Genomic DNA, 168,478 nt, shown 5'->3' with positions numbered 1-168,478 from the left:
GATGCGCTTTGCGAGCTCGACCTCCTGCTCGGCGTTGAGGAGGGCGACCTTGCCGATCTGCTTGAGATAGTCCTTGACCGGGTCGGCGGTGGCACCGGCGGTGACGACCTGCTGGACCGGGGCGTCGGCCGCGGCCGCGGCGGGGGCCGCGAGACCCGTCTTCCTGCTGGGGGGGGGCCTGGGCCTCCGCGCGGGGGGGGGGGTGCCCGGCGCCCCGCCGGGGGGGGCCGCGGGGGCGGGGACTCCGGCGAGGCGGAGGAGGAGGTCGCGGACCTCGGTCGCCTGGACGTGGTCCGTCGCCGCGGACGGGTCGGAGCACAGGAGCACCGGCCCCTCGTCCGGGGTCTCGGGCAGGCGGCCGTGGCTGCCGCGCAGCGGCGCCGGGTCCAGCGGGACGACCTCCATCATGTAGCGCATGCCGAGCTTCTTGCGCAGCAGCGCCTTGCCCGCGCGCAGCTTGACCCACCTGTCCTTGGGGTCCATGAACAGCTCGACGGGGTCGTAGCCGGGCTTCTTGTGGATCTCCACGAGCTTGGCGAAGTCCGGCGCCTTCTTGTCGTCGAGCCAGTAGTAGTAGGTGAACCACGCGCCGGGCTCGGCGACGAGCACGAGCTCGCCCGAGCGCGGGTGGTCCAGGCCCGCGGCCTTCTTGCCCTCCTCGTCGAGCACCTGCTCGACGCCGGGCAGCCCGGCCAGCAGGTCGCGGACGGCGGGGACGTCGTCGGGGTTCCTGACGTAGACGTGGGCGACCTGGTGGTCGGCGACGGCGAAGGCCTTGGACGTCCACGGGTCGAGGATCTCGCCGGTGGAGTTGGTGTGGACGTGGAGCAGCCCGGCGCGGCGCAGCGCCCGGTTGACGTCGACGGGCCGGTCGACGTCGGTGATCCCGTACTCGCTGAGCACGACGACGGTCACGCCCATCCGCTCGGCGTCGTCCAGGAGCGGGGCGAGCGCCTCGTCGACCTCCTTGGCCGCACGGACCGCCTCCGGCCCGGAGGAGCCGAAGCGCTGGAGGTCGTAGTCGAGGTGCGGGATGTAGGCGAGGGTGAGGTCGTGGTCCGGCATGACGCGGCGGGTGGCGCCGATGATCCACTTCGAGGACTCGATGTTGGCGCCCGGTCCCCAGAAGGTGAACAGCGGGAAGGGGCCGAGCTCGGCGACGAGCTGGTCGTGCAGGGACGGCGGCCAGGTCCAGCAGTCCGGCTCCTTGCGCCCGTCGGCGTGGTACTCCGGTCGCGGGGTGATCGTCGTGTCGACGTCGGCGCCCATCGCGTACCACCAGCACACGTTGGCGACCCGGTAGTCGGGGCGGTGACGGCGGATGGTCTCCCACACCCGCTCGCCCTCGACGAGGCCGCTGTGCTGGCGCCACAGGAGGATGTCGCCGAGGTCGCGGAAGAACCACCCGTTGGCGACGATGCCGTGCTCGCTGGGCGGCAGGCCGGTGAGGTAGGTGGACTGCGCGGTGCACGTGACCGCCGGGAGCACGGTGTCCAGCCGGGCGCGGTAGCCCTGCTGGGCCACCCGCCTGAGGCGGGGCATGTGCTCGAGGAGCCGCGGCGTCAGCGCGACGACGTTGAGTACGAGCAGCTTGTCGGTCATGCGTCCTCCAGTCCGAGCGCGTGGAGCTCAGCGCGCGCGTGGTCCAGCTCAGCGGCGATCCCGGCGACGAGCCCGTCGTCGTCGGTCGGCCGCTGGTCGGCGGGCAGCACCGACCACGTGTAGGTCTCCACCTCGAGGTGGTCTGTCAGGGGCCGCTCGCCGCCCACGAGGGCCCGCGCCGAGGCGCTGAGCTCCGTCGTTGTCGCGGCCAGCGGGGAGCGGGGGGCGGAGTGCAGCGGCAGGTGGAAGTGCACTCGCCACGGCGCCTGCGCCGGCAGCGGCGAGCCGCCCAGTGCGTCCGGGAGGTCGTCGCGGCCGACAACCCCTGCTGCGACGGGCTCACGCACCTGGTGGAGGAAGCGGTCCTCGACGAACTCGTCGAGCAGACCGTCCGCCACGGCGGCAGCCGGGTCGGCGACGTGGAGCGCGGCGGACAGCTGCGCCTTGACGACGGGCAGTCCTGCCCCGGTCAGCCGTCCCATCGCCTCGTCGGCGTCCTCGAAGGCGGTGGCGAGGTGGGCGGTGTCGACGCAGACGCCCAGGTACTCGGTGTCGATGCCCGCCAGCGCACGGACGGCGTCGGTCGTCGTCTCGACGACGCAGCCGGGCTCCGGCTCGAAACCGACCCGCACGGTGCGGCCCGTCTCCTCGCGCAGCCGGGCCAGGCCGGTCGCGAGCGCGTCGAGGTTGGCCCGGGCGGCCTGCGCCGCCTCGTCCGACCACGGCGTCCACCACGCGAGGGGCAGGGTGCTGATGCTCCCGCGGGCGGCGTCGGCAGGAAGCAGCCCGGCGAGGACGCGGGCGGCGGCCAGCGTGTAGTCCAGCCGCGCGCGCTCGGTCCAGTCCGGGCGGTAGACGCGGTGCTTGACCACGGGGTCGTGGAAGCCGCCGTAGGGGAAGGCGTTGAGGGTGACGACCTCCAGGCCCTGCTCGTCCAGGACGCGGCGCAGGTCGTCGAGCTCACCGGGCTCGGCGGCGAGACGGCCCGCGGCCGCGGCAGGGAGCCACAGCCCAAGGCCCAGGCGCTCGACGCCGAGCCGCTCACGCACCGGCCCGGCGAAGCGCCGCAGCTGCTCGTGGATGCCGGCGAGGTCCTCGGCGGGGTGGACGTTGCTGCAGTAGGCGAGGTGGACGACGGTGCCGTCGGGGTGACGCAGTCGCACGGCTCAGGCCTCGGCGGACGGGCGCTCACCGCGGAGGATGGAGTTGCCCTCGAAGGTGGCGGCCGTGGTGTCGGAGGTGTCGTAGCCGAGCATGAGGCGCCCGCTCTGCCCGAAGAACTCCACGGGGTTGCGCCACAGGACGCGGTCGACGTCGTCCTCGGTGAAGCCGGCGGCGAGCATGGCCTGCCCGGTCTTGTACGTCTTGAGCGGGTCGCTGCGGCCCCAGTCGGCGGCGGAGTTGACCAGCACCCGCTCCAGCCCGCGCTCCTGGAGGATCGCGACCATGCGGTGCTCGTCCATCTTCGTGTCGGGGTAGACGGAGAAGCCCATCCACGCCCCGGCGTCGTCGACGATGTCGACGGTCGTCTCGTTGAGGTGGTCGACGACGATCATCCCCGGCGCGATGCCCACCTGGGCGACGAGGTCGAGGGTGCGCTGGGTCCCCACGGCCTTGTCGCGGTGCGGGGTGTGGACCATGGCGGGCAGGCCGTGCTCCCCGGCCAGCTCGAGCTGGCGCACGAAGACCTCCTCCTCGGCCTGCGTCATCGAGTCGAAGCCGACCTCGCCCACGGCGACGACGCCGTCCTTGGCGAGGTAGCGGGGCAGGAGGTCGAGGATGCCGCGGCAGCGGGGGTCGTTCGCCTCCTTGGGGTTGAGCGCGATGGTCGCGTGGTGCGCGATGCCGAACTGCGAGGCGCGGAAGCGCTCCCAGCCCACGAGGCTGTCGAAGTAGTCGACGAAGGACTCCACGCTCGTGCGCGGCTGCCCGAGCCAGAAGGCCGGCTCGACCAGGGCCCGCACGCCGGCCGCGTGCATGGCCTCGTAGTCGTCCGTCGTGCGGGACGTCATGTGGATGTGCGGGTCGAAGATGCGCATGGCGGGGCTCCAGGTCGGGGGGTGGGTCAGGCGGACGGGCGCAGCACTGCCGCGACGTCGGGGAACTGGTCCAGGGCACCGGGCTCCTGGTCGAGGACGAGGTGGACGTCGTCGGGGACGCTGCGCCCGGCGGCGAGCCGCTCGTGGGCGTAGGCGGCCACCATGCGGGCAAGTTCGGGGTCGGTCCGCTCACCGAGACGGTCGACGGCGGTGAGCGGGACGCCGACGAAGAGGCACTTGAGCACGCCCTGGCGCCACGTGGCGTCGTCGAGGTGGGTGCCGGCCCAGGGGCCCATGGCGGCCGCGACGATCCGGATGTCGTTGGTGCGCAGCGCGTCCTCGACGACCGGCTGCGCCTCGGGGCCGAGGAGGTCCAGGGCGCGGAGCACGGCGCGCTTCTCGTCGCCGTCGCCGTAGCGGTACAGGTCGCTGACCTCGCGCAGCAGGCGGGCGTCGTTGTCGACCGCCTCGGCGAGGGCGGCGAGGAGGACGCCGCGCACGGCGTCGTCGAGGGTCGGGCCGTGGATGCCGCTCGGGTCGTCGAGGTCGAGGGGGCCGCGCGCGACCTCGCGGGCGGCGGCCGGGAACAGGCGGGCGGCGGCGGAGGGGTCGGCGGCGATCTCCGCCGTCATCTGCGACAGCCGGCTCGCGGCGGCGGGGAGAGGTCCGCGGCGATAGCGTCGCGCAGCTGCTGGGTGCGGCTCATGTCTGCTCCTGGGGACGGACGGGGTCAGGCCTGGGCGGCGTCGAGGGCGCTGCGCAGGACGGCGAGGGAGCGGGCCGCGACGGCCGGGGCGTCGTGGCTGTGCCGGGTGAGCTCGACGGACACGAGGCCGTCGTAGCCGATGTCGAGCAGGGCGCGCAAGGCGGCGGGGACGTCGACCTCGCCCTCGCCGAACTCGAGGTGCTCGTGGACCCCGCGGCGCATGTCCTCGATCTGGACGTGGGCGACGAGGTCCGCGTTCTCGCGGATGCAGTCGACCGGGCTGGCCTCCTCGTTGACGACGGCGTGGCCGACGTCGACGGTCGCGACGAGCGAGGCGGGGTCACCGAGCCGGGCGCGCAGCTCGCGCACCCCGGACAGGCGGTTGACGAACATCCCGGGCTCGGGCTCGAAGGCGAGGCGCACCCCGGCGCTCTCGGCGTGCTCGAGCACCGGCGCGAGACCGGAGACCAGCCGCTCCCAGGCGACGTCGTCGGAGGTTCCCGCGGGCAGCGCGCCCGACCACAGGTGGACGATGTCGGCACCGAGATCGGCGGCGACGTCGACGGCCACCCGGATGAGCCGCGCCCGCTGCTCGGCACCCTCCTCGGAGACGAAGGTGGGCTCGTGCTTGCGCCACGGGTCCAGCACGTACCGGGCCCCGGTCTCCACGGCGACCGCGAGGCCGTACCGCTCGAGCAGGGCCGCAGTCTTCGAGACCCGCGCGGCGAGGTCGGGAGCGAAGGGGTCCAGGTGCTGGTGGTCGAGGGTGAGGGCGACGCCCTCGTAGCCGAGCTCGGCCATGATCGCCAGCGCCTCGGGCAGGCGGTGGTCGGTGAAGCCGTTGGTGCCGTAGGACAGGCGTAGGCTCATGTCGGTGAGATTCCCTTCGCGGCGGCGCGGAGTGCGGGTCCGGCGGCCATGAGGCCGACGGCGGTCGCGACGGCGCCCCCACCCGCGACGAGCGCGGCCTGGAGGGGCACCATGCCCCGGATCCCGGTGCCGGTGGCCCGGCGGACGGTGACCGCGTCCGGGCTGGCGGCGGCGGCCGCCTGCGCCCGGCCCACGGTGAGGGCGTAGGTGCTCGCGAGCGCGGCCGACGCGAGCCTGCCGAGCGTCCCGGCCCGGCCCCGGCGCAGGCCGTCGGCGGCGACGGCAGCGGCGACCGCCGTCGTCGTCGCGAGGGCGCCGCGCGCGACGGCGGGGCTCGAGCCGTGGACCTCGCCGCGGCTGAGGACGGGGACGGCGCAGGTGTGGGCCCCGAGGGCGAGCGCGGCCGGGACCGCCCGGCGCGGGGCGGCCGAGCCGCCGAGCACGACGTCGAGGCTGCGGGCAGCGGCCATGACGACGGGTCCGAGCGGGGTGGGCTTGGCGAGCATGTCGTAGGCCCACACGGTCGCGGCGAGCGGGACGGCGACGGCGACGGCGCGGCGTCCGCCCAGGGCCGCCAGCCCGATCCCGGCAGCGGTGAGGCCACCGGCGACCCCGAGTGCCGTCGTCGGGCTCACCCGGCCCGAGGGGATGGGCCGCTCGGGCCGCTCGACGGCGTCGAGGTCCCGGTCGGCGTAGTCGTTGAGCGCCATGCCGGCCCAGTACAGGCAGACGGAGGACGCGGCCAGGCCGGCCGTGCGCCACCCCAGCGTGCCGGTGACGGCGGCGCCGGCGAGCGCGTCGCCCGGCACCGACAGCGCGGCAGGCAGCCGGACGAGCTCGGCGATGTCGCGTGCGCTGGTCACGCCGACGCGCCGAGGTTCTCGCACCACTGGGCGAGCGTGCGCCACTGCCCGGCGAGGGTGTGGTCGATGCCGCCGAGCGGGTCCTTGAAGAAGAAGGCGAGCGCGCCGACGACGCCGTTCTCCCCGCGCTCGTGGGCGCGGGCGGCGAGCCGAACGAGGTCGAGGACGAGAGGGGCGGCGAGTGCAGAGTCGCAGCCCTGCCAGGTGAACTGCATGGTCATCCGGGTGCCGAGGAAGCCCTCGAAGTGGATGTTGTCCCAGGCGGTCTTCCAGTCCCCGAGGTCCTCGACGTAGTCGATGTGCATGGGGCCGTCGACGTGGTAGCCGAGCATGGCGTCGAGGCCGGCACCCTTCGTCGTCGTCTTGCTCACCGCGGCGCGCGGGTCGGCCAGCGTCTGGCCGTCACCACCGCCGAGCATGTTGTAGGAGGCCCAGGAGCGGACCTTGAGCGCGCGGGTGCCGAACATCGGGGCGAGCGCCGACTTCACGAGCGTCTCACCTGTCTTCCCGTCGCGTCCGGCCCAGGGCAGCGCCTGCTCCTTGGCGAGCTCGGTGAGCGCGCCGAGCGTGGCGCCCGGGCTGGGGGTGAAGGAGACGAGCGGACACTCGGCGCGGAAGGCCGCGTACGCGTACAGGGAGCTCGTGGGCAGGGGGGCGTGGCCGGCGTCCAGGGCCTCCTCGAGCGCAGCGAGGCTGTCGAGCTCGGGCCGCTGGGCCGCCGGCGGCTCGGTGTTGGAGACGTCGACGACGACGACGCGGTCGAGGTCGTTGTCCTCACGGAAGGCGCGGATGTCCTGCTCGACGGCTTGCGCGGTCTCGCGCTGGGTGCCGAGCCGGGGGGCGAGGCGGACGCGGGAGTCGGCGGCGGCAAGCTCGTCGGCCAGGGCCGTGACGAGGGAGGGCGGGAAGACGCCGGAGTCCGCGAGCACCTGCGCGCGGTGCCCCAGTGGCGTCTCGAGGATGTCGTGACCGCCGGTGACGAGTCCCTCGAGGGGCGGCAGGCCGGCGACAGCGACCTCCGGCAGCTCGCTCACCAGGCCCGTGCGCGGGGCCAGCCCGGCCGCCATGGCCAGGGCGCCGATGGTGGCGGTTGTCGCGACCGAGCCGCGAGCACCGACGAACCACACCCCGACCCGCTGGTCGTGGACGGCATTAGGCTGGGTCATCACATCACCTCGTTGTATGTGCTTCGGCAACCGACTGTGGTTCCCGAACTCCGCAATGTTACGTAAGACAGTGTTGTCGATGCGAAACACGGCTTGACAAAAGACGTTAACACATCGTGCTCTTGTCCCAAGCCTACTCGTCGTTGCGGGGCTCGGCGGAGGCCCTGGCAAGCCCGTGCACGAGCCCGTGAGAGGAGACCGAGTGGACAGCACGCCGACGCGCGCCGGTGCCGCGCGCCCCGCCGAGGCGGAGATCAGCGCCGTGCTCAGCGGCCTGCTGGCCGAACTGCGGCCGGTCGCGGAGCGGCACGGGCCCCTCTACGGCCGGCTCTGGGAGGAGCTCGGCCGAGCCGCCGCCGGGGGCAAGCGGTTCCGCGGCCGGCTGGTCGTCGAGCTGCACGACGCCCTCGGGGGGACGCGGCGCGCGGCGGCAGCACAGGTGGGGGCCGCCTTTGAGCTCCTCCACGTGGGCTTCCTCGTCCACGACGACCTCATCGACCACGACACGATGCGCCGGGGCGAGCCCAACCTCGCCGCCCGGATGGCCGCCGCGGCGCGCACCGGTGGCGCCGACGACGGTGCCGCGCAGGAGCTCGCCGAGGGGGCTGCCGTGCTGGCGGGGGACCTCGCGATCTCCCTCGCCCACCGGCTAGTCGCCACGGTAGACGCCCCGCCGGACGTCCACGCCCGCCTCCAGCAGCTGCTGTGGGACACCGTGTTCGTCAGCGTCGCCGGGGAGCTCGGTGACGTGGCAGCGGCCCTCGGGCTGCAGGACGTCTCGCTGGCGGACGCGCTGCGCATCGCCGCAGAGAAGACGGCCCTGTACTCCTTCCAGGCCCCCCTGCGCGCCGGTGCGATCCTCGCGGGGGCGTCCCCGGCGCTGCGGGGCGAGGTGGAGGCGGTGGGGCTCGCGCTCGGCAAGGCCTTCCAGCTCGTCGACGACCTCCTCGGAGTCTTCGCGCCCGAGTCGGTGACGGGCAAGAGTGCGCTGTCCGACCTGCGCGAGGGCAAGGCGACGACCCTCGTCCTGCACGCCCGCACGCTGCCGGTGTGGTCGGCGATCGGGGCGGACGTCGGCCGGGCCGACCTCGACGAGGCGACCGCCGCCGTCATGCGCCGCGAGCTCGCGCTGTCCGAGGCGCCCGAGCGGGTGGCCCGCCAGGCTCGCGAGGAGCTGGCCGCCGTGGACCGTGTGCTGGACGGTTCGTCATTCCTCGCCCCGGCAGCCGGCGTCCTCGGCGCCGCCCGCGCCGTGGTCGCCCGCAGTCTCGAGGACGCCCTCACCCACGTCCGCGCCGCCGGCAGCTGACCTGCCCTACGTGCGCGGCCGGGGCGTCCCAGGGTGCGGCCGTGCCCCGGATGCGGTAATGGGTCCCCAACGGGCAACTGACCGAACCTGTACGTCCAGATGCTGACTTTTGGTTTGACGGTTGCGAAACTCGCACCTATCGTGAGCCGAGTCGTGATCTGAAGCACGTTGGTGCAGTGACGTGGCCGCGCATTACGAGGTGCGTGCGACTCGTCATCACCAGCCGGGCCGACGGGCAGTTTGGCGGACCTCCCGCCAGTCATCGGGACCGGTAGGGCCTTTGCCGTGAGCGACGGCGGGTCTCCGCGTGCGCGACTCAAGGAGGAATCGTGGTCAGACGATCTGCGGGACGCCACTGGGCGGCCCGAGGTGCGAGCGCGCTGCTTGCCAGCGCGCTGGTGCTGCCCCTCGCGATGAGCGGGGCGCAGGCACAAACCGAGCCGCCGGAAGCGGAGCCAGCCCCGGTCGAGGACCCGGCGCTGGACTGGAACAACTACGAGAAGGTCCTGCTCACCAAGAACACGGGCGAGCCGATCGACCTCGCCGTGCTGCCGGACTCGCGGGTTCTCCACACCGCGCGCAACGGCGTGGTCCGCCTGACGGACCCGACGACGGGTGCGACGTCGCAGGTCGCGCAGCTGGACGTGTACGCGAACTCGGAGGACGGCCTCCAGGGAGTCGCGCTGGACCCTGACTTCGAGGAGAACAGCTGGGTCTACCTCGTCTACGCCCCCCGCGTCATGTCCGGGACGTCGCCCACGGGCGTCGACTACCCCGAGACGACGCCGGCCGGGAACGCCCCCAACAGCCTGCCCGAGGGTGCGGACCCCGAGACCTACTGGAACCAGTGGCTCGGCTACAACCAGCTCTCCCGCTTCAAGTGGGACGCCGAGGCAAACATGCTCGACCTCGAGTCCGAGCAGGAGATCATCAAGGTCGACGCGCAGCGCGGCCAGTGCTGCCACGTCGGTGCGGACATCGCCTTTGACGAAGACGGCAACCTCTACCTGTCGACGGGTGACAACACCCCCGCCGGCACGCCGGGCGCCAACGGCTACGCGCCGATCAACAACGCCCCCGGGATGAACCCGGGCTTCGACGCGCGCCGCGGTGCCGGTAACACCAACGACCTGCGCGGCTCCATCCTCCGCATCAACGTCAACGACGAGATCGAGGAGGGTGCCGAGCCCGGCCCGGACAGCACCTACACGATCCCCGAGGGCAACCTCTTCGACACGGACGAGGTCGACCCCGACCTGGTCCGTGAGGAGATCTACGTCATGGGCGTGCGGAACCCGTTCCGCATCGACTACGACATCGAGTCCGGCGCCCTGGTGTGGGGCGACTACGGCCCCGACGCCGGCGCGGCCCAGGCCGACCGTGGCCCCATGGGTTACGTCGAGTGGCAGCTGACCACCGAGCCGATGAACGGCGGCTGGCCCTACTGCCACGGTCCCAACGACGGTGGCGCCTACGACGAGTGGGACTACGCCAACAACGCCCCGGGCGAGAACGGCTTCTTCGACTGCGACGCCGGCCCGACGAACCGCTCGACCTGGAACACCGGCCTCGAGCAGCTCCCCCCGGTCACCGAGCCGCAGGTCTACTACGGCGACAACCCCGGCGACCAGCCCGAGCTGCTCGACCCGCTCACCGAGCTCGGCGGCGGTGGACAGGCCCCCATGGGTGGCCCGATCTACCGCTACGACGAGAGCCTCGAGTCGGACACGAAGTTCCCGGAGTACTGGGACGGCAAGCCCTTCATGGCTGAGTTCTCCCAGGACTACGTCGTGTCGTTCACGATGGACGAGCTCTCCTCGGAGGGCGAGGTCACCGAGGTCACCGACTTCCTGCCGAACCTCCACCTCGAGACGGTGAACCAGCCCATCTGGGACAACGTCATGGACTTCGAGTTCGGTCCGGACGGCGCGATGTACGTACTCGAGTACGGGGACGGCTTCTTCCGCCAGAACCCCGACGCGGGCCTGTACGTCGTCAACTACGTCGGCGAGGGCAACAAGACCCCCCAGGCCTCCTTCACGGCCACGCCGGCGTCCAGCAGCGACGCTCCGCTCGAGGTCGTCTTCGACGCCTCGGCGTCCCGTGACCCGGAGGGTGAGGAGCTCGCCTACGAGTGGGACCTCGACGGCGACGGTCAGTACGACGACGCGACGGGCGTGAATCCGACGTACACCTACGACGAGCGGGGCGTGTACAACGCGGCACTGCGCGCCGTCGACCCGGAGGGCAAGGCTGGCCTTGCCATCCGCCAGATCAGCGTCGGCAACACCGCTCCGGAGATCACCCTCAGCGTCGACAACGGCGCGATCTTCAACTGGGGCGACGCCGTCCCGGTCTCCGTGTCGGTCACCGACGCGGAGGACGGCGAGGAGTTCGTCTGCAACAACGTGCGGTGGACCTTCGGTCTCGGGCACAACGAGCACGCCCACCCGGAGCAGTCCGGACGGGGCTGCGAGTTCACCCTCCAGACCAGCGAGGACGCCGTCGAGCACGGTGAGGGAGAGAAGATCTACGGCACCCTCGTCGTCACCTACGCCGACCAGGCGCAGGAGGACGTCCCGTCCATCACCGGCGAGGCCACGCTCATCCTCAAGCCCGAGGTGCAGCAGGCCGAGTGGTACGACGCCGCTGAGGGCGTCACCGTCGTCGACGACGCCGAGGCCGACGCCGGCTCCTACGTCGAGCTCGGCGACGGCTCCATCACCTTCCGCCCGATCGCACTGACCCACGCACCGACCGGTGACGTCATCGACACCGTCACCGCCCGCGGCGCGGGCGAGGGCACCGTCTCCCTGAGCTGGGGTGACGCTACGGAGCCGTTCGCGAGCTTCGAGTTCACCGGCGACGCGCCTGCCGAGAAGAACCTCACGGCGCAGTCCACCATCAACCAGTGGTTCGCCGACCCGGTCGGTGGCCCGCTCATCCGCGAGATCATCCCGGCCGACGCCGCCAGCCAGATCGGTGACGTCCGTCTCGAGGACCTCGTCGAGCTGTCGGAGGGCGCGTTCTCGGCCCATGCACTGGCCGAGCTCGTCGAGGCCTACAACAACGCCCCGGCAGCCCCCGGTGAGGGTGGCTGGCAGAGCGTGGAGACCCGCCTCACGGACATTCCCGAGGGCGCGGGCGAGGTCGTCGTCACGAGCACCGGTGACGTGGACCTCGACTACCTGGCCTTCACGGCCTCGGGCGAGGAGCCCCCGGTCGAGAACATCCGCATCCCGGCGGAGAAGGTCTCGATCGGCATGTTCTCCCTCATCCCGTGGGTCCGTGAGGCAGGTCTGCCGACCGTGCTCGAGCGGCTGGCGGAGATCGGCTTCCAGAACGTCGAGCCCTTCGGCAGCAACTTCAACGGCTACACCGCCGAGGAGTTCCGCGCGATGGTCGACGAGATCGGTCTCAAGGTCCCGTCCTCGCACTACAACGTCGCCGAGGACACCTTCGACGCGACGCTCGACTACGTCGAGACGCTGGGTCAGCGGTACGTCGGCTCGGGTGGCTTCGCGGCCCCCGGGATCAACGAGACGGACACCGCCTCCGGCTACGAGAACACGCTGGCGACGGCAGCCACCATGAACCGGCTCGGTGAGCGGTCCGTGGAGGCTGGGCTCGGCAAGTTCTTCGGCCACAACCACGACCGTGAGTTCACGACCGTGTACGAGCACGAGGGTGAGGAGCTCTCCGCGTGGGAGATCCTCGTCCGCGAGACGAACCCGGAGTTCGTCACCTTCCAGCTCGACGTGGCCTGGGCCGCGCACGCTGGTGTGGACGTCCCTGCTCTCATCGAGGAGTACGGCGACCGCATCGAGCTGCTCCACGTCAAGGACGCCGTCAACGTGGCTGGCGAGGGTCGTCCGACCTTCACCAACCTCGGCGAGGGTGAGGTCCCGCTGCAGGAGATCCTGCGCGCGGCCGAGGAGCACGCGGACATCGCGCTCTACGTCCTCGAGTACGACCAGGCTCCCCTCGGTGAGACCTTCGCCGAGACCGGCTTCTCCTACCTCACCGGCGAGGAGCTTGCTCCGATCCGGGTGGAGACTGAGGACGTGTCGATCGGCATGTTCTCCCTCATCCCGTGGGTGAACACCGACGGCCTGCCGTCGGTGCTCGCCCGCCTGGCGGAGATCGGCTTCGAGAACGTCGAGCCCTTCGGCAGTAACTTCAACGGGTACACCGCCGAGCAGTTCCGCGCGATGGTCGACCTCATCGGACTGAAGGTGCCGTCCTCGCACTACAACGTGGCGGAGGGCACCTTCGGGCAGACCCTGGAGTACATCTCGACCCTGGGCCAGGAGTACGCCGGTTCCGGCGGCTTCCCCCAGCCCGGGATCTCCTCCTACGGCAAGGTTCTCCAGACCGCCGATGCGATGAACAAGCTCGGTCGACTCTCGGTCGAGGCGGGCGTCGGCAAGCTCTTCGGTCACAACCACGCGACCGAGTTCACCACCGTGTACGAGCACGGCGGTGAGGAGATGTCGGCGTGGGAGATCCTCGTCGACCTGACCGACCCCCAGTACGTCACCTTCCAGCTCGACGTGGCCTGGGCCACGCACGCTGGTGTCGACGTCCCGGCTCTCATCGAGGAGCACGGGGACCGCATCGAGCTGCTCCACGTCAAGGACGCGACCGGGCTGGGTGGGGCGACCAACCCGACCTTCACCAACCTCGGTGACGGTGACGTCCCGCTCCAGGGCATCCTGCGCGCCGCCCGCGACCACGCGGACATCGCGCTGTACGTCCTCGAGTACGACGTCGCGCCGCAGGGTGAGAACTTCGCCGAGACCGGCTTCGAGTACCTCACCGGCCAGGCGGCCGGCGAGGAGGGCTCGCGCCCGGTCGAGGTGACGCCCGCCGCGGTGACCTTCACCGACGAGTACGGCACCGCTGACGACACCCTCACGGTGCCGAGCACCACCGGCGTCGTCTACCTCGTCGACGGCGAGATCGTGGAGCCCGGGACCTACCCGGGCACCGGCACGGTCACCGTTACGGCGCAGGCCGCGGAGGGCTTCGTGCTCACCGGGGACGCCGAGTGGACCCACACCTTCTCGACGGCGGGCGCCCCGGCTCCCGACCGCCGGACGGCGGAGTTCCACCTGTCCAACACCTGGCGTGGCACCACCGACGTCCACTTCATGTACGGCCGCTGGGCCGACGAGGTGCTCATCGGTGACTGGAACGGCGACGGCAAGGACACCATCGCGGTCCGCAAGGGCAACGAGTTCCACGTCTCCAACAGCCAGCGCGGCGGGAACCCGGACTCCGTGTTCACCTACGGTCGCCCCGGCGACGTCATCCTCGTCGGTGACTGGGACGGCGACGGCAAGGACACCTTCGCCGTCCGCCGCGGCGCGGAGTACCACGTCAAGAACACCCTCCGGGGTGGCCCTGCCGACGTGAGCTTCACCTACGGTCGTGCGGACGACCAGGTGCTCGTCGGTGACTGGGACGGCAACGGCAACGACACCCTCGCGATCCGTCGCGGTGCGACCTACTACGTGAAGAACTCGGTCATCGGCGGCGACGCCGACGTGGTCTTCACCTACGGCCGCCCCTCGGACGTCACCCTCGCGGGTGACTGGGACGGCGACGGCGTCGACACCTTCGCCATCCAGCGGGGCCGCACGTACCACGTGACCAACTCCCTGCGTGGCGGGGACGCGGACCGCGTGCTGACCTTCGGCCGCCTCGGCGACGAGGTGTACGTCGGTGACTGGAACGGCGACGGGACCGACACGCTCGGCATCCGCCGTCCGGTCGGCGGCGCCGCCAGCGCGAAGGGCTTCAGCTCCGTCAGCAAGGGCTGACCCGCACCACCCGCTCGAAACAGGGGCCCCCAGCCAGTCGGCTGGGGGCCCCTGCGCGTTGACGACGGCTTGACACCGCCCATACGCTCGACCCGAAACGTGACGTAGCACACACCGATCGTGTGCTCGGTGGGGGTCGCTGAGTTCTGTGCAGACGCAGGGGGCGACGTCCAGCCGGACGACGTCCGGCCGCAGAAGGTCGCGCCCCGGCGCGGCCCGCACGTGAACGCGACTCCAAGGAGATTGCCGTGGTCAGTCGACCCACAGGCTCCCGAGGGTGGGCCCGCGCCGCGGGCGCCGTCCTCGCCAGCACGCTCGTCCTTCCGCTCGCCGTCAGCGGCGCCAGCGCGGACGTCGAACCACCACCCGACGACAGCGAGTTCAGCGCGCTGGTGTTCAGCAGGACCGCCGGCTTCCGGCACGGGTCCATCGAGGAGGGCGTCGCTGCGATCCAGCAGCTCGGCGCCGACAACGGCTTCACGGTGGAGCACACCGAGGACGCCGCAGACTTCACCGAGGAGAACCTCGCCGACTACGACGTCGTCGTGTGGCTCTCCACCACGGGTGACGTGCTCGACGACGAGCAGCAGGCCGCCTTCGAGCAGTACATCCAGAATGGCGGTGGCTACGCCGGCATCCACGCCGCGAGCGACACCGAGTACGACTGGGCCTGGTACGGAGAGCTCGTCGGGGCCTACTTCGCCGGCCACCCGCCGGGGACCCCGGACGGCACCGTCGACGTCGCCGACCGCGTCCACCCCTCCACCGCGCACCTGCCCTTCGAGTGGGACCGGACCGACGAGTGGTACAGCTACGAGCCCAACGTGCGCGGTGAGGTCCACGTCCTCGCCACGCTCGACGAGACGAGCTACGACGCCGGTGACCTCGCCATGGGCTCGGACCACCCGATCGCCTGGTGCCACGACTACGACGGCGGCCGGTCCTGGTACACCGGCGGCGGGCACACCGAGGCCTCCTTCGCCGAGCCGGCGTTCCTCGAGCACATCCTCGGCGGGATCCGCACGGCGGCGGGCGTCGAGGACGCCAACTGCGCCGCGACCGTCGCGAGCTCCTTCCAGAAGGTCACCCTCGTCCAGGGCGAGCAGAACGTCGGCGAGCCGATGGCTCTGGCCGTGCTGCCGAACGGCGACGTGCTCCACACCGCGCGCGACGGCCGGGTCTTCTACACGAACGGCGACGGCGGTACCCGCCTCGCCGCCACCGTGCCCGTGTACTCGCACGACGAGGACGGCATGCAGGGCATCGCGGTCGACCCGAACTTCGAGGAGAACCGGTGGGTCTACGCGTACTACGCCCCGCCGCTCGACACACCACCGGGTGATGCGCCCGAGTGGGGGACGGCCGAGGACTTTGCGCCCTTCGACGGCTACAACCGGCTCTCCCGCTTCCAGCTGACCGAGGAGGGCATGCTCGACCTCGAGTCCGAGGAGGAGATCCTCCGGGTCGAGGCGTCCCGTGGCACCTGCTGCCACGCGGGCGGCGAGATCGACTTCGACGCCGAGGGCAACCTCTACCTGTCCACCGGTGACGACACCAACCCCTTCGCCTCGGAGGGGTACACGCCGATCGACGAGCGCGAGGGCCGCAACCCCGCGTGGGACGCCCAGCGTTCCTCGGCGAACACGAACGACCTGCGCGGCAAGCTGCTCCGGGTCGACGTGCTGGAGGAGATCCCCGCCGGCGCCGAGCCGGGCCCGGGCAGCACCTACGAGGTCCCCGAGGGGAACCTCTTCGAGCCCGGCACGGAGCTCACCCGCCCGGAGATCTACGCGATGGGCTTCCGCAACCCCTTCCGCTTCGCCGTCGACCGGGAGACCGGCTGGGTCCACCTCGGTGACTACGGCCCCGACGCAGGCAGCGCGAACCCGAACCGTGGCCCCGGTGGCCAGGTCGAGTTCAACCTCATCAAGGAGCCCGGCAACTACGGCTGGCCGTACTGCCACGGCGACAACGACGCCTACATCGACTACGAGTTCCCGCCGCAGGGCGAGCCGGCCGGCTCCGGTGAGTCCGGGGCGGCCTTCGACTGCGACAACCCCGTCAACGAGAGCCCCAACAACACCGGCCTCACCGAGCTCCCGCCGGTCGTCCCGGCGTGGCTGCCGTACGACGGCGGCTCCGTCCCGGACCTCGGCAACGGCAGCGAGTCGCCCATGGGCGGCCCGACCTACCGCTACGACCCCGAGCTGGACTCCGACCGCAAGTGGCCGGAGTACTGGGACGGCAAGACCCTCAACTTCGAGTGGGGACGTGACTGGATCCGTGAGTTCGTCATCGACGACGAGGGCGGGCTCGTCGACATCGTCCCGTCGCTCGACTGGCTCAACCCCTCGACGCCGATGGCCATGGAGTTCGGTCCCGACGGTGCGCTCTACGTCCTCGACTACGGCAGCGGCGGGTTCTTCTCCGGTGCCTGGGACTCCGCGCTCTACCGCGTCGACTACGTGGCCGACAGCCCCAACCCGATCGCCAGGATCACGACGTCGACGAACAACGGGCAGCCGCCGCTGACCGTCGAGTTCGACGGCACGGAGTCCAGCGACCCGCAGGACATGCCGCTGTCCTACGCGTGGGACTTCGACAACGACGGCGAGATCGACTCGACCGAGCCGACGGCCAGCTTCACCTACGAGACGGCGGGCGTCTTCACCGCACGGCTCACGGTGAGCGCCGGCGAGGGTGAGGAGCTCCGCACAGGAACGATCACGACGAACGTCATCGTCGGGAACACCGCGCCCGAGGTCACCCTCGAGCTGCCGGTCGACGGCGGCATCTTCAGCTTCGGGGACGAGGTGCCCTTCCGGGTGACCGTCACCGACCCCGAGGACGGCGAGATCGACTGCTCCCGCGTCCGGGTCGAGTACATCCTCGGCCACGACGAGCACGGCCACCCGCTGAGCTCGGCGAGCGGCTGCGAGGGAACCATCACGACCCCGCAGGACGAGGGGCACGGCCTGGACGCCAACGTCTTCGGCGTCATCAACGCCTCGTACACCGACCTCGGTGCCGAGGACCTGCCCGCACTGTCGGCCGACGACGAGGCGATGCTGCGGCTGCGCCACCAGCAGGCCGAGTTCTTCACCGAGAGCGAGGGGGGCGAGGTCGTCGACCGTGAGGGCGCCAATGGCGGCAGCGCGGCGGGCGAGCTCGGCGACGGCGACTGGATCTCCTTCGCGCCGATGGACCTCACGAACATCGACGAGGTCTCGCTGCGTTACACCTCGACGGGCGACGGCACCGTGGAGCTGCGCAAGGGAGCCGTCGACGGCGAGCTCCTGGCGACCGTCGAGCTCGGGACGACCGACGGGTGGACGGACTCCGCGACCGCGGCCGTCACCCCCGTCGGGGGACCCGACCCGGTGTACTTCGTGGTCACCGGTGACGCGGCCGTGGAGATCGACGAGATCCACTTCGTGGGCCAGGGCATGTCCGGTGAGGCACCCGACCCCGACCCGGTCTGCGAGGACCCGACGGCCGAGATCCCGGCGAGTGACGAGTTCGACGGCGACGACGTCGACCCGTGCCGCTGGGAGGTCGTCGACCGCGACACCGACCTCATGGAGGTCACCGACGGTGCCGTCCGCCTCACGACGACGGACAACGACATCTACACGACACCGAACTCCGCCGTTCCCAACATCCTGCTGAACACGCGGGTCGAGGGCGAGGAGTGGACCGTGGAGACGAAGGTGACCGGCCCGCTGGAGAGCACGTACCAGCAGGGTGGCCTCATCGCCTACGCGGACCCCGACAACTACGTGAAGCTCGACGCCGTCTCGACCGGCGGCGACGGGTTCCGCGTGGAGCTGCGCAGCGAGGTCGGGGCTGTCATCCAGGACCCGCAGGAGGACATCGGTGACCTCACGCAGTCCGAGGACCAGACCTTCTACCTGCGGCTGAGCCGGGACGGCGACACCTTCACCGGTGCGTACTCACCGGACGGCGAGACGTGGACCGACCTGCCCAGTGCCGTCACCAACGGCGCGATCGGGGACGCCGGTCCGGGGATCTTCGCGCTCGGTGCCCAGCAGGAGGCTCCGACGACACTGGCCTTCGACTACTTCCGGCTGGTGGGGGAGGAGGAGCCGACCGACCCCGTCCTCATTCCCGTGGACAGGGTCTCGGTCCAGATGTTCTCCCTCATCCCGTGGGTGAACGAGGCCGGTCTGCCGTCCGTGCTCGCGCGGCTGGCGGAGATCGGGCTGCAGAACATCGAGCCCTACGGGGGGAACTTCAACGGCTACACCGCGGAGCAGTTCCGTGCGATGACCGACCTCGTCGGGCTGAACGTGCCCTCGTCGCACTACAACACCAACGAGGCCACCTTCGACGCGACGCTGGACTACGTCGAGACGCTGGGCCAGGAGTACGTCGGCTCGGGCGGTTTCGCCCAGCCGGGGATCAGCACCTACAACCGCACGCTCCGCACGGCCGAGGCGATGGACCGCCTGGGCCAGCGCTCGGTGGAGGCGGGGATCGGCAAGTTCTTCGGCCACAACCACGCGACGGAGTTCACCACCGTGTACAACCACGGCGGTGAGGAGATGTCGGCGTGGGAGATCCTCGTGGAGGAGACCGACCCGCGTTACGTCACGTTCCAGCTGGACGTGGCCTGGGCCACGCACGCCGGAGTGGACGTTGCTGCCCTCATCGAGGAGCACGGCGACCGCATCGAGCTGCTCCACATCAAGGACGCCGTCAACCTCGGGCAGGAGGACGGGCCCGACTTCACCAACCTCGGTGAGGGTGACGTGCCGCTGCAGGAGATCCTGGCGGCGGCCGAGGAGCACGCGGAGATCGCGTACTACGTCATGGAGTACGACGTCGCTCCGCAGGGTGAGGACTTCGTCGAGACCGGCTTCGAGTACCTCACCGGCCAGCCGGCCGGCGAGGAGGGCTCGCGCCTCGTCGAGGTGACGCCCGCCGCGGTGACCTTCACCGACGAGTACGGCACGGCCGCCGACACCTTCACGGTGCCGCGCTCCACCGGCGTTGTCTACCTCGTGGATGGTGAGGTCGTGGCGCCGGGGACCTACCCGGGTGCCGGCACCGTGACCGTCACGGCGCAGGCGGCGGAGGGCTTCGTGCTCGCCGACGGCTCGACGGCCGAGTGGACCCACACGTTCTCGACGGCGGAGGCGCCGCCTCCCGACCGCCGGACGGCGGAGTTCCACCTGTCCAACACCTGGCGTGGCACCACCGACGTCCACTTCATGTACGGCCGGATGGCCGACGAGGTGTTGATCGGTGACTGGGACGGCGACGGCCGGGACACCATCGCGGTGCGTCGCGGGAACGTGTTCCACGTGTCCAACGCCCAGCGCGGCGGCGACGCCGACGCCGTGTTCACCTACGGCCGCGCCGGCGACGTCATCCTCGCGGGTGACTGGGACGGCGACGGGCGAGACACCTTCGCCGTGCGCCGCGGTGCGGAGTACCACGTGAAGAACACCCTCCGGGGTGGGCCTGCCGACGTGGTCTTCGTCTACGGCCGTGCGGACGACCAGGTGCTCGTCGGTGACTGGGACGGCAACGGCAACGACACCCTCGCCATCCGCCGTGGCGCGGCCTACTACGTGAAGAACTCGGTCATCGGCGGCGACGCCGACGTGGTCTTCACCTACGGCCGGGCCGCCGACGTCACTCACGCGGGTGACTGGGACGGTGACGGCGCGGACACCTTCGCCATCCAGCGTGGTCGGGTCTTCCACGTCAACAACTCCCTGCGTGGCGGGGACGCGGACCGCGTGCTGACCTTCGGCCGCCTCGGCGACGAGGTGTACGTCGGTGACTGGAACGGGGACGGGACCGACACCCTCGGTATCCGTCGTCCGGTCGGCGGCGCCGCCGGTGTCGCCGCGAAGGAGGTGGGGATGCTGAGCAAGACCGTCGGCTGATCCACGCAGGCGAAGCAGAGCCCCGCAGCCACCCGGCTGCGGGGCTCTGCGCGTGTCCAGCCTCATCCGAAAGGCTGACGTAGTCACCGATAGGACGTGCATGGGTGACGACTTTTGGTTGACCCGTACGCAAAACCTCCCTAGTCTTGACACGCCTGTGATTCATGGCACACGGCGTGGTGGCCCCGCACAGGCGCAGGGACGCCGCGCCGACACCGGCCGAGAGGCCGGGACGCGTACACGATTCGAGGAGGAAGCGTGATCAGACGACCGATGGCCGGGCGGTGGTGGGCCAGGGGCGCGAGCACGGTGCTCGCCAGCGCCCTGGTACTGCCGCTTGCGATGAGCGGCGCCAGCGCCGACGTAGAACCGCCACCAGCGGACGACGCGGAGTTCAGCGCGCTCGTCTTCTCCAGGACCGCCGGGTTCCGGCACGGCTCGATCCCTGCCGGGATCGCCGCGATCGAGGAGCTGGGCGCGGAGAACAACTTCTCGGTGGACACCACCGAGAACGCCGAGGACTTCACCGAGGAGAACCTCGCCGACTACGACGTCGTCGTGTGGCTCTCCACGACGGGCGACGTGCTCAACGACGAGCAGCAGGCCGCCTTCGAGCAGTACATCCAGGGCGGCGGCGGCTACGCCGGCATCCACGCCGCGAGCGACACCGAGTATGACTGGCCCTGGTACGGCGAGCTCGTCGGTGCCTACTTCGAGGCGCACCCGCCGGGTACGCCGAACGCCGACGTCACCGTCGTCGACCAGGTGCACCCCTCCACAGCGCACCTGCCGATGACCTGGAACCGCACGGACGAGTGGTACAACTACCAGGACAACCCGCGCGGTGACGTCCATGTCCTGGCGACACTGGACGAGACGACCTACAGCCCCGGCAGCGGCGCCATGGGGCATGACCACCCGATCGCCTGGTGCCACGACTACGACGGTGGCCGCTCCTGGTACACCGGCGGCGGACACACCAACGAGTCCTTCTCCGAGCCGGCGTTCGTCGAGCACATCCTCCAGGGCATCCAGACGGCCGCGGGCGTCGTCGACGCCGACTGCGCCGCCACCGTCGAGAGCTCCTTCGAGCAGACGACGCTCGTCATCGGTGAGCAGAACGTCGGGGAGCCGATCGCGCTCGCGGTGCTGCCCAACGGCGACGTCCTGCACTCGGCTCGCGACGGACGGATCTTCTACACGACCGCAGACTCCGAGAGCCACACCGCCGGGACGATCCCGGTCTACAGCCACGACGAGGACGGCCTCCAGGGCATCGCGGTCGACGCGAACTTCGCCGAGAACCGGTGGGTCTACGCCTACTACGCCCCGCCGCTCGACACCCCGGCCGGTGACGCGCCTGAGTTCGGGACGCCCGAGCAGTTCGCCGCCTTCGACGGCTACAACCAGCTCTCCCGGTTCACGCTGACCGAGCAGAACACCATCGACCTCGCCTCCGAGCAGGAGATCCTGCAGGTCGAGGCCGACCGCGGCACCTGCTGCCACGCGGGCGGTGAGATCGACTTCGACGCCGAGGGCAACCTCTGGCTGTCCACCGGTGACGACACCAACCCCTTCGCCTCCGACGGCTACACCCCGATCGACGAGCGGACCGAGCGCAACCCCGCATGGGACGCCCAGCGCTCCTCGGGCAACACCAACGACCTGCGCGGCAAGCTCCTGCGGATCTCGGTCAACGAGGACGGCAGCTACGACGTCCCCGAGGGCAACCTCTTCGCAGAGGGCACCGAGCTCACCCGCCCGGAGATCTACGCCATGGGCTTCCGCAACCCCTTCCGGTTCGCGGTCGACCACGAGACCGGCTGGGTCCACCTGGGCGACTACGGCCCCGACGCCGGCGGCTCCTACAACCCCGAGCGTGGCCCGCAGGGCCAGGTCGAGTTCAACCTCATCAAGGAGCCCGGCAACTACGGCTGGCCGTACTGCCACGGTGACAACGACGCGTACATCGACTACGACTTCGCCACCGAGGAGTCCGGCGAGGCCTTCGACTGCGACAACCCGGTCAACGAGAGCCCGAACAACACCGGCCTCACCGAGCTGCCTCCGGTCGAGCCCGCCTGGCTGCCCTACGACGGCGGCTCGGTCCCGGAGCTCGGCAGCGGCAGCGAGTCGCCCATGGGTGGTCCGACCTACCGCTACGACCCTGAGCTCGACTCGGACACCAAGTGGCCCGAGTACTTCGACGGCAAGACCTTCAACTACGACTGGGGCCGCGGTTGGATCCACGAGTTCGTCACGGACGAGGAGGGAAACCTCGTCGACATCCTGCCGACGCTCGACCACCTCGACATCCAGCTGCCGATCGCCGTCGAGTTCGGCCCCGACGGGGCGATGTACGTCCTCGACTACGGCACCGGCGGTTACTTCTCCGGCGCCCCGGACTCCGCGGTCTACCGGATCGACTACGTCGCCGGCAACCGCAACCCGAGCGCGAGCATCTCGACCTCCTCGACCAACGGCCAGGCGCCGCTCACCGTCGAGTTCGACGGCTCGGCCTCCGCCGACCCCGAGGGGGAGGCGCTCACCTACGCGTGGGACTTCGAGAACGACGGCACGGTCGACGCGACCGGCGCCGAGGCGAGCCACACCTACACCGAGGAGGGCCAGTACACCGCCCGCCTGACCGTCACCGCCGGTGAGGGGGAGGACGCTCGGACCGGCACTTCCACGGTGAACATCATCGTCGGCAACACCGCCCCGGAGGTCACCCTGGAGATCCCCGAGGACGGCAGCATCTTCGGCTTCGGCGACCAGATCCCCTACCGGGTCACCGTCACCGACCCCGAGGACGGGGACATCGACTGCTCCCGCGTCCGCGTCGAGTACATCCTCGGGCACGACGCCCACGGACACCCGCTCAGCTCCAGCACGGGGTGCGAGGGCATCATCGTGACGCCGGCCGACGAGGGCCACGGCCTGGACGCCGACATCTTCGGCGTCATCAACGCCTCCTACATCGACGAGGGCGCCGGCGACCTGCCGGCCCTCCGCGACGACGACGAGGCCGTGCTCCGGCTGCGCAACCAGCAGGCGGAGTTCTTCACCGACTCCCAGGGCGTCAACGTCTTCGAGAGGGCCGGCGCCCGCGGAGGGGCCCAGGTCGGCGACATCCACAACGGGGACTGGATCTCCTTCGACCCGATGAACTTCGTCAACATCGAGGGCGTATCCGTGCGGTACACCTCGGGGGGTGTCGGTGGCACCCTCGAGATCCGCCAGGGTGCGGTCGACGGCCCGGTCGCGGCGACGATGGAGCTCGGCCCCACCGGAGGCTGGGAGAACTGGGACGTCAGTGAGACCGTCCCGATCACCGACGCGGGCGGCGAGGGTCCGGTGTACTTCGTGTTCACCGGGGACGCCACCGAGGCACTCTTCGACGTCGACGAGATCCGCTTCAGCGGTCGGGGTGCGGCGTCCAACGCGGCGCCGACCGTCTCCGTCGAGGCGGCGCCGCTCCGCGGCACCGCCCCGCTGGAGGTCGAGCTGTCCGCCACGGCCGAGGACCCGGACGGTGACGACGTCACCTACGCCTGGGACCTCGGTGACGGGACCACCGCCGAGGGCGCCGAGGCGACCCACACCTACACCGAGGCGGGGACCTACACGGCGACCGTCACGGTGAGCGACCCGGGCGGCGCCGAAGCCACGGCGAGCGTCCAGATCACCGTCAGTGCGCCCGCCATGCAGTGCTTCGACGGGCGTTCGGACGACTTCACCGCCGACTCCCTCGACACCGACCGGTGGAGCGTGGTCCGCCCGGACCACAACCTCCGGGTGAGCAACGGCAGCCTCGTCATGCCGACGTCGGACACCGACATCTACGGCACGGACAACTCGGGCACGCCGAACATCGTCCTGCAGGAGCTGCCCGACGGCCCGTTCGCCGTGACGACGAAGCTCACCCTGCCCGCCGACCGGGCCTACCAGCAGGCCGGACTCATCATCTACGGCGACGACGACAACTACGCCAAGATGGCGCTCCAGGCACGCAACACGGAGCAGGCCAGCCTGGCCGACCGCGTCTTCCAGTTCATCCGCGAGGAGGACGGGACGCCGAACGAGGTCGGGGCGAGCAACAGCCCGAACCTGGGCGCGGACTACCCGACCACCGTCTGGATCCGCTTCACCAGCAACGGGGAGGACCTCCGTGCGTCCTACAGCGCCGACGGTGTGACCTTCACCGAGATGTCGGAGACGAAGTCGCTCGCCGGCATCGACAACCCCCGTGTCGGCATGTTCGCCGTCCAGGGTGCCGGTCGGGGCTTCGAGCCGGTTGACGCCGCGTTCGACTACTTCACCATCACCCCGGACGACACCGTCGAGCCGGTCTCCCCGAGCGACGAGTTCAACGGCGCCGTCCTCGACGGCTGCCGCTGGGACGTCGTCCGCCCCGACCCGGAGCACATGCGGGTCCTGGACGGTCACCTCGAGCTCGACGCCACCACCGGTGACATCTACGTCGGTGACAACGGCACCCCGAGCAACTTCGTCCTCCAGGACGTCGAGGGCGACTGGACGGTCGAGACCGTCGTCGACGTCTCGGACACGACGCAGCAGTACGAGCAGGGCGGTCTCATCGCCTACGTCGACGACGACAACTACGTCAAGCTCGACGTCCTGACGACGAACACCCCCGGCTCCACCGTGGCCCGCAGCGTCGAGATCCGCAGCGAGGTGAACGCCGTCATCCAGAACCCCCAGCCCACCTCGCCGGGGATCACGGCCACGACGGTGCACCTGCGGCTTGCCAAGGAGGGCGAGTCCTTCACCGGTTCCTACTCCGTGGACGGCGAGACGTGGACCGCGCTGCCTGCCGTGGCGAACGCGCAGGTCGCCGAGGAGGGCCGCGTCGGCCTCTTCGCGGTGGGTGCCGCCTCCACGGAGGAGCCCACGCTCCGGTTCGACTACTTCCGGGTCCTCGGTGACGAGCCCGACCCGGAGCCGGTGCTCGTGCCGGTGGACCAGGTCTCTATCGGCCTGTACTCCCTCATCCCGTGGGTCAACGCCGAGGGCCAGCAGACGGTGCTCGCGCGGCTGGCGGAGATCGGCTTGGAGAACATCGAGCCCTACGGTGGCAACCTCGGCCCGTACACGGCTGAGCAGTTCCACGCGATCGCCGAGGCGGTCGGTCTGGACGTGCCGTCGTCCCACTACAACGTGGGCGAGGCGAGCTTCGACGAGACGCTGGCGTACGTCGAGACGATCGGGCAGGAGTATGTCGGGTCCGGTGGCTTCCCCGCCCCGGGCATCGGCTCCTACGAGAACACCCTGGCCACGGCCGCGGCGATGAACCGTCTGGGTGAGCGCTCGGTGGAGGCGGGGGTCGGGAAGTTCTTCGGCCACAACCACGACCGCGAGTTCACCACCGTGTACGAGCACGAGGGTGAGCAGATGTCGGCGTGGGAGATCCTCGTCGAGGAGACCAACCCGGAGTACGTGACCTTCCAGGTCGACGTGGCCTGGGCTGCGCACGCCGGTGTCGACGTCCCCGCGCTCCTGGAGGAGCACGGGGACCGGATCGAGCTGCTCCACATCAAGGACGCCACGGGCCTGGGCGGCAACATCGCCTTCACCAACCTCGGTGAGGGTGAGGTGCCGTTGCAGGAGATCCTGGCGGCTGCGCAGGAGCACGCGGACATCGCGTACTACGTCATGGAGTACGACGTCGCGCCGCAGGGCGAGGACTTCGTGGAGACCGGGTTCGAGTACCTCACCGGCCAGGAGGCCGGGGCGGAGGGCTCGCGTCCGGTGGAGGTGACGCCCGCGGCGGTGACGTTCTCCGACGAGGACGGCACCGAGGCGGACGTGTACACGGTCCCGTGGAGCGTGGGCGTGGAGTACCTCCTCGACGGTGAGGTCGTGGAGCCCGGTGAGCGTGCCGGTACCGGCACGGTCACGGTGACGGCACGGGCCCTGGAGGGCTTCGTCCTCGCCGACGGGACCACCGAGTGGACCCACACCTTCACCGACGGCGAGGAGCCGGAGCTCGTCGAGGTGACGCCCGCCCCGGTGACCTTCTCCGACGAGGACGGCACCGAGGACGACGTCTACACGGTGCCCGCGGTCGCGGGCGTGGAGTACCTCGTCGACGGCGAGGTCGTCCCCGCAGGTGAGTACGCGGGCACCGGGACCGTCACGGTCACGGCCCGTGCGCTCGAGGGCTTCGTGCTCGCCGAGGGCGCCACTGCCGAGTGGACCTTCACCTTCTCCACCGAGGGCGAGGAGCCGGAGCCGGTCGAGGTGACGCCGCTCGCGGTCACCTTCACCGACCGGTCGGGCTTCGCGAACGACACGTTCACGATCCCCGCGGTCGAGGGCGTGGAGTACGTGGTCGACGGTGAGGTCCTCGACGCCGGGACCTACCCGGGTGTGGGCACCATCGAGGTGACCGCGCGTGCGACGGAGGGCTTCGTGCTCGCCGACGGCGCGGTGGCCGAGTGGTCCTTCACCTTCTCCACCGCCGGTGAGCAGCCGCAACCGGACCGCCGCACGGCCGAGTTCCACCTGTCCAACACGTGGCGGGGCTCGACGGACGTCCACTTCATGTATGGCCGCTGGACCGACGAGGTGCTCATCGGTGACTGGGACGGGGACGGGGTGGACACGATCGCGGTGCGCCGCGGCAACGTCTTCCACGTGTCCAACGCCCAGCAGGGCGGGGACGCGGACGTGGTCCTCACCTACGGCCGGCCCGGTGACGTCATCCTCGTGGGTGACTGGGACGGGGACGGCACGGACACCTTCGCGGTGCGCCGTGGCAACGAGTACCACGTGAAGAACTCCCTGCGTGGCGGGGACGCGGACTCGGTGTTCCGTTACGGCCGGGCTGCTGACCAGGTGCTGGTCGGCGACTGGGACGGCAACGGGTCGGACACCTTCGCGGTCCGCCGCGGGGCGACCTACCACGTGAAGAACTCCCTGCGTGGCGGGGACGCGGACGTCGTGCTCACCTACGGCCGGTCCGGTGACGTCGTGCTCGCCGGTGACTGGGACGGTGACGGCCGCGACACCTTCGCGGTCCGCCGCGGGGCCACGTACCACGTCAACAACTCCCTGCGTGGCGGGGACGCGGACCGCGTGGTCACCTTCGGCCGCGCCGCCGACGAGGTGCACGTCGGTGACTGGGACGGCAACGGGACCGACACCCTCGGCATCCGCCGGCCCGTCGGTGCCGCGCCTCAGGCGCCCGCCGCCACCGGGACGAAGGAGGTGCGCTCGGTCGCCAAGCTGAGCTGACCCACCGCCTGGGAGGGCTCGTAGCCGGTCACCGGCTACGGGCCCTCTCGCATGCCGGCATCCCACTTCTCGTCTTTTGGTTGACGGGTACCCAAAAAGAGCCCTACGCTGCGACCACGCACGACCGACTTGTCCGTCTGCCGTCCACCCGCGAGGCGATCCCTCTCGGACGGCGACCGCCGCAGCCAACGCTGGCTCGTGGCCAGTGCTTTTCAGACACACAGTTTCGAGGAGGAAACGTGGTCAGACGACCCATGTCCGGGCGGTGGTGGGCCCGGGGCGCGAGCACCCTGCTCGCCAGTGCCCTGGTGCTCCCGCTCGCGATGAGCGGCGCCAACGCCGAGGTGGTGGACCCGCCGCCGGCGGACGACGCGGAGTTCAGCGCGCTCGTCTTCAGCAAGACGGCGGGCTTCCGCCACGGCTCGATCCCCGCGGGCATCGCCGCCATCGAGGAGCTCGGCGAGGAGAACAACTTCGAGGTCACGGCCACGGAGGACGCAGGCGCGTTCACCGCGGAGAACCTCGCCCAGTACGACGTCGTCGTGTGGCTCTCCACCACCGGTGACGTCCTCAACGCCCAGCAGCAGACCGCCTTCGAGCAGTACATCCAGAACGGTGGCAACTACGCCGGCATCCACGCCGCGAGCGACACCGAGTACGACTGGCCCTGGTACGGCGACCTCGTCGGCGCCTACTTCGCCGGACACCCCCCGGGCACGCCGGACGCGACCGTCGTCGTCGAGGATCCCGCGCACCCCTCCACCGAACACCTGCCCGCTCAGTGGGAGCGCACCGACGAGTGGTACTCCTTCCGGGACAACCCGCGCGGTGACGTCCACGTCCTCGCCTCGCTGGACGAGTCCACCTACGACGCCGGCAGCAACGCGATGGGTGCGGACCACCCCATCGCCTGGTGCCACGACTACGACGGCGGCCGCTCCTGGTACACCGGTGGCGGGCACACCGACGCCTCCTTCACCGAGCCGGAGTTCCGCGAGCACATCCTCAAGGGTCTGCAGACCGCGGCCGGGGTCATCGACGCCGACTGCTCCGCGACCCTGGACGAGAGCTTCGACAAGGTCGCCCTCGACCTCAACACCCAGAACCCGATGGACCTGGCGCCGGCGCCGGACGGGCGCACGATCTACATCGAGCGCGACGGCCGCGTGCAGATCGTCCAGCCGGGCGGTGGCACGGTGACTGCCGGCACGATCCCCGTGACGCAGGTCCAGGAGTTCGGCCTTCTCGGCATCGAGCTCGACCCGGACTTCGAGGACAACGGCTGGATCTACCTCTACCACTCGCCGACCGGCTCGTCCTCCGACCGGGTCTCCCGCTTCACGCTCGAGGAGAACACCCTCGACCTCGACAGCGAGGAGGTCCTCCTCGAGGTCGAGGTCCAGCGCGACGAGTGCTGCCACGCCGGTGGTGCTCTCCAGTTCGACGGTGAGGGCAACCTCTACATCGCGACGGGTGACAACACCAACCCCTTCGCGTCCGACGGCTTCAGCCCGATCGACGAGCGGCCCGGCCGTGAGGCCTGGGACGCGCAGCGGACCTCGGGCAACACCAACGACCTGCGCGGCAAGATCCTGCGGATCACGCCGCAGGACGACGGCACGGTGACGATCCCCGAGGGCAACCTCTTCGAGGCGAGCGACAAGACCCGTCCCGAGATCTTCGCGATGGGCTTCCGCAACCCCTTCAAGATCGGGCTCGACCCGCGCACCGACACGCTGCTGGTCGCCGACTACGGCCCCGACTCCGGCTCGACCAACCCGAACCGCGGACCGGCCGGCATGGTGGAGTGGAACATCGTCCAGGAGCCCGGCAACTACGGCTGGCCGCACTGCGTCGGTGACCGCGAGGGCTACCGCGACTACAACTTCGCGACCCAGCAGTCCGGCCCGGCCTTCGACTGCGCCAACGGCCCGACGAACGACTCGCCCAACAACACCGGGCTCACCCAGCTGCCGCCGGTCGTGCCGGCGACGGTCTGGTACCAGAACAACAACCAGCGGAACAACGCCCCGGAGATCGGTTCCGGCGGTGGTGCTCCGATGGCCGGCAGCGTCTACGTCTACGACGAGGACCTCGTCTCCACCCGCAAGTGGCCCGCCTACTTCGACGGCAAGGCCGCCTTCGCCGAGTGGAACACCGGCAAGCTCTTCAGCTTCCAGATGTCCGACGACTCCAGCGAGCTCATCGACATCAACCGGATCCTCTCGAGCTTCTCCTTCGCCCGTCCGCACGCCCTCGAGTGGGGCGCCGACGGTGCGCTGTACATCATCGAGTGGGGCTCGGGCTTCGGTGGCAACAACGCCGACTCCGGCGTCTACCGCCTCGACTACCTCGCGGGCGAGCGGGCACCCGTCGCGCGCGCCGAGGCCGACGTGACGAGTGGTCCTCTGCCCCTCGAGGTGACCTTCAGCTCCGCGGGGTCGCGTGACCCCGAGGGTGGCGCGATCACCTACGCGTGGGACTTCGGGGACGGTGCGACGTCGACGGAGGCCAACCCGACCCACACCTACACCGAGGCCGGCAACTACACGGCCACCCTCACGGTGGCGAACGCGGACGGGGTCTCCACCTCGGCCACGGTCCTCATCGCGGCGGGCAACACCGCACCGACGATCACCGTCGAGACGCCGCCGAACGGTGGCTTCTTCAGCTTCGGTGACGTCGTCGAGTACAAGGTGACGGTCACCGACCCCGAGGACGGGGAGGAGATCGACTGCCAGGACGTCATCGTCCAGCCGGCGCTCGGTCACGACGAGCACGCCCACCCGTACAACCAGTACCGCGGCTGCGAGGGCGCGATCCCGGTCAACGGGGACACCGGCCACATCGGCGCGAACATCTTCGGTGTCATCACCGTGACGTACACCGACCAGGGCGCCGAGGGCGTCGACCCGCTCACCACGCAGGAGGTGCTCGTCCTCCAGCCCAAGCGCAAGGAGGCCGAGTACTTCGCGGAGACCGGTCGCCTCGAGGGGTCGACCAGCTCGGGTGACGCGGGCGTCCAGCTCGAGGACACCACGGACACCGGTGGCGGCCAGAACGTCGGCTTCGCCGAGGTCGACGACTGGTTCTCCTTCGACCCGACCAACCTCACCGGCATCGACTCGATCCGCGTCCGCGGCGCGTCGGAGCCCGGGGGCACCGTCGAGATCCGTACCGGCTCGCCGGACGGGCCGTCGATCGGTTCGGTCACCGTCCCGGTGGGCGGCTGGCAGCAGTGGGCCAGCTACGACGTCGAGCTGCCCGACGACATCACCACCGAGTCCGGTCCGCTCTACTTCGTCACGACCAGCGGTCAGGCGAACATCAACTGGGTCGAGTTCATCGGCAAGGGCGTCACGGACAACGCGAGCCCGCAGGTCGAGGTCACGACGACCGAGACCACGGGCACGGCACCGCTGGCAGTGAGCTTCACCGCCACGGCGACCGACGCCGACGACGACACGCCGCTCACCTACGCGTGGGACTTCGGTGACGGAGCCACGGCCGACACGGCCCAGGCCTCGCACACCTACACCGCTCCCGGCCGCTACACCGCGACCGTGACGGTGACCGACGCGCGCGGCGCCCAGACGGTCGAGACCGTCGAGGTGTCCGTCACCGCGCCGGGTCTCCAGTGCCTCGACGGCCGTTCCGACGGCTTCGACGGCGACGCGCTCGACACCGACCGCTGGGACGGTTCGCTGCGTGTGAACCAGGACCTCCGGGTGGAGGACGGCGCTCTCGTCATCCCGACGTCGGCGACGGACATCTACGGGACGGACAACGGCGAGGTGCCGAACGTCGTCCTGCAGGACCTGCCCGACGGGCCCTTCACGGCGACCAGCCGGCTCACGCTCAACGGTGCGGAGGCCTACCAGCAGGGCGGCCTCATCATCTACGGCGACGCCGACAACTACGCCAAGATGGTCCTTTCCGGGCGCAGCACGTCCGGCTCGGACCCCGCCAGCCGGGTCTTCCAGTTCATCCGCGAGGAGGCCGGTGCACCCAACGAGGTCGCCGCGTCCATGAGCCCCGCGCTTGGCGCCGACTACCCGAGCACGGTGTGGGTGCGCTTCGTCAGCGACGGTGAGAACCTCACCGCCTCGTACAGCTCGAACGGGACCGACTTCACCGACATGTCGGAGACGAAGTCCCTCGAGGGCATCGAGAACCCCAAGATCGGTCTCTTCGCCCTCCAGGGCGCGGGTCGGTCGCAGGCGCCGGTCGACGTCGAGTTCGACTACTTCCAGATCGTGCCGGACGACTCCGTGCCGCCGGTGACCCCGTCGGACGAGTTCGAGGGCACCGCCCTCGACGGCTGCCGCTGGGAGGTCGTCCGCCCCGACCCGGAGCACATGCGGGTCGTGGACGGCCACCTCGAGCTGGACGCCACCACCGGTGACATCTACGGCACCGACAACGGGACGCCCGGCAACATCGTCGTGCAGGACCTGGGCGACGGTGACTGGACGGTGGAGACCCTGGTCGACGCCTCGACGCTCACCCGCCAGTACGAGCAGGGCGGTCTGATCGTCTACGTCGACGACGACAACTACGTCAAGTTCGACATCGCCGCCCGCAACAGCCCCGGGAGCGCGCTCACGCTCGGTCTCGAGGTCCTCAGCGAGGTCGACGGAGCCATCCAGAGCCCGCAGCCGGCCGCGACCGTGCAGCAGGCGGTCTGGCACCTGCGCCTGGAGAAGGTCGGCAACGACTTCACCGGCTCCTACTCCGCGGACGGCGAGGAGTGGACCCCGTTCGCGTCGGTCGCCAACGCCCCCGCCGCAGCCAGCGGCAAGGTCGGGCTCTTCGCCCTCGGCACCGCCTCGACGGACAACCAGACCGTCACCTTCGACTACTTCCGGGTCGACGGGGACGAGCAGCCTGAGCCCGTCGTGGTGACGCCCCAGGCGGTGGTCTTCACCGACGCCGCCGGGACCGAGGACGACACGTTCACGATCCCCGCGGTCGAGGGCGTGGAGTACCTGGTCGACGGCGAGGTCGTCGACGCCGGCACCTACGACGGCACCGGGACGGTCACCGTCACGGCGCGCGCCACGGAGGGCTTCGTGCTCGCCGAGGGCGCCACCGCCGAGTGGAGCTTCACCTTCACCACCGGCGGCGGTGAGCCCGAGCCGGTCGTCGTGACGCCCGCCCCGGTCACCGCCTCCGACGAGGACGGCACCGAGGACGACACGTACACCATCCCCGCGGTCGCGGGCGTGGAGTACCTCGTCGACGGCGAGGTCGTCCCCGCAGGTGAGTACCCGGGCACCGGGACCGTCACGGTCACGGCGCGTGCACTCGAGGGCTTCGTGCTCGCCGAGGGCGCCACTGCCGAGTGGACCTTCACCTTCACCGACGACGGCGAGGAGCCGCAGCCGGTCGAGGTGACGCCGCTCGCGGTGAGCTTCACCGACCGGTCGGGCTTCGCGAACGACACGTTCACGATCCCCGCGGTCGACGGTGTGGAGTACCTGGTCGACGGTGAGGTCGTGGACGCCGGCACCTACGCCGGCGACGGGACCGTCGAGGTGACCGCGCGTGCGACGGAGGGCTTCGTGCTCGCCGACGGCGCGGTGGCCGAGTGGTCCTTCACCTTCTCCACCGCCGGGCCGCAGCAGCCGCAGCCCGACCGTCGGGGAGCGGAGTTCCACCTGTCCAACAGCTGGACCGGGACCACCGACGCGCGCTTCTCCTACGGCCGCTGGGTCGACGAGGTGCTCATCGGTGACTGGGACGGGAACGGCACCGACACGATCGCGGTCCGCCGCGGCAACGTGTTCCACGTGTCCAACGCCCAGCAGGGCGGGGACGCGGACGTGGTCCTCACCTACGGCCGGCCCGGCGACGTCATCCTCGTGGGTGACTGGGACGGGGACGGCACGGACACCTTCGCGGTGCGCCGTGGCAACGAGTACCACGTGAAGAACTCCCTGCGCGGCGGTGACGCCGACTCGGTGTTCCGCTACGGCCGGGAGGCCGACACGGTGCTCGTGGGTGACTGGGACGGCAACGGGACGGACACCTTCGCGGTGCGCCGGGCCGCGACGTACCACGTGAAGAACTCCCTGCGTGGCGGGGACGCCGACACGGTGTTCACCTACGGCCGCGCCGCCGACGTCACCCTCGCCGGTGACTGGGACGGCAACGGCACCGACACCCTGGCGATCCAGCGTGGCCGGGTCTATCACGTGAACAACTCCCTGCGTGGCGGGGACGCGGACCGCGTGCTGACCTTCGGTCGCGTGGGCGACGAGGTGTACGTGGGTGACTGGGACGGCAACGGGACCGACACCCTCGGTATCCGCCGGCCCGTCGGCCAGGCACCCGCCGCGGCCGAGACCGGTGGCAAGTCGATCGGCTCGATCGCCAAGGCGAGCTGACCGGCCCGGTGGCCGGGCCTCCTCGGAGGCCCGGCCACCGGTACCGGACGGGGAGGTGTGGACCGCAGATGTCGTCTCGCACGTGCACGGCCGCCGTCGTCGGCGCTCTTGCACTGGCGGCGGGCTGCACCTCCCCGGACCCGCCCGACCGGGCATGCCCGCCGGTCGAGGAGGGCTACCGAGCCCTCTTCGACGGCACCCGGAAGAGCCTGGACGGCTGGCGCATGGCAGGCCCGGGCAGCTTCGAGCTGCAGGAGGACTGCTCTCTCCGCACCGTCGGTGGGATGGGCCTGCTGTGGTTCCCCGAGGAGCTCGCGGACTACCGCCTCAGGCTCGACTGGAAGGTGGCAGGGGACGACAACTCCGGGGTCTTCATCGGCTTCCCCGAGCCGGGCGACGACCCCTGGGTGGCGGTGAACGAGGGCTACGAGATCCAGATCGACGCCACGGACGCCCCCGACCGCACCACCGGCGCGATCTACCTCCACCAGGGCGCCGACGGCGCGGCCGTCGCACGGGCGCTCGAACCACCGGGGGAGTGGAACACCTACGAGATCACCGTCGAGGGACGGACCGTCACGGTCCACCTCAACGGTGTGCTCGTCACCAGCTTTGACTCAGACCGCTCCGACGGTGACCTGTCCGGTCACGTCGGCCTCCAGAACCACGGTGAGGACGATGATGTGTACTTCCGCGACATCTCTGTCGCCGAGCTCGTGGACCGCTGAGGTCTCAGGACCTCATGAGGAGCTGGTCGATCGCCGGCGCCGAGAGCACCTGCTGGGAGACCATCTGCGAGGCGCCGAGGACGCCGGCGCGACCCTGGGTCTGCGAGGCGACGATGCGCAGGTGCTGCGTGGCCAGCGGCAGCGACCGGCTGTAGACGACCTCCCGGATGCCGGCGAGCAGGTGCTCGCCGACCTCCGAGACGATCCCGCCGATGACGATGACCGACGGGTTGAGGAGGTTGACGCACCCGGCGACGACGTCGCCGATGTCGCGGCCCGCCTGACGCACGGTCTGGCTGGCCGTGATGTTCCCCGACCGGACGAGGTCGACGATCTGCGCGGTGCGCTCGATGTCGACGCCCTGGGCGCGCAGCGACTCCACCACGGCCAGACCGCTCGCCAGCGCCTCCAGGCAACCGACGTTGCCGCAGCGGCAGGGGATCTGACGGCCGCGTGGCACGGCGATGTGGCCGAGGTCGCCGGCGGCACCCAGTGCTCCACGCCGCAGCTCGCCGTCGGAGATGATCCCCGCGCCGATGCCCGTGGCGATCTTGATGAAGACGAGGTCCTTGACGTCCTGCCACCGCGCCGCGTGCTCGCCGAGCGCCATGATGTTGACGTCGTTGTCGACGAGCACCGGCGTCGGCAGTGTCTTCGCCACGTGGCCCGGGACGTCGAAGCCGTCCCAGCCCGGCATGATCGGCGGGCTGATCGCGCGGCCGAGACGGTGCTCGACCGGACCCGGCAGGCCGATGCCCACGCCGGCGACGTCGGACACCGGTCGGCCGAGCTCCTCGACCATCTCGCACAGCGCCGTCGTCACGGCGTCCAGGACCACTGCGGGTCCGTCGGCGATGGCGATCTCCAGCGACCGCTCGCTCAGGACCTCCGAGGCGAGGTCGGTGATCGCCAGACGGCCGTGACTCACGCCGAGGTCGGCCGCCAGGATGATGCGCGCACCCGGGTTGAAGGCGAAGGTGGCGGGCGGGCGACCGCCCGTCGAGGACGCCTCGCCCGCTGGGACGATGAGGCCGGAGCTGAGCAGCTCGTCGATGCGCGCGGCCACCGTTGGGCGCGCGAAGCCGGTGACGGCGGCGAGGTCCGCGCGGGTGCGGGGCCGCCCGTCCCGAATCAGCTGGAACAGCGTGCCTGCCGACCTCGGGTCGGCCTCTCGTCGGACGTCACCTCGTTCCTCGAGGCCTGTCGGAAGTATGACCATGCGACGAGTAAACCACTGATGCTTCGACAGGTCACGCTCACGTAACTATCTCCCACCTGCCCGACTTTTGATTGACGGACTCCAGAATGAACCCCTACAGTGTCGCCATGGTCACAGCAGACCCCCCAGCACAGCTGCTCCAGCTCACCGACATCGTCAAGCACTTCCCCGGCGCCAAGGCACTCGACGGCGTGGACCTCGAGGTCCGCGCCGGCGAGGTGCACTGCCTCCTGGGCCAGAACGGCGCAGGCAAGTCGACCCTCATCAAGGTCCTCGCCGGCGCGCACCAGCCGAACTCCGGAGAGATCCGGTGGAACGGCGAGGTCGTCACGATCGGCTCGCCGACCGCGGCAATCGAGCTCGGCATCGCCACGATGTACCAGGAGCTCGACGTCGTCGACGGCCTGAGCGTCGCCGAGAACATCTTCCTGGGGCACGAGCTGTCGCGCGGTGGCGTGCTCAAGCAGTCCGAGGCGCACAAGCGCACCCGAGAGCTGCTCAAGCGCCTCGGCCACGAGGAGATCTCCCCGAGCCGCGAGGTCGGGCGCCTGTCGGCGGCCGGCAAGCAGGTCGTGTCCATGGCCCGGGCGCTGTCGCACAACGCGCGCGTCATCGTCATGGACGAGCCGTCCGCCGTCCTGGACCCCGAGGAGGTCGACAACCTCTTCCGCGTCGTCCGTGCCCTCCAGGCCGACGGCGTCGCGGTCATCTACATCTCCCACCGCCTCGAGGAGATCCGCCAGATCGGGGACCGCATCACCGTCCTCAAGGACGGACGCACGGTCGCCGAGAACCTCGCCGTCGCCGACACCCCCACCGCGGACCTCATCAGGCTCATGACGGGGCGCACCGTCACCGGGGACTTCGGTGGCGGACCGGGCACCCACGAGCGCGGCGACGCCCTGCTCGAGGTGGAGAACCTGGCCCTCGCCGGAGTATTCGAGGACGTGAGCTTCACGGTCAAGGCCGGCCAGATCGTCGGGCTCGCCGGGCTCGTCGGCGCCGGTCGCTCGGAGATCATCGAGACCGTGTACGGCGCGCGCAAGGCCACGGGCGGCACCGTCCGGGTCAAGGGCAAGAAGCTCAAGCCGGGGTCCGTGACCGCTGCCGTCGACGCCGGCATCGGGCTCGCGCCCGAGGAGCGCAAGAGCCAGGGCCTCCTGCTCGACGAGCCGGTCTACCGCAACATCACCCTGTCCACCTTCGCGCGCTTCGCCCGTGCGGGCTTCCTCAACGAGCGCGCCGAGCGCCGCGCGGCCAAGGAGCAGATCAAGGACCTGCAGGTCGCTCCGGCGGACGGGGAGCGGCACATCCGCACGCTCTCAGGCGGTAACCAGCAGAAGGCCATGCTCGCGCGCTGGCTCGTCCACGGCTGCGACGTGCTCGTGCTCGACGAGCCCACCCGCGGCGTCGACGTCGGTGCGCGCGCCGAGATCTACTCCCTCATCCGACGGCTCGCTGCCCGCGGGGCTGCGGTGCTCATGGTCTCCAGCGAGATCGAGGAGGTCCTCGGCCTGGCCGACGACGTCCTCGTGGTTGCCGAAGGCCGCGTGGTCCACCAGGGCCCCGCAGACCAGATCGACGAGCACGGTGTGCTCGACCTCGTCATGGAAGGAACTCACGCATGAGTGAGAACACTGCGGCAGGCACCTCCGCCGCTGCGGGCAGCTCCGCAGCCCTGCCGCCCACCAACCGCGACCTCGTCCCGGACGGCGGTGGCGCGAAGCCCGCCGCTCGAGGTGGGCGCGGCACGGGAGTCACGCGCAACCTCGGCCTGGTCGTCGCGCTCGTCCTGCTGTGCGTCGCGGGCTTCGTCACGGCCCCCGAGCGCTTCGCCGACACCTCCAACCTCGCCACGATCCTGGCGCTCGCCGCCACCACCGGTATCGTCAGCATCGGGATGACCTTCGTCATCACCGGTGGCGGCATCGACCTGTCCGTCGGCTCGGTCCTCGGCCTCGCCACGGTCTGGGCAACCACCCTCGCCACCCAGTCGATGGCGGAGGACACGCACTGGCTCCTCATCGCCCTCACCGCGATGATCGTCGGCACGGCGGCCGGCGTGGTCAACGGCGTGGTGGTCGCCTACGGCAAGGTCGTGTCGTTCATCGCGACCCTCGCCATGCTCGTCGCGGCTCGCGGCCTGGCCGAGATCATCTCCGGGCGCCAGACCCAGCTCCTCGACATCCAGCCCTTCAAGGACTTCTTCGGCGGCAGCTTCCTCGGCCTGCGCATCACCGTGTGGATGTTCGTCCTCGTCGCGATCCTCGGCTGGATCGTGCTCAACCGCACGACCTTCGGCCGCCGCACCATCGCCGTCGGCGGCAACCCCGAGGCCGCCCGGCTCGCTGGTATCAACGTCCAGCGGCACACGATGTACCTCTTCGCCATCGCCGGCCTCACTGCCGGCATCGCTGCGGTCACCATGCTCGGCCGCACCGGGGCGGGCACCTCGACCCACGGGTACCTCCTCGAGCTGGACGCGATCGCTGCCGTCGTCGTCGGTGGCACGCTCCTCATCGGCGGGCGCGGCACGATCGTCGGCACGGTGCTCGGTGTGCTCATCTTCTCCACGCTCACCAACGTCTTCATCCTCAACAACCTGTCCACGTCCGTTCAGCAGGTCTCCAAGGGCGCCATCATCGTCGGTGCCGTCCTTCTGCAGCAGCGTCTCGCCAACCGCGGGACCAAATAGCCCCCCAAACCCCTTCCCATCCCTGTCAGCAGTACCCGTTCAAGGAGGAACCACCCATGTCCGCACGTACCACGCGCCGCCGCTTCGCGGTCGCCGCAGGCGTCTCCGCCGCCCTGCTCCTCGCCGGCTGCACCGGCAACACCGAGGAGCCGGAGGAGACCGACAACGGTGGCTCGACCACCGACGCCGGCTCCAACGCCGGCTCGAGCAACGACGAGCCGGGTGAGACCGTCACCATCGGTTTCTCCGCCCCCGCCGCCGACCACGGCTGGATGGGTGCCATCACCTCCCAGGCCGTGGCCGAGGCCGAGAAGTACGAGGACGTCGAGCTGCGCCTCGCCGAGGGCACCAACGACGTCGCGCTCCAGATCAGCCAGATGGAGACCTTCATCAACGAGGGCGTCGACGCCATCGTGCTCCTGCCTTTCGACGGTGCCGCCCTCACCGACATCGCCCTCGAGGCGATGGCGGCCGGGATCCCCGTCATCAACGTCGACCGCGAGTTCTCCGACCCGAACGCCGCGCGTGTCACGGTCCTTGGTGACAACTACGGCATGGGTGTCAGCGCTGGTGAGTACATCTGCGAGCAGCTCGGTGACCAGCCGGACGCCGTCATCGCCGAGATCGCCGGTATCGACAACCTGCCGCTGACCCAGAGCCGCAGCCAGGGCTTCGCCGACGCGCTCGGTGGCTGCGGGCTCGAGGTGTCCAACCGCGTGGCCGGTGACTTCACCGTCCAGGGCGGGGAGTCCGCCACCGCGAACCTCCTCCAGGCCGCGCCGCAGATCGACGCCATCTGGAACCACGACGACGACCAGGGCGTCGGCGTCCTCGCCGCCATCGAGAACGCCGGCCGTGACGAGTTCTTCCTCGTCGGCGGCGCCGGGTCGAAGAACATGATGGAGGAGATCCAGTCCGGCGACTCCGTCGTCGAGGCCACGGTCATCTACCCGGCCAGCCAGGCGGCCGACGGCATCCGCCTCGCCCGCCTGCTCGCCCAGGGCAAGGGTGTGAGCGACCTCGTCCAGGTCGAGGTCCCCCGCCTCGTCCAGCTCTACGCCCCCGTCGTGACCACGGACAACGTCGACCAGTACATCGACTCGGCCTTCGAGTCCTGAGTCACCCGAGGGTCCGGGGGCGCCGGCTGGTCCGGCGCCCCCGGTCCCACATCTGAAGGAGCAAGATGAGCGAGGACAGGCCACGGATCGGTGTGGCGATGATCGGGTACGCCTTCATGGGCCGTGCCCACTCCCAGGCGTGGCGCAACGCGCACCGCTTCTTCGACCTCCCGCTCGAGCCGCACATGGCGGTCCTCGTGGGGCGGGACGAGCAGCGCGCGACGAGCGCCGCCCGCCAGCTCGGGTGGGACGCCGTGGAGACCGACTGGCGCCGGGCGATCGAACGTGACGACGTCGACGTCGTCGACATCTGCACACCGGGCGACACGCACGCCGAGATCGCGGTGGCCGCGCTCGAGGCCGGCAAGCACGTCCTCGTCGAGAAGCCGATGGCCAACACGGTCGCCGAGGCCGAGACCATGGCCGCCGCGGCGAGCGCCGCCCGTGGCCGCGGGGTCCGCTCGATGGTGGGCTTCACCTACCGGAGGGTGCCGGCCGTCCGGCTCGCGCAGGAGATGGTCGCCGAGGGGCGTATCGGTGAGGTCCGCCAGGTCCGCGCCCAGTACCTCCAGGACTGGCTCGCCGACGCCGACGCGCCGCTGTCCTGGCGCCTCGACAAGGAGAAGGCCGGTTCCGGGGCGCTCGGTGACATCGGCGCCCACATCATCGACCTCACCCAGTTCGTCACCGGGCAGCGGATCGCCGGGGTGGCGGGCATGCTCGACACCTTCGTCACCGAGCGGCCGGTCGCCGAGAGCTTCAGCGGCCTGCACGGCACCGGTGGCACCGAGCGTGGCCCCGTCACCGTCGACGACGCCGCCTTGTTCCTCGGCCGCCTCTCGAGCGGCGCGCCCGCGGTCCTCGAGGCGACGCGATTCGCCTGGGGCCGCAAGAACGCCATCCGCATCGAGGTCAACGGCTCGACCGGGTCCCTCGCCTTCGACTTCGAGGACATGAACGTCCTCCACTACTACGACGCCACGGAGCCGGCCGCGACCGCCGGCTTCCGGCGGATCCTCGTCACCGAGCCGGAGCACCCCTACATCGAGGCTTGGTGGCCCGCGGGCCACGGCCTCGGGTACGAGCACGGCTTCGTCCACCAGGCCGTGGACCTCGTCCGGGCGCTCGGTGCCGGCGAGGACCCGACGCCCTCGTTCGAGGACGGCCTGCACGTCCAGCGTGTGCTCGACGCGATCGAGCGGTCCAGCGCGGAGCACAGCACCTACACGGAGATTGGAGACTGACCATGGCCCGACCGATCACTCTCTTCACCGGCCAGTGGGCCGACCTGCCCTTCGAGGAGGTGGCCCGGCTCGCCGGCGAGTGGGGCTACGACGGCCTGGAGATCGCCTCGTGGGGCGACCACCTCGACCCGTGGAAGGCCGCCGAGGACGACGCCTACGTCCAGAACCGGCTCGACATCCTGGAGAAGAACGGCCTCAAGGTCTACGCGATCTCCAACCACCTCAAGGGCCAGGCGGTCTGCGACGACCCGATCGACCAGCGCCACCGCGACATCCTCCCGGACCGGATCTGGGGCGACGGCGAGCCCGAGGGCGTGCGCCAGCGCGCCGCCGAGGAGCTCAAGGTGACGGCCCGTGCGGCCGCCCGCCTCGGCGTCAAGACGGTCACCGGCTTCACCGGCTCGTCCATCTGGAAGTACGTCGCGATGTTCCCGCCCGCCTCGGAGGAGATGGTCGAGGCCGGCTACCGCGACTTCGCCGACCGCTGGAACCCGATCCTCGACGTCTTCGACGAGGTCGGCGTGCGCTTCGCGCTCGAGCCGCACCCCTCCGAGATCGCCTACGACTACTGGACCACCCAGCGCACCCTCGAGGCCATCGGCCACCGGGACGCCTTCGGGCTCAACTGGGACCCCAGCCACTTCACCTGGCAGGACCTGGACCCGGTCGCCTTCCTCCTCGACTTCCGGGACAAGATCTTCCACGTCCACTGCAAGGACTCCAAGCGCCGGCTCAACGGCCGCAACGGCCGCCTGGGCTCCCACCTGCCGTGGGCCGACCCGCGCCGGGGCTGGGACTTTATCAGCACCGGCCGCGGTGACGTGCCGTGGGAGGACGCCTTCCGCATGCTCAACCACATCGGCTACGAGGGCCCGCTCTCGGTCGAGTGGGAGGACGCCGGGATGGACCGCCTCATCGGTGCGCCCGAGGCCCTCGAGTTCGTCCGCAAGCTCTCGTTCAAGCCCAGCGAGGCGGCCTTCGACGCCGCCTTCTCCACGCGCTGACCGTCGGGACAGCCCGCGCCGAGTCGATCGGCGCGGGCTGTCCCGTGCGCACGTCCCGCTGTGGTCAAGGTCAAATTGTCACGCTCCGGTCACGGACCTACCGTAGACAGTCGACGACGAACCTCCAGGGGGAACGACATGGCGACACGACGCCGCACCGCAGTCGCTGCCGGCCTCGCGCTGGCCCTGCTCACGACGGCCGCACCCGCCGCCGGCAAGGGCGCCGAGATCGAGGGCGAGGGCGACCGCTACCACGTGACCAACGGCTGGGCGGGGATCACCCACCTGTCCTTCGTCTACGGCCGCGACGACGACCGCGTCTACGTCGGCAACTGGAACGGACGCGGCACCGACACCCTCGCCGTGCGCCGCGGGGCGACCTACCACTTCCGCAACAGCCTCTCCGGCGGCCAGGCCGACGCCGTCGTCACCTACGGCCGGACGGGCGACGACGTCCTCATGGGCGACTGGGACGGCGACGGCGTCGACACCCCCGTCGTGCGCCGCGGCAACGTCTACCACGTGAAGAACAGCCTGCGGGGCGGGGACGCCGACGAGGTCATCACCTACGGCCGCCGCGACGACGACGTCCTCATCGGTGACTGGGACGGTGACGGCGTCGACACCCTCGGGGTGCGCCGCGGCAACGTCTACCACCTGAAGAACACGATCAGCGGCGGCGACGCGGACTCCGTCGTCACCTACGGCCGCGCCGAGGACGAGGTCCTCGTCGGCGACTGGGACGGCAGGCGGGGCGACACGCTCGGCATCCGCCGCGGCGACGTCTTCCACATCAAGAACGCCATCCGCGGGGGCGACGCGGACACCGTCATGGCCTTCGGCCGCGAGACGGACGCCGTCCTCGTCGGGGACTGGGACGGCAACGGCACCGACACGATCGGCCTGCGCAGCACCGAGGCCTACCCGAGCGCGCCGCCCGTGGGGAGCATGCAGGAGTACGACGAGCGGATGATCGAGATGATCAACGCCGAGCGGCTCTCCCGCGGCATCGGCCCGGTCCGCGCCTGGCCGCAGCTGCGCGCGGCCGCCGTGCGCCAGTCCCAGGCGATGGTGAAGCTGGGCCGCATCCAGCACGCCGCGTGGGAGACGATCAGCTCCGAGGCGCGAGCGGCCGGCTGCACGCCGGCGTCGGAGCACATCGTGCGGACCTGGCAGCAACGCGGTGAGAGCCCCGACCCGCGCGCCGCGATGGACTGGTACATGAGCTCCGAGGTCCACCGCAGCGGCATCCTCAACCCCGAGTACCGCTACGTCGCCACCGGCTCGGTGGAGTCGGGCAGCTACGCCTACAACACCCAGCGCTTCTCCCGCGCCTGCTCCTGACGCCGCGGGGGGGTGCGGCCGGGCGCGGCTAGGGTGGGCACCGTGGACGGAGCGCGCGTGGACAGGTCGCTGCACGTCGTCGTCGCCACCCGGATCTTCGCCCCCGAGCCGGCCGCCGCCTCGCTGCGTCTGGGCGCCCTCGTGCGGGAGCTGGCCGCCGCCGGCCACCGGGTCACCGTCCTCACGACGACGACCCCCGACGACGCCACCTACGTGCCGCCCCCGGGCGTCCGGGTGCTGCGGCGCCCGGTGCTCCGGGACCGTGACGGGTACGTCCGCGGCTACGTCCAGTACCTCAGCTTCGACCTGCCCCTCGCGCTGCGGCTGCTGACGACCCGGCGGCCCGACGTCGTCGTCGTCGAGCCGCCGCCGACGACGGGACTCGTCTGCGCCGTCGTCTCCCGGCTGCGGCGGGTGCCGGTCGTCTACTACGCGGCCGACGTGTGGTCCGACGCGGTCGTCACCGCCGGCATGCCCGGCTTCGTCGCCACCGTGCTGCGCGGGCTCGAGCGCGTCGTCCTGCGCTCGGCGCGTGCGGTCCTCGCGACGTCCACCGGCGTCCTCGAGCGGGTGCAGGCCCTCGGGGCGCAGGCAGAGGTCGTCGGCAACGGGGTGGACACCACCGTCTTCCGCCCCGACGGCCCGGCCGAGGAGCGCGGGCGCCCCTACCTCGTCTACACCGGCACCGCCTCGGAGGTGCACGGCGCCGACGTCTTCACCCGTGCCATGGGGCGGGTGGTCGCCCAGCGGCCCGACGCCTCGCTCGTCCTCATCGGGCAGGGCAGCGACGTCGCGGCCATGCGCCGCCAAGCCGAGGAGCTGGCGCCCGGCGCGGTGACCTTCCTGCCGCGGATGCCGCCGGAGGAGGTCGCACGCTGGATCCGCGGCGCCCGGGCGTCCCTCGCCTCCGTGCTGGCCGGGGCCTACGCCTTCGCCTTCCCCTCCAAGCTCTACGCCGCGGCCGCCTGCGGGACGCCGGTGCTCTTCGCCGGGGTCGGGCCCGCGCGCGAGCTCGTCGCCGAGGGGCGGCTCGGCCAGGTCGTCGAGCACGACGTCGAGGCCGTCGCCGCCGCCATGGTCGCCGCCCTCGACGACGCCGGCGGCGACTCCGCGCCGTCGTCCCCCGAGCGCCGGCGGCGCGCCGCCTGGGCCGCCGCCCACGTCTCCGCCGCGGCCGCTGCCCGCCGCGCGGTCGACGTCGTCGAGAAGGCAGCGAGGAGACCGCGGTGACCGAGCTTCCCCGGCCCGACGGACGCGCCACCCGCGTGGCGATGCTCGTCTACAACGACGCCCACGCCGACTCGCGCGTCCTCAAGACCGCGCACTCCCTGCGGGAGGCGGGCGCCGAGGTGACGATCCTCGCCGTCGCCCGCGCCCACCTCGGCTTCCCTCCCACCACCGAGCGCCTGCCCGACGGCGTCGAGCTCGTCCGCGTCCCCGAGCCCGGCTTCATCACCTGGGTCCCGCGCCTCAAGCGCACCCTGGCCCGAGCAAGAGCTCAGCTCTCGGCGAGGAAGAGGACGGGCGGGACGCCCACGTCCGGGGCAAGCGCCGCCACCCCTCCCGCCGCCACCCCTCCCGCCGAGAGCCGGATTCCTCCGGCGCCGTCGCCGCGGCCGGCGGTGCGGGGCGCCGTGCTCGCCAAGGCGCTCGACCCGGTGGACCGGCTCGCCCGCACGGCGATCCTCGTCCACTACTGGACGATGGCCGCGCGCGAGGACGCCGCCGCCTGCCCGACGTCGTCCACGCGAACGACGGCAACACCCTCGTGCCGGGCCGTCTCATCGCCCGGCGCACCGGGGCCGCCCTCGTCTACGACGCCCACGAGCTGTGGCGCCACCGCAACGTCCGCGACCGGCCGGTCGGAAAGCACGTCGAGGCCCTGACCGAGCGCGTCGTCATCCGCCGGGCCGACGGCGTCATCACCGTCTCCCCGTCGATCGCGCGCTGGCTGCAGCGCACCTACCGGCTGCGCGAGCTGCCCACGCTGGTGCGCAACATCCCGGCCGCGGGGGAGCCGACCGACCCGGCGAGCGGCCGGCTGCGGCAGCTTGCGGGTCTCGCCCCGACCGACCAGGTCATCGCCTACGGTGGGCGCATCACGACGAGCCGCGGGCTGGAGGAGACGATCGCGGCGCTCGCGCTGCTGCCCGGCCACGTCCACCTCGTCGTCCTCGGCTACGGCGACCCCGGCTACCTGGCCCAGCTCGACCGCCGCATCGAGGAGGCCGGGGTGCGCGACCGGGTGCACCTGGTCGGCAAGGTCGCCCCGCACGAGGTCGCCGGCGCGCTCGCGGACGCCGACCTCTCGGTCGTCTTCGTCCGCCCCACCTGCCTGTCCTACGAGTACTCCCTGCCGAACAAGCTCTTCGAGGCGATCCACGCGGGCCTGCCCATCGCGGCCGCGGACCTGCCCGACACCCGCGAGGTCGTCGAGCGCTACGGCGTCGGGGAGATCTTCGGCCTCGCGCGCCCCGACGACGACGGCGAGGTCCCGCCGTCGTCCACCGACGCCGAGGCCGTCGCCATGGCCGCGACGATCACCCGGATCCTCGCCGGCCCGGACGCCTACCGGCGCGCGGCCCGCGCGGCGGCGAGCGAGCTGACGTGGCAGCACGAGGAGGAGGCGCTCCTGGCCCTGTACCGCCGGGTGCTCCGGTGAGTGGCCGCGACGCCCGCCCGTAGACTCCCCAGGGTGAAGAACGTCCTGAGCATCGTCCGCCCGCTGCTCAGGGTGCTCCCGCCCGGGAGCCGGCGCTTCCTCCTCACCTACGGCATCCTCACCGCGGCGCTCGCGCTGCTCGACCTCGTCGCGCTCGGCCTCGTCGCCACCATGCTTCAGACCGTCCTGGGCGACGGCGCGGTCTCCCTGCCGCTCATCGGTGACCTCACGACGACGGCCGGCCAGGTGACGGCGCTCGTCACCGTGTGCGGTGTCATCGTCCTCAAGGGCGTCTGCGCCGTCGCCCTCCTGCGCGTGGCCACGCGCCGCTTCGCCAGCCACGAGGTGGCGATCGGTGACCGGCTCTTCGCCGCCTACCTCGCCTCCCCGTGGGCCGACCGGCTCTCGAAGAACACCTCCGAGCTCGTGCGAACCGTCGACGTCGGGGTCGGCGTCACGGTCGCCGGGGTGCTCATCCCGACGATGACGCTCTTCGGCGAGGTCGGCACGATGCTCGCCGTCGTCGTGGCCATCGTCCTCTTCGACCCGCTCATCGCCGCGGTCACGATCGTCTACCTCGCGCTCGTCGCGCTGCTGCTCGCCGGGATCATCTCCCCGCGCGCCGTCGCCGCCGGCCGGGAGAACCGCAACTGGTCCCAGCGCACCGTCCGGGTGCTGTCCGAGGCCCTCGGGGCGCTCAAGGAGGTCACCCTCGCCGGGCGCACGCCCGACGTCCAGGCCCGGGTCCACGAGACGCGCGGCCACTCCTCCCGGGCGCGGGCGGAGGCCAACTTCCTCGGCCAGGTGCCGCGCTACGTCCTGGAGACCGCGCTCATCATCGGCTTCGCCCTCATCGCCGGCGTCGGCTACCTCAGCGGGGAGGCGAGCGGCATCGGTGGCCCGGAGGGTGCCGTCGCCGCCATCGGCATGTTCGGGATCGCCGGCTTCCGGCTCGTCCCCTCCCTCACCCGGATGCAGACCGTCCAGTCCACGGTCAACTCCAACGCCGCCTACGCGCGCCAGGTGGTCGCCGACATCGACAGCTCCGAGGCGCTGCTCGAGCGCCGGGCCGCCGAGCGGCCGCAGCACGAGCTCGCCGCCGAGCACCCCGACATCGTCCTCGACGGCGTGACCTTCACCTACCCGGGCGCCGAGACGCCCGCCCTGGACCGGGTGAGCCTGCGCATCCCCGCCGGCGCGCACGTCGCCTTCGTCGGGTCCTCCGGCGCCGGGAAGTCGACGATGGTCGACATCCTCCTCGGGCTGCTCGAGCCCACCGGCGGCCACCTCGAGGTGGGCGGGGAGCGGCTCGAGCTCGTCCTGGACTCCTGGCGCCGCCGCATCGGCTACGTCCCGCAGGACGTCTCGCTCTTCGACGCGACCGTGGCCGAGAACGTCGCCCTCACCTGGGAGCGGGAGAAGGTCGACGACGACAAGGTCCGCCGCGCCCTGCAGCGCGCCCAGCTCCTCGACACCGTCGAGGCGCGCGAGGGCGGCATCGACGCCCGCATCGGCGAGCGGGGCCTCGCCTTCTCCGGGGGGCAGCGCCAGCGCCTGGGCATCGCCCGCGGGCTGTACAACGACCCGCGCGTCCTCGTCATGGACGAGGCGACCAGTGCCCTGGACACGACCACGGAGGCAGCCGTCACCAGGGCCGTCCGCGACCTCCACGGGGAGGTCACGGTCATCACCGTGGCCCACCGCCTGGCGACGATCCGCGACTCCGACATCGTCTTCTTCCTGCGTGACGGCCGGCTCGTGGCGCAGGGCAGCTTCGCCGAGGTCGTCGCGCAGGTGCCCGACTTCGCCGAGCAGGCGGCACTCGCGGGGCTCTCCCGCGCCGACTGAGGCGTCCCCGCGGGCGCCGTCGACGGTGCGGGCCCCCGGGCTCAGCGGATGCCGCGCAGCACTCCCGCGAAGGGCCGCTGCTGCTCACCCTGCTGCGCCGAGAGGACGACGACCGTCCCGGTCAGCGCGGGGGTCACCCACTGGACCAGCCGGAGCCGACGCTGGGCGCGCTTGAGCTTGCGCGAGGCGCCGGGACGGGGCTCGGTGGCCCCCACCCCGCCCTCGTCGGCGTGCTTGGCGACCTTCGCGCCGAGCACCCCGCTGTAGGCGGTGGAGAGCATGGCGGCCAGCGTCACCGCGGTCTTGACGGTCGTGTTCGCCTGCACCTCGGGCTGCTTGGCGAGCCGGGCCTTGTTGCCCTCGAGCAGCATGATGCCGCCCACGGCGTGCGCGCCGATGGCGAGCGCGTTGACCGGCGCCCACCGGGCCCAGCCCGCGGAGGACAGCTCGAGCCGCTCCCGCGGGTCGCGTGCCTCGGCCGCGGCACCGTTGAGGCCGACGGCGCCCATGAGGGAGCCGCCGAACCAGGCCGCGAGGCCGACGTCGTGAAGGCTGCGAGCGAGGGTGTTGCGCTGAGACATGGGTGCTCCTGAGGTCGTGTCGGGACAACCAGTGTGCGCCGCGTCACACCCTCGCGCACGGGCAGGGCCTCACCCGAGCAGACGGTCGAGGATGCCGTCGGCGACGGCGGCCTCGGTCGCGAAGCTCAGCTCCCGGCTCGCCGCGTGCGCCGCCGCCTTGAACCCGGCGACCTGCTCGCGCGAGAGCCGGGCGAGGGACGCGGCCGCCGCCTGCGCCGAGAAGTTCCCGGCCACGACACCCAGACCGTGCTCGGTCACCACCCGGGCCATCTCCGGGCTCGGTCCCACCGCCACCGCCAGGCGCCCCTGGACGAAGTCGAAGAGCTTGTTGGGCAGCGTGCGGGCGGCGTTGGCGTTGAAGGGCGGGATCCAGAAGACGCCGACGTCGTAGCGGTTGAGCGTGGCCGGCAGCGCCTCGGGGGCGACCGGGTCGTGGAAGGTCACGGCCGGCAGCCCGGCCGCCCGCTCCTGCAGGCTGCGCAGGTAGCGTCCGCCGTCGCCCCCGGGCATGAGGTACAGGTCCAGGGACCAGCCCGCACCGAGCTCGCTGACGACGTCGAGCATCGTCTCGAGGCTGCGCCCCGGGATGGCGCCGCCGGAGTGGACGAGCCGGATCGTGGGCGCGTCGACGGCGGTGGGGGACAGGTCGGCCCACGGGGCCGCGTTGCGCATCACCTGGGGACGCACGCCGTAGCGCTCGGCGTAGAGGTCGGCGATGGAGGCGGCGACCGTCGTCGTCGCCGCGCAGCGCGGCAGGTAGAAGCGGCACAGGTGGTCCATGAGCGGGGCGACGAGCAGCCGCCAGGAGGTGACGTGGCTGCGCTCCTCGGGGGCCCACTCGTGCAGGTCGGCCCACACGGGGGCACCGGCGGCGAGGCGGTGCGCCACCGGCAGGGCGCGCGCGTCGTTGGCGACGACGGCGTCCCACCGGCCGCCCGCCGCGAGCCGCAGCGCGTGTTGGGAGGCCGGGGCAGCGAGCTCGGCGGTGCGCCAGCGCCGCGCCGCCAGCAGCGCGACGCCGCGGGGCGTCTGGGGCAGGGAGGGGGCGCCGTCGGGAAGCCGGAGGTGCTCGTCGGAGCCGGCCGGGCGCGCCCCGTACCCGATCGTCGTCACGTGGGCGCGGCGGGCAACGACGGACAGCTGGCGCAGCACGCGGGCGTCGGAGTGGATCGGGGAGAAGGAGACCACGAGGACGCGGGGACGATCGGGCACGGCCTGAGGCTATCGGCTGCCACGATGGTCCTGTCGTCCCGACGGAAGGGCTGCGGTGGAACCACGGATCAGCGTCATCACCCTGGCGGTGCGCGACCTCGCCGCGAGCCGCCGCTTCTACCTCGACGGCCTCGGGTGGACGGCCGTCGTCGACGTTCCCGGCGAGGTCGTCATGGTGCAGGTCGGCGAGCACGTCGTGCTCTCGCTGTGGAACGAGGCCGCCTTCGAGGCGGAGGTGGGTCCCGTCGCGCGCTGTGACGGCGTCCCGCCGGTCACGCTTGCCCACAACGTCGCGACCGTCGAGAAGGTTGACGCCGTCCTCGCGGCCGCGCGGGCCGCCGGCGCGTCCACGGCGAGCGCGGGCGCGCACCGCGAGTGGGGTGGGTACTCCGGCTACTTCGCCGACCCGGACGGCTTCCGGTGGGAGGTCGCCCACAACCCCGGGCCGGTCGGGCGGCTGCTGCTGCCCTAGACGTGGCTGCCGGGGACGTCGGGTCGGCCCGTCGGCCGGCCGACGTCCCCGGCGCACCGTCAGGAGGTCCGCCGCACCCCGAGGGTGTCGCGCCGGTCGCCGTTCCAGTCGCCGACGTAGACCTCGTCGGTGGCCCGGCCGTAGAAGCGCACGAGGTCGGCGTCGCCGCCCGCGATGCGGTTCTTCACGTGGTACTGCGCACCGCGGCGGACCGCGAAGGTGTCGCGGCGGTCCCCGTCCCAGTCGCCGGTGAGAACGATGTCACCGGGGCGGCCGTAGCGGATCACCTGGTCGGCGTCGCCGCCGGCGATGCGGTTCTTCACGTGGTACCGCGCGCCGCGGCGGACCGCGAAGGTGTCGCGGCGGTCCCCGTCCCAGTCCCCGACGAGGACCTGGTCGTTGGCCCGGCCGTAGCGCACGACATGGTCGGCGTCGCCACCCGCGATGCGGTTCTTCACGTGGTACTCGTTGCCGCGTCGCACCGCGAGGGTGTCCACGCCGTCGCCGTTCCAGTCCCCGACGAGGATGACGTCGCCCGGCCGGCCGTAGGTGAGGACCGTGCTCGCCTCCCCACCGCGCTGGCTGTTGGAGACGTGGAACCGGTTCCCGCGCCGCAGCGTGATGGTGTCCGTGCCGTTGCCGTCCCAGTCGCCGACGAGCACCTCGTCGGCGCTGCGTCCGTAGGTGAAGACGCTGTGCGCGGCGGGGCCCCAGCCGTTGTTGAGGTGGAAGGTCGCGGGTCCGCCACCGCCTGGGGCCTGCATGGTGAAACCGGCCGAGCCGGCGCACATGGTGCCCGGGTTGACGTAGTCGATCGTTCCCCACACCGAGCCGTCGTGGTGGAACTGGCCGCGCAGGGTCTCGGTGCCACCGGCGGCGTCCGGGATCCTGGTGCTGAAGCTGCCGTCCGCGGCCACCCGGACCGGCGCGTGGAGCAGCCCGAGCCGCTCCCCGGCGTACCGCAGGCCGCAGAACCAGCTGTAGGAGGCGCTGAAGCTCGTGATCCGGCGGTCGGACGAGACGGTGAGCTGCCCGCCGGAACCGTCGCTATAGGTTCCCTGCCGCACCGTGACCGGCCCCGTGGGCCTGGGCGGCTCGCGGTCGGTCGTGCTCTCGTTGCGGAGCCAGAAGTAGGCCATGGCGCTGCAGGCGTGGTCGCGCAGCTCGAACTCGTACTTGCCCTCGGCGATCCCGTCGGGCCGGACCGTGCCGGACAACCGGCTGACGGCGACCACCTGCTCGCCGCCGTCCGCGGCGATGCGGTGGGTGTCCTCGACCGAGAATCTGCCGTCGTCGGCGATCCGGACGGGGCCGGGCACGTGGACCTGGACGCCGTCGTCGTCGACGCACGAGGGGAAGACCGTGATCCGGAAGTCGATGACACGGCCGGTGCCGGTCACCTGCAGGCTGGGCTTGTTCTGGTCACTGGCGGCGGCGGTGTAAGTGCCCGCCTGCGCGGACGGGGCGGCTGCCGCAGGGCCGGCCGCCCCTGCCAGCAGCAGCGCGGCGCCGGCGAGGGCCGCAAGGGCGGCCCGGAGCGGGCCGGGAGGTCGACGGCGGGCAGCGCGGGTGTCGGCGCGCAGCAGCGTGGGCATTCGGACTCCTGTCGTCGGGTGCAAGGGCCCCGTCCGCGGCGCCGCGGGAGGGCCGGAGGTCACTGGACCGTAGTGACGCGCCGCGCGGTGGTCAACGGTCGACCGCGCCCAGCCGGACGGAACCTTCCGCACCGTCCGTCGTGCCTGGAGGGGGCGGCGACGACACCCGTTGCACCTGGGGGTGGCAGCGTCAGGCCCCGGCCAGCTCCTCGACGACGGCGACGAGCTCGCGGGCGAGCACGGGCGTCAGGGACCGGACGTAGGTGTCGGTGAGGTGGGATCCCTGCCGGTAGACGAGGACGTCACCGATGACGGGCACGCACACCTCGGCCGGGCACACGTGCTCGGTGAGGTCGACGACGCGCGCCGTGTCCACCCGCTCGGCGGCTGCGCGTTGGGTGAGGGCGGCGCTCTCGGCGATGCCGGTCTCCCGGTCGAAGGTGCACTCCTCGAGGGACTGGAGGTTCTCGGCGACGCACTCGTAGACGTCGATGTCGGGGGAGGGGTTGTCCAGGAGGACGGCGACGGGGATGCCGAGCTCCGCGAGCTGCTCCCAGCGCTCGACGAGCCCGTCCTCCATCGCCTCGCGGGTCCGGTCCTGCAGGTCCGCCGTGCTCGCGGGTGCGGTGGGGTTGCGCTGGGAGGTGAGGAGGAGGTCCGGCTGCAGCTCCGTCACCGTCTCGAGCGCCTCCTCGTTCCACGTCACGCACGAGTCGTTGAGGTCCTCCCCGGCCATCGGCAGCGCCGTGCTGAAGGGGCACGCGGACTTGACGACGTACACGAGGCGCCAGCCCTGCTCCTCGGCAACGGCGTCGAGCGCGGACTGCCACTGGTAGACCTTCGAGTCCCCGACGACGGCGACGGTCACCTCGCCGTCGAGGTCGCCGTACTCGCACACGACGAGCTCGTCCTCCGTGACGTCGACGTCGCAGCCGTCCGCGTAGCCGGCGGGCAGGTCTCTGGGAGCGTCCACCGGGGCAGGCACGATGGCCTCGACCTCCCCGAGCGAGGCGAGCGTGCCGGGCCCCGCCGTCGTCGTGCCTGGGGCCTCGATGGCCGCCGCACCGCTGCCGGATCCGCCCGCCGCGGGTGCGCTCGGCACGGCGAGGATGAGGGCGAGGCCGGCGGCGACGCCGATGAGGGAGAAGTTGGCGCCGATGGACAGGGCGAGGCCGTCGGACCGGGCGACGCTGCCGGAGAAGCGGATGGGATTCTCGACGAAGCGGTGGCTGAGGTAGGCGGGGACGACGGCTGCCGCCATGACGAGGAGGCCGCGTCTGCCGCCGAGCTCGCCCCACAGGGCGGTGGCCGCGACGATGAGCGGCCAGTGCCACAGGTACAGGGAGTAGGACAGGGCGCCGACCCACACGGCGGGCTTCCATGCGAGCAGCCGGGCCGGGCCGCGGTTGCCGTGGACGAAGCCGGCGACGATGACAGCGGCGGTGCCGAGGGTGGGGAGCAGGGCGGCCCAGCCGGGCCAGGTGGTCTGGGAGGTGAGGAGGAATCCGCTGAGCACGACCGTGGTCAGCCCGGCCCAGCCGAGCACGGTGGCCAGCACGCGGGGCAGTCGGCCCCACTGCGTGGCGCCGATGGCGACGAAGGCCCCGATGCCCAGCTCCCACAGGCGGGTGGTCGTGACGAAGAAGGCGGCGTTGGGGCTGGCCTGGGAGTAGTCGACCGACCAGAGGAAGGAGGGCACGGCGATGAGGAGGATCCCGGCGACCATGACGGGGCGGACGCGCAGCCGCGCGCTGCGGCGCACGAGCCAGCCGACGAGGACGAGCAGCAGCGGCCAGAGGATGTAGAACTGCTCCTCCACCGCCAGGGACCAGAAGTGCTGGACCGGGGAGGCGCCGACGTCCTCGGCGAGGTAGTCCACCGAGCGGCCGGCCAGCACCCAGTTGACGACGTACAGCGCCGCCCCGACGACGTCCCAGCCGAAGTTGCGCCACTCCACGACCGGCAGGGTCCAGAAGGTGAGCGCGGACGTGACGAGCAGGACGAGGCCCGCCGCGGGTAGCAGCCGTTTGGCGCGGCGGGCGTAGAAGCGGCGCAGGGACACCTTTCCGTCGCGCTCGAGCTCGCGGATGAGCAGGCCGGTGATGAGGAAGCCGGAGATGACGAAGAAGACGTCCACGCCGACGAAGCCGCCCGGCAGCTGACGCACCCCGGCGTGGTAGACGAGCACCAGCCCGATCGCCACGGCACGCAGTCCCTCGATGTCCGGGCGGAAGGCCGCCGAACGGGCCGCCGAAACCGGCCGTGCCATCTGCGTGTCGGTACTCGTCACCCGGGGCTCCTTCTCGCACGTGCGCGGGGCCGGGGCGGAGCAGAGTGGGCGCGCCGTTGCCGGGCGAGCGTAGCGGCGCGCGACGCGTCCGCTCAACAGCCACGCGCTGGTCCCCTGCGAGTCACCAGCCGCCGATATCGTGGCACCCGGGTCCGGACAGGCCGGGCCGGGAGGTGAGGGACGCCATGCGGATCGCCGTGGTCGCACTGGGCAAGATCGGTCTGCCGCTGGCGGTGCAGTTCGCCGACGCTGGCCACGAGGTGGTGGGCGTGGACGTCCAGCAGTCGGTGGTGGACCTGGTCAACGCCGGGACCGAGCCGTTCCCCGGTGAGGCGCACCTGCAGGAGAAGCTGGCCGAGCTGGTGCCGGCGGGGCGGCTGCGGGCGACGACGGACTACGGGCAGGCGGTGCCGGGTGCGGACGCCGTGGTGCTGGTGGTGCCGCTGTTCGTGGACGAGGAGACGGGGCAGCCGGACTTCGGGTGGATGGACGCGGCGACGCGTTCGCTGGCCGAGCACCTCACGCCCGGGACGCTGGTGTCGTACGAGACGACGCTGCCGGTGGGCACGACCCGTGGCCGGTGGAAGCCGATGCTCGAGGAGGTCTCGGGGCTGCGTGAGGGGGAGGACTTCCACCTGGTGTTCTCCCCGGAGCGGGTGCTGACGGGGCGAGTGTTCGCCGACCTGCGCCGCTACCCCAAGCTCGTGGGTGGGCTGAGCGAGGCCGGTGCCGCTCGCGCCACGAAGTTCTACGAGGCGGTCCTGTCCTTTGACGAGCGCCCGGACCTGGCCCGCCCGAACGGGGTGTGGGACATGGGCAGCGCGGAGGCCGCGGAGATGGCCAAGCTCGCCGAGACGACCTACCGGGACGTGAACATCGGGCTGGCGAACCAGTTCGCGGTGTTCGCCGACAAGGCTGGCATCGACGTGTACGCGGTCATCGAGGCGTGCAACTCCCAGCCCTACTCCCACATCCACCGGCCGGGCATCGCGGTGGGTGGGCACTGCATCCCGGTGTACCCGCGCCTGTACCTGTCCACCGACCCGGACGCGACGATCGTGCGGACCGCGCGGGAGCACAACGCCGGCATGCCGGCCTACGCGGTGGAGCGGGCGGCGGAGCTGCTGGGGGACCTGTCGGGGCTGCGTGCGGTGGTGCTGGGCGCCGCCTACCGCGGCGGGGTCAAGGAGACGGCGTTCTCCGGGATCTTCGCCACGGTCGCGGCGCTGCGCGAGCGTGGGGCGGCGGTGTCGGTGCACGACCCCATGTACACCGACGCCGAGCTGAACGCGCTGGGCTGGGAGCCCTACCACCTCGGTGAGCCGGCCGACGTCGCGATCCTCCAGGCCGACCACGCCGAGTACCGCGGCCTCACCCCCGCCGACCTGCCCGGGGTACGCCTGCTCGTGGACGGACGCCACATCACCGACCCCGCCGCCTGGGCCGGCACCCCCCGCATCGCCATCGGCGCCGGCCGCTGAGCACCGCATGAGCTGGTGGGCCCTGGTGCCGGACGCCCTCGCCCTGGCGCTGCTCGCCGTCGTGCCGGGCGCGCTCGCGCTCCGGCTCCTCGGCGTCCGCGGCCTCGCGGCGCTGGCCGCCGCGCCCCCGGTGACCGTCGCGGCGCTCGGCGTGCTCAGCGTCCTGCTCGCCCGGCTCGGCGTCGCATGGCGGCTGCCGGTGGTGCTCGCCTGCCTCGCCCTCATGCTCGCCGTCCTCGGCGGCCTCGCCTGGCTCGTCACCCGCCGTCGTGCCGCCACCGACGACGCCGCGTGGCGCCCCGGTCCGCTCGGCACCCGCCGTGCGCTCACGGTGGCGGCCGGGACGGTGGCCGGCGCGGTCCTGCTGGCCGGCCCCTTCGTCGCCACCCTGCCCACCCCCGACGCCCCGCTCCAGCAGTGGGACGCGGTCTTCCACCTCAGTGCGGTCGTCGCCGCCCGCGAGACCGGGATCGTCACCCCGCTCGGCGGCCTGGCCCCGCTCTACGGCAACGGCACCCTGGCGCCGTACTACCCGACCGGGTGGCACGCGCTGATCGCGCTCGCCCCCGGCGCCTCGGTGCCGGCGGTCACCAACGCCGGGGTGCTCGTCCTCGGCACCGGGGCCTGGGTGCTCGGCCTCGCCGGGCTGGCCCGCGAGGTCTTCCGTCGCCGCACCCTGCCGGCCGTCCTGGCCCCGCTGCTCGCCGCGGGCTTCGTCGCCTACCCCGTCGTCCAGCTCACCGTGCTCGCCCAGCTCGCCAACGGGCTGTCCACCGCCCTGCTGCCCGGCGCCGTGCTCCTCGTCCTGCGCGCGGTGCGCGCCGTCCAGGCCCGGGCCGGGGCGCCGACCCTCGCCGGGACAGTGGTCGCCGCGGCCGCCGGGGCGGGCGGCGTCGTCGTCGCGCACGCGAGCGGCCTGTTCTCCCTCGCGCTCGTGGCTGGCCCGCTCGTCGTCGGGGCGCTGGGCGGACGGGCCGTGCGGCTCGTGCGTGACGGGCGCCGGGCTGCCGGTGGCGCGCTGCTCGCCGCGGTCGCCGCCGCCGTCGTCGGCGTCCCCGTCGTCCTGGCGAACCTCGACGCCCTGTCCTCCGTCGTGGGCTTCGAGCGCGCCAGCGGGCGCAGCCACACCGCCGCGCTGCGCGAGGTCCTCCTCGACCAGACACTCGCCCACGGCTACCCGGGCGACGGCCGCGGGCACCTCGCCGTCACGGCGGCAACACTCGTCGGGGCCGTGCTCGTCGTCCTGCACCGGCGCCACCGGTGGCTCGCCGCGGCCTTCGTGCTCACCGTCGCGATCGCGGTGCTCGCCGCCGGGCCCGCCGACCACCCGCTGCGCTGGCTCGCGTCCTTCTGGTACACCCAGGCCGGCCGCATCGCCCCCGTCGCGGTCGTCCCCGCGGTCCTCCTCGCCGCCTACGCCCTCACGACGGCGGTCGACGCCGTCCGCCGCCGGGTCCCCGCCCGCCTCGCCGGGCACCTCGCCCTCGCCGTCGTGCTCGCCGTCGCCGTCGGGACGGCGGTGGCCCGCCTGCCGCTGCAGGCCCGGGTGGTCGCCAGCGCCTACGTCCCTGGCGAGCTGGCCTGGGGGACGATGGCGACGGCGGAGGAGCTGGCGATGATGCGCGAGCTCGACCTGCCGGACGGCGCGGTCGTTGTCGGGGACCCGTTCAACGGCTCCGCCCTGCTGCCCGCGGTGGCGGGGGTCGACGTCGTCTTCCCGCAGCTGGGTGCGAGCGGGATGTCCCCGGCCCAGCGCGTCATCCAGGAGGGGCTCGCCGCCGTCCATGACGACCCGGCCGTGTGCACGGCGCTCGCGGAGGCCGGGGCCACGCACCTGTACCAGGACACCGCGACGGCCGAGGACGGCGCCAAGCTCGACGACCGCACCGCCGCGATGCGCGAGGTCGACGTGAGCGAGGGCTTCACCGAGGTCGCGCGCGCCGGCACCGCCGCGGTGTACCGCATCGGCGCCTGCCCCTGACCGCCGCCCTCGTCCGCATATGCGGGAAAGCGACGGCCGGTGCGCCCGCCGCCCCGTCACGATCGCGCATATGCGGGGGTCGGGGGAGGGGGGATGGCAGGATGTGGGGACCATGAGCACCACCAGCCGGGCGGTCGACGTCCTCATCATCTCCGACCTCCGTTTCCCCGGTGGGACCTCCCACAGCATCGCCACGGAGATCGAGGCCCAGCACGCCGCCGGCTACACCACCGGGCTGCTCCAGCTCAACGGCCCGCTCGTGCGCAAGGTCCGCGGGGTCAACCCCGCCATCGCCGCGCTCGTGCGGGCGGGCAAGGCCCGGCTCCTCGTCGGGCCGCGGCCAGTCAGCGCGCGCCTCGTCGTCGTCCGCCACCCAGGCGTGCTCCAGGCCGCGGCCGCCCAGCTGCCGCCCGTCAGCGCCGAGCACGTCGTCATGCTCGCCAACGCCGGCCCCCGGGACACCGACGGCACGGTCGTCTACGACGTCGCCGCCGCGGACCGGGCGGCGCGGGAGCGGCTGGGCCGTGAGCCGCTGTGGGCGCCCATCGGCCCGCTCGTCCGCGAGGAGATCCGGACGGAGGTGCCCGCGGACCGGCTCATGGAGCAGGACTGGGTCAACGTCATCGACGTCGACTCCTGGGCCCGGCCCCGCACCGCGTGGGCCGCGGACCGGCCCGTCGTGGGACGCCACAGCCGGCCGTCGGCGCAGAAGTGGCCGCGCGACGCCGAGACGCTCAAGGCCGTCTACCCGGTCGACGGCTCGTGGACCGTGCGGGTGCTCGGCGGGGCCGACCCCGTCGAGCGGGTCCTCGGGCGGGTGCCGCGCTCGTGGGAGGTGCTGCCCTTCGGGGCGATGAGCCCCCAGGACTTCCTCGCCGGCCTCGACTTCTTCGTCTACTACCACGACCCCCGGTGGGTGGAGGCCTTCGGCCGGACCATCCTCGAGGCGCTCGCCAGCGGCGTGCCAGCAGTCCTTCCCCCGCACTTCCGCGCCCTCTTCGGGGACGCGGCGATCTACGCCGAGCCCGGCGAGGTCCGCGGCGTCGTCGAGCGTCTGCGCGCGGACCGGCCCGCCTACGAGGAGCACGCCCGCCGCGCCGGGGAGGCGGCCCGGGAGCGCTTCAGCTACCAGACCCACGTCCGGCGGGTGGCGGCCCTCGTCGGCGCACCTGCCGCTCCGGAGCAGGCCGCGGGGCCCGCGCCCGCGGCCCCCGCCCCGGCGGCGGGGACACCCCTCGTCCACGCCGACGCGGCCGACGATGCCCCCCGCGTCCTGCTCATGTCGAGCAACGGCGCCGGGATGGGGCACCTCACGCGCCTCTTCTCCTACGCCCGCCGCCTCGACGGAGACGCGCGCACCTACCTCCTGTCGATGTCCCAGGCCGTGCCGGTCGCCGCGCGGCTCGGCCACCCCTTCGAGTACCTGCCCTCGGCCAAGGCGCTGGGGATGCCGCCGGGCCGGTGGCGCGGGATGTTCGTCGACCGCATGGGGGAGACGATCCGGCGGGTGCGCCCCGACGTCGTCGTCTTCGACGGCACGTGGCCCTACCAGGGCGTGGACGAGATCCGTGAGAAGAACCCCGACGCGCGCTGGGTGTGGTCGCGGCGCGGGATGTGGCGCGCGGGCCTCAACACCGAGCAGATCGCCAAGGCGGCGTGGTTCGACCGGGTGCTCGAGCCGGGCGACCTCGCCGCCGAGTACGACGCCGGAGCCACCGTCGGCGAGCCCGCCCACCGGGTCGGGCCGGTCACCCTCCTGGACGTCGCGGACCTCGAGAGCCGTGAGGAGGCCCGCGCCGCGCTCGGCCTGCCGCAGGAGGGCCCGCTCGCCCTCGTCTCGCTCGGCGCCGGGAACATCAACGACACCTCCGGGGACCTCGGGGCGGCCGCAGCGGCGCTCGCGGCGCTCGGCGTCGGAGTCTGCGTGACGGTCCCGGAGATCGCGGCGTCCGGCGGCCCCGCGGGCGGGGACGTCCACCTCGTGCGCGACTACCCGCTCTCCCGGCGCTACCGGGCTTTCGACCTCGTCATCAGCGCGTCGGGGTACAACTCCTTCCACGAGCTGCTCCGGCTGGGCGTGCCCAGCCTCTTCGTCCCGAACACGGCCACCTCCCTGGACGACCAGGAGGGCCGCGCGCGGTACGCCGCCGACCACGGCTGGGCGCACGCGCTGCCCGCCCTCAGCGTCGGTGAGGCCCAGCCACTCCTCGCGGACCTCCTGGCCAACGGCGCGGCGATGGCCGCCCGCGCCCAGGCCGCCGACCCCGGCAACGGGGCGCCGGACGCGGCCCGGCTCCTGCTCGACCTCGCGACGGGAGAGACCCGATGAGCGCGTCCCCCGCGAGCCGCGCGGCTCGCCTCGCCCAGAACGTCGTCCGCCGGGTGCGGGCCAACCCCACCGCGGAGCGGGTCGGGGGCCGCGTCGCGGGACGGGTGCGCGACAGCCGCACCGCCCGCGAGGTCGTCTCCCGCGTCTTCGACCTCGACGTCACCGTGGGCGGCTCGGTCTTCCTCTCCGCCGGCCGCCTCCTCGGGGGACAGGGCCTGGACAACCTGCCCGTCGTCCTCGTCCTCCTCGTCGGGGCCGCCGCCGACGACGTGCCCGAGCTGCTCGAGAAGGTCGCCCAGGAGCAGGTGCTCACCGGCGGGTTCCGGCCCGTCGTCGTCCTCGACTCCGACCACTTCGGCGCCGTCCGCCAGTACGGGTGGCCGGTCGACTTCGTCGTGCCGCAGAGCGCCTGGACCGACCCCGAGGTGGCATGGCGGGACTACCTGCGCGAGCGACTGCGCGCCATGCGGCGGGGTTACGGCGCCGTGGCGCTCGTCGAGCTCACTGAGCCTGGTGGCCTCGGCATGGACGTCTTGGCGAGCATGGGGACAGCGGGCTAGCGGCCCGCGGGCTCCGCGGCGATCGCGGAGAGGTCGTCGGACCGGTCCGCGCCGGTGAACGGGACGGGGGACTCCGGTCGGGGCCTCGCACCCCTGCGTTACCGCACCGCGCGGACGCCCTGCCGGGCGCGGAGCTCGGCGACGGCCTCCGACAGCCGGGCGGCGCGCGCGTCGAAGGTGTGCTCGGCGCGGACCCGGGCCCCGAGCTCCCGCCGCGCCTGGCCGCGTTCGGGCGTCTCGCTGAGCTGCGTACGGATGGCGGTGGCGATATCGCGGTCCTCGCCGTAGGTGAGGACGACGTCGCCGAAGACGTCCGCGATCTCCGGAAGGTCGTCGCTGACGACGCGGGCGTCACAGGCGACGAGGTCGAAGAGCCGGTTGGAGAGCAGCCCCATGTCGCGCATGTCGTCCCAGTGGTCGTTGAGGACGACGCCGGCAGCACCGTATACCGCGGGCAGCTCGGCATTGGGGACGTAGGTGCCCTTCCAGGCACCGTCGGGCAACAGCCCGTCCCAGCGCAGCCCGTAGACGGCAGGCTCGAAGCCGGCCTCGAGGGCGGCCGCCACGCTCGGGCGGACCCCGCGGGCGTTGGCGACGACGAGGACGTCGTGCGCCCGGCTCGGGTCGGGGTCCACCGGGCGGAACCGGTGCTGGTCGGTGCACTGGAGGAGCGGCTCGACCGGGCGACCCAGACGCCGGCCCATGGTGCGGCACCAGCGCGGGGACGCACCGAAGGCGAGGTCGTAGTCGGCCAGCTCGGCGGCGATCACCCGGTCCGGGTGGCTGATCACCCAGGCGACGTTGGTGTGCGCGGGATTGACCGAGTAGGTCGCGACGCCGCGCAGCTGGAGGACGACGTCGTCGAGATGGGACGTCGGCCGGTACCAGGCGGCCTTGCAGTCGATGGACACCTCGTGCCCCAGGCGTTCGAGGGAGTCGCGCAGCGACTCGGCGAAGTGCCAGTCACCCCAGTTCGTCCGGCGCTCGACGGTGGGTGCCCCGATCTTGATCGCCCAGCGCAGTGGGCGAGCGGGACGGTCGTGGACGAGGAGCGGCTGAGGGGCGACCTGGGCGTTGCGTGTCCGGTCGAAGCCGACGAGCCGGTAGCCGGGCAGCACAGTCGCAGGCTCCTGGTGGGGCAGGTCGGCCTTGAGGCGCAGCTCGCGCTCACGGCGCTGGTTGTCCCGCGCCCGCTGGAGCCCGGTCTCCGTCGAGGGGTCCGTCACCGGTTTGCGCCACGCGGCGAGGCTCGAGGGCACGCACACCGCAGCCCTGCCGGTGACCTGGCGGACGCGCGCGGACAGCTCACCACCGTAGACGTCGTCGCGCACCAGCGGGTCGAAGCCGCCGGCCGCTGCGACGTCCGCCGCGCTGACCGCGACGACGGCGGCGCTCACCGCGGCCACCTCGCGCTGGCCCCGCACCTCCGGGGCGTCACCCGCGAAGCCTGACCACGGCAGGTACCAGTCGCCGTCGGCGAGGTACTCCACCCCGGCCGACCAGACCTCACCGCCGTGGGTGAGGACGAGCGGCTGGGCGATGGCGTGGGTGCGCAGGGCCTCGCGGAGCGGGGCGTCCCATCCGGGCTCGGTCCACAGGCCGTGGTCGATGAAGACGACGTCCCGCCCGCGCGTGCGCCCGAGGCCCGCGTTGCGCGCGACCTCCATCGGTAGGTCCTGGGAGAGGCGAACGAGCGACACGTCGGGCACCGCACCCAGGCGGGCGTGCAGCTCGACGAAGGCGCCCGGCTCGGACCTCGCGTCGACGACGACCACCTCGACGGCTCCGCGGGCGGTGGCGAGGAGACGCCGGACGGACGTGACGACCGGGTCGGCCGCCGCGCTACGGGGCAGGGTGACGACGACGCTGAGCAGCTCCTCGTCGCGGGCGGGCGCCTCCCGCACCACCGCGTCGAGGTCGACGAGGGTCTTGTTGAGCACGGCGTACCGGTAGGCCATCGGTTCGTGGGTGGTGATTCGCTCGCCGTCCTCGCTCCACACGTCGTACTCGGTGGCGATGATCGGGACGAGGGTGAAGTCGGTGCGGTCGGCGAGCCGGACGAGCAGGTCCCAGTCGACGTAGCGGCGGAGCGACTCGTCGAAGCCGCCGACCTCGTCGATGAGGGAGCGCTCGTGGACGAACACGATCCCGTCGATGTAGTTGCGGTCCCGCAGGTGCGCGCGATTGAACGGCAGGCCGCGGAAGAGCCGCCGGCCCTCCCCGCCCTCCTCGACGAGGGCCGTCACGGCGTAGGCGACCCGGTCCCCGGAGTGAACGAGGTGGCGCACCATGAGCTCGAGGAAGTCGGGCTTCCAGGTGTTGTCCGAGCCGAGGTACGCGACGTACCGGCCGGTCGCGCGCTGCACCCCGGAGTTGTGGGCCGCTGCCACTCCCCGGTTGACGTCGTGGCGGACGACCTGGATCCGCTCGTCCGCGGCGTACCGTTCGAGCAGGGCGGGGGTGCCGTCCTCGCTCCCGTCGTCGGCGACGATGAGCTCCCAGTGCGGGTAGGTCTGCGCCAGCACCGAGTCGATCGTCGCCCCGAGCAGGTGGGCGCGGTCCTTGGTCGGTACGACGACGCTGACGGTCGGCGGCTCGGGCGGCAGCGGCCGTGAGCGCAGCTCGGCCTTGACTCGAGCCTCCAGCTCGGTGTCGAAGGTCGGCCGGTCCCGCTCGATGTGCTCGTGCCCCCGGGTGTCGAGGAGTACCTGCGCGGCGGCTCGGGCGGCGGTCAGCAGCTCGGACGGGTGATCCCAGGGCTCGCCGGTTGCCCCGTCGGAGGAGTCGAGCGCCCGCCCTCCGGACAGAAAGTGGACGAGGGGCCCTCCAGGTGAGGAGCCCGACTCGGGGTGGCCGGCGAGGTAGGACGCCGCGTCGAAGAGCGGGTGGGGGGAGCGTCCGACCTCGGCGCCGAGGTCGAGGTAGTGGAGGAACGGCCGGCGCGTGGCCTGGAGCTGCTCCTTGGCGGTCTGTGCAGGGTGGGAGGCGTAGTAGGTGGGCACGAAGGCCGGATGGGGGGAGAACCCGCGCGCGTCACCGTGGTCGACGAAGTGCGCCGTAGGGTCGGCGGCGGCGTCCGTTCTCTCGGCCGGCTCGAGCTGGGCGAGGTACCAGTCGGGGTCGAACAGCCCACTCTCGTGTACGAGAGTGAGCGCGCGGGACCGGGAAGGCGGTATCCACCCAGCCCGGGGGCGCCGGGTCGACTCGCGCAGCTCGCGGTTCACCTTGCGCAGCTCGCCGCGATCCTGACGGAGCTCACGGACGGTGTCGCTCAACTCGCGAACGTTCTCGCGCAGGCCGCGCTGCTCCTCTCGCAGCTCGTCGGCCTCTTTCTGCCGCTGCTTAGCCGCACGCCGCAGCTCCTGGATCTGTGCGTCGCGCTGCGCGATCGGCGGGAGCCGTCGCATCCATGACTTCACCGCCATGCCATCCCATCCCTCCGCCGACCAGTCTTCGGCGATGCTACGTGGGTCAGTCGACCGGGGAGGCCCACATGGGGCGAACCGGCGCGATCGTGGTAGGCGGCATCGGAGTCGTGAGGGTTGGGTCGTGGTCCCCGCGGAGCACGGCGAAGGGGCGTCCCTCGGCGAGGTCGAGCTGGAGCCGGGCCTCGGCACGCTCGTAACGATTGCCGAGATCCTCGTCCCACTGCCGGGTGAAGGTGTGGGAGTCGCCCGGGAGTGGGGTGAGCTCGCCGAGCACGACGCCCTCACCACCGGCGTACAGGTCTACCCGCACGGCAGGCAGGGGGACTGCGAGGGAGAGGGCAGACGCAGTCTCAACCATGAGCGGCAGCTTCGCGGGTACCTCCAGGGACGTATCGTACGTGCGCCCTCGCTGCACCGTGCCGAGATCGGTGCCGTCCGGGCCGACCATGCGCACGCGAGCCACCGCCGTGTCGGCGTGGACGGGCATGCGGCGGAGGAGGACAAGCGCGACCTCGCCGTAGAAGGCGAAGACCTTGACGTCGTCGGGAAGCTGCTCCTGGCCTCCGGGAAGAAGAGCTTCGGCGAAGAAGGGCGCGCGGGCGCCCCGTGCGGACCTGTAGTGCTCGGCGATTTCCTGAGGGGTGTACTGCGCGCTGCCGTCGATAAGCTCGAACCCGGAGCCGGTGCGCTGCAGGGGCAGGACCCCGCGCCCGGTCGAGCCGCCGTTGCTCTTGAGGACGAACTGCTCGGGAAGTGAGTCCCAATCGATGCCGGTGGCTGTGGGCCACACTCCGAGCACCTGGGGCGTACTCACGCCGTGGCTCCGCGCCACCTCGTAGTTGTGAAGCTTGAGGAAGAGGTTGTGACACGCATGCGCGTGCGCCCGCTCGTCGCGCGCGACGGCGCTTTGGACTCGCTGCTGCTCCAGAATGCGCGCGTGCCACGAAGCGACGCGCGGACGGTATCGCGGCGGCGGAGGAGAAGGGACCGCGAGGCGACGCTCCAGCTTGTCCACCTGCCGGCGTAGCTGCCTGATCTGCGCATCACGCTTGGCGACCGGCGGGAAGCGGCGCAGCAGGGGACGAAGTGCCATGAGGCGATTGTGTCAGGTGGAGGCGTCACGACGGTCGCCACTCGCAGAGACAGGCGGCGCGAGGCTGTGGCGACCGAGCGACATCGGCTGTGTAACCTGAGGCGGTCGTCGAGAGGGGTCCCCGTGAAGAAGTTCGCCATAGCCGCGGTCGGCGTCCTGGTGCTTGTCGCCGGGGCGGGGGTCGCACACGCCACCGGTTCAGATGTGGTTACCGTCGTCCTGCTCGGTCTCCTCGCGGGTACGGCGGCGCTCGTCGCCCTCGACACCGGCCAGAAGGTACGTCGTCAGCAGCGGCACCTTAGTCGATGGCAGAAGGTGGCGGAGCAGCGGCTGGGCGCCCTGGAGAACGAGCTCCTGCGGCGCGGCGCCCACATCGAGGCGGCCACCCGGGACGACGTCCTCGGCACCGTTAAGCTGATGCAGGAACAGTACGTCGGACGGCTCGACCGGGCTCGAAACGAGCTCGACGAGGCCGCAGCGGCCCTCCGTGCGGCCGTCGGCAACACGCGCGCGGAGTGAGACGGTGAGCCGTGACCTCATCGGCGCCTATGCGACGGCCGCCGCCGAGAGTCCCAGGACCCTTGCCCGGGCGCTCGTTCGGACCAAGTCGCGCGCCGGGCGAGACATCCTCGCCGCGCTTGCCTCGGACCGCCGGCTGACCGCGACCCAGCTCGAGGACGTAGGCCGGCGTTACCTTGAGGGAACCCCTCCAGGGCTCGCGCTCGAGCCGCGACGCGTGCTGGATCTCGCTCGCGTCGTCGCGCTCCAGACCGGTGAGCCCGACGACCGGTCAGCGGCGCTCGGCCTCTTCTCGTGGGTGCGCGACGAGCATGCAGACTTCCTCGCGGAGCGGGAGGCGACACTGCTGCTCCAGCTTGCCCTCAAGGAGCGGTGCTTCTCACTGGCTGACACCGTCCTCGCAGACGTGCCCGTCGCCGCCGGTGCGGGTCGTCTGGCCGCAGCAGACCTCGCCAATCCGTGGTTGCGTGCCGGTGCGGACGAGGCTCGCTGGCTGGAGCTCCTCAATGCCGCGCTCTTCGGCCCCGACATCGTCCAGGCCGGCCTCCTGCCCGACGGCGACACGACCTTCGACCGGCTGACCACGACGAGCGAGCACCGGATCGCGCACGAGAAGAAGATCACCGTCGTCATCAGCTGTTTCAACCCCGACCGGCACCTCCTCACCGCCGTGCGCTCCGTGCTGGAGCAGACGTGGCAGAACATCGAGCTCTTCGTCGTCGACGACGCCTCGCCGTCGCCCACCCCGGGCCTCCTCGAGGAGGTCGAGCGCATGGACGAGCGCGTCACGGTCATCCGCAAGGCCGTCAACGGCGGCACCTACCGGGCGCGCAACACCGCCCTCCGCCTAGCCACGGGCGACTTCTTCACCTGCCTGGACTCCGACGACTGGGCCCACCCCCAGCGGCTGGAGCTCGGCGTCCGCCCGATGCTGGAGGACGAGACGCTCGTCGCGACCCGCAGCCTGGGGGTGCGCGCCACCGAGGAGATGGAGCTGAGCCGGGTCGGCTACGGCGGGCGCTTCAAGGCCGCCTCCTCCCTGATGATCCGGGTCTTCCCCGTTGTCAACCGGGTCGGCTTCTTCGACCCGGTGCGCAAGGCCGCCGACAACGAGTACGCGCTGCGCGTCGAGGCCGCCTTCGACGGCAAGGTCGTCGACGTGCCGACCCACGCGCTCACGGTCCTCCTCGCCGACGCCGCCTCGCTCTCCGCCTCCGACTACTCCTCCGGCTGGCGTCACCCCGCGCGCTCGGAGTACCTCGAGGCCTACTCCGAGTGGCACCGACAGGTGAGCAGGCGCGACGCCGCTCGGTTCCTCCCGCCGCATGGGCCGCGGGCTTTCCCCGCCCCACGCCGCTGGGAGCGCCACCCGCAGGACGGTGAGGCAGGGCGGCCGCTCGATGTCGTCGTCCTCGCCGACTGGCGGGAGGACTGGCTGCTACCGGGCACGCTCGACCTACTGCTCGGGTATGTGGCGGGGGGCCTGCGGGTTGGGGGCATCCACCACGAGTCTCTGGTCGGCCCCGTGGTCGAGGAGCATCCCCTGACGCGCCCGGTCCGCGAGCTCGTGCAACGGGGCGAGGTTGAGCGCGTTTACCTCGACGACGCCCGGCACAGCGCCCTCACGGTGGTCGCGGACCCGCGCGTCCTCCAGTTCCCGCCGCTGCTCGCCCCGCGCCTCACGAGCGGGCGCGTCGTTGCCGTCGAGCAGCCTGCCGGCCAGTACGCGACCGTCGACGTCACGCGTCACTCCCTCGAGCTCCTCGGCACGGAGCCTGAGTGGGGCGGGTGGCCGCAGGCCGCGGCCCCCGCGACGCCTCCCGAGGCGTCTCCGGCCTCCGGAACTGTCGCCCTCGCCGACGTACCCGAGACAGATGGCACTCTCACGGTCGATTCCTGGCTTCTGCGGGAGCCCGCCGATGCCGAGCGTGGAGCGCGCCTCAGCATCATCCGCCAGGCGGGGCTGCCGGTCACCGGCCCGGAGATGCGTGAGCTGACCGACGCGTGGGCCGCCGGCAGCGCTCCGTGGGAGGAGACGGCCGCCGACTGGCTTGACCGCTCGCCGGGTGCAGTCGCCGTGGCGGTCCGGACGACGCGCGCGCTATGCGTCGTCGTGGCTGCGGGCATCCGCGCCGAGTCGAGCGGTGGCCTCGCGGTCCGGTTTATGACCGACGATGCCGGGAACAGGTCCCGCCTTCTCGTGCTGCCCGGCTGACGAACTGCCTCAGCGCGCGCTGGCGGCGGTGGGGCCGTGCCTGTGGTGCAGCGAGAGAGCGCCACCGCCCATCGGCGTGGGGCAGGAGCCACCGGGTCAGCGAAAAGTCCAGAGCGAGTTGATGAGGTAGTTGCTCAGCGGGATCATCACGAGGGCGGCGACTTGCACGGCACCGTAGTGGATGGAGAAGACCTCAGTGCCCACCGCAACGATGCCCGTGTTGAGGAGCAGCGCCACGCAGTTGGCGACAAGGAACTTGGGCACGGTCTTTCTGTGCCGCGTCGTCGAGGCGAAGACCCACCACCTCTGGAGTGTGTAGGAGACCACCACGCTGATCGCGAATCCGATGTTGGAAGCCCAGACGGGTCGTACGTGCGCGAGCTCAACGAGCGCGGTGAGCGTTCCGACGTGTGCGAGAGCGCTCGCACCGCCGGCCACGCCGTAGCGGAGGAGACGTGTCCCCGTGAAGAGCCCCGCCCTCGCGCGAGTCGGCATCTCGCCCTCGGCGCTCACAGCTCGGTGCCCGGCCGGGGCAGGTCTTGCTCGGGGGCGACGACGGGCTCGACCTGCTGTGTTGGGTCGGTCGTCGCACCGACGAGGTAGCGGGGCCGGTTCTTCACCTCATCGTGGATCCGTGCGAGGTACTCGCCGATGATGCCCAGGCCGGACAAGATGAGCGTGCCCTGGATCAGCAGGATGAGGATGACGGTGGTGAACCCCGTGACGGCGCTTCCCTGGACGAATCTAATGAGTGTCTGCAGGCCCAGCACCACCGAGAACGCACCGAAGAGGAGGGCGCCGAATGTGACGAGGTGCAGGGGGGATGCCGTGAACGAGGTAATGGCATTGATGGCGTAGCGGAAGAGCGTGCGGAACCGCCATCGGGAGGCACCCGCCTCGCGCGGTGCGACGTCGAACTCGATTCGTGTCCGCTTGAACCCGATCCAACTGCTCGTGCCGCGGAAGAAGAAGGTTCGTTCGGGGAGCGTTAGCAGGGAGGAGACCGCGCGGCGTGACAGCAGGCGGTAGTCAGTCGCATCCGTCAGGTCGACACCGGTCAGGCGGTCGAAGACATGGTTGAACGCTCGCGACGCAAGCTTCCCGGCGACGGACTGTCCGGAGCGCGTCCTCTTGACTGCCTCGACGACATCTGCGCCGCGGCGCCACGCCTCAAGCATGGAGGGGAGGACCTCGGGCGGGTGTTGAAGGTCCGAGTCGATGATGACGACCGCGTGCCCTCGCGCGGAGGAGAGCCCCGCCAGCATGGCCGGATCCTTGCCGAAGTTCCGTGACAGGCTGATTCCTCTCACGCGGGCGTCGGCCTGGTGCGCCGCGATGATGTGCTGCCAGGAGTCGTCACGCGAGCCGTCATCGATCAGGACGATCTCGAAGTTCTCACCCTCGGACTCCAGGACCGCCGTCGTACGGTCGACGAAGGCGCGGACGCCTTCTCCTTCGTTGTGGACGGGGCTCACGATGGAGATGAGCGGTGCGTTTATGCCCGGTCCGTACTCACCGGCAGAATGCCCTGAAACGGTCGTCATTCGTCGTCTCCTTCGCAGAAGGTCGTGCCCGCCATCGCAGTCGCGGCCGTGTCGAGTGCTCGGTCGAGGCGCCCCTGCCAGTCCGTCCGCTTCGGGTAGGCGTCAGCGAACTCGTCGAGCAGCTGACATCTCTCGTCATCGGTGGACTCATCGAGGTGGAGCATCGCCAGGGAGATCCTGTCGAAGAGCGCGCCGTTCGCTGACGGCCGCTGGTCAGCTGCGAACTCGACGTTCGTGTGGGTGGTGACTAGTACCGCTCCGGTCACGAGCACAGCCATCACCGTCAGCACCGGAGCGGGGCGCCTGCCCCTGCTCGCCAGCAGGTGTGCGAGCCCAACGGTTACAGCCGCGGCGAGCAGCGCCACCGACGCTGCGACCAGCGGAACGTCACGGAATCCGTTTCCGATCGGCCACCCGTCACCCTCGACCCTGCCCTGAACTTCTGCGGACAGCGCCATCATCGTGCTCGACAGGAGCAACAGTCCGAAGCCTGTAACCCCGAGAGCCCCAGCGGCGCGCTTGGAGGGCAAGGCAGCCCGCCGGAGCTGCCTCCAGATGCCGACGGCGAGGGCGACGGCCAGCACGAGCACGCACACCGTGGCGAGATTCTTCAGCGAAGACCAACCGGGGGCGGTCCCTTCCGCGGCCGCCCACGCTGCGAAGGGGTTAGCTGAGAGCAGACGGTGCCCGAGGGCCGCGATGGCGTCGGACGAGACGTTGATGTCCGAGGCGACGTAGCAGCTGCCATCGGCACAGGCTCTGGCGATGAGGAGGCGTACGGGGACGAATACTGCAGCGAATCCGACGCAGACCGTGAGGGCGAGTTTGAGGGCCTTCGTTCGGAGGAGCTGACGGGGTGAGAGCCCGAGGGTGAGCCAGCCCCGTGCGACGACGGTCATGAGAATGAGGGGGGGTGCGAGGTAGGCGACCTCGTTGAAGGCAGCCAAGGCGCCACCGGCGAGGGCGCCGACGACAAGAGGAAGGGCGCCGGCGCGGCTTGTGTCGTACCAGGCTCTCCTCCCGGCGGCGGCACCGGCCAGGAGGACGAGGGCCGCAGACGCAAAGTACAGCGAGGTGAAGAGAACAACGCTGGAGATGCTCGTCGCTATGAGCATGGCGGGCAGAGCCAGAGCGGAGATGCTCGCCGCCGCGTTCGGCGCTTCCTGCATTGCTCGGCCATGGCTGCTCAACGTCGCCACGAGGATGACGACGGAGACTCCGAGAAGCGCCGCGAAGAGGAGGGCCGTGAGGCGCAGCCCGAGTGTCGCTGGCAGGTCGAGCCCCGACATCAGTTCGAAGGTCAGGTAGTCCTGGGCTTTCTCGACGATGCGCCCCAGCGGCCTGAAGTTGCCGAGCTCGAGGTACCGGGGTGTATCTCGGATCGGTCCGAGCACAATGTCGACGGGGCGCTGTGCCAGATCACCGCCGAACTGGAAGACATTGAAACGATGGTCCGCGATCAGGGGCAGATTGAGCAGCGGCAGCATCACGGCGACGGGCAGGAGCCCGGCCCGCCAGAGCAGCCCGCGCCACTGTGGGTGCATGTGGCGGGCGTCACGCGAGCGTTGCCTGGAGCGGCGGGTGTCGTCCGGGCCCTGCTCGGTCACGAGCGCTGGAGTGCTGCTGTCCGTCACGTGGATACCTAGTTCTCTACCTGGCTGGTGTGGCTGAGTGGCGCCTGCTTACCGGGCGCGCGGGAACAAGCGCGACAGGTGCCGCATAGCATGCTAGGGCACCGCGTCCCCACAGTTCGTCGTGCACCGTGAACCGTGACGAGTCATCGACTCCGAAGGCTCAGGAGGCGGCGCCACAGTCGCTTGCTGCGAGTCAGCGGATGTCTGGGGGGTGTCGGCTTGGTCCGGGCAGGCGCCGGCTTAGGGGCGGTCTCCCGCTTCTCGCCGAGCGCGATCATGCCCTGCGGCGTGACGTGGAAGACGGCGGCGTGCACGCTGAGCGACCCCGGACTCACGGTCGCGGGCGCCGGGATGGTGCCCTCCTCGGTGGCGTGGGCCCGGCGGAGCACGGAGCGGGTGGTCTCCACGGTGAGGCGGCGGCCGGGAGCGACCTCCGCCCGGACGCCGCCGCCCTCGCGGATTGCCTCCAGCGCCCGGGTCAGCGCCACCTTCTCAAGCACGAGGCCGGCCGTCACGTGCGCGGTCACGGGCGAGGGGTATCCGGATGCCGGGGCCTCGTCGGTGAAGGAGACCCGGGCGTCGGCGGCGAAGTAGTCGTGCAGCCAGCGCGGCAGCGTAGAAGCGCCGGGCAGTGTGACCGTGAGGTCGGTGTGATCTGACGCGAGGATGCTGTCGGTGGTGACCTGGACGTCCTCGGGCGCCGCTTCAGTGGTCTCGACGACGACATGCACGCCTGGCACCGTCCACTGTCGGCCGGTGTTCTGTGGCCGGAACATCGGGATGGGGAGCAGGTTGGCGGCCAGACCGGTGCGCTCGCGCTTGATCTCGTCCCCGCGGGAGACGAAGCTCCGGGTGCCCTGGTGGTACGCCGTCGTCTTCCAGTCGGGAATAATGACGCCGCCGGAGGTGAGGGCTCGGTATCCGAACTCCGTGTCGACGATCCCCCGCAGCCCGAGCGAGGCAAAACCGCCGGACCGGAGGTAGAGCTCGCGCGGCACGGAGACGTCCGCCCCGACGACGGCGACGAAGGAGTCCTCGACGTCGCGCGTGAGGTACCGGCGCTCCTTGACGAATGCCTCTTGCCAGCCGTGTCGCTTGCGCTCCCGACCCTCGAGCAGCTCGCCGAGCGCGTCCTCGGACACCGCCCGGGCGACGGCGCCCGGGGTGATGCCGTCGAAGTCGACGAACCACTTCCGGCCGAGGACGACCGCGTGCGGAGTGACGTGGTGCCAGCGTGCGTGGGACTCCAGGTGCGTGCGGCTCACGACCATGTCGGCGTCGAGGAACACCAGGACGTCCGCCTCGGTGCTGCGTGCCCCGCGGTCACGGGCCCGTCCGGAGCCGTGCTCCTGGGCCTCCTCCACCCGCAGCACGCGGGTGCCGGCCGGGGCGAGCTCGGGGACGGTCAGCGGGACGGGGGAGGCGTCGTCGACGACGACGACCTCGGTGAGCGCGGCGGGGTAGCTCTGCCGGGCGAGCGCGGCGAGCGTCCGGTCGAGGTCCTCCTGGCAGTCGCGCGCCGGGATGACGACGCACAGCCGCAGCGTCGGCTCGAGCCCACCGAGGGCGGGGACGGGTAGGTCCCGCCACTGCTGCCCGGTCACCGTGTACCGCGTCATGACACGTGCTCCTTCCGCAGCTCGGCCACCCGCTCGGCGATCTGCCGGGCACGGGCGTCGAAGGTGTGCTCCCGCCGGACGAGCTCACCGAGCTCGCGACGCGCCTGCTGCCGCTCGGGGCTGTCGGCGAGGACGTCGCGCACGAGGGCGGGCAGCTCCGCGGGGTCCCGGTACGTGGGGACGGCGTCGCCGAGCACCTCGGGGATCTCGGGCAGGTGGTCGCTGACGAAGCGCGCCTCGCAGGCGGCGAGGTCGAAGAGGCGGTTGGACAGCAGCCCGTCGCGGCGCATGTCCTCCCAGTGGTCGTTGAGCACGACGCCGGCGGCCCGGTACACGCCCGGCAGCTCGTCGTTGGGCACGTTCTCGCCCTTCCACGCACCGGCCGGGAGCAGGCCCTTCCAGCGGTAGCCGTAGACGGCGGGGACGATGCCGCCGTCGAGCGCGGCCGCCACGGCGGGCCGGGGCCCGCGGGCGTTGGCGACGGCGAGCACCTCGTGGACGCGCTCGGTGTCGGGCGGGCCGGGCGCGAAGCGGCGGTGGTCGGTGCACTGGAGGAGCGGCACGGCGGGGGTGTCGAGCTTGCGGCTCACCCGCTCGCACCAGCGCGGGGAGGCACCGAAGACGGCATCGAACTCGCGCAGCTCGGAGACGGTGACCTCGTCGGGGTGGCTGATGACCCAGATGAGGTTCACGTGCGCGGGGTTGACCCGGTAGGGACCGCGCCCGCGCAGGACGAGGGTGACGTCGTCGAGGTGGGCGGTGTCGCGGTACCACGCGTCGCGGCAGTCGATCGTCACCTCGTGGCCCAGGCGCTCCAGGGAGTCGCGCAGCGCGACGGCGAAGTGCCAGTCGCCCCAGCGCGCGCGCCGCGGCACGTCCGGGGCACCGATCTTGATGGCCCAGCGCAGCGGGCGCTCGGGACGGTCGTGGACGAGGAGGGCGCGCAGGCGCTCGTCGGCGTCGCGGGTGAAGCCGGCGACGGCGTAGCCGGCGAGGTCCGCCGGCTCGGCGGCGTCCCACCCCTGCGCGAGGCGGTGCTCGTTGTCGGCGGCCGAGACGAACCGGGAGGCGCGGGTGCGGGGCAGCTCGTCGCTCGTGAGGGCGACGACGCTGGTGCCGGCGAGCCCGCTGGGCCGACCCGTCCGGCGCGCGAGCCGCACCGACAGGTCCGGGCCGACGTGGTCCTGGACGAAGAGCGGGTCGAAGCCCTCGACGGTTAGGAAGTCGGTGGCCCGCACCGCCACGGCCAGCGGGGTGACGGCGGGGACCTCGCGGGTGCGGCGCAGCTCGGGGGCGTCCCCGGCCAGGCCGGCGAGGAGTGGTGCGGCGTTGCCGTCCCGCGTGCGCAGCGCGCCGGCCGACCACACGGTGCCCTCGCGGGAGAGGACGAGCGGCTGGACGGCGCTGTGCTCCTCGAGGGCGTCGACGAGCGGGGCGTCCCAGCCGGGCTCCGGCCACAGCGCCTCGGGGAGGAAGACGAGCACGCCGCCGCGGGCGGAGCAGGCGCCGACGTTGCGGGCCACCTCCATCGGCAGCTCCTGGCTGAGCCGCACGACGCGGGCTCGCGGCTCGGACCACAGCGCGAGCTGGAGCTGGGTGGCGTCCCCAGCGTCGAGGCGGCTGTCGACGACGACGACGTCCACCTCCCGCTCCGCGGTGCGCAGCAGGCGGCGCACCGTCGTCAGGACGGTCCCCGGCTCCTCGTTGGCGACGACGACGACGGAGGTGAGCTCCGGGTCGCGCTCGGCGTCGCGCGCGGCGTCCCAGTCGACGAGGCTGCGCTGGCGGATGAGGTAGCGGTAGCTGGCGAGCTCGTCGGTGGTGATGCGGTCGGTGCCCGTCTCCCACAGGTCGTAGCGCGTGGCGATGAAGGGTGCGAAGCCGAAGTCGGTGACCCGCGCGAGGCGGATGAGGTAGTCCCAGTCGACGTTGCGGCGCAGCGACTCGTCGAAGACACCGACCTCCTCGAGCAGGCTGCGCTCGTGGAGGATGACGATGCAGTCGATGTAGTTGCGCTCGAGCAGGGCCTCGCGGGAGTAGGGCATCCCGCGGAAGCGACGCCGCTCCTTGCCGCCCTGCTCCTCCAGCCCCGACATCGCGTACGCGGCGCGCAGCCCCTCGCGCCGGACGAAGCGCACCATGAGCTCGAGGAAGTCCGGCTCCCACGTGTTGTCGGAGTCGAGGAAGGCGACGTAGTCACCGGTCGCGGTGGCCAGGCCGGTGTTCCGTGCCGCCGCCACCCCCCGGTTCGTCTCGTGGGTGACGAGGCGGACCCGCGGGTCGCGCAGGAAGGGCACGAGGGCCTCGGGCGTGCCGTCCCGGCTGCCGTCGTCGACGACGACGAGCTCCCACCGCGCGTACGTCTGGTCGAGGACCGACTGGAGCGCCGTCGGCAGGACCGTGGCGCGGTCCTTGCTCGGCACGATGACGCTGACCAGCGGCTCCTCGGTGAGCGGCGTGGCGCGCAGTCCCGCCTTGAAGGCGGCCTCGGCCCCGGTGTCGAAGGTGCCCGCCTCGCGCCGCAGGTGCTCGTAGCCGCGGGTGGCGAGCACGCTTCGGGACGCTTCCCGTGCCGCCTCGAGGAAGGCGGAGGGGGAGGTGAGCTCCGGCAGGTCGCGGACCGCCACGGGCGGTGCCTCGTGCCCCGCGAGGAAGTGGCCGAGCGGCCCGCCCGGGTGACGCACGGCCTCGGTGTGCGCCTTGGCGTAGTGGTCGGCCCGGAAGCCGGGGTGCGGCGAGACGCGCGCCTTGGCGCCGACGCGGAGGTAGTGGACGAGCGCCGGCCCGCGGAGCTTGTCCGGGGTCTGCGGCTGCTCGACGTACCAGTCGGCGTCGAAGCAGGGGTGGGGGGAACGGCCCTCGCGGTGCCCCTCGGTGAGGTAGTGCTCCAGGGCGTCGGTCGCCCCGGGCACCTGCTCGCGGTACCAGGCCTCGTCGAAGAGACCGCTGGCGCGCACGAGCTCGGCCTGGGCGGCGGCGGTGCCGTAGTCGAGCGCGTCCGGCTCGGGGTTGCCCGTCCGGGGGACGCGGCCCCCGAGCTTGGCGACCTCCTGCTGCAGCGTGCGATTGCGGCGCTTGAGCTCCTTGAGCTGGGCGTCGCGCCGGGCGATCGGTGGGATCCGGCGAACCAGGCTCGTGAGCCGCACGTGGGGACCTCCGTAGACGACGGGTGATGACGGGCGGGGCGCCTGTCACGACTGTACCGGGCACACGGATCGAGGCCTGGGCGGTGCCTGCACCACGGGGCGCAGCTATGCTTCCGACCCGTACAGGAACGCGCGGGCCGCGACGACGGCACGCTCCCGAAAGGACACCCCGATCAGCGCCCCAGGCGAGTCCCGCGCGGCGGAACCGAGCCCCACGGCCACGCCCGGGCTCGCGGAGGACGCACGCTCGGGGGAGGTCGTCGAGCGCCACCGGCGCGCGGTGCGGACCCGGACGCGCCGGCGCCTGGGGCTGCAGCTCGGCTCTCTCGTCCTCGTCCTGGCCGTCTGGTGGGCCGTGACGGCCGCGGGCATCGTCCGACCGCTGTACCTGCCGGCTCCGGGCGCCGTGTGGGACGCCTTCGTGCGGTCCAACTCCTGCTACGAGGCCGGCTCCCGCGTGCTCTGCGGCGAGCAGGGCTACTTCATGTGGGAGCACCTCCTCGCCTCGTTCCGCCGGATCGGCGTGGGGGTGGGCGCGGCCGTCGTCCTCGGCCCGCTGCTCGGCTTCCTCATGGGGGCGAGCCGCTGGTTCAACGCGGTCACCGAGCCCTACCTCAACTTCCTCCGCGCCCTGCCACCGCTCGGCTACATCGGCCTGCTCATCGTGTGGTTCGGCATCGGGGACGTCTCGAAGTACTGGCTGCTGTTCCTCGCGGCCTTCCCGCCGATCGCCATCGCCACCATCAACGGCATGCGCGGGATCCAGAGCGACCGGATTCACGCGGCCGAGTCGATGGGCGCGAGCCGGTGGCAGGTGGTCACCCACGTCATGCTGCCCTCGACCATGCCCGAGATCCTCTCCGGCGTCCGGATCGCCGTCGGCTTCGCCTGGACCACCGTCGTGGCCGCCGAGCTCAACAACGGCATCCCCGGCATCGGCGGCCTGGCGTACATCGCCGGCACCCAGCTGCAGACGGCGCTGACCATCGCCTGCATCATCGTCATCGGACTGTGCGCGGTGGCGCTCGACACCGCGTTGAAGTACCTGACCCGAGCGCTCGTCCCCTGGTACGGAAAGGCGGCCTGACATGGCCCCCCAGCTCATCCGCCGCTCGGCCGGCGTCCTCGCCGCCGTCCTCGCCCTCGGCTCCTGCGCGACCGCGCAGGAGGCGGCCCAGGACGCCGCCACCGAGACCGCGTCCGGGCAGGAGGAGGCCTGCCCCGTCGAGGTCGACGAGAGCGTCACCGCCGAGGTGGAGATCGCCTTCCAGCCCATCCCCAACGGCGACCTCGTCGTGCGCGACGCCGGCTGGCTGGAGGCCTGCCTGCCCGAGGCGAGGATCTCGTGGAGCCAGTTCGCCTCGGGCGCGGAGGTGGTCCAGGCCTTCGGCTCGGGCTCCATCGACCTCGGCCTGCTCGGCTCGAGCCCGATGGCCAAGCTCGTCTCTCCGGAGGTGGGGCTGGACGCCCAGGTCGTGTGGATCCACGACGTCATCGGCGAGGCGGAGTCCCTCGTCTCCCGCACCGGCGCGCAGAGCCTCGAGGACCTCGCCGGGGCAACCGTCGCCGTGCCCTACGGCTCGACCGCGCACTTCTCCCTCCTCAACGCCCTGGGCGACGCCGGGCTCGAGCCCGGCGCAGACCTCACCCTCATCAACCTCTCCCCGGACGCCATGGTCGGCGCCTGGGAGCGTGGGGAGATCGACGCCGCCTGGGTGTGGAACCCCACGCTCGAGGTGCTCCTCGAGGACGGGCAGATCGTCCTGTCGAGCGAGGACACGGCTGCGGCGGGCACGCCCACCTACGACCTGGCGGCCGCCACCACCGAGTTCATCTCCGCCAACCCGGAGTTCATGGCCATGTGGACGGCGCTGCAGGACGAGGCGGTGCGCGTGATCCAGGAGGAGCCCGAGCGTGCCGGCGAGGCGATCGGCGCCCAGCTCGGCGTCGCGCCCGAGGAGGCGACCGAGCTGCTCGAGGGCTACGTCTACCTGCGCGCGGCCGAGCAGGCCGGCGAGGAGTACTTCGGCGGCAAGCTCGGGCAGGACCTCGTCCGGACGGCCGACTTCCTCCTCGCCCAGCAGGAGGTCGCCGAGATCGCGCCGCCGGAGAGGTACGAGCAGGCGGTCCACGCCGACGCGATCGACCGGGTGGCACCTTGACCCTGACGCTCGACAAGGTCTCGCACCGGTACGTCACCGAGCGCGGGGAGGTCGTCCACGCGGTCTCCGACACGACCGTCACCATCCCCGACGGCCAGTTCGTCTGCGTCGTCGGCCCGTCCGGCTGCGGCAAGACGACGCTGCTCAAGGTGCTCGCCGGCTTCCTCACGCCCACCGGCGGGAGTGCCACCATGGACGGGGCGCCCATCGACGCCCCGTCCCCCGAGCGCGGCGTCGTCTTCCAGCACCCCAACCTCTACCCCTGGCTCAGCGTGCGCAAGAACGTCGAGCTCGGGCTGAAGTTCCAGGGGGTCGCGGCGGGGGAGCGGGCCGCGCGCAGCAGCGAGCAGCTCGAGCGGGTGGGCCTGGCGCGGTTCAGCGACGCCCGGCCCTACGAGCTCTCCGGCGGCATGCAGCAGCGTGCCCAGATCGCCCGCGTCCTCACCAGCGACCCCGGCGTCATCCTCATGGACGAGCCCTTCGGCGCGCTCGACGCCCTCACCCGCGAGCAGCTCCAGGGGGACCTGCTCCGGATCTCCCGCGAGGGAGGCAAGACGATCTTCTTCATCACCCACAGCGTCGACGAGGCGATCGTCCTCGGTGACCGGGTGCTCGTCATGTCGCCGCGTCCGGGCCGCGTGGTCCTCGACGTGCCCGTGGACATCTCCGGGACGCACGGCCGTGCCCTCGACGCGGAGGAGCTGAGAGCGAGCGAGGAGTTCCGCGAGATCCGCGAGCAGGTGGCCTCCGCGATCGTGCGCTGAGGGCGCCCGGAAGCGTGACGACCCCCACGGCCGTGGGTACTAGGGCCCGATGGATGGCCCGAAGTGCCCGTGTACGATGCTTGTCGCAGATCGGCACACGCGGGTGACCCGCCGTGTGCCACGGTGCGGGCGGCAGGTTCGCTCCGGAACGTGCGAGACGACTTGGAGTTGCACATGACCGTGGACCTTGCCGTTGTGGGGCTGGGGTACGTGGGGTTGCCGCTGGTGTTCGAGGCGGTGCACGCCGGGATGTCGGTTCGCGGCTATGACGTGAACCGGGGTGTGGTCGACGGCCTCAACGGGGGTGTCTCGCACATCGACGACCTCTCCGACGAGCAGGTCGCGGACCTCGTCTCGCGTGGCTTCGCCGCGACGACGGACCCCGCGGTGCTCGCCGAGGCGAAGCACATCGTCATCTGCGTGCCCACCCCGCTGGCCGAGGACGGCGGCCCGGACCTTGGCCCGGTGCGCGCCGCGGTGGGCGACATCGCCCGTCACCTCCAGCCCGGCCAGGTCGTCGTGCTCGAGTCCACGACCTACCCCGGCACCACCGAGGAGATCGTCGCGCCGATGCTCGAGGCCGGTGGCCTCAAGGCCGGCACCGACTTCCACCTCGCTTTCTCCCCGGAGCGCATCGACCCGGGCAACGAGAAGTTCGGCGCGAAGAACACCCCCAAGGTCGTCGGTGGGGTGAGCCCCGAGTCCACGGAGGCGGCAGCCGCGTTCTACGGGCGGGTCGTCGACACTGTCGTGCGGACGAAGGGCACCCGCGAGGCCGAGATGGCCAAGCTGCTGGAGAACACCTACCGCCACATCAACATCGCGCTGGTCAACGAGATGGCCCGGTTCTGCCACGAGCTGGACATCGACCTGTGGGACGTCATCGACGCGGCGAAGACCAAGCCCTTCGGCTTCCAGGCGTTCTACCCCGGTCCGGGCGTCGGGGGCCACTGCATCCCGATCGACCCGAACTACCTCTCCTACAACGTGCGCGCGCGCCTGGGCTACCCGTTCCGCTTCGTCGAGCTCGCCCAGGAGATCAACGCGACGATGCCCTCCTACGTGGTCAAGCGCGCGCAGGACATCCTCAACGAGGACGGCAAGGCCATGAAGGGGGCGACCGTGCTCCTGCTCGGCGTCACCTACAAGCCCAACATCGCCGACCAGCGGGAGTCGCCGGCCGTGCCGGTGGCCAAGCACCTGCGTGAGAAGGGCGCCACGGTCGTCTTCCACGACCCGCACGTGGAGCAGTGGCGTACCAACGGCTCGGTGACCGAGCGCGTCGCCGACCTCGACGAGGCGATCGCGAACGCGGACCTCGTCATGCTCCTGCAGCACCACCGCGACTACGACATCGAGGCCCTGGCCGGCGCGTCCAAGCGCTTCTTCGACACGCGCGGCGTCGCGGCCGAGAGCCCGACGGTCCAGCGTCTGTGACGGCACCCGCACCGGCGGCAGGGGGTGACTCCCCCCTGTCGCCGGACGCCGCGGCGCAGCTCGCCGCCAGGTACGGACTCGAGCGAGGTGGGGTCCGGCCCCCGCTGGGGCGCTACATCAAGGAGACGTGGGCACAGCGCCGCTTCCTGTGGACGCTGTCCTCTGCACAGTCCTACGCGCGCAACCAGGACAACTACCTCGGCCAGCTGTGGGGCGTGCTCAACCCGCTCCTGCTCGCGGCCGCGTACTTCCTCATCTTCGGGCAGCTGCTGGGCCTGGACGAGGGGGTCGACAACTACGTCGGCTTCCTCGTCATCGGCCTGCTCGTCTTCATGTACAGCTCCGGGACGATGACCTCGGCGTCCAAGGCCATCTCCGGGAACCTCAGCCTGGTCCGGTCGCTGCGGTTCCCGCGAGCCGTCCTGCCCCTGTCGGTGACGCTCACCGAGTTCATCGCCTTCCTGCCGTCGGTGGCCGTCATCCTCGTCCTCGTCCTCGTGACGGGGGAGCCGATCACGGTCCACTGGCTGCTCTTCCCTGTCGCGATGGGACTGATCGTCGCGATCAACGCCGGTATCTCGCTCATCGTCGCGCGGATCGTCCACAGCTCCCGGGACCTGCGCAACCTCATCACGCTCGTCGTGCGGCTGCTGCGCTACGTCTCCGGCGTCTTCTTCAGCATCACGACCTTCGCCGGTCACGGCCTGGTCGGGACGGTCATGCTCTACCAGCCCTTCGCCGTCATCCTCGACATCGTCCGGCAGTCGCTGCTGTCGGACACCCCCTTCAACGCGACGACCTGGTACGTGGCCGCCGGGTGGGCGGTCATCCTCCCGCTCGTCGGGTTCATCTTCTTCTGGCGGGCAGAGGCGACCTATGGCCGTAACTGACGAGCGCATCCCCTCGCTCATCTCCTCGCACGTCGACGTCATCTACCGCGTCTACGGGGCGAAGAAGATGGGCACGGTGAGCGGGGCACCTGGGAACGCGAGCCTCAAGCGGATGCTGCGCGGCCGCGGGTCCATCGGCGCCGTCCGCGAGGTGCACGCCGTCAAGGACGTGTCCTTCGTCGCCTACCACGGCGAGTCCATCGGCATCGTGGGCCGCAACGGCTCGGGCAAGAGCACGCTGCTCCGGGCGCTGGCCGGCCTCATCCCGCCCACCAACGGCGAGATCTACACGGCCGGGACCCCCGCGCTGCTCGGCGTCAACGCCGTGCTGATGCGTGAGCTGAGCGGTGAGCGCAACGTGATGATCGGCGGCCAGGCGCTCGGGCTCTCGCCCAAGGAGGTCCGGGAGAAGATGGACGACATCGTCTCCTTCGCCGGGGTCGAGGACTACATCGACCTGCCGATGAAGGCCTACTCCTCCGGCATGGCGGCTCGGCTGCGCTTCGCCATCTCCACGGCGGCGGTGCCCGACATCCTCATGATCGACGAGGCCCTCGCCACCGGTGACGCCGAGTTCCAGGCACGCAGCCGGGAGCGGGTGGCCGAGATCCGCGAGGCCGCGGGCACGGTGTTCCTCGTCAGCCACAGCGACTCGACGGTCCGTGCCATGTGCGACCGCGCCCTGTGGCTCGACAAGGGCCGCCTCATCATGGACGGCCCGGCGAACGAGGTCTGCGACGCCTACCAGGCGGCGCGGTCCAAGGGGCCGAAGAAGGCGGGCCCCAAGAAGCCGGCTGCGAAGAAGCCTCCCGCCAAGAAGCCGGCAGCCCCCGCAGCCGCTGCCCCAGCGACTCAGGCTGCCGCGGCCGAGAAGCCCGCACCGGTCGAGAAGCCCGCCGCGGCCGACAAGCCCGCCGCGGCTGACCAGCCCGCCGCGGCTGACCAGCCCGCCGCGGCTGACCAGCCCGCCGCGGCTGACCAGCCCGCACCGGCTGACCAGTCCCCACCGGCCGACCAGTCCGCACCGGCCACCACGCCGGCACCCGCCGAGAAGCCCGTGGCGGCCCCCGAGGCCGCGCCGGGCGGCGGTGCCACCGCGGCGGAGGACGCCTCGCGATGACGCCGCAGCGGCCGTCGGTCCTGGTGGTCACGGTCGTGCACCACCCGCAGGACGCGCGCATCCGCCACCGGCAGGTCCCCGCACTGCTCGCCGCGGGGTGGGACGTCACCTACGCGGCCCCGTTCACCGGCTACGGCCTGCCGCTGCCGACGGACGAGGTGCTCGGCGCCGGTCGGCTGCACTGCGTCGACGTGCCCCGCGCGACCGGCCGCCGCCGCCTCGGCGCCCTCCGGCACGCCCGCCGCCTCGTCCGCGGGCTGGGCAGGCGGCACGACGTCGTCCTCGTCCACGACCCCGAGCTCCTCCTCGCCGTCCCGCGGTCCCTGCGGTCGCGCGCCGTGTGGGACGTCCACGAGGACACCGCCGCCGCGGTCGTGGCCAAGCCATGGCTGCCCCGTCCCGCGCGCGCGCTGGCCGCCGGCCTCGTGCGCCGCGTGGAGCGCTGGGCCGAGCGGCACCTCACGCTGCTCCTCGCCGAGTACGGCTACCGGGAGCGCTTCGCCCGCGACCACGTCGTCGTGCCCAACACGGTCCCGGTGCCGCCGGACGCCGCTGCCCCCGGGACGGACCGGGTGGTCTACCTCGGCAGCATCACCCTCGAGCGGGGTGCGCAGGAGGTCGTCGAGACGGGGCGCCTCCTGCGGGAGCGCACCGCCGGGGTCGTCGCCACCCACGTCGTCGGTCCCGCCCACGGGCCCGCGGAGCCGGTCGTGCGCGAGGCGCACGAGCGCGGTGACGTGCACTGGCACGGCTTCGTCCCCAACGACCGTGCCGGGGAGCTGCTCGACGGCGCACTCGCCGGGCTCTCGCTGCTGCGCGACCTGCCCAACTACCGCCACAGCATGCCGACCAAGGTGCTCGAGTACATGGCCCACGGCGTCCCGGTCGTCACCACGCCGCTGCCACTGGCACGTGATGTCGTCACGACGGCGGGGGCCGGCGTCGTCGTCCCCTTTGAGGACCCGGCCGCGGCCGCCGACGCGGTTCTCGCGCTGCGGGCCGACCCGGAGCGGGCGGCCGGCCTCGGCGCGGCGGGCCGCCGGGCCGCGGTCGAGCGGTACGACTGGGCGACGGTGAGCGGGGACTTCGTGGCCGCCCTCGCGGCCGTGCGCGCAGGGTGAGGCGTCGGGACTTCCGGCCATCAGGTGGACAGAAGATTGACGTTGCAAGTCGGTCATCGGTAGTGTGACGAACGCAATAATGTCGTTGCGCGAAACTTAATGACGAGCCTCGGGCAGCGACAACCCGCCCACATGGAAGGCCTGCAATGAAGCAGCATGTCTCACGAGTACGAGCAGCGGCCCTCACCGCTGCGATCGCCCTGGGAGCAGGTGCCGTCGCTCCCTCCGCGATGGCCGACACCGAGGTCCCCGAGGACGACTACCAGGTGCTGGTGGTCGGCAAGACCCTCGGGTTCCGCCACTCCCACATCGTCCCGACCACCAACGCGCTCATCGCGCTCGGCGAGGAGGAGGGCTTCGACGTCGACGTCTGGGACCCCGCCCAGCCGGCGCTCAGCCTCGAGTCGACGCCCTTCACCTCGGCCGAGGACCTGTCGAAGTACTCCGCGATCATCTTCAACTCCCCGGTCGACGGCACGAACAACATGGACCCTGCCCGGCCGCGCCTGCTCGACGACAGCGAGGTCGCTGCCTTCCAGGGGTACATCCGCAGCGGCGGCGGCTACGTCGGCCTCCACGCCGCGACCGACACGCTCCACACGGTGCCCTGGTACAGCCAGCTCACCGGCGGCGGCGCGCGCTTCCGCAACCACCCGCAGCAGCAGCAGGCGACGATGCGCGTGGAGAACCCCGCGCACCCCTCGACCGCCGGGCTGCCCCTCGAGTGGTCCCGCTTCGACGAGTGGTACAACTACACCGCCAACCCCCGCGGGGACGTCCACGTCCTCATGACGCTCGACGAGTCCACCTACAACCCGGGCAACGGGCGCATGGGTGAGGACCACCCGATCGCGTGGTGCAAGAACTTCGAGGGTGGCCGCTCCTGGTACAGCGGCGCCGGCCACACCGACCAGTCGTGGCAGGACCCGCTGTGGCTGGGTCACGTCCTGTCCGGCATCGAGTGGTCGGCCGGGCTCGTGTCCGGCGGTGGCGACTGCGTGACCTTCTCCGAGGTCGAGGGCATCCTCGCCGGTGCGACCGGCGGCGACGCCGGCGCCAAGGCGGACATCGCGGCGCTCCTCACCTCCGCCGAGGGCGCGGCCGACGAGGGTGACCACGACGGCGCACTCGCCTCGCTCCTCCAGGCCCGCACCCGCGCCGCCGGCGCCGGTGTCGCCGGCCTCGAGGACAAGGTCGCCGACCTCATCGTCTGGCAGCGTGCGCTGTCCGAGACCGGCGGTCCCAGCGACGCCGACGGCATCCCGGTCGACGTCTCCATCGTCGACAAGGAGGGCTCCCTCACGCTCACCGTCGGCGACTACGGCGACGGCGTCGAGCTCACCCCCGCGGGCGAGCGCCCCGACCGCTGGCGCTACACCGGCGACCTGCCGACGCTCACCGTGACCGACGGCCGCAACGCCGACCAGGCCGCGGGCGGCGGATGGGCCGCCTCCGGCCAGTCCACCGACTTCGTGTCCGACGCCGACGTGATCGGGGCCGAGAACCTCGGCTGGGTCCCCCGCGTGCTGAGCCCGCGTGAGGGCGTCAGTGCCGGACCGGCCCAGGCCACCGCGATCGACGGCGGCACCGGCCTGTCCACCCCCTCGCGCCTGGCCTCGGCCAGCAACGAGGGACGTCGCGGCACCGCCGAGCTCGACGCGCGGCTCGTCCTCGACGCCCCGGTCGGGACTGCCGAGGGTGACTACAGCGCGCGGGTGACCGTCTCGCTGTTCCCGGTCGACTGACCACCCCGCAGGCGGGCGGGGCAGACGCCCCGCCCGCCTGCACCGACTCCTAGACTCCCCGAGGTTGACCGTGCTCCGTCTCCTGAGGTCCCTGGCCACCGGCGCGCTCGTGGTCGGCGCCGCCGCCCTGCCCGCCTCGGCCGCGCTCCCCGCGGCGACCGACACCGACGACGCCGCCGGCGGGACGACGTGGGCCCTCGAGCCGGCGGACGAGGACGGCGCGGACGGCCGGGTCTCGCTGCGCCACGAGATCGAGGACGGCGCGTCGGTCTCCGACTACGTCGTCGTGACGAACTTCAGCGCCCACGACGCCACCTTCGCGGTCTACGCCAGCGACGGCCTCGTCGACGACGACGGCAACTTCGACCTCCTCCCCGCCGAGGCCCCGCCGCAGGACGGCGGGAGCTGGGTGGAGATCGGCGAGGTCGACGGCGCGACGCCGCGCGACGGCGGAGGCATCCTCCTCGAGGCGCCGGCGTCCTCGAGCACCGTCGTCCCCGTCGAGGTCACCGTCCCGGGCGGCGCGACCCCTGGCGACCACCCCGCCGGCGTCGTCGCCGAGCTCGTCCAGGGCGGGGACACCTCCCTGCAGATGAGCTCGCGCGTGGGGGTCCGGCTCCACCTGCGCGTCGCGGGAGACGTGCTCGCCGAGGTGACACCCGCGGTCGAGACCACCTACTCCCCGTCGTGGAACCCCTTCGCCCCCGGGACGGTCACCGTCGACTACACCGTGGAGAACACCGGCAACATCCGCGTCGGGGCCGAGGTCGGCGTGACGCTCGCCGGCCCCTTCGGCGCCGGCGGCGGGGAGGCCTCCGCCGAGCACCGCGAGGTGCTGCCCGGTCAGGACGCCGCCGGCACCGCGGAGGTCGAGGTCTGGCCCCTGTTCCTCGGACGCGGGGAGTTCGTCGCGACCCCCCTCGCCGTCGGCGAGGACGAGGTGCCCGCCGCCCTCCAGCCGAGCACCGGGGAGTTCCGCGTGTGGACCGTGCCGTGGGCCCAGCTCGTCCTGCTCGCCCTCCTCGTCGCTACCCCGCTCCTCGTCGTGAGGGCGCGCCGACGGTCCGCGGCGCGGATCCAGGCCCGCATCGACGCCGCGGTCGCCGCGGCGTCCGGCGAGGCCGGGACGCCGGCGGCCGAGGGGACGGACGCCGACGTGGCCGCCGCTAGATGAGGTACTTCAGCCCCGCGCGTACGGCGTAGTTCCCGAAGGCCCACAGCGCCCGCGGCAGCGGCAGCTCCTCGACGTGGCGGTAGATGTGCCAGTTGTACCGGGCCGCCACGAGCTTGTTGGCCGACAGGGAGCCGGTGCGGCCCGACCGGTAGAGGGCGAGCGGCTCGTCCAGCCCGCGGGCGACGTGCCCGTCCCGGAGGATCGCGAGCATGAGCGCGTAGTCCTGCCGGCGCTCGATCGAGGGCAGCAGCCGCTTGCCGAGCGCCGCGGTGTCGTAGACGGCCGTGAGGAAGCCGATGTAGTCCTGGCGGAGCATGTGGCGGTACTCGAGCCGCAGCGGGGCGCGTACGACGCGCCCGTTCGGCGCGAAGTCCACCGCCTCGCCGGAGAAGTCGGCGTCCACCTTGTAATAGGCGCTGTAGACGAGCGGTGCGCCGGACACCTCGAGGAGGGCGAGCTGCCGCTCCAGCTTGGTGGGCAGCCACAGGTCGTCGCTGTCGAGGAAGGCGATGTAGCGGCCGCGCGCCGCGTCGATCCCCACGTTGCGCGTCGGTCCCGCGCCACCGGGGCCCTCGTTGCGCAGCACGCGCACGCGCGGGTCGGCGGCCGCGGCCCGCTCGGCGACGGCGTGGGAGTCGTCGCGGGAGGAGTCGTCGACGACGAGGAGCTCCCACTCCTGGACGCTCTGCGCCTGGACGGAGCGGATCGCCGCGCCGACGAAGGCCGCGGCGTCGTGCATCGGCATGATGACCGAGACGAGCGGCGGCGCGTCCTCGCGGCTCAGCACCGCACGGCGGCGCGCTCGGCGGCCTGGATCGCGTCGAAGCGGCTGGAGTCGACGTCCTCGCCGAGGAGCACGAGCGAACCGCCCGCGCGCCAGGCGGCGACGGCGTGCGCAAGCATCTCGACGTGGTCGCGCGGCGCGCACAGGACGCGCGGGCGCTCCTCGTCGCGGTGGCAGGCGGGGGTCTGCTCCCGGCACCAGTCGGCGAGCTCGCCGTAGGGGACAGGACCGCCGCCGGTGCCCGAGATCTCGGGCCCGGAGAGCGCGGCGTCGTCCCCGCCGGGCTCCTGGATGAAGCCGAGGTGGTCGCCGTAGGTCATGAGCGCCGCGGCGGCGTCGACCGCGCCGGCGGGGATCGGCTCCTCGACGTGCATCGCCAGGGCCGGGAGGGCCACGACGAGCACGAGACCGGCGGCGGGCGCGCCGGACGGGCGGGCGGTGACGGCGATGTCCGGCTCCTCGGCCGTCTCGTCGGGGACGAAGACGGACTCGTCGTCGTCGAGGTCGCCCGCCTCCTCCTCGTCCAGGTCGGTGTACCCGGGCTCGTCGTCGATGTCGTCGTCTGGGACGTCGTCCTCCTCGGCGGGCAGGACGAGCTCACCACCGGCGCACCAGGTGGCCATCGCCCACACGAGGGCGCGCCAGTGCACGGGCACGTCGAGGAGCACCCGCGAGCCCGGCTCGACCTCACCCTCCTCCACGAGGAGGTTCGTGGCCTTGGTGACCCAGTTGGCCAGGACGCGCCCGGACAGCTCGACGCGCTCGTCGTCGGGCCCGTACCACGTGAGGCGGGGCTGGTTGGGCTCGTCCCCGGTGAGGAGGTCGAGCACCCTCGTCGCGATGCTCATGACCTGAGCCTAGTCCGCGGCGCGCGTCGGACGGGAGGGCGGGCCCGGCCAGGCGTCGTTACGCTGTGCCCCACCTTGGTCGGTGGCCGGGTGGCGCACAGCGCGGGGGGGTTCTCACCCACCGCCGGTGCCCGTGGTCGCCGGCACGACGTACGGGAAGGTCTGCACATGAGTCCACTGAGCCGACGGTCGCGCGCGACCGCGCGCCCCGCCGACGCCGTCGAGCCTGCCGCGGAGCCGCAGCCACTGCCGGCCGAGCCCGCCACGCGGGGGCTGTGGGCCGACGGCTTCGGCCGGGTCGGCACGCGCTCGCTGCAGGTGCTGGCCGTCACCGCGGTCCTCGCCGTCCTCGTGTTCGTGCTCACCCAGCTGACGCTCGTCGTCATCCCGGTGCTCATCGCGCTCGTGCTGGCTGCCGCGATCTCCCCGCTCGTCTCCCTCCTGCGGCGCAAGGGCCTGCCGTCCCTCCTCGCGACGTGGATCGCGCTCGCGGCGATCATCGCCGCGCTCGGGGCCGTCGTGTGGCTGGTGTCCCGCGCCGTCGTCAACCAGTGGGACGAGCTGCGGGACCAGGCGCTCGAGGGCTTCGCCGAGCTCCAGCAGTACGTCGAGGCGCTGCCGTTCGACATCACCCAGGAGCAGATCGACTCGGCCGTCGAGTCGGCCACGGGACTCCTGCAGTCCAGCGCCGTCGGGTCGGGGGCGATCGCCGGTGCGTCGCAGACCGTCGACTTCATCGCCGGCTTCTTCATCATGATCGTCGTGCTGTTCTTCTTCCTCAAGGACGGCCCCAAGATCTGGGAGTTCCTCCTGCGTCCCTTCGAGGGGCACCGCTACCGGCGGGGCCAGCGGGTGGGCGACGCGACGATCCGCACCCTCGGCGGGTACGTCCGCGGCACGGCGATCATCGCCGCGGTCGACGCGATCTTCATCGGCATCGGCCTGGCAATCGTCGGGGTGCCGCTGGCCATCCCGCTGTCGGTGCTCGTCTTCCTCGGCGCGTTCATCCCGCTGGTCGGGGCGACCATCGCCGGCATCCTCGCCGCGCTCGTCGCCCTCGTCGCCGTCGGGCCGGTCGAGGCGCTGATCGTCGTCGCGATCGTCGTCGGCGTCAACCAGCTCGAGGGCGACCTCCTCCAGCCGATCGTCATGGGCCGGGCGCTGCGCCTGCACCCCCTCGTCATCCTCGTCGCGCTCACCGCCGGCACGGTCCTCGCCGGCCTCACCGGCGCGGTGCTCGCGGTGCCGGTCACCGCCTCGATCTGGCGGGCGATCCAGGTCTGGGACGGCCCGGACCTCCCGGCGCGCTTCGCCCGGAAGAAGCGCGAGGAAACGGTCTGACGCGCTCGCTGAGGCCCGTGGGGCGCGTGTGACCCGGAGTCGGCGTGAATAAGCCCTCATAGCACCTCTCCGCTTGACGGGAGGCGTATGACACGCGTGTAATTCACCAAGGGCAAGCGACCGGTCGACGATGGGAAGAGCAGTGTGGAACATTCTCGGTGATGGTCCGCTGACGACCGGAGTCACGGCGGGCACCACCCAGCAGGGGCTGTACGCCATCGACGAGCTCCCCGACGAGGGGCTGCTCGGCTGGCAGGAGCGCGCGCTGTGCGCGCAGACCGACCCGGAGGCCTTCTTCCCGGAGAAGGGCGGGTCCACCCGCGAGGCCAAGCGTGTGTGCACCGCGTGCGACGTCCGCGCCGAGTGCCTGGAGTACGCCCTCGCCAACGACGAGCGCTTCGGCATCTGGGGCGGCCTCTCGGAGCGGGAGCGTCGCAAGCTCAAGCGCCGGGCTGTCTGATGCTTGATGTCGGCCACTGACGCCGGCGCCGCCACGACCCTCGCTGTCGTGGTGAGCCCCGGCGTCTCGCCGTACCTGCCGCGGACGCTGCGGGGGCTGGCGGAGCAGACGCGTCCCGTCGGGACCGTCCTCGTCGTCGACACGAGCGCCCCCGGCCGCGAGGTGGGCACGGGCGTCCCCGTCCACGCGGCCATCGACGCCGCCGGTCTGCGTGAGGTCTCCTCCGTGCGGGTGCTACGGGTCCCCGCGCCCCGCACCTTCGGCGCGGCCGTGCGGGCCGCGCTCGCGGAGCACGGCGGGGCGGACGAGCCCGAGCCCTGGCTGTGGCTCCTCCACGACGACTCCGCGCCCGAGCCGCGCGCCCACGCCGAGCTCCTCCGCGCGGGCGAGTCCGGCCCGTCGGTCGCGGTCGCCGGCCCCAAGCAGCGTGACTGGGCCCGGCCGGACCTCCTCCTCGAGGCGGGCGTCCGCGCCACGTCCACCGGCCGGCGCGTCCCCGACATCGAGGACGGCGAGATCGACCAGGGCCAGCACGACGCCCGCGAGGACGTGCTCGCCGTCGGCACGGCCGGCGCGCTCGTCCGGCGCACCGTCTGGGACGAGCTCGGCGGGCCCGACCCCGCGCTGGGCCCCTTCGGTGACGGCCTGGACCTGTCCCAGCGTGCCTGGCTCGCCGGCCACCGTGTCGTCGTCGTGCCCGGCGCCGTCGTCCACCACGCGCAGGCCTCCTACCAGGGCCTGCGGGACCTCTCCTCCCCGCGGCCCGACCCGCAGACCGTGCCCGACCCGCGCCGCTCCTTCGCCGCCCGCCGCCGCTCCCAGCTCTTCCTCTGGCTCACCTCGACGCCGTGGTACTGGGTGCCGCTCGTCGTCGTGGCGATCCTCGCCCTCGCGCCCGTGCGGGCGCTGTGGCGCGTCGCGACCAAGGAGATCTCCCTCGTGGGCGCCGAGATGCGCGCCGCGGCCGAGGTCCTCGCCCGGCCCGCTGCCGTGTGGCGCGCCCGGCGCCGTCACCGGGCCACCCGGCAGGTCTCGCTGCGCCACCTCCGCCCGCTACACGCCTCCTGGCACGACGTCGCCCGCGCCAAGCGCGACGAGCGCCGCTCCCAGGCCGCCGGCCGCGCCCACCGCGTGGCCCCCAGCGAGCTGGAGATCCGCGAGCGCGCCGTCCTCGCCCGGCGGCGGCGCGGCACCCTCGCCCTCGTGTTCCTCGGCCTCACCACCGTCGCGCTCGTCGCCCTGGGCCCGCTCCTCACCGCGGGCGCGCTGCGCGGGGGCGCCCTGGTCCCGCTCGACGCCGCCGCCCGCGAGCTGTGGCGGACAGCCACGTCCGCGTGGGTCCCCGCCGGCCTCGGCCACGCCGGCCCGGCCGACCCGCTCCTCACCGTCCTCGCCGTCGCCGCGCTCCCGCTCGCCGGTGCGAGCGGCAACGTCCTCACGACGGCGCTGCTCGTCCTCGCCGTGCCGCTCGCCGGGCTGGGGGCCTGGTTCGCCGCCGGCGCCGCCACCCGCTCCGTCCTCCTGCGCGCGTGGGCGGCGGTCGTGTGGGCCCTGGCCCCCGCGCTCCTGGTGGGCCTCGGCCAGGGGCGCCTCGGCGCCGTGCTCGCCCACCTCGCCCTGCCGTGGGCGGCGCTCGGCGTCGCGCGGGCCGTGGGTGTGCACCGCCGCGACGTCATCCTTTCCGGCCTCGCCGACGCCAGGCGCACCGCGGACGACGACGAGGACCCCGCAGCCGGGCAGCTCCCCGCCGTCGCGGCGCCCGCGGCGGACGCGCACGCGACCAGCGGCTCGATCTCGGCGGCCGCCGGCGGTGGTCTGGCGCTCGCCGTCGCCTGCGCCGGCGCGCCCGTGCTCCTGCCCGCAGCGGTGGTCGTCCTCGTTCTCCTCGCGCTCGTCGTGCCCCGCCGCCGGCGCCTGCTCGCGCTCGTGGCCGTCCCCCCGCTCCTCCTTCTCGGCCCGCTGCTCACCGCGGCCCTCGGCACGCTCCCCGAGGGCGGCTGGCGCGTGGTCGTCGCCGATCCCGGGGTGCCGCTCGCCTCCGACCCCGGCGCCTCCTGGCTCGCGGCGCTCGGCTGGCCCCTCGCCCTGCCCGGGCTGGCCGGCCCCACGGAGCCGTGGTCCACCGTCCTCGCGCTGGCGGGCGGCGCCGCCGTGGCCCTCGTCGCGGTCCTCGCCCTGCTGCGCGGCTCGGGCCGCGCGCGGGCGGTCCGAGCCGGCTGGGTCGCCGTCGTCGTCGGCCTCGCGACGGCCCTGCTGTCGACGCGCACCCCCGTGGCGGTCGGCCGCGACCTGGCGGGCGAGGCGCAGCTCGTCCACGGCTGGGCCGGCGCCGGCACCTCGCTCGCCCTCCTCGGGCTGCTCGTCGCCACGACGGCGGGCGGTGACGGGCTACGCGAGTGGCTCACCGCCCGCAGCTTCGGCTGGCGCCAGCTCTCCGCGGGCGTCGTCACCGCCGTCATGGTCCTCGGCCCGCTCGCGACCGCGGGCGTGTGGCTCGCCACGGTCGTCGACCAGCGCGGGCAGGAGGGGACCCTGCTCGCCCTCGAGGGCCGGGAGGCGCCGCCGGTCCCGGCACTCGCCCGTGAGCTCCAGACCAGCCCCGAGCGGGCACGCGTGCTCGCGCTCAGTGCGGAGGGGGAGACCGTCCGCGCCGAGGTGTGGCGCCACGCGGGCCCCCAGCTGAGCGAGACCTCCACGGTGGTGGCGGCCCGGGGCCTCACCTCCGGCGGCGCGGCCGCCGCGCCGGATGACGCCACCTCCGAGCTGCACGGGCTCGTCGCCGAGCTCGCCACCGGCACCGCGGACGCGGCCGGCGAGCAGCTCGGCCGCCTCGCCGTCGGCGTCGTCCTCGTCCCGCCCGTGACGGACGCGGAGGCCGCGACGACCCGCCAGGACCTCGTCGCCCGGCTGGACTCCACCGCCGGCCTCGAGCGGGTGACGGAGAACGCCTCCGGCGTCATCTGGCGCACCTCCCAGTCCACCGGCGCCGCCGGTGCGGCGCAGTCCGTGGCCCGCGCCCAGGTCGTGTCCGCGGAGGGGGAGGTGCTCTCCTCCCTGCCCGCGCGGCCGGTCGGTGCGAGCGGCCGGGTCGGCGCGGGGGAGGAGGGCCGCCTCCTCGTCCTCGCCGAGCGGGCCGACCCCGCCTGGCGCGCCACCTACAACGGCCGCCCGCTGCGGGCGACCACCGACGGTTGGCGGCAGGCCTTCGAGCTGCCGGCCCACACCGGCCGCCTCGAGATCACCTACGAGCCGGCGTGGCTCACCCCGTGGCGCGTGGCCCAGGCCGTGGGCCTGGGGCTCACCGTGCTGCTCGCCGTGCCCGTGCGCCGCCGACGGGAGGAGACGACATGAGCGCCCCCACCAGCCGGCGGGTGCTGCGCCGGGTGACCACCGCCGTCTCCGGTGCGGCCCTGCTCGCCGCGGCCGCCGGCGTCGCGCTCGCCGGGCAGACGGTGCCCGTGGACGTCGTCGCGGTCGAGGACGTCGTCGTGCCGGTCGACGCCGCCACCGTCGCCCAGGTCTGCCCCGGGCCGCCGCGCCTCGCCACCGCCGTCGCCGGGGAGGACCTCGGCTACGACGAGTTCGACCCGGAGGGCTCGGGCACGAGCACCGTGCTCGACGTCGTCACCCTCGCCCGCAGCGAGGACCAGCCGCCTGGAGCCCTGCGGCTGCGGCCCGCGCTCGACGACCCGGCCGGTGACGAGGTGCCCCTCGCCGGCACCGCCCGTCTCGCGCAGCGCACCGACGCCGGTGAGACGACCGTTCTCGAGGCGGAGCCCGTGGAGGACGTCGTCGCGCTCGTCGCGGGGACCAGCGTGGCCGTCACCGAGTCCGGCGACCTCCGGGGCCTGGCGGCCACGTCGTGCCAGAGCCCGTCCACCTCGGCGTGGCTCGTCGGCGGCTCCACCCAGCCCGGCGACTCCGCCCAGCTCGTGCTGTCGAACGTCGGGCAGACCCCGGCGAGCGTCACGCTCAGCGGCTGGGGGAGCACCGGGGCCCTCGACCTCTCCACCGCCGGGACCGTCCTCGTCCCGGCCGGCGGTCAGCGCATCGTCCTGCTCGAGGCCCTGGCCGCCGACCCGAGGGTCGCCGTCCACGTCGCCGCGACCGGCGGCGAGGTGACCGCCCTCGTCCAGGACAGCCGGCTGCGAGGCCTGGTCCCCGCGGGGACCGACCTCGTCGCCCCCTCGCTGGCACCCGCCGAGAGCGTCGTCGTCCCCGGCATCTTCCTCGGCCAGAGCTCGGGGGAGGAGGACGACGCCCCCGCCGTCCGCGTCGTCAACCCGGGCGAGGAGACCGCGACCGTCACCCTCGAGCTGCTCGGCACCGACGGGCCCGAGGCCGTGCCGGGTGCCGAGGAGCTCGTCCTGGACCCGGGCGCCGTCGTCGACGTCTCCCTCACCGGAATGCCCGGGGGGCCCTGGTCGGCGGTCGTCAGCGCCGACAAGCCCGTCACCGCCGCCGCCGTGACGACCACCGTCGGCAGGGCGAGCGAGGAGGACCCGGGCACCGCGCCGGTCGACCGCGCCTGGGCGCCTGCGACGCCTGCCCTGGCCTCCGGCGTCGCAGCCGTGCCCGGTGACGAGATCTCTTCCGTGTACCTCGTCCTTGCCAACCCGTCCGGTGATGCAATCGACGTCGAGCTCGTCCCGGTGCTGCGTGACGGCACCCGGGGAGAACCGGTGACCCGCACGCTCGGCGAGCGCACGACCCTGCGTGAGGACGTGAGGGCGCTCGGTGAGGTGGCCGCGCTCGAGGTCCGCGCGACGGACGGCGTCGTCCACGGCGGTCTTATGCTCACGGCGTCCGCACCCGACGGCAGCCTCATGTCCTTCGTGCCGCTCACCGAGGACGCCCGCACGGCCAGCGCCGTCCCGCTCGCACCCGCCCCCCGCCCGCTCGGCTGAGAGGGCGACTCAGAGGTCGTCGGGGTCGCGGCCCAGCAGGTGGGCCACCTGCTCGCGGACGACCTCCTCGACGAGCGCGTGCAGCTCGGTGGTGTCCTCGCAGCGCGACTGGATCGGGCGGCGGTAGAGGACGACGCGGTCGGTGAGACCGGCGGCCGGGTCGGCCGGGAAGTACCGGCCCAGGGCGACGGCGTCCTGCTCCCACGGGCTGGGGTCGGACGGCGGGACCTCCTCGACGCCGAACTCGACCGCCGACAGCTGGCGCGACCAGCGCTTCTCCAGCCGCTCGACGGCACCGAGCACGGCGTCGTCGAACTCCTCGCTGCGGGTGCGCCACCCGGGCAGGGTCGGCGGCAGCAGGGGACCGCGCAGCCCGCGCCCACGGCGGTCCCGCCGGCGCGCGGAGCGCCGGGACGGGATCACGAGGTCCTCGGGCATCCCTCGATGCTATGCCCTGGGCCCGGCTCCGGCGTGGCCGTGCCGGCGGTGTCCGCGCGACGTTGTACCGTCAGGGCGTGAGACTCTCCCGCCACTGCACACGCGCTGCCTGTAGCCGTCCGGCCGTGGCGACCCTCACCTACGTGTACGCCGACTCCACGGCCGTCCTCGGTCCGCTCGCCACCCAGTCCGAGCCGCACTCCTACGACCTGTGCGAGGAGCACGCGCACCGGCTCACCGCCCCGCGCGGCTGGGAGGTCGTCCGCCTCGCCACCGAGTTCGTGCCGGCCCCGCCCAGCGCCGACGACATCGAGGCGCTGGCCGACGCCGTGCGCGAGGCCTCCCGCGCCCGCCCGGGCCCCTCGGTGCCCGCCGCCCGGCCCGGCAGCGTCCCCCGGCACCGGTCACCCACCGCCTGCCCGAGCCCGAGCTCGGACGCCGCGGCCACCTGCGGGTGCTGCCCGGCGAGGCCGACTGACCCGGCGACTACCCTGGAGACCTGCGCACCCGGCGCAGGGAGACGGAGCAAGTGATGAGTGCGAGCGAGCAGCCGGCGACGATCGAGCCCTGGGTGCGGGACATCCTGCGCTGCCCCGTGACCGGCGCCGAGCTCGTCGAGGGCACCGCGCCCGACGGCACGCCCGAGCTGCGCTCCACCGACCCGCAGCGCCGGCTGGCCTACCCGGTCCGTGACGGTGTGCCCGTGCTGCTGGCCGAGGAGGCCCGCGAGCTCTGATCCGGCGCCGCGCGGCTCAGCGGAGGAGGTGCGCCAGTGCCTCCTCCAGGTGAGGGGCCAGCGTGCGGACGTAGGTCGCCGTGAGGTGGTGGGAGTCGCTGTGGGTGAGCACCCCGCCGACCACCGGCACGCAGTCCTCACGCGGGCAGACGAACTCGTTGAGGTCGACGACGTCGACCTCGGGCACGAGCGCCGCCCCCGCTCGGAGCATCGGCGTCCCTGAGCGCTCGACCGCGTTGTCCCGGTCGAGCGCGCAGGCGTCGAGGTCGTCCTGGTGCTGGGCGACGCACTCGGGGGCGTTGACGACGAGGCGGGGCGTGTCGAGGATGGTGACGACGTCGATGCCGGACTCCTCCAGCGCACGCCAGTTGGAGGCGCTCCCCTCCGCGAGTCCCTGCACGGATGCCTCCCGGCTCATGGGTGCGGGGTCTCCGGGCAGCTGGTAGGTCCCGTTCGCACTGACGACGACGACGTCGGGCTGCTGGCCGACGAGGCGCTCGCGGACCCCCGCCTGCCAGGTGTGGCAGCTGTCGTACGGCTCGTCCGCGCTGCTGTCCCACGTGAGCACGTCGGCGAAGATGCAGCTGGACTTCGTGTAGGTCTCCAGGCGCCAGCCGTTCTCCTCGGCGAGCACCTCGAGCGCGGGCTGCCAGTGCGCGGCGTGGGAGTCACCGACGAGCGCGACCACCGTGTCGGAGTCCGGGTCGCCGTAGGTGCAGCTGATGACCTTGGCGCTGCGCTGGTTCTGGTGGCAGCCGTCGGCATACATGTCGGCGACGTCCTCGGGCGCGTCGGCGAGCGCGGGCGTGATCGAGGTGAGGCGGTCCAGCGGCTCGCCGGCGTCCGCGGCGGCCGGGTCGTCCCCCAGGACGGCGGCGCCCGGCGCGGGGCCCTGCGGGACGCTCGCCCGGTCCGTCGCCACGGCCAGCGCCCCGGCCCCGGCGAGGCCGACGGCCACGCACGCGAGGCCGAGCACCCCCGCCCGCCACGGCACGGCGAAGCGGGGGGAGCGGTGGAAGGGGCGCTCGACCAGCCGGTAGGTGAGCCACGCCGGGACCAGCGAGGCCGTGACGACGAGCAGGCCGGTCGTCAGGGGGAGCGTGCCGTCGGTGCCCCAGACCGCCGTCGCGACGACGATGAGGGGCCAGTGCCACAGGTACAGGGAGTAGGACCAGGCGCCCACGTGCTGCATGGGAGCGGCCGTCAGGGGGCGCAGCTCACCGCGGCCGTCGCCGCTGCCGGCGAGCAGGACCGCGGCAGCACCGAGGGTGGGGACGAGGGCGGAGGCGCCGGGGAAGGTCGTGGCGGCGTCGAAGGTGAGGGCGGCGTAGCCGATCGCCGCGAGCCCCGCCCAGCCGAGGACCGTCCGGACCGCGGGCGTGAGCCGGTCGGCGTGGACGACGACGACGGCGAGGAGGGCGCCGACCGCCATCTCCCACAGCCGGGTGGTGGTGACGAAGTAGGCGGCGCCGGGGTTCGCCGTCGTGAGGTGCACCGACCAGAGGAAGGAGGGGACGGCGATGACGAGGAGGCCCAGGAGGAGGCGGCGGGAGGCGTTGCCACCGCGCCAGCGCCAGAAGAGCGCGACGATGAGCAGCGGCCACACGATGTAGAACTGCTCCTCGACGGCGAGGGACCAGAAGTGCTGGAGCGGGCTCGCGGCCGACTCGGCGGCGAGGTAGTCGACCGAGCGGTCGGCCAGGCGCCAGTTGACGAGGTAGACCGAGCTCGCGGCGATGTCCCCCGCGATGTCGCGCCAGCGCGTCACCGGGAGGAACAGGAGCGTGAGAGCGGCGACCGTGACGAAGACGACAGCGGTCGCGGGCAGCAGCCGCTTGGCCCGGCGGGCGTAGAAGCGCCGCAGGCTCAGGCGTCCGGTGCGCTCGAGCTCGCGGACGATGAGGCCGGTGATGAGGAAGCCCGAGATGACGAAGAAGACGTCGACACCGACGAAGCCGCCGGGGAGGAAGGGCACCCCCGCGTGGTAGAGCAGGACGAGCCCCACGGCCACGGCCCGCAGGCCCTGGATGTCACCGCGGAAGCGGGTGGTGGGGGTGGACGCGGGGGCCGCGACGGGTGTCGTGGCTGCGGTCATGCGGGAACCTCTCGTGCTGCTCGAGTCGCCGGGCGGGTGGTCACCGTCGTCCACGGCCTCACACTCTACGTCGGGTGCGTGGCACGCGCCCCGTCAGAAGACGTCAGCTCTCGGCGCGAGGGGACACCCCTCGCGCCGAGAGCTGAGCTGCTGTTGCTGCGGGCTGGTCAGCCGGTGATGGAGTCGACGAACTCCTGGTTCTCCTCGACCCACTGGTCCACAGCGGCGTCGTTGTCCTCGCCGTTCATCTCGTTGAACATGATGTTCTCGAGCGAGTGGAGCTGCTCGTCGTCCAGCTGGAAGCCGGCGATCCACTCCGCGACGTCGGGGTAGGTCTCGGCGAAGTCGGCGTTGCCGTAGGCGTAGATGTCGTCCGGCTCGCCGAGGGCGCCCTCGGGGTCCTCGAGGTCCTTGATCGGGAAGGCGTCGTAGGCCCAGTGCGGGCGCCACAGGGTGACGGCGATGTTCTCACCGGCGTCGATGGCCGCGCTCAGCTCGGTGAGCATCGCGGGGGTGGAGGAGACGAGGTAGTCCATGCCGTCCAGGCCGTAGGTCGGGATGACCTGCTCCTGGGTGATCTTCGTGAGGCCCGCACCGGACTCGATGCCGACGAGGCGGTTGCCGAAGAGCTCGGCGTTGTCGGCGAGCTCGGCGAGCGAGTCGATGGGCGCGTCCTCGTTCACCGCGATGGTGAGGGGGGCCTCCTCGAACCAGGTGCCGAGCTCGGCGAGGTCGTCGCCGTACTCCTCGATGTAGTGCCCGTGGGTGGCGGGCAGCCAGGTGTCGAAGTTGACGTGGTAGTCGCCCTGGGCGAGTCCGGTGAAGACCACGCCGGCGTCCGCCGTCTCCATCTCCACCTCGTAGCCCTCCTCCTCGAGGATGTGCTGCCACAGGTGGGAGACGGCGATGCCCTCCTCCCAGCCGGAGTGGATGCCGATGGTGATGGGGCCGGCGTCCGCACCGGTGGTGCTGTCCTCGGAGCCGCCGTCGGAGTCGCTGCCGCAGGCGGCGAGCGTGAGGGCCAGGGTGGTGGCGGAGGCGATGACGGCCCCGCTGCGTCGGGTGATTTTCATGTGGTGTCCCTTTCGTGTGACGTTCACGTGTGTCGTGGAGGGTGGGTTTCGTGAGTGGCGGTGGGGTCAGTCCTCGGCGGCGCGGACCTTGAGGGCCCGGGAGACCGGGGCGCGGTCGCCGAGGGCGGCGGTGACGCGGTCGAGGTACATCGCGAGGATGACGACGGAGAGCCCGGCCTCGGCACCGAGGCCGATGTTGACGCTCTGCAGCGACTGGACCACCGGCTGACCGAGGCCGGGGGCCCCGACCATGCCGGCGATGACGACCATCGACAGCGAGAGCATGATGAGCTGGTTGATGCCGGCCATGATCGTCGGCAGCGCGAGCGGGAGCTGGACCTGGCGCAGGATGCGGCCGGGCGTCGCGCCGAAGGCGTGCCCGGCCTCGACGACCTCGCGGTCGACCTGCCGGATGCCGAGCTCGGTGAAGCGGACGCCCGGGGCCATCGCGAAGATGATCGTCGCGACGATGCCCGGGACCACGCCCACCCGGAAGAGGATGACGGCCGGCAGGAGATAGACGAAGGCCGGCATCGTCTGCATGAAGTCGAGCACCGGGCGCAGGACGGTGGACACGCCGCTGCTGCGGGCGGCCCAGATGCCGAGCGGGATCGCGATGACGGTGGCGATGAGCGAGGCGACGACGACGAGGGCGATGGTCGCCATCGCGTTGTCCCACTGGTCCATGGCGAAGATGAGCCCCAGGCCCACCACCGTGGCCAGCGCCAGCTTCCAGCTCTTGGCGAGGAAGGCCACGGCCGCGAGGACGAGGACGACCACCCAGAACGGCGGGGTGGTGAAGACGACCTCGGCGAGCTCGAAGAGCCAGCGCAGGACGTCGGCGATGGCGCCGAAGAGGCCCGAGAGGTTGCTCGTCAGCCAGTCGACGGCGGCGTCGGCCCAGTCGCCGACGGGGATGCGGAAGTCGTTCATCGGGCCTCACCCTCTGCCGGGGTCTGGACGGGGACGGCGGAGGTCGCCTCGTTCCCGCCGGGGGCGGTGACGTCCGGTGCGGGTGCCGGCGCGGGCACCTGCTCGGCGGAGACGTCAGGGCTCTCGTCGTCCGCGGTCGGCGGGACCATCGCCTCGAGCATCGAGACGCGGGGGACGACGCCGACGAGGCGCCCGTCCTCGTCGGTCACCGCGAGCGGCAGCCGGGCCTCGGCCGCGGGGGCGAACATGTCGGACAGCGGGGTGTCGGGGGACACGGCGGAGGTGTCCGGGCGCACGGCCGACTCCAGGGTCCGGTCCCCGCGGCGCTGGGCGGCGAGGAGGTCCTGGTCGTGGACGGTGCCGTGGAGGACGCGCCGCCGGTCGACGACGTAGGCCGCCGAGCCCTGGGTGGCCTCCAGCTCGCGCAGGGCCACACCGGGCCCGCCACCGAGCTGGACGACGGAGATCGGCCGCCGCATGAGCGCACCGGCGGTGATGACACGGGAGCGGTCGACGTCGGCGATGAACTTGGCGACGTAGTCGTCCGCGGGCTGGGCGAGGATCTGCTCGGCGGTGTCGATCTGCACGATGCGGCCGTCGCGCATGACGGCGATCCGGTCACCGAGGAACATCGCCTCGTTGAGGTCGTGGGTGATGAAGACGATCGTCTTGCCGAGCTTGGACTGCAGCTCGACGAGCTGCTCCTGCATCTCCCGGCGGATGAGCGGGTCGAGGGCCGAGAAGGCCTCGTCCATGAGCAGGATGTCGGTGTCCGCCGCGAGGGCGCGGGCCAGGCCCACGCGCTGACGCATGCCGCCGGACAGCTGTGCGGGCAGCGAGTCCTCCCAGCCGGCCAGGCCGGTCATCGCGACGGCCTCCTGTGCCTTGGCGAGCCGCTCGGCCTTGGCCATCCCGCGGATCTCCTGCGGGTAGGCGACGTTGTCGAGCACCGTGCGGTGGGGGAGCAGGGCGAAGTGCTGGAAGACCATGGAGATCTTCGTGCGCCGGATCTGGCGCAGCTCCGCGGGGGAGACGTCGGTGATGCTCTGGTCGCCGATGACGACGCGGCCGGCCGTGGGGGTGAGAAGGCCGTTGAGCATCCGGATGAGGGTCGACTTGCCGGAGCCCGACAGGCCCATGACGACGAAGGTCTCGCCGGGCTGCACCTCGAAGGAGGCGTCGATGACGGCGGCCGTGCCCATGGGCTTGACCTCGTCACGGCTCGCACCTGCACGAAGCCGCCTGACGGCTTCCTGGGACCGGCGTCCGAAGACCTTGTACACGTTCTCTGCGCGTAGCGCGCTCACGCTCACCTCACTGCGGCTCGGGTTGGTCACGGTGCACGCAGCACCGCGGCCGCTCACGATCGCCGCACCTGACGGCGGGCATCGCAAACTGGGGACGGTTTGGGGAACGGCCAACCACCATGCCACCGAAACGGGCGCCGGGCCACCGCCTGAGGCCCGCCTGAGGCCGTCGATCGCTCCGCCGGGTCGCCGATAACCGCGCACTGACCTGCGGCTTTACCAGTCGCATAAACGTTACTGAACTGTGACAGACGTAACGGCCCAGGACTGTAACACCGCCTCTTTCCGGCGTCTACGTGAGACGCGCCGTCTCAGTTCCCGGGACGTCGGCGTCGCCGCAGCACGAGCGCGCCGGTGACGACCACCACGACGAGCGCGACGGCACCCGCGACGGGGAGCCAGGGCGTGGCGCCGTCGTCGTCCTCCTCCGGGGCGGCAGCCGGGCTCGACGCGTCGAAGCTGTGCTCCCAGCGCGTCGTCGCGTCGTCGGCGAGGTGGTAGGCCGACGGCGGGTCCGGCTCGACGGTGACGACGACACTGCCGCTCGCGTGGTGGGTGCCGGGGCCGGCCGGCTCGCCGTCGATGAGGTAGACGACGCCGGGGGACGGGGGGATCCCGACGACGTCGTCCTCGGTGCCCGGCAGGTCGGTGAAGGTGACGTCCATCGGGGTGACCTCCTCGGTGCGGCGCAGCCCGAAGCCGATCTCGGCGAGGACGGTGCCGTCCTCCGCGGTCACCGCGACGGGGAGCCGCCCCGTGGGCAGCTCGCGCCCCGCGAGGACCGCGGCGACACCCCGGTAGTTGACGGTGGCCGCACCGTAGCTCGCGACCACCCCACCGACCTGCTCGGGGACCGCGGCGAGGTCGTAGGGAGTGCCCGCGAGGACGGCGACGACGGGTGCCGGCCCGGCGGCGAGCTCCTCGAGCAGCGCCCGCTGGGCCGGGTTGGCGCGCACGTCGTCGACGACGGCGACGACGGCCGTGACGTCCGCGGCGGCCGCCACCGCGGCGGACCGGTAGCCCGGGCTGGGAGTGTCCCCGCTCTCGAGCAGCTCGGTGACGGTGAAGCCCTCGTCCTCCACGAGGGGGCTGAGCCGCTCCGGCCACGCCGAGCCCGCACCGACGACGAGGAGGTGGTCGGCCGTCGGGTCGAGGGGCATGGACAGGTCACCCTCGTCCCGCAGCACCGTGAGGGCCCGCTCGGAGATCTCCGTGGCGGTCGCGCGGTGCTCCTCGCTGCCGACGACCTCGAGGCCGGGGCCCGGTGCGCCGATCCCGCGCTCGGCCTTCCACTCGAGGATGCGGGTGACCGACTCCTCGAGGCGCTCGCGGGTGAGGTCGCCGGACTCGAGGGCCTCCTTGACACCGGCGACGGTGGCGTCGACGTCGGGGGAGTCGAGGAGGATGTCGGAGCCGGCCTGGATGGCGAGGACGGCGATGTCGCCGTCGTCGAGCGGGTTGCCGGGCAGCTGCTTGAGCGCGGCCATGTCGAGGGCGTCGGTGGTGACCAGGCCGGTGTAGCCGAGCCCGTCGCGGAGCAGGTCGGTGAGGACGGCGGGGGAGAGGGTGCCGGGCAGCTCGGGGTCGAGGGCCTCGACGACGATGTGCGCGGACATGATGATGTCCACCCCGGCGTCGACGGCCGCCTCGAAGGGAAGCAGGTGCTGCTCGAGCGTGTCGCGGTCGTAGGTGACGACCGGTAGGCCGGTGTGGGAGTCGACGTCGGTGTCCCCGTGCCCGGGGAAGTGCTTGGCGCCGGCGGCGACGTGCTGGGACTGCAGGCCCTCCACCTGCGCCGCGGTGAGCTCGGCGACGCGCTCGGGGTCCGCGCCGGGGGACCGCAGGCCGATGACCGGGTTCTCCGGGTTGGTGTTGAGGTCGGCGACCGGCGCCCAGTCGACGTTGATCCCCATGGCGGCAAGCTCGGAGCCGAGGAGCTCACCCTGGGCGCGGGCGAGCCCGGGGTCGAAGGTCGCACCGAGCGCCATGCCGCCGGGCAGGGCGGTGGCGGGCTCGCCGATCCGCGAGACCTCCCCGCCCTCCTGGTCCACCGTGATCGCCAGCGGCACGCCGGAGCTGTCCGCGGCGGCCTCCTGGAGCCCGGCGGAGAGCTCGGCGACCTGCTCGGGGGACTCGGTGTTCCCGGCCCAGGCGAAGTAGAGGACACCGCCCAGGGCGTACTTCTCCACGACCTGCGCGGGGGTGTCGACGCCGTAGCGGGCGCGGTTCTCGGCGGCCATCGAGGCGTCGTCGGCGGTGGAGCCGTAGACGTGCGCCCAGACCATCTGCCCGATGAGCTCGTCCTCGCTCATCGCCGCGGCCTGCGCGGCGGTTCCCGTGGTGGCGGGCGCGGCCGCCTGGGCGGCGGGGGCGAGGAGCGCGAGTGCCGCGAGCGCGGCGCCGAGGGCGGTGCGGGGGAGCGTCATGAGCCTGCCTGGGTGAGGGGTCGACCAGCACCCCCACGCTACGCCGCCAGCGGCGCCATCCCCGCCGGCCGCCAGCGGCGCCATCCCCGCCGAGAGCCGGATTCCTCGGCGCCCACGAACGAGGCCCCGCACGGTGCGTGCGGGGCTCGTCCGTGTCGTCCCGCGGACCGGAGAGATCCGGCTCCCGGCGCTCGGGGGGGTGGGTTACCCGGCGGGGGGCGGCACGCCGATGCTGTCGCGGCCGTCGCCGTCCCAGTCACCGACGAACACCTCGTCGCCCTCGCGGCCGTAGCGCATGACCTGCTCGGCCTCGCCACCACGCAGCGTGTTGGACACGTGGTAGTCGCGGCCGCGGCGCACGGCGAAGGTGTCGCGGCTGTCGCCGTCCCAGTCACCGGCCAGGGTGACGTCGGACTCGCGCCCGTAGGCGAGGACGACGTCGGCGTCGCCACCGGCGATCGCGTTCTTCACGTGGTAGACCTTCCCGCGGCGCACGGCGAAGGTGTCGCGGCCGTCGCCGTCCCAGTCGCCGACGACGACGGCGTCGCCCTCGCGGCCGTAGGTGACGACGCGGTCGGCGTCCCCGCCGCGCAGGGAGTTCTTCACGTGGTAGGTCGACCCGCGGCGCACGGCCAGGGTGTCGGTGCCGTCCCCGTTCCAGTCGCCCACGAGGACGACGTCGTCGGCCTTGCCGTAGGTGAGGACGCGCTCCGCCGGCCCGCCGGTGGGGGCGTTGTTGACGAAGTACTGGTTGCCGCGACGCACGGTGATCGAGTCGCGCCCGTCCCCGTCCCAGTCCCCGACGAGCACCTCGTCGGTGTGCCGGCCGTACTGGAAGGCGTAGTCGGCGTCGCCGCCCCTCCAGCCGTTGGTGAGGAAGAAGCCGTACCGCTGGGCGGGCTCCTGCGGCTCCTCGTCCTCGTAGCCGAGACCGAAGCCGATCGGGTGGAGCACGCCCTCGCCGTCGGCGGTCGGGACGTTGACCGGCAGCTTGCCGGTCGGCTCGACGGTGCCGAGGACGACGTCGGCGACGGTCTGGAGCGACGGGCGCTGGTAGCCGTAGGTGACGAGCTGCGCCGGCGCGGGGTTCTCCCACGCGACGTCGTAGGGGTTGCGGACCGGGACGTGGACCACGGGGATCTCGGTCGCCTGGAGCGCGGCGAGCAGGTCGCGCTGCGTCTGCGTCTGGGCGGCGTTGGCCGGGGTGTGGGTCATGAGGACGATGGCGTCGTGGCCCTCGGCGGCCTCGGCCGCAGCGGCGATCTGCTCGGCGGTCGGGAAGTTCGCCGTGTAGAGGTGGTCGGTCTCCACGCCGCGGTCGGTGAAGGCCTGGGCGAGGTTCGGCACGCCGCTCTGGCCCCAGCCGGTGACGAAGACGGACTCGCCGTCGTCGAGCGGGAGGAGGTCGCCCTCGTTGCGCAGCAGCGTGACCGACCGGTTGGCGATCTCCTGGGCGGTGGCGGTGTGCTCGGCGCTGCCGACGACGTCCATCACCTCGTCGACGGGGACGCTCGGGTCCTCGTCCCACACCCCGCGCTCGACCTTCCACTCGAGGATGCGGGTGACCGACTCCTCCAGGCGCTCGCGGGTGATGTCCCCGGACTCGACGGCCGCGCCCACGGCCTCGAAGGTCGCCGGGACGTCGGGCGACATGAGAAGGATGTCGGAGCCGGCCTGGATGGCGAGGACGGCGATGTCGCCGTCGTCGAGCGGGTTGTCCGGCAGCTGCTTGAGCGCGGCCATGTCGAGGGCGTCGGTGGTGATGAGGCCGTCGAAGCCGAGGTCCTCACGGAGCAGGCCGGTGAGGACCTCCGGGGAGAGGGTGCCGGGCATCTCGGGGTCGAGCTCCTCGACGATGACGTGCGCCGTCATGATCATGTCGACGCCGGCGTCGATGGCCGCCTCGAAGGGCACGAGGTGCTGGTCGAGGGTGGCGCGGTCGTAGGTGACGATCGGCAGGCCGGTGTGCGAGTCGGTCTCGGTGTCGCCGTGGCCGGGGAAGTGCTTGGCGGCGGCACCGACGCCCTCGGACTGCATGCCCTCGATCTGGGCGACGCCGAGCGTGGCGACGTTCTGCGGGTCCTCGCCCATCGAGCGCACGCCGATGACGGGGTTGGCGGGGTTGGTGTTGACGTCGACGACGGGCGCGAAGTCCGCGTTGACGCCGACGGCGGCCAGCTCGGAGCCGAGGATCTCGCCCTGGGCGCGGGCGAGCGCGGCGTCGAAGGTGGCTCCGAGCGCCATGTTGCCGGGGAGCACCGTCATCGGTGCGCCCATGCGGGCGACGATGCCGCCCTCCTGGTCGATCGTCGTGGCGAGCGGGATGCCGGAGGCGTCGTCGCCGACGGAGACGGCCTGCAGGCCGTTGGACAGCTCGGCGGCGAGCTCCGGGTCGTTGACGATGCCGGGGTTGGACCAGGCGAAGTAGAGGACGCCGCCGAGGTCGAACTTCTCGACGACCTCCCGCGGGGTGTCGACGCCGTAGCGTGCCTGGTTCTGCTCGGCCATCGAGGCGTCGTCGGCGGAGTTGCCGTAGACGTAGGTCCACGTCATCTGGCCGATGAGCTCGTCGACCGTCATGGCGTTGACGATGTGGTCGATCGGGTTCGCCGAGTCCGGTGCGGACGTGGCGACCGCGGGGACGGTGGACGCGAGCAGCATCCCCGCCCCGAGGGCCGTGGCGACGCCTGCGCGGGCGCCGGCGGTTCTTGTGGACAACGTTCCTCCAGGGGGTGTGAGTCGTCATCGATCACGCGCGAGACCTCGCGCGGCAACTCTTTTCGCGCATCCGTGCGCTGAGGAAAGACCTGCCGCCATCACCCTACGCCAGCACCGTGGTCCCGGTCACGTCCTGGTCTAGACCAAGGCCGAAGGTCCCGGGTCGGGCACGTCCGGGGATAGCACGGTGGACTCCGTGGATAAAGCACTGGGACCGCTGCCGGCACGTGGCCGCGCCCGCGAGGACCTGTCCCCGGCTCGGCGGACGACGCTCGACGCGCTCCTCGAGCTCGGCGGGCGGCGCACCGTGGCCGAGCTCGCCGGGGAGCTGGGGCAGCACCCCAACACCGTCCGCGAGCACCTCGACGCCCTGGTGCGCGCGGGTCTCACGGAGCGCACGCTGCGGCACTCGGCCGGGCGCGGGCGCCCCGCCGCGCTGTACCGGGCGACGCTTGCCGCCACCCCCGCCGGCCCGGAGTACGCCGTGCTCGCCGAGGTCCTCATCCGCGCCCTCGCCCGCGCCGTCCCGGACAGGGGCGCGCGCGCCGCCCAGGCGCTGGAGGCCGGGCGTGACTGGGGCCGCGCCATCCGCGAGCGCGAGCTCATCGACCGCCCCCGCCTCGCCCTCACCCGCCTCCCGGCGGAGAGTGCACCTCCCGTCACCCCGGAGGACCCGGCCGCGCTCCGTGACTCGGTCAGCCGCCTGGGCGAGCTGCTCGACCGCGCCGGCTTCGACTGCCGCACCACCGCGGAGCCCGGCGGCGGCTACACCCAGCGACTGCGCCGCTGCCCCGTCCTCGACCTGGCCCGCGAGCACCCGGACGTCGTGTGCACGAGCCACCTCGGCATGGCCCGCGAGCTCCTCGCCCACGACGGCGTCGCGCCCGAGCGCGTCACCCTCGAGGCCTTCGCGGAGCCCGGCGCGTGCCTCCTGCGCATCGCCCCGCCGGCGGCAGACGATGACTGACGGCCGCAGCGTCCTCACCCGCACCTCCTTCCGGCTGCCCTTCCTCCTCCTCGGCGGGCTCGCCCTGCTCGCCGGCCTGGACGCCGCCCTCGCCCTCCTCGGCCTGCCGCACGTCCTCGTCGGCGCCCGCCTCGCCGACGTCCACGGCCCGCTCATGGTGCTCGGCTTCGTCGGCACGGTCATCGGCCTCGAGCGCTCCGTGGCCCTGGGCCGCGGCTGGGGGTACCTCGCCCCGGCCCTCAATGGCCTCGGCGTCGTCGCCACCGTCTCGGTCCTGCCCGACGAGGTCGGCGCCGGCCTCGTCCTGGCCGGCCAGCTCGGCGGCCTCCTCGTCTACCGCTCCCTCTACGCGCGCCAGCCGGCCGCCGCCGTCGCCGTCCAGGTCCTCGGCCAGCTCATGGCCGTGGCGGCGGCAGCCCTGTGGCTCGGCGGCGTCCCCGTGCCCGGGATCATGCCGTGGCTCGTCGGCTACCTCGTCCTCACGATCTTCGGCGAGCGCCTCGAGCTGGCCCGCCTCGGCGCGCTGAGCCCCCGGGACGCGACCGTCGCCCAGGGCGTGGCCGTCACCGTCCTCGTCGCCGCCGTCGTCTCCCTCCTCGCGCCCGAGGCCGGCTTCACGCTCCTCGGCCTGGCGCTCGTCGCCGCCGCACTGTGGCTCGCCGTCAAGGACGTCGCCCGTCGCACCGTGCGGTCCACCGGGCTGCCCCGCTTCATCGCCGTCTGCCTGCTCGCCGGCTACGTGTGGCTCGCCGTGGCCGGCGCGGTCTGGGCGCTCGGCGGTCAGGTCGAGGGCCGTGCCTACGACGCCGCCGCCCACGCCCTGTTCCTCGGCTTCGTCATCTCGATGGTCATGGCCCACGCGCCCGTCATCATGCCGGCGGTCCTGCGCCGGCCGCTGCCCTACCGGCGGGCCTTCGTCGTGCCCGCGGCGCTGCTCCACACCTCCCTCGCCTTCCGCCTCGCCGTCGGCGACGCCCGCGACCTCGACTGGGCCGTCCAGGCCGGCGGCGTCGGCAACATCGTCGCCGTCCTGCTCTTCGTCGCCGTCGCCGCCTGGTCCGTCCTCGCCGCGCGGAGGACGACGACGGCGCCTCCCGCCCCGTCGTCGTCCACCGTCCGCACGGAGGAATCCGGCTCTCGGCGCGAGGGTGGCGGACCCGGTGAGGCACCGCCGACGCGCCACCACGACACTGTCAGTACGAGCCACGGAGTCCCCTCATGAACATCGGCCGACCGACCTCCAGCCGCCCGCCGATGGCCCGCCGGCCGTGGCACGTCAAGGTCAACGCACTCGTCGTCGCCTGGTTCGTCGCCGCCTTCGTCGTGGCCGTCGCCCACCGGTGGGTCCCCGAGGCGAACTACCTCATGGTCCACCTCACCCTGCTCGGTGCGGTGACGACGGCGATCCTCATCTGGTCCGCCCACTTCGCCGACACCCTCCTCGGCCGGCCCGCGCCCGGCGGGCAGGGGCTGACCTTCGTCCGGCTCGGCGTGCACACGGTCTCGGCGATCCTCGTCATCGTCGGCATCGCGACGAACCGGTGGCCGCTCGTCGTCGTCGGCGGCGTGGGGATCACGCTCGTCGCGATCACCCACGTCGTCGTCATCCTCGTCCAGCGCCGCGGCGCGCTCATGGCCCGCTTCGGTGCGCTGTCCCTCTTCTACGTGTGCGCCGGGCTGTGCCTCGCCGTCGGCGTGTGGCTCGGCGTCATGCTCGCGCGGACCACGCCCTCGGCCGAGGTCGAGGGCCGCCTCTACACCGCGCACACGACGACGATGCTCCTCGGCTGGGTCGGGCTCACCGTGCTCGGCACGCTCGTCGTCCTGTGGCCCACGATGTTGCGCACGAAGATGGCCCCCGGCGCCCCGCTGGCCGCCCGCCGCGCGATGGTCGTCCTCGTCGCGGGCCTCGCGGTCATCTGGCTGGCCGCCGCGACGGACCTGCGGCTGCTCGTCGTCCTCGCCGTCGCCGTCTACCTCACCGGCATCGTCCTCGTCGTCCGGCCGATGGTCACCATCGCCCGTGACAAGCCCCCGCGCAGCTACGCCACCCTGAGCGCGACGATGGCCGTGTGCTGGCTGGTCGGCTGCCTCGTCACCCTCGCCGTGCTCGCCGCGACGGCACCGGACTGGGCCACCCTCCGCGAGAGCCTCGGCATCCTCGCCGCCCCCTACGCCGCCGGCTTCGCGGCGCAGGTGCTCCTCGGGGCGCTGAGCTACCTCGCCCCGGTCATGCTCGGCGGCGGACCGCGCGTGGTCCGCCGCGTCAACGAGGAGATGGACCGCGCCGCCGGCGCCCGGATCGTCGTCGTCAACCTCAGCCTGCTCCTCTTCGTCCTCCCGCTGCCCAGCCTCGTGCGGGTGACGACCTCCCTCCTCGGGCTGGCCGGGCTGGCCTCCTTCCTCGTCCTCCTCGGGCGGGCGCTGTGGGCGCGCCGCCAGGCGGAGCGGGAGAGCTCCGGGGCCGTGATCGCCGCCTCGATCCGGACCGGGCCGCCGCCGGTCCCGCGCCGCCTCGGCGCGCTGTACGGCGCCGGAGCGGTGGCGCTCGCGGTCGTCCTCGGCGTGGCGGGGGACCCGGCCGCCGCCGGCCTCACCGGCAGCCCCGCCGACGACGCCGTGACGGCCACCGGCCGCACGACCACCGTGCGCGTGGAGGCCCAGGACATGCGCTTCGTCCCCGACGTCGTCGAGGTCCCTGCCGGCGACCGCCTCGTCATCGAGCTCGTCAACACCGACGACGACGTCCACGACCTCGTCCTCGACAACGGCGCCCGCTCCGGGCGGATGTCGGCGGGGGAGACCGTCGAGGTGGACCTCGGCGTCGTCGGGCGCGACGTCGAGGGCTGGTGCTCGGTCGCCGGGCACCGGCAGATGGGGATGACGCTCGACGTCGTCGCCGTCGGGGCCGCTCCGGTCGCGGCGGCAGGGGATGCGGGGGGCAGCGCGCACGGCGACCACGCGCCGTCGTCGTCCACCGACCCTGCCCGGGACCACCTCGACCTGCGCGCCGAGCCCGGCGAGGGCTTCACCGCCCACCCCGCGGAGCTGCCCCCGGCGCCCGAGGGCGAGCTCCACGAGGTCACCCTCACGGTCGGTGAGGTGACCGGGGAGGTGGCGCCCGGCGTCGAGCAGGAGCTGTGGACCTTCAACGGCACGGCCCCCGGGCCGACGCTGCGCGGCACGGTCGGTGACGTCTTCGAGATCACGCTCGTCAACGACGGCACGATCGGCCACTCCATCGACTTCCACGCCGGGGCGCTGGCCCCCGACGAGCCGATGCGCACGATCGCGCCCGGGGAGTCGCTCGTCTACCGGTTCACCGCCGAGCGGGCGGGCATCTGGATGTACCACTGCTCCACCGCGCCGATGTCGATGCACATCGCCCAGGGCATGTTCGGCGCCGTCGTCATCGACCCGCCCGGCCTCGAGCCGGTGGACCGCGAGTACGTCCTCGTCCAGTCCGAGGTCTACCTCGGGGACGCCGGCGGGACGGCCGACGCCGAGGCCATCGCGGCCGAGCGGCCGGACCTCGTCGTCTTCAACGGCTACGCGAACCAGTACGACCACGAGCCGCTCACCGCGCGCGTCGGCGAGCGGGTGCGGGTGTGGGTCCTCGCGGCCGGGCCCAACCGGGGCTCCGCCTTCCACGTCGTCGGCGGGCAGTTCGACACGGTGTGGAGCGAGGGCGCCTACCGGCTCGGCGGGCCGGCCGAGGTCGGCGGCCCCAGCGGGGGAGCGCAGGTGCTGCCGCTCGTGCCCGCCCAGGGCGGCTTCGTCGAGCTCGAGATGCCCGAGGCCGGGAGCTACCCCTTCGTCTCCCACGCGATGGTCGACGCCGAGCGCGGCGCGCACGGCTTCATCCGGGTCACCGAGTAGGCCGCCCGGCGCGGCGGCCTCGCTCCACGTCTCCGCGTCGCGGACGGCCCGTCCCCAGGACGCACCTGCGACCCGGCCGTCCGTCACCGCCCCTCCCTAGCGTCGGCAGCACCGACGACGACGGGAGGTCGCGATGTGCCTGATCTGTGACGGATGGACGCCGGAGGAGGTGATGGCACGCAACCTCGAGCTCATCGAGCGGCACGGCTGGATGGTCCAGTACGTCGAGCCGAGCCGCAGCAGCCTCGCCTTCGCCTACACCGTCGGCCTCACGCGGTTCCACGACCACCCCGAGCTGCTCATCAGCGGGGCCACGCAGGAGGACTCGTGCTGGTTCCTCGACGGGCTCGGCCGGCACGTGCGGGAGGGGCACCGGTTCGCCGCGGGTGACGTCGTCGCCTCGATGTCCCCGCATCGCTACCGGCTGATCCGGGTCAACGACCCGAGCCACCTCGTGACGGCGCAGCGGATCTACGGGCAGGGCGGCCGGACGGTGCCGGGCCTGCAGCTCGTGTGGTCCAACCACGAGGGGCAGTGGCCGTGGGACCCCGCATGGCCGGAGGGGCGCCGCGTGCAGAAGCTCTTCGGCCACACCCGGTGGCCGGGGCGGTGAGCCTCAGTCCTGCAGGGCCAGGAGCTCGCGGACCGCCTTGACTCGCTTGTAGGTCTGGCGCCGCAGCGGCTCCAGCCGGTCCGCCTCCTGGGCCCGCTGCATCCGCGCCTCGAGCCGGGACAGGACGACCACGTGCGCGAGCGTCAGCTGCTCGGCGAGGGAGTAGTGGCCGCTCGCGTGGCCGACCTTCCCGTCGAGGGCGTCGTCGAGCTGCTCGAGGGCCGGCCCGGCGGGGCCGGCGTTGACGTGCATCTTGGCGAGGTCGAAGGCCATCGGCCGGGTGCCGGCGTACTCCCAGTCGATGAGCACCACCCTGTCGCCCACCCGCAGGACGTTGGAGGAGACGAGGTCGCCGTGCGTGAAGCTCACCTCGAGGAGCTCGTCGCGCGCGACGAGCCGGTCCACGCGGGCCGCGAGCTTGGGCGGGACGTGCCCGTCCTCGACGACGCCGCGCCAGCGCTCGCGGAAGGCCGGGTTGACGACGGCGGACAGCGGCCGGCTCGTCACCCCCACCGCCTCCTGGAGGACCATGAGCTCGGCCGCCACCACCGTCATCGTCGCGGCGACCTCGGCAGGGGTGCGGGGGGTGCTCCCCTCGACGACCTCCTCGACGAGGTAGGCGGTGCGGCCGGAGAACAGCGTGCCGTGGTCGCGCATGGCCGGGGCCAGGCCCGGCCGGTGCGCGGCGACGAGCTGGGCGGCCCGCACGCTGCGGCTGACCCCGTGCTCCCGCTCGGGGTGGCGCGAGCCCGCCTGGATGCGCGCGCACAGCGCCTCCTCGGCGTAGAAGGACCGCATGCGCACCTGGCGGCCACGGTCGAACTTGCCGATGAGGACGGCGTCGGCCGCGACGGGTGCGGTGACGGGGACGGCCTGCGCCTCCGGGGCGGCGGGGACGACGCCCGCCGGGAGGCCGGGGTGCGGCGGCACGCCGTGGGCCACGGAACCCGTGGCCTCGAGGCGTCGCCAGCGGACCGCGGCGGGCAGGGCGGGGCTGCGCCGCTCGACCACGGCGAGCGCTCCCAGGGCGCGCCGCCAGCGGCCCGTCGTCTTCCTCCACATGTCGTCCTCCGTCCTAGCCCTCGAGGCCAGGGCGCGTCGTCGGGACCCGGGTCAGCACGGCCGCGCTCATCCCAGCTGGAAGGGCAGGCGGCGCAGCTCGGCGGTGGTCGCCCTGAGGGCCTCGCGCTTGCGAAGGCCCACGGCGTACTCGCGGTCGCGGCGGGCGACGAGCACGGCCGCGAGGAACCTCTCGGGGTGGGTGCCCCACGGCGGTGGCGGGGCGACGAGCGGCTCCACCCGGGCGGCGAGCTGACGGCCCAGCTGCTCCCGCGAGGCAGGGTCCAGGGTGCCGGTGCGGTCGAGGAAGCGGCGCGCGGCCAGCGCCACGCCGTCGGGCATGGCGCGGATGTCGGCGGTGCGGGCCCAGTCCTCGAGCTCGGGCGGCATGAGGAGCGGCGGCGCCTTGCGGTCCGCGCCGCGGGTGCGCACGGCGTAGGTGCCGGCGAGCAGGTCGCCCAGCCGCTTGCCGCGGCCGTTGAGGAGCGCGGTCATCACGGCGACGGAGCCGGCCGTCAGCCACAGCTCCCCGAAGCCGGTGAGTGCGCGGATGAAGGCGTGCCGCATCCGGATGGGACCGCCGTCGTCACGGACGATGCGGATGCCGGTGGCGACCTTGCCCAGGGAGCGGCCCCGGCTCAGGGTCTCGACGACGGTGGGCGCGACGACGATCACCCCGGCGATCGTCACGATCGACAGCATCGCGACCCGGGCCTCGTTGGCGTCTGCGAGGCGGCCGAGGACGCCGACCGCGAGGGCGAGGAGCACGGCCGCGTAGGCGGCGGCGTCGATGAGCCCGCTGACCACGCGCAGGAGGAAGGCGGCGGGACGGACCTCCAGCGCCACGGCCTCACCGGTGATGATGAGGTCGTCGGCCAGGTGCGCCGCCTGCAGTGCACGGCCTGCGGAGTGCGCCGCGTGCGTGGTCATGTGTGGCAGGGTACCCGCGTGGACATCGACGCCTTCGCGGCCGTGCACCGCCCGGAGTGGGAGCGGCTGCGCGCGCTGTCCACGCGGCACCGGCTCACCGGCGCGGAGGCCGACGAGCTCGTCGCCCTCTACCAGGCCTCGGCCGGGCACCTGTCCGCGCTGCGCACCTCCGCGCCGGACCCGCTGCTCGTCTCCGAGCTCTCCGGCCTGCTCGCCACCGCCCGCGGCCGGATCGCGGGCGCCCACGAGGCGCGGCTGTCCGACGTCGCCCGCTTCTTCCTCCTCTCGCTGCCAGCCGCGTTCTACCGGGTGCGCTGGTGGACGGTGTGGGTGGGTCTCGCCTTCGTCACCGTCGGCGCCGTGAGCGGCTGGTGGGTGGCGACCAACCCGGCGGCGCTCGCGTCGATGGGCTCGCCCGCCGAGCTCGAGCAGTACGCGGAGGAGGCCTTCGCGGCCTACTACTCCAACTACCCGGCCGGCGACTTCGCCGGGCAGGTGTGGACGAACAACGCGTGGATCGCCGCGCAGTGCATCGCGCTCGGCATCACCGGCTTCTTCCCCGCCTACGTGCTCCTCGCCAACGCGGTGGGGGTCGGGTCCTCGGGGGGTGTCATGGCCGCCCACGGGCACCTCGACGTCTTCTTCGGCCTCATCCTGCCGCACGGGCTCATGGAGCTCACCGCGATCTTCATCGCTGCCGGCGCGGGTCTCAAGCTCTTCTGGGCCTGGGTGGCGCCGGGGCCGCGGACACGCTCGCGGGCCCTGGCGGAGGAGGGCCGCTCACTGTTCACCGTCGCGCTGGGGCTCGTCCTCGTGCTCGCGGTGTCCGGCATCGTCGAGGGCTTCGTCACCCCGTCCGGCCTGCCCACCTGGCTCAAGATCGCCATCGGCGCCCTCGTGCTCGCGGCCTACTGGGCCTACACCCTCGTCCTGGGCCGCCGCGCCGTGCGGGCGGGGGAGACCGGTGACCTGGAGGAGGACCTCGCCGGGCACACCCTCGCCCAGGCGGGCTGATCACCACGCCGGGACGACCGTGATGCCCTCCCGTCGCAAGGTGCGGTGGAAGACGGGGTCGCGCAGGAGCCGCAGCTCCCACAGGCGCTTGCGGCCGTCGGCCGCCGGCAGCCGCGCCGCTGCCGACCGGGACGCTGGGTGCACCATGAGCTCCGACGTCCCCGGGGGCAGGCGCCGCAGCTGGGAGAGGACCTCGGCCCGCAGCTGCGGGTAGCTCAGGGTGAGCCGGCCCGGCAGCCACGCACTGACGAGCACCTCGGGCAGCCGCACGCCGAGCTCGTCGGCGCGGGCCACGGCTCCGCGGTGGGCCGTCCGCAGCCCGCGTGCCGCCATCCCGAGCACCGGGCCGAGCTGCCGCGGCAGGCGGAAGGCGAGGCCGTGGGCGGCGCAGAAGTCGACGGCGGTGTCCGCGAGCGAGCGCCCGTGCAGCCCGTACAGCGTGCCGGAGTGGGAGTCGAGGGCGCGGGGACGCAGCCCGGCGGACCGCATCCACTCGAGCTGGGCGGCCATCTCGCGGGCGACGTCCGCGGGGGTGGCCCGGTGCTCGGCGACCCCTCCCTGGACCGGGAGCGCGCCGTCGGGGTCGGTGAGCGAGTCGACGCCCGCGGCGAGGGGACGCCACCCGGCCCACTCGTGGCCGGTGGACAGGGCGACGTGGAGGCGCGGCTCGTCCAGACCCGCGGCGCGGAGGCGGCGGACGGCGTCCTCGGCGGCCGGCGCGACCGGGATGAGGGTGGTGGCCGAGACCAGCCCGTCGAGCATGAGGTCCACGATGGCGGCGTTGATGTCGGCGTCCGCCCCGAGGTCGTCCGCCGTGATGACGAGCTGGCGCTTCACGATCCTCACGGTAAGGCGGCCCCCCGGCGTCCGCACCCGGTCCCGGGCGGGGGCGGCGTTACAGGCGGCCGGCGGCCTTGAGGGCGAGGTAGGTGTCGGCGAGGGCGGGCGGGAGGTCGTCCGGCGTCGCCTCGACGACCTCGACGCCACGCCGCCGCAGCCGGGCCGCGGCGGCCGCCCGCTCCAGGCCGGCGCGCTCGGCGGCCGCGGCGTCGAAGACCTCCTCGTTCGTGCCGCGCCGGCGGCGGATCTCCTCGGCTTCGGGGTCCGCGGCGGAGGCGAGCACCACCTGGTGGTCCCGAGTCATCGCGCCGACGACGGGCAGCAGGTCCGACATCACCGCGGCGGTGTCGAGCGCGGTGAGGAGGACGACGAGCGACCGCTGGGAGAGCGCGTCGCGCACGACCTGGGTCACCGTCGGCCAGCTCACCTGGACGAGGGAGGCCTCGACCGTCGCGAGGCCCTCGGCGAGCGCCGACATGAGCCGAGGCCCCTGGACGCCCGACACCCGCGCCCGGACGGTGGAGTCGACGGCGACGACGTCGACCCGGTCACCGGCCCGCGAGGCGAGCGCGGCGAGCAGGAGCGCCGCCTCGATCTGCGCCTCCAGGCGGGGTGCCTCCCCGAGCCGCGCCGCGGACAGGCGGGAGGAGTCGACGACGATGAGGACGCGGCGGTCACGCTCGGGCCGCCACGTCCGCACGACGACGTCGCCACCGCGCGCGGTGGCCCGCCAGTCGATGGCGCGGACGTCGTCGCCGATGACGTACTCGCGCAGGGAGTCGAACTCGGTGCCCTCGCCGCGGACGAGGACGGCGGCGCGGCCGTCCATCTCGCGCAGGCGGGCCAGCCGGGAGGGCAGGTGGCGGCGGGAGGTGAAGGCCGGCAGCACCCGTAGGCGCGCCGGGGCGGGCAGGGAGCGCTGCCGGGCGGCGAGCCCCAGCGGCCCGTGGCAGCGCAGCGTGACGAGGTCGGCCTCCCGGTCCCCGCGCCGGGTGGGGCGCAGCGCGGTCCGCACCCGCCGCGCCTCGCCGGCGGGCACCGTGAGGCGGTGGCGGGTGCGCTCCGCCCCTGCCGAGGGCACCCACGCGTCACGGACGAGGAGCCGCGCCGGGCGGCTGCCGGTGTTGACGACCGTGAGCGTCGAGGTCGCCGGCTCGCCCAGCCGCACCGAGTGCGGGACCTGCCGCTCGGGCCGCAGGGCCCGCGGCGAGGCGGCGAGGACGAGGTCGGCGACCACCGCCAGGACGAGCAGCGCCGCCCACGCGAGCACCGTCGTCGTGCGCGGGACGAGCAGCACCGGCAGCAGGCCGGCGGCGGCGACGAGGACGGCGCGCCGGGTCAGCGCCATGTCGCCCCCTCGGGTCGGGTGGGCAGCGGTCGCACGGTGCTCAGCGGGGGACGGGGACGGTGCGCAGCACGCCGTCCAGGACGGTCTCGGCGGTCACGCCCTCGAGCTCGGCCTCCGCGCGCAGCTGGACGCGGTGGCGCAGGGTGGCGTGCGCGAGCGCCTTGACGTCGTCCGGCGTGACGTAGTCGCGGCCGGTGAGCCAGGCCCACGCGCGGGCGGTGGCGAGCAGTGCCGTCGCCCCGCGGGGGGAGACGCCCAGGGAGAGCGACGGCGAGGTGCGGGTCGCCCGGCAGATGTCGACGACGTAGCCGAGCACCTCGGGGGCGACCTGGACGCGGGCGACCTCCTCGCGGGCGGCCGCGAGGTCCGCCGGCCCGGCGACCGGCCGCACGCCCGCCCCGGCGAGGTCGCGCGGGTCGAAGGCGTGCGCGTGCCGGTTGAGCACCTCGATCTCGTCGCTGCGCTCGGGCAGCGGGACGAGGAGCTTGAGGAGGAAGCGGTCCAGCTGTGCCTCGGGCAGCGGGTACGTGCCCTCGTACTCGACCGGGTTCTGGGTGGCGACGACCATGAACGGGTCGGGCAGCGGGCGCGGCCGGCCGTCGACCGACACCTGCCGCTCCTCCATCGCCTCGAGCAGCGAGGCCTGCGTCTTCGGGGGCGTGCGGTTGATCTCGTCGGCGAGCATGAGGTTGGTGAAGACGGGGCCCTCGCGGAAGGAGAACTCCGCGGTGCGCGAGTCGTAGACGAGGGAGCCGGTGACGTCCCCGGGCATGAGGTCGGGGGTGAACTGGATGCGGGTCGTGGCCATGTCCAGGCTCGCCGCGAGCGTGCGGACGAGGAGGGTCTTGGCCACCCCGGGCACGCCCTCGAGCAGGACGTGGCCACGGCACAGCAGCCCGATGACGAGGCCGGTCACCGCCGCCTCCTGCCCGACGACGGCCTTGCCCACCTCCTGGCGGAGCGCGGCCAGCCGGGCCCGCGGGGAGTCGGGCGCCGGCGCGGGGGCGGCGGCGGGACGGGCGCCTGCGTCGGCGGCAGGGGCTGGGGGCTGGGGGTGCTCACGACGGGTGGACCTCGCTTTCCAGGGTGTCGAGCTCGCGGGTGAGTCGGGTGAGCTCGGCGTCGGACGTCGGTGGTGGGCCGTACAGGAGTGAGCCGACCGCGGCCTCCTCGCGCCCGGTGGCGCGGGCGACGGCGGCGACGAGGACCTCGGCCCGCGCCGAGGGCGGCACGCCGAGCCGGGCGGCCACCCGGGTGGCGCAGCCGGCGCGCAGCCCGGCCGCCGCGTGGGCGTGGTCGCGGGCGCGGCGGTACAGCCGCCCCCGCCCGAGGGTGGTCTCCGCGGAGCGCACGACGACGGGCATCGGCTCGGTCACCACCCGCCCCAGCCGCCGCCCGCCCCACAGGACGACGACGACGGCGAGCACGAGCAGCTGCAGGCCGAGCACCCGGACGGTGGGCGGGACGAGCGCGGCCGTGCCACCGGTGCCGGCGCCGTCGTCGCCCACGGTGTCCCCGACGGTCGGCAGGTACCAGACGAGCTCCTCGTTGCCGCCCAGCAGGCGCAGCACGAGGGCGGCGTTGCCGGCGTCGGCGAGGTGCTCGTTGCTCAGGAGGGTGGCGTCGGCGAGCACGGCGACGTCGCGGCCGTCCTGCTCCCAGGTGGCGAGCGCACCGGCGCCCTCGGCGGTGGGGAAGCAGAGCTCGACGTCGTCGCCCAGGGCCACGACACCGCCGACGCTGCGGGACAGGGTGCCGGCGGCGGTCGCGTCCGGGTCCGCGCACGCGGCGGCGACGGGGACGTCGCTGCCCACGGGGGAGGGCTCGACCCGGTCGGTGAGCGGCTCGAGGTCGGGCAGGAAGGTGGGCTGGCCGAGGACGAGGTCCGCGCCGGTGTCGCGCACGGCGGCGAGCTGGTCGTCGTCGAGCCGCCCGGTGGCCGTGACGAGCAGGGTGGTGCTGGGGCCGGCGACCCGGACGGCATCGTCGGTCGTCGAGACGGTGCTGACCCGCACGCCCTGCTCGCGCAGGATCGTCGCGGCGGCCTGCGCGCCGGCCGGCTGCGGGTTGTCCGGGGCGAGCGGCACCGCGGACGTCGACCCGCGGCCGACGACGATCGCGACCACCGCGGCGACGGCGACGAGCGCCGCGACGACGAGGAACAGCACCGGCCGCCGGCTGCGGGCGGGCGTCTCCTGCGTGAGGGCGTCCGTGCTCATCGCACCGCCGTCCACGTCGCGCCCACGGCCACCGGGCCGACGGGCCGGCTGCGCGCGACGGCGGCGGCGAGCTCGCGCAGGCGGGCGTCCTCCGCCTGCCCGGGCGTGGCCGAGCCGTAGCAGACGTCGTCGAAGAGACGCCCGGCCCACACGAGCCCGTCCGCGCAGTCGGGCAGCAGGCGGGCGGCGGCGGTGCTCGCCTCGTGGGCGGTGAACCCCGGGCGGTCGTCGAGGACCGCGCGCTCGTCGAGGGAGCGGATGACCGCGCGGAAGCGCATGAGGACCGCCTGGGCCCAGTCGCGGCGCCGGGCCGCGGCGTCGGCGGCGGCCGTGAGGTCCTCGCTCGTGGCGTCGGCGTCGTCGAAGACGGCGTGGGAGGTGCCCGGCGTGCCGCGGCGGCGGGCCCGGAGGGGACCCGCGAGGTAGAGGACGACGGCGAGGAGGACGGCGGCCCCGACGACGACGAGGAGCGGGACGAGAGTGGACGGCGCGCTCACGTCGAGCTCGACCAGCCGCTGCAGCTGCTCGAGGAACCAGGCCCAGGCACGCTCGAGGAGGTTCGGCTCGTCGTGGTAGACGCTGCGCGAGAGCTCCTCCTCCGCCCAGCGGCGTGCCTCGTCCGCGTCCGGCTCGACGGGCACTCCCAGCCGCGCGCTCATCCGTCCTGCGCCGCGCGGGCGAGCTCGACGTCCAGGCCCTCCTTGCGCATCCGCACGTCGATGTAGAGGAGGGCGAGGACGGCGGCCATGACCGGGATGGACACCGCCGAGCCGACGAGCTGACCGATCGAGGACAGGATGAGCGGCAGCGTGATGTCGCCCTGCACCGCGAAGACGGTCCCGAGCATCGAGAAGGGCACCGACAGGATGCTCACGAGGATCGTCACGAGGACGACGGTGAGGAGCATGATCCCGAAGAGCCGCCAGAAGCTGCCGCGCGTGAGGCGCCAGGAGCGGGCGATGGAGGCGAGGACGCCGGTCCCCTCGAGCATGATCACGCAGGTGGCGAGCATGAGCCGGACGGCGAAGAACGCGAGGACGCCGGCCAGCAGCAGGAAGAGGAGGGGTACGAGGACGACGAGGACGAGGACGCCGTCGCCCGAGACCTCGGCGAGCGCGACGGCGAGGGCGATGACGAGCGCGGTCGCGCCGACGACGGCCACCACCCCGGCGGTGCCGAGGAGGAGGGAGAGGACGACGAGCCGCCACAGGCGGCCCCGCGCCCGCTGCCACACCTCGGCCAGGGTGATCTTGCGGCCCAGCACGGACTCGCTGACCGAGAGGATCGCCAGGCCCTCGAGGACCAGGGTCGCGAGGCTGACGGCGGCGGAGCTGAGGAGCACGCCGGCCATGGACCCGACGCTGAAGAAGGCCTCGAGCTCGACGACGCCCGCCTGGGCGGCACGCTCGATCCGGCCGAAGGCCGCGGCGGTGAAGGCGAGCTGGACGACGGCCCCGAGGCCGACGACGATGATCGCCAGCCCGAACATCACGAGCGGGTTGCTGCGGATGGCGCGGAAGGCGCCGTCGTAGATCTCCCCGAGGGTGAGCGGGCGGAGCGGGATGATGCCGGGCTGCACCGCCGTCGGGACGAAGCCGGGGCCGTAGTAGCCGCCCTGCCCGGGGGACTGGCCGTACTGGCCGTACTGCCCCGGCGGCGGGAGGGGCTGGCCGTACTGCCCGTAGTCGCCGGGGGGCGGGACCGGCTGCCCGCCGTCCTGCCTCGGTGGTGGCACCGGCGGCTGCCCGTACTGGCCGTACTGCCCGTACTGCCCGTACTGATCGGGTGCGGGCACACCGAACGGCTGGGACGCCGGCTCTGGCTGGCCTGGTTCCTGGCTCATCGATCCCTCCGCACTCTCAGCGGTCATCGTGCCACGGACGGGTGCCGACCCGGGGCGGTGGTGCACGACATGACCCGGGGCTCACCGGATTCGGCGCCGTGGGTGCGACGATAGTGGGCATGAACGCTCGAATTCTCGTGGTCGACGACGACACCGCGCTCGCCGAGATGATCGGCATCGTGCTGCAGGGCGAGGGCTACGACACCGTCACCTGCCCCGACGGCTCACAGGCCCTGGAGATGTTCCGCGCCGAGGAGCCGGACCTCGTGCTCCTCGACCTCATGCTGCCGGGGATCGACGGCATCGAGGTGTGCAAGCTCATCCGCGCGGAGTCCGGTGTCCCGGTCGTCATGCTCACGGCCAAGTCCGACACCATCGACGTCGTCGCGGGCCTCGAGGCCGGTGCGGACGACTACATCCCCAAGCCCTTCAAGCCCAAGGAGCTCGTCGCGCGGGTCAAGACCCGGCTGCGCCGCACGACCGGCCCGCAGACCGAGCGCCTCACCATCGGGGACCTCGCCATCGACGTCGCCGGCCACCAGGTCACCCGGAACGGGGAGCCGATCGCGCTCACCCCCCTCGAGTTCGACCTCCTCCTCGCGCTGGCCCGCAAGCCCTGGCAGGTGTTCAGCCGCGAGGTGCTCCTCGAGCAGGTGTGGGGCTACCGGCACGCCGCGGACACCCGGCTCGTCAACGTCCACGTCCAGCGGCTGCGCGCCAAGATCGAGAAGGACCCGGAGAACCCCGAGGTCGTCGTCACCGTCCGCGGCGTCGGGTACCGGGCGGGCAGCACGCAGCGGTGAGGCTCGAGCCGCAGGAGGAGCCCGGCACCCGCGGGTGGGCCGGTCGCGTCGTCGACCGCTGGCGCTCCTCGCTGCGGCTGCGGGTCTCGACGACGACGGTGCTCGTCGGCGTCGCGGCCCTCGTCCTCCTCGGTGCGGTCGTCAGCGTCACCATCCGCGACGGCCTCTTCGAGGCGCGCCGTGACGAGATCCTCGCCGACGCCACGGCCCGCACCCGATCGGCGCAGCAGAGCTTCGACGCCGCGATCGCCAACACCGCCCCCCAGGTCCAGGAGCTGGCCTACGACCTCGTCGCGGGCAGCCGCGCGGGCGGCGGCGGGGTCGTCGGCAGCATGCTGCTGCGCAGCCCCGAGGAGTCCGCGCAGGTGCTCATCAACGACGCGGTGCTCCCCGAGCGCCTCCTCGACGGCGCCGTCCTCACCGAGGAGATGCGGGCGGCCGTCGCGGACGGTGGGCAGCACTGGCAGTCGATCTCCCTGCCGCTGAGCACGGGCGGGGGCCCGGGCATCATCGTCGGCTCGGAGGTCACCCTCCCCGTCGCCGGCACCCACGAGCTCTACACCGTCTACACCCTCGCCCCGGAGGAGGACACCCTCACCCTCGTCATCCAGGTCCTCAGCGCCGGGGCCGTCGTCCTGCTCATCTTCCTCGGCGCGATGACGTGGTTCATCGCCCAGCGCGTCCTCGGCCCGGTGCGGCAGGCGGCGCGGACGGCCGAGCGGCTCGCCGACGGCCTCCTCGACGAGCGGCTCGACGTCCACGGGCACGACGAGCTCGCCACCCTGGGGCGCACCTTCAACGAGATGGCCGAGAGCCTGCAGGACCAGATCGAGCGGATGGCCGAGCTGTCCCGCCTCCAGCAGCGCTTCGTCTCCGACGTCTCCCACGAGCTGCGCACGCCCCTGACGACGATCCGGATGGCGAGCGAGGTCCTCCACGCCAACCGGGACAGCTTCGACCCGGCCGTGCGCCGCTCCGCCGAGCTGCTCCAGACCCAGCTCGACCGCTTCGAGCAGATGCTCGCCGACCTCCTCGAGATCAGCCGCTTCGACGCCGGAGCGGCCCTGCTCGACGTCGAGGAGCGCGACCTGCAGGACGTCGTCGCCCACGCCGTCGAGATGGCCGCGCCGCTCGCCGAGCGCACCGGCTCACGGGTCACCGTCACCGGCCCCGGCCGGCCCTGCACCGCCGACATGGACCCGCGTCGCGTGGACCGCATCGTGCGCAACCTCCTCGTCAACGCCATCGAGCACGGGGAGGGCCGGCCCATCGACATCGCGGTGGGCGTCAACGAGGTGGCCGTCGCCGTCGTCGTCCGTGACCACGGCACCGGCATGACGCCGGAGGCCGCCAGCCACGTCTTCGACCGCTTCTGGCGGGCCGACCCGGCCCGCGCCCGCACCACCGGCGGCACCGGCCTGGGCCTGTCGATCTCCCTGGAGGACGCCCGTCTCCACGGCGGCACCCTGGAGGCCTGGGGCCGGCCTGACGAGGGCGCCGCCTTCCGCCTCACGCTGCCGCGGCGGGCCGGTCTGGTCATCTCCTCCTCCCCGCTCCCGCTCCACCCCGGGGAGGTGCCGGTCGCCCCCGCCGACGACCCCGCCGGGCCCACCTCCGTGCCCGACCTCGAGAACCTGGGGGGCCGATGACCGCCGCGCCCACGCGCCGCCGGGTGGCCGCCCGCCTCGCGGCCGCCGTCACGGCCGCCGTCCTCACCGCCGCCGGCTGCGTGAGCCTGCCCGACTCCGGGCCGGTCAACGCCGCGGACCCCGTCCCGCAGGCGGGTAGCTCGGTGGCCCTCCTCGCCTACGGGCCCACGCCGGACGCGACCGCCAACCAGATCGTCCAGGGCTTCCTCCGGGCCGTGGCCGCCGGCGCGGGCGACGAGTTCGCCGTCGCCCGCGAGTACCTCGCCGGGCCGGCCGCCGAGACGTGGAACCCGCGCGCCCAGGTGCGGGTCTACACCGCCCGCGACATCACCTACTCCCAGGCCGAGGACGGTGCCGTGCGGGCCAGCGCCGTGGCGGACGCGAGCGTCGACGCCCAGGGCCGCTACACGGAGGCCTCACCCGACTCCGTCATCGAGCTCGACTTCACCCTCGCCCGCACCGCCGACGGGCAGTGGCGCATCGTCGACCTCGACGACGGCATCCTCGTCTCGCCCGTGGTCTTCGAGGCCCAGTACGACCAGTACCAGCTCTACTTCCTCAGCCCCGACGGCGAGGCGCTCGTCCCCGAGGCGCGGTGGTACCCGGACCGCAGCGCCTCCACGCTCATCGTGCGCCACCTCCTCGAGGGGCCCTCGCCGTGGCTGGCCGGTGGCGTCACCACCGCCGTGCCCACCGGGACCCGGCTGGGGGAGGACTCCGTCACGGTCGCCGAGGGCATCGCGACCGTCGACCTCACCTCCGAGCCGCTGGCCGCCGACCCGGCGCAGCGCGCCCTCATGGTCGCCCAGATCCAGGAGTCGCTGCGTACGGTCCCGGCGGTCCAGTCGGTCGACGTGCGGGTGGGCGGCAGCCGCCTGCCCGTCGAGGTGGAGGCGCCCCAGCTGCTGCGCAACCCCTACGTCACCGGCAACCCGCTGGTCGTCGCGGAGGGGCAGGTGCAGCGCTTCACCGGCTCCGAGCTCCTCCCGCTCCCCGAGTCGGCGATCGTCGACGACCCGCGCTCGCCCGCGCTCCCGTACGACGACTCCGCCGGGCGCCCCGTGGTCCTCGACGGCACCGACCGCCTCGTGCGGCTCCCCAGCGAGGACGACGGCGGGGCGCTGCTCCTCACGGGCAGCAACCTCGTCCCGCCCTCCGTCGACCGGCACGGCTGGGTGTGGACCACGCCGCGCGCCGGGGACGGCAGGCTGCGCGCGGTCCAGCCCAACGGCGTCGTCACCGAGGTCGACGCGAGCTGGCTCGAGGGCGCGCGGGTGCTCGCTGTGCGCATCTCCCGGGACGGCACGCGCGCCGTCGTCGTGCGGAGGAACAACGACGTCGCGCACGTCGAGGTCGCGGCGGTCCTGCGCGACGCCGACTCCCGGCCGCTCGCGCTCGGCGACCCGGTGCGCGTGGGGGAGGCGCTCACCGACGCGCTCACGGCCACCTGGGTGGACGAGCAGACTGTCGGGGTGCTCGGGACGAGCGGCGGGGAGCCGGCCGTGGCCGTCCACCTCGTGACGATCGGCGGGCCCACCACCGACCTGCCGCCCGTCGCGGACGCCACCCGGCTCACCGCCGCCACCGGGGACCGGACGATCCTCGTCGGGACCGAGGCCGGGGAGCTGTACGAGCGCAACGGTCTGGGCTGGACCCTCACCGCCAGCGACGTCCGCGACCCCGCCTACCCCGGCTGACGCCCCGGCCACACCCCGTCTGCCCCGGCTGACACCCGGGCCACCACCCCGTCTGCCCCGGCTGACACCCCCGGCTGACCTCCGGCCACCACCCCGCCACCCCGGCTGGCACCCCCGGCCACGACTCCGCCGACAGCCGGCTCCCGCGTCCCCGGCTCGTCCCGCAGGCCGGTCACCGCTGCTCCACAGCGCCCGTCCGAGCAGCCGGACGAGTCCTCGGCGCTCCGCGCCCGGCGGCCCGCAGCCACCCCGGCCCACGCTGGTGCCATGGCACGCCCCTCGCCCGGCCGTCCCGCCACCTCCGCACGCTCGGCGCGTGCCCTGGCCGAGGCCCTCGCCCTCGTGCTGCCCGCGGACTGCGCCGGCTGCGGCGCCTGGGACGTCGCGGTCTGCCACGCCTGCCGCGAGCTCGTCTCCCTCACCCCGGTCCGCAGCGACTGGGACGCGCCCATGCTCTCCCTGCCCGGGGACGCCGGACCGCTGCTGCCGGTGTGGTCCCTCGCCGACTACGCCGGCCCGGTCCGCGGGCTCGTCGTCGCGTGGAAGCGAACCGGCCGCGCGGACGTCGCCCGGGTGCTCCTCGAGCGTGCCGCTCGCGGCGCCGGCGTATGGGCGCACGACCCCGACCTCGTGCTGGACGGCGCCGGCGACGTCGTCGTCGTGCCCGCCCCCTCCGGGCTGCGGCGCCGGCTGCGGGGGGCGCTCGTCGCCGGGGACCTCGCCGACGCCGTCGCCGCCGGGCTCGCCGCGTCCGGTGCCGTCGCGCCGGGGCGGGCGGTGCGGTCGGCGGACCTCCTGCGGCGCCACGGCGGCCGGCGCCACCAGTCCGGTCTCGGCGTCCGGGCGCGTGCCCGCAACCGGGGCGACGCCGTCCGGGTGCTGGCCGGTCCTGCCCGGGGTGACGTCGTCGTCCTCGTCGACGACGTCCTCACCACCGGCTCCACCCTCGCCGCCTGCGCGCGGGCGCTCGTCGCCGCCGGCTCCCGCGTGGCGGGCGCGCTCGTCCTCGCGGCCACCCCACCGCCGGGCCGGACGCCGCCACCGCCCGCGCGGCAGAGGCTGGGACCGGCATCCCAGGTCAGCGGAGCGAACCTCGACTAACGTTCATGTATGGACGCCCTCTCGCCCCGCCGGCCACTGCCGGAGGTCCGCGAGCTGCGAGGAGAGGAGGTGCCAGGCAGCTTCCTCACCCGCCACAGCCGGCGGGACGCACCAGGAACCGACTAGGTTCCACTCTCTCTACGGAGGTCACCATGGACATCGCCGTTGTTGCCCGTAACACCGAGGTCGCGGAGCGTTTCCGCACGCACCTGGAGGACAAGCTCTCGAAGGTCGAGCAGCTCGCCCCCCGCGCGCACCGCATCGAGGTGGAGATCACCCGGGAGCAGAACCCCCGGCTGGCCGACCAGGCCGAGCGCGTGGAGCTCACGGTGATCGACCGGGGCCCGACCGTCCGGGCGGAGGCCGCCGCGGACGACCGGTACGCCGCCCTGGACATGGCGACGACGAAGCTCATGGAGCGCCTGCGCCGGTCACGCGACCGGCGCAAGAACCACCACCGGCGCGACGCCGCGAAGGTGCCGACGCCCATGCCCGACACCCTCCCCGAGGTCGTCGAGGAGGAGGCGCCCAGCGCGCCGACCCCGCCCACCGAGCCCGGGGTCGCCGTCGAGGCACAGCTCGGGGACTCGCCGGTCATCGTGCGCCAGAAGCTGCACGACGCCACCCCGATGACCGTCGACCAGGCCCTCTACGAGATGGAGCTGGTCGGCCACCCGTTCTACCTCTTCATCGACGAGGAGACGAAGCAGCCCTGCGTGGTCTACCACCGCCACGGCTGGACGTACGGGATCATCCGGCTCAACCACGAGATGCACGCCCAGGACTGACGAGCACGACGACGGCGGGCCGCGGCACACGTCGCGGCCCGCCGTCGCGCCCGGCCCGGTAGCGTCACCCGGGTGACGCGCACGCTGAGCCTCGCCCAGGCCCGCCGGGTGGCGATCGCTGCCCAGGGCCTGGACCGCCCCCGGCCGCAGGCCGTGACGATGCGCCACCTCACCGCCACCCTCGACCGCATCGGGCTGCTCCAGATCGACTCGGTCAACGTCCTCGCCCGCGCGCACCTGCTCCCGCTCCTCGCCCGCCTGGGGCCCTACGACACGGCGCTCCTCGACCGTGCCTCGGGCCGCGCGCCGCGGCGGATGGTCGAGGCCTGGGCCCACGAGGCCTCCTACCTGCCGGTCGAGACCTACCCGCTCGTCGCGGGGACGCGTCGGCGCTGGGCGGGCATGGACCCCGCCGTCCTCGAGGAGCGCCACCCCGGCCTGCTGGCGCTCGCGCGCGAGGTCGTCGCCGAGCGCGGGCCGCTGACCGGCCGCGAGGTCGAGGCGTTCGTCGACGCGCGCTACACCGAGCGCGGGGAGGGCTGGGGCTGGCGCTGGAGCGCGGCCAAGACCGCCCTCGAGACGCTCTTCGACGCGGGAGAGCTGACCGCCGCCCGCCGCAACGCCCAGTTCGAGCGCGTCTACGACCTCACCGGGCGGGTGCTGCCGCCGCACGTCCGCGATCGGCCCGCGCCGGCGCCGAGGACGCCGTCCGCGAGCTCGTCCGGATCTCCGCCCGCGCCCACGGCGTGGGCACGCTGCGCTGCCTCGCCGACTACTTCCGCCTCGGCCAGCGCGTCACCCGCCGCGCGGTCGACGAGCTCGTCGACACCGGCGAGCTCCTCCCCGTGACCGTCACCGGCTGGGACCGGCCCACCTGGATGCACGCCGCCGCCCGGGTCCCCCGGCGCACCCCGGCCCGCGCACTCCTCGCGCCCTTCGACCCCCTCGTCTTCGAGCGGCGCCGCCTCCTCGAGCTCTTCGGCATGCACTACCGCATCGGCATCTACACCCCCGCCCACCTGCGCACCCACGGCTACTACGTCCTGCCCTTCCTCCTCGGGGAGCACCTCGTCGCCCGGGTCGACCTCAAGCACGACCGCGACACGGCGCGGCTCCTCGTGCGCAGCGCCTTCCTCGAGCAGCCCCGGCCAGGTGACGCCGCCACCTGGCCCGCACCCGCCGTCGTCGTCGCGGAGCTGGCGGCCGAGCTCGCGACGATGGCGCGGTGGCTGGGTGCCCACGCCGTCGCCATGGACGCCGCCGCGGGCGGTGACCTCGCCCGTCCGCTGGGAGCGGAACTGGACGGGGTTCGGCAGACGGACGCAGACGCTTACCATTGACGGCAGGCGTGCGCACCGACGGTGCGCCCGACGCCGTCAACGGCGCCGACTGTCGAACCGGGAGTGGAACCGCGTGGCTTCGATCCTCAGCAAGATCTTGCGCATGGGCGAGGGACGGGTGCTCAAGCAGCTCACCGCGATCGCCGACCAGGTCAATGCGCTGGAGGAGAGCGTCAGCGGTCTGACCGACGCCGAGCTGCGCGCCGAGACGGACCAGTTCAAGGAGCGGCTCGCCGCGGGGGAGACCCTCGACGAGCTGCTGCCCGAGGCCTTCGCCACGGTCCGTGAGGCGGCCAGGCGCACCCTGGGCCAGCGGCACTTCGACGTCCAGGTCATGGGCGGCGCGGCCCTCCACCTCGGCAACATCGCGGAGATGAAGACCGGTGAGGGCAAGACCCTCGTCGCCACGCTCCCGGCGTACCTCAACGCGCTCACCGGCAAGGGCGTCCACGTCGTCACCGTCAACGACTACCTCGCCAGCTACCAGGCCGAGCTCATGGGCCGCGTCTACCGCTTCCTCGGGCTCAGCACCGGCGTCGTCCTGTCCGGCCAGAAGCCCGACGAGCGCCGCAAGCAGTACGAGGCCGACATCACCTACGGCACGAACAACGAGTTCGGCTTCGACTACCTGCGCGACAACATGGCCTGGTCCACCAACGAGCTCGTCCAGCGCGGCCACCACTTCGCCGTCGTCGACGAGGTCGACTCCATCCTCATCGACGAGGCCCGCACCCCGCTCATCATCTCCGGGCCCGCGTCCGGCGACTCCAACAAGTGGTACGCCGAGTTCGCGCGCCTCGCGACGCGCCTCAAGCGCGACGACGACTACGAGGTCGACGAGAAGAAGCGCAACGTCGGTGTCCTCGAGCCCGGCATCGCCAAGGTCGAGGACCACCTCGGCATCGACAACCTCTACGAGTCCCTCAACACTCCGCTCATCGGCTTCCTCAACAACGCCCTCAAGGCCAAGGAGCTGTTCAAGCGGGACAAGGACTACATCGTCACCGACGGTGAGGTCCTCATCGTCGACGAGCACACCGGCCGCGTGCTGGCCGGGCGCCGCTACTCGGAGGGCATGCACCAGGCCATCGAGGCCAAGGAGGGCGTGCAGATCAAGGCGGAGAACCAGACGCTCGCCACAATCACCCTGCAGAACTACTTCCGCCTCTACGACAAGCTCTCCGGTATGACCGGTACCGCCGAGACCGAGGCGGCGGAGTTCTCCAGCACCTACAGCATCGGCGTCGTGCCCATCCCGACCAACCGGGACATGCAGCGCATCGACCAGCCCGACCTCATCTACAAGAACGCCCAGGTGAAGTACAAGGCGATCGTCGAGGACATCGTCGAGCGCCACGCCAAGGGCCAGCCGGTCCTCGTCGGCACGACGAGCGTGGAGAAGTCCGAGCTGCTCTCCGCCCTGCTCAAGCGCAAGGGCGTCCCGCACGAGGTCCTCAACGCGAAGAACCATGCCCGTGAGGCGGCCATCGTCGCGATGGCCGGCCGCAAGGGTGCCGTCACCGTCGCCACCAACATGGCCGGCCGCGGCACCGACATCATGCTCGGCGGCAACGCCGAGCACATCGCGATCGACACGCTGCGCCAGCGTGGGCTCGACCCCGAGGAGAGCCCCGAGGAGTACGAGGCCGCGTGGCCCGAGGCCCTCGAGGAGGCCAAGGCGTCGGTGGCCGCGGAGCACGAGGAGGTCGTCGAGCTCGGCGGCCTGTACGTCCTGGGCACCGAGCGCCACGAGTCGCGCCGCATCGACAACCAGCTGCGCGGCCGCTCCGGCCGACAGGGCGACCCGGGCGAGTCCCGGTTCTACCTGTCGATGGAGGACGACCTCATGCGGCTGTTCAACTCCGGGCTCGCCATGCGCGTCATGGACGGCTCCGCCTTCCCCGACGACATGCCCCTCGAGGCGAAGATGGTCTCCCGCGGGATCGCCTCCGCGCAGGCGCAGGTCGAGGGCCGCAACTTCGAGATCCGCAAGAACGTCCTCAAGTACGACGACGTCCTGTCCCGCCAGCGCACCGTCGTCTACGAGGAGCGCCGCCGGGTGCTCGAGGGCGAGGACCTCGAGGACCAGGTCCAGAGCTTCCTCGACGACGCCGTCTCCGCGCTGGTCCGCGAGTACACGGCCTCGCCGGACTCGGCGACGTGGGACCTGGAGACGCTGTGGGCCGAGCTGGCCCGCGTCTACCCCGTCTCCATCACCGCCGAGGACGTCATCGAGGAGGCCGGTGGGCAGAACCGGCTCAGCGCCGACATGCTCGTCGAGGAGCTGCGCTCGGACATCCACCTCGCCTTCCAGCGTCGCGAGGAGGAGCTCACCCCCGCCGTCATGCGCCAGCTCGAGCGGCGCGTGGTCCTCTCGGTCCTCGACCGCAAGTGGCGCGAGCACCTCTACGAGATGGACTACCTCAAGGAGGGCATCGGGCTGCGCGCCATGGGCCAGCGTGACCCGCTCGTGGAGTACCAGCGCGAGGGCTACCAGCTCTTCCAGGCCATGAACGAGGCCATCAAGGAGGAGGCGGTCAGCTACCTCTTCAACCTCGAGGTCAAGGTCCAGCAGCCGGGGGACGCGCAGGCGGGCAACGGCCAGGGCGGCGTGACCGCCGACGCGGCCGCGCAGACCGCTGCCGGTGCCCGGCTCGGTGCCACCGCTGCGAGCGCCTCCGCTGACGGTGCGGCCGACGGCAAGCCCTCCGGGCGCCGTGCGGGCGCCAAGTCCGTGACCGCCAACCGGTCCGCGGACGGCGCGCCGGGCGAGGACGCGCCCGCGGCCCCCGCGGCCTTCGGTGGCGGCCCGCAGATCGTCGGGCTCGAGGAGCCGCAGCGGCCCACCTCGCTCACCTACACCGCCCCGTCCGCCGACGGCGACACCCGGCCCACCGTCCGTACCGACGGTGCCAAGGGCGCGGCCGCCGGCAGCGGGGACGCCGGAGCCGCTCAGGCCGCCGCGGGCGCCGGCAACCGCGAGGCCCGGCGCCGCGCCGCCAAGGCCTCCAAGAGGCGCTGACACCCACGGACGCCCCGCACTGCATGGCAGTGCGGGGCGTTCGCGCGTGCCGGTGACGGAGGCCTCAGCGCGGCCGGAATAGAAGGGCGGCCTCACCCGTTGGACCGGGCGTACATGCAAACGCATCGAATTTGAGGGGCTGGCACGACATGCAGTTCGGAATCTTCACCGTCAGTGACGTCACCACCGACCCGACGACGGGCCGCACGCCGGACGACACGGAGCGGGTGCGTGCCATCCTCACCATCGCCGAGCACGCCGACCAGGCGGGGCTGGACGTCTTCGCCACCGGCGAGCACCACAACCCGCCCTTCGTCGCGTCGTCCCCGACGACGATGCTCGGCTACCTCGCCGGGCGGACGAAGAACATCACCCTGTCCACGGCCACGACGCTCATCACGACGAACGACCCGGTGAAGATCGCCGAGGACTACGCGATGCTCCAGGTCATCAGCGAGGGCCGCATGGACCTCATGATGGGCCGCGGCAACACCGGCCCGGTGTACCCGTGGTTCGGCAAGGACATCCGCCAGGGCGTCAACCTCGCCGTGGAGAACTACGCGCTGCTGCGCCGCCTGTGGGAGGAGGAGGTGGTGGACTGGCAGGGCAAGTTCCGCACCCCGCTCCAGGGCTTCACCGCCACCCCGCGCCCCCTCGACGGCGTGCCGCCCTTCGTGTGGCACGGCTCGATCCGCACCCCGGAGATCGCCGAGCAGGCCGCGTACTACGGCGACGGCTTCCTCCACAACAACATCTTCTGGCCCCTCGAGCACACCGAGCGCATGGTCCGGTACTATCGCCAGCGCTACGAGCACTACGGCCACGGCCGCGCCGACCAGGCGATCGTCGGGCTCGGCGGGCAGTTCTTCGCCCGGAAGAACTCCCAGGACGCGTGGAACGAGTTCCGCCCGTACTTCGACAACGCCCCCGTCTACGGCCACGGCCCGACGATGGAGGACTTCACCCGGGAGACCCCGCTGACCGTCGGCTCGCCGCAGCAGGTCATCGACCGGTACGCCACCATGCGCGAGCACGTCGGGGACTACCAGCGCCAGCTCTTCCTCGTCGACCACGCCGGCCTGCCGCTCAAGACCGTCCTCGAGCAGATCGACATCCTCGCCGAGGAGATCGTCCCCGCCCTGCGGGAGATCAACGAGTCCAAGCGCCCGGCGCACATCCCCTCGAACCCGCCCAGCCACGCCGAGCGCGTGGCCAAGGCCCGGGCCGAGGGCAAGGCCGGCGACGCGCACGTCGCCGGCGAGGACCGCTGGACCGGCCGCCGCGCCGAGGACGAGGCCGCCGCCACCGCCACGCGCGGTGCCGCCTTCGGCCTGTGACCACCGAGGAGAGAACAGACATGACCACCCGCACCATCGCCGTCGTCTCCGCCGGCCTCAGCCAGCCCTCCTCGACGAGGATGCTCGCCGACCGGCTCGCCCAGGCCACGACCGACGCGCTCACCGAGCGCGGGGTCGCGGCCGAGGTCGTGACCATCGAGCTGCGCGACCTCGCCCAGGACATCACCAACGCCATGCTCACCGGCTTCCCCGCCGGGGAGCTGCGCACCGCGCTGGAGACCGTCACCGGCGCCGACGCGATCGTCGCCGTCACCCCGGTCTTCATGACGAGCTACTCGGGACTGTTCAAGTCCTTCGTCGACGTCATCGACAAGGACGCCCTGCGTGAGGTGCCGGTCCTCATCGGCGCCACCGGCGGGACGCCGCGGCACTCCCTGGCCACCGAGTACGCCATGCGCCCGCTCTTCGCCTACCTCCACGCCGACGTCGTCAGCACGGCCGTCTTCGCGGCCACCGACGACTGGGCCGGGCACGGTGACGACGTGAGCCCGCTGCCCGCGCGCATCGGGCGCGCCGGCCGCGAGCTCGCCGAGAAGGTGGCCGCCCGCCCGGCACGCGCCGCCGCGGCCGACGAGTTCGACGCCGTCCCCGACTTCGCCGACCTCCTCGGCCGGTAGCCGCTCAGCCGATCTCCAGGGCGGTGGCCCGCCACCGGCCACGGTGGCACTCCACCCGGACGGCTGCGGCCCGGATCCGCACCCCGTCGTGGACGACGACGGCGGCCTCGTGGACCCCGGGCCGCACCTCCGTGCAGCGCACCTTGCGCACCCGCGCGCACAGCGCGGGGTTCGGGCGGCCGAGGATCCGCACGGCCAGCCCGGCCCGCCGGGCGAGCGACTCGTAGAGCTCGGCGCTGAGCCAGCGGGCCAGCTGCGCGGTGGGCCGGCTGCCCGTCAGCACCTCGACCGCTGCGCGCACGAGCGTGCCCGCCCACGGGCCGACGGGCGGCAGCCCGCTGAGCTCGGCCCCCTCGGGGGGTGGGTCGGCGGCCTCGGCCGGCGTCTCCGCGCTGAAGCGCACCCGGTCCCACGTGCGGGCGTCCTCGAGCCCGGACATGACCGGGGGTGCCGGTGAGGCGAGTGGTGGGGCGAGCGTGGTCATCGCTGCTCCTCGGGGTCGGGGGCCAGCAGAGCCTGGCCCGGGTGGATGAGATGGGGGTCCGTGCCGATGACGGCGCGGTTCGTCGTGTGCCAGCGCGGCCACTCGGCCGCGATCTCGGCGTCGGTGGCGCCCTCGCCCAGGTGCGCCTTCGCGATCGACCACAGCGAGTCGCCGCGCTCGACGACGTACCTCGCGGTGCCGCGGTCCGCCTCGCGTGCAAAGGCCGAGTGCGGGGGTGGCGTGGGGGTGCCCGCCGCTGCGCCGGTGCCGGAGACGGCCGCGACCGTGGGTGGGGCGGCGGTGCCCTGCTCGCTCGACGGGGCGGCAGTGTCCCGGTCCTCCGACGGGGCGGCCGCGTCCCGGTCCTCCGGCGGTGCGCCCGAGGGCACGTCCGGCCGCGGGGACGGCGTGCTCGGCGGGCCGGCGGGCTCCTCGGGGCCCTCGTCCGCCGGCGCCGAGGGCTCCGGCACGGACGTCGCCCCCTGCGCCGTCTCCTCCGCGCCGGGCACCTCCTCCGGTGGCGCCGCGCTCGGGGCCGACAGGGAGCCCACCCCCGGCCGCAGGTCGTGGGGGACCGTGTCGTCCGCCGCGGGGCCCGCGCTCGCGGGCACGGACGCCAGCGCCAGTCCGGCGCCGACGCCGAGCACCGCGGCGCGGCGCAGGACCGGTGCCCCTGCCACGCCGACGGCGGCCCGCAGGCCGCGGGCGAGGCGCGGGGCGCGCCGGCCGAGCTCGGCCAGCTGGGCGAGGAGGAGGGCGACGGCCGTGAGCGCGTACCAGGCCGCGACGAGCGTGCCGCCCGCCGCGGTCCCGAGCGCGACGGCCTCGTCCACGCGCGCGACCCCGCGCGCCCCGAGCTCCACGGACCAGCGGCCGAGCAGGACCGACGCGACGAGCGCGGCAGCGGCCAGGGCGGCGGTGCGGAGCATCGGTTGCCTCCGAGTGGTGTCGGATGATGACGTTTGACGTCGTTTGATGTGGCTTGGCTCACATGTGTACGCTTCCGCGGGGCCGCTGTCCAGAGGGAAGCGCCGGGTGTGGACGGGCACTACCGTGGGCCGATGCGGTGGGAAGCCCTCTTCGACGACCTCGAGCGCCAGTTCCTCCAGGCGGCGCGGCTGGCCGAGGACGAGGAGGTCGCCGACCTCGCCGAGGCCGAGCAGGCGCAGGTGTCCCTCGCCGACCGCCTCCGCGCCCGCCAGGGCGGGGAGGTGTCGCTGCGGTTGCGCGACGGGAGCGACGTCCGCGGCACCGTCCTCGACGCCGCCGTGCAGTGGCTCCTCGTGGGCGACGCCGGGCGCCGTGTCCTCGTGCCCACCTCCGCCGTGGCCGCGGCCCGGTCACTGGGGGCGGCGGCGCCCGAGGCTCCCGTCGTCGAGCGGCGCCTGCGGCTGACGCACGTGCTGCGCGCCGTGGCCCGGGAGCAGAGCGAGGTCGTCGTGCGGACGACGGCCGGTGACTACCGGGGCCGCATCACGCGCGTCGCGGCCGACCACGTCGACGTCGAGGCCGGGCCGGGCACCGCCGTCGCCGTCGCGCTCGCGCACGTGCTGGCGGTGCAGACCGCCTGACCCGGCGGGCTCAGTCGCCGAGGTCCTCCCCGCGGGCCAGGGCCGACCGGGTGCGGGCGTACTGCCGCTGGATGTACTCCTCGAGGACCACGGCCTCCACGCGCCACACGCCGCGCCCACCCACCTGGATCGCGGGGAGGTCGCCCGAGCGCACGAGGGAGCGGGCCTGGGCCACAGACACCGACAGCTCCTCCGCGACGTCCGCGAGGGTGAGGAAGCGCGCCATAGGCCCATTCTGTCACCGGCGCGGGGACCGGCGGTCCACCCTGTGCACAGGCGGGTCGGGACAGAACGCTGTGGAGAACGCGCCCGCGGCCCGCATCGAGCGGGCACCATAGGCCCAAGCACGCGGAGGGGAGTGCGATGAGCGACGACGACGGGGCACAGCGGCTGAGACGTCCCAGCTGGCGCGACCCGCGCCTGGGGGTGGGCGTGCTCCTCGTGGCCGCCTCGGTGGCGCTCGGCAGCTGGGCGGTCGCCCGGGCCGACCGCACGACCGACGTCCTCCTCGCCGTCGAGGCGCTGACGCCCGGCGACCGGCTGGCCGACGCCGAGCTGCGCCCGCACGCCGTGCGGCCCGACGGCCTCGCCGACGCCTACGTCGTCGCGGGCGCGGACCTTCCCGACGACGCCGTCGTCACCAGGGTCGTGGGTGCCGGGGAGCTCGTGCCGGCTGCCGCCGTCGGCAGCTCGGCCGAGGTGGACCTGCGCCCGGTCGTCGTCGGCCTGCCGGGCGCCGCCCCCAGCGGCGTCGTCAAGGGGGCGGCCGTCGACCTGTGGGTGACGGCTCCCGCCCTGCCCGGGCTGCAGGAGGACAGCGAGCCGGAACCCCCGCGCCTGCTCGCCGAGGGGCTCCTCGTCTCCGACCTGCTCGAGGCGGACTCACTCTTCGCCGGTGCCGGCGGCTCCGCCGTCCAGGTCCTCGTCCCGCAGGAGGAGCTGCCCGCTGTCCTCGCCGCACAGAGCGGGGAGGGGCAGATCGTCGTAGTCCCGGTCCCGGGCGGCGGCCCGTGACGACCGGCGTGCTCCTCGCCCTCACCGGCCCGGACGAGGCCGCGCTCGTCTCCCTGCTCGACGCCCCCGGCACCGGGCTGCAGGTGGTGCGCCGCTGCGCCGACGTGCCCGAGGTCGTGGCCGCCGGTCTGGCCGGACTGGGCTCCCTCGCCGTCCTGTCGGCCGAGCTGCCGGGACTGGACCGGCCGGTGCTGCGCCAGCTGGCCGGCAGCGGGGTGCGCACCGTCCTCGTCGCTGCCGAGGACGACGCCGAGCGGTGCCGGGCCCTGGGCGCGACGACGGTGACGTGGGAGGCCGCGGGCGCGGCGGAGTGGGCACGGGTGGTCGCCGAGCTCGCCGGCAGCGAGCCGGCCGTCGTCGCGACGCCGGCCCTGCCCGTCCACGCCGCCGAGGACACCGGCGACGCGGCCGGCCGGGTCGCCGTCGTGTGGGGGCCACGGGGGTCGCCCGGACGCACAACCGTGGCCGTCAACCTCGCCCAGGAGCTCAGCGACCGCGGCGAGGTGCTGCTCGTGGACGCCGACACCGAGGCGCCGAGCGTCACGCAGGTGCTCGGTGTCCTCGACGAGACCGCCGGCCTCGCTGCTGCCGCCCGTCTCGCGGGCGACGGGCGGCTCGACGCCGAGTCCCTTCGCTCCCTCACGCGACGGTTGGAGCGCGGGCCGCGGCTCCTCACCGGTCTCACGCGGGCCGACCGGTGGCGCGAGCTGCCCGCCGCCTCGCTCGACGTCGTGTGGGAGCGGGCCCGGGAGCTGGCCGGGTGGACCGTCGTGGACGTCGGGGCGGGGATCGACGACCCGGTCGGTGGCCTCACCTCTGGCATCGCCCCGCGCCGCCACCAGGCGGCACTGTCGGCGCTGGGGGCGGCGGACGTCGTCGTCGTGGTCGGTGCCGGTGAGCCGGTCGGGATGCACCGTCTCGTCATGGCACTGCAGGAGCTCACCGAGTCGGGGGTCACCGCGCCGCACGCCCAGCGCGTGGTCGTCGTCAACCGGGTCCGTGGCTCGGCGACGGGCGCGAGCCCGGAGCAGGCCGTCGTCGAGTCCCTCGCCCGTTTCGCCGGGGTGAGCGCGCCGGTGCTCGTGCCCGACGACCGGCCCGCGCTCGACCGCGCCGTGCTGCGCGGCGCCACGCTCGCGGAGGTCGCGCCCGGCAGCAGGGCGCGTACGGCCCTGCGGGACCTCGCCGAGCGGGTAGCCGGACCGGCGGCCGACTCCCGGGCCGGACGCCGACGACGCAGGACACCGGGGCGCGTTCTCCGGGCGGGCCGCACCGGCGCGGGATGACGCGCTTTCGTACGTCCGTGCGGAAGAATGCCGGTATGCGGATCTACTTGCCGGCCACGAGCGCGGACCTCAGCCGACCGGCCGGTCTGCCGCCGCGCTGGGCGCACGCGGTGACCGCCGAGCTGCGGCGCGCGCTGCCGGACGAGGACGACGAGGGCCTGGAGGCGAGCGCGATGCTCGCCGCCGCCGACGAGAGCGTCGTCCACCTGCGGGCCGCGTCCTCCGCGGTGCCCCGTCGGGTGGTCGTCGCGGCCGACGTGCCGGACTCCGGCGTCGTCGTCCCCGAGCGTGCGCGCCCGTGGCAGGAGGGCGACGACCAGCTTCCCAGCGCGGTCGAGGTGCGGGCGATCGTCCCGTGGTCGGACGTCGTGAGCATCCACGTCGACGAGCCGGGGGCCGAGGAGGCCGTGACGGCCGCGCTCACGGACGACGCCGCCGTGGACCGCGCGGCCGAGCACGACCTCCTGTGGCACGACATCGTCGAGCGTGAGGTGCTCGCCCGCGAGCTGCGGGGCTGACCCTCAGGCCCGCACGGTGAGCGTCGAGGCACCGGAGGCCAGCCGGCGGACCTCGATGCGGTCGGCGATGCGCTCCTTGAGCTCGCTCACGTGGCTGACGATGCCGACGGCGCGGCCCCCGGCCTGGAGGCGGCTCAGCTCACCGAGCACGCCGTCCAGGGTGTGCGGGTCGAGCGAGCCGAAGCCCTCGTCGATGAAGAGCGTGTCGAGGGAGATGCCGCCGGCCTCGCTCGTGACGACGTCCGCCAGGCCTAGGGCCAGGCAGAGCGAGACGTAGAAGGTCTCCCCTCCGGACAGGGTGTGCGGGTCGCGCGTGGTCTCGGTGACGTGGTCGTGGACGGTGAGGCCGAGGCCGGCCTTGCGGGAGCGCCCCTCCCGCTCGTCGATCCGGGTGAGGGAGTAGCGGCCGTCGGACATGACGGCGAGGCGGTCGTTCGCGGCGGCGACGACGTCCTCGAAACGGCGCAGGAGGACGAAGGTCGACAGGGTGGTGGCGCGGGCGTTGCCCTCGCCCGCGGCCGCGAGCTCACCCATCCGCAGCACGGGCGCGGCGCGCTCGGTGACGGCGTGGTGCCGCGCGAGGACCTCGCTGAGGGACCTGTGGCAGCGGCGCAGCCGGGTGAGGGAGTCCGCGGCCCGGCCGGCGAGCTCGGTGGCGGAGATCAGCGCGGTCTGCCGCTCCGTGTGGACGGCCTCCGCCTCCTCGACCCTGGGCACCTCCTCGCCGGTGAGCGAGGCGATCGGGGCCTCGGCCAGGCACTCGCGCACCCGGGCGGTCGCGCCGCCGTGCTCGGCGACCTCCCGCTCGAGCTCGGCCATCCGGGTGGCGGGGAGCTGGGCAGCGGTGGCCTCCGCGGCGTCGGTGAAGCGCGACTCGGTGAGCGCGGCCGCCAGCGCGGCGGCCGACTCGTCCTGGCGCCGGCGAGCGGCGTGGTGCGCGTCGCGGGCCTCGACCACCCGGCGGGCCGTGCCCAGCCGGGTCTCGATCCGCTGGACCCGGTCCGCGACGGTGCCGGCCTCCGCGGAGCCACGGCTGCAGCGCTCGCGGTCGGCGGCAAGTGCGGCGCGCCGGCCCCGGAGCTCCTCGGTGGCGGCGGCGAGCGCGTTCTCCTCCCGGCCGACGGCCTCCCGCAGCGTGTCGGTCTCCTCGTCGAAGACGGCGAGCTCCTGCTCGTGCAGCGCGGCCAGGCGCACGGCGTCCCGCGCGTCCTTGAGCTCCTGCTCGGCCGCCGAGAGGGACTCCTCGGCGTCGGCGAGGGCCGTCCCGCCCGAGGCCTCCTGCGCGGCACGGAGCCGGGCCTCGGCCTGGGCGCGGGTTTCCCGGGCAGCGCTCACGGCGTCCTCCGCCCGCGCGCGACGTGCCGCGGCGGCGTCGACGTCCTCCGCGGTGGCGTGCTCCGGGGAGCGGGGCGCCGGGGCGGGGTGCTCGGTGGCGCCGCACACGGTGCACGGCGTGCCGGGCTCGAGCTCGGCGGCGAGGCTGCCCGACATCCCGGCGATCCACCGGCTCCTGACGGTCTGCTCCTCCTGGGTGGCGGTCGTGGCGCCGGAGGTGGCCGCGGTGACCGCGGCCTCGGCGGCGACGAGCTGGGTGAGCCGCTGCTCGACGTCGCGGGCGGCGTCACGCACCGCGCGGCAGGTGGCGACCCTGGCCTCGGCGGCGGGCACGCTCATCGCCTCGCGCTGGATCCGTGACAGCGCCTCCGAGAGCCGTTCCCGCTGCCCGGGCCGCGACGCGAGGGCCGCCCGGCGTCCCTCCAGCGCGGTGCGGCGCGCGGCGAGGGCGGTCTCGTCCGCCTCGACCGCTGTCTCGCGGGCGGCCAGACCGGCCTCGAGCGTGAGGAGCTCGACGAGACCTCCGCGCTCGCCGGTGAGCGCGGTGACCAGCTCCCGCAGGGCGCCGAGCCCGAGGTCGGTGAGGTCGGCGTCGGGGCCGTCGGCGGAGGCGGCGCACACCCGGGCGAGCTGGTCCTCGGCGTGCTCGACGGCCGCTCGCGCCGCGGCCTCGGCACGCAGCGCCCCGGCGGCCACAGCGGCCCGTCGCGCGGCCGCGAGCTCCTCCCCGAGCGCCGTGACGGCGTCCGCGCGAGCCGCGAGCTGCTCCTGCTCGGCGAGCAGCTCCCGGCGCCGGCGGACCCGCCGGGCGAGGTCCTGCTCGGCGTCGAGCGCACGCTGGGCCGCCCGCTCGGCCGCGCGCGCCTCCTCACGGCGCGCCTCCGCAGCGGCGCGCTCGCTCTCGGCGCGGGCGACGACGGCGGCCGCGGCCTCCTCCATCACCGCGGAGTCGAGCTCGGCGGCTGCCTGCTCGAGGACGGCGACGGACTCGTCGCCGTCCTGAAGGAGGGAGCCGAGGTTGCCGACGCACCCGGTGACCTCCCGGCGGGCGGCCTCGAGCTCCTTGCGCGCCTCTCGCGCCATGGCGACGAGCTGGTCCTGGACCCGCTGGTAGACCTCGGTGCCGAAGACGTCCTGGAGGACGGCGGCGCGCTCGTCCGGCTTGGCACGCAGGAAGGTGGAGAAGCGTCCCTGGGGCAGCACGACGGTCTGGCTGAACTGGCTGCGGTCCAGCCGCACGATGCGCCGGACCTCGGTGCCCACCTCCTGCGTGGTGGTCGCCAGCGGCTCGCCGGAGGGGTCCGTGACGGACTCCAGGCGCCACAGCCTGGCCGTGGCGTTCTGCCGGGTGGTGCCCTCGCCGCGGCGCTTGGGGCGCTGGAAGGCCGGGGTGCGGCGCACCCGGTAGATGCCGGCACCGGTGGAGAAGACGACCTCGATGACCGGCTCCGCGCCGGCGGCGTGCGCCGAGGGGAGGCGGTCGTCGCGCGCGGGGCTGCCCAGGGTGCCGTAGAGACCGAAGGTGATGGCGTCGATGAGGGTCGACTTGCCCGAGCCGGTGGGCCCCTCGAGGAGGAAGAGCCCGCCGGCGGAGAGCTGGTCGAGGTCGACCTCGTGGTGCCCGGCGAAGGGCCCGACGGCCTCGAGGCTCAGGTGGTGGATGCGCATGTCAGGCGCTCCTCTCGGCGGCGAGGGCCGCCTCGTAGGCGGCACGCAGCACGGCGGTCTCGGCAGCGGTGGGAGCACCGCCGGTGACCTCCTGGACGAACTCGGCCGTCACCTCGAGCGGGTCCCTCGCCGCGGTGACGGCGCGCGCCGGGCCGCCGGTGAGCGGCACGGCGGGACGGTGCTGGACGACGAGCGCGTGCGGGAACCGGGCCCGCACCCGGGCGTAGAGGTCGCGGGGCCGTGCCGTGTCGGTGACCGCGACCCGCACCCAGTCCTGCGCCTGGGCGTCGAAGGCGGGGGAGAGGAGCTCCTCGAGGCTGCCCGACGCCTCCGACAGACGCCGCGGGCAGGGCGTGGGCACGAGCTCGACGTGCCCGACGCCGCCGGCCCCCAGCTCGAGGAGCACGCTCGACTTCGCGTGGTGCATCTCGGAGAAGGAGTAGGCCAGCGGCGAGCCGGAGTACCGGGCGAGCGTGCCCGGCTCCCCGGCCACGGGCTGCGGCCCGACCCGCTGCGGACCGTGGAGGTGGCCCAGGGCCACGTAGTCCGGTGACGGACCGTCCGTGCCGGCGCCCGAGAGGACGTCGAGCGGGACGGCGTCGACGCCCCCGACGCGGATGTCCCGCTCGGACTCCGAGGCCCGCCCGCCGACGACGAAGGCGTGGGCCATGACGACGGCGGGAACGCGCGGGCCCGTGGCACGCCGGGAGGCGAGGTCGGCGCGCACCCGTCGCATGGCGGCCGCGGCCACCGCCTCGTGCGAGCGCGCCGGGACGGCCGGGGCGCCGTCGTCGTCCTCCTCGGCGAGACGGTGACGGGTGGTGTCCGGGTCGAGGTAGGGCAGGGCGTAGACGAGCGCGCAGGACCCGCCGTCCGCGGACGGCAGCTCGAGGGGCCGGGCGAGGTCCTCCACCCGCGCCCGCACCGCCAGGCGCTCCCGGAAGAGCGGGGCCGCGAAGCCGAGCCGGGTGGCGGAGTCGTGGTTGCCCGGGGTGAGCACGACGCGGGTGAGCTCGGTGAGCCGCAGCAGGGCGTCGGTGAGGAGGTCGACGACGGCGACGGGCGGGATCGCGCGGTCGTACACGTCACCGGCGACGAGGACGGCGTCGACGCGCTCCTGGCGCACCACCTCGACAAGGTGGTCGAGGAAGGCGGACTGGTGCTCGACGAGGTCCACCCCGTGCAGGGTGCGCCCCAGGTGCCAGTCCGAGGTGTGCAGGATGCGCATGGTCCGACGGTAACCGCGGCCACCGACATCGCCGTGGAGCCCCGCGGGACGGCGCCTCCCGGGCCGCCCGGGCAGGTGTCCCTGCCCCTTCGGGCAGGGAGGATCGGCCACGGCCGGCGGTACGATCGAGGCGGTCCGATGAGGGGTCACGGGGATGTCGATGTCCGAGGACGTGTGCGAGAGCTGCGGGGCTGCGAACCCGCAGGGAACCCAGTTCTGCCGCGCCTGCGACACCTACCTCGGGTGGGACACGGGCGCGACGACCATCGGCGGGCACCCCGCCGTCGCGACGGTGCCGGACACCATCGACACGGTCGAGACGGCCGAGGCCGTGGCCCCAGCGTCCCAGGGCGAGACCGCGACCGCCGTCCGCACCGCGCCGGCGGACGCCCGGGCGCCCGAGGTCCACGCCGTCACCACGGAGGTCACGCTCGTCCCCGAGCAGCCGGGAACGGTGACCGCACGGGTGTCCAACCGGTCCTCGGTGGTGGACGGCGTCGTCGTCGAGGCGGAGGAGACGCCGGACTGGCTCGAGGTGAGCCTCGCGCCGCTGCGTCTCATGCCCGGCGACGAGGGCACCCTCGAGGTCGGCCTGCGGATCCGCGACGGTGCGCTCGTCCCCGCCCAGCGGCTCACCGTCCACCTCCAGGTGTGCTCCGAGTCCGCACCGGACCAGCGGGTGCCCGTGGCGGTCACGGTCACCGTCGCCCCCTACGGGCCGCCCGCCACCCTGGACGTCCAGCCACGTCTCCTGCGGCTCACCGACGAGGCGCGCGCCCGTTTCGCCGTGCGGATCGACAACCGGCGGGCCAACTTCCCGCAGAGCTTCGAGCTCTCCGGCGCCGACCCCGAGGGCGTCGTGCGCTTCGGTTTCGTGCCGCGCGTGGTCCAGGTGCCGGCCGGTCAGCTCGTCGAGGTGCGCGGCCACTTCATGGCCCCGGCTCCCGCCCCCGGGCAGGACGCGACGCGGCAGCTGACGGTCACGGCCGCCAACGACGGCGGGGAGTCCACCGCCACCTTCACCCTCGTCCAGCACACCTCGCCCGAGCCCGAGGTGGTGCCCGTCGGGGTGAACCTGTCGCCCCGCGAGCTGCGGGTGACGAACGCGGTCGCCGCGGACTTCGAGGTCCATGTCGACAACCGCGGCGGCCGGGAGGCGGTGGAGCTCGCCCTCGGGGGTCGGGACCCCGCCCGGGCCCTGGTCATCACCCTCGCCCCGCAGCGGCTCCTCGTCCCGGCGGGCCAGGTCGCCGTGGCCCGCGGACACGTCCAGCTCACCGAGGTGGTCCCGCGCGGACGGACGGTCGTGCGACCCTTCTCGGTCGTCGCCGGGGACGGCGTCACCGAGCACGAGGCACCGGGGTCGCTCGAGGTGACGATGACGCCGTCGCCGATCACGACGGCGGAGCTGCACGTGACGCCACGTCACCTCACCCGGGCCGACACCCGCCACGGGACCTTCGCCGTCGCCGTCGACAACACCGCGGGGCAGGGACCGCTCGCCGTGCGTCTCGGGGCGGTCGACTCCCACGGCACGGCCCGGGTGACCTTCACGCCGCCCGTGGTGACCGCGCCCCCCGGAGGTGTCGGACAGGCCCGGATGACGGTCGACGCGCCACTCCCGCAGGGTGGGGAGTCGGTCACCCGGGAGCTCGAGGTCAGTGCCGACGACGGTGAGGGGCGGCTCCTCGCCCAGGCCGCCTTCACCCAGACCAGCTCCGACCGGCGGCCCCTGCTGCGCACGCTCCTCGTGCTCGGTGGTGCCGCGTTCGTCCTGCTCGGGTCGCTCCTGCCGTGGAACCTCCTCACGTCCGCCGACGGGCTCACCATCGTCGGCACGGCGCCCCTTGCGGCGCTCGGCGACGTCGCGGACATCTCCCCGGACGAGGGGACGCACCTCGTCGCGGCGGCGGCACGCGTGCTGCTCGCCGTGCTCGCCGTCGCCATGGCCTTCGGCGTGACTGGCAAGGGCAGCCTCACGCGGAAGACCGCCCTCCTCGTCGTCCTCCTGTCGGTCGCCTACGTCATCGCGGCGATCACTGTGCGGGGGGCCGTCCTCACCCTCTCCCTGGGCCTACTCCTCGTCTGGGCCGGCGCCGTCGCGGGGTACATCGGTGGGGTTCTCGCGCGCCCGGCGTAGCCGCCACCATCGCCGGCGGCGGGCCGGGCGTCCGGGAGCCGCACGCTCGGCGGGCCGCGTCCCACCCGTCTGCGTGTCACCGCCGCGACCGGCACGCCACTGCGCGACGACGGCGTCCGCGTCCGCGGGGGCGACCGGCAGCACCGGCTCGCTCGGGCACCGGATGTAGTCCGCGACCCGCCGGTTGAGCGCACGCACGGTGTCCCGGACGGCGGCCTCGTCACGCAGGGGGCGCACGGTCTCGGGCAGGGCGGCGAGCTCCTTGCGCAGCAGCAGCGCCGGGGGCAGGAGGCCGTCGAGGGGCAGGTCCTCGCTGCGCAGCTTCTGGCGGATCCACCAGTCCTCGTGGAGCGGCTCGTCGATGCCGGGCAGCGGCTTGCCCGCGCCCGGCAGGTTGTCGAAGGCGCCGCGTGCCGCGGCGTCGCGGACGAGGCGGTCCACCCAGGTCTCGACGGGGACGTCGTGCGGCCGGCGCTCGGTCATCGCTCCATCCTCCCGCGCCCCACCCGGAGCGACTACGTGAGCGCGCTCGTGCCCGCCCCGGCCACCTCGGCGATGACGGCCGCGAGCTCGCGGGGACGTGACCACATCGGCCAGTGGCTGGTGGGCAGGTCGATCCACGTCGTGTCGGTGAGCTCGGGGATGCCCGCGAGCCAGGCCATCGTGCCCTCGGCGGCGTAGGTCCGGTAGGCCTCGGCGGTGAAGCTCGTGCAGACGAAGGTGCTCGGGACGTCACGGCGTGCGTCGTTGACGAGGTCCGCCGCCCCGCGCAGCACACCGCCCGGTTGGGGGACGGCGCGGGCGCGGAAGGTCTGCAGCTGCTCCTCGCTGAGGCCGTCGAGGTTCTCCTCGGCCGCGAGCGACTCCCAGTCGAGCGGCATCTCGACGCCGGCGAAGTCGGGGTCCATGGCGCCCACACCCGGTGCGGTGTCGACGTAGACCATGGCGGCGAGGCGGTCGGTGAGGCGGTCGCTCGCGGCGTAGCCGGAGAAGCCCGCGCCGCTGTGGACGGCGAGCACGGTGGGGCGCCCGGTGGCCTCGACGGCTGTGCAGATGGCGTCGACGTGGTCCTCGAAGATGATGCCCGAGCGCTCGGCGTCCGCCGCCTCGAGGCCGGGCAGCGTGAGCGCCTCCGCCTCGCACCCCGCCCGGGTCAGCTCGGCGAGGACGGCCTCCCAGGCCCAGGCGCCCAGCCAGAAGCCGGGGACGAGGATGACCGGGTGTGCCATGGCGTGCTCCGCTCGTCGACTGCGGCCGAGCGTAGTGCCGGGGGCGGCGCCGCGGAAGATCCCCGGCGCTCAGTCCTCCTGGGCGGTGAGCATCTGGAGGACCTCGTCGTGGAGAAGGCCGTTGGTGGCCACGGCGTTGCCGCCGAAGGGCCCTGGCGCGCCGTAGAGGCTGGTGAACTTCCCGCCGGCCTCGGTGACGATCGGGACGAGGGCCGCCATGTCGTAGGTCTCGAGCTCCGGCTCGGCGGCGAGGTCGACCGCCCCCTCGGCGACGAGCATGTAGGACCAGAAGTCGCCGTAGGCCCGGGTGCGCCAGCAGCGCTGGGCGAGGTTGAGGAAGGCGCGCAGCCGGGCGGACTCGGCCCAACCGTCCAGAGAGGAGTAGCTGAGCGAGGCGTCCTCGATGCGGGAGACGCTGGACACGTGGAGCCGGCGCGCCGTGGACAGCGAGCGGCCGGTCCAGGCGCCCGACCCGAGGGTGGCCCACCAGCGGCGGCCCAGCGCGGGGGCGGAGACGACGCCGAGGACGACTTCGTCGTCCTCGACCAGCCCGATGAGCGTGGCCCACACCGGCACGCCGCGGACGAAGTTCTTCGTCCCGTCGATGGGGTCGATGATCCACTGGCGGGAGGACCGGCCGGTAGTGCCGAACTCCTCCCCGAGGACGGAGTCGCGCGGCCGGGTCCGGCCGAGCTGCGCGCGGACGATCTCCTCGGCGGACTTGTCGGCGTCGGAGACGGGGCTGAGGTCCGGCTTGGTCTCGACGACGAGGTCGAGGGCCTGGAAGCGGGCCATCGTCTGGGCGTCGACCTGGTCGGCGATCACGTGGGCCAGGCGCAGGTCGTCGTCGTACCGGAGACGCGTGATGGGCATGGCGTCACGCTAGCGGCGACATCCCGCCGCCCGGGGACGCGCGCCGACGGCCCCGGACCTCGGGCGAGATCCGGCTGTCGGCGTTGGACCCGGCACCCCGGGCGAGATCCGGCTGTCGGCGTTGGGCCCCGCACCCGGGCGAGATCCGGCTGTCGGCGATGGAGAGGGCAGGGGGACAGGGGTGGGGCTACAGGGGGTGCGGAGGCCGGAGGCGCGGCGGACGGGGGTCTGGACGGCGCGCCGGATCGCCGCCGCGCTGCCGAGGACCCGGACGTGCTCGCGGGCGCGGGTGACGGCCGTGTAGAGCAGCTCGCGGGTGAGCAGCGGGGACGCGGCCGGCGGGAGCACGAGCGAGACCCGCGCGAACTGGCTGCCCTGCCCGCGGTGGACGGTCATCGCGTGGACGGTCTCGACGGCGGGCAGCCGGTGGGTGCGCACCCGCAGCGGGGCGCCGGGGTCCCCGAGGACCGCGACCAGCCCCTCGCCGTCGGCGACGACGACGCCGGTGTCCCCGTTGTACAACCCCGTCTCGCGGTCGTTCGCGGTGACGAGGATCGGCCGGCCCGGGTACCAGGGGCTGCGGGGGTCGAGCGGCTCCGGGTGCGGGCCGGCCGCCTCCGCCACCCACTGCTCGACGAGCGCCGACCAGTGCGCCACCCCCGCCGGCCCGCGCCGGTGGGCGACGAGCAGCCGGTGGGACCCCAGCGCGCGCAGGGCGCCGGCGGCGTCACCCGCGCGGGCGGCGTGGACGAGCTCGCGGCCGGCGCCGGCGGCGTCGGCCCGCAGGGAGGTCAGCACGGCGTCGCCCGGCAGCTCGTCCTCGGCGAGCTCGACGAGCTCGACCGACGGGTGGCCTGCGCGCAGCAGCCGCAGCGTCTCCTCCGCGTCCCCTGCCCGGATCGCCGCGGCGAGCGGGAGGATCGCGCTGCCCTCCTCCTGCCGGTGGACGGTGAGGAGGCGCACGACACCGCCCGCCCCGGACGCCTCCGGGGTGCGTGCCACGAGGTCACCGAGCACCGCCCCGGCCTCGACCGAGGCGAGCTGGTCCGGGTCCCCGACGAGGACGAGACGCGCGTCCGGCCGTAGCGCCTCGAGCAGCCGCGCCATGAGCGGCAGGGACACCATCGAGGTCTCGTCGACGACGACGACGTCGTGGGGCAGGTGGCGGCCCGGCCCGTGCCGGAAGCGGGTGGAGCTGCCCGGCAGCCAGCCGAGCAGCCGGTGGAGGGTCGAGGCGCTGAGCGTGCCGACCCGCTCGCGGTCCTCCAGCCCGAGCCCGTCGACGACCTCGTGGACGGCCTCCTGCAGCCGGGCCGCGGCCTTGCCGGTGGGGGCGGCCAGCGCGATGCGCAGCGGCCCGGCGACGTCCTGGAGGACGGCGATGAGGCGGGCGACCGTCGTCGTCTTGCCGGTGCCCGGGCCGCCGGTCAGCACCGTGAGCCGGCCCGTGACGGCAGCCGCGGCGGCCTGCCGCTGCAGCGCGTCCCCGGCGTCGGGCAGGAGGCGGTCGAGGGCAGCGGCGAGCCGGGCGTCGTCGACGGCGGCCGGGGGCGCGGCGAGGCGCGCGTCGGCCTGGCGGCGCACGACCATCTCGTCGCGCCAGTAGCGGTCGAGGTAGAGGCGCCCACCCACCCAGCGCACCGGCCGGTCGGCGGGACCCTCGACGCCGACGGCGACGAGCGGGCTCGCCTCGATCGCGGCCTGCCACGCGGCGGGCTCGGGCCACGGGAGCTCACCGGGCGGCGTCTCGGCGTCGGCGGCGAAGGACGCGACGTCCTCGAGGTGGAAGCACACCGACCCCGAGCGCACCGCCCGAGTCGCCAGCGCGACGGCGAGGAGCACGCTCTCGTCGCGCTCGCCGGCGAGCGAGCCCAGCCGCCGCGCGACCTGGACGTCGGCCGCCGCGACGACCCCGGCGGTGTTGAACCGGGCGAGCAGCGGCGGGGCGTGGACCGCGAGCCGGGCGTCGCCGTCGTCGAGGAGCGTCATGAGGTCGTCCCCTCGAGGAGCGCGGAGAGCGCGACGACGAGCGAGGCGGGGGGCCGCCACGCCATGACCCCGTAGGGGGTGCCGTCGGCGGCGGGGGTGCCCGGCCCGGCCATGCCGCGGACGAAGAGGTAGAGCCCGCCGCCAAGGTGCCGCTCGGGGTCGTAGCCGCGGTGGCGCCAGCGCAGGTAGCGGTGCAGGGCGGCGAGGTAGAGCAGCAGCTGCAGCGGGTAGTGCGAGCGCATCATCCCCTCGGCGACGGCCTCGGGCCGGTAGTGCCACAGGGTGAGCGGCTCGTCGGGCGGCGCCAGCCGGTTGGTCTTGTAGTCGACGACGAGGTAGCGCGTCGCGTCACCCGTCCCGTGCCGCAGCACCGCGTCGATGCTGCCGGTGAGGTAGCCGTGCAGGCGCTCGGGCCCTAGGGCGGCGAGCTGGTCGGCGTAGGGCGCGAAGACGTCGTCGGCCGGCAGGTGACGCCGCAGGAGGAGCGCGAGGTCGACGAGCGTGGCGGCGCTCGCCGCCGGGGAGTCGCCACCGGCCAGCGGCAGCTCGAACTCGAGCTCGGCGAGCCGGTCCGCGGGTGCGAAGCCGGCGAGCGTCGCGTCCCCGGCGAGCGGGCCGAGCGGGGTGGCGAGCACCTGCTCGAGCGCGACGGCGAGTGCCTCGGGGTCGAGCCCCGGCACCCGCGCGGTGCCGCCCTCCCGACAGCGGTCGCGCAGCTCGGCGGCGAGGTCCGGTGCCGTCGTGTCGACCTGCTCGAGGACCTCGTGGACGACCGTGCCGAAGCCCGTCCCTCCGGGCAGCTCGGCCATGGGGGAGGGCAGCGCGCGCGTGGCGTCGGGGCCGCCGGGGCCCGCGACGAGGACGTCGGCCTCGTCCTCCACACCCGTCCCCTCCGGCTCGCTGCCCACCGGCTCGTGGTGCGCCGTGGCCGTGAGGCCCGTGTAGGACGTGCGCCGCCACGTGTGGTCGAGGCTGCGGCCCAGGCGCGCGACGGACAGCTCGGGACGCTCGGGCGGCGGGGGCTGCCAGGTGACGGGCAGCGGGCGCGCCGTGACGCGCTCGAGGGCCACCGTGCCGCCCGACCGGGCGACGACGGCGGACAGCGCCTCGGTGACGGCGTCGTCGGCGCGGACCGGCACGCGTACCGGCGGCTCCTGCCCGGGGGCGTGCCCGCCCAGGAGGAGACGGGTGAGCGGCCCGGCGGGGGAGTTGGACGACGGCGCCCAGTGGACGACGACCTGCGCCGCGGCCCGCGTGAGGGCGACGTAGAGGAGGCGCAGGTCCTCCCCGCGCTCCTCGGCGAGGTGGCGGTCGCGGGCGTCGTCGTAGCCGGGGTCCTCCTGGCCGCCGACGTGGAGCAGCCGGGTGCCGGCGTCGTCGTGGTAGCGGAGCACCGGCGGGGTGCGCGACTCGTAGCGGTCCCAGCCGAAGGGGACGTAGACGACCGGGAACTCCAGGCCCTTGGAGGAGTGGACGGTGACGACCTGGACGGCGTCGGCGTCGGTCTCCAGCCGGCGGCTGCGCTCCTCGGCGTAGTCGCGGTCCGCCTCGGCGATCCGCGTGCGCAGCCAGTCCGTCAGCGCGGCGACCCCGAGGTCCTCCTCGACCGCCGCCAGGTGCAGGGCCTCCCCGACGTGCCGGACGTCGGTGAGCACGCGCTCGCCGCTGGCCGTGGCCATGAGCCGCTCGGCGACGCCCGCGGTGGTGACCGCCTCGACGAGGGCCGCGACCCCCCGCTCGGTGAGGAGACGGGCCCAGCCGCGCACGGTGTCGGACAGCTCCTCGCGGGCGGCGTCCTCCGCCGTGCCGAGGCGGGTGGCGTCCCAGCCGAGGAAGGGGGTGAGGGCCAGCGCCGCGGCCCGTCCGCCGTGCCCGGGCTGCTCGAGCGCGGTGAGGAGCGTGAGCCAGTCACGGGCGGCGTCGGTGGCGAAGACGCTGAAGAGCCCGGAGACGACGGCGGGCACGCCCGCGGCCGCGAGGGCGTCCCGGACGGCGTCGGCATCGGCGTTGCGGCGGGCGAGGACGGCGACGTCGCCGGGGTGGAGCGGCCGCCAGCCCTCGCCGTCGTGCAGCTGGGTGGCACCGAGCTGGGCGACGACGTCCGCGGCGACGTCGTCGGCCACGAGACGGCGCACGTCGCCCACCCGCGGGTTCTTCGTGCCGGCGAGCCGGAAGGGCTCGCGGGTGACCTGCCGCAGCCGCACGGGCGGCCCGCCCCGCAGGCGCCGCTCCCCGGTGTGGGCGGCGGCGACGGGCCGCACGACGATCGCCTCGTCCCCGAGCGCGGCGCCGTCGAACAGCGCCTCGAGGCCGGTGAGGAGCGGGGCGTCGCTGCGCCAGTTGCGCCCCAGGGTGGCGGTGCTCGTCGCGACCTCGCGCGCCTGGAGGTAGGTGACGACGTCACCGCCGCGGAAGGCGTAGATCGCCTGCTTCGGATCTCCGATGAGGACGAGGGTGCGGTGCCCGTGGAAGGCGGTGCGCAGGATCTCCCACTGGACGGGGTCGGTGTCCTGGAACTCGTCGACGAGGACGACGGCGTAGCGCTCGCGGACCCGCGCGGCGGCGGCCGGTCCGTGGACGGGGTGGGTGAGGGCGTCGCGCAGCAGGGTGAGGAGGTCGTCGTAGTCGAGCAGGCGGCGGCTGCGCTTGCGGTCGTGGACCTCCTCGCGCACGGCCCGGGCGAGGGTCAGGCGGTGCCCGGGCAGGGAGTCCGCCGGGGCGTCGGTGGGGCGCAGGGCGGCCTGGTGGTCGCTCACCGCCTCCTTGCCGACCGTGCGGGCCTCGTCCGGGGTGAGCCCGGGCTCGCGGGACCCGGCGTAGAGGCGCAGGTAGACGTCGTCGAGGACCTCCTCGCGCAGGTCGGCGACGTCCGGGACGAAGGTGTGGTCGGGGTCGAGGTCCGCGGCCACCCCGAGGGAGGTGAGCATCTGCTGGCAGAAGCCGTGCGTCGTCGTGATGGTCGCGGCATCGAGCTGCGACAGGGCGCGGGTGAGCCGCAGCCGGCGGGCGGCGACCTCGGCGTCGTCGACGGCGGCGAGGTGGGCCACGACCTCGTCGCGGCTCGCGCGGGCGGTGGCGGGGTCGCGCAGGGCGCGCTCGGTGGCGAGGAGCCGGCCCCGGACCCGGTCGCGCAGCTCGGAGGTGGCCGCCCGGCCGAAGGTGACGAGGAGGAGGTCGGCGAGCTCGATGCCCTGCTCGGCGACGTAGCGGGTGGCAAGGGCGGCGATGGTGAAGGTCTTGCCGGTGCCGGCGCTGGCCTCGAGCACGGTGGTGCCGCCCGGCAGCGGGCCGCAGACGTCGAAGACGGGCAGCTCGGTCCCCAGCTCGGTGGTGGTCACGGCTTGTCCACCTGCTCGTGGGCGAGGAGCGGCTCCCACACCCGGCGGGCGAGGACGCCGAGACGGCTCGGGTCCTGCGGGTACCAGGCCCGCTCGGACTCCGTGGGGGTACCGAGGATGTCGTCGAGGCTCGCGCCGGTGCCCCAGCAGATGACGTGGTGCTCGTCCGCGCGGAGGAACTCGTCACCGTCCCAGGCGCGCCGGGCGTTGACGAGGGCCATGTCCGCGGAGTCCCCGCCGGCGCGGGAGGTGGCGTAGGTGCAGGCGACGGGGACCGGGACGGGCAGCGGCTCGCGCAGGGCCAGGGCGTGGAGCTGGACGAGCTGGTCGAGCAGCTCGACCGCCTCCTGCGGCGTGGGCGGGCTGAGCCGGGCGACGTAGGCGCCCGGCCGGCGGTGGTCGGGCCGCGCCACCGTGGCCGTGCGCCACGGCCGCTCCGGGTGGGCGGCGACGAGGGCGAGGAGCTGCACCCAGGCACGCAGGCGGTGCTTGGGCGCCAGGCGGGAGTACGTGGCCCGCAGGACGGTGCCGTCGTGGACACCGGGGACCGTGCCGGTGAGCGTGGTGCCGGAGGGCAGCGGGACGAGGACGTCGACCGTCTCGGTCGGCTGCGCCCGTTCGGCCGCCGCGGCGCTCGCGATCGGCACGACCCGGCTGCCGACGTCGAGCAGGGCGGTGCGGCCGAGCTCCTTGGGCGGGGTGACCCCGCGGCGCCACTCGGCGTTCATCACCTGCTGGTCGGGCACGCCCGCGAGCCGCGCCTGGAGGAAGCGCTCGCCGATCGCCCAGCCGTCGAGGGGCGCGAGGGTGAGGGGCAGGCGGTCGGCGACCTCGGCGTTCTCCCCGGCCACCGACAGGCCCAGGCGGTGGCGCAGGAAGTACTTGACCGGGTGCTCGAGCATGGCGACGAGCTCGGCGAGCTCGAGGGTGGCGGGGGCGGGCAGCGCGGGCAGCGGCTCGGTGAGGAAGGGGACCCGCTCGACGCGCTCCCCGCGCCCGGCGAGGGCGGCGCGGTGGGCGACGGCGTCGAAGCTGAAGGGGACACCGGGGCGGCCGAGGGCGCCGGGGGTGAAGTTGCGCTCGTCGACCACCTGGAGCGGGTGGTGGCGCAGGACGTGCTCGCGCACCGAGCCGGTGGGGGCCGTCGCGGCGGTCTCGAGGGCGTCGAGGAGCTCCCCGACGGGCACGGCGGGCGGCCGCACGGCACCGGTGCGCTCGTGCGCGCCGGAGTACAGGAGGACGAGGTGGTCCTGCGCGGCGGTGACGGCGTCGAGGAAGAGCTGGCGGTCCTCGCTGCGGCGGTCGCGCTCCCCGACGCAGGGCTCGCGCAGGAGGAGGTCGTCGCCGTCCTGGCGGGTGCCGCGGGGGAAGGCGCCGTCGTCGACGCCGAGGAGGCACACGACCCGGTGCGGCACGGCCCGCATCGGCTCGAGGGAGCACACGGTGAGGGCGCCGGTGCGGAAGCCGGCCCGGGTGGGCCGCCCGGCGAGACGGTCGGCGAGCAGGGCGCGGACGTCCGGCAGCCGCAGGGAGGCGTCGGTGGCGCGGGCGCGCTCCTCGGCGAGCACGCGGCGCGTGGAGACCACCTGCCAGGAGTCGGCGGGCGCGGTGTCGGCGAGGAGGGTGACGGCGCGGTCGAGGGTGTCGAGCCAGTGCGTCAGCGGCCGCGTGCCGTCGAGCTCGGCGAGGAGCGCGGTGAGCCGGTCGACGAGCTCGGCGAGCCGTCCGGCGAGGTCGATGTCGGTGCTGTCGACGTCGTCCAGGGGCAGGGCGTGCCCGACGTAGCGGTGGTCCTCCTCCGCCATGGCCGCCCCGAGGAGGAGCCGGTCCAGGGCGACGTGCCACGTGCCCTGGAGCAGCCCGGGCAGCTCGAAGCGGGCGCGGCGGCGGGCGTCCTCGCCCCACCGCACGCCGGCGGTGGCCGACCACTCGCGGACGCGGTCGAGGTCGTCGTCGGTGAGGTGGAAGCGGCGGCGCACCGGCTCGGTCGCCGCGAGGTCGAGCACCTCCGAGGCGGTGACGCGCCCGTCGGCGAGGCTCAGGAGCGTGGCGAGGAGGCCGAGGACGGGGTTGGTGCGCCCGGGCGCGCGGTCGGCGAGCCGCACCCGCATCGTGTGCCCGGGGTGGACGTCGGTGACGGCGTCGGGGGCGAGACCGAAGCTCGCGGTGACGAGCGGGGCGACCGCCTCGACGTCGGGGCACATGACGATGACGTCACGCGGCTCGAGGGTGGGGTCGGCGGCGAAGAGCCCGGCGAGCACCTCGCGGAGCACCTCCACCTGGCGGGCCAGGCCGTGGCAGGCGTGCACCTGGACGCTGGTGTCCTCCGGCGCCAGCCGGTGGGGCGGGGCGCCGGGGGCGTCGGCAGCGAGGCGGTCCTGGAGGGCGGCGAGCAGCGTGCCCCGGGTCGCGGCGCGGGGTGGTGGGCGTCGGTGACGCCGTCGCCCAGCAGGCGGGTCTGCAGCTCGGTGGCGTCGCGGGCGGTGGAGGCGAGCAGCGGGTGCTCGGCGTGGACGCGCCGCTCGCGGCGCCGGCGGGAGGCCGGCTCGCCCGCGGCGGCGACCCTGGCCCACAGCGCGGGGGAGGGGTGCGGCAGCCACAGGTGGACCTCGCGGTGCCGGGCGAGCGCACGCAGCACGCGCAGCTGGTCCTCGGGCAGGCGGGTGGGACCGAAGACACTGAGCCTCTCGGGCAGGTCGACGGACCCGGGATCCGCGACGACGGCGCTCAGCGCGTCCTCGAGGCGTTCGGCCGGCCCGAGCTCACCGACATGGGCGCGCAGCCGGCGCCACAGCTCGACCTGCCAGGCGAGGTCGGCGGGCACGGTGCCGCCCGCGCCGTCGTCGTCGCGTCCCTGCGCCCAGGCGCGCACCATGTCCGGGCGCTGCGCGGCGTAGGAGGCGTAGCGGCGGGCGAGGTGACGGGCCGCGCCGAGGCGGCGCCCGTGGCGGTGGTCGTCGGGCTCGCCGGCCCCGAGGTACCGGCCCAGCGGCGCCAGCCACGGCTCCCCGGCGTGGGCGTCGACGACCTCGAGGAGGGGCCAGGTGAGGCGCTCGGGCGCCCACGGGTCCTCCTCCGGGGCGCCGGGCAGGCCGGCGAGGACGCCGGTGACGAGACGGGCGGGGGAGCCGAAGCCGACGTTCGCGCAGATGCCGGGCTCGCCGTCGGGGCCCGCGCCGAGGTGGTGGGACAGCCGCTGCGCGAGCCAGCGCTCGACCCCGCGGGTGGGCACGGCGACGACGTCCGGCGTGAACGGGTCCTCCGGGGCGTCGGCGAGCAGCGTCGCGAGCGGCGGGACGAGCGCGTCGGCGCGCTCGGAGCGGTGCAGGTGCAGCACGTCCCAGCCTCCCTCCGTCGGTTCGGTGCCAGCCTAGGTGGGCCCACCGACATCGCAGGCTACGGCGCGTGGTCGACGGCGCTGGCCGAGCGGGCCGACAGGAGACGGCGGAAGGACTCGAGCCGGGCCTCCCCGGCGGGGCCCGCGTCCCCGCGCGCCACCCACGCGTCGAGCTCGCACTCGAGGGCACCGGCCTCGTGGTCGCAGCCGCGCGGGCACTCGGCGGTCACGGCGGCGAGGTCGGGGAAGCCGCGCAGGAGGTCGTCCGGGCCCACGTGGGCGAGCCCGAAGGAGCGCACGCCCGGCGTGTCGATCGCCCAGCCGCCGCCGGGCAGCTCGAGGGCGACGGCGCTGCTCGACGTGTGCCGCCCGCGCCCCGTCACCTCGTTGACGATCCCGGTCGCCCGGCCCGCCCCCGGCACGAGCGCGTTGATGAGCGTGGACTTGCCCACGCCGGAGTGGCCCACGAGCACGGAGTCGTGGCCGGTGACGATCTCCCGCACGGCCTCCAGGCCCTGCACCTCGCCGTCGACGACGGCGGTCGCCACGGCGGGCACCTCGAGCGCTGCGTACTGGGCGAGGAAGGGCTCGGGGTCGGCGAGGTCGGCCTTGGTGAGGACGAGGACCGGCTGCATGCCGGCGTCGTAGGCCGCGACGAGGCAGCGGTCGACCATCCGCGGGCGCGGGGGCGGGTCGGCGAGCGCGGTGACGATGAGCATCCGGTCGGCGTTGGCGACGATGATGCGCTCGACGCCCGCGGCCTCGCTGTCCTCCGCGGAGCGCCGCAGCGCGGTCTCCCGCTCCTCGACGCGGACGATGCGGGCCAGGGTGTCGGGGGTGCCGCTCGTGTCCCCGACGACGCCCACGCGGTCCCCGACGACGACGGCGTTGCGGGCGCCGCGGCCGAGCTCGCGGGCCTTCATCGCCACGAGCCGCACGCCCCCCTCGGTGAGGAGCGCGTAGCGGCCGCGGTCGACGGCGAGGACCCGGGCGGCGACGGCGTCCTCGTGCTGCGGACGCTGCTTGGTCCGCGGCCGGGAGCCGCGCTTGGACGGCCGGACCCGGACGCGGTCGTCGTCCGTGCCGGTGTCCCGTCCTCTGCTCATCGCCCCTCCACTCAGCCGCGACCGCCCGTCGCGACCATGTCGGTCCACATCCGGGTGAAGTCGGGCAGGGTCTTGGCGGTCGTCGCGACGTCGACGACCTCCGTGCCGGCGACCCGCAGGCCGACGATCGCGGCGAAGGTGGCCATCCGGTGGTCGTGGTAGGTCTCGAGGCGCGCGCCGTGGAGCTGGCCCGGCTCGATCTCCAGGCCGTCCTCCGTCTCGCGGGCGTGCCCGCCGAGCCGGGTGATCTCGGTGACGAGGGCGGCGAGGCGGTCGGTCTCGTGGCCGCGCAGGTGGGCGACGCCGCGCAGGCGGCTGGGGCCGTCGGCGAGCGTGCACAGCGCGGCGATGGTCGGGGTGAGCTCACCGGCGTCGTGCAGGTCGACGTCGAGCGGGTCGATGGCGCCGGTGCCGGCCACCGTGAGGCCGCCGGGGCCGAGCTCGACGGACGCGCCCATCCGCACGAGGAGCTCGCGCAGCCGGTCACCGGCCTGGGAGGTGTGGGTGGGCCAGCCCGGCACGCGCACCCGGCCGCCCGCGACGAGCGCGGCGGCGAGGAAGGGCCCGGCGTTGGACAGGTCCGGCTCCACCGGGACCAGGCCACCGGCGACGGGGCCGGGGTGGACGAGCCAGCGGGCCGGCTCGCCGTCGTCGCCGAGGGAGACGTCGACGACGACGCCGCGCTCGCGCAGGACCTCGACGGTCATCGCTGCGTGCGGCTGGCTCGGCATCGGGCCGACCCGGCGCAGGTCCAGGCCCTGCTCGAGGTGGGGGGCGATGAGGAGGAGCCCGGAGACGAACTGGCTGGAGGCGCTCGCGTCGACCTCGACGACACCGCCCGGCAGGCCGCCGGTGCCGTGCACGGTGAAGGGCAGGGCGCCGCGGCCGTCGTCGTCCACCTGCGCACCGAGGTCGCGCAGCGCCTCGATGAGCGAGCCCATCGGGCGCTGGCGGGCGCGCGGGTCGCCGTCGAAGGTCACGGTGCCGTCGGCGAGGGCGGCGAGGGGCGGCACGAAGCGCATGACGGTGCCCGCGAGGCCGCAGTCCACCTCCGCGGGGCCGCGCAGGGGAGCGGGGTCGATGAGGAGGTCGGCGCCGTCGGCGTCGGGACGCCCGTCGGCGTCGACGTGCTCCACCCGCACCCCCAGCGCGCGCAGCGCGTCCACCATGAGCGCGGAGTCGCGCGAGTGCAGCGGGCGACGCAGCTGGGTGGGCTCCGCGGCGAGTGCCGCGAGGAGCAGGTAGCGGTTGGTCAGCGACTTCGAGCCGGGGACCGGGACGACGGCGTCGAGCGGGCCGGCGGCCACGGGGGCCGGCCAGGCGAGCTCGGACGTGGTCTGGGTTGACATGCCTTCGAGGGTAGCGGGCACGCCCGGCGGCCCGGGAACCGCGCCCGGGCCGGGGGGTGGCGCGGCGTCAGCTCAGCTTGGCCTTGAGGTCGGCCTTCGTCTCCTTCGCGGCGGCGCGGACCTCCCGCATCTTGGCCTTGTGGCCGCGGGTGTTCGTGGCTCGCCAGGTGAGGGAGGGCTTGCCGTCACGGTCGAGGCCGGCGATGAGGAGACCACCCACGAGGCTGGCGCCGGTGAGCAGGCCGCGGCGCATGTCCTTGCGGCGCTCGCGGTTGCCGGCCGTCCACACCGGGTTGTTGACGAGGGTGACGGGCACGGTGACCACGGCCAGGGTGAGCGCGGCGGTGCGGGGCCGGCGGTTGGTGGCCAGCATGAGGCCGGCGAGCGCCGAGACGCCGCCGGTCACCCGCACGAGCAGGCGGGTGTCGGAGGCGATGGAGGGCGGGATGCCAGCCTTCTCCAGCGCGGGTTCGACCTTGCGGAAGCGCTCGACGTGGGAGTCGGGGTGCATCAGCGCGTCGACACCGGTGGCGACGAAGGACGACGCGAGCAGCGGGCGGGCGAGGCGGCGGGAGATGCTCATGGACCATTGCTACCGCAAACCGCGCGTCGCGGCGAGTGGTGCGACTCACCGTCGTCGCCGTCCGTGGAATGCGTGGCGGCTCTCGCCGGTTGCACCGGCATGACCTGCCCACCGAGCACCCTCGACCGGCCACAGGACCCTCTCCTGGACCGCGCCTCCGGGCCCGGCGGACTAGGCTCGTGGGTGATGACCGAGGACCGAGACCTGGACCGCGCACCCGAGACCGAGAGTGACGCGGAACGTGCGGCGCGCTTCGAGGCGGAGGCGCTGCCCTACCTCGACCAGCTCTACGGCGCGGCGATGCGCATGACGCGCAACCCGGCGGACGCGGAGGACCTCGTCCAGGAGGCGTTCACCAAGGCCTTCGCCGCCTTCCACCAGTACCGGCCCGGCACGAACCTCAAGGCCTGGCTGTACCGGATCCTCACGAACACCTTCATCAACACCTACCGGAAGAAGCAGCGCCAGCCCCTGCAGTCGGACGCGGACAGCGTCGAGGACTGGCAGATCCACCGCGCTGCGTCGCACACCTCCCAGGGCCTGCGCTCGGCGGAGATGGAGGCGATGGACCGGCTCCCGGACTCCGAGATCAGGGACGCGCTCATGGAGCTGCCGGAGGACTTCCGCATCGCCGTCTACCTCGCCGACGTCGAGGGCTTCGCCTACAAGGAGATCGCCGAGATCATGTCGACCCCCATCGGGACCGTCATGTCGCGGCTGCACCGCGGGCGTCGCCAGCTGCGCGAACGGCTCGCCGACCACGCCCGGGAGCTGGGCATGAAGACCGAGGCGACCTCATGACCGAGCACACCGACCCGCTCCAGGACATCTCCGCCTGCCGCTGCGAGGAGCTCCTCGAGCACCTCTTCGAGTTCGTGGACTCCGAGATGGACGACCACGACCGCGAGCGGCTGCGTCGCCACCTCGACGAGTGCCCCACGTGCCGTGAGGCCACCGACGCCGAGACCCGCGTGCGGCTGCTGCTGCGCCGCTCGTGCCAGGAGGTCGCGCCGTCGACCCTGCGGCTGCGCGTCATCACGCAGATCAGCGTGCTCCGCTCGGGCGGCTCCCCCGTCTGAGGGTCCTCACCGACCCCCGGGCATGCGAAAGGGCCGGCCACTGGGGCCGACCCTTTCCCGTGGCAGCGTCAGCTGTTGGGGCGCTTGCCGTGGTTCGCACCGCTCTTGGCGCGTGCCTTGCGCTTGCGTCCGCGCTTGCTCATGTTGACTCCCGAGATGACGATCGGCCACCCGCTCCGGGTGGTACAGCGGTCCATCGTCCCACATCCGCGGGCCTCGCGTGCGACGCGGTGGACGACGACGGCGTGGCAGGGTAGGGCCATGCTCGCCGCCTACGCCGCCGGCCAGGACGCCGATGACCCGCTGAGCGGGCTCGCCGTCGGGGAGATCGCCGACCCCGGAGCCCCGCACCCCGACTGGGTGCCCGTCCGGGTGCGTGCCGCCGCCCTCAACCACCACGACCTGTGGTCCCTGCGCGGCGTCGGGCTGCCGGCCGACCGGCTGCCGATGGTGCTCGGCTGCGACGCCGCCGGCATCGACGCCGGCGGCCGCGAGGTGATCGTCCACGCCGTCGTCGGCGACCCGCTGTGGCGCGGTGACGAGACCCTGGACCCCGCGCGCACGCTCCTGTCGGAGAAGTACCCCGGCACGCTCGCCGAGACGGTGTGGGTGCCGCCGGGCAACCTCGTGCCCAAGCCGCCCGAGCTCGGCTGGGCCGAGGCCGCGAGCCTGCCGACGGCGTACCTCACCGCCTACCGCCTGCTGTTCACCGCCGCGGACCTGCGCCCCGGGCAGCGGGTGCTCGTCCAGGGCGCCGGCGGCGGGGTGTCGACCGCCGCCGTCATCCTCGCCCGCGCCGCGGGCCTGGAGGTGTGGGTGTGCGGCCGCGACGCGGAGCGCAACGAGCGCGCCCGCCGGCTCGGTGCGCACGCCGTCTTCCCCGCCGGGGAGCGGCTGCCCGCCCAGGTGGACGCCGTCGTCGAGACGGTGGGGGAGGCGACGTGGCCGCACTCGCTGCGTGCGCTGCGGCCCGGCGGGACGATCGCCGTCGCCGGGGCGACGACGGGCGCGGCGCCGTCCGCCGACCTCAACCGGGTCTTCTTCCGCAGCCTGCGCGTCGTCGGTTCGACGATGGGCACGATCGAGGAGCTGCGCCGGCTCGTCGGGCTGCTCGTCGCGAGCGGCGCGCGCCCGCACGTCGACGCCGTCGTGCCCTTCGCGCAGGCCGCCGACGCCTTCGCCCGGCTCGCCGCCGGTGAGGTCTTCGGCAAGCTCGTCCTCGAGCTGCCCTAGACGGCGGTGTCCTCCTGCGCGGCGTGCCGCAGCAGGCCCAGGCCGAGCGTCGCCACGCCCTGGTAGCAGAAGGTCTGGGCACCGAGCTGGACCCGGCTCAGGCAGCGGGCGCCCCAGGTGAGCAGGTGCTCGTGGACGAGCGCGCGGCGGGTGGCGGCGTCGGCGCGCGGGTCGGCGACCAGCGCGGCGTAGGCGTCGAGGGCGGCGACGAGGTCACCCGACCCGGGCCGCGCGGCGCCGGGTACGTGGGCCAGGAGCGCGGCCAGCGACGGCGCGACGGCGGGGGGCGGCGCCGTCGGCGCGACCGGCGGGCGATGCGGGTCCCCGACGACGAGACGGTGGTGGTCGGCGAGCAGCCGCTCGGGGGACTCGGCGGACAGCCGTGACTCCGCGAGGAGGGCGGCGCCGCGCAGGGACTCCGGGTCGTGCACCGGCCACGAGACGTCGTGCAGCGCGCCGAGGGACCACGGGGAACCGAGGGCGCGGGCGACGGCCGACACGGCCTCACCGACCGCGCGGGGACTGCCGAGCACCTGCTGACTCATCGCCGATCTCCCCTCCGGCGACAATCCTCGCGTGCCCGCTCCGGGCCGGGATGGGCCGAACGGCCCTGGTCGGCGTCAGCCCACCGGCGGCCGCTCGAGCCAGGTGACCCTGTCCGGGGAGGGCAGCGGGAGGCCGTCGTCCGCGTAGGAGAAGATCTCGAGGCTGCTCAGCCGGCCCTCCTCGGCGAAGAGGAGGAGGCCCGCGACGGGTGCGCCGTCGTCGTCGTGGACCTCGCCCTCGACCGGGAAGGTGCCGTGGAGGGGTGCGGACGGGGCGGCGTCGTCGGTGACGACGAGCTCGAGGGTGCCGCAGCCGCAGGTGCAGCCGGGGCGCGTGAGGACACTGCCCACCTGGGCGCGGAGCGGCGCGGCCGCGGGCACGTCGTACGCGAGCATCGCGTCGAGCAGGGCGCGGGCGACGTCGGGCAGGGGGCGCAGGGGCTCGTTCTCCACGTGCGGAATCTAGCGATAAGACGACGACGGCGCGGGGATGCTGCACTACGCTGGAACGCCGCGGCTCGGCCGCGTGCGTCCACTGAAGAAGAAGGAGTCCGCCGGTGTCCCCGACCCCGACCCCGACCAAGCCCCGTAAGCCGACCGCGGCTGAGAAGGCCAAGGCCGAGGCGGACAAGCGCACCGTGGTGGCCCGGAACAAGAAGGCCCGGCACGACTACCACATCGACGAGACCTTCGAGGCGGGCCTCGTGCTCACCGGCACGGAGGTGAAGTCGCTGCGCATGGGCCGCGCCTCCCTCGTGGACGGCTGGGTCGAGTTCGACCGCGGCGAGGCCTGGCTGCAGGGCGTGCACATCCCCGAGTACAGCCAGGGCACGTGGACGAACCACACCGTGCGACGCAAGCGCAAGCTCCTCCTCCACCGCGCCGAGCTCGACCGGCTCGTGGGCAAGAGCAAGGACAAGGGCCACACCGTCGTCCCGCTCGAGCTGTACTTCATCCGGGGGCGGGCCAAGGTGCTCCTCGCCCTCGCCCGAGGCAAGAAGGAGTACGACAAGCGCCACGCGCTGCGCGAGCAGCAGGACAACCGCGAGGCCCAGCGGGCGATGAGCCTGCGCGCCAACCGATGAGCGTGGCGCGGCGCGCGGCGTCCCTCCTCGTCCTCGCGCTGCTCTGCGTCGCCGCGCTCACGCTGCTCGTCGCGCCGCCCGCCCGCGCGGACGACTCCGTGGGCCACATCTCCCGCCTCGACGTCGGTGCCGTCGTCGAGGCCGACGGCGGCACGGTCCGCGTCGAGGTCGACCTCACCTACGACTTCGGCGACGACGAGGCGCACGGCCCCTTCGTCGTCCTCGCCGAGCTCCAGGAGATCGACGGCGACCCCGACCACTACCGGCGGCTCACGGTCAGCGACGTCACCGCGGAGTCGCCCACCGGCGCCCCGGCGGACCTGCGCGTCGAGCACGACGGCGGCGCCGTCCAGCTCTACATCGGCGACGAGGACGTCGAGGTCACCGGCGCCCACGACTACCGCGTCACCTACACGGTCGACGGGCTGCCGAACCCGGAGGTCACCGGGCCGGACGGGACCGTGCGCGACGAGCTGTACTGGAACGTCGTCGCGCCCGGCGGCTTCGACGTCCCGATCGAGGACGTCACGGTGGCCGTCACCGGCCCCGTGCCGGCGGAGATGAGCGCCTGCTACGTCGGGCGCACCGGCTCCGACGACGCCTGCGACGGCGCGGGCGAGAGCCGCGAGGAGCGCGTCGACTTCTTCCACGACCGTCTCGACGAGGGCGAGGGGCTCAGCGTGGTGGTCGGCTGGCCCGCGGGCACGCTCGTCGGCGCCGAGCCGGTCTACGAGCCGCGCCGGACCTGGTCCAACACCTTCCAGCTGGGGCCGCTCACCGGTGGCGCGGCGGGGCTGGTCACGGTGCTGGGAGCGGGTGCCGCCGTCGTCGTCGCCTCCCGGCGCGGACGCGACGAGGCCTACCTCGACCTCACCCCCGGGCTCGCCCCGGCCGGCGGGGAGCCGGGGGCGGTGGGGCCGGCGCGCCGTCGCCAGGCCGTCGCCGTGCGCTTCACCCCGCCCGACGACGTCCGGCCGGGTGAGGTCGGCACCCTCCACGACGAGGTGGCCGACTTCCTCGACGTCTCCGCCACGCTCGTCGACCTCGCCGTGCGGGGCTACCTCCGCATCGAGGAGGTCGCTCCGGAGAAGGACGGCGACGACGTGAGCGACTGGCGGCTCGTCCCGCTGCGCGACTGGTCCGACGGGCTCGAGAGCTACGAGCGCGAGCTTCTCGACGCGCTCATGCCGGACGGTGAGCCGGTGGCGCTCTCGGAGGTGGGCGCGACGTACGCCACCGCCGTCGCGAAGACGCAGGAGGCGCTGTACCGCACCGTCACCGAGCACGGCTGGTTCCGCGGCTCCCCGCTCGCGGTGCGCAACCGCTGGCTGCTGGGCGGTGTGGGGCTCGTGGGGCTGGGGATCCTCGTGACCGTGGCGCTCGTCCTGCTGCGGTGGCCCGCGGTGCTCGGGATCCCGCTGCTCGTCGTCGGGACCGTCGTCGCCTTCGCGTCCTCCGCGGCGCCGGCACGGACGGCCGCCGGGACGGCGGTGCTCGCGCAGACGCTCGGGTTCCGGAAGTACCTCGCGACCGCCGAGGCCGAGCAGATCCGCTTCGAGGAGGGGCAGGACATCTTCTCGCGGTACCTGCCCTACGCGATCGTCTTCGGGCTCACCGAGCGGTGGGCGCAGATCCTCGCGGACGTCGCGGCCCAGGGGCGGCAGGTCGAGAGCCCGGACTGGTACGTGCCGGTGACGCCGGGCATCGGCTGGTGGACCCAGCCGGCGATGTTCGCCGGTTCTGTCGGGGCCTTCGCCGAGGCGGCGTCCTCCGCGGTGACGTCGGCCGGGTCCAGCGGCAGCTCCGGCTTCTCCGGGTCGGTGGGCGGTGGCGCCGGGGGGATGGGCGGCGGCAGCTGGTAGGGCGGTTCGCCCGCGGGTGGCCGATACTTGAGGCCTGACGCACACCACCGCCGAGCAAGGGGAACTGCCATGTCGATCAAGCTCCGTCACGTCCCTCCGCGCCTGGCTGCGGGGGCCTTCATCCTCAACTCCGGCCTGAGCAAGCGTGGCCTCGACGAGGAGTCGGCCGCCGGGCTGCAGGCGATGGGCGCGAACGCGGTGCCGCAGCTCAAGGACATGTCCCCGCAGGACTTCGGCAAGCTCATCAGCACCGCGGAGACCACCCTGGGTGCCGCGCTGCTGCTGCCCATCGTCCCCAGCGGCCTGGCCGGGCTGGGCCTCACCGCGTTCTCCGCGGGCCTGGTCCGCATGTACCTCAAGACCCCGGGCATGACGCAGGAGGACGGCATCCGTCCCACGGGCGACGGCACGGGGATCGCGAAGGACGTGTGGCTGCTCGGCATCGGGCTCGGGCTCGTCATCGACGCGCTCACCTCACGCAAGAAGTAGGCGCGGCCCGATGTCGCCCGGCCGGAATAGATCTGACTCGGGTCCGGTTGGGACGTATGATGGGTCAGCCGGCTCCGGCCGGTGATTGACAACTCCACAGGGGATGATCGGTTTCGACGACGGACGTCGTGCCAGAGGAAGCGGGTCGAGGATGCAGAGTTATCTCGATAACGCCCTCTGCAAACCAATAGGTGCCGATTCCAAGCGCACCGACTTCGCCCTCGCCGCCTGAGCGAGCCGCGTAAGTCCGTCAGCCCGGGTTAGCTCTCGACCCGGTTCCTGGCGTCAGCTAGAGAGCCACTGCTCGTAGCCCTCGTCACCGGGGCTACGGGGACTTCCAGGTGACTGGGCCTGTCAGCTGCTTGTCTGCGTGACAGCTGGGGCCGAGAAAATCGCAGCAGACTGCACCCGGAGAAGCTCTGGTTCTGCGCCGTCGGACGCGGGTTCGATTCCCGCCATCTCCACCATCCCTGTGGTCGAAGGCCGCCTCCTATGGAGGCGGCCTTCGGCATGTCCGGACGCGGGCGGTTCGCGTTCGGCTTGCCCGGTGACATCCCCGGTTGTCCTCCGACCTCCCTCCTCCGGGCAGCCCGGGCTGAGGTGAAGCGGGGAGCTCACCGCGAGTGCCCGTGCACCTACCCTCGCCCCATGAACGACGCGATCCTCGTCCGCCCGGCGACCAGCGAGGACTGGCCGGGCATCTGGCGCGCCCTCGAGCCCGTGCTGCGCGCGGGCGAGACGTACACCTACCCGACAGACATCACCGCGAGCGACGCCCGCGCCACGTGGACCACCGGGGCGCGGGTGCTCGTCGCCGTCGACCGCGGGGGAGCCGTGCTGGGCACCGCGAGGTACCTGCCGAACCACCCGGGTGCCGGTGCGCACGTCGCCAACGCGAGCTTCGTCGTCGCCCCCGAGGCGGGCGGGCGGGGCATCGGCCGTACCCTCGCCCACGCCGTCCTCGACGCCGCCCGCGCCGACGGTTACCGCGCCATGCAGTTCAACGCCGTCGTCGAGACGAACGAGCCGGCCGTGCGGCTGTGGACGTCGCTCGGCTTCACGGTCCTCGCCACGGTGCCCGAGGCCTTCGACCACCCACGGCACGGGCTCGTCGGGCTGCACATCATGTACCGCTCGCTCTGAGGGGGCGCGACGGGCCAGGCTCAGCCGGCGAGCACCTCGCGCAGCGTGGCGGCAAAGGCCTCCGGCTCGCCGGTCTGGCCGTACTCCCCGCCCATGAAGCCGCTGTGCCCGCTGGGGAAGACGGCGAGCTCGACGCCGAGCTGGGCGGCCAGCGACTCGCTCGTGCGCCACGTCATCGCGCCCTTGCTCTCGATCCCGGCCGCCGGCACGACCCGTGCCGAGGAGGCCTTGAGCGCGGCGATGTCGGGCTGGTAGCGGACGATGGCCGACGCGACGTCGGACAGCAGCGGGTCGTCCCGCGAGCCGTCGTCCTCGGTCGGCATGCCGAACATCGCGGGGTCGGGGGTCTCGGTGCCGAAGCCCTCCGGGAACTCGCCCTCCCACGAGACCATCGCGATGAAGGCCGCCATGCCCCAGTTCGCGCCGCGCTCGTTGTAGGTGGCCTGGACCCGTCCCCAGGCCCCGAAGGCGCGGTCGGCGTCCGGGAGGAGGGGCAGGGCCGGCGGCTCGTGCGCAACGACGGTGCGGACGTCCTCCGGGTAGGTGGCCGTCAGGCACAGCGCGGTCACGGCGCCGCCGCTGCTGCCGAGGAGGTCGACCGGGCCGGCGCCGAGCTCGGTGATGGGCCGGTGAACGTCGTCGGCCTGCTGCTCGGGAGTCTGCACCAGGCTGCCGTCGCTGCGGGTGCTACGGCCGAGGCCGCGCGGGTCGTAGGTGACGACGGTGCGGTCGGTGAAGAACGAGGCGAGGGTGGTGAAGCCGACAGCGTCCATGGGCTGACCGATGAGCACGAGCGGGGGAGCACCGTCGACGGTCGGAAGAGGCCCGCGGACGTCGTAGGTCAACGTGGCGCCGGGGACATCGAGTGTGTGGGTCTCGACGGCTGTCGTGGTCATCGGAATGCTCCTGTCGGGTTGGCGTTCATGAGAGTGGTGCCTTGCCTGCTATCGACCAGCCGTTACGCCAGGACTCATCGCTCCTGTCGTGGTGGTGCTGCAACGCCGTGCTTCCGCCTCCAGAGTGCCGGCGAGGCCGAGCACCGAGAGTCGGCCGCGCTGGGATCCTTCTAGAACGGTGGCTCGTCCGCAGCCCAGAGGTGTTCGGCCTGGGATGCCTCTGTGGCTGACGCGGTGTCAGGTTCCGCCCACTGGGCCAGCGGGTCGGCTCCGACGGAGACGGCAGCGAGGATCTCGTCGACGAGGGCAGGGTTTACCGGCCGGTGGCACCGTTCGGACTCCTTGACGAGTGTCCGTAGGTCGAGGGCGGTGTGGCGGGGGAGGGTGATGGTGGTGCCGTCGGGGCGGCGGAGGTAGCCGTGGCCGGTGGGGGTGGTCCAGGCGTAGGTGCGGTCGGTGGCGTAGGTGACGGTGTAGGCGCCGATGGTCTTGGCGCGGTGGTCGCCGGTGCACTGGGGTCCGAGGTTGTCGGCGGAGGTGACGCCGCCGTCCTTCCATTCGTGGAGGTGGTCGAGGTCGGCGGAGCGGGCGGGGTGTGTGCAGCCGGGGACGATGCAGGTGCGGTCGCGGTGGCGGACGTGGTCGGCGATGGCTGCGGGGGGTTGGTAGCGGGTGCGGCCCACGTCCAGGACCTGTCCGGTGACGGGGTCGGTGAGGAGGCGGCGCCAGGTGCCGCCGGTGGCGAGGGCGCGGGCGATGATGGGTGGGATGGGTCCGTAGCCGTCGAGCTCGGCGACGGGCTCGGGGTCGCGGTCCAGGGCGGTGGCGCCGGGGTTGCGGGGTTCGGGCTGCAGGACGTTGAGCGGGACGAGGACGGCGATGTCGGCTCGTCCGCCACCGATCATCCCGACGCGGATGGTGGGCAGGGTGCACCCGGGAAGCCGGTAGCCGGGCAGGGGTGGCCCGTCGGCCACGCGAAGCGCAGTCGGGGCGGATGGCGAGGTCAGCTCGTCCGTGGCCGGTGGCGCGGTAGCGGGCGGTGGCGATTCGACCCGTGGCAGTTCGACCGGTGGTGACGTGTCGACGACCGTGGGTGGTGCGGCAGCCGCTGGCGGTCCGTACTCGATGTGCCGGCGCGCGGGATCCGGCGGTGGTGCATGCATGGTGCCCGGTGGATCTGCGTCCGGCGGTGGTACGGCCATGGGCGCGGGTGACCGGGCATCCCGGGGGCTTTTGTTGGCGGTGGTCAGCGGTGCGTCGTTGGGGGCCGGTGCCTCGGTGACGGGCGGTGGTGCCTCGGGCTTCGGTCGCTCATCGCTAACCACGTCGTCCGGTTGCGGACCGGCGTCCTGCTGCGGCGTGTCGGTGGGGTCTGGCGGCGCTCCGGCGTCCCGCTGAGGCGCGGCCGCAGGGTCCGGTGGCGGCGCGGTGTCCGGCTGAGACTCTGCGGCCGGTGCTGCAGGGGTGCTGTCGTCTGCGGCGGTGTCTTGGCAGCCGCAGGGGCAGTGGAGGTGGGCCTGGGGTCCGATGAAGCCCAGGGTCAGGGCGGTGTGGCCCATGAGGGCGAGGCTGTCGGCTCTGAGCTGGTCCAGGGTGCGGGTGTCGCCGGTGTTCTTGGCGGCTCTGGCGGAGGCGTCCAGGGCCAGGTCCATGGCGATGGCGTCGGCGGCGGGCAGGCGGGCGGACAGGAGGGCCATGCCGTCGGGCAGGGGCGGGGTGGTGGACGCAGCGCTCTGGCGGGCGGTCTTGTGGCGGTCGTCGGCGGAGTCGGGGTCCACGGAGATGACGGCCTTCTCGAGGTCGTCGTGGACCTGGCGCAGGGTGCGGCCGGGTGCTTTGGGCAGGACTTCCCACTGGGCGGCGAGGGCGACCTCGGCGGGCAGGTCCAGCAGTCTGGTGACGATGGCTTGGGCGCGGGGCCAGTCGATGAGGCCTTGGTCGAGGAGCTCACCGGTGGGTTCGAACATGCCACCGAACGCGCGGCCGCAGGTGGCCATCTTGACCGCGGCCTGCTTGGTGATCCG

Annotated in this window: 114 protein-coding genes, 1 other RNA gene and 5 pseudogenes; 64 read left to right on the top strand and 56 right to left on the bottom strand. The window is 73.5% G+C overall.

The genetic code is table 11. The features are described 5' to 3' along the window. The 8 genes and pseudogenes from ACWPXV_RS09055 to ACWPXV_RS09020 all read right to left on the bottom strand — a co-directional run. A pseudogene (locus tag ACWPXV_RS09055) lies at window positions 1–72 on the bottom strand (sigma-70 factor domain-containing protein); the annotation flags it as partial. Between the two features lie 168 nt (window positions 73–240). Then, window positions 241–1,602 (bottom strand): annotated as a pseudogene (locus ACWPXV_RS09050) (alkaline phosphatase family protein); the annotation flags it as partial. Further along, window positions 1,599–2,765, bottom strand: coding sequence for a metabolite traffic protein EboE (gene eboE, locus ACWPXV_RS09045; protein WP_454084932.1), 1,167 nt, complete (start codon window positions 2,763–2,765; stop codon window positions 1,599–1,601). The gene eboE and the pseudogene ACWPXV_RS09050, both read right to left, overlap by 4 nt. Window positions 2,766–2,768: 3 nt before the next feature. Beyond that, window positions 2,769–3,641 carry a TatD family hydrolase gene (locus tag ACWPXV_RS09040; protein WP_454084931.1) on the bottom strand — a complete coding sequence of 291 codons (873 nt, stop codon included), beginning with the start codon at window positions 3,639–3,641 and terminating at the stop codon, window positions 2,769–2,771. 26 nt (window positions 3,642–3,667) lie between these two features. Continuing rightward, window positions 3,668–4,273, bottom strand: a complete 606-nt coding sequence (locus ACWPXV_RS09035) for an EboA domain-containing protein (RefSeq protein WP_454084930.1) — start codon at window positions 4,271–4,273, stop codon at window positions 3,668–3,670. 98 nt (window positions 4,274–4,371) lie between these two features. Further along, entirely contained in the window at window positions 4,372–5,217 is an 846-nt protein-coding gene (locus ACWPXV_RS09030; RefSeq protein WP_454084929.1) for a sugar phosphate isomerase/epimerase family protein, read from the bottom strand. After that, complete coding sequence (locus tag ACWPXV_RS09025; protein ID WP_454084928.1) at window positions 5,214–6,080, bottom strand: SCO3242 family prenyltransferase; 867 nt, start codon at window positions 6,078–6,080, stop codon at window positions 5,214–5,216. The genes ACWPXV_RS09030 and ACWPXV_RS09025 overlap by 4 nt, the downstream gene beginning before the upstream one ends. Beyond that, the gene (locus ACWPXV_RS09020) at window positions 6,077–7,246 is read right to left on the bottom strand and encodes an inositol-3-phosphate synthase (RefSeq protein WP_454084927.1); all 1,170 of its coding nucleotides are present in this window, start codon (window positions 7,244–7,246) and stop codon (window positions 6,077–6,079) included. Before ACWPXV_RS09020 ends, ACWPXV_RS09025 begins: the two co-directional genes overlap by 4 nt. A 202-nt stretch (window positions 7,247–7,448) precedes the next feature. Here ACWPXV_RS09020 and ACWPXV_RS09015 point away from each other — a divergent pair, with 202 nt between their 5' ends. The 6 genes from ACWPXV_RS09015 (at window position 7,449) to ACWPXV_RS08990 (ending at window position 34,675) form a co-directional block, all read left to right on the top strand. Continuing rightward, on the top strand, window positions 7,449–8,555 hold the full coding sequence (locus tag ACWPXV_RS09015) for a polyprenyl synthetase family protein (RefSeq protein ID WP_454084926.1): 1,107 nt from the start codon (window positions 7,449–7,451) through the stop codon (window positions 8,553–8,555). A gap of 329 nt (window positions 8,556–8,884) precedes the next feature. Beyond that, window positions 8,885–14,380: a TIM barrel protein gene (locus tag ACWPXV_RS09010; RefSeq protein ID WP_454084925.1), complete on the top strand. Its 5,496-nt coding sequence runs from the start codon at window positions 8,885–8,887 to the stop codon at window positions 14,378–14,380. A gap of 248 nt (window positions 14,381–14,628) precedes the next feature. Continuing rightward, window positions 14,629–20,298 carry a ThuA domain-containing protein gene (locus ACWPXV_RS09005; protein ID WP_454084924.1) on the top strand — a complete coding sequence of 1,890 codons (5,670 nt, stop codon included), beginning with the start codon at window positions 14,629–14,631 and terminating at the stop codon, window positions 20,296–20,298. A 258-nt stretch (window positions 20,299–20,556) separates the two neighbouring features. Continuing rightward, window positions 20,557–27,558: a ThuA domain-containing protein gene (locus ACWPXV_RS09000; protein WP_454084923.1), complete on the top strand. Its 7,002-nt coding sequence runs from the start codon at window positions 20,557–20,559 to the stop codon at window positions 27,556–27,558. Window positions 27,559–27,812: 254 nt separating this feature from the next. Then, entirely contained in the window at window positions 27,813–33,947 is a 6,135-nt protein-coding gene (locus ACWPXV_RS08995) for a ThuA domain-containing protein (protein ID WP_454084936.1), read from the top strand. A 68-nt stretch (window positions 33,948–34,015) separates the two neighbouring features. Continuing rightward, entirely contained in the window at window positions 34,016–34,675 is a 660-nt protein-coding gene (locus ACWPXV_RS08990) for a 3-keto-disaccharide hydrolase (RefSeq protein WP_454084922.1), read from the top strand. Window positions 34,676–34,679: 4 nt separating this feature from the next. On the opposite strand, the gene ACWPXV_RS08985 is transcribed toward ACWPXV_RS08990, so the two are convergent. Then, window positions 34,680–35,894, bottom strand: coding sequence for an ROK family transcriptional regulator (locus ACWPXV_RS08985; RefSeq protein WP_454084921.1), 1,215 nt, complete (start codon window positions 35,892–35,894; stop codon window positions 34,680–34,682). A 107-nt stretch (window positions 35,895–36,001) separates the two neighbouring features. Here ACWPXV_RS08985 and ACWPXV_RS08980 point away from each other — a divergent pair, with 107 nt between their 5' ends. The 9 genes from ACWPXV_RS08980 to ACWPXV_RS08940 all read left to right on the top strand — a co-directional run bounded on the left by ACWPXV_RS08980 (window position 36,002) and on the right by ACWPXV_RS08940 (window position 47,809). Continuing rightward, the gene (locus ACWPXV_RS08980; RefSeq protein ID WP_454084920.1) at window positions 36,002–37,522 is read left to right on the top strand and encodes a sugar ABC transporter ATP-binding protein; all 1,521 of its coding nucleotides are present in this window, start codon (window positions 36,002–36,004) and stop codon (window positions 37,520–37,522) included. Further along, the gene (locus ACWPXV_RS08975; RefSeq protein ID WP_454084919.1) at window positions 37,519–38,589 is read left to right on the top strand and encodes an ABC transporter permease; all 1,071 of its coding nucleotides are present in this window, start codon (window positions 37,519–37,521) and stop codon (window positions 38,587–38,589) included. Before ACWPXV_RS08980 ends, ACWPXV_RS08975 begins: the two co-directional genes overlap by 4 nt. Window positions 38,590–38,645: 56 nt before the next feature. Continuing rightward, window positions 38,646–39,707, top strand: coding sequence for a substrate-binding domain-containing protein (locus ACWPXV_RS08970; protein ID WP_454084918.1), 1,062 nt, complete (start codon window positions 38,646–38,648; stop codon window positions 39,705–39,707). 65 nt (window positions 39,708–39,772) lie between these two features. After that, complete coding sequence (locus ACWPXV_RS08965) at window positions 39,773–40,951, top strand: Gfo/Idh/MocA family protein (RefSeq protein WP_454084917.1); 1,179 nt, start codon at window positions 39,773–39,775, stop codon at window positions 40,949–40,951. A gap of 2 nt (window positions 40,952–40,953) precedes the next feature. Beyond that, entirely contained in the window at window positions 40,954–41,955 is a 1,002-nt protein-coding gene (locus ACWPXV_RS08960; protein ID WP_454084916.1) for a sugar phosphate isomerase/epimerase family protein, read from the top strand. Window positions 41,956–42,093: 138 nt separating this feature from the next. After that, window positions 42,094–43,299, top strand: coding sequence for a CAP domain-containing protein (locus ACWPXV_RS08955; protein ID WP_454084915.1), 1,206 nt, complete (start codon window positions 42,094–42,096; stop codon window positions 43,297–43,299). 57 nt (window positions 43,300–43,356) lie between these two features. Further along, window positions 43,357–44,529, top strand: a complete 1,173-nt coding sequence (locus tag ACWPXV_RS08950; RefSeq protein ID WP_454084914.1) for a glycosyltransferase family 4 protein — start codon at window positions 43,357–43,359, stop codon at window positions 44,527–44,529. Beyond that, complete coding sequence (locus ACWPXV_RS08945) at window positions 44,477–45,961, top strand: glycosyltransferase (protein ID WP_454084935.1); 1,485 nt, start codon at window positions 44,477–44,479, stop codon at window positions 45,959–45,961. Before ACWPXV_RS08950 ends, ACWPXV_RS08945 begins: the two co-directional genes overlap by 53 nt. A 33-nt stretch (window positions 45,962–45,994) precedes the next feature. Beyond that, on the top strand, window positions 45,995–47,809 hold the full coding sequence (locus ACWPXV_RS08940) for an ABC transporter ATP-binding protein (RefSeq protein WP_454084913.1): 1,815 nt from the start codon (window positions 45,995–45,997) through the stop codon (window positions 47,807–47,809). 41 nt (window positions 47,810–47,850) lie between these two features. Here ACWPXV_RS08940 and ACWPXV_RS08935 read toward each other — a convergent pair whose 3' ends face one another. Together ACWPXV_RS08935 and ACWPXV_RS08930 are read right to left on the bottom strand one after the other, a co-directional pair. Beyond that, window positions 47,851–48,390: a hypothetical protein gene (locus ACWPXV_RS08935; RefSeq protein WP_454084912.1), complete on the bottom strand. Its 540-nt coding sequence runs from the start codon at window positions 48,388–48,390 to the stop codon at window positions 47,851–47,853. 69 nt (window positions 48,391–48,459) lie between these two features. Then, complete coding sequence (locus ACWPXV_RS08930) at window positions 48,460–49,602, bottom strand: hypothetical protein (RefSeq protein WP_454084911.1); 1,143 nt, start codon at window positions 49,600–49,602, stop codon at window positions 48,460–48,462. 55 nt (window positions 49,603–49,657) lie between these two features. Here ACWPXV_RS08930 and ACWPXV_RS08925 point away from each other — a divergent pair, with 55 nt between their 5' ends. Then, window positions 49,658–50,074 (top strand): VOC family protein, encoded by a 417-nt coding sequence (locus ACWPXV_RS08925; protein WP_454084910.1) that lies wholly within the window; start codon window positions 49,658–49,660, stop codon window positions 50,072–50,074. Between the two features lie 59 nt (window positions 50,075–50,133). On the opposite strand, the gene ACWPXV_RS08920 is transcribed toward ACWPXV_RS08925, so the two are convergent. Next, window positions 50,134–51,669, bottom strand: a complete 1,536-nt coding sequence (locus tag ACWPXV_RS08920; RefSeq protein ID WP_454084909.1) for a hypothetical protein — start codon at window positions 51,667–51,669, stop codon at window positions 50,134–50,136. 190 nt (window positions 51,670–51,859) lie between these two features. After that, window positions 51,860–53,959, bottom strand: a complete 2,100-nt coding sequence (locus tag ACWPXV_RS08915; RefSeq protein WP_454084908.1) for an acyltransferase family protein — start codon at window positions 53,957–53,959, stop codon at window positions 51,860–51,862. A gap of 185 nt (window positions 53,960–54,144) precedes the next feature. On the opposite strand from ACWPXV_RS08915, the gene ACWPXV_RS08910 reads away from it, so the two are divergent. The 4 genes from ACWPXV_RS08910 to ACWPXV_RS08895 all read left to right on the top strand — a co-directional run bounded on the left by ACWPXV_RS08910 (window position 54,145) and on the right by ACWPXV_RS08895 (window position 60,310). Beyond that, window positions 54,145–55,440, top strand: coding sequence for a nucleotide sugar dehydrogenase (locus ACWPXV_RS08910; RefSeq protein WP_454084907.1), 1,296 nt, complete (start codon window positions 54,145–54,147; stop codon window positions 55,438–55,440). Between the two features lie 7 nt (window positions 55,441–55,447). Then, window positions 55,448–57,421: a DUF6541 family protein gene (locus tag ACWPXV_RS08905; protein WP_454084906.1), complete on the top strand. Its 1,974-nt coding sequence runs from the start codon at window positions 55,448–55,450 to the stop codon at window positions 57,419–57,421. A gap of 112 nt (window positions 57,422–57,533) precedes the next feature. Further along, on the top strand, window positions 57,534–59,750 hold the full coding sequence (locus ACWPXV_RS08900; RefSeq protein ID WP_454084905.1) for a glycosyltransferase: 2,217 nt from the start codon (window positions 57,534–57,536) through the stop codon (window positions 59,748–59,750). Continuing rightward, window positions 59,747–60,310, top strand: a complete 564-nt coding sequence (locus tag ACWPXV_RS08895; RefSeq protein ID WP_454084904.1) for a hypothetical protein — start codon at window positions 59,747–59,749, stop codon at window positions 60,308–60,310. Before ACWPXV_RS08900 ends, ACWPXV_RS08895 begins: the two co-directional genes overlap by 4 nt. 98 nt (window positions 60,311–60,408) lie before the next feature. Here ACWPXV_RS08895 and ACWPXV_RS08890 read toward each other — a convergent pair whose 3' ends face one another. Together ACWPXV_RS08890 and ACWPXV_RS08885 are read right to left on the bottom strand one after the other, a co-directional pair. Continuing rightward, window positions 60,409–63,717, bottom strand: a complete 3,309-nt coding sequence (locus ACWPXV_RS08890) for a glycosyltransferase (RefSeq protein ID WP_454084903.1) — start codon at window positions 63,715–63,717, stop codon at window positions 60,409–60,411. Window positions 63,718–63,781: 64 nt separating this feature from the next. Further along, window positions 63,782–64,831, bottom strand: a complete 1,050-nt coding sequence (locus ACWPXV_RS08885) for an ATP-grasp fold amidoligase family protein (RefSeq protein ID WP_454084902.1) — start codon at window positions 64,829–64,831, stop codon at window positions 63,782–63,784. A gap of 123 nt (window positions 64,832–64,954) precedes the next feature. Here ACWPXV_RS08885 and ACWPXV_RS08880 point away from each other — a divergent pair, with 123 nt between their 5' ends. Together ACWPXV_RS08880 and ACWPXV_RS08875 are read left to right on the top strand one after the other, a co-directional pair. Next, window positions 64,955–65,350, top strand: a complete 396-nt coding sequence (locus ACWPXV_RS08880) for a hypothetical protein (RefSeq protein WP_454084901.1) — start codon at window positions 64,955–64,957, stop codon at window positions 65,348–65,350. A 217-nt stretch (window positions 65,351–65,567) separates the two neighbouring features. Continuing rightward, complete coding sequence (locus tag ACWPXV_RS08875; RefSeq protein ID WP_454084900.1) at window positions 65,568–67,565, top strand: glycosyltransferase family 2 protein; 1,998 nt, start codon at window positions 65,568–65,570, stop codon at window positions 67,563–67,565. Window positions 67,566–67,661: 96 nt separating this feature from the next. Here the strand turns inward: ACWPXV_RS08875 and ACWPXV_RS08870 are convergent, their stop codons facing one another. From ACWPXV_RS08870 to ACWPXV_RS08850, 5 genes are all read right to left on the bottom strand, one after another. Next, window positions 67,662–68,078, bottom strand: a complete 417-nt coding sequence (locus ACWPXV_RS08870; protein ID WP_454084899.1) for a GtrA family protein — start codon at window positions 68,076–68,078, stop codon at window positions 67,662–67,664. After that, entirely contained in the window at window positions 68,075–69,109 is a 1,035-nt protein-coding gene (locus ACWPXV_RS08865; RefSeq protein ID WP_454084898.1) for a glycosyltransferase family 2 protein, read from the bottom strand. The genes ACWPXV_RS08870 and ACWPXV_RS08865 overlap by 4 nt, the downstream gene beginning before the upstream one ends. Continuing rightward, window positions 69,106–70,743 carry a hypothetical protein gene (locus ACWPXV_RS08860; RefSeq protein WP_454084897.1) on the bottom strand — a complete coding sequence of 546 codons (1,638 nt, stop codon included), beginning with the start codon at window positions 70,741–70,743 and terminating at the stop codon, window positions 69,106–69,108. Before ACWPXV_RS08860 ends, ACWPXV_RS08865 begins: the two co-directional genes overlap by 4 nt. Before the next feature lie 143 nt (window positions 70,744–70,886). Next, complete coding sequence (locus tag ACWPXV_RS08855) at window positions 70,887–72,362, bottom strand: glycosyltransferase (protein ID WP_454084896.1); 1,476 nt, start codon at window positions 72,360–72,362, stop codon at window positions 70,887–70,889. Next, the gene (locus ACWPXV_RS08850) at window positions 72,359–75,508 is read right to left on the bottom strand and encodes a glycosyltransferase (protein WP_454084895.1); all 3,150 of its coding nucleotides are present in this window, start codon (window positions 75,506–75,508) and stop codon (window positions 72,359–72,361) included. The genes ACWPXV_RS08855 and ACWPXV_RS08850 overlap by 4 nt, the downstream gene beginning before the upstream one ends. Before the next feature lie 280 nt (window positions 75,509–75,788). On the opposite strand from ACWPXV_RS08850, the gene ACWPXV_RS08845 reads away from it, so the two are divergent. The 9 genes and pseudogenes from ACWPXV_RS08845 to ACWPXV_RS08805 all read left to right on the top strand — a co-directional run bounded on the left by ACWPXV_RS08845 (window position 75,789) and on the right by ACWPXV_RS08805 (window position 85,921). Beyond that, a complete protein-coding gene (locus ACWPXV_RS08845; RefSeq protein ID WP_454084894.1) occupies window positions 75,789–76,595 on the top strand; it encodes an ABC transporter permease in 807 nt (268 codons plus the stop codon). Between the two features lies 1 nt (window position 76,596). Beyond that, a complete protein-coding gene (locus ACWPXV_RS08840; RefSeq protein ID WP_454084893.1) occupies window positions 76,597–77,670 on the top strand; it encodes a taurine ABC transporter substrate-binding protein in 1,074 nt (357 codons plus the stop codon). Then, window positions 77,667–78,434: an ABC transporter ATP-binding protein gene (locus ACWPXV_RS08835; RefSeq protein ID WP_454084892.1), complete on the top strand. Its 768-nt coding sequence runs from the start codon at window positions 77,667–77,669 to the stop codon at window positions 78,432–78,434. Before ACWPXV_RS08840 ends, ACWPXV_RS08835 begins: the two co-directional genes overlap by 4 nt. Before the next feature lie 174 nt (window positions 78,435–78,608). Further along, window positions 78,609–79,871 (top strand): nucleotide sugar dehydrogenase, encoded by a 1,263-nt coding sequence (locus ACWPXV_RS08830; RefSeq protein WP_454084891.1) that lies wholly within the window; start codon window positions 78,609–78,611, stop codon window positions 79,869–79,871. Beyond that, window positions 79,868–80,761: an ABC transporter permease gene (locus ACWPXV_RS08825; RefSeq protein ID WP_454084890.1), complete on the top strand. Its 894-nt coding sequence runs from the start codon at window positions 79,868–79,870 to the stop codon at window positions 80,759–80,761. Before ACWPXV_RS08830 ends, ACWPXV_RS08825 begins: the two co-directional genes overlap by 4 nt. After that, window positions 80,748–81,524, top strand: a pseudogene (locus ACWPXV_RS08820) (ABC transporter ATP-binding protein); the annotation flags it as partial. The gene ACWPXV_RS08825 and the pseudogene ACWPXV_RS08820, both read left to right, overlap by 14 nt. A 353-nt stretch (window positions 81,525–81,877) precedes the next feature. Then, window positions 81,878–83,002, top strand: coding sequence for a glycosyltransferase (locus ACWPXV_RS08815; RefSeq protein WP_454084889.1), 1,125 nt, complete (start codon window positions 81,878–81,880; stop codon window positions 83,000–83,002). 146 nt (window positions 83,003–83,148) lie between these two features. Then, complete coding sequence (locus ACWPXV_RS08810) at window positions 83,149–84,747, top strand: ThuA domain-containing protein (RefSeq protein ID WP_454084888.1); 1,599 nt, start codon at window positions 83,149–83,151, stop codon at window positions 84,745–84,747. A 70-nt stretch (window positions 84,748–84,817) separates the two neighbouring features. After that, entirely contained in the window at window positions 84,818–85,921 is a 1,104-nt protein-coding gene (locus tag ACWPXV_RS08805) for a hypothetical protein (RefSeq protein ID WP_454084887.1), read from the top strand. Here ACWPXV_RS08805 and ACWPXV_RS08800 read toward each other — a convergent pair. Together ACWPXV_RS08800 and ACWPXV_RS08795 are read right to left on the bottom strand one after the other, a co-directional pair. Beyond that, window positions 85,914–86,708, bottom strand: a complete 795-nt coding sequence (locus tag ACWPXV_RS08800) for a glycosyltransferase family 2 protein (RefSeq protein ID WP_454084886.1) — start codon at window positions 86,706–86,708, stop codon at window positions 85,914–85,916. The genes ACWPXV_RS08805 and ACWPXV_RS08800 overlap by 8 nt on opposite strands. Beyond that, on the bottom strand, window positions 86,702–87,553 hold the full coding sequence (locus ACWPXV_RS08795; RefSeq protein WP_454084885.1) for a TIGR03089 family protein: 852 nt from the start codon (window positions 87,551–87,553) through the stop codon (window positions 86,702–86,704). Before ACWPXV_RS08795 ends, ACWPXV_RS08800 begins: the two co-directional genes overlap by 7 nt. A gap of 168 nt (window positions 87,554–87,721) precedes the next feature. On the opposite strand from ACWPXV_RS08795, the gene ACWPXV_RS08790 reads away from it, so the two are divergent. The 4 genes from ACWPXV_RS08790 (at window position 87,722) to ACWPXV_RS08775 (ending at window position 94,261) form a co-directional block, all read left to right on the top strand. Continuing rightward, on the top strand, window positions 87,722–88,894 hold the full coding sequence (locus ACWPXV_RS08790) for an AI-2E family transporter (RefSeq protein ID WP_454084884.1): 1,173 nt from the start codon (window positions 87,722–87,724) through the stop codon (window positions 88,892–88,894). 142 nt (window positions 88,895–89,036) lie between these two features. Continuing rightward, window positions 89,037–89,354: a WhiB family transcriptional regulator gene (locus tag ACWPXV_RS08785; RefSeq protein ID WP_251840228.1), complete on the top strand. Its 318-nt coding sequence runs from the start codon at window positions 89,037–89,039 to the stop codon at window positions 89,352–89,354. A gap of 6 nt (window positions 89,355–89,360) precedes the next feature. Then, window positions 89,361–92,705 carry a glycosyltransferase gene (locus ACWPXV_RS08780; protein ID WP_454084883.1) on the top strand — a complete coding sequence of 1,115 codons (3,345 nt, stop codon included), beginning with the start codon at window positions 89,361–89,363 and terminating at the stop codon, window positions 92,703–92,705. Then, on the top strand, window positions 92,702–94,261 hold the full coding sequence (locus tag ACWPXV_RS08775; protein ID WP_454084882.1) for a DUF5719 family protein: 1,560 nt from the start codon (window positions 92,702–92,704) through the stop codon (window positions 94,259–94,261). Before ACWPXV_RS08780 ends, ACWPXV_RS08775 begins: the two co-directional genes overlap by 4 nt. Window positions 94,262–94,270: 9 nt before the next feature. On the opposite strand, the gene ACWPXV_RS08770 is transcribed toward ACWPXV_RS08775, so the two are convergent. After that, window positions 94,271–94,699, bottom strand: coding sequence for a metallopeptidase family protein (locus ACWPXV_RS08770; protein WP_454084881.1), 429 nt, complete (start codon window positions 94,697–94,699; stop codon window positions 94,271–94,273). 125 nt (window positions 94,700–94,824) lie between these two features. Between ACWPXV_RS08770 and ACWPXV_RS08765 the strand changes: the two genes are divergently transcribed. Next, window positions 94,825–95,232: a DUF3499 domain-containing protein gene (locus ACWPXV_RS08765; RefSeq protein ID WP_454084880.1), complete on the top strand. Its 408-nt coding sequence runs from the start codon at window positions 94,825–94,827 to the stop codon at window positions 95,230–95,232. After that, window positions 95,232–95,435, top strand: a complete 204-nt coding sequence (locus ACWPXV_RS08760) for a Trm112 family protein (protein ID WP_454084879.1) — start codon at window positions 95,232–95,234, stop codon at window positions 95,433–95,435. Before ACWPXV_RS08765 ends, ACWPXV_RS08760 begins: the two co-directional genes overlap by 1 nt. A gap of 16 nt (window positions 95,436–95,451) precedes the next feature. On the opposite strand, the gene ACWPXV_RS08755 is transcribed toward ACWPXV_RS08760, so the two are convergent. From ACWPXV_RS08755 to ACWPXV_RS08730, 6 genes are all read right to left on the bottom strand, one after another. Further along, window positions 95,452–97,530 (bottom strand): acyltransferase family protein, encoded by a 2,079-nt coding sequence (locus ACWPXV_RS08755; protein ID WP_454084878.1) that lies wholly within the window; start codon window positions 97,528–97,530, stop codon window positions 95,452–95,454. 167 nt (window positions 97,531–97,697) lie between these two features. Continuing rightward, window positions 97,698–98,603 (bottom strand): glycine betaine ABC transporter substrate-binding protein, encoded by a 906-nt coding sequence (locus tag ACWPXV_RS08750; RefSeq protein WP_454084877.1) that lies wholly within the window; start codon window positions 98,601–98,603, stop codon window positions 97,698–97,700. Window positions 98,604–98,669: 66 nt separating this feature from the next. Then, window positions 98,670–99,536, bottom strand: coding sequence for an ABC transporter permease (locus ACWPXV_RS08745; protein ID WP_454084876.1), 867 nt, complete (start codon window positions 99,534–99,536; stop codon window positions 98,670–98,672). Further along, entirely contained in the window at window positions 99,533–100,843 is a 1,311-nt protein-coding gene (locus tag ACWPXV_RS08740) for a quaternary amine ABC transporter ATP-binding protein (protein ID WP_454084875.1), read from the bottom strand. Before ACWPXV_RS08740 ends, ACWPXV_RS08745 begins: the two co-directional genes overlap by 4 nt. Window positions 100,844–101,154: 311 nt before the next feature. Next, window positions 101,155–103,269, bottom strand: a complete 2,115-nt coding sequence (locus tag ACWPXV_RS08735) for a glycoside hydrolase family 3 protein (protein ID WP_454084874.1) — start codon at window positions 103,267–103,269, stop codon at window positions 101,155–101,157. Between the two features lie 204 nt (window positions 103,270–103,473). Beyond that, window positions 103,474–105,987: a glycoside hydrolase family 3 protein gene (locus ACWPXV_RS08730; RefSeq protein ID WP_454084873.1), complete on the bottom strand. Its 2,514-nt coding sequence runs from the start codon at window positions 105,985–105,987 to the stop codon at window positions 103,474–103,476. 196 nt (window positions 105,988–106,183) lie between these two features. On the opposite strand from ACWPXV_RS08730, the gene ACWPXV_RS08725 reads away from it, so the two are divergent. From ACWPXV_RS08725 to ACWPXV_RS08710, 4 genes are all read left to right on the top strand, one after another. Further along, window positions 106,184–106,954, top strand: coding sequence for a helix-turn-helix transcriptional regulator (locus ACWPXV_RS08725; RefSeq protein ID WP_454084872.1), 771 nt, complete (start codon window positions 106,184–106,186; stop codon window positions 106,952–106,954). Further along, entirely contained in the window at window positions 106,947–108,176 is a 1,230-nt protein-coding gene (locus ACWPXV_RS08720; protein WP_454084871.1) for a hypothetical protein, read from the top strand. Before ACWPXV_RS08725 ends, ACWPXV_RS08720 begins: the two co-directional genes overlap by 8 nt. Before the next feature lie 32 nt (window positions 108,177–108,208). After that, the gene (locus ACWPXV_RS08715; protein ID WP_454084934.1) at window positions 108,209–110,833 is read left to right on the top strand and encodes a multicopper oxidase domain-containing protein; all 2,625 of its coding nucleotides are present in this window, start codon (window positions 108,209–108,211) and stop codon (window positions 110,831–110,833) included. A 172-nt stretch (window positions 110,834–111,005) separates the two neighbouring features. Beyond that, a complete protein-coding gene (locus tag ACWPXV_RS08710; protein WP_454084870.1) occupies window positions 111,006–111,446 on the top strand; it encodes a DUF4262 domain-containing protein in 441 nt (146 codons plus the stop codon). Window positions 111,447–111,449: 3 nt separating this feature from the next. Here ACWPXV_RS08710 and ACWPXV_RS08705 read toward each other — a convergent pair whose 3' ends face one another. Together ACWPXV_RS08705 and ACWPXV_RS08700 are read right to left on the bottom strand one after the other, a co-directional pair. Then, window positions 111,450–112,508, bottom strand: a complete 1,059-nt coding sequence (locus ACWPXV_RS08705; RefSeq protein WP_454084869.1) for a phosphotransferase — start codon at window positions 112,506–112,508, stop codon at window positions 111,450–111,452. A gap of 66 nt (window positions 112,509–112,574) precedes the next feature. Beyond that, complete coding sequence (locus tag ACWPXV_RS08700) at window positions 112,575–113,435, bottom strand: RDD family protein (RefSeq protein ID WP_454084868.1); 861 nt, start codon at window positions 113,433–113,435, stop codon at window positions 112,575–112,577. 18 nt (window positions 113,436–113,453) lie between these two features. On the opposite strand from ACWPXV_RS08700, the gene ACWPXV_RS08695 reads away from it, so the two are divergent. Continuing rightward, the gene (locus tag ACWPXV_RS08695) at window positions 113,454–114,449 is read left to right on the top strand and encodes a stage II sporulation protein M (protein ID WP_454084867.1); all 996 of its coding nucleotides are present in this window, start codon (window positions 113,454–113,456) and stop codon (window positions 114,447–114,449) included. Here the strand turns inward: ACWPXV_RS08695 and ACWPXV_RS08690 are convergent, their stop codons facing one another. From ACWPXV_RS08690 to ACWPXV_RS08665, 6 genes are all read right to left on the bottom strand, one after another. After that, entirely contained in the window at window positions 114,450–115,286 is an 837-nt protein-coding gene (locus ACWPXV_RS08690) for a carbohydrate deacetylase (RefSeq protein WP_454084866.1), read from the bottom strand. It abuts the gene before it with no gap. Between the two features lie 58 nt (window positions 115,287–115,344). Next, entirely contained in the window at window positions 115,345–116,637 is a 1,293-nt protein-coding gene (locus tag ACWPXV_RS08685; protein ID WP_454084865.1) for a DUF58 domain-containing protein, read from the bottom strand. Between the two features lie 40 nt (window positions 116,638–116,677). Next, entirely contained in the window at window positions 116,678–117,607 is a 930-nt protein-coding gene (locus ACWPXV_RS08680) for an AAA family ATPase (protein ID WP_454084933.1), read from the bottom strand. Window positions 117,608–117,695: 88 nt separating this feature from the next. Then, entirely contained in the window at window positions 117,696–118,856 is a 1,161-nt protein-coding gene (locus tag ACWPXV_RS08675) for a DUF4350 domain-containing protein (RefSeq protein ID WP_454084864.1), read from the bottom strand. Next, window positions 118,853–119,515 (bottom strand): DUF4129 domain-containing protein, encoded by a 663-nt coding sequence (locus tag ACWPXV_RS08670; RefSeq protein WP_454084863.1) that lies wholly within the window; start codon window positions 119,513–119,515, stop codon window positions 118,853–118,855. Before ACWPXV_RS08670 ends, ACWPXV_RS08675 begins: the two co-directional genes overlap by 4 nt. After that, window positions 119,512–120,699 carry a glycerophosphoryl diester phosphodiesterase membrane domain-containing protein gene (locus tag ACWPXV_RS08665; protein WP_454084862.1) on the bottom strand — a complete coding sequence of 396 codons (1,188 nt, stop codon included), beginning with the start codon at window positions 120,697–120,699 and terminating at the stop codon, window positions 119,512–119,514. The genes ACWPXV_RS08670 and ACWPXV_RS08665 overlap by 4 nt, the downstream gene beginning before the upstream one ends. Before the next feature lie 119 nt (window positions 120,700–120,818). Between ACWPXV_RS08665 and mtrA the strand changes: the two genes are divergently transcribed. The 9 genes and pseudogenes from mtrA to ACWPXV_RS08620 all read left to right on the top strand — a co-directional run bounded on the left by mtrA (window position 120,819) and on the right by ACWPXV_RS08620 (window position 133,074). Beyond that, the gene (mtrA, locus tag ACWPXV_RS08660; RefSeq protein ID WP_454084861.1) at window positions 120,819–121,502 is read left to right on the top strand and encodes an MtrAB system response regulator MtrA; all 684 of its coding nucleotides are present in this window, start codon (window positions 120,819–120,821) and stop codon (window positions 121,500–121,502) included. Further along, entirely contained in the window at window positions 121,499–123,151 is a 1,653-nt protein-coding gene (mtrB, locus tag ACWPXV_RS08655) for an MtrAB system histidine kinase MtrB (RefSeq protein WP_454084860.1), read from the top strand. The genes mtrA and mtrB overlap by 4 nt, the downstream gene beginning before the upstream one ends. Continuing rightward, the gene (locus tag ACWPXV_RS08650) at window positions 123,148–124,848 is read left to right on the top strand and encodes an LpqB family beta-propeller domain-containing protein (RefSeq protein ID WP_454084859.1); all 1,701 of its coding nucleotides are present in this window, start codon (window positions 123,148–123,150) and stop codon (window positions 124,846–124,848) included. Before mtrB ends, ACWPXV_RS08650 begins: the two co-directional genes overlap by 4 nt. 267 nt (window positions 124,849–125,115) lie before the next feature. After that, a complete protein-coding gene (locus ACWPXV_RS08645) occupies window positions 125,116–125,949 on the top strand; it encodes a ComF family protein (protein ID WP_454084858.1) in 834 nt (277 codons plus the stop codon). A gap of 152 nt (window positions 125,950–126,101) precedes the next feature. Next, window positions 126,102–126,737 carry a ribosome hibernation-promoting factor, HPF/YfiA family gene (hpf, locus tag ACWPXV_RS08640; RefSeq protein ID WP_454084857.1) on the top strand — a complete coding sequence of 212 codons (636 nt, stop codon included), beginning with the start codon at window positions 126,102–126,104 and terminating at the stop codon, window positions 126,735–126,737. A gap of 72 nt (window positions 126,738–126,809) precedes the next feature. After that, window positions 126,810–128,077, top strand: a pseudogene (locus ACWPXV_RS08635) (winged helix-turn-helix domain-containing protein). Window positions 128,078–128,150: 73 nt separating this feature from the next. Further along, window positions 128,151–131,099 carry a preprotein translocase subunit SecA gene (gene secA / locus ACWPXV_RS08630; protein ID WP_454084856.1) on the top strand — a complete coding sequence of 983 codons (2,949 nt, stop codon included), beginning with the start codon at window positions 128,151–128,153 and terminating at the stop codon, window positions 131,097–131,099. 149 nt (window positions 131,100–131,248) lie between these two features. Continuing rightward, on the top strand, window positions 131,249–132,436 hold the full coding sequence (locus ACWPXV_RS08625; protein WP_454084855.1) for an LLM class flavin-dependent oxidoreductase: 1,188 nt from the start codon (window positions 131,249–131,251) through the stop codon (window positions 132,434–132,436). A gap of 20 nt (window positions 132,437–132,456) precedes the next feature. After that, complete coding sequence (locus ACWPXV_RS08620) at window positions 132,457–133,074, top strand: FMN reductase (protein WP_454084854.1); 618 nt, start codon at window positions 132,457–132,459, stop codon at window positions 133,072–133,074. Between the two features lie 4 nt (window positions 133,075–133,078). Here ACWPXV_RS08620 and ACWPXV_RS08615 read toward each other — a convergent pair whose 3' ends face one another. Together ACWPXV_RS08615 and ACWPXV_RS08610 are read right to left on the bottom strand one after the other, a co-directional pair. Continuing rightward, window positions 133,079–133,558, bottom strand: coding sequence for an Rv3235 family protein (locus ACWPXV_RS08615; RefSeq protein ID WP_454084853.1), 480 nt, complete (start codon window positions 133,556–133,558; stop codon window positions 133,079–133,081). Then, a complete protein-coding gene (locus tag ACWPXV_RS08610; RefSeq protein ID WP_454084852.1) occupies window positions 133,555–134,487 on the bottom strand; it encodes a LysM peptidoglycan-binding domain-containing protein in 933 nt (310 codons plus the stop codon). Before ACWPXV_RS08610 ends, ACWPXV_RS08615 begins: the two co-directional genes overlap by 4 nt. Before the next feature lie 132 nt (window positions 134,488–134,619). Between ACWPXV_RS08610 and ACWPXV_RS08605 the strand changes: the two genes are divergently transcribed. After that, the gene (locus tag ACWPXV_RS08605; protein WP_454084851.1) at window positions 134,620–135,129 is read left to right on the top strand and encodes a hypothetical protein; all 510 of its coding nucleotides are present in this window, start codon (window positions 134,620–134,622) and stop codon (window positions 135,127–135,129) included. A 10-nt stretch (window positions 135,130–135,139) separates the two neighbouring features. Here ACWPXV_RS08605 and ACWPXV_RS08600 read toward each other — a convergent pair whose 3' ends face one another. Next, window positions 135,140–135,355, bottom strand: coding sequence for a helix-turn-helix domain-containing protein (locus ACWPXV_RS08600; RefSeq protein WP_251840149.1), 216 nt, complete (start codon window positions 135,353–135,355; stop codon window positions 135,140–135,142). 137 nt (window positions 135,356–135,492) lie between these two features. Here ACWPXV_RS08600 and ACWPXV_RS08595 point away from each other — a divergent pair, with 137 nt between their 5' ends. The 3 genes from ACWPXV_RS08595 to ACWPXV_RS08585 are packed head-to-tail and all read left to right on the top strand — an operon-like array spanning window position 135,493 to window position 137,947. Further along, window positions 135,493–136,143: a hypothetical protein gene (locus ACWPXV_RS08595; RefSeq protein ID WP_454084850.1), complete on the top strand. Its 651-nt coding sequence runs from the start codon at window positions 135,493–135,495 to the stop codon at window positions 136,141–136,143. Next, on the top strand, window positions 136,140–137,429 hold the full coding sequence (locus ACWPXV_RS08590; protein ID WP_454084849.1) for an AAA family ATPase: 1,290 nt from the start codon (window positions 136,140–136,142) through the stop codon (window positions 137,427–137,429). Before ACWPXV_RS08595 ends, ACWPXV_RS08590 begins: the two co-directional genes overlap by 4 nt. 35 nt (window positions 137,430–137,464) lie before the next feature. Further along, window positions 137,465–137,947: a DUF6912 family protein gene (locus ACWPXV_RS08585; RefSeq protein ID WP_251304216.1), complete on the top strand. Its 483-nt coding sequence runs from the start codon at window positions 137,465–137,467 to the stop codon at window positions 137,945–137,947. Between the two features lie 3 nt (window positions 137,948–137,950). Here the strand turns inward: ACWPXV_RS08585 and ACWPXV_RS08580 are convergent, their stop codons facing one another. Beyond that, window positions 137,951–140,950 carry an AAA family ATPase gene (locus ACWPXV_RS08580; RefSeq protein WP_454084848.1) on the bottom strand — a complete coding sequence of 1,000 codons (3,000 nt, stop codon included), beginning with the start codon at window positions 140,948–140,950 and terminating at the stop codon, window positions 137,951–137,953. Window position 140,951: 1 nt separating this feature from the next. Further along, window positions 140,952–142,178 carry an exonuclease SbcCD subunit D gene (locus ACWPXV_RS08575; RefSeq protein ID WP_251840144.1) on the bottom strand — a complete coding sequence of 409 codons (1,227 nt, stop codon included), beginning with the start codon at window positions 142,176–142,178 and terminating at the stop codon, window positions 140,952–140,954. Between the two features lie 160 nt (window positions 142,179–142,338). On the opposite strand from ACWPXV_RS08575, the gene ACWPXV_RS08570 reads away from it, so the two are divergent. After that, entirely contained in the window at window positions 142,339–144,318 is a 1,980-nt protein-coding gene (locus ACWPXV_RS08570; protein WP_454084847.1) for a hypothetical protein, read from the top strand. Here the strand turns inward: ACWPXV_RS08570 and ACWPXV_RS08565 are convergent. From ACWPXV_RS08565 to ACWPXV_RS08525, 9 genes and pseudogenes are all read right to left on the bottom strand, one after another. Then, window positions 144,253–144,801, bottom strand: coding sequence for a DnaJ family domain-containing protein (locus ACWPXV_RS08565; protein ID WP_454084846.1), 549 nt, complete (start codon window positions 144,799–144,801; stop codon window positions 144,253–144,255). The genes ACWPXV_RS08570 and ACWPXV_RS08565 overlap by 66 nt on opposite strands. Window positions 144,802–144,833: 32 nt before the next feature. Beyond that, window positions 144,834–145,547 carry an alpha/beta fold hydrolase gene (locus tag ACWPXV_RS08560; protein ID WP_454084845.1) on the bottom strand — a complete coding sequence of 238 codons (714 nt, stop codon included), beginning with the start codon at window positions 145,545–145,547 and terminating at the stop codon, window positions 144,834–144,836. 69 nt (window positions 145,548–145,616) lie between these two features. Continuing rightward, window positions 145,617–146,420, bottom strand: coding sequence for a histidinol-phosphatase (gene hisN, locus ACWPXV_RS08555; RefSeq protein WP_454084844.1), 804 nt, complete (start codon window positions 146,418–146,420; stop codon window positions 145,617–145,619). Between the two features lie 9 nt (window positions 146,421–146,429). After that, window positions 146,430–148,409 (bottom strand): exodeoxyribonuclease V subunit alpha, encoded by a 1,980-nt coding sequence (gene recD, locus ACWPXV_RS08550; protein ID WP_454084843.1) that lies wholly within the window; start codon window positions 148,407–148,409, stop codon window positions 146,430–146,432. Beyond that, complete coding sequence (locus ACWPXV_RS08545; RefSeq protein WP_454084842.1) at window positions 148,406–151,747, bottom strand: UvrD-helicase domain-containing protein; 3,342 nt, start codon at window positions 151,745–151,747, stop codon at window positions 148,406–148,408. The genes recD and ACWPXV_RS08545 overlap by 4 nt, the downstream gene beginning before the upstream one ends. Next, window positions 151,744–155,084, bottom strand: a pseudogene (recC, locus tag ACWPXV_RS08540) (exodeoxyribonuclease V subunit gamma). Before recC ends, ACWPXV_RS08545 begins: the two are co-directional and overlap by 4 nt. Window positions 155,085–155,143: 59 nt before the next feature. Further along, a complete protein-coding gene (gene rsgA / locus ACWPXV_RS08535; RefSeq protein ID WP_454084841.1) occupies window positions 155,144–156,190 on the bottom strand; it encodes a ribosome small subunit-dependent GTPase A in 1,047 nt (348 codons plus the stop codon). An 11-nt stretch (window positions 156,191–156,201) separates the two neighbouring features. Further along, complete coding sequence (gene aroA / locus ACWPXV_RS08530) at window positions 156,202–157,539, bottom strand: 3-phosphoshikimate 1-carboxyvinyltransferase (RefSeq protein WP_454084840.1); 1,338 nt, start codon at window positions 157,537–157,539, stop codon at window positions 156,202–156,204. 67 nt (window positions 157,540–157,606) lie between these two features. Then, a complete protein-coding gene (locus ACWPXV_RS08525) occupies window positions 157,607–158,122 on the bottom strand; it encodes a DoxX family protein (RefSeq protein ID WP_454084839.1) in 516 nt (171 codons plus the stop codon). Window positions 158,123–158,308: 186 nt separating this feature from the next. Between ACWPXV_RS08525 and ACWPXV_RS08520 the strand changes: the two genes are divergently transcribed. Next, a complete protein-coding gene (locus ACWPXV_RS08520; protein WP_454084838.1) occupies window positions 158,309–158,923 on the top strand; it encodes a sigma-70 family RNA polymerase sigma factor in 615 nt (204 codons plus the stop codon). After that, window positions 158,920–159,201: a mycothiol system anti-sigma-R factor gene (rsrA, locus tag ACWPXV_RS08515; RefSeq protein WP_454084837.1), complete on the top strand. Its 282-nt coding sequence runs from the start codon at window positions 158,920–158,922 to the stop codon at window positions 159,199–159,201. The genes ACWPXV_RS08520 and rsrA overlap by 4 nt, the downstream gene beginning before the upstream one ends. A gap of 68 nt (window positions 159,202–159,269) precedes the next feature. Here the strand turns inward: rsrA and ACWPXV_RS08510 are convergent, their stop codons facing one another. Beyond that, the gene (locus ACWPXV_RS08510) at window positions 159,270–159,344 is read right to left on the bottom strand and encodes a 50S ribosomal protein bL37 (protein ID WP_372435141.1); all 75 of its coding nucleotides are present in this window, start codon (window positions 159,342–159,344) and stop codon (window positions 159,270–159,272) included. A 118-nt stretch (window positions 159,345–159,462) separates the two neighbouring features. On the opposite strand from ACWPXV_RS08510, the gene ACWPXV_RS08505 reads away from it, so the two are divergent. Beyond that, window positions 159,463–160,434 (top strand): zinc-binding dehydrogenase, encoded by a 972-nt coding sequence (locus tag ACWPXV_RS08505; RefSeq protein ID WP_454084836.1) that lies wholly within the window; start codon window positions 159,463–159,465, stop codon window positions 160,432–160,434. On the opposite strand, the gene ACWPXV_RS08500 is transcribed toward ACWPXV_RS08505, so the two are convergent. Further along, window positions 160,431–160,979: a hypothetical protein gene (locus ACWPXV_RS08500; protein ID WP_454084835.1), complete on the bottom strand. Its 549-nt coding sequence runs from the start codon at window positions 160,977–160,979 to the stop codon at window positions 160,431–160,433. The genes ACWPXV_RS08505 and ACWPXV_RS08500 overlap by 4 nt on opposite strands. Before the next feature lie 75 nt (window positions 160,980–161,054). Further along, window positions 161,055–161,432, bottom strand: coding sequence for a hypothetical protein (locus ACWPXV_RS08495; RefSeq protein ID WP_454084834.1), 378 nt, complete (start codon window positions 161,430–161,432; stop codon window positions 161,055–161,057). Between the two features lie 104 nt (window positions 161,433–161,536). Here ACWPXV_RS08495 and smpB point away from each other — a divergent pair, with 104 nt between their 5' ends. The 5 genes from smpB (at window position 161,537) to ACWPXV_RS08470 (ending at window position 165,558) form a co-directional block, all read left to right on the top strand. Then, the gene (gene smpB / locus ACWPXV_RS08490; protein WP_454084833.1) at window positions 161,537–162,064 is read left to right on the top strand and encodes an SsrA-binding protein SmpB; all 528 of its coding nucleotides are present in this window, start codon (window positions 161,537–161,539) and stop codon (window positions 162,062–162,064) included. Further along, entirely contained in the window at window positions 162,061–163,926 is a 1,866-nt protein-coding gene (locus ACWPXV_RS08485) for a DUF2207 domain-containing protein (protein WP_454084832.1), read from the top strand. Before smpB ends, ACWPXV_RS08485 begins: the two co-directional genes overlap by 4 nt. A gap of 69 nt (window positions 163,927–163,995) precedes the next feature. Next, window positions 163,996–164,415 (top strand): hypothetical protein, encoded by a 420-nt coding sequence (locus ACWPXV_RS08480; RefSeq protein ID WP_454084831.1) that lies wholly within the window; start codon window positions 163,996–163,998, stop codon window positions 164,413–164,415. A gap of 99 nt (window positions 164,416–164,514) precedes the next feature. Further along, window positions 164,515–164,882, top strand: a transfer-messenger RNA (tmRNA) gene (gene ssrA, locus ACWPXV_RS08475). Between the two features lie 181 nt (window positions 164,883–165,063). Then, window positions 165,064–165,558 (top strand): N-acetyltransferase family protein, encoded by a 495-nt coding sequence (locus ACWPXV_RS08470; protein WP_454084830.1) that lies wholly within the window; start codon window positions 165,064–165,066, stop codon window positions 165,556–165,558. Between the two features lie 20 nt (window positions 165,559–165,578). Here ACWPXV_RS08470 and ACWPXV_RS08465 read toward each other — a convergent pair whose 3' ends face one another. Then, a complete protein-coding gene (locus tag ACWPXV_RS08465; protein WP_454084829.1) occupies window positions 165,579–166,454 on the bottom strand; it encodes an alpha/beta hydrolase in 876 nt (291 codons plus the stop codon). Window positions 166,455–166,624: 170 nt separating this feature from the next. Next, window positions 166,625–168,478, bottom strand: a 1,854-nt coding sequence (locus tag ACWPXV_RS08460) for a DUF222 domain-containing protein (protein WP_454084828.1), incomplete at its 5' end; no start/stop codon positions are given.

The organism is Georgenia sp. Marseille-Q6866, from assembly GCF_965111665.1.
Note: the sequence above shows the minus strand (reverse complement) of the source record. Positions and strands in the feature narration are given on the sequence as shown.

Excerpts from the sequence above, each read along its gene's own strand:
- recD (WP_454084843.1), bottom strand. The coding sequence starts at position 148,409 with ATGACGCTCCTCGACGACGGCGACGCCCGGCTCGCGGTCCACGCCCCG.
- ACWPXV_RS08710 (WP_454084870.1), top strand. The coding sequence starts at position 111,006 with ATGGCACGCAACCTCGAGCTCATCGAGCGGCACGGCTGGATGGTCCAG.
- ACWPXV_RS08620 (WP_454084854.1), top strand. The coding sequence starts at position 132,457 with ATGACCACCCGCACCATCGCCGTCGTCTCCGCCGGCCTCAGCCAGCCC.
- ACWPXV_RS08910 (WP_454084907.1), top strand. The coding sequence starts at position 54,145 with ATGCGGATCGCCGTGGTCGCACTGGGCAAGATCGGTCTGCCGCTGGCG.
- ACWPXV_RS08580 (WP_454084848.1), bottom strand. The coding sequence starts at position 140,950 with ATGCGCATCCACCACCTGAGCCTCGAGGCCGTCGGGCCCTTCGCCGGG.
- ACWPXV_RS08990 (WP_454084922.1), top strand. The coding sequence starts at position 34,016 with ATGTCGTCTCGCACGTGCACGGCCGCCGTCGTCGGCGCTCTTGCACTG.
- ACWPXV_RS08685 (WP_454084865.1), bottom strand. The coding sequence starts at position 116,637 with ATGGCGCTGACCCGGCGCGCCGTCCTCGTCGCCGCCGCCGGCCTGCTG.
- ACWPXV_RS08700 (WP_454084868.1), bottom strand. The coding sequence starts at position 113,435 with ATGACCACGCACGCGGCGCACTCCGCAGGCCGTGCACTGCAGGCGGCG.
- ACWPXV_RS08855 (WP_454084896.1), bottom strand. The coding sequence starts at position 72,362 with ATGACGCGGTACACGGTGACCGGGCAGCAGTGGCGGGACCTACCCGTC.
- ACWPXV_RS08815 (WP_454084889.1), top strand. The coding sequence starts at position 81,878 with ATGACGCCGCAGCGGCCGTCGGTCCTGGTGGTCACGGTCGTGCACCAC.
- ACWPXV_RS08585 (WP_251304216.1), top strand. The coding sequence starts at position 137,465 with ATGCGGATCTACTTGCCGGCCACGAGCGCGGACCTCAGCCGACCGGCC.
- ACWPXV_RS08570 (WP_454084847.1), top strand. The coding sequence starts at position 142,339 with ATGTCCGAGGACGTGTGCGAGAGCTGCGGGGCTGCGAACCCGCAGGGA.
- ACWPXV_RS08565 (WP_454084846.1), bottom strand. The coding sequence starts at position 144,801 with ATGACCGAGCGCCGGCCGCACGACGTCCCCGTCGAGACCTGGGTGGAC.
- ACWPXV_RS08745 (WP_454084876.1), bottom strand. The coding sequence starts at position 99,536 with ATGAACGACTTCCGCATCCCCGTCGGCGACTGGGCCGACGCCGCCGTC.
- ACWPXV_RS08895 (WP_454084904.1), top strand. The coding sequence starts at position 59,747 with ATGAGCGCGTCCCCCGCGAGCCGCGCGGCTCGCCTCGCCCAGAACGTC.
- ACWPXV_RS08770 (WP_454084881.1), bottom strand. The coding sequence starts at position 94,699 with ATGCCCGAGGACCTCGTGATCCCGTCCCGGCGCTCCGCGCGCCGGCGG.
- ACWPXV_RS08705 (WP_454084869.1), bottom strand. The coding sequence starts at position 112,508 with ATGTGGAGGAAGACGACGGGCCGCTGGCGGCGCGCCCTGGGAGCGCTC.
- ACWPXV_RS08790 (WP_454084884.1), top strand. The coding sequence starts at position 87,722 with ATGAGTCCACTGAGCCGACGGTCGCGCGCGACCGCGCGCCCCGCCGAC.
- rsgA (WP_454084841.1), bottom strand. The coding sequence starts at position 156,190 with ATGAGCAGAGGACGGGACACCGGCACGGACGACGACCGCGTCCGGGTC.
- ACWPXV_RS08560 (WP_454084845.1), bottom strand. The coding sequence starts at position 145,547 with ATGGCACACCCGGTCATCCTCGTCCCCGGCTTCTGGCTGGGCGCCTGG.
- ACWPXV_RS08500 (WP_454084835.1), bottom strand. The coding sequence starts at position 160,979 with ATGAGTCAGCAGGTGCTCGGCAGTCCCCGCGCGGTCGGTGAGGCCGTG.
- ACWPXV_RS09020 (WP_454084927.1), bottom strand. The coding sequence starts at position 7,246 with ATGACCCAGCCTAATGCCGTCCACGACCAGCGGGTCGGGGTGTGGTTC.
- ACWPXV_RS08900 (WP_454084905.1), top strand. The coding sequence starts at position 57,534 with ATGAGCACCACCAGCCGGGCGGTCGACGTCCTCATCATCTCCGACCTC.
- ACWPXV_RS08675 (WP_454084864.1), bottom strand. The coding sequence starts at position 118,856 with ATGAGCACGGACGCCCTCACGCAGGAGACGCCCGCCCGCAGCCGGCGG.
- ACWPXV_RS08520 (WP_454084838.1), top strand. The coding sequence starts at position 158,309 with ATGACCGAGGACCGAGACCTGGACCGCGCACCCGAGACCGAGAGTGAC.
- ACWPXV_RS08830 (WP_454084891.1), top strand. The coding sequence starts at position 78,609 with ATGACCGTGGACCTTGCCGTTGTGGGGCTGGGGTACGTGGGGTTGCCG.
- ACWPXV_RS08780 (WP_454084883.1), top strand. The coding sequence starts at position 89,361 with ATGTCGGCCACTGACGCCGGCGCCGCCACGACCCTCGCTGTCGTGGTG.
- ACWPXV_RS08905 (WP_454084906.1), top strand. The coding sequence starts at position 55,448 with ATGAGCTGGTGGGCCCTGGTGCCGGACGCCCTCGCCCTGGCGCTGCTC.
- ACWPXV_RS08465 (WP_454084829.1), bottom strand. The coding sequence starts at position 166,454 with ATGACCACGACAGCCGTCGAGACCCACACACTCGATGTCCCCGGCGCC.
- ACWPXV_RS08935 (WP_454084912.1), bottom strand. The coding sequence starts at position 48,390 with ATGTCTCAGCGCAACACCCTCGCTCGCAGCCTTCACGACGTCGGCCTC.
- ACWPXV_RS08955 (WP_454084915.1), top strand. The coding sequence starts at position 42,094 with ATGGCGACACGACGCCGCACCGCAGTCGCTGCCGGCCTCGCGCTGGCC.
- ACWPXV_RS08760 (WP_454084879.1), top strand. The coding sequence starts at position 95,232 with ATGAGTGCGAGCGAGCAGCCGGCGACGATCGAGCCCTGGGTGCGGGAC.
- ACWPXV_RS08960 (WP_454084916.1), top strand. The coding sequence starts at position 40,954 with ATGGCCCGACCGATCACTCTCTTCACCGGCCAGTGGGCCGACCTGCCC.
- ACWPXV_RS08720 (WP_454084871.1), top strand. The coding sequence starts at position 106,947 with ATGACTGACGGCCGCAGCGTCCTCACCCGCACCTCCTTCCGGCTGCCC.
- hpf (WP_454084857.1), top strand. The coding sequence starts at position 126,102 with ATGGACATCGCCGTTGTTGCCCGTAACACCGAGGTCGCGGAGCGTTTC.
- ACWPXV_RS08735 (WP_454084874.1), bottom strand. The coding sequence starts at position 103,269 with ATGACGCTCCCCCGCACCGCCCTCGGCGCCGCGCTCGCGGCACTCGCG.
- ACWPXV_RS08755 (WP_454084878.1), bottom strand. The coding sequence starts at position 97,530 with ATGACCGCAGCCACGACACCCGTCGCGGCCCCCGCGTCCACCCCCACC.
- rsrA (WP_454084837.1), top strand. The coding sequence starts at position 158,920 with ATGACCGAGCACACCGACCCGCTCCAGGACATCTCCGCCTGCCGCTGC.
- ACWPXV_RS09035 (WP_454084930.1), bottom strand. The coding sequence starts at position 4,273 with ATGACGGCGGAGATCGCCGCCGACCCCTCCGCCGCCGCCCGCCTGTTC.
- ACWPXV_RS08890 (WP_454084903.1), bottom strand. The coding sequence starts at position 63,717 with ATGCGACGGCTCCCGCCGATCGCGCAGCGCGACGCACAGATCCAGGAG.
- ACWPXV_RS09030 (WP_454084929.1), bottom strand. The coding sequence starts at position 5,217 with ATGAGCCTACGCCTGTCCTACGGCACCAACGGCTTCACCGACCACCGC.
- ACWPXV_RS08625 (WP_454084855.1), top strand. The coding sequence starts at position 131,249 with ATGCAGTTCGGAATCTTCACCGTCAGTGACGTCACCACCGACCCGACG.
- ACWPXV_RS08670 (WP_454084863.1), bottom strand. The coding sequence starts at position 119,515 with ATGAGCGCGCGGCTGGGAGTGCCCGTCGAGCCGGACGCGGACGAGGCA.
- ACWPXV_RS08470 (WP_454084830.1), top strand. The coding sequence starts at position 165,064 with ATGAACGACGCGATCCTCGTCCGCCCGGCGACCAGCGAGGACTGGCCG.
- ACWPXV_RS08645 (WP_454084858.1), top strand. The coding sequence starts at position 125,116 with ATGGCACGCCCCTCGCCCGGCCGTCCCGCCACCTCCGCACGCTCGGCG.
- ACWPXV_RS08995 (WP_454084936.1), top strand. The coding sequence starts at position 27,813 with ATGTCCGGGCGGTGGTGGGCCCGGGGCGCGAGCACCCTGCTCGCCAGT.
- hisN (WP_454084844.1), bottom strand. The coding sequence starts at position 146,420 with ATGCCCATCACGCGTCTCCGGTACGACGACGACCTGCGCCTGGCCCAC.
- ACWPXV_RS08480 (WP_454084831.1), top strand. The coding sequence starts at position 163,996 with ATGTCGATCAAGCTCCGTCACGTCCCTCCGCGCCTGGCTGCGGGGGCC.
- ACWPXV_RS08885 (WP_454084902.1), bottom strand. The coding sequence starts at position 64,831 with ATGGCACTTCGTCCCCTGCTGCGCCGCTTCCCGCCGGTCGCCAAGCGT.
- ACWPXV_RS08505 (WP_454084836.1), top strand. The coding sequence starts at position 159,463 with ATGCTCGCCGCCTACGCCGCCGGCCAGGACGCCGATGACCCGCTGAGC.
- ACWPXV_RS08775 (WP_454084882.1), top strand. The coding sequence starts at position 92,702 with ATGAGCGCCCCCACCAGCCGGCGGGTGCTGCGCCGGGTGACCACCGCC.
- ACWPXV_RS08610 (WP_454084852.1), bottom strand. The coding sequence starts at position 134,487 with ATGCTCCGCACCGCCGCCCTGGCCGCTGCCGCGCTCGTCGCGTCGGTC.
- ACWPXV_RS08750 (WP_454084877.1), bottom strand. The coding sequence starts at position 98,603 with ATGAAAATCACCCGACGCAGCGGGGCCGTCATCGCCTCCGCCACCACC.
- aroA (WP_454084840.1), bottom strand. The coding sequence starts at position 157,539 with ATGTCAACCCAGACCACGTCCGAGCTCGCCTGGCCGGCCCCCGTGGCC.
- ACWPXV_RS08605 (WP_454084851.1), top strand. The coding sequence starts at position 134,620 with ATGCGGTGGGAAGCCCTCTTCGACGACCTCGAGCGCCAGTTCCTCCAG.
- ACWPXV_RS08865 (WP_454084898.1), bottom strand. The coding sequence starts at position 69,109 with ATGACGACCGTTTCAGGGCATTCTGCCGGTGAGTACGGACCGGGCATA.
- ACWPXV_RS08920 (WP_454084909.1), bottom strand. The coding sequence starts at position 51,669 with ATGCCCACGCTGCTGCGCGCCGACACCCGCGCTGCCCGCCGTCGACCT.
- ACWPXV_RS08525 (WP_454084839.1), bottom strand. The coding sequence starts at position 158,122 with ATGAGCATCTCCCGCCGCCTCGCCCGCCCGCTGCTCGCGTCGTCCTTC.
- ACWPXV_RS08595 (WP_454084850.1), top strand. The coding sequence starts at position 135,493 with ATGAGCGACGACGACGGGGCACAGCGGCTGAGACGTCCCAGCTGGCGC.
- ACWPXV_RS09040 (WP_454084931.1), bottom strand. The coding sequence starts at position 3,641 with ATGCGCATCTTCGACCCGCACATCCACATGACGTCCCGCACGACGGAC.
- ACWPXV_RS08600 (WP_251840149.1), bottom strand. The coding sequence starts at position 135,355 with ATGGCGCGCTTCCTCACCCTCGCGGACGTCGCGGAGGAGCTGTCGGTG.
- ACWPXV_RS08485 (WP_454084832.1), top strand. The coding sequence starts at position 162,061 with ATGAGCGTGGCGCGGCGCGCGGCGTCCCTCCTCGTCCTCGCGCTGCTC.
- ACWPXV_RS08665 (WP_454084862.1), bottom strand. The coding sequence starts at position 120,699 with ATGAGCCAGGAACCAGGCCAGCCAGAGCCGGCGTCCCAGCCGTTCGGT.
- ACWPXV_RS08575 (WP_251840144.1), bottom strand. The coding sequence starts at position 142,178 with ATGCGCATCCTGCACACCTCGGACTGGCACCTGGGGCGCACCCTGCAC.
- ACWPXV_RS08715 (WP_454084934.1), top strand. The coding sequence starts at position 108,209 with ATGGCCCGCCGGCCGTGGCACGTCAAGGTCAACGCACTCGTCGTCGCC.
- ACWPXV_RS08975 (WP_454084919.1), top strand. The coding sequence starts at position 37,519 with ATGAGTGAGAACACTGCGGCAGGCACCTCCGCCGCTGCGGGCAGCTCC.
- ACWPXV_RS08965 (WP_454084917.1), top strand. The coding sequence starts at position 39,773 with ATGAGCGAGGACAGGCCACGGATCGGTGTGGCGATGATCGGGTACGCC.
- ACWPXV_RS08795 (WP_454084885.1), bottom strand. The coding sequence starts at position 87,553 with ATGAGCATCGCGACGAGGGTGCTCGACCTCCTCACCGGGGACGAGCCC.
- ACWPXV_RS08810 (WP_454084888.1), top strand. The coding sequence starts at position 83,149 with ATGAAGCAGCATGTCTCACGAGTACGAGCAGCGGCCCTCACCGCTGCG.
- ACWPXV_RS08970 (WP_454084918.1), top strand. The coding sequence starts at position 38,646 with ATGTCCGCACGTACCACGCGCCGCCGCTTCGCGGTCGCCGCAGGCGTC.
- ACWPXV_RS08650 (WP_454084859.1), top strand. The coding sequence starts at position 123,148 with ATGACCGCCGCGCCCACGCGCCGCCGGGTGGCCGCCCGCCTCGCGGCC.
- ACWPXV_RS08840 (WP_454084893.1), top strand. The coding sequence starts at position 76,597 with ATGGCCCCCCAGCTCATCCGCCGCTCGGCCGGCGTCCTCGCCGCCGTC.
- ACWPXV_RS08980 (WP_454084920.1), top strand. The coding sequence starts at position 36,002 with ATGGTCACAGCAGACCCCCCAGCACAGCTGCTCCAGCTCACCGACATC.
- ACWPXV_RS08615 (WP_454084853.1), bottom strand. The coding sequence starts at position 133,558 with ATGACCACGCTCGCCCCACCACTCGCCTCACCGGCACCCCCGGTCATG.
- ACWPXV_RS08985 (WP_454084921.1), bottom strand. The coding sequence starts at position 35,894 with ATGGTCATACTTCCGACAGGCCTCGAGGAACGAGGTGACGTCCGACGA.
- mtrA (WP_454084861.1), top strand. The coding sequence starts at position 120,819 with ATGAACGCTCGAATTCTCGTGGTCGACGACGACACCGCGCTCGCCGAG.